At 67.1% G+C, this 221,619-nt stretch carries 211 protein-coding genes, 2 tRNA genes and 1 riboswitch (1 of these 214 only partly in view); of the genes, 78 read left to right on the forward strand and 135 right to left on the reverse strand.

Features of this window, described 5'->3' with window-relative positions:
* Positions 1-238: 238 nt before the first annotated feature.
* Positions 239-529 (reverse strand): hypothetical protein, encoded by a 291-nt coding sequence (locus AC1RJ9_RS12650; RefSeq protein WP_235046537.1) that lies wholly within the window; start codon positions 527-529, stop codon positions 239-241.
* Positions 530-687: 158 nt separating this feature from the next.
* Here AC1RJ9_RS12650 and AC1RJ9_RS12655 point away from each other — a divergent pair, with 158 nt between their 5' ends.
* The 3 genes from AC1RJ9_RS12655 to AC1RJ9_RS12665 are packed head-to-tail and all read left to right on the forward strand — an operon-like array spanning position 688 to position 4,030.
* The gene (locus AC1RJ9_RS12655) at positions 688-2,253 is read left to right on the forward strand and encodes a recombinase family protein (RefSeq protein ID WP_492837238.1); all 1,566 of its coding nucleotides are present in this window, start codon (positions 688-690) and stop codon (positions 2,251-2,253) included.
* A 23-nt stretch (positions 2,254-2,276) separates the two neighbouring features.
* Positions 2,277-3,131, forward strand: a complete 855-nt coding sequence (locus AC1RJ9_RS12660) for a plasmid partitioning protein RepB C-terminal domain-containing protein (RefSeq protein WP_492837239.1) — start codon at positions 2,277-2,279, stop codon at positions 3,129-3,131.
* A 2-nt stretch (positions 3,132-3,133) separates the two neighbouring features.
* A complete protein-coding gene (locus AC1RJ9_RS12665) occupies positions 3,134-4,030 on the forward strand; it encodes a plasmid partitioning protein RepB C-terminal domain-containing protein (RefSeq protein WP_492837240.1) in 897 nt (298 codons plus the stop codon).
* 449 nt (positions 4,031-4,479) lie between these two features.
* Here the strand turns inward: AC1RJ9_RS12665 and AC1RJ9_RS12670 are convergent, their stop codons facing one another.
* The 4 genes from AC1RJ9_RS12670 to AC1RJ9_RS12685 form a co-directional block, all read right to left on the reverse strand.
* The gene (locus tag AC1RJ9_RS12670) at positions 4,480-5,151 is read right to left on the reverse strand and encodes a hypothetical protein (RefSeq protein WP_492837241.1); all 672 of its coding nucleotides are present in this window, start codon (positions 5,149-5,151) and stop codon (positions 4,480-4,482) included.
* 37 nt (positions 5,152-5,188) lie between these two features.
* Positions 5,189-9,691 (reverse strand): NACHT domain-containing protein, encoded by a 4,503-nt coding sequence (locus AC1RJ9_RS12675; protein WP_492837242.1) that lies wholly within the window; start codon positions 9,689-9,691, stop codon positions 5,189-5,191.
* 100 nt (positions 9,692-9,791) lie between these two features.
* On the reverse strand, positions 9,792-11,657 hold the full coding sequence (locus tag AC1RJ9_RS12680) for a DUF7380 domain-containing protein (RefSeq protein ID WP_492837243.1): 1,866 nt from the start codon (positions 11,655-11,657) through the stop codon (positions 9,792-9,794).
* 77 nt (positions 11,658-11,734) lie between these two features.
* The gene (locus AC1RJ9_RS12685; protein ID WP_492837244.1) at positions 11,735-15,517 is read right to left on the reverse strand and encodes a hypothetical protein; all 3,783 of its coding nucleotides are present in this window, start codon (positions 15,515-15,517) and stop codon (positions 11,735-11,737) included.
* A 112-nt stretch (positions 15,518-15,629) separates the two neighbouring features.
* Between AC1RJ9_RS12685 and AC1RJ9_RS12690 the strand changes: the two genes are divergently transcribed.
* On the forward strand, positions 15,630-16,505 hold the full coding sequence (locus AC1RJ9_RS12690; RefSeq protein WP_492837245.1) for a hypothetical protein: 876 nt from the start codon (positions 15,630-15,632) through the stop codon (positions 16,503-16,505).
* Positions 16,506-16,579: 74 nt separating this feature from the next.
* Here AC1RJ9_RS12690 and AC1RJ9_RS12695 read toward each other — a convergent pair whose 3' ends face one another.
* The 5 genes from AC1RJ9_RS12695 to AC1RJ9_RS12715 form a co-directional block, all read right to left on the reverse strand.
* On the reverse strand, positions 16,580-18,421 hold the full coding sequence (locus AC1RJ9_RS12695; protein ID WP_492837246.1) for a hypothetical protein: 1,842 nt from the start codon (positions 18,419-18,421) through the stop codon (positions 16,580-16,582).
* Between the two features lie 15 nt (positions 18,422-18,436).
* Entirely contained in the window at positions 18,437-19,387 is a 951-nt protein-coding gene (locus AC1RJ9_RS12700) for a TniB family NTP-binding protein (protein WP_492837247.1), read from the reverse strand.
* Complete coding sequence (locus AC1RJ9_RS12705; RefSeq protein ID WP_492837248.1) at positions 19,384-21,543, reverse strand: TnsB C-terminal domain-containing protein; 2,160 nt, start codon at positions 21,541-21,543, stop codon at positions 19,384-19,386. The genes AC1RJ9_RS12700 and AC1RJ9_RS12705 overlap by 4 nt, the downstream gene beginning before the upstream one ends.
* Positions 21,540-22,373, reverse strand: a complete 834-nt coding sequence (locus AC1RJ9_RS12710) for a TnsA endonuclease N-terminal domain-containing protein (RefSeq protein ID WP_492837249.1) — start codon at positions 22,371-22,373, stop codon at positions 21,540-21,542. The genes AC1RJ9_RS12705 and AC1RJ9_RS12710 overlap by 4 nt, the downstream gene beginning before the upstream one ends.
* A gap of 245 nt (positions 22,374-22,618) precedes the next feature.
* Entirely contained in the window at positions 22,619-22,849 is a 231-nt protein-coding gene (locus AC1RJ9_RS12715) for a helix-turn-helix domain-containing protein (RefSeq protein WP_492837250.1), read from the reverse strand.
* A 528-nt stretch (positions 22,850-23,377) separates the two neighbouring features.
* Here AC1RJ9_RS12715 and AC1RJ9_RS12720 point away from each other — a divergent pair.
* Entirely contained in the window at positions 23,378-23,674 is a 297-nt protein-coding gene (locus AC1RJ9_RS12720; protein WP_492837251.1) for a hypothetical protein, read from the forward strand.
* Positions 23,675-23,891: 217 nt separating this feature from the next.
* Complete coding sequence (locus AC1RJ9_RS12725; RefSeq protein WP_492837252.1) at positions 23,892-25,187, forward strand: DUF5677 domain-containing protein; 1,296 nt, start codon at positions 23,892-23,894, stop codon at positions 25,185-25,187.
* Between the two features lie 40 nt (positions 25,188-25,227).
* On the opposite strand, the gene AC1RJ9_RS12730 is transcribed toward AC1RJ9_RS12725, so the two are convergent.
* A complete protein-coding gene (locus AC1RJ9_RS12730; RefSeq protein ID WP_492837253.1) occupies positions 25,228-27,135 on the reverse strand; it encodes an SIR2 family protein in 1,908 nt (635 codons plus the stop codon).
* Between the two features lie 535 nt (positions 27,136-27,670).
* Here AC1RJ9_RS12730 and AC1RJ9_RS12735 point away from each other — a divergent pair.
* The 3 genes from AC1RJ9_RS12735 to AC1RJ9_RS12745 all read left to right on the forward strand — a co-directional run bounded on the left by AC1RJ9_RS12735 (position 27,671) and on the right by AC1RJ9_RS12745 (position 30,899).
* The gene (locus AC1RJ9_RS12735; protein WP_492837254.1) at positions 27,671-28,501 is read left to right on the forward strand and encodes an HD domain-containing protein; all 831 of its coding nucleotides are present in this window, start codon (positions 27,671-27,673) and stop codon (positions 28,499-28,501) included.
* Positions 28,489-29,019 (forward strand): AAA family ATPase, encoded by a 531-nt coding sequence (locus AC1RJ9_RS12740; RefSeq protein ID WP_492837255.1) that lies wholly within the window; start codon positions 28,489-28,491, stop codon positions 29,017-29,019. The genes AC1RJ9_RS12735 and AC1RJ9_RS12740 overlap by 13 nt, the downstream gene beginning before the upstream one ends.
* A 158-nt stretch (positions 29,020-29,177) precedes the next feature.
* Positions 29,178-30,899: a 5'-methylthioadenosine/S-adenosylhomocysteine nucleosidase family protein gene (locus AC1RJ9_RS12745; RefSeq protein WP_492837256.1), complete on the forward strand. Its 1,722-nt coding sequence runs from the start codon at positions 29,178-29,180 to the stop codon at positions 30,897-30,899.
* Here AC1RJ9_RS12745 and AC1RJ9_RS12750 read toward each other — a convergent pair.
* The 3 genes from AC1RJ9_RS12750 to AC1RJ9_RS12760 all read right to left on the reverse strand — a co-directional run bounded on the left by AC1RJ9_RS12750 (position 30,893) and on the right by AC1RJ9_RS12760 (position 35,549).
* Positions 30,893-31,801, reverse strand: a complete 909-nt coding sequence (locus AC1RJ9_RS12750) for an HTH domain-containing protein (protein WP_492837257.1) — start codon at positions 31,799-31,801, stop codon at positions 30,893-30,895. The two genes, AC1RJ9_RS12745 and AC1RJ9_RS12750, sit on opposite strands and share 7 nt — an antisense overlap.
* 407 nt (positions 31,802-32,208) lie before the next feature.
* Complete coding sequence (locus AC1RJ9_RS12755) at positions 32,209-34,944, reverse strand: hypothetical protein (protein ID WP_492837258.1); 2,736 nt, start codon at positions 34,942-34,944, stop codon at positions 32,209-32,211.
* Positions 34,945-35,472: 528 nt separating this feature from the next.
* Positions 35,473-35,549, reverse strand: a tRNA-Arg gene (locus tag AC1RJ9_RS12760).
* A gap of 102 nt (positions 35,550-35,651) precedes the next feature.
* Here AC1RJ9_RS12760 and AC1RJ9_RS12765 point away from each other — a divergent pair.
* The 4 genes from AC1RJ9_RS12765 (at position 35,652) to AC1RJ9_RS12780 (ending at position 38,721) form a co-directional block, all read left to right on the forward strand.
* A complete protein-coding gene (locus AC1RJ9_RS12765) occupies positions 35,652-36,920 on the forward strand; it encodes a dicarboxylate/amino acid:cation symporter (protein WP_492837567.1) in 1,269 nt (422 codons plus the stop codon).
* A gap of 116 nt (positions 36,921-37,036) precedes the next feature.
* Positions 37,037-37,570, forward strand: coding sequence for a phage tail protein (locus AC1RJ9_RS12770; RefSeq protein ID WP_492837259.1), 534 nt, complete (start codon positions 37,037-37,039; stop codon positions 37,568-37,570).
* Positions 37,571-37,594: 24 nt separating this feature from the next.
* The gene (locus AC1RJ9_RS12775) at positions 37,595-38,146 is read left to right on the forward strand and encodes a phage tail protein (RefSeq protein WP_492837260.1); all 552 of its coding nucleotides are present in this window, start codon (positions 37,595-37,597) and stop codon (positions 38,144-38,146) included.
* A 29-nt stretch (positions 38,147-38,175) separates the two neighbouring features.
* A complete protein-coding gene (locus AC1RJ9_RS12780) occupies positions 38,176-38,721 on the forward strand; it encodes a phage tail protein (RefSeq protein WP_492837261.1) in 546 nt (181 codons plus the stop codon).
* Between the two features lie 69 nt (positions 38,722-38,790).
* Here AC1RJ9_RS12780 and AC1RJ9_RS12785 read toward each other — a convergent pair whose 3' ends face one another.
* Positions 38,791-39,084 carry a DUF6916 family protein gene (locus AC1RJ9_RS12785; protein WP_492837262.1) on the reverse strand — a complete coding sequence of 98 codons (294 nt, stop codon included), beginning with the start codon at positions 39,082-39,084 and terminating at the stop codon, positions 38,791-38,793.
* A gap of 44 nt (positions 39,085-39,128) precedes the next feature.
* Here AC1RJ9_RS12785 and AC1RJ9_RS12790 point away from each other — a divergent pair, with 44 nt between their 5' ends.
* From AC1RJ9_RS12790 to AC1RJ9_RS12800, 3 genes are all read left to right on the forward strand, one after another.
* Positions 39,129-39,632 carry a GNAT family N-acetyltransferase gene (locus tag AC1RJ9_RS12790; protein WP_492837263.1) on the forward strand — a complete coding sequence of 168 codons (504 nt, stop codon included), beginning with the start codon at positions 39,129-39,131 and terminating at the stop codon, positions 39,630-39,632.
* A gap of 444 nt (positions 39,633-40,076) precedes the next feature.
* Positions 40,077-41,171, forward strand: coding sequence for a sensor histidine kinase (locus AC1RJ9_RS12795; RefSeq protein WP_492837264.1), 1,095 nt, complete (start codon positions 40,077-40,079; stop codon positions 41,169-41,171).
* The gene (locus tag AC1RJ9_RS12800) at positions 41,168-41,524 is read left to right on the forward strand and encodes a response regulator (RefSeq protein ID WP_492837265.1); all 357 of its coding nucleotides are present in this window, start codon (positions 41,168-41,170) and stop codon (positions 41,522-41,524) included. Before AC1RJ9_RS12795 ends, AC1RJ9_RS12800 begins: the two co-directional genes overlap by 4 nt.
* Before the next feature lie 48 nt (positions 41,525-41,572).
* Here the strand turns inward: AC1RJ9_RS12800 and AC1RJ9_RS12805 are convergent, their stop codons facing one another.
* From AC1RJ9_RS12805 to AC1RJ9_RS12835, 7 genes are read right to left on the reverse strand one after another with little or no spacing between them, the layout of a single operon-like run.
* Positions 41,573-42,655: an esterase-like activity of phytase family protein gene (locus tag AC1RJ9_RS12805; protein WP_492837267.1), complete on the reverse strand. Its 1,083-nt coding sequence runs from the start codon at positions 42,653-42,655 to the stop codon at positions 41,573-41,575.
* Entirely contained in the window at positions 42,652-43,833 is a 1,182-nt protein-coding gene (locus tag AC1RJ9_RS12810) for a glycosyltransferase family 61 protein (RefSeq protein ID WP_492837268.1), read from the reverse strand. Before AC1RJ9_RS12810 ends, AC1RJ9_RS12805 begins: the two co-directional genes overlap by 4 nt.
* A 9-nt stretch (positions 43,834-43,842) precedes the next feature.
* Positions 43,843-44,943, reverse strand: a complete 1,101-nt coding sequence (locus tag AC1RJ9_RS12815) for a glycosyltransferase family 61 protein (RefSeq protein ID WP_492837269.1) — start codon at positions 44,941-44,943, stop codon at positions 43,843-43,845.
* On the reverse strand, positions 44,940-47,393 hold the full coding sequence (locus AC1RJ9_RS12820) for a glycoside hydrolase family 99-like domain-containing protein (protein WP_492837270.1): 2,454 nt from the start codon (positions 47,391-47,393) through the stop codon (positions 44,940-44,942). Before AC1RJ9_RS12820 ends, AC1RJ9_RS12815 begins: the two co-directional genes overlap by 4 nt.
* On the reverse strand, positions 47,390-48,307 hold the full coding sequence (locus tag AC1RJ9_RS12825) for a class I SAM-dependent methyltransferase (RefSeq protein WP_492837271.1): 918 nt from the start codon (positions 48,305-48,307) through the stop codon (positions 47,390-47,392). The genes AC1RJ9_RS12820 and AC1RJ9_RS12825 overlap by 4 nt, the downstream gene beginning before the upstream one ends.
* Positions 48,304-49,056, reverse strand: coding sequence for an ABC transporter ATP-binding protein (locus tag AC1RJ9_RS12830; protein ID WP_492837273.1), 753 nt, complete (start codon positions 49,054-49,056; stop codon positions 48,304-48,306). Before AC1RJ9_RS12830 ends, AC1RJ9_RS12825 begins: the two co-directional genes overlap by 4 nt.
* 9 nt (positions 49,057-49,065) lie before the next feature.
* A complete protein-coding gene (locus AC1RJ9_RS12835) occupies positions 49,066-49,857 on the reverse strand; it encodes an ABC transporter permease (protein ID WP_492837274.1) in 792 nt (263 codons plus the stop codon).
* A gap of 505 nt (positions 49,858-50,362) precedes the next feature.
* Between AC1RJ9_RS12835 and AC1RJ9_RS12840 the strand changes: the two genes are divergently transcribed.
* The 5 genes from AC1RJ9_RS12840 (at position 50,363) to AC1RJ9_RS12860 (ending at position 54,728) form a co-directional block, all read left to right on the forward strand.
* The gene (locus AC1RJ9_RS12840; RefSeq protein WP_492837275.1) at positions 50,363-50,683 is read left to right on the forward strand and encodes a c-type cytochrome; all 321 of its coding nucleotides are present in this window, start codon (positions 50,363-50,365) and stop codon (positions 50,681-50,683) included.
* 90 nt (positions 50,684-50,773) lie between these two features.
* Positions 50,774-51,238: a peptide-methionine (R)-S-oxide reductase MsrB gene (msrB, locus tag AC1RJ9_RS12845; protein ID WP_492837276.1), complete on the forward strand. Its 465-nt coding sequence runs from the start codon at positions 50,774-50,776 to the stop codon at positions 51,236-51,238.
* A 14-nt stretch (positions 51,239-51,252) separates the two neighbouring features.
* The gene (locus AC1RJ9_RS12850; RefSeq protein WP_492837277.1) at positions 51,253-53,106 is read left to right on the forward strand and encodes a cytochrome c biogenesis protein DipZ; all 1,854 of its coding nucleotides are present in this window, start codon (positions 51,253-51,255) and stop codon (positions 53,104-53,106) included.
* A gap of 81 nt (positions 53,107-53,187) precedes the next feature.
* Positions 53,188-53,814: a 2-dehydro-3-deoxy-6-phosphogalactonate aldolase gene (locus AC1RJ9_RS12855; RefSeq protein ID WP_492837279.1), complete on the forward strand. Its 627-nt coding sequence runs from the start codon at positions 53,188-53,190 to the stop codon at positions 53,812-53,814.
* Positions 53,814-54,728, forward strand: coding sequence for a 2-dehydro-3-deoxygalactonokinase (locus tag AC1RJ9_RS12860; RefSeq protein WP_492837280.1), 915 nt, complete (start codon positions 53,814-53,816; stop codon positions 54,726-54,728). Before AC1RJ9_RS12855 ends, AC1RJ9_RS12860 begins: the two co-directional genes overlap by 1 nt.
* Here AC1RJ9_RS12860 and AC1RJ9_RS12865 read toward each other — a convergent pair.
* The gene (locus tag AC1RJ9_RS12865; RefSeq protein ID WP_492837281.1) at positions 54,691-56,115 is read right to left on the reverse strand and encodes an amidase; all 1,425 of its coding nucleotides are present in this window, start codon (positions 56,113-56,115) and stop codon (positions 54,691-54,693) included. The two genes, AC1RJ9_RS12860 and AC1RJ9_RS12865, sit on opposite strands and share 38 nt — an antisense overlap.
* Before the next feature lie 68 nt (positions 56,116-56,183).
* Here AC1RJ9_RS12865 and AC1RJ9_RS12870 point away from each other — a divergent pair, with 68 nt between their 5' ends.
* A complete protein-coding gene (locus AC1RJ9_RS12870) occupies positions 56,184-57,173 on the forward strand; it encodes a P1 family peptidase (protein WP_492837283.1) in 990 nt (329 codons plus the stop codon).
* Here AC1RJ9_RS12870 and AC1RJ9_RS12875 read toward each other — a convergent pair.
* The 11 genes from AC1RJ9_RS12875 to AC1RJ9_RS12925 all read right to left on the reverse strand — a co-directional run bounded on the left by AC1RJ9_RS12875 (position 57,170) and on the right by AC1RJ9_RS12925 (position 72,350).
* The gene (locus tag AC1RJ9_RS12875; RefSeq protein WP_492837284.1) at positions 57,170-58,759 is read right to left on the reverse strand and encodes a dipeptide ABC transporter ATP-binding protein; all 1,590 of its coding nucleotides are present in this window, start codon (positions 58,757-58,759) and stop codon (positions 57,170-57,172) included. The two genes, AC1RJ9_RS12870 and AC1RJ9_RS12875, sit on opposite strands and share 4 nt — an antisense overlap.
* Positions 58,760-59,584, reverse strand: coding sequence for an ABC transporter permease (locus AC1RJ9_RS12880; protein WP_492837285.1), 825 nt, complete (start codon positions 59,582-59,584; stop codon positions 58,760-58,762).
* Positions 59,581-62,127: an ABC transporter substrate-binding protein gene (locus AC1RJ9_RS12885; RefSeq protein ID WP_492837286.1), complete on the reverse strand. Its 2,547-nt coding sequence runs from the start codon at positions 62,125-62,127 to the stop codon at positions 59,581-59,583. Before AC1RJ9_RS12885 ends, AC1RJ9_RS12880 begins: the two co-directional genes overlap by 4 nt.
* Positions 62,124-63,476, reverse strand: coding sequence for a tetratricopeptide repeat protein (locus AC1RJ9_RS12890; RefSeq protein ID WP_492837287.1), 1,353 nt, complete (start codon positions 63,474-63,476; stop codon positions 62,124-62,126). Before AC1RJ9_RS12890 ends, AC1RJ9_RS12885 begins: the two co-directional genes overlap by 4 nt.
* A 9-nt stretch (positions 63,477-63,485) precedes the next feature.
* Positions 63,486-64,451, reverse strand: coding sequence for an alpha/beta fold hydrolase (locus AC1RJ9_RS12895; protein ID WP_492837289.1), 966 nt, complete (start codon positions 64,449-64,451; stop codon positions 63,486-63,488).
* Positions 64,452-64,481: 30 nt separating this feature from the next.
* On the reverse strand, positions 64,482-66,713 hold the full coding sequence (locus AC1RJ9_RS12900) for a TonB-dependent receptor (protein ID WP_492837291.1): 2,232 nt from the start codon (positions 66,711-66,713) through the stop codon (positions 64,482-64,484).
* Positions 66,714-66,957: 244 nt separating this feature from the next.
* Entirely contained in the window at positions 66,958-68,121 is a 1,164-nt protein-coding gene (locus AC1RJ9_RS12905) for a patatin-like phospholipase family protein (protein ID WP_492837292.1), read from the reverse strand.
* Between the two features lie 154 nt (positions 68,122-68,275).
* Entirely contained in the window at positions 68,276-69,244 is a 969-nt protein-coding gene (locus AC1RJ9_RS12910) for an AraC family transcriptional regulator (RefSeq protein ID WP_492837293.1), read from the reverse strand.
* A 4-nt stretch (positions 69,245-69,248) separates the two neighbouring features.
* On the reverse strand, positions 69,249-70,325 hold the full coding sequence (locus AC1RJ9_RS12915) for an acetamidase/formamidase family protein (protein WP_492837294.1): 1,077 nt from the start codon (positions 70,323-70,325) through the stop codon (positions 69,249-69,251).
* Between the two features lie 13 nt (positions 70,326-70,338).
* Positions 70,339-71,130 carry a 4,5-DOPA-extradiol-dioxygenase gene (ygiD, locus tag AC1RJ9_RS12920; protein WP_492837295.1) on the reverse strand — a complete coding sequence of 264 codons (792 nt, stop codon included), beginning with the start codon at positions 71,128-71,130 and terminating at the stop codon, positions 70,339-70,341.
* Positions 71,127-72,350, reverse strand: coding sequence for an aromatic ring-hydroxylating oxygenase subunit alpha (locus AC1RJ9_RS12925; protein ID WP_492837296.1), 1,224 nt, complete (start codon positions 72,348-72,350; stop codon positions 71,127-71,129). Before AC1RJ9_RS12925 ends, ygiD begins: the two co-directional genes overlap by 4 nt.
* Positions 72,351-72,622: 272 nt before the next feature.
* Between AC1RJ9_RS12925 and AC1RJ9_RS12930 the strand changes: the two genes are divergently transcribed.
* From AC1RJ9_RS12930 to AC1RJ9_RS12940, 3 genes are read left to right on the forward strand one after another with little or no spacing between them, the layout of a single operon-like run.
* The gene (locus AC1RJ9_RS12930) at positions 72,623-73,480 is read left to right on the forward strand and encodes a TauD/TfdA dioxygenase family protein (RefSeq protein WP_492837297.1); all 858 of its coding nucleotides are present in this window, start codon (positions 72,623-72,625) and stop codon (positions 73,478-73,480) included.
* A 22-nt stretch (positions 73,481-73,502) separates the two neighbouring features.
* The gene (locus AC1RJ9_RS12935; RefSeq protein ID WP_492837298.1) at positions 73,503-74,336 is read left to right on the forward strand and encodes an oxidoreductase; all 834 of its coding nucleotides are present in this window, start codon (positions 73,503-73,505) and stop codon (positions 74,334-74,336) included.
* A 22-nt stretch (positions 74,337-74,358) separates the two neighbouring features.
* Entirely contained in the window at positions 74,359-74,844 is a 486-nt protein-coding gene (locus tag AC1RJ9_RS12940; protein ID WP_492837299.1) for a VOC family protein, read from the forward strand.
* 93 nt (positions 74,845-74,937) lie between these two features.
* Here the strand turns inward: AC1RJ9_RS12940 and AC1RJ9_RS12945 are convergent, their stop codons facing one another.
* The 16 genes from AC1RJ9_RS12945 to AC1RJ9_RS13020 form a co-directional block, all read right to left on the reverse strand.
* Complete coding sequence (locus AC1RJ9_RS12945) at positions 74,938-75,750, reverse strand: TauD/TfdA dioxygenase family protein (protein WP_492837300.1); 813 nt, start codon at positions 75,748-75,750, stop codon at positions 74,938-74,940.
* Positions 75,751-75,765: 15 nt separating this feature from the next.
* Positions 75,766-76,260, reverse strand: coding sequence for a flavin reductase family protein (locus AC1RJ9_RS12950; RefSeq protein ID WP_492837301.1), 495 nt, complete (start codon positions 76,258-76,260; stop codon positions 75,766-75,768).
* Positions 76,260-77,645, reverse strand: coding sequence for a zinc-binding metallopeptidase family protein (locus tag AC1RJ9_RS12955; RefSeq protein ID WP_492837302.1), 1,386 nt, complete (start codon positions 77,643-77,645; stop codon positions 76,260-76,262). The genes AC1RJ9_RS12950 and AC1RJ9_RS12955 overlap by 1 nt, the downstream gene beginning before the upstream one ends.
* Positions 77,646-77,648: 3 nt before the next feature.
* On the reverse strand, positions 77,649-78,302 hold the full coding sequence (locus AC1RJ9_RS12960) for a cysteine hydrolase family protein (RefSeq protein WP_492837303.1): 654 nt from the start codon (positions 78,300-78,302) through the stop codon (positions 77,649-77,651).
* Complete coding sequence (locus AC1RJ9_RS12965; protein WP_492837304.1) at positions 78,299-79,363, reverse strand: LLM class flavin-dependent oxidoreductase; 1,065 nt, start codon at positions 79,361-79,363, stop codon at positions 78,299-78,301. Before AC1RJ9_RS12965 ends, AC1RJ9_RS12960 begins: the two co-directional genes overlap by 4 nt.
* A gap of 27 nt (positions 79,364-79,390) precedes the next feature.
* Complete coding sequence (locus AC1RJ9_RS12970; RefSeq protein WP_492837305.1) at positions 79,391-80,695, reverse strand: MFS transporter; 1,305 nt, start codon at positions 80,693-80,695, stop codon at positions 79,391-79,393.
* Between the two features lie 63 nt (positions 80,696-80,758).
* Complete coding sequence (locus tag AC1RJ9_RS12975) at positions 80,759-83,173, reverse strand: TonB-dependent siderophore receptor (RefSeq protein ID WP_492837306.1); 2,415 nt, start codon at positions 83,171-83,173, stop codon at positions 80,759-80,761.
* Positions 83,174-83,538: 365 nt separating this feature from the next.
* Positions 83,539-84,222, reverse strand: a complete 684-nt coding sequence (locus AC1RJ9_RS12980) for a response regulator (protein WP_492837307.1) — start codon at positions 84,220-84,222, stop codon at positions 83,539-83,541.
* Positions 84,223-84,226: 4 nt separating this feature from the next.
* Entirely contained in the window at positions 84,227-86,821 is a 2,595-nt protein-coding gene (locus AC1RJ9_RS12985) for a DUF4118 domain-containing protein (RefSeq protein ID WP_492837568.1), read from the reverse strand.
* A 108-nt stretch (positions 86,822-86,929) separates the two neighbouring features.
* Positions 86,930-87,508 (reverse strand): potassium-transporting ATPase subunit KdpC, encoded by a 579-nt coding sequence (gene kdpC, locus AC1RJ9_RS12990; RefSeq protein WP_492837308.1) that lies wholly within the window; start codon positions 87,506-87,508, stop codon positions 86,930-86,932.
* A gap of 12 nt (positions 87,509-87,520) precedes the next feature.
* Positions 87,521-88,225, reverse strand: a complete 705-nt coding sequence (locus tag AC1RJ9_RS12995) for a TorF family putative porin (protein ID WP_492837309.1) — start codon at positions 88,223-88,225, stop codon at positions 87,521-87,523.
* Between the two features lie 141 nt (positions 88,226-88,366).
* Positions 88,367-90,427 carry a potassium-transporting ATPase subunit KdpB gene (gene kdpB / locus AC1RJ9_RS13000; RefSeq protein WP_492837569.1) on the reverse strand — a complete coding sequence of 687 codons (2,061 nt, stop codon included), beginning with the start codon at positions 90,425-90,427 and terminating at the stop codon, positions 88,367-88,369.
* Between the two features lie 40 nt (positions 90,428-90,467).
* On the reverse strand, positions 90,468-92,177 hold the full coding sequence (kdpA, locus tag AC1RJ9_RS13005; RefSeq protein WP_492837311.1) for a potassium-transporting ATPase subunit KdpA: 1,710 nt from the start codon (positions 92,175-92,177) through the stop codon (positions 90,468-90,470).
* A 13-nt stretch (positions 92,178-92,190) separates the two neighbouring features.
* Complete coding sequence (locus AC1RJ9_RS13010; RefSeq protein WP_492837570.1) at positions 92,191-92,277, reverse strand: potassium-transporting ATPase subunit F; 87 nt, start codon at positions 92,275-92,277, stop codon at positions 92,191-92,193.
* A gap of 432 nt (positions 92,278-92,709) precedes the next feature.
* A complete protein-coding gene (locus AC1RJ9_RS13015) occupies positions 92,710-95,766 on the reverse strand; it encodes a sensor histidine kinase (RefSeq protein WP_492837312.1) in 3,057 nt (1,018 codons plus the stop codon).
* A 254-nt stretch (positions 95,767-96,020) separates the two neighbouring features.
* On the reverse strand, positions 96,021-96,680 hold the full coding sequence (locus AC1RJ9_RS13020) for a response regulator (RefSeq protein WP_492837313.1): 660 nt from the start codon (positions 96,678-96,680) through the stop codon (positions 96,021-96,023).
* A 271-nt stretch (positions 96,681-96,951) separates the two neighbouring features.
* Here AC1RJ9_RS13020 and AC1RJ9_RS13025 point away from each other — a divergent pair, with 271 nt between their 5' ends.
* Positions 96,952-97,905, forward strand: coding sequence for a LysR family transcriptional regulator (locus AC1RJ9_RS13025; protein ID WP_492837314.1), 954 nt, complete (start codon positions 96,952-96,954; stop codon positions 97,903-97,905).
* Here the strand turns inward: AC1RJ9_RS13025 and AC1RJ9_RS13030 are convergent.
* Positions 97,902-99,098: an MFS transporter gene (locus tag AC1RJ9_RS13030; protein ID WP_492837315.1), complete on the reverse strand. Its 1,197-nt coding sequence runs from the start codon at positions 99,096-99,098 to the stop codon at positions 97,902-97,904. The genes AC1RJ9_RS13025 and AC1RJ9_RS13030 overlap by 4 nt on opposite strands.
* Before the next feature lie 647 nt (positions 99,099-99,745).
* Between AC1RJ9_RS13030 and AC1RJ9_RS13035 the strand changes: the two genes are divergently transcribed.
* Positions 99,746-101,197, forward strand: a complete 1,452-nt coding sequence (locus AC1RJ9_RS13035; protein WP_492837316.1) for a site-specific integrase — start codon at positions 99,746-99,748, stop codon at positions 101,195-101,197.
* A gap of 122 nt (positions 101,198-101,319) precedes the next feature.
* Here the strand turns inward: AC1RJ9_RS13035 and AC1RJ9_RS13040 are convergent, their stop codons facing one another.
* Entirely contained in the window at positions 101,320-101,838 is a 519-nt protein-coding gene (locus tag AC1RJ9_RS13040; protein WP_492837317.1) for a hypothetical protein, read from the reverse strand.
* A 136-nt stretch (positions 101,839-101,974) separates the two neighbouring features.
* On the opposite strand from AC1RJ9_RS13040, the gene AC1RJ9_RS13045 reads away from it, so the two are divergent.
* The 4 genes from AC1RJ9_RS13045 to AC1RJ9_RS13060 all read left to right on the forward strand — a co-directional run bounded on the left by AC1RJ9_RS13045 (position 101,975) and on the right by AC1RJ9_RS13060 (position 106,502).
* A complete protein-coding gene (locus AC1RJ9_RS13045) occupies positions 101,975-102,205 on the forward strand; it encodes a helix-turn-helix domain-containing protein (protein ID WP_395444910.1) in 231 nt (76 codons plus the stop codon).
* A gap of 542 nt (positions 102,206-102,747) precedes the next feature.
* Positions 102,748-104,814, forward strand: coding sequence for a GNAT family N-acetyltransferase (locus AC1RJ9_RS13050; protein WP_492837318.1), 2,067 nt, complete (start codon positions 102,748-102,750; stop codon positions 104,812-104,814).
* Positions 104,777-105,289 (forward strand): ASCH domain-containing protein, encoded by a 513-nt coding sequence (locus AC1RJ9_RS13055; RefSeq protein ID WP_492837319.1) that lies wholly within the window; start codon positions 104,777-104,779, stop codon positions 105,287-105,289. The genes AC1RJ9_RS13050 and AC1RJ9_RS13055 overlap by 38 nt, the downstream gene beginning before the upstream one ends.
* 79 nt (positions 105,290-105,368) lie before the next feature.
* A complete protein-coding gene (locus AC1RJ9_RS13060; protein WP_492837320.1) occupies positions 105,369-106,502 on the forward strand; it encodes a LuxR C-terminal-related transcriptional regulator in 1,134 nt (377 codons plus the stop codon).
* A 117-nt stretch (positions 106,503-106,619) separates the two neighbouring features.
* Here AC1RJ9_RS13060 and AC1RJ9_RS13065 read toward each other — a convergent pair whose 3' ends face one another.
* The 6 genes from AC1RJ9_RS13065 to AC1RJ9_RS13090 all read right to left on the reverse strand — a co-directional run bounded on the left by AC1RJ9_RS13065 (position 106,620) and on the right by AC1RJ9_RS13090 (position 111,762).
* Positions 106,620-106,796 carry a hypothetical protein gene (locus tag AC1RJ9_RS13065; protein ID WP_492837322.1) on the reverse strand — a complete coding sequence of 59 codons (177 nt, stop codon included), beginning with the start codon at positions 106,794-106,796 and terminating at the stop codon, positions 106,620-106,622.
* Between the two features lie 186 nt (positions 106,797-106,982).
* Entirely contained in the window at positions 106,983-108,023 is a 1,041-nt protein-coding gene (gene darG / locus AC1RJ9_RS13070; RefSeq protein ID WP_492837323.1) for a type II toxin-antitoxin system antitoxin DNA ADP-ribosyl glycohydrolase DarG, read from the reverse strand.
* 10 nt (positions 108,024-108,033) lie between these two features.
* Positions 108,034-108,675, reverse strand: coding sequence for a type II toxin-antitoxin system toxin DNA ADP-ribosyl transferase DarT (gene darT, locus AC1RJ9_RS13075; RefSeq protein ID WP_492837324.1), 642 nt, complete (start codon positions 108,673-108,675; stop codon positions 108,034-108,036).
* Positions 108,676-109,001: 326 nt separating this feature from the next.
* Positions 109,002-110,303, reverse strand: coding sequence for a hypothetical protein (locus AC1RJ9_RS13080; protein WP_492837326.1), 1,302 nt, complete (start codon positions 110,301-110,303; stop codon positions 109,002-109,004).
* 47 nt (positions 110,304-110,350) lie between these two features.
* Complete coding sequence (locus tag AC1RJ9_RS13085; RefSeq protein WP_492837327.1) at positions 110,351-111,319, reverse strand: hypothetical protein; 969 nt, start codon at positions 111,317-111,319, stop codon at positions 110,351-110,353.
* Positions 111,320-111,685: 366 nt separating this feature from the next.
* Positions 111,686-111,762 (reverse strand) — tRNA-Arg (locus AC1RJ9_RS13090).
* 263 nt (positions 111,763-112,025) lie between these two features.
* Between AC1RJ9_RS13090 and ggt the strand changes: the two genes are divergently transcribed.
* Positions 112,026-113,771, forward strand: coding sequence for a gamma-glutamyltransferase (gene ggt, locus AC1RJ9_RS13095; RefSeq protein WP_492837328.1), 1,746 nt, complete (start codon positions 112,026-112,028; stop codon positions 113,769-113,771).
* Between the two features lie 120 nt (positions 113,772-113,891).
* On the opposite strand, the gene AC1RJ9_RS13100 is transcribed toward ggt, so the two are convergent.
* From AC1RJ9_RS13100 to AC1RJ9_RS13125, 6 genes are read right to left on the reverse strand one after another with little or no spacing between them, the layout of a single operon-like run.
* Positions 113,892-114,107: a hypothetical protein gene (locus AC1RJ9_RS13100; RefSeq protein ID WP_492837329.1), complete on the reverse strand. Its 216-nt coding sequence runs from the start codon at positions 114,105-114,107 to the stop codon at positions 113,892-113,894.
* 11 nt (positions 114,108-114,118) lie between these two features.
* Positions 114,119-115,612 carry a sensor histidine kinase gene (locus AC1RJ9_RS13105; protein WP_492837330.1) on the reverse strand — a complete coding sequence of 498 codons (1,494 nt, stop codon included), beginning with the start codon at positions 115,610-115,612 and terminating at the stop codon, positions 114,119-114,121.
* Between the two features lie 9 nt (positions 115,613-115,621).
* Complete coding sequence (locus AC1RJ9_RS13110) at positions 115,622-116,371, reverse strand: TVP38/TMEM64 family protein (RefSeq protein ID WP_492837331.1); 750 nt, start codon at positions 116,369-116,371, stop codon at positions 115,622-115,624.
* A complete protein-coding gene (locus AC1RJ9_RS13115) occupies positions 116,368-117,426 on the reverse strand; it encodes a quinone-dependent dihydroorotate dehydrogenase (protein ID WP_492837333.1) in 1,059 nt (352 codons plus the stop codon). Before AC1RJ9_RS13115 ends, AC1RJ9_RS13110 begins: the two co-directional genes overlap by 4 nt.
* Positions 117,423-117,767, reverse strand: coding sequence for a DUF952 domain-containing protein (locus AC1RJ9_RS13120; RefSeq protein WP_492837334.1), 345 nt, complete (start codon positions 117,765-117,767; stop codon positions 117,423-117,425). The genes AC1RJ9_RS13115 and AC1RJ9_RS13120 overlap by 4 nt, the downstream gene beginning before the upstream one ends.
* Positions 117,764-118,273, reverse strand: a complete 510-nt coding sequence (locus AC1RJ9_RS13125; protein ID WP_492837335.1) for a SixA phosphatase family protein — start codon at positions 118,271-118,273, stop codon at positions 117,764-117,766. The genes AC1RJ9_RS13120 and AC1RJ9_RS13125 overlap by 4 nt, the downstream gene beginning before the upstream one ends.
* A gap of 79 nt (positions 118,274-118,352) precedes the next feature.
* On the opposite strand from AC1RJ9_RS13125, the gene metX reads away from it, so the two are divergent.
* From metX to AC1RJ9_RS13140, 3 genes are read left to right on the forward strand one after another with little or no spacing between them, the layout of a single operon-like run.
* On the forward strand, positions 118,353-119,501 hold the full coding sequence (gene metX, locus AC1RJ9_RS13130) for a homoserine O-acetyltransferase MetX (RefSeq protein WP_492837336.1): 1,149 nt from the start codon (positions 118,353-118,355) through the stop codon (positions 119,499-119,501).
* Entirely contained in the window at positions 119,498-120,190 is a 693-nt protein-coding gene (metW, locus tag AC1RJ9_RS13135; protein WP_492837337.1) for a methionine biosynthesis protein MetW, read from the forward strand. Before metX ends, metW begins: the two co-directional genes overlap by 4 nt.
* Complete coding sequence (locus tag AC1RJ9_RS13140; protein WP_492837338.1) at positions 120,187-120,933, forward strand: endonuclease/exonuclease/phosphatase family protein; 747 nt, start codon at positions 120,187-120,189, stop codon at positions 120,931-120,933. Before metW ends, AC1RJ9_RS13140 begins: the two co-directional genes overlap by 4 nt.
* Here the strand turns inward: AC1RJ9_RS13140 and AC1RJ9_RS13145 are convergent.
* The 3 genes from AC1RJ9_RS13145 to AC1RJ9_RS13155 all read right to left on the reverse strand — a co-directional run bounded on the left by AC1RJ9_RS13145 (position 120,923) and on the right by AC1RJ9_RS13155 (position 123,718).
* Complete coding sequence (locus AC1RJ9_RS13145) at positions 120,923-122,434, reverse strand: phospholipase D-like domain-containing protein (protein WP_492837339.1); 1,512 nt, start codon at positions 122,432-122,434, stop codon at positions 120,923-120,925. The two genes, AC1RJ9_RS13140 and AC1RJ9_RS13145, sit on opposite strands and share 11 nt — an antisense overlap.
* Before the next feature lie 60 nt (positions 122,435-122,494).
* The gene (locus AC1RJ9_RS13150; RefSeq protein WP_010918409.1) at positions 122,495-122,839 is read right to left on the reverse strand and encodes a P-II family nitrogen regulator; all 345 of its coding nucleotides are present in this window, start codon (positions 122,837-122,839) and stop codon (positions 122,495-122,497) included.
* A gap of 72 nt (positions 122,840-122,911) precedes the next feature.
* Positions 122,912-123,718: a class I SAM-dependent methyltransferase gene (locus tag AC1RJ9_RS13155; protein ID WP_492837341.1), complete on the reverse strand. Its 807-nt coding sequence runs from the start codon at positions 123,716-123,718 to the stop codon at positions 122,912-122,914.
* A 69-nt stretch (positions 123,719-123,787) separates the two neighbouring features.
* Here AC1RJ9_RS13155 and gloB point away from each other — a divergent pair, with 69 nt between their 5' ends.
* From gloB to AC1RJ9_RS13170, 3 genes are all read left to right on the forward strand, one after another.
* Positions 123,788-124,537: a hydroxyacylglutathione hydrolase gene (gene gloB, locus AC1RJ9_RS13160; protein WP_492837342.1), complete on the forward strand. Its 750-nt coding sequence runs from the start codon at positions 123,788-123,790 to the stop codon at positions 124,535-124,537.
* Positions 124,534-125,016 carry a cupin domain-containing protein gene (locus AC1RJ9_RS13165; protein ID WP_492837343.1) on the forward strand — a complete coding sequence of 161 codons (483 nt, stop codon included), beginning with the start codon at positions 124,534-124,536 and terminating at the stop codon, positions 125,014-125,016. Before gloB ends, AC1RJ9_RS13165 begins: the two co-directional genes overlap by 4 nt.
* A 144-nt stretch (positions 125,017-125,160) precedes the next feature.
* Positions 125,161-125,601 (forward strand): hypothetical protein, encoded by a 441-nt coding sequence (locus AC1RJ9_RS13170; RefSeq protein WP_492837344.1) that lies wholly within the window; start codon positions 125,161-125,163, stop codon positions 125,599-125,601.
* 22 nt (positions 125,602-125,623) lie between these two features.
* Here AC1RJ9_RS13170 and AC1RJ9_RS13175 read toward each other — a convergent pair whose 3' ends face one another.
* The 4 genes from AC1RJ9_RS13175 to AC1RJ9_RS13190 form a co-directional block, all read right to left on the reverse strand.
* Entirely contained in the window at positions 125,624-126,613 is a 990-nt protein-coding gene (locus AC1RJ9_RS13175; protein ID WP_492837571.1) for a LacI family DNA-binding transcriptional regulator, read from the reverse strand.
* 238 nt (positions 126,614-126,851) lie between these two features.
* Positions 126,852-127,634, reverse strand: a complete 783-nt coding sequence (locus AC1RJ9_RS13180) for a DUF4908 domain-containing protein (RefSeq protein WP_492837345.1) — start codon at positions 127,632-127,634, stop codon at positions 126,852-126,854.
* A 135-nt stretch (positions 127,635-127,769) separates the two neighbouring features.
* Complete coding sequence (locus AC1RJ9_RS13185; RefSeq protein ID WP_492837346.1) at positions 127,770-128,492, reverse strand: beta-ketoacyl-ACP reductase; 723 nt, start codon at positions 128,490-128,492, stop codon at positions 127,770-127,772.
* A 123-nt stretch (positions 128,493-128,615) separates the two neighbouring features.
* On the reverse strand, positions 128,616-129,791 hold the full coding sequence (locus AC1RJ9_RS13190) for an acetyl-CoA C-acetyltransferase (RefSeq protein ID WP_492837347.1): 1,176 nt from the start codon (positions 129,789-129,791) through the stop codon (positions 128,616-128,618).
* Positions 129,792-130,093: 302 nt separating this feature from the next.
* On the opposite strand from AC1RJ9_RS13190, the gene phaR reads away from it, so the two are divergent.
* Together phaR and AC1RJ9_RS13200 are read left to right on the forward strand one after the other, a co-directional pair.
* On the forward strand, positions 130,094-130,759 hold the full coding sequence (phaR, locus tag AC1RJ9_RS13195) for a polyhydroxyalkanoate synthesis repressor PhaR (protein WP_492837348.1): 666 nt from the start codon (positions 130,094-130,096) through the stop codon (positions 130,757-130,759).
* A gap of 61 nt (positions 130,760-130,820) precedes the next feature.
* Positions 130,821-131,150, forward strand: coding sequence for a hypothetical protein (locus tag AC1RJ9_RS13200; protein ID WP_492837349.1), 330 nt, complete (start codon positions 130,821-130,823; stop codon positions 131,148-131,150).
* On the opposite strand, the gene AC1RJ9_RS13205 is transcribed toward AC1RJ9_RS13200, so the two are convergent.
* Positions 131,147-131,449 (reverse strand): helix-turn-helix domain-containing protein, encoded by a 303-nt coding sequence (locus AC1RJ9_RS13205; protein ID WP_492837350.1) that lies wholly within the window; start codon positions 131,447-131,449, stop codon positions 131,147-131,149. The two genes, AC1RJ9_RS13200 and AC1RJ9_RS13205, sit on opposite strands and share 4 nt — an antisense overlap.
* A gap of 73 nt (positions 131,450-131,522) precedes the next feature.
* Here AC1RJ9_RS13205 and AC1RJ9_RS13210 point away from each other — a divergent pair, with 73 nt between their 5' ends.
* The gene (locus AC1RJ9_RS13210) at positions 131,523-131,588 is read left to right on the forward strand and encodes a hypothetical protein (protein WP_125155815.1); all 66 of its coding nucleotides are present in this window, start codon (positions 131,523-131,525) and stop codon (positions 131,586-131,588) included.
* Positions 131,589-131,694: 106 nt separating this feature from the next.
* Here AC1RJ9_RS13210 and AC1RJ9_RS13215 read toward each other — a convergent pair whose 3' ends face one another.
* Both AC1RJ9_RS13215 and AC1RJ9_RS13220 read right to left on the reverse strand, forming a co-directional pair.
* A complete protein-coding gene (locus AC1RJ9_RS13215; RefSeq protein WP_492837352.1) occupies positions 131,695-132,984 on the reverse strand; it encodes an acetyl-CoA C-acyltransferase in 1,290 nt (429 codons plus the stop codon).
* A 123-nt stretch (positions 132,985-133,107) separates the two neighbouring features.
* Positions 133,108-133,200: a hypothetical protein gene (locus tag AC1RJ9_RS13220; protein ID WP_492837353.1), complete on the reverse strand. Its 93-nt coding sequence runs from the start codon at positions 133,198-133,200 to the stop codon at positions 133,108-133,110.
* Here AC1RJ9_RS13220 and hemF point away from each other — a divergent pair.
* Together hemF and AC1RJ9_RS13230 are read left to right on the forward strand one after the other, a co-directional pair.
* A complete protein-coding gene (gene hemF, locus AC1RJ9_RS13225; protein WP_492837572.1) occupies positions 133,181-133,993 on the forward strand; it encodes an oxygen-dependent coproporphyrinogen oxidase in 813 nt (270 codons plus the stop codon). The two genes, AC1RJ9_RS13220 and hemF, sit on opposite strands and share 20 nt — an antisense overlap.
* Entirely contained in the window at positions 133,984-134,781 is a 798-nt protein-coding gene (locus AC1RJ9_RS13230; RefSeq protein ID WP_492837354.1) for a CPBP family intramembrane glutamic endopeptidase, read from the forward strand. The genes hemF and AC1RJ9_RS13230 overlap by 10 nt, the downstream gene beginning before the upstream one ends.
* On the opposite strand, the gene AC1RJ9_RS13235 is transcribed toward AC1RJ9_RS13230, so the two are convergent.
* On the reverse strand, positions 134,730-135,386 hold the full coding sequence (locus tag AC1RJ9_RS13235; protein ID WP_492837355.1) for an O-methyltransferase: 657 nt from the start codon (positions 135,384-135,386) through the stop codon (positions 134,730-134,732). The two genes, AC1RJ9_RS13230 and AC1RJ9_RS13235, sit on opposite strands and share 52 nt — an antisense overlap.
* Before the next feature lie 87 nt (positions 135,387-135,473).
* Between AC1RJ9_RS13235 and AC1RJ9_RS13240 the strand changes: the two genes are divergently transcribed.
* A complete protein-coding gene (locus tag AC1RJ9_RS13240; protein WP_492837356.1) occupies positions 135,474-136,106 on the forward strand; it encodes a TetR/AcrR family transcriptional regulator in 633 nt (210 codons plus the stop codon).
* Here AC1RJ9_RS13240 and AC1RJ9_RS13245 read toward each other — a convergent pair.
* From AC1RJ9_RS13245 to AC1RJ9_RS13275, 7 genes are all read right to left on the reverse strand, one after another.
* Positions 136,093-136,743: an Isoquinoline 1-oxidoreductase subunit gene (locus tag AC1RJ9_RS13245; RefSeq protein ID WP_492837357.1), complete on the reverse strand. Its 651-nt coding sequence runs from the start codon at positions 136,741-136,743 to the stop codon at positions 136,093-136,095. The genes AC1RJ9_RS13240 and AC1RJ9_RS13245 overlap by 14 nt on opposite strands.
* A gap of 42 nt (positions 136,744-136,785) precedes the next feature.
* Complete coding sequence (locus AC1RJ9_RS13250; protein WP_492837359.1) at positions 136,786-137,490, reverse strand: glutamine amidotransferase-related protein; 705 nt, start codon at positions 137,488-137,490, stop codon at positions 136,786-136,788.
* Between the two features lie 124 nt (positions 137,491-137,614).
* Positions 137,615-138,868 carry a CCA tRNA nucleotidyltransferase gene (locus AC1RJ9_RS13255; RefSeq protein ID WP_492837360.1) on the reverse strand — a complete coding sequence of 418 codons (1,254 nt, stop codon included), beginning with the start codon at positions 138,866-138,868 and terminating at the stop codon, positions 137,615-137,617.
* A 198-nt stretch (positions 138,869-139,066) separates the two neighbouring features.
* Positions 139,067-139,717, reverse strand: coding sequence for a CoA pyrophosphatase (locus AC1RJ9_RS13260; RefSeq protein WP_492837573.1), 651 nt, complete (start codon positions 139,715-139,717; stop codon positions 139,067-139,069).
* A gap of 11 nt (positions 139,718-139,728) precedes the next feature.
* Positions 139,729-140,337, reverse strand: coding sequence for a DUF1285 domain-containing protein (locus AC1RJ9_RS13265; RefSeq protein ID WP_492837361.1), 609 nt, complete (start codon positions 140,335-140,337; stop codon positions 139,729-139,731).
* Between the two features lie 50 nt (positions 140,338-140,387).
* Entirely contained in the window at positions 140,388-140,927 is a 540-nt protein-coding gene (locus AC1RJ9_RS13270; protein WP_492837362.1) for a GNAT family N-acetyltransferase, read from the reverse strand.
* A gap of 64 nt (positions 140,928-140,991) precedes the next feature.
* Complete coding sequence (locus AC1RJ9_RS13275; protein ID WP_199170699.1) at positions 140,992-141,036, reverse strand: hypothetical protein; 45 nt, start codon at positions 141,034-141,036, stop codon at positions 140,992-140,994.
* Between the two features lie 97 nt (positions 141,037-141,133).
* Between AC1RJ9_RS13275 and AC1RJ9_RS13280 the strand changes: the two genes are divergently transcribed.
* A complete protein-coding gene (locus AC1RJ9_RS13280; protein WP_492837363.1) occupies positions 141,134-142,399 on the forward strand; it encodes an MFS transporter in 1,266 nt (421 codons plus the stop codon).
* 3 nt (positions 142,400-142,402) lie between these two features.
* Here AC1RJ9_RS13280 and AC1RJ9_RS13285 read toward each other — a convergent pair whose 3' ends face one another.
* The gene (locus tag AC1RJ9_RS13285) at positions 142,403-142,882 is read right to left on the reverse strand and encodes a GNAT family N-acetyltransferase (RefSeq protein WP_492837364.1); all 480 of its coding nucleotides are present in this window, start codon (positions 142,880-142,882) and stop codon (positions 142,403-142,405) included.
* On the opposite strand from AC1RJ9_RS13285, the gene AC1RJ9_RS13290 reads away from it, so the two are divergent.
* Positions 142,869-143,222, forward strand: a complete 354-nt coding sequence (locus tag AC1RJ9_RS13290; protein WP_492837365.1) for a TfoX/Sxy family protein — start codon at positions 142,869-142,871, stop codon at positions 143,220-143,222. The genes AC1RJ9_RS13285 and AC1RJ9_RS13290 overlap by 14 nt on opposite strands.
* Here the strand turns inward: AC1RJ9_RS13290 and AC1RJ9_RS13295 are convergent.
* Genes AC1RJ9_RS13295 through AC1RJ9_RS13320 form a run of 6 tightly spaced genes read right to left on the reverse strand, consistent with a single transcriptional unit; the run spans position 143,219 to position 147,959 of the window.
* On the reverse strand, positions 143,219-144,088 hold the full coding sequence (locus AC1RJ9_RS13295) for an SDR family oxidoreductase (RefSeq protein WP_492837366.1): 870 nt from the start codon (positions 144,086-144,088) through the stop codon (positions 143,219-143,221). The two genes, AC1RJ9_RS13290 and AC1RJ9_RS13295, sit on opposite strands and share 4 nt — an antisense overlap.
* The gene (locus AC1RJ9_RS13300; protein ID WP_492837367.1) at positions 144,085-144,600 is read right to left on the reverse strand and encodes a hypothetical protein; all 516 of its coding nucleotides are present in this window, start codon (positions 144,598-144,600) and stop codon (positions 144,085-144,087) included. Before AC1RJ9_RS13300 ends, AC1RJ9_RS13295 begins: the two co-directional genes overlap by 4 nt.
* On the reverse strand, positions 144,600-145,571 hold the full coding sequence (locus tag AC1RJ9_RS13305; protein WP_492837368.1) for an SDR family NAD(P)-dependent oxidoreductase: 972 nt from the start codon (positions 145,569-145,571) through the stop codon (positions 144,600-144,602). The genes AC1RJ9_RS13300 and AC1RJ9_RS13305 overlap by 1 nt, the downstream gene beginning before the upstream one ends.
* A 35-nt stretch (positions 145,572-145,606) precedes the next feature.
* Positions 145,607-146,377 (reverse strand): enoyl-CoA hydratase-related protein, encoded by a 771-nt coding sequence (locus AC1RJ9_RS13310; protein WP_492837369.1) that lies wholly within the window; start codon positions 146,375-146,377, stop codon positions 145,607-145,609.
* Positions 146,374-146,817, reverse strand: coding sequence for a MarR family winged helix-turn-helix transcriptional regulator (locus AC1RJ9_RS13315; protein ID WP_492837370.1), 444 nt, complete (start codon positions 146,815-146,817; stop codon positions 146,374-146,376). The genes AC1RJ9_RS13310 and AC1RJ9_RS13315 overlap by 4 nt, the downstream gene beginning before the upstream one ends.
* A 44-nt stretch (positions 146,818-146,861) precedes the next feature.
* The gene (locus tag AC1RJ9_RS13320) at positions 146,862-147,959 is read right to left on the reverse strand and encodes an MBL fold metallo-hydrolase (RefSeq protein ID WP_492837371.1); all 1,098 of its coding nucleotides are present in this window, start codon (positions 147,957-147,959) and stop codon (positions 146,862-146,864) included.
* 154 nt (positions 147,960-148,113) lie between these two features.
* Between AC1RJ9_RS13320 and AC1RJ9_RS13325 the strand changes: the two genes are divergently transcribed.
* Positions 148,114-149,469 (forward strand): hypothetical protein, encoded by a 1,356-nt coding sequence (locus AC1RJ9_RS13325; RefSeq protein ID WP_492837372.1) that lies wholly within the window; start codon positions 148,114-148,116, stop codon positions 149,467-149,469.
* Between the two features lie 62 nt (positions 149,470-149,531).
* On the opposite strand, the gene AC1RJ9_RS13330 is transcribed toward AC1RJ9_RS13325, so the two are convergent.
* On the reverse strand, positions 149,532-151,070 hold the full coding sequence (locus AC1RJ9_RS13330) for an acetolactate synthase large subunit (RefSeq protein WP_492837373.1): 1,539 nt from the start codon (positions 151,068-151,070) through the stop codon (positions 149,532-149,534).
* 117 nt (positions 151,071-151,187) lie between these two features.
* On the opposite strand from AC1RJ9_RS13330, the gene AC1RJ9_RS13335 reads away from it, so the two are divergent.
* Positions 151,188-151,835 carry a lysoplasmalogenase gene (locus AC1RJ9_RS13335; RefSeq protein WP_492837375.1) on the forward strand — a complete coding sequence of 216 codons (648 nt, stop codon included), beginning with the start codon at positions 151,188-151,190 and terminating at the stop codon, positions 151,833-151,835.
* On the opposite strand, the gene AC1RJ9_RS13340 is transcribed toward AC1RJ9_RS13335, so the two are convergent.
* The gene (locus AC1RJ9_RS13340; RefSeq protein ID WP_492837376.1) at positions 151,801-153,630 is read right to left on the reverse strand and encodes a feruloyl-CoA synthase; all 1,830 of its coding nucleotides are present in this window, start codon (positions 153,628-153,630) and stop codon (positions 151,801-151,803) included. The genes AC1RJ9_RS13335 and AC1RJ9_RS13340 overlap by 35 nt on opposite strands.
* A 154-nt stretch (positions 153,631-153,784) precedes the next feature.
* Between AC1RJ9_RS13340 and AC1RJ9_RS13345 the strand changes: the two genes are divergently transcribed.
* Together AC1RJ9_RS13345 and AC1RJ9_RS13350 are read left to right on the forward strand one after the other, a co-directional pair.
* On the forward strand, positions 153,785-154,135 hold the full coding sequence (locus tag AC1RJ9_RS13345) for a YciI family protein (RefSeq protein ID WP_492837377.1): 351 nt from the start codon (positions 153,785-153,787) through the stop codon (positions 154,133-154,135).
* Positions 154,132-155,346 carry an RNA polymerase sigma factor gene (locus AC1RJ9_RS13350; protein WP_492837378.1) on the forward strand — a complete coding sequence of 405 codons (1,215 nt, stop codon included), beginning with the start codon at positions 154,132-154,134 and terminating at the stop codon, positions 155,344-155,346. The genes AC1RJ9_RS13345 and AC1RJ9_RS13350 overlap by 4 nt, the downstream gene beginning before the upstream one ends.
* On the opposite strand, the gene AC1RJ9_RS13355 is transcribed toward AC1RJ9_RS13350, so the two are convergent.
* Positions 155,343-156,677, reverse strand: a complete 1,335-nt coding sequence (locus AC1RJ9_RS13355; RefSeq protein ID WP_492837379.1) for a dihydroorotase — start codon at positions 156,675-156,677, stop codon at positions 155,343-155,345. The genes AC1RJ9_RS13350 and AC1RJ9_RS13355 overlap by 4 nt on opposite strands.
* Positions 156,678-156,741: 64 nt before the next feature.
* A complete protein-coding gene (locus tag AC1RJ9_RS13360) occupies positions 156,742-157,923 on the reverse strand; it encodes a glycosyltransferase family 9 protein (RefSeq protein WP_492837380.1) in 1,182 nt (393 codons plus the stop codon).
* Between the two features lie 109 nt (positions 157,924-158,032).
* Here AC1RJ9_RS13360 and ygfZ point away from each other — a divergent pair, with 109 nt between their 5' ends.
* Positions 158,033-158,824: a CAF17-like 4Fe-4S cluster assembly/insertion protein YgfZ gene (gene ygfZ, locus AC1RJ9_RS13365; RefSeq protein WP_492837382.1), complete on the forward strand. Its 792-nt coding sequence runs from the start codon at positions 158,033-158,035 to the stop codon at positions 158,822-158,824.
* 54 nt (positions 158,825-158,878) lie between these two features.
* The gene (locus AC1RJ9_RS13370) at positions 158,879-159,469 is read left to right on the forward strand and encodes a DNA-3-methyladenine glycosylase I (RefSeq protein WP_492837383.1); all 591 of its coding nucleotides are present in this window, start codon (positions 158,879-158,881) and stop codon (positions 159,467-159,469) included.
* 18 nt (positions 159,470-159,487) lie between these two features.
* Here AC1RJ9_RS13370 and AC1RJ9_RS13375 read toward each other — a convergent pair whose 3' ends face one another.
* Positions 159,488-160,378: a glycoside hydrolase family 16 protein gene (locus AC1RJ9_RS13375; protein WP_492837384.1), complete on the reverse strand. Its 891-nt coding sequence runs from the start codon at positions 160,376-160,378 to the stop codon at positions 159,488-159,490.
* Positions 160,375-162,402, reverse strand: coding sequence for an acyltransferase family protein (locus AC1RJ9_RS13380; RefSeq protein WP_492837385.1), 2,028 nt, complete (start codon positions 162,400-162,402; stop codon positions 160,375-160,377). The genes AC1RJ9_RS13375 and AC1RJ9_RS13380 overlap by 4 nt, the downstream gene beginning before the upstream one ends.
* A gap of 120 nt (positions 162,403-162,522) precedes the next feature.
* Here AC1RJ9_RS13380 and rnhB point away from each other — a divergent pair, with 120 nt between their 5' ends.
* From rnhB to AC1RJ9_RS13395, 3 genes are all read left to right on the forward strand, one after another.
* Positions 162,523-163,161 (forward strand): ribonuclease HII, encoded by a 639-nt coding sequence (gene rnhB, locus AC1RJ9_RS13385; RefSeq protein WP_492837386.1) that lies wholly within the window; start codon positions 162,523-162,525, stop codon positions 163,159-163,161.
* A gap of 137 nt (positions 163,162-163,298) precedes the next feature.
* Positions 163,299-164,375: a site-specific DNA-methyltransferase gene (locus AC1RJ9_RS13390; RefSeq protein WP_099575541.1), complete on the forward strand. Its 1,077-nt coding sequence runs from the start codon at positions 163,299-163,301 to the stop codon at positions 164,373-164,375.
* Between the two features lie 253 nt (positions 164,376-164,628).
* The gene (locus AC1RJ9_RS13395; RefSeq protein ID WP_492837387.1) at positions 164,629-165,063 is read left to right on the forward strand and encodes a hypothetical protein; all 435 of its coding nucleotides are present in this window, start codon (positions 164,629-164,631) and stop codon (positions 165,061-165,063) included.
* On the opposite strand, the gene mutY is transcribed toward AC1RJ9_RS13395, so the two are convergent.
* Positions 165,060-166,124 carry an A/G-specific adenine glycosylase gene (gene mutY, locus AC1RJ9_RS13400; protein ID WP_492837389.1) on the reverse strand — a complete coding sequence of 355 codons (1,065 nt, stop codon included), beginning with the start codon at positions 166,122-166,124 and terminating at the stop codon, positions 165,060-165,062. The two genes, AC1RJ9_RS13395 and mutY, sit on opposite strands and share 4 nt — an antisense overlap.
* A gap of 47 nt (positions 166,125-166,171) precedes the next feature.
* Here mutY and AC1RJ9_RS13405 point away from each other — a divergent pair, with 47 nt between their 5' ends.
* The 4 genes from AC1RJ9_RS13405 (at position 166,172) to smc (ending at position 171,646) form a co-directional block, all read left to right on the forward strand.
* Positions 166,172-166,711 (forward strand): DUF721 domain-containing protein, encoded by a 540-nt coding sequence (locus tag AC1RJ9_RS13405; RefSeq protein WP_492837390.1) that lies wholly within the window; start codon positions 166,172-166,174, stop codon positions 166,709-166,711.
* A gap of 156 nt (positions 166,712-166,867) precedes the next feature.
* Positions 166,868-167,467: a DsbA family protein gene (locus tag AC1RJ9_RS13410; RefSeq protein WP_492837575.1), complete on the forward strand. Its 600-nt coding sequence runs from the start codon at positions 166,868-166,870 to the stop codon at positions 167,465-167,467.
* On the forward strand, positions 167,467-168,072 hold the full coding sequence (locus tag AC1RJ9_RS13415; protein WP_492837391.1) for a thioredoxin domain-containing protein: 606 nt from the start codon (positions 167,467-167,469) through the stop codon (positions 168,070-168,072). The genes AC1RJ9_RS13410 and AC1RJ9_RS13415 overlap by 1 nt, the downstream gene beginning before the upstream one ends.
* A gap of 130 nt (positions 168,073-168,202) precedes the next feature.
* Complete coding sequence (gene smc / locus AC1RJ9_RS13420; RefSeq protein ID WP_492837392.1) at positions 168,203-171,646, forward strand: chromosome segregation protein SMC; 3,444 nt, start codon at positions 168,203-168,205, stop codon at positions 171,644-171,646.
* On the opposite strand, the gene AC1RJ9_RS13425 is transcribed toward smc, so the two are convergent.
* Positions 171,643-172,422, reverse strand: a complete 780-nt coding sequence (locus AC1RJ9_RS13425) for a TSUP family transporter (protein WP_492837393.1) — start codon at positions 172,420-172,422, stop codon at positions 171,643-171,645. The genes smc and AC1RJ9_RS13425 overlap by 4 nt on opposite strands.
* An 85-nt stretch (positions 172,423-172,507) precedes the next feature.
* Positions 172,508-172,897 (reverse strand): DUF6481 family protein, encoded by a 390-nt coding sequence (locus AC1RJ9_RS13430; RefSeq protein ID WP_492837394.1) that lies wholly within the window; start codon positions 172,895-172,897, stop codon positions 172,508-172,510.
* A gap of 360 nt (positions 172,898-173,257) precedes the next feature.
* Here AC1RJ9_RS13430 and AC1RJ9_RS13435 point away from each other — a divergent pair, with 360 nt between their 5' ends.
* The 6 genes from AC1RJ9_RS13435 (at position 173,258) to AC1RJ9_RS13460 (ending at position 177,932) form a co-directional block, all read left to right on the forward strand.
* Complete coding sequence (locus AC1RJ9_RS13435; protein WP_492837395.1) at positions 173,258-173,638, forward strand: AtpZ/AtpI family protein; 381 nt, start codon at positions 173,258-173,260, stop codon at positions 173,636-173,638.
* A gap of 5 nt (positions 173,639-173,643) precedes the next feature.
* The gene (locus tag AC1RJ9_RS13440) at positions 173,644-174,405 is read left to right on the forward strand and encodes a F0F1 ATP synthase subunit A (RefSeq protein ID WP_492837396.1); all 762 of its coding nucleotides are present in this window, start codon (positions 173,644-173,646) and stop codon (positions 174,403-174,405) included.
* A gap of 47 nt (positions 174,406-174,452) precedes the next feature.
* Positions 174,453-174,677: a F0F1 ATP synthase subunit C gene (locus AC1RJ9_RS13445; protein ID WP_004615714.1), complete on the forward strand. Its 225-nt coding sequence runs from the start codon at positions 174,453-174,455 to the stop codon at positions 174,675-174,677.
* A gap of 125 nt (positions 174,678-174,802) precedes the next feature.
* Positions 174,803-175,336, forward strand: coding sequence for a F0F1 ATP synthase subunit B family protein (locus AC1RJ9_RS13450; protein WP_492837397.1), 534 nt, complete (start codon positions 174,803-174,805; stop codon positions 175,334-175,336).
* Between the two features lie 12 nt (positions 175,337-175,348).
* Positions 175,349-175,858, forward strand: coding sequence for a F0F1 ATP synthase subunit B (locus AC1RJ9_RS13455; protein WP_492837398.1), 510 nt, complete (start codon positions 175,349-175,351; stop codon positions 175,856-175,858).
* Between the two features lie 283 nt (positions 175,859-176,141).
* Positions 176,142-177,932, forward strand: coding sequence for a methyl-accepting chemotaxis protein (locus tag AC1RJ9_RS13460; protein ID WP_492837399.1), 1,791 nt, complete (start codon positions 176,142-176,144; stop codon positions 177,930-177,932).
* A gap of 231 nt (positions 177,933-178,163) precedes the next feature.
* Here the strand turns inward: AC1RJ9_RS13460 and AC1RJ9_RS13465 are convergent, their stop codons facing one another.
* The 10 genes from AC1RJ9_RS13465 to AC1RJ9_RS13510 all read right to left on the reverse strand — a co-directional run bounded on the left by AC1RJ9_RS13465 (position 178,164) and on the right by AC1RJ9_RS13510 (position 189,994).
* Complete coding sequence (locus AC1RJ9_RS13465; RefSeq protein WP_492837400.1) at positions 178,164-178,820, reverse strand: hypothetical protein; 657 nt, start codon at positions 178,818-178,820, stop codon at positions 178,164-178,166.
* A 98-nt stretch (positions 178,821-178,918) separates the two neighbouring features.
* On the reverse strand, positions 178,919-179,365 hold the full coding sequence (locus AC1RJ9_RS13470) for a hypothetical protein (protein WP_492837401.1): 447 nt from the start codon (positions 179,363-179,365) through the stop codon (positions 178,919-178,921).
* Positions 179,362-179,781 carry a hypothetical protein gene (locus tag AC1RJ9_RS13475; RefSeq protein ID WP_492837402.1) on the reverse strand — a complete coding sequence of 140 codons (420 nt, stop codon included), beginning with the start codon at positions 179,779-179,781 and terminating at the stop codon, positions 179,362-179,364. Before AC1RJ9_RS13475 ends, AC1RJ9_RS13470 begins: the two co-directional genes overlap by 4 nt.
* A 134-nt stretch (positions 179,782-179,915) precedes the next feature.
* Positions 179,916-181,493: an aminomethyl-transferring glycine dehydrogenase subunit GcvPB gene (gcvPB, locus tag AC1RJ9_RS13480; RefSeq protein ID WP_492837403.1), complete on the reverse strand. Its 1,578-nt coding sequence runs from the start codon at positions 181,491-181,493 to the stop codon at positions 179,916-179,918.
* A complete protein-coding gene (gcvPA, locus tag AC1RJ9_RS13485) occupies positions 181,490-182,836 on the reverse strand; it encodes an aminomethyl-transferring glycine dehydrogenase subunit GcvPA (RefSeq protein WP_492837404.1) in 1,347 nt (448 codons plus the stop codon). The genes gcvPB and gcvPA overlap by 4 nt, the downstream gene beginning before the upstream one ends.
* A gap of 121 nt (positions 182,837-182,957) precedes the next feature.
* Positions 182,958-183,323, reverse strand: a complete 366-nt coding sequence (gcvH, locus tag AC1RJ9_RS13490; protein ID WP_492837405.1) for a glycine cleavage system protein GcvH — start codon at positions 183,321-183,323, stop codon at positions 182,958-182,960.
* Positions 183,324-183,338: 15 nt separating this feature from the next.
* A complete protein-coding gene (gene gcvT / locus AC1RJ9_RS13495; RefSeq protein WP_492837406.1) occupies positions 183,339-184,451 on the reverse strand; it encodes a glycine cleavage system aminomethyltransferase GcvT in 1,113 nt (370 codons plus the stop codon).
* A 164-nt stretch (positions 184,452-184,615) separates the two neighbouring features.
* Positions 184,616-184,706, reverse strand: a riboswitch (glycine riboswitch).
* A gap of 191 nt (positions 184,707-184,897) precedes the next feature.
* Positions 184,898-187,396 (reverse strand): zinc-dependent metalloprotease, encoded by a 2,499-nt coding sequence (locus AC1RJ9_RS13500; RefSeq protein WP_492837407.1) that lies wholly within the window; start codon positions 187,394-187,396, stop codon positions 184,898-184,900.
* An 82-nt stretch (positions 187,397-187,478) separates the two neighbouring features.
* Entirely contained in the window at positions 187,479-189,281 is a 1,803-nt protein-coding gene (gene argS, locus AC1RJ9_RS13505) for an arginine--tRNA ligase (RefSeq protein WP_492837408.1), read from the reverse strand.
* Entirely contained in the window at positions 189,278-189,994 is a 717-nt protein-coding gene (locus AC1RJ9_RS13510) for a Tat pathway signal sequence domain protein (RefSeq protein ID WP_492837409.1), read from the reverse strand. Before AC1RJ9_RS13510 ends, argS begins: the two co-directional genes overlap by 4 nt.
* 167 nt (positions 189,995-190,161) lie before the next feature.
* Here AC1RJ9_RS13510 and ispH point away from each other — a divergent pair, with 167 nt between their 5' ends.
* The 3 genes from ispH (at position 190,162) to rnhA (ending at position 192,660) form a co-directional block, all read left to right on the forward strand.
* Positions 190,162-191,109: a 4-hydroxy-3-methylbut-2-enyl diphosphate reductase gene (gene ispH, locus AC1RJ9_RS13515; RefSeq protein WP_492837410.1), complete on the forward strand. Its 948-nt coding sequence runs from the start codon at positions 190,162-190,164 to the stop codon at positions 191,107-191,109.
* Positions 191,110-191,260: 151 nt separating this feature from the next.
* On the forward strand, positions 191,261-192,214 hold the full coding sequence (gene thrB / locus AC1RJ9_RS13520; RefSeq protein ID WP_492837411.1) for a homoserine kinase: 954 nt from the start codon (positions 191,261-191,263) through the stop codon (positions 192,212-192,214).
* On the forward strand, positions 192,211-192,660 hold the full coding sequence (rnhA, locus tag AC1RJ9_RS13525) for a ribonuclease HI (protein ID WP_492837412.1): 450 nt from the start codon (positions 192,211-192,213) through the stop codon (positions 192,658-192,660). Before thrB ends, rnhA begins: the two co-directional genes overlap by 4 nt.
* On the opposite strand, the gene AC1RJ9_RS13530 is transcribed toward rnhA, so the two are convergent.
* On the reverse strand, positions 192,657-193,085 hold the full coding sequence (locus AC1RJ9_RS13530) for a rhodanese-like domain-containing protein (protein ID WP_492837413.1): 429 nt from the start codon (positions 193,083-193,085) through the stop codon (positions 192,657-192,659). The two genes, rnhA and AC1RJ9_RS13530, sit on opposite strands and share 4 nt — an antisense overlap.
* An 87-nt stretch (positions 193,086-193,172) precedes the next feature.
* Between AC1RJ9_RS13530 and ftrA the strand changes: the two genes are divergently transcribed.
* Both ftrA and AC1RJ9_RS13540 read left to right on the forward strand, forming a co-directional pair.
* Positions 193,173-194,132, forward strand: a complete 960-nt coding sequence (gene ftrA, locus AC1RJ9_RS13535) for a transcriptional regulator FtrA (RefSeq protein ID WP_492837414.1) — start codon at positions 193,173-193,175, stop codon at positions 194,130-194,132.
* 67 nt (positions 194,133-194,199) lie between these two features.
* A complete protein-coding gene (locus AC1RJ9_RS13540) occupies positions 194,200-194,667 on the forward strand; it encodes a recombinase family protein (protein WP_492837416.1) in 468 nt (155 codons plus the stop codon).
* Here AC1RJ9_RS13540 and AC1RJ9_RS13545 read toward each other — a convergent pair.
* From AC1RJ9_RS13545 to AC1RJ9_RS13565, 5 genes are all read right to left on the reverse strand, one after another.
* Positions 194,664-195,425 (reverse strand): ABC transporter permease, encoded by a 762-nt coding sequence (locus tag AC1RJ9_RS13545; protein WP_492837417.1) that lies wholly within the window; start codon positions 195,423-195,425, stop codon positions 194,664-194,666. The two genes, AC1RJ9_RS13540 and AC1RJ9_RS13545, sit on opposite strands and share 4 nt — an antisense overlap.
* On the reverse strand, positions 195,422-196,372 hold the full coding sequence (locus AC1RJ9_RS13550; protein ID WP_492837576.1) for an ATP-binding cassette domain-containing protein: 951 nt from the start codon (positions 196,370-196,372) through the stop codon (positions 195,422-195,424). Before AC1RJ9_RS13550 ends, AC1RJ9_RS13545 begins: the two co-directional genes overlap by 4 nt.
* A gap of 117 nt (positions 196,373-196,489) precedes the next feature.
* On the reverse strand, positions 196,490-196,951 hold the full coding sequence (locus AC1RJ9_RS13555) for an NfeD family protein (protein ID WP_492837418.1): 462 nt from the start codon (positions 196,949-196,951) through the stop codon (positions 196,490-196,492).
* Between the two features lie 4 nt (positions 196,952-196,955).
* The gene (locus tag AC1RJ9_RS13560) at positions 196,956-197,906 is read right to left on the reverse strand and encodes an SPFH domain-containing protein (RefSeq protein ID WP_492837578.1); all 951 of its coding nucleotides are present in this window, start codon (positions 197,904-197,906) and stop codon (positions 196,956-196,958) included.
* 86 nt (positions 197,907-197,992) lie between these two features.
* The gene (locus AC1RJ9_RS13565) at positions 197,993-198,433 is read right to left on the reverse strand and encodes a TIGR02301 family protein (RefSeq protein WP_492837419.1); all 441 of its coding nucleotides are present in this window, start codon (positions 198,431-198,433) and stop codon (positions 197,993-197,995) included.
* 175 nt (positions 198,434-198,608) lie between these two features.
* Between AC1RJ9_RS13565 and AC1RJ9_RS13570 the strand changes: the two genes are divergently transcribed.
* Positions 198,609-198,818 (forward strand): hypothetical protein, encoded by a 210-nt coding sequence (locus tag AC1RJ9_RS13570; RefSeq protein ID WP_492837420.1) that lies wholly within the window; start codon positions 198,609-198,611, stop codon positions 198,816-198,818.
* Between the two features lie 4 nt (positions 198,819-198,822).
* Here the strand turns inward: AC1RJ9_RS13570 and AC1RJ9_RS13575 are convergent, their stop codons facing one another.
* Positions 198,823-199,365 (reverse strand): hypothetical protein, encoded by a 543-nt coding sequence (locus AC1RJ9_RS13575; RefSeq protein ID WP_492837421.1) that lies wholly within the window; start codon positions 199,363-199,365, stop codon positions 198,823-198,825.
* A gap of 110 nt (positions 199,366-199,475) precedes the next feature.
* On the opposite strand from AC1RJ9_RS13575, the gene AC1RJ9_RS13580 reads away from it, so the two are divergent.
* On the forward strand, positions 199,476-200,234 hold the full coding sequence (locus AC1RJ9_RS13580) for a Crp/Fnr family transcriptional regulator (RefSeq protein WP_492837422.1): 759 nt from the start codon (positions 199,476-199,478) through the stop codon (positions 200,232-200,234).
* On the opposite strand, the gene AC1RJ9_RS13585 is transcribed toward AC1RJ9_RS13580, so the two are convergent.
* The 9 genes from AC1RJ9_RS13585 to AC1RJ9_RS13625 form a co-directional block, all read right to left on the reverse strand.
* Positions 200,231-201,196 (reverse strand): NAD(P)H-dependent flavin oxidoreductase, encoded by a 966-nt coding sequence (locus AC1RJ9_RS13585; protein WP_492837423.1) that lies wholly within the window; start codon positions 201,194-201,196, stop codon positions 200,231-200,233. The genes AC1RJ9_RS13580 and AC1RJ9_RS13585 overlap by 4 nt on opposite strands.
* A gap of 78 nt (positions 201,197-201,274) precedes the next feature.
* A complete protein-coding gene (locus AC1RJ9_RS13590; protein WP_492837424.1) occupies positions 201,275-201,412 on the reverse strand; it encodes a hypothetical protein in 138 nt (45 codons plus the stop codon).
* Positions 201,413-201,548: 136 nt separating this feature from the next.
* Positions 201,549-202,331, reverse strand: coding sequence for an SDR family NAD(P)-dependent oxidoreductase (locus AC1RJ9_RS13595; protein ID WP_492837425.1), 783 nt, complete (start codon positions 202,329-202,331; stop codon positions 201,549-201,551).
* A 60-nt stretch (positions 202,332-202,391) separates the two neighbouring features.
* Positions 202,392-203,153 (reverse strand): site-2 protease family protein, encoded by a 762-nt coding sequence (locus AC1RJ9_RS13600; RefSeq protein ID WP_492837427.1) that lies wholly within the window; start codon positions 203,151-203,153, stop codon positions 202,392-202,394.
* Positions 203,154-203,213: 60 nt separating this feature from the next.
* Complete coding sequence (locus AC1RJ9_RS13605) at positions 203,214-203,633, reverse strand: NUDIX hydrolase (protein WP_492837428.1); 420 nt, start codon at positions 203,631-203,633, stop codon at positions 203,214-203,216.
* Between the two features lie 11 nt (positions 203,634-203,644).
* Positions 203,645-204,706, reverse strand: a complete 1,062-nt coding sequence (locus tag AC1RJ9_RS13610) for a patatin-like phospholipase family protein (RefSeq protein ID WP_492837429.1) — start codon at positions 204,704-204,706, stop codon at positions 203,645-203,647.
* A gap of 10 nt (positions 204,707-204,716) precedes the next feature.
* Entirely contained in the window at positions 204,717-205,514 is a 798-nt protein-coding gene (locus AC1RJ9_RS13615; RefSeq protein WP_492837430.1) for a 3-hydroxybutyrate dehydrogenase, read from the reverse strand.
* A gap of 88 nt (positions 205,515-205,602) precedes the next feature.
* Entirely contained in the window at positions 205,603-206,370 is a 768-nt protein-coding gene (yaaA, locus tag AC1RJ9_RS13620; RefSeq protein WP_492837431.1) for a peroxide stress protein YaaA, read from the reverse strand.
* 41 nt (positions 206,371-206,411) lie between these two features.
* The gene (locus tag AC1RJ9_RS13625; protein ID WP_492837432.1) at positions 206,412-206,861 is read right to left on the reverse strand and encodes a DUF1801 domain-containing protein; all 450 of its coding nucleotides are present in this window, start codon (positions 206,859-206,861) and stop codon (positions 206,412-206,414) included.
* A gap of 75 nt (positions 206,862-206,936) precedes the next feature.
* On the opposite strand from AC1RJ9_RS13625, the gene AC1RJ9_RS13630 reads away from it, so the two are divergent.
* Together AC1RJ9_RS13630 and AC1RJ9_RS13635 are read left to right on the forward strand one after the other, a co-directional pair.
* Positions 206,937-207,389, forward strand: coding sequence for a hypothetical protein (locus AC1RJ9_RS13630; protein ID WP_492837433.1), 453 nt, complete (start codon positions 206,937-206,939; stop codon positions 207,387-207,389).
* Complete coding sequence (locus tag AC1RJ9_RS13635) at positions 207,386-207,682, forward strand: transcriptional regulator (protein ID WP_492837434.1); 297 nt, start codon at positions 207,386-207,388, stop codon at positions 207,680-207,682. The genes AC1RJ9_RS13630 and AC1RJ9_RS13635 overlap by 4 nt, the downstream gene beginning before the upstream one ends.
* Here AC1RJ9_RS13635 and AC1RJ9_RS13640 read toward each other — a convergent pair.
* A complete protein-coding gene (locus tag AC1RJ9_RS13640; protein WP_492837436.1) occupies positions 207,679-208,683 on the reverse strand; it encodes a hypothetical protein in 1,005 nt (334 codons plus the stop codon). The genes AC1RJ9_RS13635 and AC1RJ9_RS13640 overlap by 4 nt on opposite strands.
* 51 nt (positions 208,684-208,734) lie before the next feature.
* On the opposite strand from AC1RJ9_RS13640, the gene AC1RJ9_RS13645 reads away from it, so the two are divergent.
* Positions 208,735-209,109, forward strand: coding sequence for a hypothetical protein (locus AC1RJ9_RS13645; protein ID WP_492837437.1), 375 nt, complete (start codon positions 208,735-208,737; stop codon positions 209,107-209,109).
* Here the strand turns inward: AC1RJ9_RS13645 and AC1RJ9_RS13650 are convergent.
* The 5 genes from AC1RJ9_RS13650 to AC1RJ9_RS13670 form a co-directional block, all read right to left on the reverse strand.
* On the reverse strand, positions 209,106-210,515 hold the full coding sequence (locus AC1RJ9_RS13650; RefSeq protein WP_492837438.1) for an FAD-binding oxidoreductase: 1,410 nt from the start codon (positions 210,513-210,515) through the stop codon (positions 209,106-209,108). The genes AC1RJ9_RS13645 and AC1RJ9_RS13650 overlap by 4 nt on opposite strands.
* 56 nt (positions 210,516-210,571) lie before the next feature.
* A complete protein-coding gene (locus AC1RJ9_RS13655) occupies positions 210,572-210,895 on the reverse strand; it encodes a 1-deoxy-D-xylulose-5-phosphate synthase (RefSeq protein ID WP_492837439.1) in 324 nt (107 codons plus the stop codon).
* Positions 210,896-210,899: 4 nt separating this feature from the next.
* Positions 210,900-211,877 (reverse strand): L-threonylcarbamoyladenylate synthase, encoded by a 978-nt coding sequence (locus AC1RJ9_RS13660; RefSeq protein ID WP_492837440.1) that lies wholly within the window; start codon positions 211,875-211,877, stop codon positions 210,900-210,902.
* A complete protein-coding gene (locus AC1RJ9_RS13665) occupies positions 211,808-213,097 on the reverse strand; it encodes a YceI family protein (RefSeq protein WP_492837441.1) in 1,290 nt (429 codons plus the stop codon). The genes AC1RJ9_RS13660 and AC1RJ9_RS13665 overlap by 70 nt, the downstream gene beginning before the upstream one ends.
* Before the next feature lie 71 nt (positions 213,098-213,168).
* Entirely contained in the window at positions 213,169-213,792 is a 624-nt protein-coding gene (locus AC1RJ9_RS13670) for a YceI family protein (protein WP_492837442.1), read from the reverse strand.
* A 184-nt stretch (positions 213,793-213,976) separates the two neighbouring features.
* On the opposite strand from AC1RJ9_RS13670, the gene AC1RJ9_RS13675 reads away from it, so the two are divergent.
* Positions 213,977-215,734 carry an acyl-CoA dehydrogenase family protein gene (locus AC1RJ9_RS13675; RefSeq protein WP_492837443.1) on the forward strand — a complete coding sequence of 586 codons (1,758 nt, stop codon included), beginning with the start codon at positions 213,977-213,979 and terminating at the stop codon, positions 215,732-215,734.
* Positions 215,735-215,804: 70 nt separating this feature from the next.
* On the opposite strand, the gene AC1RJ9_RS13680 is transcribed toward AC1RJ9_RS13675, so the two are convergent.
* A complete protein-coding gene (locus AC1RJ9_RS13680; protein ID WP_492837444.1) occupies positions 215,805-216,785 on the reverse strand; it encodes an alpha/beta fold hydrolase in 981 nt (326 codons plus the stop codon).
* 130 nt (positions 216,786-216,915) lie between these two features.
* Here AC1RJ9_RS13680 and AC1RJ9_RS13685 point away from each other — a divergent pair, with 130 nt between their 5' ends.
* Positions 216,916-217,371, forward strand: coding sequence for a MarR family winged helix-turn-helix transcriptional regulator (locus AC1RJ9_RS13685; protein ID WP_492837579.1), 456 nt, complete (start codon positions 216,916-216,918; stop codon positions 217,369-217,371).
* A 34-nt stretch (positions 217,372-217,405) separates the two neighbouring features.
* Here AC1RJ9_RS13685 and AC1RJ9_RS13690 read toward each other — a convergent pair whose 3' ends face one another.
* Complete coding sequence (locus tag AC1RJ9_RS13690) at positions 217,406-217,888, reverse strand: peroxiredoxin (protein WP_492837445.1); 483 nt, start codon at positions 217,886-217,888, stop codon at positions 217,406-217,408.
* Between the two features lie 128 nt (positions 217,889-218,016).
* On the opposite strand from AC1RJ9_RS13690, the gene AC1RJ9_RS13695 reads away from it, so the two are divergent.
* Positions 218,017-218,616, forward strand: a complete 600-nt coding sequence (locus tag AC1RJ9_RS13695; RefSeq protein ID WP_492837446.1) for a YqgE/AlgH family protein — start codon at positions 218,017-218,019, stop codon at positions 218,614-218,616.
* Here AC1RJ9_RS13695 and AC1RJ9_RS13700 read toward each other — a convergent pair.
* The 3 genes in view from AC1RJ9_RS13700 to AC1RJ9_RS13710 are tightly spaced (at most 41 nt apart) and all read right to left on the reverse strand, a layout consistent with a single transcriptional unit that may run on beyond the window.
* Complete coding sequence (locus AC1RJ9_RS13700; protein ID WP_492837447.1) at positions 218,613-220,280, reverse strand: putative bifunctional diguanylate cyclase/phosphodiesterase; 1,668 nt, start codon at positions 220,278-220,280, stop codon at positions 218,613-218,615. The two genes, AC1RJ9_RS13695 and AC1RJ9_RS13700, sit on opposite strands and share 4 nt — an antisense overlap.
* A 35-nt stretch (positions 220,281-220,315) precedes the next feature.
* Positions 220,316-220,894 carry a GNAT family N-acetyltransferase gene (locus AC1RJ9_RS13705; RefSeq protein ID WP_492837448.1) on the reverse strand — a complete coding sequence of 193 codons (579 nt, stop codon included), beginning with the start codon at positions 220,892-220,894 and terminating at the stop codon, positions 220,316-220,318.
* Positions 220,895-220,935: 41 nt separating this feature from the next.
* Positions 220,936-221,619, reverse strand: the 3' portion of a protein-coding gene (locus AC1RJ9_RS13710) for a M16 family metallopeptidase (protein ID WP_492837449.1). It continues 585 nt past the right edge of the window; only the last 684 of its 1,269 coding nucleotides appear in the window; its start codon lies off the right edge, out of view; the stop codon is at positions 220,936-220,938.

Below are 221,619 nucleotides of genomic sequence, written 5' to 3' on the forward strand. Positions count from 1 at the left end.
GGCGTGTTTCGTGGCCCAGCGCGCCGATCTCGCGTGCCCAGTAATGTGCGCTGGCGCAAGCTTCCATCGCCACCAGAATAGCCCTTGTCGGGACCACTTAACGCGGTCCGCGTAAGACATTGATTTTTATGAAGAGGCGCAAATCGACAACTTAGGGCCACCACCTAACGCTGGCCCCGAAAGGGATGTCGACAACTTAAGACTGGCCCAAAGCCGACAACGGTTTTCGAAGCGTCGCTCAGTGGACGCGCAGCTCGTCGATGGCGTGGACCAAGGCGTCGAGCTGGTCTCGTAGTCCGAGGATGCCGGCGACGGGCAGCAGCGCCTGGCGGCCAGACAGTTCGAGAACCGTCCCGAACACCGCGTCCGAGTGGCGGACGAGGGCGACGAGGTTCTCGCCGCTCGGGCCGTTGCGCCCCTCGAACCAGTTGCGGACCGTCCGCTCGTTGGCCGCGGTGATGCGCCCGACTTCCTTGCGCGCCGAGGAGGATTCGCCCCACTCGGCCAGCATGGCCATGGCGATCGACACGGCGAACGGCCGGTCATCATGCCCGCTGTCGGCGTGAAAAGATTTTCCTTTTTTGGACTGAAAATTTCGGTCCATTTTCTGAAAAGACATTCACTCACTCCTGCGCCTACGCTGGCTCCAGCAAGACCTTTCGGCTCAAGCCAAGCGTGGTGTGAGTGATGTTGCAGGTGGGTGCGAGCAACGAAGCGGTGAGTGAGCGCAAGATCGTGCGCGCCGCCCAATACGTGCGCATGAGCACTGAACATCAGCGCTACAGCACCAGTAATCAGGAAGACGCCATCGCCCAGTATGCTGGCCGGCGTGGCTTCGAGATCATCCGCACCTACGCTGATGAGGGGAAGAGCGGCCTACGGCTAGATGGCCGCCAGGCGCTCCAACAACTGATCGCCGATGTCCGCGCCGGCGCCGCCGACTTCGAGGCGATCCTGGTCTACGACGTCAGCCGGTGGGGTCGCTTCCAGGACGCCGACGAGAGTGGCTTCTACGAGTACGTCTGCCGCGAAGCCGGCATTTCGGTTCACTATTGCGCCGAGCAGTTCGAGAACGACGGCAGCCTCAGCTCGACGATCATCAAGAGTATGAAGCGGGCGATGGCTGGAGAATACAGCCGCGAGCTCTCGGTCAAGGTCTTCAGCGGCCAATGCCGCCTGATCACTCTAGGCTTTCGGCAAGGCGGCCCCGCTGGGTTTGGCCTACGCCGTCAGCTTGTCGATGAGCACCGCTCGCCCAAGGCCGAACTCTCTCGTGGTGAGCACAAGAGCCTGCAGACCGACCGCGTTGTGCTCCGCCCCGGCCCGCCCGAGGAGGTCGAGGTGGTACGGCGTCTCTATCGGATGTTCGTGCTGCAGCGGCGGTCGGAAAGCGAGATCGCCGCGCTGCTGAACGCCGAGGGCCTGGTCACGGATCTTGGCCGGCCGTGGACGCGGGGCGTCGTCCATCAGATCCTGACCAACGAAAAGTACATCGGCAACAACGTCTACAATCGCGTCTCCTTCAAGCTTAAGGCCAAGCGCGTCACCAATGACCCAGACATGTGGGTGCGCGCCGACGGCGCCTTCGAGGGCATCGTCGAGCCCGACTTCTTCGAGGCGGCCCAGCGGATCATTTTCGATCGCAGTCGTCGGTTCACCGATCAACAGCTCCTGGAGCAGCTATCGGCTCTACTCAGCCAGCGTGGCTGGCTCTCGGGCCTAGTGATCGACGAGATCGAGGACATGCCGTCGAGCTCGACGTTCCGGCATCGCTTCGGCAGCCTAATTCGCGCTTATCAGCTGGTCGGGTTCTCGCCAGCGCGGGACTATCGATACATTGAGACGAACCGCGCGCTGAGAGCTCTGCATCCGGAAGTCGTGGCTGGCGCGATCAACAACATCCGCGCCGCCGGCGCCAGCGTTGAGCGCGACCAGCACACCGACCTTCTGCACATCAACAGCGAGTTCACCGCCTCGCTGGTTATCGTGCGCTGCCAGCTGACGACGGCCGGAAGCCTGCGCTGGAAGGTGCGCCTCGATCAGGGCCTGAGGCCGGACATCACCATCGCGGCCAGAATGGAAGCCGATAATACTACGGTCCGGGACTACTACCTGCTCCCGTGGATCGATCTCGGCGCGGCGCCGAACCTGAAGCTCGCGCCCTACAATCACGTGAGGCTCGACGCCTATCGCTTCGATGATCTCGACGGGTTCGTCGATCTGACCCGGCGCACGGCGCTGCGTGCAGCATGACCGAGCCCCCGCCCGAAGTTCGCATGGTGCCGATCGACGCGATCACGGTGATCAACCCTCGAGTCCGCAACCGGCGGATCTTCCAGGAACTGGTCACCAGCATCGCCCATCTCGGACTTAAAAAGCCCATCACAGTCAGCCAGCGGCCAGGTAAGCCGCGCTACGACTTGGTCTGTGGGCAGGGGCGCCTTGAGGCCTTCATGGCGCTGGGCCAGGCGGAGATCCCCGCGATCATCATCGAGGCGAGCGAAGACGACTGCTTCGTCATGAGTCTGGTCGAGAACCTTGCCCGTCGCCAGCACACACCGCTGGAGCTGGTACGCTCGATCGGCGCCTTGCGCGAGCGCGGCTACGGCTACCAGGAGATCGCCGCGAAGGTCGATTTCAGCACCGAGTACGTCTACGCGATCTGCTACCTGCTCGAGAACGGCGAGGAGAAGCTGATCAACGCTGTCGAGCGCGGCGTCATCCCCCACACCATTGCGATGGAGATCGCGAAGGCCAAGGAGGGCGAGGTGCAGCAGGCCCTTGCCAAGGCCTATGAGGAAAAGGCGATCCCGGGCAACCAGGTGCTAGCGATCCGCCAGATCATCGAGCAGCGCAACGCAAGCGGCAAAGGCTTGCACCAGCGAACCAGTCCGCATCGTGGCCGCGGCCGGGTAACATCGGAGGCGCTGATCCGCGCCTATCAGCGAGAGACCGAGCGGCAACGCCAGCTGGTCAAGCGCGCCTCGCTCACCCAGGGCAGACTGATGTTCGTCACCAATGCCTTGAAGCGATTGCTCGCTGACGACCACTTCGTGACGCTGATGCGGGCCGAGGGTGTCGGCTCGGTCCCGACGGCGTTGGCCGAGCGCATTGGCTACGATCGGGGCTGACGATGCAGGACGAGGTCAAGATCGCCTTCGAAAAGCAGGTCGTGATCTTGTCGCTCAACGACATCCTGCCGTCGAAGATGCTACCGGTCGCGGTCAAGGAGTCGGCGAAGTACCGCCGGATCGCCGCGTCAGTGGCGCAGCTGGGCCTAGTCGAACCGCTCGTTGTCTCACGTGCGAAAGGTGCTGGACCCTTTCTCCTTTTGGACGGGCACGTGCGCTTCAGCGCCCTCCGCGACCAGGGATCTACAGAGGCCCGTTGCCTGATCGCCTCGGACGATGAGGGCTTTACCTACAACAAGCGTGTCAACCGGCTGGCGACGATCCAAGAGCACTACATGATCGTCCGTGCGCTGAAACGCGGCGTCTCCGAAGAGAAGCTGGCCAGGGCGCTGAACGTCGACGTCGGCGTGATCCGCCAGCGGAGAGACCTACTCAATGGCATTAGCGCTGATGTCGCTGAGCTGCTGAAGGACAAGCCCGTTGGCATGCATACATTCAGCAAGCTTCGGAAGATGAAGCCGATCCGTCAGCTCGAAGTGGCCGAACTTATGGTCTCGGCCAACAACTACAGCATCAACTACGCCAAGGCCCTACTCGCGACCACCAAGGCGACAGACCTGCATCGCCCCGAAGACCTGAAGAAGGCGACCGGGCTGACGACAGAGCAAATGGCGCGGTTGGAACGGGAGATGGCTTCCGTCAGCCACGACTACAAAGAACTCGAAGCCTCTTATGGCGACGACATGCTCTTGCTGGTCATCGCTGCGGGGTTTTTGGAGCGGCTGTTGTCCAAACGCGAGGTCGAACGGTTCTTGGCCGTTCGGCACGCCGAGATACTCGAGAACTTCAGATCGATCGTCGCCGCGGCATCACTGGACCAGGTCCAAGCCGCAGCGTGATCCGTAGGATGGGGACCGGGACCCGAAAGCGCCGGGACCGTCGGAGAAGCCGCCGGAGGGGCGGATCAATGGCGGTGGCGGGAATGGCGGCGGCCCCGCTGAAGCCCGCTAGGCCTGCCGTCATATGGCAGGCCGACCCTCTGGGCAGAAGCTACACGACTCAGGACGTAGCGGCGCTACTTGCGTCAAAGGACGACAGCCAAGGCCGCTCGCTCCGCGTCGACACCAACGGCATCGCCTAGCTTTCCGATGACCTTGGAGCGGTAAACAGCCAGGGCGTCGCGCTTCGCTTCGAAACCTGGGATGCTGGGACGGGCTATGTCGGCCCAGCCGCCGCGCAGGATTCAAAGTGAGTGGCCCGGATCGAGAAGGCCCTTCGCGCTAACTGGCCTAATCCGAAATCAAGCTATCTCGACAGCTTCTAAGGCTCGCGCACGAGCTTACCTTGCTTATCCGACTGAAATGGGAGGGAAGCGCGCAAGCTCGATAATGTTCGAGAGCATCGACGGATCAACAATGTGCTCGTGTTCGCAGATCCAATTTGCGCTGTGATCGTTCGGTCCAGAGATGATCGCGGGCGGTGCCGCGGTCGCCTGTAGCAACACGCCCTCCCCGCCGTAGGTGGCGCACAATCCCCTTGCGAAGCGCTCGGCGACGCTGCGGTCCGGCGTCCAATTTAGCCCCAACCGCCCTGCGCCCAGTTCGCTGGAACGCTCGCCGCGATAAACCGTCATCGCTTCGCCGACATAGGCTGGGAAGACGTGACGGAAGGCGCGGACCAAGAGGGTGTCGTCATCGAGCTGCGCGCGATGGCGAAAGCCACGCACCGTCCAGTTCATGTGGAGCGCGGCTCTAAAGCCCCCGGATGGACGCGGGCCGTCCAAGACTGCCTCCAACACCCTGCGATAGGCTTGGCCGTCATCACCGTCGACAACCTCGAACGCATCACTCAAACGATCAACGGGTCCCTCCGCCATCGAAGCGACGAGGTAATCGAACGCCTGGGAGAGCGACATCGGTGGGCGCGGCTCGGAAGGCAAAACGGTGTACCAGAACACCGGGTCATCCCCCGCCGCCTCGCCATAGAACTCGTTCCAGGATTTGGACTTGCGATCGTTCATGGATCAGGCCGGCCGGGCTCGGCGCGAGACCAAGACCTCAATCATCCCCGAACTCTTCGTCCTCGTCATCTTCCAACTCCGCCCCCTCACCATTACGCAGTTTCGCGAGTTGATCAGGGTTCGGCTCATCGAAGCTTTCATACCGCTCAAGGGCAACGAGCTCGTCGCCCTTGGAATGATAGAGACGCGTGTAGGTCTTGCGGCCGCCAAATCCGTCGGAATAGGACGGGCCATAGACGTTCTTCTCGCCAGAGATCGCCCAGATGGCCACGAGTTCTTCGCGCTGAAGATAGCCCAAGAAGCTAGCACGATCGACGAGGGCCGCGCTTCGCCCGGAGAGCGAGACCGACGGGTCCCAGAATTTCACGGTGCCGTCGTCATCGACATATTTGATCGTGGCGCCGTCTGTGAGGCGAAGATTCAGGGCGTCCATCAGCCAACCTGCCGGCAGATGAAGGTTGATGTTCTGTTCGATCGAACCATCGTATCCGCCGCGCTCGGCCGTGTAGTCGGCCACAGTCGGGCGGACGGGGAAGCGGCGCAGTGGGCGTGGAGATCCGCGAGGCCACCAGTCGGTGAACCATTCGGCCTCCTCGTCAGGGTCGGGCCAGTCCCCCGTTCTTATCGCGGCGCGTTCATCGTCGATGCGGAACGCCCAGGGATGTTCGCCCAGATAGCCCCTGTACCCCAGGCTGCGAGCGTCGGGGACGTCGCCGTCGCCTTGGAAATGCTCCTCCTTGATCCTCTTCAGGACCCGAGGGAGATCGGCCTTCTTGACCACCATGCATCCGAGTCTGCGCCAGGCCTCGCGATCCAACAGATCGTCGCCGTCGCGCCAAGTCTCGAACCCCTTCAGGACCAGCCACCGCTGCTGATCTTCTGGGTTGGTCACCTCGATGTTTTCGACACCGTCGAAGAAGTCCTTGTCCGCATGAAGCCAGGCCAATGCGCCATCAACGCTGATCGGCTCGAACACCGGCACCGGTGCCACCCAGAAGCTGGGCGTGTCGAACCGCCGCCACCCATCATCTTCCGTGGCCTGGACCAGCAGCGACGGATCGATGTTTCTCAAGCCCTGGATGTCTTCGGGATTATCCCGGTTTGGTAGCGGGCGAAGGTTGTCGGCCATCCGCGCGCAAAGTTCGTAGAGCGCGAGCCATTGATACTTCTTGCCGATCCGTTCGACGCGGTGGGTGCTGCGATCGTTCGGCACCGCAGCGTCGAAGGCGCCGTGGAGCGCATCCGACCAGCCCAGATCGTGAGCCTTCTTGCAAACCCAGCGGCGCCCCCAGGCCAGACTGAACTCCGCCGGGCCGCCATCTCCTCGCATGGGTGGGCGCTGATACATACCCTCACTTCGCCAATGGCCGGCCTCCGCACTCCAGCGCTCGAAGGCTTCTTCGCCGATGGCGTCGGAAAAGGCCGCCTTGGCCGCCTTTGTGGCGTCGCGTTTCTCGACATAGTTCGTCAGTGCGGCGGCTTTCGCGAGTGCGATCGTGAGGTCGTCATGCGCCGCCAGCATTTGCGGTGTGGCCGTCGATTTGAAGTCGGCAAGCCAGGCCTCCGCGACCTGCTTTGCCGAGGGCACGGGAAAGACATCCCGCCGAACTTGGCTCCAGTCGCCGATGGCGCCGTCCAAAACATAGCGCGCGAAATCTCCGTCGTTGGTCGACGCGGTGATCTGGTCGCGCCCCACGTGGCCACTGGCATGCTCGCGCGTGTAGCTCTTCATCGTCGACTTGGTGACGTATTCGATCGGCCAGGGGCTCAAGTAGGGTGGCTCGGCCGTCTCTGGGTCGAAGTCAGCCGGCATGACGCCGCGGACATTGGCGAACTGGACCAGTCGTCGACCGTGGTCTCGAAGGAGAACGTTCGGCGTCAGGTCGGCTTTGGCGAACAGTTCGGCGTGGAGCGCCAGCGTTACGGCGCAAAGTTCCGTGTCTGACCAGCGCCCCTGCATCGCAGCGCCATAGATGGCGGCCGCCAAACGCTCGACAACGTAGCCGTCGTCCAGGGCCTTGAACCGATCCCAAAGGGAAATCGCCAGCTCCGCCCGATCCGCGAGAACCGCGACCAGGGCCTTGGTCGCTGTATCCCTGATCACGCGGTTCGACGTTGTCAGAAACCAGCAAAGCTGCAGAGCCGTCAGCGTGGCCCTGCCAGGCTCGACCGCGTTCTGATCGGCCGATCGAACCCAGTCCACCAAGTGGGCTGCTCGCGCGCTGCGCGCGATATGGATCGACCACAGAGCGTCACGCTCAGGCATGGCGAGCCGGCGAAGCTCCTCGTCCAGACGCTCCGCATAAGCCAGCTGGGGATCGGTCGACAGGGCGATCAAGGTTTCGAAGCGCAAGGTGGCGCCCCCGACCGTGTCGATCAGCTCCCAGGTGCGCGGCGAGATCGCCGACGGCTCTCGGCTGAGCAGGCTGTCGACAAAGGCCTGGCGCATGAACGCCAGATCCGGCACGCCGGGCGCGTCCTCCAGTTCGACGCCGAACCGCTCGGGAATCTGAACCGCGAGGGCCTGGCAAAGTCCATTGGCGATGAATGAGCGATCGGCTTCCAGCGCCAGGCGAGCCGGCGATCCTGGCGAAAACAACTGCGCGACATCTCCGCCGGCGGGGACACTCTTGGCCAGGAGGTAAGCCGCTACGGCATGGTCCCCCATCCGCTCGAAGGTGAATCTGACGATCTCTTCCTGGTCGACGTCGAAGCCGGGTTCAGAGGAGAGAAGGCCCTCATTCTCGAGCTGGAACAGGAGGTCCTGCTGTACCGATATACCGGGTGTCACGACCTCGGAGATCAGCGAATAGGCCCGGCCGAACGAAATGAAGCCGCGCCCGGTCTCGGCCATTTCCTGAGCGAGTTTGCGAATGGCGGCTTGGGGCAGACTGCGGTTGGGCGCGGCCCCAAGCTGCTCGTTGACACGCCGCACGACCGCGTCGGTGTAGAGCTTGAAAACGGCGGTCACCCCGCCAAGCCCGCCTGCGAGCAGCGCTTGACCATCAAGCTTGAGCGCATCGCAGCAGATGCGGAGAAACAGCGGAAACTCGAACTCTCGAAGCCTGTTGGGCTCTTCGACAAGGCTCACGCCACGTCGTGTGAGGTACTGGCGCGCCTCGTCGATCGTGAAGCCGGTGTGCTCGAGTCGCGGTAGCCGTTCATCATCCAGATCCGCGGGGATCACGAGGGTTTCGTAGGTCGAGCGACACGAGAGGACCACGCAGATCCATTCAAACTGCGCGGCATCGTGGAGCAGGCCCGCCAGGCGGTCCGGCCAGATGGACTGACCGTGCCGTTCGTTCAGGGCATCGATCGCGATCAAGGTGCGGACCCCCGCGGCCTGGCCGGCGGCGTTCAGGGCCCCAAGAAACTGCTTGGCCTGCAGGTGCCTTGGCAGGTCCAACGTCTGCAGGATCGAGCCCCACGGCTCGGCGTCGGGCAACGCGCCGCCGAGGATCATCAGGGCAGGCCGCTCCAGCTCGATCTGATAGTCGCAAGCGTCCGCAAGCAGGTGCGACTTGCCAGAGCCCGCATCGCCGACGACCAGCAACGCTCGGGTTTCCAGATAGTCCCAGTGCCCTGCGTCCAGTTCCTGGGAGACGTCTTGAAGGACCGCCAAGAGGTTTGAGGCGACCTTGGCCTGCGCGGTTGGCCTACCGTCCGGCGCTTCTGACCACACCGCCCGATACCAAGGCAGGACGGCGGAGTAGGTCGCTTGGGCCTGTGTACGCAGGGCCGCCAAAGGAAACGGCGCCCCGCGAGAACCGGCTGCCGAGGCGAGCGCCTTGGCTAGCGCCCCGCACGCCTCCGCGACCTCTGGAGTATGACCAAAGGCCTGCGACAATCGCCTGGATACCCCGTCGCCGAGACTCTCAAGTTCGAGGAAGAAATCAGGATCCAGCGTCGTCGCCAGAATGCTCATGCGGATCGGCAGATCGATGCTGACTTCCGGGCTGTAGCGCCGGCCCAGACTCGTCCGCGTGCGCTCGAACGCGGCCTTGAACCAGTCATGGGTCAACAGCGTCTGATCGAACCAGTAGGCGAGCCGCCCTGCCGCCTTTGGACTGGCGCTCGTCAGGCGTTCGCCAAGCTCGTGCGCGCCCCAGTGATCGATCACGATGGTCCGACCAGCGGTGCTCGCGCGTTGGATTCGCTCGTCCTTCCAGGCCGTCCAGCGCTGTAGCGCCGTCGTGACATCCGCTCGCCGGGAGTCGGCGAAATCGAACGGTATGCAGGCGATGAACCGGGTCATTGCCGGATGCTTCTCGAGCGCCTTGGTCAGGGACTCGTCGAGCGAGCTGATCGCCGCAGCCGTGTCCCAATAGTACTTCACCTGCCAGCCGACTTCCGAGCCGTCGGCCAGGGTCGCGAAGCACTCCACGCCACCGTCGCCGCCACGCCCCTTGCGAACGAAAGCAGAGCGCTCCGCGGCGAGGGCCTCATCACCCGCCAACTGGCAGCAGAGTTCTTCGAAAGCGTCGGCCTTCGTGCCGCGGTGAAGGCGTATGGCGTCGAAATCAATGCTGGGTAGCGTCATCGCTCCAGTTGCAGCGAGGCCAAGCTTCAACGCAAGCGCAACCTTGGCCTTATGTGCTCAAAGCGGTGGCCAAACTCGAGAAGCTGGCGTCACCAGAGCATCAGCACTCAGCGTCGATGGCGGGTGCGATGATCGTTTCCCACTCCCGCATCACGAACAGGCAGGTCAGGCGATACAGAAGCCAACAGCCATAGACGACGCTCGGATCGAAACACCCGGCCGACCCGAGCTGACCGTGAGCCATTTCGTGCCGAAGGCGCGGCCCGGGACGAAGATCAAAGGTGCGCTCAATCTCTGCGGCGATATCGGCTGTGAAGATCGTCTCGAGCTTCGGCCGCATACGCTCGAAGAGACCGCTGAGCGACAAGTCCTCCTCTGTGGCGTCGTTGAAGCGCTTGGCGGGATCCTCGCCGGCCACACTGAGGATGTGACGCATGCACGGCTCCAGCTGAGGAATGAGCAAGTGGGCCGCCGACATCATGTCGCCCTGGACGAGCCGCGCGAAGCCCAGGGCCATGAGCCATTCCTGGTCTCGAGCGACGAACGGTGAGCGGCCGACAATCGGTGCGAAATGCTGGGGGCCGATCGTGAACCGTTGGGAGAGCACCAAACGTGCGGGTTCGATGTAGCCGGTTACGGCTTCCAGCCGACGAAAGACCTCCGACCTTTCGATCGTGTGGGCGTACCAGGCTTCGGATGGGCCCTCGCCTGCGTCGAGGCCTGGAACATGGGCCGCAGTGCGCCCTTTGCCGTCAATCAGCGCCGCGGCCATGGTCGCCATCACCGGAGACCCTTCGATTGACGCTAGGGCCTGGCGCCGGAGGCCTTCAACGGGAGGTGACGTCGCCAGCAGGGCGAACTCCCGAAGAGCCTTGGCGAGGCTCAGGCCCATAAACAGATCGGCGACCTCATCCCTTTCGGCCTCCATGTCCATGTCGACCGGGATCGTCGCCATCTCGTTGAGCGACTTTTGCTGAAGGCGGCGAAGATCCAGCCGCAGTTGTTCAGCGAGCTTGTCGACGTCATCGACATGCAAAAGCGCCTGCAGCGCATCCATCACCCAGGACGCTTCGGCGCCGGCGGTGCTGACTTCGGCGCGCATGGCCAAGATCTGGTCCACGGCGCGGAGCTGACAGCGCCGTTTGGCCTCTTGGTCGCCGTGCTGATCGAAGAGATGAGCCGCCAGGTCCCAGAGGATCTTGGCCGCCATGGGGTAGGGCTTTTCCACGGGCGCCGATGCAACGGCTTCAGCGTCGCTCGCCACGGCGATCGGATCGAAGAACTCGTAGTTCAGGCCAAGAAGGGCGGCCTCCTTGAAGGGCACGTAGGCGGAGTCAGCTGCGCGGGCGGCGTCATACAGGCGCTGCAGAACGGGCAGCATCTGGACAGGCCGCTCACGCTTCTTGGTGACGGCCCGCGCGATCTGGAGACCCCGGCGCACCTTTTCCAAGGCCGCCATGAGATTTGCGTTCGGCAATTCGAACTGCGGTCTCAGCGTTCCGTCCATGAGGCCATCGGCACAAGCCTGATAGGCCTCGATGGCGGTATCGGCCATGGCGCGTCGTGTCCGATCATTCGACCAAACGACGTCACAGAGACGCGCCTTGAGGCCAGAGTGGGTGGCCAATGCCGCCACCTGCGCGAGCACCTCGACGAGAGGCTTTCCCAGATCGGAAGGGGTCACGGTTCGCCCCTGAAGATTCATGACGCGACTTCCCCACACGTCGGCGGGGTCCGTCGTCCGAAGCGGCAGGTCACAGAGAACTCGAAGGAGTTCAAAGACCTGCGCCTCGATCGCCGCGCCCGTCCCTAGCGCTCGCGATTGGGCCACGCCGAACGCCTCGGCCAAGGCGTAGGAATCGACGCGCTCGAGACTAGCGAGTGGGGCCTCGAAGCTGGCGGCCGTGAAATCCTCCAGGGCGAGAAGCCGGGGTTCTTCAGAACCGGATTGGCTCTCATCGGTCATGGCGCCCTTTCCCGTTTGACAAATATTGCCGGCTGGGCCTCGTGACCAGCGCGTCGGCAGGCATGAGCGACATAGCCCTAGTCCGGCGCGGCACGACGCAACGCGGCGCGCTCCTCTTCTCTCGCAATAGAAGACTCGCACGATCGCGCGAGCTGTTCGAACACGGTTCCAAGACGCGGCGCATCGAGCTCGACCCGTCGACGCCACCCGCGAAACTTCTCCGCACGAAGCCGCTCGGCATCGCCTCCGGTATCCGTCGCCCACACCGCCGTTCGGCGGTTGATGATCCCGAAGTAGAGCCCTTGAGCAAACGACTCATCGGCCCAGCACTCAAGAACGGGCGCAAGCGCTGGGCTTGGCCAAAGACCGTCTTCTTCAATCCGGGTCCGGCCGACAAGTTCGCCAATGACCCTTAGACCGTTCTGTACGCGACCGACCTCATCGAGTTCGCTGACAGCCTTCGTCATCCACGCGTCGAAGAGGATCGGATCGACCGCGCCGGCCTCATCAGTGGCCGGTCCGCGACGGCAGTGCTCAAGGATGCTCCACCAATGTTGGACACGCCACGCTCTGAACTCACCGTCCTCATCCGACTTGGCTTCTGGAGCGCGATCATCACGAAGATAGGCGCCTTCAACCGCCTGCACGATCAAGGCCGGATCGTCGGCGACGAGGTTCGACAGCGCCCGCAGTCCCCGCTTGGTGTCCTGGAGGTGGCGGCAATAGAAGAATTCCAGCTGGACGATCTTGTCGCCGACGCGGTCGGGAAACCGGTCGAGAACATCGAACAGGTCCTCAACGTCGTGTCCCGAGACGGGCGCGTCTTCGTCCGGCGGCCCGGGCACCAAGGCCAGCTGCGTGAGAATATCGACGACCAGTTCCGGCTCCAGTTGCGCGGCGTAGAGCTCTCCTCGGGCAAAGGCGGCGCGCGCGCGACCGACGTTCAGAAGCTCGCGACAAAGCCTGTTCAAGACGACAGGGTCGTCTCGGACGTAGGCGTTAATATTGCGCCAGTAGGTCTCGCGATCATCCTCCTCCATCTGATCGACGAGCGTCCAAACGTCGGTGTCGGGGAGGGTCGCCAACAGCAGCGGCGCGGGCGACAGGCCTTTGCTCTGCCAGGCCGTCATACGTTGCCTTAGCAGGGCGAGTCGGTCGACGGGATCGAGCTGAGCCAGTAGGCCCGTGACAAATTCTTGGCGTTTAGGCCAATCATCCAGACTCGGATCAAGGAGAAGGTCGGTGACCGCGCCAACATCCAGTTCAGGCAAGTCTTTGTAGGCGTGATGGGCCAAGGCCCACGGCGACCCGACCGCACGCGCGAACGTCGCGAGGCGGGCTAGCCCTCCCTCCTTCCAAACCTCCTGGACCGCCGCGGCTTGGGCGAGCGCGACACGCGCCTCACGGGACCGATGGTCCGCCTCGTCCTCATCGTCGTCTTCATCCTCGAACCGGACCCAGCCGGTGGCAAATAGCCACTTGTGCCTTTCGATCAGATCGCGCGGCTGCAGAAGGTCGTAGACGACGCGCGCGCGAGGGTCCCAATGCGCGTTGCCGCGAGGCCGGGGTTGGGGCTTGAGCCGCCAGAAGGCGCAACGACGAATTTCCGCGCGCGCAGCGGCGCGATCAGCATCGGTCGCCGTTTGGCCCCAAGCCGTCACGACATCCCAAAGACGTTCGAGTTCCTCGCCGTCGAAGCACGGGCTCTTTTCCGCGAGCTGCTTGACGGCTTCGCACGAGAGGTCCGTGCGCCCGAGGACGACGTCGTAAGCCCTGCGCGCCAGTTCAGGCCTACGTGATTCCTGACCATGGCCGAGGGCCTCACGGCGATAGCGCGGTTTGACGTTGTAGAAGCCGTGACCAAAGCGCTGGTCGATGATGCCGAGCGCCAAGGTCCAGGCCACGTCGGGAAAATCCCGATCCAACACGCCCAAAACCCGCACCTGGAGGTCTTCGGGCGCCGAGGTTTGCGGGACCCACGGATGAAGAAGCGTCGCCAACGAGCGGATCGGCCCGCTGGCAAGGTTGTCGTTCAATGGCCGTTTGCCGAGGGTCGCCAAAATTCTCGCAACCCGACCGAAACGATCTGGCGACCAGGCCAGCCGCTCCAGCGCCCAAAGCAGACCGGTCCGGTAGTCGAGTCCATTCTGCGCCGTCACCGGCTTGATCAAGCGCCAAACGCCGCGGTCTTCGATCTCTCCGGTCGCGTCGAGGTCGCGCTCCACGGCTGCCAGGAAAGAGTCCGGGGCCGCTTCGGCGAGGGCTGGGAGCACATCTCGGGCATGGAGCCAGATCGCTGGGTCGTCGACTTCGAAGATGCGACGGACCAGGCGCTCGATTGGCCAAACCGCATCGCGACGACCGATCAAGGCTTCACCTTCCACCGCAAGGAAGACGAGGCTGTCGGCGAGATTGCTGCGCATACGACCGCTGTGAGGGCGATCCTTCCCATAAATGTTAGCCGCCCAGCGCTTGTCCTCATCCAGCGTCAAGGCCGGGTCTGGCTGGGTGAAGACATCGAAAGCCAGTTCGGCGAGCCGGTCGATATCCGTCGCCGTGAGGCCCGCGCGAAGGGCGTTGAACGCGTCTGGCCGCGATATGATTCCGCCGGCTCCACCGACTGAAAAGATCGGCGCGTCTTCCATCGTCGCGAACGTCTTGATCGCGACTTCCATCTCCTCGTCCGTGCGACCGGAGAACTCCGACAGCACACGACGATCGCCGGGGTTATCCCAATACCAGCCGCCAGCGAGCGCCAACGCCAGCAGGGGTCGGATCAGGGCCGGCGTATCGGCCCACACCGGCAGACGCACGGACCGAACCTCGGCGAGCCGGCGGCGGATAATGGAAATCCGTCGGCCGGTCTCGTCATCCAGCCGCTCTTGCGCTTCACGGCTCAACGCCAAGGCCTCGCTCAGGCGGCGAAACGCCTCCCAGGTCAGCGGCTCGACCACCGCTCCGGCGGCGCGATCGGGATTGGACTTGTCGCTCGCGACAAGGACCTTGGCGCGGCCGGTGAGCCCGCCGAGCTGTGCTTGGACGTCGGCGCCCAAAGCCAGGATCGTCAAAGGGCCGTCGAGGCTCTTGAGGATCTGAAGACCAGCCGGCGTTCTGGCCACCACCGCGCGTTGGGCCGCTGAGCCGGCGATGTCACCGGCAATCATCAGGCGGGCGGCGAAGGCCGCGGCTTCGCTTCGGGTGTCCGCGGCGACATCGAGGATGGCCCGTTCGCCACTGCGGAAGAAGCTTTCGATCTGGCCGCGGTTTTCCTCTACCGCTTCGTCGAAAATCGAGAGGGGCAGCGGCGTCTTGCAGACATTCGCCCACTCGTCCCAGAGATCTTCGGGCGCGGCCAGGTCGCTCGTCGACCGACCCAGCCGGCCTTGCATCCAAACCAAGGCGGCGGGTGCCTGCTCCAGCCACTGCACAAGGGTTTCGGCGTCATAGACCTGGACGTCCTTCCACGCTCCCTCGGCTAGTCGCGCCGCTCGCCAGGCTGCTTTCCGCGGCCAACGGCGGGCCGTGACAAAGACAAAGGTCGATTGGGCCCGAACCTCGGGCGGCGTGGTCGGCGTGCGCTTGTCGTAGTCTTCCGAGGCCTTACCCGGAAGCGCCTTGCGGTCCTTGCAGGAAAGCTCCCAGAACGAGGTCCCATCCGGGACGAAAGCGTCACTCCCGGTCGCTTGGACCTCGCCGTCCCAACCCTCGTCATTGGTGCTGTCATAACCCGGGATATCGACCCGATGGAGATCGAGCGTCCGCGCGTGAACCAAGCGCCGTAACAGCACAGGCAGTTCGGCTCGGGCGGTCAGACGAGCGGCCCAGGCGTCGAGGTCGAGCGCGGTGATCGGCAACATCATCTTCAATTTGCGGCCCGACGTGAGTCGAGTCGACGGCGATTAGATCAGCACGACGCCGCAGGCTAAGGTGACAGTGGTCGCGCTTGGGCGAAATCGGAGCCAACGTTTCGGAATGCACCACGAACTTTTCAGCGCTGACGGCCCGCTGTGGAAAATCCTCTTCCTGGCGTGGCCTCCGGTCATTTTCGTCGTCTTGCTGAAGCTCTTTCCGGATTTCGCCAGCAAGGCAGTCTTGTCGGTTCTTGAACAACGTCATCGGCGCAGCCTGACCCAGTACAAGGACATGCTTGACCGGGATACGGCGACGATCGTCGAGAGGACCAAGGGCCAGATCCAAGCCGATCACAGCACCCTCAAGGCGACCATGGATTTCATGGCCGCAAGCCAGTCCCGGCTCCGCGAGCATACGATTGGCGCCGTGCAGGTCCTGTGGTCCGAAGTTCTAACCCTTCGAGATGTCCACGCGAACCTGGCAACCTTCGAGACGATGTTCCTCGACGATGAGATCGCTGAGGCGTTCAGCGAACGAGACGACGCGTTCATTCTCGGTTGGGTCGCGCCTTACGCTGATGAAGACAAGATCGTGCAGCGCAATGTGGAAATGACGACCCTCGAAGCCGAAAAGCATCGCCCTTTCTGCGGCGACCGGCTTTGGCTGATCTTCGTCGTCCTGCGCAGCGTCTATTTCCGATCGGCCATACTCGTCAGCTGGGCGTTCAAGAAGGGCGTCTACACCCGCATGCTGGACGACACAGGGATCCAGCAGCTGCTTAGTGGGGTCGTCGCGCCGGCAGACGTGGCGGCCTTGAGGCAGGATCGCGCGCGCGGCTTCAACCAAATGCTTGGTCGCCTCGAAGCCATGTTTCTTGAGGAAGCGGCGCGAGTGATGAGCGGGTCGGAGGCCTTCGCAGCCTCGCTAATCGACCTCTCGGCCGGCCTGCAGATCCGCGAGAAGACCTCTTTTGACGGCAGGCGTTCTGCGGGCTAGGCCAGAAACAACCTGCCGTTCCCAAAGTCCGCGATGAGTCAGGTTCGCCTACCGGGCGTTATCAGAAGCCGCGACTATGCGGCCCGCTTCAAGGCCCACGCTTCCACTAGGTCGGCAAACGCCACCATCGCCGCGGCCCGATCCCAAATGCCAACACGCGGCCACAGCCTGGGCAGACCGCGCGCCGCAGCGAGCATACTGACGTCATAGGCGTCACTATTGGTTAGCCTGCCGATCTCCCGAGTGCTGATGAACTTTTCAGCGGCATCCCGAACGCTGGCGTCGGAAACACCCGTCCCACAACGTGTCAGCGCCCCCTCTTTGATCAGGATCTGCATGTCGCGAGGGTTCATGGAGAGCCTCGCCTCAGCATCCTTCAACCGGACCGCCGTCGACCGCGACAAGGCGCAAGGTGAAAGATCCACGGCCCCCTGGGCGATGGCCTCGGCGTCCGTTGGGTGAAGCAAAAGCGCGTCGAGGCGAAGCGAAGATCTACAGGTTGTCGATAATCCATGCTCAAGCTTATCGTTGAGGTCGTTCCAAAACAGGTTCGCCCAAAGGTGATCACCTCCGCCAAGGCCATCGAGCAGAGGCTTGGCGGCTATCCTCGGGCCAGTTGACCCGGCTTTTGATCTGTTCTGCACCTTGGCGAGCATTTGGCTAAGCAAGGTGCGCGCGTGCAGTGATTTGAGCTGTATCTCGCTGTAGATGGCAGGAAACGCCGCATGGTCGAGCGCCTCCAGCACCCCCATGCCGACAAGGTCGAGCAGGACAGACTTTGGAATTTTGTATTCCGCGCTAATGCTCGAAATCGACGCCCGATCGTTCGCTAAGATTGCGACTGAATCTGCGGTGATGAGATCATGCTGCCTCTGTTTTGCGGTGCAGCCGGCGCTAAAGACCTCGAGGTGCCCTAGCTGAATAAGGCTGCGCACCGCAGATCGCTCGATCCGCAAGCGGGCGGCGGCCGTCGTCACCGACAGAAACTTTCCACTGCGTGTTGGCGCTAGGTGATGCTCAGGGTCCAGAAAGTTCCGTAATGTTTCGGCCCCTGCCGGACTGAGTCCATCGAGCCACCTCCTCACCTCTGCAGTGAACGGATGATAGAGAACAGGCTTACGGCGTCCTGACATGATCGACTGGATGAAGTCGGGGTCCCTCAGACTCGTGACGCCGGCAATCCATGCCTGCGGATAGCCGGCGCTGGCAGGACGTGCCGGACGGGCATTCACGGCAAGGGCGCCACGTCCGAGCACGTGGACGACATCCATTAGATCCTTGGCAGAAAGGTTGGCCAGATCAGGAGGAAACGGTGCCTTCGCGCGATCTACGACCACCCTGTCTCGGCTCAGTAGGTCTGGTAGAATCTGCGCGATGTCGCGATCACACACTCGGATCTTCGCCGTTCGAGTCTGCCGCAGGTCGTGCCCACATGATCCGCAATGGAAGATCGAACGGGTCGTCCAGTTCAGCTTAAGGCCACACTCCTCGTTCGGACAGGCATCGATCAGCAAATCCCAGTTCGTTGGGCAGAAGGTAAGAGGGCGGATCGCCCAGTCACATTGATCGGCATCGGACTTGCGAAGTCCCGTTGGCGAAACGCGTCGGCTCGAACGCAATAGTTCGTGGGCGCTGATGATCCGCCCGCCGATCGCCAAGGCCTCCCCTCCCGCCGGCCTGGCGACGAGAGGGGCAATCGCTTCCACAGGTTGCCGATAGACCCGGCTAAGGACCTCCGGGTCTAGCTCCCACAGCCCTTTGATCTGGCGGCCACTTCGCAGCGTTGAGAGCAATTCCAAAGGGCGTGAATGAAGATTATGGGCGCCGACGCGAAATGCGTAGCTGAGGATCGTCTCGCCCTCCAATGGGGCGAGCGCAAATCGCACCTGCGGAAGAGTGGCAGTTAGTCGCTTCATGGCGCGCCCCCTCTCCTAGCGCCGAAAAGGATTTCGGGACGCGAAGCTCTGGGGAATTGCCCATTGCTCAACGGCGGCTGAGATGTCGTCCACCTCAAAGCTTACGGCTCCCCGGCGCAACGCGATCTCGACAGCGACTTCGAACAGCCGCGAGACGCGTCCGATCACGCCGTCGGTGACCTCCATGAGGCCGCCTAAGACTTCAGGCCGCACCAAGGTGATCGGCGCCGGGAAGAGCTGCTTTTTCTCCATCTCGTGACAAAGCGCCGCGACGAAGCTGGCAAATAGTGACCGCTCTTCAGCCTTGGCGACATCCAGCTTTGGCATGTCGAAGGGCGCGATGAGGCGTCCGTTGAGTTGAAGGTTCGACGCGAAGAGAGGCAGGGCGTCCTCGGTGCCCAAAAACGCGATTGGAGCCACGCCGGCGTCGAGAAACGACTTAAGGGCGTCGGTGACGTCAATTTTCGCGCTGCTGCGGTAGGTGAGGTGCTGGATTTCGTCGATGATCAGCAACTCCACGCCAAGACGACGCATGTAATTCACAGCCCGGGACTGAAGAGCTTGTTCGGTGCCCTTCTCCGCAATGGGGTCCTCGAGAGCTTGAAGGATCTGCACCATCAGTCGCCGACTTGTGGTCGCGCTGTTCAGCGGCAGCAGAAGTACAGGCACGTGTTCGCTGGACGGCGGAGCGCCGCTTTCGACCAAGCGCTTGTAAATCCTTGCTGCAGTCGATTTTCCTGACCCCGTCGGAGCCAGTACTCGCAGACCCATCTGCGGTTCGCCGCGCGAGTGACGACCTAGGGCTTGAAGGTAGTTCAGACGGTCGTGAAGCTCCAATTGGCGCGGGTACTGGATCACGATCGAGCGGAATAGCGCGATCTTCTGAGCGACCTCTGTGTTGCTCGTGGTTAGCGTGGCGATCCCCGCGAGATCGGCCTCCGTGAAAGCGTTCTGATGGAAGGTCATTTGAAGGCCTTGAGTTGGGTGATCTCGAACTCGCCGAACAGCAGGTCGGCGACGATTGACGGCGCTTTGGGGAGAGCTTTGCGTTTCTTTGAGTTGCCCTTCCCGCCGCGCGGGGGACGCGACGATGTGGCGCCGCCGTCAGTGCGGTGGGGTGCGAGCGCGTCGTGCTCGATGACGTGCGCCTGCCCTTCATGACTTGAGCCGGCGAATGCCAGGGTCACCCCGTGAGCCACTAGGCTCTGGACGGTCGGCGACTGGGCCAACCGTGCGACCGTCCGCCGGTTCTTGTTGCCCCGGCCAGGAATGAGGTCTTCGATTCGCTGGCTCAGCTCGGCACGGCGCCGTAGACGATCCGTACGGCTGGAGAAGGCCTCGTTACGCTGAGCGGCGAACTCTCGGATGAGTTCATGCTGCTTTTTCGAAAGCCCCTCGGCGTATTCAGGCTCAGTACAGGGAAGCGTGTCGTAGCGCTTACGGCGCTCATTCCAGACATGGATCTCGCCGAGATTGGCGGGGTTATATTTGACCTTGACGGTATGCGAGCGGGCGCCGTTTCCGGCCCCACGTTGCGGGGCAATACCGGCGAGATCGTTCAGCAGCTGCGATGTCGCACCACGCTCGTGGTATTGCAGACCTAGGAACTCAATCCCCGCCCGCGTAAGCCTGCGATTTGGCTCCATCGCGCCGGCCATCTTGTCCAGCTGGCGCACGTCGGCGATCACGTCAATTCCGTAAGCCTTTGCATCCTGCTCCCATAGTTGAAGAGGACATGCGTCAATGCCGTCGTGTATGTCCTGATGATAAAGATCAAGTACTTCCCAGATCAGCTCTTCAAGTTGCTCTAGGGTCAGAACCGCTTCGGCTGCGGGGTCGATCTCGAGGTCGTTCAGGGCTTGAGGATTTAGAGTTGAGCCTGGCAGCTTGTGAAGCAGGCGGTCATCGATGGTCCTGAAGAAGCGCTCGATCACCGCCTTATAGGTGGGAGATTTTACAGGGGCCCAACGGATCGAGAACCCGCAGTCGGCGCCGGCGTCCTCGAAGGATGTGCCAACCAGCTCTAGGCCGTTGTCGACAACGATCTCGTCGAAGCGGCCGAAAATATTGGCGAGGGCAGGCCGACGCGAAGCCGTGCCAAACAGGTGGATCTTCGGCGAATTCGCCCGCTTGATGCACTCGGTAACGGAGTAGAGCGAGGGTGGCTCAAACGTAATCACGAAGCCCACGATGCAGCGGGTATAGACATCGATGATCGCCGTCAGCCAAGGCCGTCCCATCGGCAAACGCTGCTTCAGATCGATCACGACCACATTGTCCAAGAGCTTGTGGTCAAGGCAGCCGAGCTCAAGGAAACGAGTGGCGCGCAGCCCTTCCCCGCAGCCCTCAAACCGCGACTTCGCCAGCTTCTTTCCGTAGCGGGCCTTATAGGTATCGAAGCACTCCAACTTCCGCACCAGCTTGCGGAACGTCTCCGTCGACGGCCGAGGCAACGCGCCGTCCCGTCCGACATCGAGTTCGCCCAGCGTTTTGTCCAGACGGGCATAGGCGTCTGCGATGCTGACAGAGCGGTCCGCCCAATAAAGGAGGGCGAAGGCGTTCATCTGATCATGAACGACCTTAGGTAGGCGCTGACTCCGCTCTACCCGGCCGCTCTGCGACATCATCTGCCGAAAGGGCCGATCACCAGGCGATCCACGCTCCTTCAGCCAACGGCTTACAGTCCGCGGCCGAGGTCTAGCGTTGAGATCCAGCACTTCCTGGGGAGCATCTTTCCAAATTGAGTGGAGTTCACGGGCAAGCGCGCGCCGGCCGAGGTTGCTGGCGCCCAGCTTGTCCAGGGCGCCGACGACGAAACGGCGTAAGATGGCGAACTTGTCCTTGCGACGGATTTCCTCGGCGTCGACCTCGCGCGCCTGGGCGAGCTTACGAACCGCAGCCTCCTTCAAGGTCGGGACGCGGATCAGATCGCCACGCGCATATGCTGCGAGCGCCCAGTTATCGGTCGGCGGCACTCTGGCGCCGTCGTCTTGATCGATCAGTAGCGGCGTCAACGTTCTGAGATCGAGGAAATGGAGCAGCCCCTCTCCGAGGTGACCCACGAACTTCACCTCAGTCTTGCGGTAAAGCCACGTCTGGTCGGGCTTGAAATGGATGGTCATTGGGCGGCCTCCAGCGGGGGGACGTTGCGCTCAAGGCTGACGACGGGGCTGTCGTTGGAAAGAGGCAGGCGCAGATCGATATGAATCTGACGCCCGACCATCATCGCGCAGAGCTGCTTGCGGCCAGTCCTTGGGTCGCCGAGTAGCTCGGAAAGGCGGCCAAGCGCCTCCGGTGCATCCCCTCTTGTCGCCAAGAACTCTTGCACCACGGATGTTTCGCGGGCCCCGTAAATGGCGAACCTGTTCTGCTGAACGAAACTGACGTTCCGATTGGCGACAGATCGTGCGCGAAGTGGTCGGCCATAGATGACTCGGAACGCCCAACCAGTTGCCTGGCAGATGGCCTCAACCCACCGGAGCTTGAGCGCATAGTCCGGATCGCGCAGTGCGCGGCTATCCGACTTCAGCTCCACAACTTCGATACGGCCATTTCCGAGCAGCCTGGCGCAGTCGGGGACGTAGGTTCGCTTTACGCCGTCGGCGACGAATTCGAAACGACAGGGCTGACTGAAGTAGTCGGCGACAGATGTGTCGACTTCGGAGTGCTGGAAGAAGGCATGCTCGTTCATGCTCTCGTGCACAAGCGATCGGCCAGCCTTGCGGCTTTGGTAGACCCCTGTGACTTGAGCCTTTCGCCCGGTGATCGGATTTCGGATCGGTCGCCCATCCGGCGTCATCACGACGGTGGCGCCACTGTTGATGGCGCTCCAGCTGGCAGCCGTCTCCGGCCGCCGAAGACTGGCTTGCATAGCCAGATAGGTGGAGGACTTTTCGTCGAGCGCGCGTGCGCTCATACGGTGCGCCTGCGCACCTAGGGGATTGTTTCGCATTTCTAGCCTCGTCTTTGGGTTTTGATTTCAAAGGTCGAGGCGGATAGCCGCGCGCCATCGCGACCGGGCAGCACGCTGCCCGATTGACTTTTGGCCGGCACGAGGGGAAAATCTGAAGGTCTGCTGAAGACATTCGGAAATTCCGAGAAAGGCCTGAATCGGTTGCACCCGCTTCAGGCCTTTTTCGTATCCGCCTTGCTTTTGGGGTGCGTCTCACCCCTTGCTCAAGTCGATCACATCTCCATTTAGTAGCGTTCAGGCCATAGCCCAGCAGGTTCCAGATCCAGAGCGTGGGCGATTGCTTGCTCTAGCCTTCTCGACCGCCTGTACCCGCGACACACAAGTGAGACTGAGTTCTTGGCAACGCCAAGATCTCTTGCAATTCCGCCAATTGATAAGCCACGAGCGTGCAACGCCTCCTTGATTTGGAGGTGCTTCTTCTCGTCGACGTGACAAACTGGCAGCAAGACATCCACCGAAGCGATTCGCGAATCGGCTAGATAACCTCAAATTTCCGTTAAATGATCAAGCCAAAGAACGATCACACGCCCCACAAATCAAGCATCCTATAGGTATGGGATATAATAATCGGTATGGGATGTAAGCGAATACCTAAAATGTATACTTGAGATTGAAGCCGAAATGAGATTTCATCGTCCAGCGCAAAGGGGCATGCCCCTGGCCCGTTGGGGTTTAGCGCTGAGCTGAGTTTCAGCTCTCATCTACACCTGGTCGGGGCGGTCGTTCAGCGATCGCCCCGATTTCGTAGATAGGGACTGGTAGGCCGGCCGCTGTCGGCAGGGCGCCAGAAGCGGATCCTAGCTGCTCGCCGAGCTCACAGCGCCGGGGAACGTGAAGGCTCGCGGGTAGCTGGATCCACTCGGCGGCCACGGTGGTGGGGCGCTGCGAGGCAGGGCGGTTAGCGGCTGCCGGGCCATGGTCGTTCCCGGCCACAACTAGCGTGAAGAATTTGACAGCGCGGCGGGAACGGCCAGATTCACTTCATGGCCGCAGCATTAGACATCGTCGATTTTCGCCGCAGGGTCGCTGAACGCGCTCAGCAGTTTGATCGTAATGTCACGTCCGCTTGTGTCCATGTGTATGAAGATCCAGACTCCGGAGAAAGCGGAGCCTTGATCATTCAGGTCGCCGCCAAGCGCGGCAATGATCGTAGCGATTGGTCCCGGAAGCGGCTCCGCTTCTCACAAGCCATAAGAGATTTGCTTGTAGAACGGGGTGATGAGCGGTCGCCGGTCTTGCAGATCTTCGCACCAGAAGAATGGGCGAAGAGAAATGATTGACCGGTTGGTCCATTCTCTGGGGCCCTCTTGATTGCCCGAACGGCGACAGGGCGCCAGTTGCTGACGTTGGCGCACCTCCAGGAAGTCGACCTTCAAAGCGCTCTTAGAGGCTGGTGGGGATTGGGAGGCCGAGCCGGTATAGCGCGACACCACACCCAGCTCTAGTCTAGCGCCGCGCCACGGGGTGGAGGTCGGATTGAGTGTCCATCGGGAGTTCATGGCGACGACACGGGACTATGCACTGCAGTTGGCGCGCGAGACGCTGATCGAAATCCTGGAGGAAAAGCTCCAGGAATCCGGCCACAGCCCGAACCGGCTCCTGGTCGAAGCTGTCGCCGATCATGGCCTCTCCGGCGCCAAGGATGATTTCGTCTGGGAGAACCTCACCGAAGAGCTCTCGGCCTTCCTCGACACCCTGCAGCTGACCGACACCGATCTGGCCCGGATGGAGGCTCGGCAATCGACATTCCGGGATGAATTGGCCGAACTCCTCAAGGACACCGTGGCCCAAGGCAGCGGCGATCTCTTCAAGGACTTGAAAGCGCGGTGGCCTCAGGTCGAGGCCCAGAACAGGCACGACATGGTCGGTTTCCAGCAGCGCCTCGAGGCGCGTTGGGGCGAGGCCTTCAACCATATTAGGATGCTTCGCCACTTCTCGCTCGAGGTCGGCTACGAACGCCAGCAACGTCTCAACCGGTCTCGTGCGAAGCATCCCAAACTACTGCCCCATCTACTCCTGCGGCTCCACGCCCGCGCCGTCCAGGTCGTTGGAGAAGTCCTCGCCTTGATGGAAGCCGGCTATGCCGATGGTGCCATGGCGCGGTGGCGAACGCTGCACGAGATCACTGTCGTGGCGCTGGTGCTAGGCGACGGCGGCGAGGACTTGGCCACCCGTTTCATCGCGCACGAAGCGGTAGGGCGTCTGCAGGCCGCTCGGCTGCACCAGGCAACCTGCGCGGCGCGTCAGGAGGCGCCGATACCCGACGCGGAGTTCACGGCCCTGGAGGCCGAGCAGCAGGCCGCCATCGATCTCTACGGCCAACCCTTCAAGAAGGAGTACGGCTGGGCAGCGGACTACATCGGCAATGTCGATCCGAAGTTCAACCAGCTCGAGGACGCCGCCGACCGTGCCAGCCACCGCCCTGAATACAAGCTGGCCAGCTATAATATTCACGCCGGCTCGCGGGGCTTGTTCTTCAAACTCGGCACACTGGATGGATCGGGCTTTATGGCCGGCAGCAGCGATGCCGGCTTTTCCAGCCCCGGTCTGGCGACGCTGGACACGCTGGTGCTGATCAACTTCGCCCTGATGCCCAAGCCCCTGTCGCTCGACGACCTATTGCTTCTAAGCACCCTAGACGCAGCGCGCATGGGAGGACGGACCGCCTTCATGCGCAGCGCCGACAAGCTGCGCAGGGATCATGCGCGTATCCAGCGCGAAGCGGCCAAGGCGGGGACGAAGCGCCGACGCTCGCGCAAACCACGCTCCGCGCCCCGCACCGACGCGTCCTAGCGCGTCGCCTACATCTTCCCCTAGCCGTCGCATCAGAGGCCTACCAGCCCCAGTGAGCCATATTGGCTTCAAGGTTTCGCGTGAGCAGCACGAGGTAGTCGCTGTCGCCGTTCGCGAATCCGCCGGCGAGTAAATGATTGCGCGGACCGTCCTCCTTGAAGCGGCGCAACAGCGTCGCGTGCCGGTTTTCGTCCCAGCCGGAAGGGCCCAAGGGCACGTAGACATAGCCCCTGCCGCCTGGAGCTTCTAACGCCGTGCGAAGGCTATCCTTGTTGACCCGCAGCTCCACGAGAGTGCAGGAGGCCAGGGTCTCGAAGGTTTCGTAGGCTAGCTGGAAGTCACCGAGGCTGGGGAACAGGCTCGCCAGTTGGGCGGTGAAGACATCGAACAGGTGTCCCGCCAGAGGCGCGAGATGGCGCTCCATGCCGTCGAGCTGGTTCCAAAGGTCCTTATCATGAGCCTCGAAGCGCAAGTAGAAGAGCTCCACAGCCTCGTAGGTGCTGTCACGATATGGCCTCTCGAACTCCAACCGAAGCGCCGCCCGCACATGGGCCCATCGCTCGGCCCTGACGGCACCCACGCCCCAGGCGAAGAGCACGAGTACGCCAGGATAGGCCTGCATCTGCAGCCATCGCGTCGTTCCCGCCTCGGCCCGTTGAGAGCGAATGAACTCAAGCATGTCACGAAGCAGCCGCAGGTCCTGACCGTCGCCCCATTGCCCCAGGAGAAAGGCGAGACGGATAATGCGTTCGCAGGCTGCGTCGTATAGCGCCACACGCCGCCGGAAGGCGTCGGCCGAAAGCGGCACGCCCTGCACGGCAAGATCGGGTCGGCTGAAGGCCTCGCGCAACCGCGCTAGTTCCGCGCCGACAAGATCGGAAAGCGGGATATGCCCATCTGGCCGACCGAGGTAGCGCTTGGCCATCGCGCCCATCAGATCAACACTCTCGGGATTTGGCCGCTTTAGGTCGTCTTGGACCTCGACCTTGGCCTGAAGGTCCTCGAAGAACTCGTCGGCACCGGCGATCGGGACCACTCGGCCGCTGCGCTGGGCGATCAAGTCCAAAGCCATCTTGGTCGGCGCGCCGCGGCCGGCCCAGTATAGGGGATAGCGCCGCGACGGGGCGCGGGTGATGGCCGCGCGCAGCGCCTCGTCCCAGTCGGCCGACCAGCCGCAGACGATCAGGCCGTGATCGTCGAGGATGCGGTCCAGGCACCTGTTCTGGACCTCGGAGTAACCGGCAAGTTCGCCCTCGGTGTTGCGCAGGCGCGTGTCTAGATAGTCGCCGTGGACTTTCAGGATGAAGCAGCGGCTGTGGATCAGGGGCACGGCCCCCGCCAGATCGTCGTCTGACTTGATGACGGTGGGTTCGACGCCAACATCGCGTAGCGCCGTCTCGAGCAGGCGGTCGAAATTGGTGGTGATGATAACCCGCACGATGCCGTCGCGGACCAGCTTGGCAATGGCGCGATGGGCGCGGGTCGGGGTCTTGAGGCCTTCGGCATGTTCCTCGGGCGTCGGCTCAATGTAGGCGTGAAGGATGGATCGTCGCTCGTCCGGCGTGGTCGACACCGCGTCTAGGAGTTTGCCGTAGTTGGGTGCCTCGCCGAACCGCTCCTGGTGCCACTTGGCCCAGTCGGCCTGCTCGTCTTCGCCTTCGAGCCGGCCGACGCGGCGCGCCAGGTCCAGGGTGATCTCCCAGCCGGTCGGGATGGCGGCTGACCGAGAGACGCCGCTTCCCAGCAAAAGCGCGTAGACGCCCTTATTTTCGTACATTGAAAAGGCCAAGGCCGTGGCGGCGTCGATCATCATGGTCAAATCCAATTCGCCGACGGAATCACGCGGCAGGCTTTGAGCATAGGCTTCCGAGTTCGAGATCGCTCCGCCCCGTAAAATTGGCACGGTGATCGCCGCCGTCCGTAGGCTCCCTCCAAAGGAACTCTTCATGAGCGTCCCCATTCAGGCGCGGTCGATGGAGCCGTTCTGTTTGCTGTTGCGCTGGCCGGCCTGTGGGGCGCTGACCCAGACAGTCGGGTTCCGGCTTGGCTAGCCGACTGCTCCGGGAGCGCGCCCACCTATTCTTCCACCTGTGTAAGGCGCTTTGCAGGCGCAGCGCCAGGACGGCTACAGTCTGTTTTGACCTAAGTGAACGCTGGCGACGCGCCAGTTGCTGACGTTGGCGCTCATCCAGGAACTTGACATTCAGGGCCGAGGCGCACGAGAGCGGCGCTGCCCCTTGCGGACGTTCTGGAGGTGGCCGAGCTTACCCGCTCGGCTCAACGCCAAGCAGGGCGTTTCAGGTGCGTGTCGAGAGCGCTTCGCGAACACGGACACGCTTGGAAACCTCGCTGATTGCACTCAAGGTTCTCGCAAGGTTAGAATCTTTCAAACGACTCGCGTTGGCTGGAACTTGTGCGTCGCGTTGTGGCTTCGAAGCTGTTGATCCGCGTGAGGGCGGAGAGCTTTGACTGAAGACGTTCAGGTGGCCTTCAAATTCCACGACGGGGCGGGGGAACGAATGGCTGCGACCTTGAGGTTCTTGGATGCGCTCCACAGCGAGGAGGTGACCGAACAGGCCGCCCCTTCGATCGACGAAGCGCGGCTCGATGCGAGTGCCATTCTCGCATCATTTCAGCTGCAAACCATTCGGCGTTATTTCAATCAAATTCATTGGCTCAGCGAAACTGCCGAAGCGATCAATTCGGACGCGGTCGAACCAGGCCTCAAACTTGAGAGCGTCGCAGCACATAGTTGGCATGTGGCCGACACCGCACTGCTCGTTGCGCCGCATTTCGGTTGGATCGATCTAAGCCGCGTAACCTCGCTCGCAATATTGCACGACAAACTTGAGATCATCATTGGCGACTACGATCCCGTAGGACGCGACGGTTGGGGCACCGAGACACATGCTTTCCATCCGCGCGCCAAACAGGTGAAGCGCGACGCTGAGCTCCGTGCACTAGAGATCTACCTCAGCAACCTTCGCCCGTCCGCACGTGATTTTCAAAGACGTGTGCTGATGGAAGTTATTGAGGGAAGAACGCAAGAAGCGCTTTTCGTGAAAGCGATCGATAAGATTCAAGCGCTTTCCTATGTTATCAAGAAAAAGAACGGAAATATCACGGATGAGCATATCGCATTCTCTTTGCGATACGCCGGATCTTCCGTGACTAGCTTCCCCCCAATAATCAACCATTTCATCGCCATGACCGAGCTTCTTTTTAACTCCGTTGCTAGACATCGAGGCTTGCCGCCCGAAGTGGTGATGGAAGAGGTGATGCTCAAATTTGAGGTGTATCTATGCGGCCGTTAGAAGCCGGCGACACCATTCGCGTTGCGCTTGTCGGTAAAAGTGGGGCGGGAAAATCAGAAGTCGCAAAAATTCTTCAAGAATCGTTCGATTGTCAGATCGTCAAAACGGGCGCGATTTGCCGAAGTATTTCGAAAATCTTGTTCGGCAACGATGACAAGACGTCGACGCAAATCCTCGACGATGTGCTCACTTCGATCGATAGCAGCATATTCTTGAAAGCGGCTTTGCGCGAAGTCCAAGTCACCACGCCTGCCGTCATAGACGCCTTGAGATTTTCCAGCGATTACGAGTTAGCCAAGGACGCCAACTACATCACGCTTCGCGTTATTGCTGAAGATGATCAACGCGTCAGCAGGCTCGCACAGCGCGGTCAACAATTTGACTTGCAAGAAAACGGGAAGCATCGCTCGGAGGTAGAGCTCGAAAATCACGATTGCGACCTTAATATTGTAAATGACTGCACGCTAGATACGTTACGAGAGCGAGTGGTTGGCGGAATTGAAAGACTGCGAAATTGAGAAGGGACATATTTCTACACTTCCTCAATAGAGATAGTCGCGAGATCTTTGGACTCTATCATTTTCAGAGCAATAATGTTCATGCTCGTCTTCTGAGGCGAGCATTGAACGCGTGCGTCGTACTCTGCGAAGACCGATGCATCCTTCCTCCCGGATTTGTGGTCGAAGACGACATTGCCTTCGGCCTTGCAGAGACCCAGAAGTCGTATCTTGCGGAACGTGTTCTTCAATTTCCCATCCGAGAGACAAACCTCGCAGACTATGCGGAAAAGAAGCGCGATGAATACCAGCCAATGCGCTCCCGGTATTCCGGGTTATTTGATGACAACAGGGTGGACTTTATCGGCCGACACGCGCAGGGCCTGATACACCGGAAGACGTTTATCTCTGAGAAGATCATCCAAGACTGGGAGGCTGGCCCGGATAAGAAATGGGCTGCTTGGGCGCCCGTGAAGAAGGCGCTGATCCCGGCCACTATAGAACAATTGCGCAAAATTCCAGCGCAGCTCGCCAGCCGAGGTACAGCCCAAACATGGTCGGCAATCGCCCCATTGCTTAACGATGAAGCGGGAAATGCAGGAAGTTCACTAAGGAACGCACTACAGTACACCTATCTGAAGCAGTATTGCAGTGAATTCGACCTAATCATACTTGCCGCAATTCCGTACATGATTGAAGAGTTCAACCTCCCCCACCAAGGTTCCTCCTATTCCTATCAAAGGCTCGAGATATTTCTGAAAGCATTTCATCTTTCGGATTTCATATTCGATGCCACAGCCGACGCATTGATCGAGCTAAGACGTCGTACCGGCTTCATGTCGCTTATGGATGCGTATGTGGGCCTCGCCGAAAAATACAAGACGAACACCAACCTCACATTCTTTACCAACAGGGCGGTGGCGGCCTGCTCATTCGACTGGGCCAGCTTCAGCAAGCGCCACAATGCCTTTGTATCAGTTCCAAATGACATCGAACTTTTGGAACTCGACGGTGCCTTTGCCGAAGTCGCTCATGAACTATCGCGCGAACACGAGCTGGCGAAACGCGGCCCGATTGCGACGGTCAAGACACCTGAACACAGCCATATCGTCCTGGGAAAGAAAACTGGAATGCCGGAGATCGTGCTCTACGTCGCGCTCGAGGAAGAGCTCAAGGTGCTGTGCACGGAACTTGGCTTAACCAGGAACCACTCCACGCCGGCAGCGACCGGGAAAATCGGGGATCAAGCCATCGCGGTCCTGTGCCCGTCCGACATGGGCCGGGTGGCCGCAGCTGTAGAAGTCGCGAGTTACCTTCAGTCTCGGAAGACCAATCTTCCCGAACTTCTCCTGATAGTCGGGCTGGCAGGCGGCTTTACTGAAGAAAGTACCCAACCGGGCCACATCATCTGCGTGACGACCGTAGTTGACCTGGCCAACCGAAAGGTCGTCGAAGAGCCAGGCGGGCCTCATACGACCAAATTCCGGCGCCGAGACTTCGATCTCGACAATTCCCTTCAGAAATTGATCAGCTCAGATACGTTCGACAAAGACAAATGGATAAATCAGTCGATCAAGCTCGCCGAGTGGCCCGAAGACAGACGGCCATCGCTCCACAGCGGCCTACTTGCCAGTGTCGATGAAGTCGTTGCGAGTGATGAATGGCGGCAACGGATGCTGAAACACACCGAAAAGCTGCTGGGCGTCGAGATGGAAGCCGGCGGCGCTTGCTTAGCCGCGAGGCATTTCAAAGTGCCCGTCTCGATGCTGCGCGTTGTGTCAGACAATGCTGACCCCGCCAAGGCTGACGACAAATGGCGGGCCATTGGAATGAAGACGCTTGCACATCTTCTGAAATCGATTCCGTATGAAGTTCTGAGAACCTCAATTAGAGGTCAGTGAGTAGTTATCGCCGTCAACAATGGTGGGTGATTCAGCAAAAACCGGGAACAAGGATCAAGGGCCTCAATGTCGTTGATCCGGAGCGGCATCTCCTCCCAATCAGTATGCTCACCAAGCCAGACTGATTGCATCTCCCTAGGGGCCTTATACCTGAGGATGGCGGAGACTTCTTGCCCACCGCCGTCCCGATCTGTGATCAGGCATTCCACTTCGCTAAATTGGAAGGCGGGTTCCAACTCAAGAATTCGATGATACGGCAATCTTAGCTGTTCAGATATTGCCCTGGTGGCAGCTTCGTGAAGACCTACTGGGTCTTGAGAAAATAGAGAACGATCATCCCGACGAATATAGTCTACGATGCCCAGAGCAGGTCGAACCTGCCCTCGCCCATCTGCGGTCATCTTACCTCGAAACAGGATTTTGTTTTCAGACGTAAGCACAACAAATATTCTCAGCGGCGCGATATCGCGCTCCCCCCGCAGATCGCTCAGCCGCTGGAATCTACCGCGTGCTTTTAGGAGATTTCTTAGGGAGACGCGTCCCTGCTCTGACACTAACTTTGCAACGGAATCGATCACGAAGGTCAAAACGTCGAAGCGTTTGAGCTGTGCAGCTCTCAGCGGCGCATAGTACTCCCGCTTATAGCGCTGCGGAACAACAGGGTCGTTGAATAGGGCGCGGAGGAAATAGCGTCCTGGTGCAGTTCTTATAAATTCACTTCTTACGCCGTGCTGCAACATGTCGACGGAGAGGCGCGCGCCGAGCGTCTTATGCTGGGTCTTTCCGAAAAGCTGTTCTGGAACGATTTGAAGGCGGTAGGCAGCTTCCAAGATTTGTCGCGCACTGAGTGGCTGACGAATTTCGTATAGCACCTTCGCAGCGATAGACAGGTAGCTGTTCATTGCACCGGTATTTTCGATGAAGCCGGGCGCACGATACTCGCTTCCCTTCTTTGCCAATCTGGTGCGAGACCAACCTGCACAGGATAGGCCTACCTCAGATCGACGCGATACCAAAATTGGATGCCCCTCGCCGATGCGGGCTTCCTAGAGCTGGCTGAGGCATTCTGCAATTGGCAGGTCGGGCCCGATTGCGGTGGATCACCGCCCCCCGCTCTACAGAAACTTCCGTTCGCAATGACTTGCCCGCCTCCGAGCGCCGCCCCAAGCCTCCGGAAATGCCACGTTCCGCTCATGCCCTGGACGCCTGCTGACCCCTGCCGGCTGGATCAAAGTGGCGCTCGTGCTGGGCTTGGCCCATGCTGCGCTTGGCGGGGTCATTCAGTCGCCTCGTCCCTAGGGCCGAAAGGTTAGGCCTTAGCTATGGCGCGCCCGCGGCCGCGACCGGATGGCGGATCCCTGGGCGGGGCCGTCAGCGCCGCCTCGATCCCATCCGCCACAGCGACGGCGTCGTCCAAGCGAACCACCGCCAGCGGCAAGCTCGCCTCGATGGCCTGGCGGGCCTGGGCGACCTTTTCGGACAGACCGGTGTCGAGAACGCGCGTCCAGCCAGCCTGTCCGGCCGCCAGAGCGGCCACGCGCTTGATGAGCGCCAGGATGGCCAGGAAGACGCAAAGCTCCTGAACCACCAAAGTCTGGCGCCGGGTCTCCTCGGGCCCTGGGGTAGCCTCGATGACGGCGCGCAGCTGAACCGCGTTCGCGGTGATGTCGTCGATCGTCTCGAGAAGCGAGAGCCGCATGACCTGGACCATGAGCGCATTGGCGTCGACGTTCTCGTCGAGCTGTCGCAGGGCGATGGCGGTCGCCCGGATCTTAGCCTGAGCCTCGCGCTTCAGGACCTCGGCGGCGGCGGCGTCCACCGCCAGACCGTGCGCGCCGCGATCGACCGCCAAGGCCAGGATATCGCGGGCGCTGCGAATGAGGTCGCGCGGCAGACCGCCCGAGAGCATGTGGCTCAGATGCAGGAACGGCGCGGGCCAGAGGAGGACGCGCTTGTCGAGCACGGCCTTGGAGCCAGCCAGATCGCAATAGTCGACGTGCAAAACCGTATCGAGGGCGCTGTCGAAGGCGTTGCGAAAGCCGATGCCCCGCCGGTCGAAACTGGCCATGGCGTGCTCGGAGACCGAGATCAGGAAATAGCAGCCCCGGATGTTGAACACCGACTTGACGCTGTTGAGGAAGGCTTCGGCGTCAGCGCTGGAGCGCAGCTTGTCCAGTTCGTCGATGCCGATGATGACCCGGCCGCGCGCGGCGACGACTTCGGCGACATAGGCGCGAAACCGCTCGACCAGTTCGGGCTGGCTCATGGGCGTGCGCGACAGGGTGGCCGCGCCAGTGGTGCCCAGCTCGATGCCGACCGGGGCCTTGAGCCCGCCCGACCAGCCGCTGGTGTAGCTGCGCTGGAAGTGGATGTTGTCCAGTTCACTGCGGCTGCGGCGATCAAGGGCCACGACGTGCGGATCGGTGCGCTGGCGTCGCGGTCGCCTGTAGCGCCAGATCCAGACCGTGGCGAAAGCTTCCAGCAAGTTCCGCGTGAACTTGTCGATCTGGCTCTGGACCACCAGGACCAAGCCTAAGACGACGGCGGTGAAGCCAAAGAGCGCCAAGGGTCCTGGCTTGAGGTCGAAGGCCTTGACCAGGGCGGCAAGCGGATGGGCGTTGGCCCACGCCTCCTGGGCCTTGCCCGACGGCTGATCCTTGGCCGGCGAGGGCACTAGTTTTGGGGCCGTCTTTTGAGCCGTCTTCGCGGCCTCGACCAGCGCCGCCGTCAACGTCACTGGCTTGACGGCCGGACCAGACGCGGCGGCGTTGGGGCGTTGCGATACGCCATCCGGCGCGGCTTGCGCGGTCTTCGCGAGCGCGGCGGCTTTGCCCCCTACCACGGGCTGGGTCGGCGTCGTTGCGCCCGCCGAGGCGAGGCCTGAAGTCGACGCCGTATTGGCCGTGGGCGGCGGTGAGGTCACCGTTGGGGCGGTGTTGTCGGCTACGATTGCAGCGATCACCACGCTGGCCACGAGCGTCAGGGTGCCAAATAGCATCATTATTCGCCCGACCGGCCCGGACTGGGTGATCAGCTGAGTTTGCCAGCGCTCGATCGGCTCGCGGGTCGCACCATCGAGCGGCGGCATGTGACCGGGCGGGTAGTCGAGCACCCGCCGGCACAGGCTGGAGAAGATGTGCAGCAGGAAATCGCGGCTTTCGTACTCGACGGGGGCAGCGGTGTTGATTGCTACGCCCCGCATGTCGTCGCCAGTGTCGCTACTGTCGATGGCGCACAGGGCCGCCAGAAGCGTGCTTTTGCCGATGCCGCGCGGCCCGGCCACGCCGATGCTGCCGCCGGGCAGCTCGGTGAGCAGACGGCGGGCGCGATGAAGGGCGGCGCTGGGGACCTGAAGGTCCTGGCGCGCAGTTTCCGACAGGCTGACGCCGATGGTTCGCCGTCCAGGCGGCGCGTCCTGGGTAGCGAAGATGCGATCGACGAAGGCGGTGGGACGGCTCTGGTTGATCAGCACCACGGCCAGGGCGCGCACTTCGTGATAGACCGCCTCGATCAGTTGCTGGCGCGCCTCGCTCAAAACGGTATCGGCTACAGCTACGCCGAGCGCCAGGCGCGCGCGCTCACGGCGCCTTTCGGAGAACAGGGCGCTGTCGGCGATGGCAGTGACCAGGACGCCAAACGCAGCCGCCGCGATCGTCCAGAACGCCCCCGTCCACCAGCCATGGGACCATGGGGTGCGCAGCGCGACCAAGAGCGGACGGCCCACGGTCGGGTTGATGAGGAAGAGACCGCCCGCGATCAGGCCCATGATGGCCAGGATCAGTACGGCCACCCCGCCGGCATTGGTCGCCAGCGTGTTGCGGACCGCCGCCTCGACCTCTGCGTTGCGCCGATCTAGCGCGCCAATCGCGGCGTGGACATCCGAGAGATTCGACCCGACGTTGGAGAGGAGTTCCTCGTGCCGGACGTCGACTTCGCGGGCGATGGCCTCGCGGCCAATCCCTGCCTGCGAGACCTCCGGGAGGACCGCCACGCGGTCCAAGGCCACGTTGACCGCGTCACTGAACTGGTTGGAAATCGCCGTCACGCCGCCCCACGGCAAGGTTGCAACTAAGGTCTAGCTACACCCAAAGCGCTGAGGCGACTAGCCAGTCGGGTCACCCCAGGTCGCGCCGCCTTCGCGGGGCCAACTGCAGGACAGGCCAAGGCTGTCCGAATTTAGCGGGCGGCGGTCCATTTGCAAAAAGGGACTCGTCAAAAGACAATCAGCGCCGCTGGCGGAGGCCAAGGAACGACTTGCCGTTGGGTCGAAGGCGGGATGGCGACGGTCGATCAGACTTCCATACGCCGGTTCCTGGCAATCGCCGCACGCACTCCGACCGCGTCACACAGCCTGACCTCCTTTCATAAAACGGTAAGCACTGCGCCTGCGCCATGCCAATCGAAGCAAAGCTACGGACGTCAGGAAGCGGACGTTCCCAACTCCGGCGATGAGTCAGGTCGAGACGCATGTCGCCCGACTACGCCGCTGTCACGAGCCGCCCCCTAAGAACGCTTCGCATTGTCGCCAGCGTTAGGTTGTCAAGTTGCCCGTGTTAGGTGGTCCCTACAGCCCTGGCGGCCCAGGAGGGACTCGAACCCCCGACCTTCGCTTTAGGAAAGCGCTGCTCTATCCTGCTGAGCTACTGGGCCTTCGCGTGCGAGGCGCAGGGTCAATAGCGCAAGATGGCGGGCGTGCGAAGCCCGTCCGAATGGCTTGGGCGGAGCTCCCGGGGGACGAACGCGGTGCGACATCTGAAATCGATCTATGTCCAGGTCCTGATCGCCATCGCCTTGGGCATACTGGTCGGCGCGCTGTGGCCGAAGATCGGGGTGGCGGTCAAACCGCTGGGCGACGGCTTCATCAAGCTGATCAAGCTGGTCATCGCTCCGGTGATCTTCTGCACCGTGGCCGGCGGCATCGCCCGGATGGGGGACATCAAGGCGTTCGGCCGGGTCGGCGTCAAAGCCCTGCTCTATTTCGAGGTCGTCTCGACCCTGGCTCTGGTGTTGGGCCTGCTGGTCGGGCGCACCCTGAAGCCGGGCGCCGGCTTCAACATCGATCCCAAGACGCTCGATCCGTCGATCGCCGCCGGCTACCTTGAGAAGGCCAAGCACGGCGAGGGCCTGGTCGCCTATCTGCTGCACCTGATCCCCGACACCTTCTTCGGGGCCTTCTCCGAGGGCAATCTGCTGCAGGTGCTGCTGATCGCCATCCTGACGGGCTTCGCCTGCACGCGGCTGGGCGACTTCGGCGACAAGGTGGCCAATGTGCTGGAGGACGCGGCCAAACTGTTCTTCGGCGTGATCCAGGTGGTGGTGCGCCTGGCGCCGCTGGGCGCGTTCGGGGCCATGGGCTTCACGATCGGCAAGTACGGGATCGGCGCACTGATCCAGCTGGGGGCGCTGGTGGCGACCTTCTACGTCACCTCGCTGCTGTTCGTGCTGGTGGTGCTGGGCCTGATCGCCTGGGCCTGCGGCTTCTCGATCCTGCGGTTCCTGGCCTATATCCGCGAGGAGCTGCTGATCGTGCTGGGCACCAGCTCGTCGGAGTCTGTGCTGCCGCAGATGATGATGAAGCTGGAGAACGCCGGCGCGCGCCGTTCGGTGGTCGGCCTGGTGATCCCGACGGGCTACAGCTTCAATCTGGACGGCACCAACATCTACATGACCCTGGCCACCCTGTTCCTGGCCCAGGCGACCAACACCCACATCGGCCTGGGCCAGGAGCTGGCCCTGCTGGGCGTGGCCATGCTGACCTCGAAGGGCGCCAGCGGCGTCACGGGCGCGGGCTTCATCACCCTGGCCGCGACCCTGGCGGTCGTGCCCGACATCCCGATCGCGGCGCTGGCCGTGCTGGTCGGCGTCGACCGCTTCATGAGCGAGTGCCGGGCCCTGACCAATCTGGTCGGCAACGGGGTGGCGACCCTGGTCGTCGCGCGGTGGGAGGGCGCCCTGGATCGGGAGCGTCTCAGGCAGGTTCTGCACGGCGAGGCCGCGTCTCCGGGAGCCGCCGCGCCCTGATCGCCGCCGCGCCAAGGAAATGCGCCCATAGGGCGATCTCTTTTTCTGTACTATCTGCGCGAAGCCCCTATCCTGACAAAAAATCAGCGTTCGCTGGATCCTGGAGGAGGCCCGTCTTGAGTCAGCCTTATATTGGCGAAATCCGCATGTTCGGAGGCAACTTTCCTCCGGTCGGCTGGGCCTTCTGCGATGGGCAGCTGATGTCGATCGCCGAGAACGACACGCTCTACAACCTGATCGGCACGACGTACGGCGGCGACGGCCAGAACACGTTCGGCATTCCCGATCTGCGCGGACGGGTCGTGACCCACTGGGGCGCGTCGCAGGGCAACACCTACGTCATCGGCCAGCAGGGCGGCGTGGAAACCGTCACCCTGACGACCAGCCAGATTCCGCAGCACACGCACCCGGTCACGGCCACCACGGCCACGGGCGATACGGGCGCGCCCACGGCCAGCACGATGCTCGCGGCGGGCGGCCCCGGCGGAAGCACCCTTTATCCCTATGGGACTTACGGCGGGACCCAGGTCGTCACCTCCGGCGCCAGCACGCTTTCCAGCGGCGGCTCCCAGCCGCACGAGAACATGCAACCGTACCTGGCGGTGAACTTCATCATCTCGCTGTACGGCATCTATCCGTCGCAGAACTGACCGCGCCAGCTCGAGGAAATCTTCATGTCCGATCAGTTCGTCGCGGAGATCCGCATCTTCGCCTTCAATTTCGCGCCGACAAACTGGGCGCTCTGCAACGGTCAGCTGTTGCCGATCCAGCAGAATACCGCGCTCTTCTCATTGCTGGGCACGACCTATGGCGGCAACGGCACCAGCAACTTCGCGCTGCCCAACCTGATGGGCCTGGCGGCGCTCCATACCGGTCGCAACCAGCCGGGCCCGGGGCTCAGCATCTACGACCTTGGCCAGACCGGCGGGTCGGAAAACGTGACCCTGTTGCAGAGCGAAATGCCGCTGCACACGCACGGCCTGTCGGTCTCCAGCACCAACGGCACGACGCTGACGCCGACCAACAACCAGCTGGCGCGCGCTTTTTCGGGCAACTTCCAGACCAACAGTCAGGGCCTGATGTACAGCACCGGCGCGCCCGACGTGCAGATGCCGCCGCAGTCGATCGGCGTCGCCGGCGGAAACCTGCCCCACAACAACATGATGCCTTCGCTGGTGCTGAACTACTGCATCGCGCTGCGTGGCGTCTTCCCGGCGCGCAACTAGCCGCCCTCAAACTTTCGGAGCGCATCGCCATGAGCGACTACTACATGGGCGAAATTCGCATCATGAGTTTCAACTTCGCGCCCAAGAACTGGGCGCTGTGCAACGGTCAGTTGCTGTCCATCCAGCAGAACCAGGCGCTATTTTCGCTTCTGGGAACGACTTACGGGGGCAACGGCGTCAACAACTTCGCCCTTCCCGACCTGCGCGCCCGCACCCCCCTCCACACGAGCGAGAGCCTGGTTCTGGGCGCGGTGCTCGGCGAGTTCACGCACACGCTGATCAGCAACGAGATGCCGCAGCATCTCCACGTCCTCAACGCCAACACCAGCGTCGCCGGGACCAGCAACGCTTCTCTGCCGACGAACAATACGATCCTCGGCAACGCCGCGGGCAAGGCCAGCTCCGGTTCGACCCCGCCCTTCCTGCCCTATAGCGCCAACACCGCGAGCCTGACGCCCATGGACCCGCGCACGCTGAGTCTCCAAGGCGGCTCGCAACCGCACGAGAACCGCCAGCCCTTCCTGACGCTGACCGTCTGTATCGCGCTCAACGGCATCTTCCCGTCGCGCAACTGATCTCGACAACAAGGGGATCCGCGCTCTTCCTCCCAAGGAGGAGCGCGGACGATCTCGTCTGAAGACGGCTCAGTTGAACACGGCCTGATAGTTCTGACAGCCGGGCTCCGGGGTGTGGATCGGCGCGATATAGAGTTCGTGCGCCGTGCCGTCCGGTCCCTTCAGCATCCACATGTTCTCCGGCGCCCAGGGCGACTTGGGGCCCCGGAAAACCAGGGTGAAGGGCGCGCGCTCGCCGGCTGGCGCGTCCTGGACATCAACCTCGACCAGGGTCAGCGACAGCTCGGTGTCTCCCAACTGGAAAAGCGCGCCGACGTGCGGTGAGAAATGGTCGGCGGTGAGAACGACGAAAGCATCTGACATCGAATGGGCGCTCGTTACGGGCTCTGCTTTTTTGAGACTCAACTATGACGTCTAACCACCTGGAAGGCAAAGCAGCGCCGCCCGTCCGTCGCGCCGAAGCCGCGTCCGATCAGACGCTGCTGCTGAACCTGTTCATCGCCGCCCGCGCCCGGCACTTCGCGCCGTTGAACCTGCCCGCCCCCATGCTGGACACGCTGATGCGCCAGCAGTTCCTGGCCCAGAGCGCCAGCTACGCCGCCCAGTATCCCGCCGCGCGCCGCGAGATCATCGAGGTGGATGGCGTATCCGTCGGACGCCTGCTCAGTGACCGGACGAGCGACCGTGTGCGTCTCGTCGATATCGCCCTGGCGCCGGCCTGGCGGAGCAAGGGCCTGGGCTCGATCCTGATCGGCGCGCTGATGGACGAGGCCCGCGCGGCCGGGGCGCCGCTCGCGCTGCAGGTGGCGTGCGACAATGCGCGGGCCGCGGCGCTCTATGACCGCCTGGGCTTCAAGACGATCGCGGACGACGGCGTCTATCGCGAGATGCGCTGGACAGCCGCGTCCTGACGAAGACCCACGGGGGTATGCTGCTCGACGCCCGCGTGGCGACGCGTTTCGGGCGCGGAGGCCTCCAGGGTCGCCTCCACGACGCCGTCGTGAAACGATCGCTGTCCGCCGCGGCTGTTTGACGCGCGACATGCGGGGTGAAATCGGTCGTTCCGGGCCGCTCTCGCCCCGCTTCCCCCCCGCGCCCGCAGAGCGCAAATACTCGCCAAAGCCTTGCCGCATAAGCATTCTGCAAAGGTCCCCGCCCCGTTCGCCCTCACTCCGAAGGCCTTTGAATGCGGGCTCGACCCACACGCATGTGCGATCGCGCGCATCGCCGACTAGCGGCTCGGCTTGTCCGGCGCCGTCCGCATGTTAGGGTTTCAACCACAATCAACGTGCAACGCTGGAGACATGCTGGACTTAGCGCTCCGAGACGAGGTTGCGGCGCCCGATACGGGCCTGATGACGCTCATCGAAACGATCGAAGCCCTGTCGGCGACGCGCACGCTCGCCGAGGTGGCGGACGTCGTTCGCAAGGCGGCCCGACGCATCTCGGGCGCCGACGGCGTGGCCTTCGTCCTGCGTGACAACGAGCAGTGCTGGTACTTCGACGAGGATGCGATCGGCCCGCTGTGGAAGGGCAAGCGCTTTCCCCTGACCGCCTGCATCTCCGGCTGGGCGATGCTTAACCGCCAGACGGTGGTGATCCCCGACATCTATCTGGACGACCGCGTCCCGCACGACGCCTACCGGCCGACCTTCGTCAAAAGCCTGGTGATGACGCCGGTGCGGATGGAGGAGCCCGTGGCCGCGATCGGCGCCTACTGGGCCGAATCGCATACGCCCTCGCCGGAGACCGTGCAGAAGCTGCAGGTCATCGCCCGCGCCACCGCCTCGGCCCTGGAAAGCGGCCGGCTGCACGACAGCCTGGTCGACGCCCGCCACCATGGCACGTTCCTGCTGCAGGAACTGGATCACCGGGTGAAGAACACCCTGGCCATCGTTCAGTCGATCTCCCGTCAGACCCTCCGCGCCACCCCCTCGCCCGAAGCCTTCGCCGAGGTGTTCGAGGACCGCCTCCTGGCGCTGTCCCAGGCCCATGAGCTGCTGACCCGCCGCGCCTGGGGCCGCGCCCAGATGCACGAGATCCTGGACAAGGCCCTGGCCCCGTTCAGGGTCGACCGGGCCGAGCGCTTCGAAATCGTCGGCCCGGCCATCACCTTCAGCGCCGAGACCTCGGTCTCCGTCCACATGACCCTGCACGAGCTGGCCGTGAACGCGGCGAAGTATGGCGCTCTGTCGACATCCGAAGGTCGGGTGGTGATCCGCTGGTTGGTCGACGAGGCCGCCGCGCCGCCGATGCTCACCCTGACCTGGCGCGAGGTCGGCGGTCCGCCGGTGGCCGGCCTACCCGAACGCCGCGGCTTCGGCTCGCAGATGATCCAACGCGGTCTGGCCCGCGATCTGGGCGGCGCGGCCACCGTCGACTTCGCCACGTCGGGCTTCGTCTACACGCTACGCGCGCCCTTGTCGGAGCGGGTGAGCCTGGCCGCATGAAACCCTCCAAGGTGATGATCGTCGAGGACGAGGCCCTGGTGGCCATGATGGTCGAGGACATGCTCGGCGACCTGGGCTACGAGATCGCCGGCTCGTTCGGCGCGGTGCACGACGCCCTGGCCTTTCTGGGCAGTGGCCAGCCGCAACCCGACGGCGCGGTGCTGGACGTCAACATCGGCGGCGAGATGGTCTTTCCCGTCGCCGAGGCGTTGCGCGAGCAAGGCGTGCCGTTCGTGTTCGCCACCGGCTATGGCGACCTGCCGCGCAAGGGCTTCGAGGGCGTCGAGGTGCTGGCCAAGCCGATCAATGTCGGCGCCCTGCGCCAGGCCGTCCGCAAGTTCCGGGCGAACTAGGCGGTCGCTCGGCGGCCGCTCTTGTGGCGGTCGAGAGGCCGCCCCGTCCTACCGCGTGAACCGCAGCACCAGGATCTGATTGATCTGCCTGGCGTCGTAGTTGTCGTCCGAGGCCAGGACGAGGGTCCGAGCCCCGTCCGCCTGGCGTGGCCCCCACGCCATGGCCTCCAGATTGTCGATCTGGATCCCGAGCCGGTCGAAGTTCAGCAGCAGCCGCTTCTCCACCGGCCGGACCGGCGTCGCCAACAGGCTGTCCACCTTCGAGACGTCCCGCGCCCCGCCCACATCGGCGAGGTAGAGACGGACGTGGTAACTGTAGTGACCGTCGGCATGCTTGATCCCCGAGCGCTCCAGCACCAGCAGGCGGTGATCGTCGAGGGTCAGGATCTCGCTGATCCCGTTGTCGCCGACGCCGACCGGGGAGGCGACCTGCACCGGATCGATGCGATAGGCGTACTGGGCGACGAGCTTGCCCGACCGGTCCAGGCGGCTCAGCCGGGTCAACCCTCCCTCGGCCACCGACGGAATCGGGCCGTCCTGAACCAGCGGCCCCTCCATCGACATCCACAAGGATCGTCCGTCAGCGGACCAGCTGATCCCCTCGGTGGTGGCGTTCTTGCGCGCGCCGGTCTTGCCGCCGTCGTGGAAGGTCAGGGCGTCCGGCGCCGCCCACCGCTCGACCGGCGTCCCGTCGACCTTCATCCGCCGGATGGCCGGCGGATAGCCGTGATCGAAGTCGCCCTCGGTCGACCAGACCAAGTCGGCGCCCAGCGGATCGAAGCGGATCGCCTCGCCGTCCGCCGCCTCCGTCCCGGCCTTGCGGTCGGGGAAGGTCTCGCCGTCCTCGCGGCGCAGCGGAACCATCGCCGTCAGCGCCGGCCCGCAATCCTTCCCCGGCCGTACGTCGAGCCGGCCCAGGAAGAAATGCGACGGCCCGTGCTCGGACTTATCGTCGCTGATGAAGGCCCAGAGCTTGGTGCGCGGATCATAGTCGACACCCGAGACGCCGCCATAGCCGCCGCCCTGGAATTCGAACCCCTTCGGGATCTCGCAGGCCTTGAGCAGCGACACGCGCTCGGTCGCCACGGCGGGCGCGGCGGCCAGCAAGGCGGCGAGGATCAGCGCCTTCACAGCAGGAACTCCGTCTCGCCGGGCGGCGGGCCGTCATCCCAGCCGGCCATGGCCTTGCGGGCCTCGGCCCGCTCGACCGCGATGCTCAACTTGCGGCGGAACTCGTCGGGGTCGATTGTGAACGGCTGGTTCTCCTGCGGCGCGATCGTGTAGAGGCGCGCCTCGCCGTCGGCGGGCAGGATGTAGCCGACGTCGTGGCGGCGGAAGTTGGCGATCCGCGACTGCACCTCGACCAGCCAGTTCATCGACACCACCTGGCAGCCCTCCGGCGACAGCAGGGCGTTGTGCAGGCCCGAACCGAACTCGCCGGCCACCACCCTCGCCCGCGAGAAGATGCGCGCCTGTTCGGCCCAGCTCCGGGTCTCGGGGCGCAGCAGGACGAGGCCCAGCGCCTGGGCGATGTCTTCGATCTCGGCCTCGTTGGCCAGTTCGCGGAAAGACTGGTCGGTGCGCACCCCGCCCCGGCTGACGAAGATCATGTCGTCGCCGGTCCCGCGCGGCCAGGCCAGCGCCTCGCGCTCCAGGCTCCAGCGCAGAAAGTCGTGGAAGCTGTAATTGTGATGCAGCATGTGCGGCAGAAGCGCCGCGCCGATCTCGACCGCCTCGTCGCGATGGTCGTAGGTGACGATCTCCTGCGCCGGCAGCATCATCCGGATGATCTTGAAGACATAGCCCGGCGCGGTGCGTGGCAGCACCAGAGGCGCGGCGATACCGGCGGCGTTCAGCGCCCGGATCACGAACAGCTTCGGATACATCTCGGTCAGCCAGTGCCCCCAGACGAAGTTGAAGTGTGTGATCACGAAGGCCCGGTCCAGCCTGATCCGCACAGGCGCGTCGAAGTCCCAGGCCGGCCGCGTGATGTCGTGATCGTACCAGTGCTTGATGTAGTAGGGGTACGCGCCCTCCGAGTAGATCAGCTGGCCGTCCAGCTTCAGGTGGGCGCCGGTGCCGCCGGCCACGACGCGCTTGGCGATCAACAGGTCGACATCGGGCGAGACCAGGTCGCCCAGCGCGTGCAGGCCATTCAGCATGTCGCCGGCGCAGGGCCACAGCATCGGACGCGGCGGGATCGGCGCGCCGCCCCGCATCAGCAGCGTGCGCGCCACCCGGTCGGGGCCGTGCAGGGCCTGGGCCAGGGGAACCTGCTCGCCGCCGGAAAGATCGATCGAAGAGGCCACCCTGGAGTCCTAGATCAGCCCGTCGAGGAAGGCCAGGAAGGCGGTCACGTCCAGCCGCCAGCCATAGGCCGAGGCCGGGCGCAGGCGTGGCTCCAGCGGGATTTCGGGCGGGATGATCCCTGTCCCGGACACGAAGCCATGCCACACGGCGCCGACCTGAACGGCCAGGTCGCGAGCCCAGGGCTCGGCCGGCGGGGTGGGCTGGATCTCGATGACCTTGGAGCCAGGCGCGCAGAACAGGACATTGGCCAGGATCGTGCCCGACGCAGCGACGATGACCTCCGCCCCGCGGAACAGGGCGACCAGCTCGCGGACTGAAGCCGTCTCGGGCCGGACGATCGTAAAGCCGCGCGCGGCCAGGCCCTCTTCCAGCCAGGCCTCGGTCTCGTGCGGCGCCTTCAGGGAGCCCTGGCGGCTGACATAGATCCGGCGCGCGTCGGCGGCCGGCGCGACCTGGGCCAGAATCCGGGAGCGGACGGCGTCCAGCCCAGGACGCGGCGCGGTCGGTGTCAGGAACACGGCCTCGCTCAGCTTGACCAGCGGCGCGTCGACCACGGTCGGTGAAGGGGCGTCGGCGAGGGTCAGAAGATCGGTGTGCCAGGGCGACAGCGGCGGGGCGATGGCCGGGAAACGCGCCAAGGCGCCCGCGCGCTCGGCCGCCAGCAGGGTCGGCAGCGCGCTCAGCAGAAACTGGGCGTAGTTATGGGCCGCGCCCCACCCCATGAAAACCGTGGCGGCGGACAGACTCTGGACGTCGTCCGGTGGGACCAGCCGCGTCTCGCCGTCCTCGCGCCGGGCGCTTGGGATGCGGTCCAGAGTCGGGGTCAATCGACGCGCCTCGCGGGCCGTGCCGGCGAAAACGCGTCCGGCCTCGTCGAGCACCACGCCGAAGGCCGGCGCGCACCACGCGGTCTCGACCCGCGCCAGGTCGAAGCCATCGCCCGCCGCGCCGATCGTTCCGGGTCGTCCGTTCAGGGGATCGGCGACACGCGACAGGGCCTCGCCCTCCTCGACCGTGGTCAGCAGCAGGCCTGGCGGCGGCGGCGGTTCAGGAACCAGGGCCTTCAGCTTGCGGCCGACCCGGCGGACCAGACGCTTGATCGGGCTCACAGTTCGAAGCTCGCGCGATAGCCGGCGCGGGCGACGATAGCGGCGGTCAGGCGCTCGATCGCGTGCGCCGTGGTGCCGTCCACGCGCCCCAGCTCCGGCTCGAAGCCGATCTCGGCGTCGGTCAGGTCGGACAGCGGTGCGAAGGCCTCCGTCCGTCCCCAGAACATCGAGCCCGCCGCGAACGGCGTCTCGGGTCGGGGCTTCAGGCCCATGCGGGCGGCCAAGCGTTCGACGGTCGCGCGGTTATTGTCCATCACGTCCGGATCGCCGATCCGCATCCGCGCCTCCGACGACGCCAGCAGGCCCAGTTGCGGGTCCAGGGCGAAGGCGCGCAGCGCCAAGGCCGCCGCCTCGCCGCCCAGCAGACCGTCGACCAGCTCGGCCCGCCACTGGTCGCCCTTGGCCCGATGCGGCGAGCGCTTGGAGTGCAGCTTGCAGAACACCGAATAGCCCAGGACCTTGGCGCGGCGCAGCGTCTCGACGAACGGCCGGATGTCGCGACCGCGGTTCTCGGCGATGGCCAGGTGCGCGGCCGGGAACGCCTTGCGAACGCGGGCCAGGTCGGCTTCGTCCCAGGTCTCCGGCACGGTGATCATCAGGTCCAGCACATCGACCGTGGCGGTCAGACGCTGGGCGAACCAGTCGATCAGTTCCGGATAGAACAGGTGCAGCAGGGTCACCGCCTCGGCCCGCTTGGCGAATCCGGCCTGCGCCTGGGCGACCAGCGGATGGGCGTCGGTCAGGCGCGGCGCATAGGCGGCCAGCGCCGTGCGGGTGGCGTGCAGATAGCCGTGGCCGAACCAGCGGTCGGGCTCGAGATAGGCGCCCTCGCCCCACTCGTTCCAGGCGTTGACGAACACCATCGCCTGGCCTTGCGGATGCCTGGCCTCCGCATGCTTCAGCGCGCCCGACAGCCAGGTCAGGTAGCTTTCCGGATCGGCGTTGTGGAAGGCGTGGCCGGCCCAGGGCTTGCGCGCCTGGTTGTCCCAGCCCGGCATGACACCCGGCACGAAGGCGTCCGGAACCGCCGCCAGCTCGTCCAGCTTGGACTGCGCGACGACCGGATAGTCATACACCTTGCCGGTGAAGTTGGCGTGCAGGGGCGTGACCTGCCGGGTGATCTCGCCCTCGACGATGGCGTGCGGCGGGAAGTCGATGATCCCGTCGAAGCCATGCGAGGCATAGTCCTGGAAGCCAAACGCGGTCGTGCAGAGCAGGTGCAGTTCGCCCAGTCCCATGGCCCGCGCCTGGTCGCGCCAGCGGTCGGTGGTGGCCTTGCTGTCGGGCAGGATTTCCGGGCGATACAGCACCAGCACCGGCTTGCCGCCGACCTTCAGGTAGCGCGGGTCGCGGATGTAGCGGGCCATGTCCTCGAACACGGCGCGGTCGTCCTCGGGCGAGTGGTCCTGGCCCATCAGGACGTCGCTTTCGTCGCCGTCCCAGCGCCGGGTCCAGTTCTCGTTGGCCCAGCAGAGGGCGAAGGGCAGATCCAGGGTCGGATCGGCCAGATAGAGCTCGATCGGCCGTTCCAGCAGGCGTTTGCCGGCGAACCAGTAGTAGTGGAAGCAGAAGGCCGAGACGCCGGCGCCCTTGGCCAGGTCGATCTGCTGGGCCAGAACCTCGCGCTGGCGCAGGTCGTAGAAGCCCAGATCGGCCGGCAGGCGCGGCTGGTAGTGGCCCAGGAACTGCGGCTGGGCCTTGGAGACGTTGGTCCACTCGGTGAAGCCCTTGCCCCACCAGAGGTCATTCTCCGGGAACGGATGAAACTGCGGCAGATAGAAAGCGATGAGCTTCGGCGCGTCGGCCGGCAAGGTGATCGGGGCGGTGATCGGGGCCGCGAAGTGCGGGCTGCGCAGGTTCTTCGAAACCGCGATCGCGTGGGCATAGGTCGCCTGCACGGGTCCGGCGTCGCCGGCGACACGGGGGGCCCGCGAGCCTTGCAGCAGCGCTCGGCCGCGCCGCCAAGCCGCGCCGGCCGGTCCGCGCAGCGGACCCAGCAGCGGCTTGATCGCCTGGATCGCCGCCCCGCGCAGGCCGCGGGGATCCTTGCCCAGGTCGCCGATGCGCGTGACCTTGAAGTCGGACACGGTGAACCGGCATTCGCCCTCGGAGGGATCGAGGCGCACGCCGATCAGCTGGAAGCTGCGCGCCGGCAGCGAGGCGAACCAGCCGTCCGGGCCGGCCTTCAGCCGCGTGTAGGAGTCCTCGGAAAAGCCGTCGCCCCAATCGGCATAGAGGGCCGGGCCGACCAACTGGCCGTCGGTGGCCTCCAGCTTCAGGTCGATCCGCACGGCCTTGGCCGCGCGCAGGCCCGAACGTTGCTCGCGGGTCGGGGTCCAGACCATCTGCGGATCGCCGCCGGCCGCCGCCAGGATCGTCCGCCCCTGGGCGTCCAGGCCCTGGACCGTGACGTCGCGGCCGGGCTTTAGACCTGCCGGCAGGGCGCTCATGCCTTGCCCGTGAGTCGCGCGAAGAAACCCCGCCGCGCGTTCGGGTTACGTTTGCGGATCACAACCGCGGCCTGCCAGAACTGGGCTGGGTCGTCGATGTAGCGCACCACCTCGCCGCCGTGCGGGGCGGCTTCCTTGGCCACGAACTTGGTCGTCACCACCGCCTCGCCATAGACGTCCGGCCCGCGATAGTCGCCGCCGCCTGACGCCAGATAGGCGATGCCTTCGTTGGCGAGGTCGGCGCGCAGCTTGGGCAGTTGGTCCTTGTAGACCGACAGGGCCGCCATCCAGGCGTTGTCGGCGTCGGGCGCGATGGCCTGGACCATGTCCAGGAAACGCGGCGGCTCGACCGTGAACACCAACTGGCCGCCGGGAGCCAGCACGCGCAGCAGCTCGCCCAGCCAGGCGCGGAACAGGTGCGGCGGCAGGTGGGTGAACACCGAATAGGCCGTGATCAGCCGGAACTGGCCGTCGGCGAACGGCAGCGGCTGGCCGTTGGCGATGGTCTCGAAGCGGCCCGGCAGATCGGCCCCGGCGCAGAAGGCGACCATGTCCGGATCGATATCGACCCCGACCATGTCCTTGGCGTCGAAGTCGCGCAGGAAGAACCGGCCGATCCGGCCCCAGCCGCAGCCGAAGTCCAGATAGCCTTGCCCCGTCGAGCCCTTGTAGGCGCGGTCGGCCATGGCCTCCTGGGCGAAGGCGTAGAACTTGCCGGCCTCGTCCAGCGCGTCCTCATAGGCCGAGCCGACGAACTGGCGCTGGATCTCGGCCGACGGGAAGTCAGGATAGGTCAGACCGCCTTGGACGCGCTCGACGACCGAGCGCTTCAGGCGCGCCAGCCAGACCTCGGACGCGAGGCCGCGAAGATCCTCGTGAGCCAGAAGACGTGGGCCGAGGGCGCGAGCGGTCATGCGGCGCTGGCCTCGCGGTGGACGAGCCAGTCCTCGGTCGAGCCGAGGAAGACGATCTTGCCGGCCTGCAGTTCGCAGACCCGATTGCAGACCCGGCGGACCAGGTCGTGGTCGTGGGTGGCCAGGACGACGATCTTGGCGTCCTCGACCATGCGCTGCATGCGGTCGGCGGCCTTCTGAACGAAGGCGGCGTCGCCGGCGCTGAGCCACTCGTCCAGCACCAGGATGTCGGCCTCGAACTCGGTGGCCACGGCGAACATCAGGCGCGCCTGCATGCCGGCCGAATAGGTGCGCACCGGCAGATGCAGAAAGTCGCCCAGCCCCGAGAACTCGGCGATGGCGTCGATGCGGCTGTCGATCACCTTGCGCGACAACCGGCGCATCAGACCCAGCTTGTGGATGTTACGAAGGCCGGTCGCCTCCATGTCGAGACCGGCGTTGATGGCGATCATCGAGGTGATGTCCCCGTCGATCGACAGCTCGCCGCGCGTCGGGTGATAGATGCCGGCGATGACCTTGAGCAGGGTCGTCTTGCCCGAGCCGTTGTGGCCCACCAGGGCGATGCGGTCGCCCTCGTTGATCTCGAGATTGATGTCGTTCAGCGCCTTGACCGCGGCGACGTCGCCGGCGGCCTTGTACATCTTGCCGCCGACCGCGAGGTTGAACACGGCGCTGCGCAGCGACTGCGAGCGCAGGCTGTAGACGAAATAGTCGAGGTCGACGTTCGTCAGCTTGATCTGGTGCGTCATCGCCGTCTCCTACAGCCAGAAGACCACGCGCTTGCGGAACAAGGCCAGCAGCGCGAAGGCGACCACGAAGAGGACGCCGGTGGTTCCCAGCGTCCAATACCAGTCGACCGCGGCGGGCGCGTGGCCGGTCAGCGGCGCGCGCAGCAGCTCGACCTGGTGGGCCAGCGGGTTCAGCTCGACCACCCAACGGTGCTTGGCGCTGACATTGGCGGTCATCCAGAATACCGGCGTCACGTAGAACAGCAACTGGACGACGTAGCTCATCATGTAGGCCACGTCGCGGAAGCGGGTCGACGGCACGGCGATGATGAAGCCCTGCAGGCAGACGATGACCAGCATCAGGGCGACGGCCGGGATCAGCGTCCAGTGCGGCATGGCGAACCGACCGATGACCAGCATCACCACCCAGAACGCGATCGCCTGGAACAGGAAATTCGTCGCCGCCTTCTGGGCGTGCAGGAAGACATAGAAGGTCAGCGGCAGGCGTTGGCTCTGCATCAGGCCGGCGTTGTAGAGGAAGATCGCCTGGGCCTCGGCGATGGTCGTACCGACCAGCGACCAGGCCAGCAGGCCGGCCACCACCTGCGGATAGCTCTTCGACATGTCCACGCCCATCAGGGCGCTGACCAGGAAGGCCAGGGCGAAGGCGACGACCAGCAGGTTGCAGGCCATCCAGAACGGACCCAGGATCGACCGCTGAAAGCGCGAGGCCGTCTGGTCCAGGCCGAGCCGCCACCACAGGGGTGCGAGACGAACGCCGTCTCCCACATCCTTAAGCGCCGCCATCAAGGGACTCGGCATCCGTAACCTTCCACAAGGCCTGTCCGGTTCGGATCACCATCCGAACCGGATAGACAGGCCGTCTTCCAAAGAATCGAGCGCGGCATACCGCGCTCGGGGGCGCCCGAGAGGGACGACCAGCAAGGGGCTTGCTTACAGAGCCCCGAGCCGGCCGACAATTGCTTTGGAAGGTCGATGGACCACGTGTTGCGTAAAAACTTTAGTCAAGAGCCTTGAATTCGGAGCGCCGCGCCGCCGCCCGCCGGGCCTAAAACCAGCCGGCCTCTTGCTAGGCTCGCTGCCGTTCCCGCCCTGGTATCGCGCGATCTCGTTCCTGGCCTGGGTTCCCAACCTGCTGGTCGCCGAGCTTTGGCTATGGAAGGGCTCGCGGCGCGTATCGGGTCTCATTGAATGCCATGGATTTGCGCCACGATCGCCCTATGCTGGCCTGAGCAATTTGGGCGTGGCGGAGGTCGAATCCGGCGCCCCGTCCCGCGCAGGCCAACACGCAAAGGCCCGTTAGACCATGTTCAGCAAGTCTCTGAAAAACGCGCTCCTGATCGGAACCGCCCTGGCGTGCGGATTTGCGACCGCCGGCGCGTCGACACCCGCCGACACGTCGGCCGGCGCGCCCTCCGCCAACGCGAGCGTGGACCCCGGCAAGACCATCGTCAGCAAGACCTGCCAGTCGTGCCACGAGCTGGGCATGGTCACTGAAGCCCGTCACACCGCGAAGGAGTGGACGAGCGTCATCGAACGCATGCGCGCCAACGGCGCCGAGCTGAGCGAGGACGACGCCAAGCAGGCGCAGGCCTATCTGGCCAAGGTCTACGGCAAGCCCGGCTAAAGCGAGGCGCGGCGAAATCAGCGAGCGGCGCGTAACCTTTCCGTTCGCCGCGACGTATCTGATCGCGGGGCGGCGAAACGGAGATCTGCGATGACGACGCGACGACACCTTCTGGCGACCGGAGCCCTCGCCACTTTCGGCCTGGCCGGCTTCGGCGTCCGGGCCGAGACGTTCGAGGTCACCCGCAGCGACGCCGAGTGGAAGCGTATGCTGCCGCCGGACGCCTACGAGGTGCTGCGCCACGCCCGCACGGAGCGCGCCGGGACCAGCCCGCTCGACAAGAACTACAGGAAGGGCACGTACAGCTGCCGCGGCTGCGACCTGCCGCTGTTTTCGTCGACGACCAAGTTCGACAGCGGCACCGGCTGGCCCAGCTTCTGGCAGTCCCTGCCCAACGCCACGGCCAAGAGCGCCGGCGGCAGCATCATGTGGGGTACGGAGATCCATTGCCGGCGCTGCGGCGGTCACCTGGGCCACGTGTTCAACGACGGTCCCAAGCCCACCGGCCTGCGCTACTGCATGAACGGCGTCGCCCTGACCTTCCGCGCCGCCTAGAGGTCCGCGTTCCCATGATCCTGTTCCTGCTGGCCTATCTGGGCGGCGTGCTGACCATCGTCAGCCCGTGCATCCTGCCGATCCTGCCGTTCGTGTTCGCGCGGGCCGACAAGCCGTTCGTGCGTAGCGGCCTGCCGATGCTGGCCGGCATGGCCGTGACCTTCGCCCTGATCGCCACCCTGGCGGCGGTCGGCGGCGGCTGGGCGGTGCGCGTCAACCAGTACGGCCGCTGGGTCGCCCTGGCCCTGATGGCCTTCTTCGGCCTGACCCTGCTGGTCCCGAGCCTGGCCGATCGCCTGACCCGGCCGCTGGTCGCCCTGGGCGGACGGCTGTCCCAGAGCGCCGACGAACAGGAGGCCGCGGGCGGCTCGACCGTTCTGGCCTCGGCCCTGCTCGGCGTCGCCACCGGCCTGCTGTGGGCGCCGTGCGCGGGTCCGGTGCTGGGCCTGATCCTGACCGGCGCGGCGCTGCAGGGCGCCAACGCCCAGACGACCCTGCTGCTGGTGGCCTTCGCGGCCGGCGCGGCCACCTCGCTGGGCCTGGCCCTGCTGGTCGGCGGCAAGGTCTTCACGGCCATGAAGCGCTCGCTCGGCGCCAGCGAATGGATCCGGCGCGGCGTCGGGGCGGTGATCCTGGTCGCCGTCGCGGCCATCGCCCTGGGCGTCGACACCGGCTTCCTGACCCGCGTCTCGCAGACCAGCACAGCCGCGCTGGAGCAGGGCCTGGTCAACAAGCTGCATCCCCAGCGGGAGTCGGTCCTGCTGCCCGCCAGCGGCGACGCGATGAGCGGCAACCCCGCCATGATGGCCGCCAATCCCGCGATGATGTCCGGCGCTCCCGGCGGCGCGATGATGATGCGCGCCAAGCCCGGCCAGGGCGAGGTCCTGCCGGTCGAGGGCCCCGCGCCCGCCCTGGACGGCGCGGTGACCTGGCTGAACTCCCCGCCCCTGACCAAGGCCCAGCTGAGGGGCAAGGTCGTGGTCGTCGACTTCTGGACCTATTCCTGCATCAACTGCCTGCGCTCGATCCCCTACGTCCGCGCCTGGGCCGAGAAGTACAAGGACCAGGGCCTGGTGGTGATCGGCGTCCACGCGCCGGAGTTCGCCTTCGAGAAGGACGTCAAGAACGTCCGCAAGGCCGTCGCCGACCTGAAGATCGGCTACCCCGTGGCGGTCGACAACAACTACGCGATCTGGCGCGCGTTCGGGAACCAGTACTGGCCGGCGCACTACTTCATCGACGCCCAGGGCCAGGTGCGCCACCACCACTTCGGCGAGGGCGGCTACGACCAGTCCGAGCGGGTGATCCAGCAGCTGCTGGCCGAGGCCGGCCGCGCCAAGGGTAGTAAGGTCGAGGTCGAAGGCGGCCTGGTGGCGGTCAAGGCCACCGGCGCCCAGGCGGCCTCGGACGGCAAGGACGTCGGCTCGCCCGAGACCTATGTCGGCTATGACCGCGCCGAAAACTTCGCCTCGGCCGGCGGGGCGGTGCGCGACGCGCGCCACGTCTACGCCCTGGCCGGGCCGCTGAAGCTCAACGCCTGGGGCCTGGCCGGCGACTGGACCATCGGCGCCGAGCAAGCCGGCCTGAACGCGCCGGGCGGCAAGATCGTCTATCGCTTCCACGCCCGCGACCTGCACCTGGTGCTGGGTCCGGCGGCCAATGGCGCGAAGGTCCGCTACCGGGTCACGATCGACGGCAAGCCGCCCGGCGCGAACCACGGCATGGACACCGACGCGGCCGGCAATGGCGTGATCACCGGCCAGCGGCTCTATCAGCTGGTCCGGCAGAAGGGCGCGATCGGCGACCGCACCTTCGAGATTCAGTTCCTCGACGCCGGCGCCCAGGCCTATGCTTTCACGTTCGGCTGAGCCGGCCCAGGGCCGGGGCCTTGTTCGAAGTTGACGCCGGGGCGCGCGGCCTGCCGCCCGGCCAGTTTGGAGGCTGAGCGCATGAGCGCCTGGACCGACGTCCTGACGACCCTTCCCCTGGTGGCGATCCTGCGCGGCCTGACGCCCGACGAGTCGGTCGAGGTCGGTGAGGCCCTGGTCGCCGCCGGCTTTCTCTGCCTGGAGGTGCCGCTGAACTCGCCCTCGCCGCTGGACAGCATCCGTCGCCTGCGTGACGCGCTCGGCGACCGCGCCATCGTCGGGGCTGGAACCGTGCTGACCGCCCAGGCCGTGCGCGATGTCGCGGGGGCCGGCGGCCAGATCATCATCTCGCCCAACACCGACGTCGCCGTGATCGCCGAGGCCAAGGCCGCGGGCCTGATCTCGTTCCCGGCCTTCTACACGCCCAGCGAGGCCTTCACGGCCATCGCCGCCGGGGCCGACGCCCTGAAGTTGTTCCCGGCCGAGGCCGCGGGTCCGGCCATGCTGAAGGCGATGAAGGCGGTGCTGCCGAGGACGACTCCGGTCTTCCCGGTCGGCGGAGTCGAGCCCGGCGATGTGGCGACCTGGCGCGCGGCCGGCGCCAACGGCTTTGGCCTGGGCTCGGCGCTCTACAAGCCCGGGAAGACAGCGGCCGAAGTGCGCATCGCCGCGGACGCCTTCGTCGCCGCCTGGAAAGCCAGCGCCTGATGGCTGACCTCATCGCTTTTGGTGACTGGGGCACCAGCCGCCTGCGTCTGGGCCTCTACGACGGCGACACCCAGCTGGAGTCGGTGGAGGGCCCCGGCATCGGCGCGCTCAGCGCCTCGCCCGCCGAGACCCTGCTGGGCGCGGTCGCCAGTTGGCGCGCGCGGCGCGGCCTGTCGCGCGTCGTGCTGGCCGGCATGGCCGGCTCGCGCACCGGCGTGGTCGAGGCTCCCTATGCCGAATGTCCCGCCGGCGTCGATGACTGGGTCCGCCAAGCCGCGACCGTGACGCTGGACGGCCTCCTGGTCGAGGTCGCGCCGGGGGTGGCCGGGATCGCCCCCAGCGGCGCGCCGGACGTGATGCGCGGCGAGGAGACCCAGGTGTTCGGGGCCATGGCCCTGTATCCCGAGCTCGCCCAGGGCGAGCAGGTGTTCGTGCTGCCTGGAACCCACGGCAAGTGGTGCCAGGCGCGGGACGGCCACATCGTGCGCTTCCAGACCTTCCTGACCGGCGAGCTCTTCGCCCTGCTCTCGACCCGCTCCAGCCTGCTGCTGGGCGCGGACGCCGCCGAGAGCGCCGAGCACGAGGCCGCCGGCTTCGCCCATGGCCTGGAGCGCGCCCGCGCGGGCCATCTGCTGAGCGCCCTGTTCGAAGCCCGAAGCGCTCAGCTGCGCCAGGGCCGCACCCGCGCCTGGGCGCGGGGTTTCCTGTCGGGCCTGACGATCGGAACCGAGGTCGCCGAAGGCGCCGCGGCCTTCAAGGCCGAGCGCGTGATCCTGGTCGGAGCCAGCGGCCTCAGCGACCGCTATGGCGTCGCCCTGGGAGCCCAACGGGTGGAGAGCACAGCCCTCGGCGGCGAAGTCTGCGTGCTGGCGGGGCTCAGGCGCTTGGCGTCAACCAAGGCCGGCTGTCATTGAACGGCCTGGTCGGCCAGCGGCTCTGCACCGGCCGTAGCCGTTCGTAGGCGCGCGACAGGCGCAGGACCCCCAGGTCGTCGAAGCGCCGCCCCACGATCTGCAGCCCGATCGGCAGGCCCTGAGCGGTGTAGCCGCAGTTGATCGAGGCCGCGGGCTGCTCGGTCATGTTGAAGGCGACGGTGAAGCCGATGTGCTCGAACGGCCGGGCCGGGTCGTTGGTCGGCGACGGCAGATGCGCGTCGAAGGCCGGCGTGGGCGCGGTGGGCGAGAGCAGGAAGTCGAACGGCTGGAAAGCCTTGGCGCCGGCCTCGCGCATGCGCTGGATCTGGTTGAAGCCGCGATAGACCGACAGCCCGTCGGCCCCACGCGCCGCGCGGGCCCAGTCCAGGATATACGGCAGGCAGCGCTCGGCCCGCTCCGGCGGCAGGGCGTCCAGGTCGCTCAGCGAGCGCGTGCGCCAGAAGAGGTCCAGCCCGTCCAGCATCTCGCGCGTCAGGTAAGGCGCGAACGGCTCGACGATCGCGCCGGCCGCCTCGAAGGTCCGGGCGGCGGCGGTCACCGCCTCGGCGACCTCGGGCTCGACCGGCAGGCCGACGCCGGCGTCCAGCATCAGGCCGATCCGCAGGCCCTTCAGGTCGAGGTCCAAGTCGTCCCAGGCGATCGCCGCCGGCGGCAGGCTCATATGGTCCCGCCGATCCGGGGCGCTGAGCACGCTCATGGCCAGGGCCGCGTCCTCGACCGCGCGGGTCATCGGCCCGGCGCAGCGGCCGATATAGGGCGGGTCGATCGGGATGCGGCCGTTGCTGGGCTTGAAGCCGAAGATTCCGCACCAGCCGGCCGGCAGGCGGATGGAGCCGCCGATGTCGGTGCCGATGTGCAGCGGCCCATAGCCCGCCGCGGCGGCCGCTCCGGCCCCCGCGCTGGAGCCGCCGGGCGTCTTGGCCAGGTCCCAGGGGTTGCGCGACAGGGCGTGGAAGCTCGACAGACCCGACGACAGCATGCCGAAGTCGGGATTGGTGGTCTTGGCCAGGATCACCGCGCCGGCTTCGCGCAGGCGGGCGGCTGGCGGTGCGTCGACAGGCTCGGGGACCAGTTCGGACGCGGCCGAGCCAATCGGCTTGGGTACGCCTTGGGTGGCGATCAGTTCCTTGATCGTCAAGGGCGCGCCATCCAATGCGCTCAGCGCTTCGCCGCGCCGCCAGCGTTCCTCGGACGCGCGGGCGGCCGCCAGCGCGCCATTCGCGTCCAGCGCCCAGGTCGCCGCGAGGTCCGGTTCCCAGGCCTCGATCCGCGCCAGCACGGCCGTCGTCACCTCGACCGGTGAGAGGCTCCCGTCGCCATAGAGCCGGGAGAGTTCGACGGCGGTCAGATCAGGAAGCTCGCTCATGCGGGAAGACTAGGCCCGGCGGGGGCGGCTTCGCTAGAGTGCGGGCGAATCCTTGGAAGGACATCGCCTTGCTTCGACCCGGTCCGCGCAATCTGCTCACCGATGTGCCTGGCCTGACGGTCGGCAACGCCACGGACGAGGCGGTGCGCAGCGGCGTGACCGTCGTGCGCTTTCCGGGCGGCTGGATCGCCGGCGTCGACGTGCGCGGCGGCGGGCCGGGCGTGCGCGAGACCGCGGCCCTGTCGCCCGAGAACGGTTACTCCAGGCTGCACGCCCTGACCTTCAGCGGCGGATCGGTCTTCGGCCTGGCCGCCGCCGACGGCGTGACCGCCGCCCTGTCGCGGGCGGGAGAGGGCTTCCTGCTGCGACCGGATACGCCCCGGACCCCGATCGTGGCCGGCGCGGTGCTCTACGACCTGGCCAATGGCGGCGACAAGGCCTGGGCGATGGATCCGCCCTATCGGCGTCTGGGCCAGGCGGCCTTCGAAGCGGCCGGCGAAGCCTTCGCGTTGGGCGCGGTCGGAGCCGGACGCGGCGCGCGGGCCGGCCTGGTCCAGGGCGGCCTGGGCTCGGCCTCGCTGGACCTGGGAGACGGCCTGAAGGTCGGGGCGCTGGTCGCCGCGAATCCGGTGGGCTCGGTGCTCATGCCCGACGGCGAGACCTTCTGGGCCTGGCCGTTCGAGATCGACGGCGAGTTCGGCGGCCGCACGCCCACCGGGCCGGCTGGGGCGATCGAGCCCATGCCCGACGAATCGCGGCTGGCGGGACTGGGCCGCCTGACGCCAGGTGCGAACACCACCCTGGCCGTCGTGGCGGTGAACGCCGACCTCACCGCCGGCGAGTGCAAGCGCCTGGCGATGATGGCCCAGGACGGCCTGTCGCGCGCCGTGCGCCCCGCCCACACGCCGTTCGACGGCGACGTGGTGTTCGCGGCCGCCTCGGGAGCGGTGGCGCTCGGGACGGATGCGCGCGCGCATCGCCTGGCGCGACTGGGCTCGGCGGCGGGCGACTGCCTGGCGCGGGCCATCGCCCGAGGGGTCTACGCGGCGCGAAGCTAGCTGCGGGCGGCCAGCGCCCGGGCCAGATTCGGCGTCGCGGCGATCAGTTGTGCCGTATACGGATGTTTCGGCGCGGCGAAGACCTCGGCGGTCGGTCCTGCCTCGACAATCTCGCCCTTCCGCATGACCAGCACCCGGTCGGTCAGGCCGCGCGCCACGCCCATGTCGTGGGTCACAAACAGATAGGCCACGCCCAATTCGTCGGAGAGCTTGGCCAAAAGATCCAGCACCTCGGCGCGGACGGTGACGTCGAGGGCCGAGACCGCCTCGTCCAGGGCGATGACGTCGGGCTCGACGATCAGGGCGCGGGCGATGGCGATGCGCTGGCGTTGGCCGCCGCTGAACTGGTGCGGATAGCGATCGGCGGCCTCGGCCGGCAGCCCGACCTTGGCCAACACGGCCTCGACCCTGGCCCGGCGTTCCGTCGGCGAGAGCCTGGCGTCCAGCAGGTGCAGCGGCTCGGCCACCAGCCGCTCGACCGTCCAGCGCGGGTCGAGACTGCCGTTCGGGTCCTGAAAGACCAGCTGGATAGCGCGGCGGCGGCGGCGCGGCGAAGCTGGCGTGAAGGGCTCGCCAGCCAGACGCACCTCACCGCCCTGGACGGGGTCCAGCGCCAGCAAAGCCCGAAGCAGGGTCGACTTGCCGCTGCCGGACTCCCCGACCAGGCCGACGATCTCGCCCGGACGGATCTCCAGCGAGACGCCCCGTAGCGCGCGGACGGGCGGGCCGGCGCGGAGGAAGCCGCGCGGGCCGGGATAGTCGCGGACCACGCCGCGCGCCTCCAAGATCGGCGCGGCCCGGGCGTCGGGCGTCCGGGACCGGACCGGCATTCGCTCGGCGTCGGCGGCCAGGGCCCGGGTGTAGGGATGGGTCAGGGCCTTGAAGACGGCGCCGGTCTCGCCCTGCTCGACGATCTCGCCGTCCTTCATCACCGCCACGTGGTCGGCGGCCTCGGCGACCAGGGCCAGGTCGTGGCTGATCAGGATCAGGGCCGCGCCGTCCTCGCGCACCAGATGGAGCAGCAGCTTGAGGATCTCGGCCTGGGTGGTGACGTCCAGCGCCGTGGTCGGCTCATCGGCGATCAACAGGCGGGGCGACAAAACAACTGCGATGGCGATGGCCGCCCGCTGGCGCTGGCCGCCCGACAGCTCGTGCGGATAGCGGGTCAGGGGGATGTCGGCGAGGCCTACACGATCCAGCGTCTCGCGGGCGGCGGCTTCGGCCTTGGCGCGCGAGGCCTGGCGGTGCAGGCGCACGACCTCCGCCACCTGGGCGCCGATGGTCATGACCGGGTTCAGGGCCGTCATCGGCTCCTGGAACACGATGCCGATGCGGTCGCCGCGCAGGCGCGACAATTCCGCGTCGGACAGGCCGACGAGGTCGCGGCCCTCGAACCGGATCGCGCCCTCGACCCGCGCCCCGCGCGGCGGCAGGCCCAGGATCGAGAGGGCCGTGATCGACTTGCCCGAGCCGGACTCGCCGACCACGCCCAGCACCTGGCCGGCCTCCAGAGTCAGCGACAGGCCGCGCAGGATCGGCTGGTCGCCCAATGTCAGCTTCAGGTCCTGGATCTCGAGCAGGGCCATCTAGCGGTCCTCGTCCAGGCGCGGGTCGAGGCGGTCGCGCAGGCCGTCGCCCAGCAGGTTCAGGCCCAGCACGGTGATGACGATGGCCAGGCCCGGGAAGATCGCCTGCAGCGGCGCGGCCGCGACCAGGGTCTGGGCGTCGGCCAGCATCTTGCCCCAGCTGGCGGCCGGCGGCTGCGCGCCGAGGCCCACGTACGAAAGCCCCGCCTCGGCGATGACGCCCAGCGAGAACTGCAAGGTCGCCTGGACGATCAGTATGCTGAATAATCCTGGCGCGATGTGCTCGATCGAGATCCGCGTCGCGCCCTTGCCGGCCGCGCGGGCGGCCAGAACGTAGTCACGGGTCCAGAGGCTTAGCGCCGAACCTCGGGTCAACCTTGCGAACACGGGCACGTTGAAGACGCCGATGGCGATCACGGCGTTGATCGCGCCGGGACCCAGGACGGCGGTGATCAGGATGGCCAGGATCAGAGCCGGGAAGGCGAAGACCACGTCCGAGGCGCGCATGACCAGCTCGTCGATCCAGCCCCGACGGGCGGCGGCCAGCAGGCCCAGCGGCACGCCGACGCCCGCGCCCAGCAGCACGGCCACCAGCGAGACCGACAGGGCGTTGCGAGCGCCCAGCAGGATCATCGAGGCCACGTCGCGGCCGAAGTGATCCAGGCCTAGCCAGTGGGCGGCCGAGGGTCCCTGCAAACGGTGGTCGATGTCGAAGCTGGCGACGTCGTAGGGCGTCCAGACCAGCGACAGCAGCGCGGCCACGACGAACGCGATGCTGATCACGCCGCCGACGATCAGGGTTGGCGAAAGGCGGGACCGGCTCATGATCCGCGCCTCCGCAGGCGGGGATCGACCAGCACATAGGCCACGTCGACCAGGAAGTTGGTGGCGACCACGGCGAAGACCAGCAGCATGACCACGCCCTGCACCACGATCAGGTCGCGCTGGGCGATGGCCTGCAGCACCAGACGCCCCAGCCCCGGCAGGAAGAAGACGTTCTCGATGATCACCCCGCCGGCCAACAGGAAGGGGAACTGCAGGCCCAGGATGGTCAGCAGCGGGATCAGGGCGTTGGGCAGGCCGTGCCGCCACAGCGCCTGGCTCGCGGTGAGCCCCTTGGCGCGGGCGGTGCGCATATAGTCCTCGGCCAGGGTGTCGATCAGGGCCGAGCGGGTGACGCGGGCGATGATCGCGGCTTGCGGCGCGGCCAGGGCGATGGCCGGCAGGGCCAGGGCCTTCAGCGCCGGGATCAGGCCCGCGTCCCAGCCGGGAAAGCCGCCGGCGGACACCCAGCGCAGACCGATCGAGAACACCATGACCAGCAGCACGGCGAACCAGAAGTTCGGCACGGCCACGCCCACCTGGGTCAGGCCCATGACGATCGTATCGGTCCCCTTGCCCCGCCGCGCCGCCGCCAGGGCGCCGATCGGCGCGCCGACCGCGACCGACAGCGTCATCGCCAGCAGGGCCAGAGGCAGCGAAACGCCGATCCGTTCGGCGACCAGGCTCGCGACCGGTGTCTGGTAGGTGTAGCTGACGCCCAGGTCGCCGCGCAGCATGCCCAGCAGCCAGGTGAGGTAGCGCTGCGCCGCCGGGCCCTCGAGGCCCATCTGCTGGCGCAGGTTGGCCACGGCCTCGGGACTGGCGTTGAGGCCCAGCATGTAGGCGGCCGGATCTCCCGGCGCGACCTGGATGATCGCGAAGACCACGACACTGGCGGCCAGCAGCGTCAGGACCATCACCACCGCCCGACCGCCCAGATAGGCCGCCCCGAAGCGGGCGGCGAGCAAGGCCAGACCCGCGACCGCGGCGAGCGTCAGGACGGCGCCGACGATCGCGCCGGCCGGACCGGCCTTGTCGCTGGCGATGGCTTCCGCCCCGCCGGCGCCGTCGAACGACGCCGCGCGCAGGTCGATGGTCTGGGTCGGCGAGTTGACCCAGAAATCTCTCAGTCGGGCGTCGAACACGCCCAGGCGGGGGAACTGGAAGAGAAAGCCGTTGACCGCGTCCTCGGCGATCCGGCGCTGAATCTGGCCGAGGATCGCCGCCCGCTGGCCCTCGTCGGTCGCGCCCTTCAGGGCTTCCATCAGCCCGTGGAAGGCCTCGCTGTGATAGCCAAAATAGTAGCCGGCCTTGTCATAGATGGCGTAGTCCATCGGTTCGGCATGGCTGACGATGGTCAGGTCGAACGCGTGGCGGCCATAGACCTGGTCCAGCCACTGGGCCCACTCGATATTCTCGATCTTCACCCGCACGCCGGCCTGCGCCAGTTGGGCGGCGACGATCTCGCCGCCGCGGCGCGCGTAGTTGGGCGGCGGCAGTTTCAGGCTCAGGTCGAGGCCGTTGGGGTAGCCGGCCTGCGCCAGCAGCGCCTTGGCCTTGGCGATGTCGTGCGGATAGAGGCCGGTCAGGTCGACATAGGCCGCGTTCTGCGGCGGAAAGTGGCTGCCGATCGGCGTCCCATAGCCGTACATCGCCCCGTCGATGATCGCCCGGCGGTCCAGGGCGTATTGCAGGGCGCGGCGCACCCGCACGTCGGCCAGCGGGCCGGCGCGGTTGTTGATCGCCAGGATCACCTCGCCCTCGCTGGAGGCGGTGACCACCGTCAGGGCCGGGTCGGCGCGCAGCTGGGCCAGGTTCTCCGGAGCCGGATAGTCGGGGAAGGCGTCGACCTCGCGGGTCTTGATCGCCGCATAGGCCGCCGCCGGATCGGCGATGAACTTGAACTTCACCTGGCGCAGCTTGGCGGGCTGGCCCCAGTAGTCCTCGTCGCGGACCAGGGTCACGGTGTCGCCGCGTCGCCAGCTGGCGAACCTGAACGGGCCGGTGCCCACCGGGGCGGTGGCCAGGTTGGCCGCCGACTTGGGCGAGACCATCACGCTGTCGCCCCAGGCCAGGGTGTAGAGCAGGTTGCTGTCGGGGCTCGAGAGCCGCAGGCGCACCGTGCGCGGGTCGACGATCTCGACCTGACGGATAACGCTCAGCGACTGTTTCTGGACATTGGTCGAGGCCGGGCCGAGCGCGCGCTCCAGGCTGAACTTGACGATGCCTGCGTCGAAGGGCGTTCCGTCCTGGAACCGCACGCCGTCGCGGAGGTGGAAGGTGTAGATCAGGCCGTCGGGGGACACCTCCCACCAGGTCGCCAGCAACGGCTTGACCGCGCCTTGCGCGTCGAGGCGGACGAGGCCTTCGAAGACGTTGCCGTAGACCACCTCGTCGGTCGCCACCGCCGCGCCGGATGTGGGGTCGAGGTTGGGCGGCTCCAACTGTAGCGCGACCGTCAGCGTGTCCTTGGGCGCGGCTTGCGCCACCGGCGCGAGGGCCAGCAGGCAGGCGGCCGCCAGACCGAGAACGGCGCGGAACTTCACGCGATGCGCGCCCGGGCCTTGGCGGCCTCGGCGGGCAGGCCCAGGCGGTCATAGACCTGGGCCAGGGCGCGATTGAGCGGAACGCCGGCGGGGTCGAAGCCGCGCCGCAGCTCCAGCGCCTGCTGAGCTTCCGCCAGGCGGTCGGCCCGGATCAGGGCGTCGAGGATCAATTGTTCGAAGAGATCGCGCTGGGCGTGGCTGCCGCCGATCTCGGCCAGGCGCGGCAGGGCGGCGCGCAGGCCACGCAGGGCGCTCGGATAGTCGCCCCGCGCGTGGGCGACCAGCCCCTCGGCGGCGGGCAAGGCCACCTCGCGCCAGGTCTCGCGGACATGGTCGGGGGCGTCCAGCGCCGCGCGGCGCACGGCGGCCAGCAGGGCGTCGGCCTGCGGCCGACCTGCGCGGGTCAGGCCGTAGAGGTACTGCAAGGTCAGGAACGGCTGGACCACGTCGTCAGCGCGCGCGGCCAGGCGATTGGCCACGTCATCCCAGCGGTCGCCAACGTCGACGCCGGCCAGCTCCAGTCGGGCCAGCAGCGAGACGGCGCCGACCTGGTCCTGGGAGTAGTCCTTCTCCTGCCCCCAGACGTGGCCGTCATAGAGGGCGAGGGCGGCGTCGAACCGGCCCTGGCTCAGATAGAACAAGGCCAGGTGCCACCACAGGTGGGTGTCCATGAACGAGTTGAGGCCGGTCCAGGTGTCGCGCACGCCTTCCAGGAACGCCACGCCCTCTGCGATGCGGCCTTGGGTCAGCATCACGTGGGCCAGGGCATGCTGGGCCCAGGGCTCCTGGCGCTTCAGGGCCAGGGCGCGCCGCGCGGCGGCTTCGGCCTCGTCCAGCAGGTGACACTGCTCGTAGGCGAAGGCCAGCATGCCGTGCAGCTGGGCCACGTCCTCGGCGGCCGGCAGGACGGCGCTGGCCGCCCGCAGCATGGCCGGGAAGTCGCCGCGGTTGAACGCGTGATACTGCGCGAGCTTCAGCACCAGCAGGTCGCGCGGCCAGGCCGCCAGGATCGTGTCGGCGATGGTCAGGGCGCCGGGGATGTCGTCGACCGACCACGCCGTGACGAACGCGACGAAGGCCTGTTCGCGGGGATGGGCCTGGCCCACCGCCGCTCGGGCGCGGGCCAGGTAGGGCGCGGCGCGGTCGGCGGCCTCCAGCGCTTCGAGCAGCAGCCACAGCGTCGCGGCATAGGCGTTCAGCAGCACGCTCTCCGGATGCGCCTCGGCCGCGCCGATCACCTCGGCCGCCCGCGTCTCATAGCTGAGAAAGCCGTCGACGAAGTTGTCTACGGCCGCCAGGGCGGCGTCGGACGTCGGGCTCACCGGATTGCCGAGATAGTCGCTACGCATAAGGGCACTCTAGCGGACGCCAGCCTCGGCGAGGAAGGCGGCCGTATCGTCAGCCGAGCGTTGCGGGATCTCGACCTGCGGCAGGTGCCCAACCTTCGGATAGACGATCAGCTTGGCGCCGGGGATCGCCTCGGCGAACTTGTGGGCGCTGGCCACCTCGATCAGCGGGTCGATCTCGCCCCACAAGACCAAGGTCGGGACCTTGATGGTCGAGAGGACCTCCTGGGTCGCCTGGCTGTGCTTGCCGGGCTGGATCGACATCAGGATGGCGCGGTGCCCCGGGGCGCGCTGCAGCTCGGCCCAGCGATCGATGAAGGCGTCGGTGATCACGGCCGGATCCCCGACCTCGCCGCGCAGACCCGAGCGGATCAGCGGCTTGTTGTCGATCGAGCGCAGGAAGGCGCGCCCCCACGAATACTTCAAGAGCTTGAAGGCCAGGGGAGGCTTCTTCAGCGTGGTGGCCGGCCAGCCGGCGGCGTCGACCAGGATCAGGCCGTTCACGCGGTCCGGATGGCGCACCGCGACCTGCCAGGCCACGCCGCCGCCCATCGAATTGCCGGCGATGGCGAATTTGGGAAGGTTCTCCTTGGCCGCCAGGGCGTCGACCAGGTCGGCGAAGCCATCGGCCGAGGCGACATAGCCCACGGGGGCGCGCGTCAGGCCGTGACCCGGCAGGTCGATGGTGATGATCCGATAGCGATCACCCAGCCGCGCGACCCAGCCTTCCCACGAGAAATGCGAATCGCCAAAGCCGTGGACCAAGACGAGCAGCGGCCCATCGGCCTTGCCTTCGTCCTTGTAGTGCAGGCGCACGCCGCCGGGCAGATCGGCATAGCGTGAGGCCTTGGTGGCGTACTTGGCTTCCAGGGTTTCGTAGGGAATGTCGGGGCCGCGCAGCAGCAGCCAGCCGACGAGGCCCGCGAGGACGACCAGGCCAACGAGGCCGCCCAGGATCAGCAACGAGGTCTTCAACATGTTCAACGCTCCAGGGCGGTCGTTGCCTGACTAGAAAGCGTAGTTGACGCGAACGCCATAGGTGGCCGGCTGGCCGGGCGCGGCGATGTCGATCAGCGGCAGGAAGAAGTTCCGCGTCAGGTCGTACCTGGTGTTGAAGACGTTCCGCGCGAAGGCGGTCAACGCCCAGGGGCCCTTGGCCGGCGACAGGGTCACGCTGGCGTTGGCCAGCCAGTACGAGTCGACATCGTAGCGCGACCCCAGCAGCAGCGGCTTGGTCTTGTCGTGGAAGGCGTAATTGCCCTGGGCCTCGACCTCGTAGTCGCCGACGGCCCAGGCATAGGACACGTCGCCGCCGTAGCTGAGCGGCGGGAAGCCGACCTTGGCGCCGGTGCGCGAGATATAGACGGCGTGGCCGGCCGCGACGCTGGCCGGGATATCCAGATCGTTCGTGTACTTATCGAACTTCCCGGTCTTGTAGCCCAGCGACTGGCCGATCCGTAAGGAGCGGACCGGGCGCCAGGTCAGCTCCAGTTCGCCGCCATACAGGTGCGACTTCTGGGCGTTGACGATGGCGCCGATCGGGCCGTTGTTGATGTCGTAGATCGCCGACTGGATCTGCTGGTTCTTGTAGTCGTAATAGAAGACCGAGCCATTCAGCTGGATGGTGTTGGCCGCGAAGCTGGACTTGAAGCCGGTCTCGTAGGCCCACAGGGTTTCGGGCTTGAAGCCGTCAACGGCCGCGGCGTCGCCACGATTGTAAGAGGTGAAGCCGCCGGACTTCGTGCCCTTGCTGACGCTGGCATAGAGCAACACGCCTTCAACCGGCTTGTACTCAAGGGCCAGCTTGCCGGTCACCGACTTGTTCTTCAGCGACTTGTCGTCGGTCGGGCTGAAATTGGTCGGCGGCGCGCCGGGGGCGAAGACGCCGGCGGTGACGAAGTCGAACTGCTGGCGCTTCTCATCCTCGCCCCGCAGGCCGGCCACCAGTTTCAGCCTGTCGCTGAGCGCGTATTCCAGCTGGCCGAACAGCGAGGCCGAGCGGACCTTCTGGCTGTAGGTCGTGCGGGTGTCGAACAGCAGCGACTGGTAGAAGTCCGAATAGAAGGCCTCGTCGATGGTCTCGCGCGAATAGTAGCCGCCGACCAGCCATTGCAGCGGGCCCTCTGTCTTCGACGACGCGCGCAGCTCCTGCGAGAACACCTTGGCGTCGGTGTCGAAATAGGTCCCGGCATAGGCGTAGGGCGAGGCGTCCCAGTCGTTGTATTCCCTGCGGTGCAGCTTTTCGTAAGCGGTGATCGACACCAGGTCGACGCCGCCGGTCTCGCCGTGCGCCCGCAGCGAGGCGCCGCCGCTCCTGGTGTCGTGGAACGGCTTGGCGTTGGCGGCGATGCCGGTCAGCGTCGCGAAGGCGGCCGAGCCGCCCCAGCCGGTGTTCTTGCGGCCGCTGTCGGCCGGGATCGTCGCCAGGCTGGCGTTGTAGCTCAGCGGATTGAACAGATAGAGGCCGGTCGGCTCGGACTTGTCGTAGCCGGCATGGACGCTGAGCAGGGCGTCGGCTTTGTCGTTCGGCGCCCAGGCCAGTTGGCCACGCACCGAGCTGGTGTCCTTGTCGCCCAGCTTCTGACCCGTGGCGCGGTTCTTCTGCCAGGCGCCGCCTTGGTCGGTGACAAAGGCCAGGCGGCCACTGAGCGTGTCGCCGAGCGGCCCTGACACGTAGCCCTCGGCCTTGAACGCGTCGTTGTTGTCGTATTCGGCGGTCACCCCGGCGGTCAGGCTGTTGGTCGGCCGGTTGGTGATGAAGTTGATCGCGCCGCCGGTGGTGTTGCGGCCGTACAGCGTGCCTTGCGGCCCGCGCAGCACTTCCACGCGGGCGATGTCGAACAGCAGGCCCTGGGTCTGGGCCTGGATCGGATAGGCCACCTCGTCGACGCTGACGCCGACGGTCGAGGAGTTGTTGGACGCGTAGTCGTCGAAGCCGACGCCGCGCAGGCGGAAGCTGGGCTGGCCGCTGCCGAACTGGGGCGTGATCTCCAGGCTCGGCGTGGCGTACTGCAGCTGGTTGACCGTGGCCACGCCGCGCGCGACCAGCTGTTCGCCGGAGATCACCGACAGGGCCACGCCGACGTCCTGGGCCGATTGCTCGCGGCGCTGGGCGGTGACGATCACCTGCTCGACGGCGGCGTCGCCGGAAGCCTGGGCGCCGGCCTGAGCCCAGGCGGCGCCCGCGAAAGCCACGCCCAGGGCGCCGGCGGCGGTTCCGATAAGAAGACGCTTGATCACCGCTCTATCCCTTTGTCGACGCCGGGAGATGCGCCGTTTCTGCGGGACCAAAATTCCTATTGAAACAATGGGAATTGAAATGGAGATTTCCTCCCCAGAGGCCAAGCTTCTCTAATCACCGTTCAACAGGCGGGGAAAATCCGATCGGAGGCAAGCCTCAACGGAAAGCCGGGGATGTAGCCTTCGGGACGAGTCTGGTCCCCTCGTCACCGGTCGCCGGCAATTTCGCCCGGGCGGAGGGGTGTCATAGCGAGTTCAAGAACTTTTCCCAGGGCTCCAGGCGCACCGCCGGCGTGTCCCAGAAACCCGCCTTCGCGGCGGCCGCGCGACCGGCCTCGAACGAGGCTTTCATGGCTTCGGTGTCGAAGTCGAGCATGGCCCCGTTGGCGGTCGTGGCCGGGCGGGCGGGGATCGAGGCGACGCTCAAGGGGATGTTGTTGCCTATGCAGAACGTGGTCACGACATTCAACGCCTGCCGGTAGGAGACCCGCAGCATCGTGTCGAAGCTGCGGATCAGGACACCCGGCAAACTCGGTGATGTCGTGCGCGGCGACGGGTCGATCACCGTGTTGATGAGGACGTAGACGCGACCGCGCCGCAGTCGCCGGCCGACCCGCAGCCAGTGCAGCAGGGCCTCGGGCAGGATGAACAGCGGCGTGGTGACGCCGCCGTCGACATGCAGTTCGTCGAAGGGTTCGCCGTCCGCTTCGCAGCGGATCAGCCGCGGCGGAAACAGGCCTGGCATGCTGGCCGAGGCGGCGAGAACCAGCCGGAACATCTCCACGGCCGAGGATCCGCCCCGGCACGCGATCTCGCCCATGTCCCAGATGGCCGGGCGTTGGCTGTCGAGATCGGTGGTGGCGATCAGCAGGCGGCGGTCGCGGCGATGCTCGACGGCGACGGCGGCGACCAGCGCCTCGTCGATGAACGGAGCGATCAAGCCATCAAGGCTCTCGGCGGTCATCAGCCCCCCCTGGAGCACGCCCGCGAGCGCCGTCCACCGGAACTGCTCGGCCGCGCGCCCCCCGGTGTAGGCCTCCTTCAACCGCTCGTCCCACGCCGGGCCCAGAAAGGCGAACGGCGCGATCAGGGCGCCCGTGCTCACCCCGGTTACGATATCGAACCGGGGACGGTAGCCGGCCAGGCCAAGGCCCACGAGGGCCCCGGCGCCATAGGCTCCGCCCGCGGCGCCGCCAGAGATCGCGAGCACGTTGAACTCGTCGCTGCCCAGCCGAGGATGGGGAAGCGCCAGGCGTTCGGCGGTGGCCTGGAGCGAAACTTCCGCTTCCTCGAAGCTCAATCGCACGCCCGCGAAGCCGGTGGGTTGGGCCAGCGGCGATGACGGCGCGGGCAGGCGGCGGGACCAGAGTTCGTCAAACTGCGGCCAATCAAACTTGTGATCCGACACCGCAGCCTCGCCTTGAGCGTCCAAGAGCGAAGCTTGATCGCCCAGCGACTATGAAGCGCAACCTTGTGCGCGCATCCCTTGATCAAGATCAAAGCCGGAGCATTTTGACCAGAAACACAATCCGCCGTTCATGGCTCCGCCCGCGGCGGCGGCCTCAGTTCAAGGCCTCGGCGTCGGCGTGGCCGCGGCCCTGCCTGAACTCGCGGGGCGACAGGCCGTACTGCTCGCGAAAGGCCCGGCTGAAGTGGGCCGAGCCGTTGAAGCCCCAGCGGAAACAGATCTCCGAGATCGACAACCGGGCGTGCTGGGGGCTGGCGAGATCGATCCGGCACCGCTCCAGCCGGCGCGATCGCAGATAGTGGCTGAAGGTCTCGTTGGCCGAGGCGAAGAGCTTCTGCACGTAGCGCGGCGAGACCCCCTCCTCGTCCGCGACGCGCCGTAGCGACAGCTCGGCGTCGGGCAACAGGGTCTCTATGGTCTGGCAAAGTCGCTGCAGGTGCGCGGTCGGCGTCGTGGTCTCGTAGGCGTCGGAGACCGCCGCCCCCTGCTCGAGCAGGCATTGCGCGAGAAACTCCGTGAAGGCCAGGTCCACCGGCCGCAGTTGGTCGACGGAGAGGTTCTCCAGCTCCTCGGCGGTCGCGCGCAGCAGGTCCGAGAGAATGCGCGGCACGCCCTTGGAGCCGTCCAGCCAGCCGACCCGCAGGTTGAAAGGCCGGATCAGTCGGTGGTCCAGCGCCACGCGTGGCGCGCGCACGAACAGGAGCCGCGAGCGGGTGTCGAGCCGCAGGGCCGCCGCCTGTCCCGTCGGGCCGAAGGCGATGTCGCCCGCCCCGACGCTGACCGCCAGTTCGTCGGTGACCAGGGTGGCTTCGCCATTCAGCAAGACCGCCAGCCAGATCGCCGCCGGTTGCGCCGTGAGGCGGCCGGCGATCGTCTGGGCGCCGGCCTCGACCAGAGCGAATTCGATCCCCAGCGGCGAGGTCAGGCAGACGACCGACGCCGCCGCCGGCTCGTTGTCCGACAGTCCCTCGATCGGCAGGCCCAGGCGGCTCATCGCCTCGCGCCAGGCCTCCGCGCGCTCGGCGCGGGGGTGGCTTTCGGTGCTGAACGACCAGGCCTTCATGGGTCTATGCCTTGAGCTTTGGAAAGATGTCGCGCGGGATGCGCACATGGCAGCCTTGGGTGCCGTCCACCACCTGGGTGACCCCGAAGTCGGCCGCCACGCTCATCAGCGAATAGGCGTCGTTCTTCGAGAGCCCCACCTGGTCGCTCAGCAGGCTGAGCATCTTGGTCGAGGCGTCGCGCATGGCCAGGTTCAGGTCCTCGTTGAAGCCGTGGACGATCCACCATTTGGGCGTCTCCAGCAGCGGGCCGGGCGTCTGGATATCCTTGCGCAGCACGATCTGCATCAGGACGTTCAGCGAGCTCTCGATGGCCGTGCCCGACAGCTCGCCGTCACCCTGGCTGACATGGGGGTCGCCGATCGAGAACAGGCCGCCGTCGACCTGCACCGTGTAGTACATCGTGGCCCCCGCCCCGATGCGCCAGTTGTCGATATTGCCGCCGTGCTCGCCCGGCGGAATGGTGCTGACGCGGCCGTTGACGGCCGGGGCGACGCCCGCGGTGCCCAGGTGCGGCCGGGCGGGGATCCGGATCCCCTTCAGGGCCGGTTCGCGGTCGCACTCGGGGCAATGGGTGACCGTGCCCGGGATCAGGTACTTGCCCTCGAAATCGTAGGCGTAGAGGGCGCTGGCGGTGTTGGTGTTCGGATCCAGCTCGTAGATCGTCACCCGCTCCTTCTCGTCGAACTCCTTGTAGAGATAGCCCCAGTTGGCCGCGAGGTTGGAGCCGTAGTTGTTGCGCGGGACCATGCGCAGGTAGCGCACCTCCAGAACGTCGCCCGGCTTGGCGCCCTCGACATGGATGGGGCCGGTCATGATGTGGACGCCCGGGTTGCGGTCGTCCTCGGGGATCTCCTTGAAGATCCGGGTGACGCCTTCGTCCATCATCAGCTCGGGCGCGTCGCCGGCATGGTGGGTGATCGCCTCGGCCTGGACCAGGTCCCCACTCTTGATCCGCAGCGACGGCGGCGTCGAAGGATCGAAATAGCCCCAGTGCACGCTCGTGGGCGTGGCCTTCAGGGTGTGCAGGGCGCCGGGAACGACGTCGGGACGGGTCTGGCCGGGTTCGCAGATAAAGGGCATCGGGATCTCCGGGTCAGGCTGCGGCGCCGAGCGTCACGCTGGTCATGCTCAGCGAGCCGTGCTCGATATGGTCGGGGGCGAAGGTCGGGACGTCGCCGGGCAGGCGCGCGCCCAGCACGTAGAGCAGCGGCCAGTAGTGGTCGGGCGTCGGGACCGAGCGCGTCGCGTCCTGGCCCCGGCTCTCGAAGTCGACGGCGCGCTGCGGGGCGTCCTCGACGATGGCGGTCTTGATGTAGTCGTTGAACCGTTGCGACCAGTCGTAGGGCGCGCGGTGGCGGTCGCCCCAGTCCATGGCCGGCAGGTTGTGGACGATGTTGCCGGTGCCAACGATCAGCACGCCCTCGTCGCGCAGGGGCGCCAGGCGCTGGCCGATCTCGTAGTGCCAGGCGGGCGGTTTGCTCGCGTCCATGCTGAGCTGCACCACCGGCACGTCGGCGTCCGGGAACGCCTTGCCCAGCACCGACCAGGTCCCGTGGTCCAGGCCCCAGCCACTCTCGTCCAGGGCTACAGGCGTAGGACTGAGGACCTCGCGCACCCGCGCGGCCAGTTCGGGCGAGCCGGGCGCCGGATACTGCTGATCAAAGAGCGCCTTGGGAAAGGACGCCCCGAAGTCGTGGATGGTGCGCGGCCTGGTCATGGCCGTCGCCGCGACCCCGCGGGTCAGCCAGTGCGCCGAGACGCAGAGGATCGCCTTGGGCTTGCCGACGGCGTCGCCCATGGCCTTCCAGGTCCGCGTGGTGTCGTTGGTCTCCAGCGCGATCATCGGGCTGCCGTGACCGAAGAAGATGACGGGCAGACGGCTCATGCGGCGGCCTCCGTACTGGCGGGGGCGGGCGTGTCCCCGGTCCTCAGGGCGGCCCAGGTCTTCTGGTAGCGCGGCGTCAGCCAGCGGTTGAACTGCACCTGCGCCCCCTCCTGCCAGGAGTAGCGGCCCCGGATGGCGAAGCGCGAGCGCAGGCCCTGCTGGACCAGCTCGTCGACATGCATGTCCTGGGCGATGATCTTGCCGGCCGAGGTCATGATCATCTCGAGGCGCTCCTCGAAGCCGGGGCTCTCCGTGGCGCCGGGCGCCACGAGGATTCCGGTGTCCTGCTCCATGGTCTCGGGACCGGTCGGGCGCAGGATCAGGTAGATGACCATGTCGCTGGTCATCACCAGGGACAGCGTCGGCGGGATGTTGGCGAAGGTGGCGCGGTTGCGGTCCTCGTCGGTCAGGTTCGGAAAGACCGGCAGAACCGCCTTCTGCGTCGGGTTGAAGCTGGCGTCGGCGTGCAGGGTGCCATTGTAGCGCAGGAAGCCGGCGTCGCCCTCGCCCGCCTCGGGGAAGCTGCACAGCTCGCTCGGAATGAAGTCGTGCAGCGGCCCGCGATGCAGCTTGCTGGCGTGGTAGCCGTCGTTGTTGTTCTCGAACATCACCTTCCAGTTCCAGGCGAACTGGCCGGTCATCGGCGGCGAAAGGCCGTCGGCGTTAGAAAGGTCGTAGTTGGCCACGGCCGCCTCGACGGCCGCCAGGCGCGGCGCCAGCGGCGGGGCCTCGGCGTCGAAGTTGATGAAGATGAAGCCCAGCCAGACCTCGACCTTGAAGGTCGGGAGCTTGACGGCCTTCTTGTCGAACTCGCAGGTCCGCTCCATGGCCGGGGCGTTCACCAGGTCGCCGTTCAGCGAATAGACCCAGTGGTGATAGGGGCAGACGAAGCCGCGCGTATTCCCCCTGCCCTCGGCCACCAGCATGGCGCGGTGCTGGCAGACGGCCGACATCGCCTTGATCTGGTTGTCGCGGTTGCGCGTGACGATGATCGGCTCGCCGATGATGCGGGTGGTGAAGTAATCGCCGGGCTCCTTGACCCAGTCGACGCGGCCCACGCACAGCCATTCGTGATTGAACAGCGCCTCCTTCTCGAACTCGTAGAAGTCGGCGTCGACATAGCAGGCGGGTGGCAGGGTCTCGGCGGTGTCGACGTTCCGCATCGAGCGTGAAAGGCCCTCGAAGAAGATGTCGCTGAGAAGGGGCGGCCGCGGGCTCATCGTGAAGCGCTCTGCAAGGGCGGAAGTCGACCATCACGCTAGGACCGCACCGTGAGCCGGTCTTGCCTCAGCGCGCACGAAGAGTTGGTCAGCAACCGTCCTCCACGGCGCGACGCCGGGTTTGCGGGCGCTCGGCGCCCCGGCGACGCTTCCGGCGCCTAATCCGGAACCACACCCGGCGCCGCCAAGAAAGCTGTCGTGCGCGCTGAGACAAGACCGCCACCCTCGCCGCGCCTAGGGTCATGTCGTGGACATCGCCCACGGAGGACGCCATGACGCCGACCGCAGACATCGCCATCAAGGATCTGAAGCCGGGCTTCGGGGCCGAGATCTCCGGCATCGACCTGGCCTCCGCCCCGGACGCGGTCCTGGACCAGGTCGTCGACACCTTCCACCGCCATGGCGCCATCGCCCTGCGCGATCAGAAGATGACGCCCGACGACCTGATGCGCTTCATCGGCCGGTTCGGCGATCCGGAGGACCACACCCAGACCCGCTTCACCCTGCCGGGCTATCCGAAGATCTTCATCCTCTCCAACCGCCTTGTGGACGGCCAGCCGATCGGCGCCCACAACGACGGCGTGGGCTGGCACACCGACTACAGCTACAAGCCCGAGCCGGTCATGCTGACCATGCTCTACGCGGTCGAGGTGCCTGACGAAGGTTCCGACACCCTGCTGGCCGACGGCTGCGCGGCCTGGAACGCCCTGCCCGCCAACAAGCAGGCCCTGCTGGAGGGTCTGCGGCTGCACCACAGCTACAAGCACTTCATGGCCACCCGCCAGTTCGGCCAGCAACAGACCCTGTCGCCCGAGCTGGAAGCGGCCAATCCAGACGTCGAGCACCCGCTGATCCGCACCCACCCCGCCGACGGCCGCAAGGCGCTGTGGCCCTCGACCGGCACGGTGACCGAGGTGATCGGCATGCCCGGCCCCGCGGGCCTGGCCCTGCTGGACGAGTTGGTCGCGTTCATGACCGAGGAACGGTTCGTCTATCGCCACAAGTGGCGGGTCGGCGATCTGCTGATGTGGGACAACCGCTGCACCCTGCACACCGGCACGCTGTACGACGACACCAAGTACATCCGGACCATGCACCGCCTTTGGGTGAAGGGCGACAAGCCTCACTGATCCCGTTTTCGGTGGAGTTGGCATGACCAAGACCTGGATGATCACCGGCGTCTCCGGCGGCCTGGGCCGCGAGATCGCCCGCGCCGCCCTGGAGCGGGGCGACGTCGTCGTCGGCGCGATGCGCAGGCCCGAGGCCGTCGCCGCCTTCGAAGCGCTGGCGCCCGGCCGCGCCCACGGCGTCGTCATGGACGTCACCGACACGGCGGCCGTCGCCGCCGCCGTCGCCAAGGCCGAAGGCGTGACCGGGACCATCGACGTCCTGGTCAACAACGCCGGCTATGGCCTGGTCGGCGCGGTCGAAGAGGCGTCGCTGGACGAGATTCGCGCCCAGTTCGAGGTCAACGTCTTCGGGCCCCTCGCGGTCCTGAAGGCCGTCCTGCCCGCCATGCGCGCGCGTCGCGCGGGCCGGATCATCAACATCACCTCGGTCTCGGGCCTGGCCGTCTGGGCCGGCACCGGCGTCTACTGCGCCAGCAAATGGGCGCTGGAGGGCCTGACCCAGACCCTGGCCCAGGAGGTCGCCGAGCTCGGGATCCGGGTCGTCAACGTCGCGCCCGGCGGGCTGCGCACGGACTTCGCCACGGGCTCCAAGGTCATCGTGGCGGACAAGCTCTCCGACTATGACGGCCTGGCCCGCGACGCCGAGCGGATCATGGCCGACCACGCCGGCCAGGAACCCGGCGATCCGGCCAAGGCGGCCCGGGCGATCCTGATCATCGCCGACGCCGAGGCCCCGCCGATGCACCTGCTGCTGGGCGAGGACGCCCTGAAGTACGCCGGCTACGCCGCCCAGGGCCTGGCCGCCGATATCGAGGCCTGGAAGACCCTGAGCCTCTCCACCGGCTTTGACGCCTGAACCCCGAACGCGAGCGCACGCCTTGACCAACACCCTGATCTTCGTCGACCTGGCCTCCGAAGACCCGTCCGAAGCCGGCGAGTTCTACGCCAAGGTGTTCGGCTGGCAGAACGACGCCCGCCCCGAGGGCGTCTATCACCGCATGGTGCCGGGCGGCTTCTTCAAGAAGCCCGACGGGACCGACAGCGAGATCGGCAATCTGCACCTGGGGATCTTCAAGGCCGCCAACGCCCGTCCCCACCCGGAGCCCGAGGGCGTCGAGCCGCGCAAGCTCAGCGCCGACGGCCGCAAGCCACGCGTCTGGGTGCTGATCAGCGACGACGACAGCGCCGACCGCATCCTCGGGACCGCCGAGGACCTGGGCGCGACCGTGCTCTGGAAGAACCACTACTGGAAGGAATTCAACGGCTACAACCACGCCTTCCGCGACCCCTGGGGCAACGAGATCGTGCTGTGGGGCAAGGCCGGCGCCGATCCGCAGGTGCCGGCGGACTTCACCCGCGAATAGCCAAACCGCCGCGCTCGTCCTGGGGCGCGGCGTTCCGCTCCAAAGCCGCCAAGCGCCGCCGTTTCGCACGGCGGCGCTACACGCACGATGTGATCAGAACGGCTTGTCGCCGGCGATCGTCACCCGATAGCCGGTGCGGGTGTCGGGGAAATAGTCCCAGATCGCCTGGTGCCAGGTGCAGCGGTTGTCCCAGAAGGCCACCGAGTTCTTCTTCCAGCGGAACCGCACCTGAAAGTCCGGATTGCTGGCGTGCTGGTAGAGATAGCCCAGGATCGCGTTGCTCTCGGCCTTCGAAACCCCCGCGATGTGGGTGGTGTAGGACGGGTTGACGAACAGGCTCTTGCGGCCGCTGACCGGGTGGGTGCGGACGATCGGGTGGGTGGAGCAATTGTACTTGCGGTCGATGTCCGGAAAGATCGCCTTGTAGACGGGATTGGCGTCGTGCACCGCCGACAGGCCCTCCAGATAGGCCTTCATCTTGTCCGACAGGGTGTCATAGGCCCAGTACATGCTGGCGAAGCAGGTGTCGCCGCCGTCGTCGGGCAGGACCTTCATGTAGAGGATGCTGCCCAGCGGCGGCTCGGGATCGCAGGTCAGGTCCGAGTGCCAGTTCTCGCCGGCCACGAACTTGGAGTCGGCGTCGGCGTGGATGGCCACGATCTCCGGGTGCTCCGGCAGGCCCGGCACGCCCGAGTGGATGGCCAGGTTCCCGAACTTGCGGCCGAAGTCCTTGTGGGCCTCGTGCGACATCTCCTGGTCGCGGAAGAAGATCACCTGGTGCTGGGTCAGGGCCTGGTGGATCTCTTCGAACTGACGGTTCGAGAGCGGCTTGCCCAGGTCGACGCCAAAGATCTCCGCGCCGATCCGGCGGGTCATGGGCTTCACGTCGAGCACGTCGTAGGCCATGCGGCGCAACTCCAACTATGCGTTCAGAAAGCCGCCGCGCACATAGACGAGCGGCGTCTTGGTTTCGTCGGTGACCACGCGCAGCACGCGTCCGACCAGGATCTCGTGATCGCCGCCGTCGTGGGCGTCGCGCAGTTCGCACTCGATGGCCGTCACGCAGCCGGCCAGCAGCGGCGCGCCGCACATCCCGGCCTCGACGGCCGTGAGGGCGAAGCGGTCGTCGGCCCCGCTCTTGGCGAAACGGTAGGCCAGGTCGCCCTGCTCCCGGGCCAGGATGTTGACGCAGAAGGTCCCGGCCTGGCTCAGCGCCGCCAGGGTGCGGCTGTCGCGCTTGAGGCAGACCATGACCAGCGGCGGGTCCATCGACACCGAGCTGAAGGCGCTGACCGTCGTGCCGACCAGGCGGCCGTCGTGGCAGGCGGTGACCACCGTCACGCCCGCCGCGAAACTGCCCATGGCCTTGCGGAAATCGGCCGGCTCCGGCGCGTGGTGTCGAGGCGCGGCGCTCATCACGCGTCTCCGAACGGGTTGTCGGGATAGACCGCCGAGGCCGGGCGCTTGGCGCCCTCATCGGCGCTGGCGCGGCCGCAGATCGCCAGCGCCGTCAGGGCGTAGATCAGGGCGCTGTCGACCAGGTCCTTCGGCGTCGGCCGCCAGCGCCGGAAGCCGGTGGTGATGGCCGGAATCCGCTGCATGTTGAACACATTGTGGTCGCGCCACATGCTGGAATAGACCGGGTTGGCCAGGGCGACGGGATGGCCGAGGCCCAGCCGGGTGGCCACGTCGACCGCGCCGACCAGCGGCGCGACCTCGCCGGCGTCGGCCTCGAAGCCATGACGCACGACGACCGGCTCGATGTCGATCCGGCCCAGGCCGGCCTCGCGGACCATGGCCTCCAGCGAATGCTGGACGTCCGCGACGCGCTGCCTGGGCGTCAGGCCTACCTCCAGATAGAGGTTCACCAGCTCGGTCCCCGCCCCGAAGGCGTAGGGAATGCCGCCCCGGATCGAGGCGATCTGCGACTTGGGCTGGGCCACCCCGCCGGGACTGTCGTAGCGGCTTTTCTTCTCGTATTCGCCGCTCCAGGCGTGGATCGCCTCGGTCAGCTTGCCGATCTTGTAGATCGGGTTCGGGTGCTGGGCCGCCGTCGCCGGATGCTCCAGCAGCGGCGTGAAGACCCCCTCGCCCCAGACCTGGAAGCGGAACACCGCATAGCCGCAGCCCACCCAGGTCAGGCCGAAGTCGCAGCCCTCGGCGGCGATGGCGTAGTCCGGCGCGACGCCGCCGTGATGGAACAGGTAGTGGGCCCCGATGTCCTTGCCCATATAGGCCACGCCCCGGTGTTCCTCGATCGGCTCGGGGCCGATCTCGCCGGGACAGGCGGTCAGGTACATCTTGCCAGCCAGGTTATAGCCGGCCTTCTTCAGCGCCTTGGCCGCGATCAGGAAGCAGCTCATCGGCCCGCGGTCGTTGGCGATCGGATAGCCGTGGAGCTTGCCGTCCTCCAGCCAGCACGTCTCCCACTCGGGATTGGCCAGGGTCTCGGGGCTGTACTTGTAAGCGTCGAGGTCGGGGTTCCAGGTCGGCGCCTCGGTGTCGAGATGGGCGGTGAAGAGGAGGTTCTTACCGACACCCTTGCCGCCATGCGTGCCGATGATGTTGGGCCGCTCGGGCGTCGCCCCGACCTTGCGCGGCGAGAAGCCCTCGCGCGCCATCCAGTCGTGGACATAGGTCGCGACCTCCAGCTCCTTGCCGGACGGCGCGGGAATATTGCCCAGGGTCAGGGCCAGCTCGACGATCTCGGCCTCGTCGATGGCGGCGGCGATCGCGGCGCGATCAGCCTCGGTGACCCGGTAAGGGGCGCTGGCCCCCAGGTTCGGAAATCCATCGGCCATGGGTCAGGCGCTCCAGGCGCGCGCGATCGCGGCCGTGTCGGTCAGGATCGCGCTGTTGAGGTCCATCACCTTCAGCGAGGCGGCGTGGATGTCGGCCTCGTATGCGCCGCACGCGTCGGCGGCGACGAACACGTGGTAGTCCAGGCTGAAGGCGTCGCGGACGGTGCTGTCGACGCAGCACTCGGTGGTCAGGCCCGCCACGACCAGGGTGTCGACGCCCAGGGCCTTGAGCCGCGCGTCGAGATCCGTGCCGCCGAATCCGCTGTAGCGGGTCTTCTTCACCACCGTCTCCCCCGGCAAGGGCTTGGGGCCGTAGAAGTCCGAGCCAACCTCGCCCTCGCGGCATAGGGCGCTCTCGTTGTCAGGATCGCCGCCCCGACGCCGCATGCGTTCCTTCCAGCTGAAGGAGTCGGTCTCCGGCGACGTGAAAAGGCCGACGAACACCACGGGGGTCGCTGCCCCGCGCGCGGCCTCGACCAGCCGCTCGGCGGCCGCGACCGCCGGCTGGACGACCGCCATGTCGACATAGGCGCCCAGGGCCCCGTCGGGCGAGGCGAAGTCGACCTGGATGTCGATCACCAACAGCGCCGTGCGCGACGGCGCGATCCAGGCGGCCAGCCCTTCTACGACTCCAGAGCCGGTCGTCACCGCATTCACGAGAACACCGCCCGCAGGCCCGGTAGAATCTCGGCGCCGAACATGGTCAGCCCCTCGACATAGTCGGGGAAGATCATCATCAGCCCGTCCAGCTCACAGTAGCGCAGGAACTCCTCGATCTGGTCGCCGCAGGTCTGGGGCGAGCCGACCACGGTGTGGGTCATGAACGCGCCCTGGGCGGCGGCCACGGTCGAGAGCTTCTCGGCCGGCACGCCCCAGCTTTCCAGCATGGCCAGGATGGCGCCCATGTCGGCGCCGCTCTTGTAGTACTCGACCTTGGCCTCCGCCTCGGCGTCGGTGTCGCCGTGGATCACCGTGCACATGGCGAAGGTCTTGATGGTCTTGCCCATGCCCTCGGCCGCCTTCTTGGCCCGCAGCGAGGCGTCGCGGCGCTCGTCCGGCGTGCGACCGCCGATGAAGCAGATGTCGGCCTCGCGCACCGAGAACTGAAAGCCCCGATCGCTCATCCCCGCGCAGACCAGGTCCGGACGCGGCTTGGACAGCGGCTTGGGCTTGGACTGGCAGTCCTTCATCGTGAAGTACTTGCCCTGGAAGTCGACGCTGTCCTCGGACCACAGGCGCTTGACGATGGCGGTCCATTCCTCGGTCAGGGCGTAGCGGTCGTCGTGGGTCATGGAGTCGTCCCACGCCCCCATCTGGTCGAACTCGCCCTTGTAGGCGCCGGCCACGATATTGAGGCCCGCGCGGCCGCCGCTGATGTGGTCGAGGGTGGCGATCATCTTGGCCGCCACCGCCGGGTTCTGCAGCAGCGGATGGATGGTCGCCCAGATCTTCACGGTCTTGGTGGCCTCGGCGATGCCCGCCATCATGGTGACGGACTCCAGGGCCGTGCCCCAGTGGTCGGTCTCGCCGCCGAAGCCGCGGAACTTGCCCATCGACATCACGAAATCCATGCCGACCTCGTCGGCCTTCACGGCCGCCGCGCGGTTCTGGGCATAGAGGCCGTCGAGCGTCGGGGCGGTCTTGGAGATGATCCAGCCGCCGTTGGCGACCGGCAGGAAAACCCCGAAATCCTTGTGCTGGGAAGGACGGTGGAACATGACGCTTCTCTCCTGATCCTCGAAACTCTAGGCGGCGTCGCGCAGCAGGACGGGCGCGGGAGCCGGAACGGGCGCGACCGTGGTCTCTTCGACGGTCTTGCGCGGCGGACGCATGAACAGCGCGGCCACGAAGATCACGCCGATCACGGCGGCGAACACTTGGAAGGTCGGCGCGAAGCCTCCGAGACGATCTCGCATGAAGCCTCCGATGAAGGGACCCAGGGCCGACACCGCGCCGACCAGGCAGACCATCGAGAAGAGCTCCAGATTGTTCTTACGGCCATAGTAGTTCAGCAGAAGGATGCTGACGGCCAGCACGGTCATGCCGAAACCGACGCCGACTCCAAGGGCGAAGACCACCATCATCGGCCCGGTCGTGGCCCCGGCCAGGGCCAGCAGGCCGACGGCCATCATCCCCTGCGCGCCGGCCAGCAGCCAGCGCGGATCGACGCGATCCCCCAGCAAGCCGCCGCTCATGCGGGCCACGACCTGCATCAGGGATTCCAGGCTCAGCGCCGCCACGGCCACGGTCGAGGCCACGCCCAGCTCGCCGAAGTGGCTGGGGGCCAGGCTGACGGCGGTGACCCCGCCCAGCAGGTGGGCGAAATAGGCCGCCAGGATCACGTAGAACTGCGGGGTGCGGATCGCTTCCTTCACCGTCCAGTCGACCGTGGTGCGGTAGACGCGGGCGTTGGCGGGCTGGGCGGCGGCCTCCTCGGCCACGGCCTTGTCAGTCTCGACCGCCGCGTTCTCCAGCCAGGCTCTGCCGCCGACCAGGGCCGCGGCCAGGACGCCGACGACCGCCGAGGCGACAGCCTGCCAGGCCCAGTACGGCCGCCAGGCGCCGCCGGCCATCTCCATGCCGGCCAGGGCCATCCAGGGTCCGACGACGCCGCCCAGCGAACCGATCGTGAAATAGATCCCGAACGGCAGGGCGCGCTTCTTGAACAGCATCGACAGAAGGTGCGTGCCCGGGATCAAGGCCATCATCTGGTAGCCGACGCCCAGCAGGGCCGTGCCGGTCAGATAGACCGGCAGCCCATGGGCCAGGGTCAGGCAGACGAAGCCGGCGATCATCACGGCCGAGCCGGCGATGATCGTGGCCCTCACGCCGATCTTGCGGATCAGCAGGGCCGGCAACCAAGACGAGCCGCCACAGAAGGCGCCGAGCAAGGTGAAGCCCAGGAAGGCCGAGGCGAAGCTCCAGTGCTGCTCCTTGATCATGGCGGGCAACACCACGCCCAGTGACGAGAACGTCGAGGCGGTGATCAGGAACAGCAGAAGGGAAAGAGCGCCCAGGAGGGTCCAGGAACGCCATTGGATCGTCGACATCGCCATCGAGCCTCCATGCAAAGCTCGCGGCGCGTCCCTCGCGGGGCGCGCCGCGCGGGGGAACTAGAATTTCCGGGACAGGGTCACGCGCCACTCGCGGCCCTTGCTGGGCAGCGCGCCAAGGTTGGCGTAGCTGTCGGCGTCGGGCGTGAAGTAGAGCTTGTCGAACAGGTTATCGACGTTGAGCGTGGCCGTGTACGGACCGTATTCGTAATAGACGCTGCCGCTGGCCAGCCAGTAGGCGGGATAGGTCACGGCGTTCTGGACGGTGCCCGCGGTCTTGGTCACGTGGGTCACGCCCAGCGTTCCGCCGACCTTGCCCCAGTCGTGGTCGTCGCTGGTGTAGGCGCCGTACAGGCTGACCACCGACTTGGGGATCAGGGTGTAGTCGTAGTCGCCCGCGCGGCCCGGCAGACTGCTGAACGCCCAGACGACATAGGTGCCGCCATAGGCCTGGGCGCCCGGCACGCCGGCGGTATAGGCCGGGATGTACTGGAACGAGTTGTCGGGCCCCTTGACGGTCGTGTGCTGGGTGTTGCCCGAGAAGGTGAAGCTGAAGTTCTCGCTGGCCAGCCAGCGCACTTCCAGCTCCACGCCCTTGGCGCGCGTGCCGGTCGGCGTGCCGGTGATGCCGGTCAGCTGGGTGCGGTTCTGGCGATATCCCGCCAGCGAGCCGACCAGCGTGCCCTTCAGCCACTGGAACTTGAAGCCGGCCTCGGCCAGGTCGCTGTCGGACAGCCAGGCGTCGCTGGGATCCGCCACCAGGCCCGGCGAGATGTCGCCCGCCTGGCTCATCTCCAGGGCCGAGGCCTTGGCGTAGGTGATATAGGGCATGATCCCGGCCGGAGCCTTGTAGGTCAGGCTGGCGCTGTAGGTGGCCTTGCCCTTGCTGGCCTTCTGCTGGCCGGCGATCTGGTAGCTGAGATAGCCCGTGTCGTTCGACTTGACGTCGTAGTCGTCGTAGCGGCCGCCCAGCATCAGGTTCAGGCGCTCGCCGACCTTGATGTCGGTCATCGCGAAGACACCGGCCTGGGTCCACTCGCTCTTGTTGTCGTTCTCCCACAGCAGGCCCTGCACCCCGGCGCCGGTCTCGGTCGAGAACGGACTGTCGATGATGTCAGTGGGCGTCGCGCCGAAGCTGATGTCGCGACGGTCGAGGGCGATCAGGCCGCTGTTGTAGCTTTCCCGGCGGCGGCCCTCGAAACTGCGATAGGAGGCGCCGACGAATGACTTGGAGGTGATGATCCCGGTATCGTAGGCGAAATTGTAGGTCGCGCGCGCTTCCCACACCTTGCTGTCGAACCAGGCCGGATAGCCGTAGCTGACGAAGCGCTTGTTCTCCTGGTCGTCATAGAACAGCTGCAGCTTGATCGCGCTGTCCGGCGTCAGTTCCTTGGCCAGGTCGTAGTAGAAGGTGTTGGTGCGGGTCTTCGAGAAGTCGGCCCCGCTGATATAGACCGTGCGCGGATCAAGCTTGGTCGTGCCGACGCCGGTGTCCAGCGTGTGCGGGGCGTCGGTCGACGGGAATCCGTAATAGGCCTGGTACAGGGCGCTGGAGTACGGATAGAAGCCAATCTCGTTCGGTGTCAGTCGGCCGTTGCCGTCCGTGTCCTTCAGCGTGGTGTCGCGGCCGGTGACGTAGGTCTGGTTGTCGATCAGGTTCTGGGTCAGGCGGTTCCAGCCGGGCGTCTGAACGTCGCCGTCGGAGTGGTAGAGCATCCCGCCGAAGGCCGTCGTCCAGCCGTTGCCCAGGTCGAAGTCGGCCGAGACCTCGCCGGTCTGCCGCCGCGGATAGATCCCCTTGTAGTAACTGTGGGAGTCCTCGACCTCGCCATAGAAGTAGATTCCGCCGGTGACCGCGCCGAAATTGGCCGGCAGGCCCAGCTGAGCGGTCGCGTTCTTCTTGTTGTACGAGCCATAGGTCAGGGTGACCTCGCCGGTCGGCTCGGTCAGATAGCCGCCCTCGTTCCGGCCCGACTTCGGAATGAAGTTGAGCATCCCGCCCACCTTGCCCGAGCCGTAGATCGGGGTCGGCGGGCCGCGCACGATCTGGATCTGGTCGGCCGCGCCGATCGGGGTCGAGTAGGTCCCCCGGTTCTCGATGCGCTTGAAGCCGCGGAAGTAGTTCTCGGCCAGGGTGCCGCGAATGTTCAGCGCGCCAGGCACGCCGTAAAAGCTGGCCGTGTAGGTGCCCGGCGACACAGCGGTCAGGCCGTCGATCGTCTCGATGCCATAGCGCTGCAGCGTCACGTCGCTGACGAAGCTGGCCGAGCGCGGCGTTTCCAGCAACGGCTTGTCGATGCCGAAGACTGTGTTGTTGGGCTGCTTCTCAAGCAGACCCGCCTTGTCACGCGCCTTGACGATCACCTCGTCGACGGTGTCGGACGGCGTGGTGGTTTCGTCAGCGAAAGCAGCCTGCGTCTGCGCCAGCAGGACTAGGGCGGAACAACCCGCCATCAGTAGCCGATAGGTCGACATGCGGTCCTCATTCGAGGTCGTCGCGCCCACCGCCTGCGGCGGTTATCCCCAGGTCGACGCCTCGAAACGATCATCCGCCGGTCCCGGCCGGCATCGAGGTTTGGCGCGTGACATTTCACTGAAAATGTCGCGCTCGCATGGATGTTGAGCCGTCAGCGCTCGTAAAAGCCGCTCGCTGACCGCGAAACTTGCTTGGAGGCGAACCACACGGGCCTTAAAGCGTCCACCCGGCTGACGCGCAAGCCGCTCGCGGCGCGCGAACCCGGTCGATCCTGATCATCCAGCGGGTCGAGCCGAGTCCGACGCGCGTGCGCCTCGGTGACCTGGCTAGATAGCGCTCGGTGTTGGGCTTTGCGGGGCATAGGTCACGGGCTGTAGAAGCGGTAACCCACGCCCGCTTCGGTCAGGATCAGCTTGGGATGGGCCGGATCCAGTTCGAGCTTCTGACGCAGCTGGCCGATGAACACCCGCAGATATTGCGTGTCGTGCATATGCGCGGGCCCCCAGACGGAGACCAGCAGCTCCTTGTGGGTCAACACCTTGCCGTGGCCCTGGGCCAGCCTCGACAGCAGATCGTATTCGCGCGGCGACACCTTGACGATCTCGCCATCCCGCGTGACCAGCCGGCGCTCCAGGTCGATCTCGACCCCGCCCGCCCGGATCACGGCCTCGCCGCCGGGGAAACGCTGGCGCTGGCGCAGCGCCACGCGCAGGCGCGCCAGCAGCTCGCCCACCCCGAAGGGCTTTTCCACATAGTCATTGGCGCCACGGTCGAGCGAGTCGATCTTCTCGATCTCGCGGTCGCGGGCCGAGAGGATGATGATCGGCCCGTCGTAGAAGGCCCTCGCCTGTTCCAGCACCGCCTTGCCGTCCATGTCAGGCAGGCCAAGGTCGAGCACGACCGCGTCCGGCGACCAGACCGCGATGCCCTTCAAGCCCGAGGCGCCGTCGTCGGCGCGAAGAGGATCGTAGCCGGCGGCGGTCAGCGCCGGCGCCAGGAAACGATGGATTTGTGGCTCGTCGTCGACGATCAGAATGCGCGGACGCATGGCCTCACAGCAGATTGTGATGGGTGGGAATGGCCTTGGGCAGACTGATCAGCATCCGGGTGCCCTTGCCATCGTGAATGGGGCTGGCGGCGGCGATGCGCCCCCCCATCGCGTCGATGAACCCCTTGGCGATGGAGAGTCCCAGACCCACCCCCTGGGTGCGATCGGTGGGTTCTTCCAGGCGTTGAAACTTGTCGAAGACACGTTCGAGCTCGGCCGGCGGGATGCCCCTGCCCTCGTCCTCGATGCTGATCACGACATTGCCCCGGTCCTCGTAGGCGGCCATCTCGATCGCCGCCCCTGGCGGGCTGTAGGCGATGGCGTTCTCGAGGATGTTGACCACCACCTGCTCGAGCAGGCTGGCGTCCGCCTGGACCAATGTCAGGTCGGTCGGAAAGTCCCGGGTCAGGGCGCGGCCGCCAAGACGTCGCGAGACCCGTTCGGCGGCCGCCGCCAGAACGTCGCGCACGTCGATCCAGTCGGTCCGCAGGCGCAGGGCGCCGCCCTCGAGCCGCGTCATGTCGAGAAGGTTGCCGACATAGCGATTGAGGCGTTCGGCCTCCTCGCCGATGCTGACCAGGAGGTCGTCGCGCGTATCGGGCTCCATCGCCTTGCCGTAGCTCAGCAAGGTCGAGGACGCGCCCAGCACGGTCGAGAGCGGCGTGCGAAGATCGTGGCTTATCGAGCTCAGCAAGGCCGAGCGGAAGCGATCGGCGCGCCGAAGGCTCTCTGTCTCGACGGCCTCGGCGGCGAGCTCGGCGCGCTCCAACGCGGTGGCGCCCTGGTCGAGCAGGCCCAGGACCAGGCGCTCCTCGTCGGATCCCGAAGCCATGGCGCCCGCTTCGACACCGGCGACGCCAATCCGGCCGCGCGCGCCCTGCATGGGCCAGAAGGTCCAGGCCGTGTGCGGCAGGGTGCTGGTGCCGGCGCCGGCGGCCTCGCCTTTCTCCCACGCCCAGCGCGCCGCGGCCATGGGCGCGGCCTGCAGCGGCTCGAGGCTCGGCGCTCCGGCGGCGGGTTCGAGTTCGCCGTCGCGCGACAGCAGGACGATGGCGCGCGCGCCAGCGGCGGCGGCGACCTGTTCGGCGAGCGCGCGCGCCACGGGCTCACGCGCGGAAGCGCCCGAGAGGGTGCGGGCGGCGGCGAGGAGGGTGGAGACCGCGGCGGCGCGGCGTTGCGAGCCTCGCGCCTGATCCCGCACCCGCCCCGCCAAGCCGCCGGTCGCCAAGGCCACGGCCCAGAACACGAAGAGCGTCAGGAAATCCGTCGGCGCTCCGATCTGGAAGCTGTAGCGCGGCGCGAGGAAGAAATAGTTGTAGACGAGGAACGCCACCGTCGCCGCCGCCAGGGCCGGTCTCAGGCCATGCTGCACGCCCGCCGCCAGGACGGCGGCCAGGAAGATCATCCCCAGGTCCACGCGGTCGAAAGCCGTGTCCAATCCCCAGGCCGCGAGCGTGGCGATGGCCACGAAGCCCGCGCCGGTCAGATAGGCCTTCCAACTATTCCAGGCGAAGGGCTCCCTCTTGACCGCGGGGACGTCTGTCGTATCGCGGGCGGCCTCGGTGACGACGTGGATCGCCGCGCCCCTGGCCTCGCGCAGCAGGGCGACGGCCAGGGAGCGCCCCAATCGTTCGCGCCAGTTGCGCTCGACGGATTTGCCGATGACGATCTGGGTGACGTTGTTGCGCCGCGCGTAGGCCATCACCGTGGCGACGATGTCATGGCCGTTCAGCGCCACCGTGAGGCCGCCAAGCTGCTCCGCGAGCTTGAGCGCCTCACGCAGGCGCGCGCTCCAACGGGCCGGCGGCGGGGCGCGATCGGTGCGCTCGACATGAGCCACCGTCCACGGCGCGTCCATCATCATGTCGGAGAGCCGGCGGCCGGCCCGCACGAGCGTGTTGGACATCGGGTCGCCGCTGACCAAGACGAGGATCCGCTCGCCCGCCGCCCAGGGCCCCTCGACGCCCTTCTCGCGCATGGCGGCGACCAACTGGTCGTCGACGGTCTGGGCTGCGCGCCGCAGGGCCAGTTCGCGCAGGGCGGTGAGGTTCTCGACCTTGAAGAAGTTGTCGGCCGCCAGGCGCGCGGTCTCGGGCACGTAGACCTTGCCCGCCGCCATCCGCTCGCGCAGTTCGTCGGGCGTGATGTCCACGAATTCGATATCGTCGGCCCGCGACAAGGCGCTGTCGGGCACCGTCTCGCGCTGATGCACGCCGGTGATGCGCAGAACGACGTCGACCAGACTTTCCAGGTGCTGGACATTCAGGGTGGTCCAGACATCGATCCCCGCGGCCAGCAGTTCCTCGACATCCTGCCAGCGCTTGGGGTGACGCGAGCCCGGCGCATTGGAATGGGCGTATTCGTCGACCAGCAGCACCTTGGGCTTGCGAGCCAAGGCCGCGTCGATGTCGAACTCCAGATAGGCGCGGCCGCGATGCTCGATCGGCCTGCGCGGTAGCACGTCCATGCCGCGCAACAGGCTCTCGGTTTCGCGCCGGCCGTGGGTCTCGACCACGCCGATCAGCACATCGACGCCCTCGGCCTTGCGGCGTCGCGCGGCGCGCAGCATCTCGTAGGTCTTGCCCACGCCCGGGGCCATGCCCAGAAACACCTTGAGGCGCCCCCGGCCCGCCTTGTTGGCGGCGGCCAGGAGCGCCTCGGGATCGGGACGCCCGGGTTCGGTGTGGGAGCGATCCTCGGTCGGCAACTAACCGTCCTTCGGGAAACGCGCGTCGAGCGCCCGGTTGACGGCCAGGACGTTCACCGCCGGCTGGCCGATGAAGCCCAGTAGCGGCGCCTTGGTGTGGGCGTCAATCACGGCCAGGACCTCGCCCACGGGCGCGCCGCGGGCCTTGGCCACACGCGGCGCCTGGAACCGGGCGTTGGCCGGCGAGACGTCCGGATCCAGACCCGAGCCCGAGGTGGTGACCGCGTCGGCCGGGATTGGAACCCCGGGGTTCTCGGCCCGCAGCGCCGCGGCGTCGGTCTTTTCGCGCTCGATCAGCTTGTCGTTCAGCGGGCCCATGTTGGAGCCGCTGGAGGCCGAGGCGTCATAGCCGTTGCCGGCCGCGGAGGGACGCGGGTGCAGGTACTCGGGCTTGGCGAAGGCCTGGGCGATCAGGGACGAACCGATGACCGTCCCCTTGGCGTCCTTGACCAGGCTGCCGTTGGCCTGGGCCGGGAACGCCGCCTGGGCCACCCCGGTCACGGCGAGGGGGTAGGCCAGGCCCAGCAGTCCCATGAACAGGACGCTGGAGACGATGGCCGGACGAAGATGCGAGAGCATGGTGGCGTCTCCTTAGAAGGCGGCCTTCAGCGAGATCACGGCGCGGCTGCCGTAGATCTTGCCGAAGCTGTGTTCGTCGGTGTCGTGGTAGCGCAGGTCGAGCGTCAGCGTGCTGTTCAGGGCGTAGGCCGCGCCGACGTTCCAGGTCGTGTAGTCGCCCGAACCCTTGTAGGTCTGGCGGCCGACGGCGACCGAGACCGACAGCTTATCGATGACCGGATAGCTGCCGTTGAGCTCGTAATAGACGGCCTCGTCGGCGGCGCCGAAGCTGTCGGGGCTGTAGAACACGGCCGCGCCCAGGGCGCCCTTGCCGGCCGGGATCGAGCCGGCGGCCTTGAACTCGACATTGCCGTAGTCAGCGCCCTTCGGCGCGCCGGCGTAGCCGTAGTAGATCACGCCGAAGTCCAGAGAGGCCGCGCCCAGGGTCGGCTTGTAGCCGGCGTAGAGGTCGATCTCGGCGTCGGTCTTGTCGCCGAAATCGACATTGGACGCCCAGGTCCCGGCGTAGAATTTGCCGGCGGCCAGATCGACGCCGCCGAACACCTGCGGGTCTTCCTGGGTCTGCGAGACGCCGCGGAAGACGTAATCAGAGGCGACGCCGACATTGTAGCTGAGCGTGAAGGGCTTCTGAGCCGCGTCTTGGGCGGAGGCGGCTCCGGCCGAGAGGGCCAGGACGCCGGCGGCGGCGATCAGGACGGGGAGAGCAAGCTTAGTCATGGCGGTCGTTCTTTCAGAACAGAATAGAGGGTGTTTTGGCGGATCAGGCGGCGGTGAAGGCCACCAGGAAGACCAGCCCGATCGCCACGACCCCGAAGATCAGATCCCTGACCATCGGATTTGGGACGATCGGGCCGCGCATCAGGCCCATCCCAGGCTCGAGACGATCAGGTCGATCAGCTTGATGCCGGCGAACGGGGCGACCAGGCCGCCCAGGCCGTAGACCATCAGGTTGCGCGACAGGAGCTTGCCGGCGCCGATGGCGCGATACTTGACGCCCTTCAGGGCCAGCGGGATCAGGGCCACGATCACCAGGGCGTTGAAGATCACCGCCGACAGGATCGCGCTCTGCGGGCTGTGCAGATGCATGACGTTCAGCGCGCCCAGGGCCGGAAGAGCCACCACGAACATCGCCGGGATGATGGCGAAGTACTTGGCCACGTCGTTGGCGATCGAGAAGGTCGTCAGCGCGCCCCGGGTGATCAGCATCTGCTTGCCGACCTCGACGATCTCGATGACCTTGGTCGGGTCGCTGTCGAGATCGACCATGTTGCCGGCCTCGCGAGCGGCCTGGGCGCCGGTCTGCATGGCCACGCCGACATCGGCCTGGGCCAGGGCGGGCGCGTCGTTGGCGCCGTCGCCGCACATGGCCACCAGTCGTCCCTTGCCCTGCTCTTCCCGGATCAGCCGCAGCTTGTCCTCCGGCGTGGCTTCGGCGAGGAAATCGTCGACGCCGGCCTCGGAGGCGATGGCCGCGGCGGTCACCGGGTTGTCGCCGGTGATCATCACGGTGCGCAGGCCCATGCGGCGCAGGTCGGCGAAGCGTTCCTTGACGTTCGGCTTGACCACGTCCTTCAGGTGGATGACCCCGACCAGGACGCCGTTCTCGCTGACGGCCAGCGGCGTGCCGCCCGAGCGGGCGATGCGATCGACGGCGGCGGTGACCTCCGCCGGAACCATCTTCGGATCCAGGGCCAGGGTGCGATAGACCGCGTCGACAGCGCCCTTGCGCCAGGACATGCCATTGGCGTCCAGGCCCGACTGGCGGGTGGTGGCGCTGAAGGCGATCGACGTGGCGTTCCGCGGCGCCTCGATGACGATCCCCTGGTTGCGGCCCAGTTCGACGATCGAGCGGCCTTCCGGGGTTTCGTCGGCCAACGAGGCGCTGATGGCGGCGCGCAGCGCTGCTTCGGGACGCACGCCGGGGGCGGCGATCACTTCGGTGGCCATGCGGTTGCCGAAGGTGATGGTGCCGGTCTTGTCCAGCAGCAGGGTGTCGACGTCGCCGGCGGCTTCCACGGCGCGGCCCGAGGTGGCCAGCACGTTGTGCTTCATCAGCCGGTCCATGCCGGCGATGCCGACGGCGGACAGCAGACCGCCGATCGTGGTCGGGATCAGCGTGATGAACAGCGCGCCCAGCACGATGGGGTCCAGATTGACGCCCGAGAACTTGCCCAGGCCCAGCAGGGTGACCACCGCGATCAGGAAGATCAGGGTCAGGCCCGCCAGCAGCACGGCCAGGGCGATCTCGTTCGGCGTCTTGCGACGGTCCGCGCCCTCGACCATGGCGATCATGCGGTCCAGGAACGTCGAGCCCGGCTGGGCGGTGACACGGACCTTGATCCAGTCCGAGACCACCGTGGTGCCGCCGGTGACGGCCGAGCGGTCGCCGCCGCTTTCGCGGATGACCGGCGCGCTCTCGCCGGTGATGGCCGCCTCGTTGACGCTGGCCATGCCTTCGATGATCTCGCCATCGGTCGGGACGACGTCGCCGGCCTCGATCAGGATCAGCGAACCGGGCACCAGCTTGTGGGCCGGGGTCGGGGTGACGGCGCCGGTGGCTTCGTCGGTGATCAGCTTGGCGTTGGTGGTGACCCGGGTGGCGCGCAGGCTGTCGGCCGCGGCCTTGCCCCGCCCTTCGGCGACGCTTTCGGCCAGGTTGGCGAACAGCACGGTGGCCCACAGCCAGCCGGCGATCTGCATGGCGAAGCCGGCCGGTTGCTGGCTGGCGATCGCCGCGACGGCCGAGACCGTCGACAGCAGAGCCACGATCCAGGTGGCGAAGATCACCGGATTGCCGGTAAGCTTGCGCGGGTCCAGCTTGACGAAGGCGTCCTTGGCCGCCCGGGTCATGATGGCCGGAGAGAGCCCGCCCGCCAGGGCGCCGGCCTTGCGCCGGCCCTCCCCGGCGCCGTTCCCCATGGGGGATTCGATGGTGGTCATGATGTAATCGCCTTTGCGATTAGTGGCCGGCGGTCACGGCGAGCACTTGGAAGTGCTCGACGATCGGACCGAGGGCCAAAGCAGGGAAGAATTGCAGGCCGCCCAGGATCAGGATCACCCCGACCAGCAGGCCGACGAACAGGCCGCCGTGCGTCGGCAGGGTCCCGGCCGACGGCGCCAGCTTGGGCTTGGCGACCAGCGAGCCCGCCATGGCCAGGATGGCCACGATCGGCAGGAAGCGGCCCAGAGCCATGGCCACGCCGAGGGTGGCGTCCCACCAGGGCGCGTTGGCGGTCAGACCGGCGAAGGCCGAGCCGTTGTTGGCCGTGGCCGAGGTGTAGGCGTAGAGGATCTCCGACATCCCGTGCGGGCCAGAGTGCATCAGGCCCTTCAGCGCCTCGGGCAGCACCGCGGCGATGGCTGAGAAGCCCAAGGTGGCGACCGGGATGGCCAGGACGGCCAGGATCGACAACTGCACTTCGCGGGCTTCGATCTTCTTGCCCAGGTATTCCGGCGTGCGACCAACCATCAGACCGGCGACGAAGACCGACAGGATGGCCATGACCACCATGACCGCGATGCCCGAGCCGATGCCGCCGGGCAGGATCTCGCCCAGGTGCATCAGGAACATCGCCATGCCGCCGCCCAGCGGCATCAGGCTGGAGTGCATGCCGTTGACCGAGCCGTTCGAGGCGCCGGTCGTGGCGGCGGCCCAGGCGGCCGTGGCCGGCGCGCCGAAGCGCACTTCCTTGCCTTCCATGTTGACGGCCGTCTCGACGCCGGCGGCCTGCTGAGCCGGCGGAGTCATGGTCTCGGTGGCGTAGATCGTCGCCGCGCCGGCGAACAGCAGCACGGCGGCCGCCAGGACCAGGGCGCGGACGTCCTTCTTGGCCAGGACCGAGCGGCCGAAGGCGAAGAAGGCCGCCCAGCCCAGCACGTTGATGGAGATCGCCATGATCAGGTTGGTCAGCGGCGTCGGGTTCTCGAATGGATGCGCCGAGTTGACGTTGAAGACGCCGCCGCCGTTGATGCCCAGCATCTTGATGGCTTCCTGCGAAGCCACGGCGTAGAGCGAGATCTTCTGCTCGGCGCCTTCCATCGTGTGGGCGGTCACGCCCGCCGACAGGGTCTGGGGCAGACCCAGGGCGACCAGCAGCACGGCCACGACGAACGAGATCGGCAGCAGCACATAGAGCGTGGTGCGGACCAGGTCGGCCCAGAAATTGCCGACGCCCTCGCCGCGGTTGGCCGTGAAGGCGCGAGCAAGCGCGGCGGCCACCGTCGCGCCGGTCGCGGCCGAGACGAAGTTCTGGGTGGTCAGCACCAGCATCTGGCTGAGCGTCGACATCGTCGTCTCGCCCCCATAGCTCTGCCAGTTGGTGTTGGTGACGAAGCTGATCGCCGTGTTGAACGACAGATGCTCGGAAAGTCCGGCGAAACCTTGCGGATTCATCGGCAGCACGCCCTGCAGGCGCAGCACCGCGTAGACGAACAGAAAGCCGGTGAAATTGAACGCCAGCAGCGCGCCGGCGTAGCTCCACCAGCTCTGGCTCTTCTTGGAGTCCACGCCGCAGGCGGTATAGAAGAACGCCTCGAATGGCCTGAGCACCGGGTCAAGCCAGGTGCGCTCGCCGTTCCAGACGCGAGACATGTACGAGCCCAGCGGCCAGCCGATGGCGACCGCCAGGCCCAGCGTCAGGGCGATTTCCGCCCAACCTTGCCAATTCATGGGATGTGATCCGTCAGAACTTGTCCGGTCGCAGCATCGCCACGACCATGTAGACCGCGACGACGATCGCCCCGGCTCCCCAAAGCGCGCTCACCAGCATGGTCACAGGCGCCTCAATGCGGTGGCGAAGGCGGCGAAGGCCACGAACAGCCCCGTCGCCAGCACCAGGAAAATAAGATCGGCCATGGACAGCCTCCTACTAAGTTGCGCGGAACAGACCACGAGGCGCCGTAAAGGCTCCATTCGGGACTGAGAGGCTCGGCATAAGGGCCGCATAAAGATAGCGGGCCGTTTTACGGGCCGCCCATGCCAAGGGGCGTCCAATCGGCCGGATGTCGTATGGATCGCTTACGGCCCTCGGCGGGATGTCGAAGGGGCTGGAATCGCGCGCCGACCGCGCCAGCCGCGCCCGTCGGCCCGATGCGGGGCGAACGACGCCTCACGATCCACTTCCATTGGACGATCCGGGCCTCGTCTTTGGAGACGCCACGGCGCTGGTCGACCCGGGCGCCGGGCTTGGGGTCGCCGACTCTCAAAGCTCGACGCGGTCGGACCGGCCGGGCCTCCAGAAATCTCTCCAGGCGCGCCGCCCGGCCGCATAGGCGACCGAGCTTGGGACGGCCAGCTCCACCATCGCGCCCACGCCGGCGCGGCCGCGGACCGCCAGGATTCCCTGGATCTTCGCGGCCCGCTCCTGCATGCCGGTCAGGCCGTAGTGGCCATCGCGACCGCCCGCGTCGAGCACGGCCTGGTCGATCCCCACGCCGTCGTCACGGACGCGCACGCCGAGTTCGCGCGCGCCGTAGGCGATCTCCACAACCACCGTCCTGGCGTCGGCGTGGCGATAGGCGTTGAACAGGGCTTCGCCGACGATCTTCTCGATCTCGTCGGCGACCACCGGATGCAGAGCTCGCTCGGCGCCCGCGGTGATGACGGTGGTCTCCACCGAGCGATCGGGATCGGTGCGCTCGGCGACCGCGGCCAGGGTCATGGCCAGGTTGTCGCCCGACGCGGAACGCAGACTTCTTACACGCTCGCGGGCCTCGACCATGATGTCCTCGGCCCGGTCCAGCGCCGCCTCGAGCTGTCCGCGCGCCGGCAGATCCATGGGCACTTGCCGACTGGCGGCCTGGAATTTCAGCATCAGGCCCTGAACGCCCTGCAACAGGGTGTCGTGGAGTTCGCGGGCGATGCGCTCGCGCTCGGCCAAACGGTCCTGCAGGCGCAACCGGATGCGCTCGGACACCTGGCGCAGGCGCAGCCTGTAGCCGAGCCAGGCGAGGCTCAGGAGCAAGAGCGCCGAGAGCGCCAGGAAGAGCTTGCTCTGCAGGAAGGTCGGCGGAAGCTCGACTTTGAGCATCGCGCCGTCCTCGTTCCAGACCCCGTCGTTGTTGGCCGCCTTGACCAGGAAGCGGTATCGGCCTGGCTTCAGGTTCGTGTAGAAGGCTTGCCGGCGCGCGCCGGGGTCGATCCAGCCACGGTCGACGCCCTCCAGCCTGTATTTGAATCTCACCCGTTCGGGCATGGTCAAACTCAAGGCGGCGTAGTCGATCTGGAGGGACCGCGCGCCCTTCGCCAGCACGACGTCCCTGGGATCCTTGATCGTCTTGCCGTCCACCGTCAGGGCGGTGATGCTGACCGGCGGCGGGAGAAGGTTTCGATAGAGATGGTTGGCGTCGATGGCGAAGACGCCCGAGGTCGTCGCCAGCCAGACACGACCGTCCCCGCCGACCGCGACCGCCCGGTCCAGCGCTCCCGTTCCAGAGCCGACCAGGCCGTCCAGGCGCGTGAAGGTTCGGGTCGCGGGCGTGAATCCAGGATCAGTGAAGGCGCGATCCAGGTCCAGGGACCCCACGCGCGTCACACCGCCCTTGGCCATGATCCAGGTCGAGCCAGCCGTCTGGCGCGCCAGACCGTTGACGTCTTCCAGCCACGGGAAGCGATCGTCACTGAGGAACCGGAGCCTGCCCGCGTCCCGTCGGGTGAGGCCGTTGCTGGAAACGACGACGGTGGACGCGCGATCCCGCCAGACCTGGACCATGTTGCCCGGGAAGAACCGATCGGCGCCGTAGTCCAGGGGCTTGAGACCCGAGGCGTCCGCTTCGAAGAGCCGTCGCCCCCGCACGAGCACCACCCGACCCGCCCCGGTCGCGACCACCGAACTGAAGCCCGGCGCTTCTTCGGTCGCGTAGGCGCGCCAGCCACGCCCATCGAAACGCTGGGCGGGCTGGTCGTAGGCCGTGACCCAAAAGTCGCCGCTGTCGTCCACCGAACAGGTCGATGACCTGGACACCGGCGAGGGCGGCCTGAGCTCGGAGCGTCGCCCGTCCTTGACGCGATAGATCTGTCCGGACCGTCCCTCCCCTCGCGCGCCGATGACCCACAGCGTCCCGTCCGGCGACTCGCAAACGGCCCCAGGGTCGATGTCTTCCAGCCAGGGCTTGAGGCTTTGACCCGGCTCGGCCTTCAGAAGGACGCCGCGATCGCTGACCAGGACCGCGCCGCCGCGCGTCGCCGCCACGTTGTAGCCGTCGGGCGAGTCGGCGCCGACGCGCGGCTGGCGGATGACATTGGCGTGGCGAAAGCGATCGAGTCCGCCGTTGGTGCCGACCCAGATATTGCCTTCCCGGTCTTCGAAGACCGACCAGGCCACATCGCCCGTGAGGCCCGCCTTGGCCGGAAAGGCTTCGGTCGGCTTCGAATCGGCCTCGACGTCCTTGCCGGCCGCCAAGGCGCGGACACGAAAGAGCCCGGCGCCGAACCCGCCGCCCCAAAGGTTCTGGTCTCTGTCGAAGATGACATGGTTCCAGCGCGAGGCCGTGCCGATCGCGAAGCGCGCGCCGGACGCGATACGGCCGGCGCGCGGATCGGAAAAGCGGCGCACGCCGAAGGAGTCGGAAATCCAGAGCTTGCCGTCCCCGTCCTCGGCCAGGCCCGGCCCAAGCCCGACCTGGGTGGCGACGGTGCGAATTCCGCGTTCGGCCGGCGGCAGATAGCCCAGCCAATGGTCCATGCTGAGCCAAAGCACGCCGGCGCGATCGACATGGAGACCGGTGACGATTCCCGAGGGTAGGCCCTCGTCGCGACCAACGAACCGCCAAGCCCCGTTCCGGTAGCGCGCCAGCGGGCTCCCGGAGCTTCCCGTCGCCACCCAGATCCCGCCCTGACGGTCCTCGGCCAGCGCACGGACGGTCGCGCGGACGCGACGATGCTCAAGATAGGAAAACCGTCCCTTGTCGTAGAGTCCGACACCTCCAAGGTCGAAACCCACGACCAGCGCCCCCGCCCTGGTCACCAGCAAGGCGTTCACGCCCGACCCGTGCCCATGCTTGGGATTGGGGAGGACGACGCGTTCGAAGGCGACGCCGTCGTAGCGATAGAGGCCGTCGTCGGCGCCCATCCAGAGAAAGCCGTCGGGCGTCTGGGTGACGACGCGCACCTCGGTGGGCGCGCCGTTGTCCGAGGTCCATCGCGTATGGGTGTATTGGCCCAGGCCGCGCGCGGGATCGAGCGCGCGAGCCGGGCTCGCGGCGTGGGCGATCAACGCCGTGGCGGCGATCAGTCCGATGCGTTTTGAACCCAGCCCCACGTCGAACGTCCCCAGGCGCGATGCAATCCTAGCTCCCGCGACGACCTTGTGAATCGACGCTCGCCGGACGACAAATAGACGAGGTTCGCGTCCGTGGCGCCCTTGATCGCGCCGTGGACGCCGCAGGCGCCTGGCCATTGCTCGTTCCGCAAGCGCATCCTGGCGCTTTGCCTCATCGGTGACGACGCCTGTTCGATCGACGGCGTCCTGGCGGGCTTCGGGTCATTCGCCCGCCGAAATGACGGGCCGCCGGCTCAGATCTGGATGATCCCGCGGCGATGTCCGACCGTGACGGCCTGGGTGCGGTCATCGACGTCGAGCTTGTTGAAGATGCTGCGCAGATGCCCCTTGACGGTATCCTCGGAGAGCGAGAGCGCGCGGGCGATCTCCTTGTTGGCCTGTCCCGCCGCCACGCACTGCAGAACGTCGATCTCGCGTTCGCTCAGCGCATCGCCCGCCGCGTTAACGGCGATCTCCTGCGCCACTTCGGGCTGGATGTGGCGGCGACCGGCGTGAACGGTGCGGATGGTGTCGATCAGCTCGCGGCGCAGGCTGCTCTTGAGGAGGTAGCCGCTCGCGCCAGCCTTCAGCGCCCGGAGCGCCTGAGCGTCGCCTGAATAGGTCGTCAACACGATGATCCTGGCGTCGGACGCCTCCGCGCGGATCGCCTTGATCGCGGCCACCCCGTCGAGGCCGGACATCTGCAGGTCCATCAGCACGATGTCGGGTCGCAGTTCAGCAAACCGCGCCACGGCTTCGACCCCGTTCGTGGCCTCCCCGGCGACGGCCATGTCCTCTTCACCGCCAAGCACGGCGGCGACGCCTTCGCGCAGCATGGGGTGATCATCCACGATGAGGACCGAGATCTTCTCGCCGACCGCCATCACCCCGCCTTTCGCCGAAAACGCCCGCATCCATTTAGCCGGGTCCCGGGCCTTGGCGATATCGAAAGGGTCATCGGGGGGACACCCGTTCGGAGCTTTGCCGGAAGGACGACCGACGTCTTCGCGCGAGAGCCGCCGCAGTTCGCGCGTGTCGCAGCGCCAACGAAGCCATGAGCGCCTGAAACCCTCTTCCGACCGAGAGGCCAGCGCCTTCCCGAACGGACCCCGATCACTATAGACAGATTCCCGCGCGATCCGGTCAATATCGGGACCTTGCTTGCGACTGACGCAAAGGTGAGACATGGACAGGTTCGCGACCCTCAGCGCCTTCGTCACGGTCGTCGAACATGGCGGCTTCGCGCCGGCCGCCCGACGATTGGGCGTTGCGCCCTCGTCCCTGACACGGCAGGTCAACGCGCTTGAGGCGCACCTGGGGACGCTTCTTCTCAACCGGTCGACCCGCAACGTCACCCTGACCGACGCCGGCGCCCTCTATCTCAACGAGGCCCGCCGGATCCTTGATGAACTCGACAACGCCGACCGGACGGTGAGCGAGCGCGGCGGGCCGCCGAGCGGGCTTCTGCGACTGACACTGCCCGTCGCGTTCGGGCGGCTCCACGTCGCCCCGATGCTGCCGGCCTTCCTGCGGCGATATCCCGAGCTACGCCTGGAGGTGCTGGCCACCGACGCCGTCAGCAATCTCGTCGAGGATCGCATTGACGTGGCCGTGCGGCTCGGTGCGATGAGCACCTCCAGTCTGATCGCCCGCAAGCTCGCGCCGCATCGGCGGGCGGTCTGCGCCAGCCCCGCCTATCTCGCCGAACATGAAGCGCCGCGCACGCCAGCCGACCTGATGAGTCACAGCTGCCTGATCTACGAGTACTTCAACGGCGACAGCACCTGGACCCTGGCGCGGGGCGGCAGGCGTGAGAAGGTGGCGGTCAGGGGGCCGCTGCGCTCCAGCGGCTCGGAGGTCCTGCGGGAAGCCGCGCTCGGCGGCGTCGGCCTGGCCCTCCTCCCGACCTGGCTGATCGGCGGCGATATCGCCACGGGGGCTCTGGTTCCGGTCCTGGACGGATGGACCGCCAGCCCGGGCGCCGAGGAAGGCGCGATCTGGGCCGCCTATCCGCCGAACCGTCGCGGCGTCAGGAAGATCGCCGGCTTCCTGGACGCCCTGGCGCGCCACATCGGCGCGCCGGCCTATTGGGATCGGGGCGTTCCGGCGTCCAGCGCCGAAGACGCCCTCTCCGGCTAGGAGCGCGCCGCGCGGACGCGACGGCTGAAGCCGAGCGCCTGCAGGGCGGTGCTGAGGACGCCCAGAGCCACGCCCAGCGCCGTCACGGCGGTCCAGCCGCCGACTTGCCAGGCCGCGGAACCGGCCGCGGAGCCGAAGGCGCCGCCCAGGAACATCGAGCCCATCAGCACGGTGTTGAGACGCGCCCGCGCCTCGGGACGCAGCGCGAAGGCGATGTGCTGATTGGAGACCAGGGCCGACTGCATGGCGAAGTCGAGCACGATGACGCCGACGATCAGGCCCGCCACCGAGGTCCAGACGCCAAACAGCACCCAGGAGACCAGGATCAGGATCGAGGCGAGCGCCACCACGGGCCTGGGGCCGCGCCTGTCGGCGAACCGGCCGGCCAGGGGCGCGGCGAAGATGCCCACCGCCCCGACGACGCCGAAAAGGCCGGCCACATCCGCGCCCAGATGGTAGGCGGGCGACTGCAGCCGGAAGGCCAGAACCGTCCAGAACACCGTGAACGCCGCGAAGATCAGGGCCTGGGTGAAGGCGGCCAGCCGCAGGGCGGGAAACTCTTTCCAGAGGTCGCCGATCGAGGCCAGGAGCTTGCCGTAGCCGAGCTTGGAGTCGGGCGCCACGCGAGGCAGCGTCATGAACATGACCGCTCCGGCGATCAGGGCCATCGGCGCGCCGAGCCAGAACATCTCGCGCCAGCCAAAGTGCGTGGCCACGAAGCCGGCGAGCGTGCGGCTGAGCAGGATGCCGGTGAGGATGCCCGAGAGCACCGTTCCCACCGTCGCCCCGCGCTTTTCGGGCGAGGACAGATGCGCGGCGAAGGGCACGATCTGCTGGGCGACCGTCGAGGCCAGGCCCACCGCCAGGGACGCGAGCACGACCAGGGCCGCGCTGGGGGCTAGGGCCGCTAGCACCAGGGCCAGGGCCAGGACGACGAACTGGACGCCGATCTGCTTGCGCCGGTCGATGATGTCGCCCAGCGGGACCAGCAGGAAAAGTCCGGCGGCGTAGCCCAGCTGGGTGGCGGTCGGGATCAGGCCGGTCAGAGGGCCGGGAAGATCCTGCTCGATCAGCCCCAGCATGGGCTGGTTGTAATAGATGTTGGCGACGGCGACGCCGGCGGCGGCGGACATCGCGAAGGTCATCAAGGATGACAGGCCTTTTCGGGCCGGTGCGTCGAGGAGGTTAGGCACGGCAAAGATCTCCAGCATGAGGCCTGCGGAACTATCTAGCGCCGATCCGGAAGAAGATAATTGAACCCATTCGCCGTTCTTCTTTGCGTACTGCGCAAAAGTCGACGCGACCCATCCGGCATGCCCGGCTTCGCGTAGCCACGGTCGCAACCGCGCTGGACTCCATCTTCTGGACGCCAGAACAGATCGCAGCCCTGCTGAAAGCGAAGGAAGCAAGACGGCTGCGACCCTGAGAATCGCCCCGCGAAACCGACCCGCCAAAAGCGAATCCCGGCGAGTCATGGCGAAACACAGCGGCCTCTGGCGCGCCGTCGATCCTTGGAGTCAGAAAATCCCCAGTGCAAAACCCAGTGCAAAGAAATTTTTGCTCCGGGCCCGGCCCATCGCAAAAAGCTAAATCACTGATTTTTCAGGAGAAAATGGCGCGCCCGGAACGATTCGAACGTCCGACCCTCAGATTCGTAGCCGGCGGGGTCGGACATGCCGCCAGTTTCCCGCTGATAGCTTTTCTTTCTCGCGGATTCCGTAACCCATTGCTGTAGCTTGATAAAATCAAACTGAAGGCCACTCTGGAAACATCCCGGATGGTTTTGGCCGCGTGTGCAACCACCGTCCTAACCACCGTCCTAGCGTTCCGGATGCGTTCCATGGGCCGTTCCCGTTCCGATCCTCTTCGCCTGGCTTTGACGGATCGCTCCGTCGCCGCCCTGCCCTTCTCGGGCGGCGGCCAATACATCGCCCGCGACGAGAGTCTTCCCGGCTTCTTCGTCATGGTGGGCGCGCGGAGCAAGACCTACTACGCCCAGGGCGACCTCTGGCAGGGCTCCCAGCGCCGGAGCGTCAAGGTCCGCATCGGCGGCGTCGAGGACATCAGCGCGCGCGAAGCCCGCGCCGAGGCCAAGGCCCAGCTGGCCGCCATCGCCAAGGGCAAGCCGCCTGAAGGCTCCGTCGCCGCGCCCAAACCCGACACCGGCCCAACGCTCCGGGAAGCCTGGGCGCGCTATCGGGATGTCCATATGGAACGGCGCGGCCGGAGCGCGGCCACTATCGCCAGCTACAAGGACCACGTGGAGCGGATGCTCCGCGACTGGCTGGACCTGCCGTTGATGACCCTGGGCGAGAACCCCAGGATGGTCGCCGACCGTCACGACAAGATGAGCCAGGCGCACGGCCCCTATGCCGCCAACGGCGCGATGCGCACCTTGCGCGCGGTTTATAACCACGCCCGCAAGACCTGCCGCGCCCTGCCCGCCGACAACCCGACCTTCGGCGTGGACTGGAACGTCGAGCGGCGTCGCGACACCGCCATGGGCGCCAGCGATCTGCCGCGCTGGTTCATCGAAGCCGGCCGGCTGCGTCACCCAATCCGGCGGGAATTCCATCTCTTCCTGTTGCTGTCGGGGAGCCGGCCGGGCGCCCTGCTGGAAGCCAAGGTCGAGCACGTGAACTTCGGCAAGCGGCTGCTGCGGATTCCCAACCCAAAGGGTGGGCCGTCGAGGGCCTTCGATATTCCGCTGTCTCGTCCGATGATGCGGTGCCTGGTGCGGGCCATGCGCGCCAGCCGGCTGATGCACCCGAAGGAAGCCCGGACCTGGATCTTCGCGGCCAACAGCGGTGTGGGCCACCTGGTCGAGCACGACGAGAAGCGCGAGACCCTCTTCAAGTGGGGCAACGACCTGCGCCAGAGCTATCGGACCCTCGGGCAGGCTTGCGGCCTCTCCGAGATCGACATGCACCTGATGATGAACCACTCGATCCCGGGCGTGAACGCCGGCTACATCACCCGCGCCAAGCTGCTGGGCGACCACCTGCTGACCGCGCAGGAGAACCTCTCACGGTTCATCATCGACATGGGGCGAGTGCGTCGGCGGGGCGAGCTACCGCCCGAGCGGGCCTGGCCGCTTCTCCCTAGCCGAAAGATTGGCGATCCCGTCCTTGACCCCACCCCGCCTGATCCGCGTGTTGGCAAAGGTTATGGCGGTCGCCCAAAGGGCGGCGGAGGTCCGCGCCCGCCGGCGCCCGCCTCGCCCGCGCGCCGCGTTGAGGACGATTGGGACATTGATATTCGGCGGCGACTGTCGGCGGCGGGTCTGCGGTAAGCTGACGATTTCGTCAGCGTCGAGGGGGACCGCACCGCCGGACAATGCGATCCGCGCACGGCAAGAAGCCCGGAAGGTCGCGAAGTCAGAAAGAGCCCAGCGCATAGGGCCGGGTGACTTCCTCAGCTCGTGGGAAGGCTGAGCGGGACGTAGGGCGCTCCGCAACCTGGGCAGATCGCCTTGTCGAAGAACTTCATGACCCGGCGCAAGAGCGGGCCTGTGGGGCCGGTGTCGCGTGCATCGATCGTGGCCGCGACGACCAAGAGGCTGGCGACCTCATGGATGTTCTTCGGCGCCATCTTCGCGACGGCGTTGAAGTGACCCTTCTGGTCGTTCCAGAGGTCGTTGAGCTGCACCTCAATGGCGGCCATCTCCGGCCCCATGGGCAGGCCTCGGCGCTGGTGATCGCTCAAGCGGAAATAGTCGTAGCCAGAGGCCGCCACGATCTCCAACGCGGCCCAGCGGCGCGCTAGCGCATCGGCCTCGAACTCAGCGGCGAGCCATTGGGCGCAGCGGCCGACCAGGCTGTCCTTAGCCGGCGGCGCGCTCTCTAGCGCCGTACAGACCAGTGGAGCGGCTGACGTCGCGCCTAGCAGGGTGCGGCGGGAAATGGCGGTCGGATCGGCTTTGTCTTCGGACATGATGGGGCTCCCGGCGCGAGCGCTCGGTCCGATCCGCACGCAGATCGGTGGAGTTTGAGAACAGTGTACGCAATACTTCGCACACAGACTCCACGAAGTCAATACCACGTATGAAATTCTTGTTACGGAGACCCAAATGCTGACGCCAATGCAGATCCGATTGGCTCGGACGGCGCTCGGTCTGGGTGTTCGTGAACTAGCGGCGGCGGCAGGTATTTCACCGTCCACGGTACAGCGTTTTGAGTCCGGCATAGGCGGAATGCAGACCCGGACGCTAGACGGCCTTCAGAAGGTGCTGGAGGAGAGCGGGATCATTTTCATCTACGCCGACGACACCGCAGGCCCAGGTATACGCCTCAGAAAGTAGAGGCCAGCCGAGGCTGGCGGGAGCCAGGACCGGACACGGTCGGGGCTCGCCCTGGAGCGCTTGGAGAGCCTCTTGCCGGGCGGGCTGATGAGGGTCAAGGGCGGCTTCGCCGTCGCTCCGCGATGGCGCCGGAGGCGCCACCCTTGACGCTCATCAGCCCGTCCGGCCCTTGCTCCGCCAAGCGCTCCAGGGCGGGAACCGGCGAGTGAGAAGACGCCCAAAAAGGACGAAGGTCCCCGTCAAGGCATTGAAATTATGGACGAAGCCTGTTGGTGAGGAACCTCGGGGTTCAGGCAGGTTCCTGTAAAAGCCCAACACCATCAATGACATGGGACCGCCAGGTCCCTGTCCTTTTATCTAGCCCTACAGCTGAGACCGCTTCCGGCGCCACTCGCCGCCCCGCCAACCCAACACCACTCCTGCGAAGACTTAGCTTAACAGTTCTCCCCTGACTTGTATGTTGACCGCCGACGAGGGGGAGGCGCGCTTTGAGTGGCGACCGGTTGAGAATCGAAAAGCGGCCAGAAGCAATGGAGCCGCTAGTGCCCCAAGTGGTCGCAATCGCAAATGGAGAGAGGGAGGCACTCGGCTTCCTGTCCGAAGGCGCGTACCGCGATGCCGTGGCCCGACGTCAAATTTATCTGATGATCGACGACGGCCCGTCCGGACCTGTCGTAGCTGGCTTCATATTGTTCGGCGGCGTCTATCCGAACGCGCGTGTGACGCAGATCGGTGTTTTGCCGGACTTTCGGCGTGCGAGAGTGGGAAGCCGTCTGATGGCCAGTTTAGCTTCCGAACTAGAGAGGCAAAACTATCTCAGTATTAAGGCGAATATCGCATCCGACCTGCCAACTGCCATCCGATTTTATCAGAAGAATGGCTTTGAAGAGATCTCCCGTAAAAGAGGCGGGGCTGCGAGAAATAGAGATATACTCGTACATATTCGCCATCTGAACACACCAAACCTTTTTAGTGTGCCGCCATCCGCTCCTGCGATGGCTATAAACATACGAAGTAAGGTCGAGGTTCCGCTATACGCTTTTGATCTCAACGTATTATTTGACCTAGTCCGCACCCGTACACGACATGAGGCTGCGGGGAAGTTGTTTGGTGCAGCTTTAGATCACCGGCTGCGGCTCGCGATTTCTAAGGAGTTCATTGAGGAGCTACGTCGAACATCAACTTCGTCGACCAACGATCCAATTTTGCAAATGGCCCTTCGACTTCCTCAGTTGCCTAAGCATGCAAATGATGAAGTTAAGGCGTTAGCCGATAAAATACATGAGGCTGTCTTCGTAGCACCCCAAGCTCGCGGAGCTGGAGGAGTTCAGGCGCGCAGCGACTGCAGACACCTTGCTCACGCTGCACTGACGCGAGCGGCTGCATTTATTACGAGCGACGGCGTAATACTAAATTCTCAAGACGTACTTCTATCGCAATTCGGCCTAGATGTGGCCAGCCTTGATGAATTGCTGGAAACTCTGCCCTTGGACCAAGAGGCCGCCAGCGCGGAGTCGTCCAGGCTTGGCCTGTATGACATAGCGCCAATGGGCGCTGGCTTTTTTCAAGCGGCCGCAAGGGAACGGCACTTTCCCGAAACCGTCGCGGCGAAGTATATAATAGATTCAACAACCTCCTCCCACGGCTACGTGATTTCCAGCGGCAATCATGTCGTGGCGTTTGGCTGCATTAGCCGACAGGCTCGGCAAGAGCATCAGAATATGGCGATTTACGTCAATCCTGAGCACGCTGAGCCAGAAGCTCTCGCCGATTACCTAATCACGAAACTGCTCTACGCCGCGACGAAGTTGTCCGCGCCTGCAACGATCCTTCTGGATCTTTTGCCGGGCCAATCCGTGGTTCACCAGATGGCCCAGGCGCGAGGTTTTCAGCAGCGCCCAGGCTCACATGAGATGGCAAAGGTAGCGCTTGGGCGCCCGCTCACGCCCTCCCGCTGGCGAAGGATGACTGATCAGCTGCGGCGCCAAACGGGACTGACCGTGACTCGCGATGGGGCGTCTGGCTCGATGCGCGTTGCCGACCCCAACGGTGTCGAGTTTCAAACGAGTTCGGTCCAACTGGAGGAACTTCTAGGCCCGACGTCGGTCGCCGTGCCAGGGCGTTCAGGAGTCATCGTGCCAATTGCCAAGCGGTACGCCGACGATTTGCTCGGCACCGACAACCAGCTGAAGCTGGCGTTCGTTGAGCAAAAGGGCGCAGCGCTTCTGACCCGCCGCGGATATGTGAATTCACCTAGGACTGCGAAGGTGATGGTGCCCGGGAGTCCAATATTCTTCTACGAGTCAGGCCGAACGCAGGGGCGCAGCGCAATCGTTGCCGTCGCGCGGATCGTAGACTCGGTCATCGTGGAAAAGGAGACCATCGATGACAGCGAGAAGCGCATGCTCGTGGTGGACGAGTTTCAGAGCATCTCATCCTCTGAGCACGTTTTGTTAACCACATTCGACAACCTCCTAACCTTCCGGGATCCGGTTCCGCTGAAGGTGTTGAGGGCCATGGACGCGATCGGAAAAGCCAACCTCATCTCCGCAACTCCAGTTAGCGATGTAAATGCTGCAAGAATCCTCGATGCGGGCTGGGCGGATTAGTGAGGCGGCTGCCGCGCTAATTTCGATTAAACCCAAGTACGCTGAAGCAATTTTGGCAGGCCGGAAGACGGTCGAGTTGCGCAGGAGAATCCCAGCGCTGGCGCCGGGCACCCGCCTGCTCATCTATTCTACCTTGCCCGTGGGTGCCGTAGTCGGAGCGGTCACGCTAGAAAGTGTCGCGCGGGGCACGCCAGGCGAGATTTGGGATGAGTATGCACCACAAGCAGGCGTAGATCGGGACGACTACAACGCATATTTCAGCGGAACTAACGAGGCTGTTGGTCTGATCCTGAGCAGCGCCCAGCGCGTTGCGCCCGTGACGATCGCTGCCTTGCGCGCGCTTCGCCCAGGCTTCCATCCGCCACAAGTACTCATCCGGCTATCACCGGAAGAGGCAAGGGTAATTCAATGCGACAATCGCTCGCACCAGCTTCCCGCGCGGAGCCAGTTTGCCCAGCTAAGCCTAGCAAGTTAGATTCTCGAAAATCCGTTCGCTAGCTGTCGCCCAGAACGGTTGTACCCTCTCCCACGCACTTCGGAGCATAGCCCGATACATGGACGACGGAGAGGCAAAAGGAGGGGAGGAGCCCCAATACGAGCGGTTGACGGAACGGTCTAAAGAGGTCCTGCGTCTCGTGGCTAAAGGGCTTACGACCCGGGAGATCGGCGATAGGCTCGGCATCGCAGACATTACCGTCAACGATCACATTGAGAGGGCTACGCGACGCCTTGGGGTGAATCGACGCGTCGATGCTGCGAGGCTGCTTGCGCTCCATGAGCGCGGAGGTGCGCCACCAACAATCCCCGCGCAACGACCGGCGGCAATCATCCCCGTCTGGCGGCACGGCGTTCTAGATGTTCCGCCAATTGCAGACAGCGCCTCTGATCAGGCCTCCATCCTAGCTGCACTAGAAGTATTGCGCGAGGCACTGGACGAACTTTACCACAAGCTATCGAAAGAGAACGCTGGCGTGCGTGAATGCGCCGTGGTTAGGGAAACAGCGGATAGTATTCCTAAAGCCTTCCCGAATACCGGAGACGTATTTCGCCTTGGGCATCGCCATGACGTATTGGCGACAATGGCCGATATCGCCGGCGACGAGTGGTCGACCGGTACATATTCATCTTACGCTGCGACGCTGCTTCACTACCAACGCGTGCTGAAACAATTCCCAGCTTGGAAGGCTTTTGTAGCCAACGCCCTCGAAGAGAGAGAGCCCGTTGAAGATTTGCCTCAAGCAACTCAAGCAGCTGAGGAGCTTCTAGCCGCCCTCCAGGAGGTCGAGTCAACTGATACGGCGCCGCTGGCGACACCAAACCTTCTCGCCGAACTAGAGCAGTTAAAAGCTCCTGTCGGATTCCTGCCGCCTTCCGAGGGCTCGACTCCAGTATCGTGGCGCACGCTTCGTTTTGTTTTGAGCGACATCGTCGAAAGCATTGGCAATATCATTAAGGCTATCGCTGAAGCCGCAATAGGTTACCTGAAGATCGCCAGCGTAAGTTTCCGACGTGAAATAGATAAGCAGGCGGAGATTGATGGTGCCAAAGCATTCCACTGGCTACGGCGCGTCGCCAAAATTGGCCTCGTGGGTAGCGGCGGTTCAGCACTTGGGGCTCTTATCGTCGCCCACCCTGAACATTTCGCCTGGGTAGCAAAAGTCATCCAGTTCATTATGCGCGCCGCCTAGTAGCTATCAGTTATCTGCGCACCGCCTTGTGGATGTTCTCTGACATTCCGGGGTCCCCGCAGGTGCCGACGAGCGGACACCGACAACGCCGGCGACGTTTGGCTGGTGGACACATCGCTACGCTAGGGTTTTCCAGGCGTACGCGATGAGGGCTACGGCGAAGAGCGCAGCCGCGACCACACCCCATCCCTCTGCTGAAATCTTTAGGTCGCCCCATTCGATCCGCAACCCGTGCTTCGGGTGCATTTCGGGCGTCATTGCTGGCTGTTGCTCCAGCTTTTCAACCGGCTGCATTTTAGCGGCTCCAACGGCGTTAGCTCGTTAACCACTAAACGGTACCGGCTAACCCTTAATTAACCGCGAACCACCGGATTTGTCTCAAGTAAGTGCGGAAAACGCAATTTGGCGCAAGCCCTGTCGCCACAATCGTCGGCTTCAGATTGACGTGTTAACACTTTTCAAACCCAAACGCTGCCTTCGCTAGCTGGCCGCAGATTCGAGCCAGCCCTTCGACCTCAGTGCACTCAAGGCAATTTCGATCTGGCGGGCCGAGAATTGCTTTTTGCGTTCGTTCCAATCGTAAACTCTAGCGCGGACATCTTCGCTCGTGTGCGCCTGTTCGCGACTCGCCACCCAGTGCACCGTAGCCAAAAGTTCCAATCCGAACGGCGTCTCGAACCCCTCGACCAACTTTCCAACGCGATCGAAGCGCTCCCGGGTCTCATTATCCTCGGCTAGAAAGGCCTCGGCGTCGCGCACGGCCCCAGGGACAAGTTCAAGCTGCTTGTCCGGCGCGTCGCCGCCATCGTGGTACCCTGAAACCATGTGGCCCTCGATCTTAGTCAGAACGTGCCGGAGATTGTCCGCATATGGGCCATAGTGATGCTTGATATAATTTAAGCGGAGCGGCTGCCCTGCCTCTTGCATAAAATACATAAGCTTCTGAAGTTCGATCAGAGTCACAAACGGGTCTAGAAGACCGCTCAAGTATCGGTTCACCAGAACGACTAGAGCTGCACGCCCTGGGGTTATCCCCGGGATCTCACGAGATTTCGTCGCAACAGGCGCACTTGTCGGTTCAAATACAATGACGCGAACATCGTCGAGCGACTCCATTGCTGCGACAATGCGTGAACGAACATCATCCCAGTTTAGGCCGCCTAGCCCCGCTCCGAGCGGCGGAATGGCTATTGAGCGAATATCGAGCTTTCTGACTTCATTCACCAGAGCGACAAGACCGGACTCGACGTCCTCAATCCTGCTCTTGCCCTTCCAATGGCGCTTGGTCGGGAAATTGATAATGAACTTCGGGTTGGTAAGGCTGCGCGTCTCGTAGACGAACATTCGGCCCGGCTGGACAGACTCGATTGCGCAGGCCGCAGCGTAGGCTCGGAAGTTCTCCGGAAACCGGTTCTTGAATTGGAGGGCGATGCCACGCCCCATAATCCCAACGCAGTTGACGGTGTTGACCAGCGCCTCTGCGTCGGATTGGAGGATGTCGCCTGTGGTAAACTCAATCATGCAGGCCCCCTCAATAGTACCAGTCACGCCGAATTTCGATGGCGGGGCGGTGGCCCCCAGCACCAAGGGCGGCGGAAACTGGTTGGACGTAAGCGTTAGAAAAAACACCCACGCGTTCGACTAAATGCCATGGAAATGAGTGCTCGACCAAGAACTCGGCCTGCTTGCCTTCCTTGTGCGTACCAGCCCACTGTCGTGCCTGCACGGAATCCCACCTGATTTCGTGAAGTTGATTGAGATCCACGCGATCCTCGAAGTAGTAGGCGCCGGCGTTCGACAGGGTGAACGCCCAGCGGCGACCATTCGCGTTCGCCCAATCGACGGCGGACCGCAGGTCGGCCTCTAAATGCACGATCGGTTCCTGACCGCCTTTATAAGCGAGATCTTGGTTCCTCATGTGTATCAGATACAGCATGACCGAGCGAGAACAAAAATAGAACGGCGTGCACTGTCCGACGTACAAATCCGGGTGATGATTCAGGCGCAGTTCGTGAAGCCGCCGATGCTTGATATTGTTCATTCCGATCGTCGTACCAGGATTGGCACGGGCCGCGATCGCCGCATCGCATAGCACTACGCCGTCGGCGACAATCGAAGCGAGGTTGTTCAGATGGACGATGTGATAGATTTTGGGCTGAGCAGGAACCGGCATGATCAACGTCCAGTCACGGGTCGGCCAACCACGGTCGGATTGCGGCGCCCCCAGCTACATCGCCGCCTCGACCGCCTATTCATCGCTCCCCCGGTTGCAGAGCGCATCCCTGTCTGGATATTGCAGCGTAAAGGCGTTCTGGCAACTGCAACCCTAGTTGATGCAACAACCGTCAGGTAGCCGCCCTTCAACGGGGGGCTCGCTATATCCGTATCGACGACCGTAAGCGGCTATTTGAAGTTCCCGTGCCGCGCCTGTCAGCGCCGCAGTTCCGGAGCTTCCGAAGCTTTTCCTAGATTACCAACTGCCAACTCATAGCGCTCGGTCTACTCAGACGCCGCGTCGTCCGATCTGCCGCCATGGCGGCCCCGGACCCAGATCTGCGTGTAGAAATCAGGTTGCACGACCCAATCTCCTCCTGCCTCGCCCCGAACCAGGCTCCGGTTGTCGGCATCGAAATACAGGAGACGCATCGGCAATTCTCCCTCGTAGGTGCGTTCTTCGCTCGAAACGACAACAGCGACATCCACGACACTCATTGCCGCTCCCTCATCGCGAAATCCGCCGATCTGCCAATCGTCGAGGGTCAACCCTTCCAATTCGGATCGGATGCGGCCCGCTCGGTAGCCTAGGCTGCGCTTTGGATAGTCGATGGTTTTCTTGGCCAGCAGCCCAAAGTTGCGACTGACCAAGGCTTCGAGATAGGCGACCGCCGCCGCCTCAGGGCTCTGCGGATCGAGGGTGTGGGATTCGCCCTTTTGGGCCAGAACGGCGCCTGACACGGGATCGCGGGCTTTCCAGGCTGCCAGCGCGCGCTTCTTCGCTTCCAGGTCGCGGATGCCCCCAGCCAACTCTTTCCAGCTGGGTTGCCGCTGCTCCTCCGCCGCCTTGGCCAAGCGAGCAGCCTCATCACGGCGGCGGTCGAAATAATCGACCATCGCCTGAAGCAGGTTGAAGGCCTTCGCCGCGACGATGGCATGGCCGAAGTTCGGTTCAAGGCCGTGGACGATCCCATGGCGATAGGGGGCGGAGATCGGCTCCGTGCTCAGCTTTCGCCGTGTGGCCCCAAGAATTTTCAACCCATCAGCGATGCCACCGGGGCCTGACGTAATCGTGTCGAAGACGGGGGCGTCCGCACCTCCGGAGAAGGGATGCTTCTGCGTTGTGGTGGTGCAGACCCCGTCGATGATCAGCAAGAGAAGCGGAACAGCGCTGTGGTAATCTTCAGCGCCTGCGCGCTCGGCGGCGCGTTCGAACACTTCCGCCCATGGTTCGTAGGCTGGACTGCGCATGCGATAGCTGAGAATCCTCAGCGTGTCCGCGTCGAGATGATGGGCGGTTAGCAAGGCCTCTCCGGCCTGGGGCTCCAGGGCGGAGAGTTCGGCGAGGAGGTCCGTCGAGATGCGATCGTAGGTGGTCCAGCCGAGCGGCCCATAGGTCCGCGCGAACTGCGCCAGATGCTCGCGATGAGCCTTCACCGACTCCATGGCCTTCTCCACCTCGGCGAACTGCTTGCGGACGCTGGGCATGAAGAACCCGATGAGCTTGGCGAGCGGCGCCATTCCTTCGATCTGCTGGAGAAGGTGCTCACCCGTTTCCTTAGGCGGTGGGGTGTCCGAACTGGCCATGTTTCAGCTTGCTCCTACCCTTCCCGGCATCTGACAAGGCTGCCCGGTCAGCCAATCACAGACGACGCCGGCTTGTAGGGCTCAGCATAGAGATTCAGCGCAGTCAGCTTCGCCTTCATCAAAGGGACAAGCCCGATCTGCGTCGCCAGGACAGCTCGCAGATCTATGGCGTCCATCAGCACGATGTTCTTTGCCGGGTTCTGCTTCAACAAGTCCACGACATGGCTCGACCAGCCATTGATCGAGAGAAACAGCCCCATGGTTTGGCGGCCTGACCGATGGAGCTGGCCTGCGAGCCCGTCCAACTGACGGATGTCCGAAAGCTGCTCTCGCCAGCGGCACTCGGCGATGTAGTGCCAACCTTCGAACTCAAAGGCGCCGTCGATTTGCTCACCACCGCCGTTTCGGCGGAAAGCCTTCTGCGCTGGAACACCATGAACATCAAAAATCCGGACGAGCAGATTCTCCAGGAAATAGCCACGCTGCTGGGGCTCGCCGGTCAGAACCGCTTGGTCGAATTGGGCCAGCAGCAGGGCACTCTCTCGGCGGATCAGCTCATTGCGCTGGCGCCGGTGGTCTTTAACAGCGGCTTCCCTAGCCTGCTCTGCCTCGCGTCGGCGCTTTTCGACCTCTCCGAGTTCACGGGCGGCCATCTCCTGCAACACGCCGACCATCTCGCGTGCTTTCTGGACCACGGATCGAGCGCGATATTCATCCTGTGATAGGTGGAAATCCTCCCAACCGGCAGCGATCTCGATGATCCGCCGCACTACGTGTCCCTCGAGCCCTTGATCGCCCAAGACGTCCAGCAACACCGTCCCAGCCTCCCGCTTGGACCGCTTGTCACCAGTTGACGGATCGCGCTCGGTAAGGAACCGCTTTACGAGGTCGGCGGGCACACCCGCAGGCGTGAGTAAACGCTCGGCCGCCGTTCGTTTGATGTTGACCAGCGTCGCGATAACTTCAAGCGCAAGTCGCCGAGCGTCCGCATCGATGAAATGACCGGCTTCCGACAATGGCGCTCGTCACCCGCTAAGGTTCGTCTGATCCATCGAAGATAGTCATCCGGTCGAAGTTTGTCGCCTCGCTCGATTCAACTGTGTTCGGCTGGGCCGAGCACCATCGACGACGCCGACGACAAACCGTCACACGAACGGTTCCGTCTGATCAAAGCCAGCTTGTGAGCGTCGATTACGATTCGAACCATTGGATCGCTTCCGACGGCCGTTACCGGCTCGGAAGCGCGCGCGGCCCAAAGGTACGCGATTTTTTCTGATGTCTGGATCGCGGAAGAGCATGGGTGCGAAATCGCAACCACCGTCCTAGCCACCGTCCTAAATCGGAATCTCGCCGAGCTGAAATCAGCTAAGGCATTGAAAAGATGGCGCGCCCGGAACGATTCGAACGTCCGACCCTCAGATTCGTAGTCTGATGCTCTATCCAGCTGAGCTACGGGCGCGCATTGCCTTTCGGCGAGGCGGGGGAAGTAGCCCGTCCCTTTCGGGAACGCAAGCCCGGTTCGCAGGAAAATTCGAAAAGTTTCGCACGCCGGTGTTCGCTCGGCGCAACGGCCTTGCCGCATAGCGGTTCAGGACGCGGGATTGAGGCCGCTTGCAGACTATCTGGACGTGACAGCGTCGCTTGATTGGTGTCCATGGAACGCCTCGGGACAGCGGGCAGGCCGTCCCCAATGTTCGCCCTCGTCCGCCATAGAGGATCCGTATGCGTCGTTTTGTTTCCCTGCTCGCGCTCGCCGCGTCGCTCCAGCTGGCGCTGGCTCCGGTCTCCGCCGCCCACGCCGAGTCGATCCCGCTGGGCATGCCGGCGGCCAGGCCGGCCTCCACCTCGACACCCGCCAAGGGCATGGTCGCCGCGGCCAATCCGCTGGCGGTCGAGGCGGGCCTGCGGGTGCTGCGCGACGGCGGCTCGGCCGTCGACGCCGCCGTGGCCATCCAGGCGGTGCTGGGCCTGGTCGAGCCGCAGAGCTCCGGCTTGGGCGGCGGGGCGTTCATGGTCTTCTACGACGCCAAGACCGGCAAGGTGACGGCCTATGATGGCCGCGAGACCGCGCCCAGCGGCGCTTCACCGGACATGTTCATGGGCCAGGACGGCAAACCCCTGCCCTTCGTGACGGCGGTGCTGTCGGGCCGCTCGTCGGGCGTGCCCGGCGCGGTGGCCATGCTGTCCCAGGCCCAGAAGGAACATGGCAAGGCCGCCTGGAACACGCTTTTCAAGGACGCCGAAAAGCTGGCCGACGAGGGCTTCGTGGTCAGCCCGCGCCTGGCGGGCATGATCAACAGCACCCGGGCCCCGCAGGCCTCGCAGCCGGACGCGGTGAAGTACTTCACCAAGCCGGACGGAACCCGCTACCAGGCCGGCGACGTGCTGAAGAACCCGGCCTATGCCGCGACGGTGCGCAAGATCGCCGCCGAGGGTCCCACGGCCCTGCTGGACGGTCCGATCGCCCAGGCGATCGTCGACCGCCTGCACGAGGGCGAGCTGCCGAGCAGCATCACCCTGGCCGACCTGAAGCGCTACAAGCCGCGCGTGGCCCCGGCCCTGTGCCGGCCGTGGAAGGTCTATACGGTCTGCGTGCCCAACCCGCAGTCGTCGGGCTTGGCCGTGATCCAGGCGCTGCGGATGCTGGAGCACACCGACATCGGCAAGCGCGGTCCGACCGATCCGGTGGCCTGGACCCAGCTGGCCCAGGCCGAGCGGGTCATGTACGCCGACCGCGACCGCTATGTCGGCGATCCCGCGTTCGTGACCGTGCCGGTCGACGGCCTGCTGGACCCGAAATACGTCGCCGAGCGCGCCAAGCTGATCACCGACACGGCCGGAGCCGCCCCGCCGTTCGGCAAGCCGAAGGGCGCGCCGAAGGTCGGGATCGACATGACCAAGGAGCCGGGCGGCACCACGCACCTGGTGGTGGTCGACCCCGCCGGGAACGTCGTGTCGATGACCACCACGGTCGAGAGCATCTTCGGCAACGGCCGGATGGTGAACGGCTTCTTCCTCAACAACCAGCTGACCGACTTCTCGTTCTCACCAAAGGAGAAGGACGGCGCGCCGGCCGCCAACGCCATCGCGCCGGGCAAGCGCCCGCGCTCGTCGATGTCGCCGATCATCGTGCTGGACAAGAAGGGCAAGTTCCTGGCCGCCGTCGGCTCGCCGGGCGGCAACGCCATCCTGTCCTATAACCTCAAGGCCATGGTCGGGCTGTTCTACTGGAACCTGAACATGCAGGAGGCCGTGTCGCTGCCGAACGTCGTGGCGCGGGGCGACACCTATTCGGGCGACGCCCAGTGGTTCGGACCCGCGATGCTGTCGGCGCTGAACGCGCGCGGCGTCAATATCAAGGTCGGCCAGGTCGAGGGCTCTGGCCTGCACGGGGTGATCGTGCGGCCGGGCGACGTGCTGGAAGGCGGCGCGGACCCGCGTCGCGAGGGCGTGGCCAAGGGGCTCTGAACCTCTCCGCCAAGGACTAGGTGCGGGCCTGATGCTCTTCCAGGGCGTGGCAGCCGAAAGTGTAAGCGGTTTCGGCGCCTGCCACGCCCTGCCTTTTAGAGATGGACCCTGATCGAACGATCAGGGCTCCAGGCCCGCCTCGACCTCGGCGCGGGAGAAGACTTCCTCCTGGCCGTCGATGAGCAGTTCGGTGTCGGAGGCTTCCTGCACCGCGACCATGGCCGCCACCCGGCGCAGGGCGCTCGGGACATCGGGCGCCTCGACGGTGATCTCGTGGATCGGCGCGCCCCCAGTCGAGGCGCCGATCTTCACCGCGATGGTCCAGGTGGTGGTCATCGCACGTCCTCCTAGGTGGCCGAGGCGTCGGCGGCCTTGTCATCCGGCTCCGGCAGCGGCTCGGGCGCGCCAGCCAGGGTGAGGTCGAACACCGAGCCGCCGGGTCCGGTCTCGACCAGCGCAAGATCTCCATGATGACCCTGGGCCAGCTCGCGGGCGATGGCCAGACCCAGTCCCGTGCCGCCGCGCCGCACCGAGCCGACGAAGGGTTGGAACAGGTTGGCGCGGGCGCGCTCGGGCACGCCGGGGCCGTCGTCCGACAGGCGCAGGATGCTGTGGCCGGCGTCGCGGCGCAGCTCGACGAAAACCTTGCCCTTGCCGCCCCGGTCGGTCGCGCCCTCGATCGCCTCGCGGGCGTTGCGGAACAGGTTGGTGAGGATGCGGTGCAGCTGGTCCGGGTCGGCGACCACCTGTTCGCGCGGACCGATGACGGTCTCCAGGGCGACGCCCTGCGGGGTCAGGCCGGCGTCCTCGGCGGCCATGTCCAAGGCCGGACGCAGCGGGATGATCCGCGTCACCGGCTCGGGCTCCTTGGACTTGCCATAGGCCATGACGTCGGAGGCCAGGGTGATGGCGCGGTCCAGGGCTCGTTCCAGGCGGGGCAGGGCCTGAGCCACCTTGGGATCGCCGAGGGCGGCCAGGCGATCGGACGCCATCTGGGCGCTGGTCAGCATGTTGCGCAGGTCGTGATTGATCTTGGCCACCGCCTCGCCGAGGGCGGCCAGACGAGCCTTGGACGCGAGCGCCGCCAGCAGGTCGACCTGCATGCGGTCCAGCTCGGCCTCGGCGCGGCCGATCTCGTCGCGGCGCTTGGAGACGGCGATGCGCGCCTCCGGATCGCCGGGGTCGACCCGGAAGGCTTCCATGGCGCGGGTGATCCGCTGCATCGGCCGGACCAGGAAGACGTTCAGGAAGGCGTAGACGAACAGGCCGGCCAGGGCGGCGACGAAGATGGTCACGCCGGCCAGTCGCCAGAAGTACTCGACCAACGCAGCCTTCAAGGGAGCGTCCGGAACCACGACCTCGACGAACTCGGCCTTGCGGAAGCGCGGCTCGGCCATCACGCGGACCATGCTGCCCTTGGGGCTGGTCAGGGTGAAGAACGGCGCGGCCAGCCACGAACCGGGGTTCTGGCGGCGCAGGTCCACGAGATACGGCGTCTTGAACGGTTCCTTGGGCGGCAGGACGAGACGCCGGGCGCCCTCGGCCTGGACGGCGACGGTGACCGCCCCGGCCTGGTCGAACATCTGGTTGGCGACGGCGTCGCTGACCCGCAGGTCCGGATCCGACTCGGCGATGGTCGAGGCCAGTTCCCCGGCCCGCACGCGGTCCAGCAGCCACTGCTCCTCATAGGCCGCCAGGGTCGGCGGCAGGATCAGCAGGCCGCCGAAGGTGACGACGATGGCGGTGAACAGCAGCAGGCGCGCCGACAGGCCGCCGGGCCACGGAAATCGCTTCCGGGGCGGGGCGGGCTCAGTCTCTGACGGCGAAACCGTTTCGACCATCCGGGGCGGCTACTTCTCGTCCAAAGGCTTTGGCAGGGGCGCTGCTCCGCGCCGCTTGCGCCAATGGCGCCACAACGGCGGCAGAAAGGCCAGAACGCCCATGCCGACAATGGGAAGATAAATCCGTGGCGAGAAGAGGGTCTCCAGCGTCACCGGGCCGCCCCGCGCGAAGAGATGGCCCAGTCCCGCGCCGATGCCGGCATAGACGAAAGAGCTCGGGATCATGCCCAGCACCGAGGCCAGAATAAAGGTGCGGGTCGGAATATTCATCAGCCCGGCCGCGACATTGACGATCAGCAGCGGAAAGGCCGGGATCAGGCGCAGGGTCAGCAGGTAGTTGAAGGCGTCGTGCTTGAAGCCCTCCTCAACCCGCGCCAGGAACGCGCCGGGCCTGCGGCGCAGCATGTCGCCAAACGCGGTGCGGAACACGAGATAGATGATGGTCGACCCGCCGGTGGCGCCGGTCACCGCCGCGAATCCGCCGCCTATGGGTCCGAACAGAAAGCCGCCCGTCAGCGACAGGATCAGGGCTCCCGGCAAGGAGACGGCGACGGAAGCGATGTAGATCGCCAGATAGATGGCCGCGCACAGCAGCGGCTTTTCGCGCGCGAAAGTCTGGAGTTCGGCGCCGCGAGCGCGCAATTCCTCGAGCGAGATATGATCGGCGACGCCGCTGGCGAAGGCGGCCACGAACAGGATCACGATGACCACCAGCGGGCCAAAGCGGCGCAGCAGCATTACAGCCCGGTCTCGCGTCATGCGGCGCCGACCGCGTCCTCGACGGCGGCGAAGCCATCGGCCCGCAGGCGGGCGGCGAGATCGCGCTTGATGCGGGTGACCAGACCGGGGCCGCCATAGACGAGGGCCGAATAGAGCTGCACGGCCCGCGCGCCGGCGCGGATCTTGGCGTAGGCCCCGGCGCCGTCGGCGATCCCGCCCGCGCCGATCAGGTCCACACGCCCGGCCGCGGCGGCATGGAAGCGCTTCAGCACCTGGGTCGAGGGTTGCAGCAGCGGCGCGCCGGAAAGGCCGCCACTCTCCTTGGCATGGGCCGACTTCAGGCTGTCAGGGCGGGCGATGGTGGTGTTGCTGACGATGATGGCGTCCAGGCCCGCGTCGACGACAGCCTCGACGATGGCCTCGACCTCGCCGTCTTCCAGGTCGGGCGCGACCTTCAGGAAGATCGGGTAGTCGGCGCCCGAGGCGACCTTCATCGCCTCGCGGGTCTCGGAGATGCGACCCAGCAGTTCTTCCAGCGCCGCCTTGGTCTGCAAGGCGCGCAGGCCCGGCGTGTTGGGCGAGGAGATGTTGGCGGTGAAGTAGTCCGACAGGCCCCACAGGCGGGTCAGGCCCGTGACGTAGTCCTCGATGCGGTCGCTGGCGTCCTTGTTGGCGCCGATGTTCGCGCCAACGATCCCGCCCTTGCCCTGGCGCTTACCGAGCCGCGCCGCGAAAGGTTCAAGGCCGCCATTGTTGAAGCCCATGCGGTTGATGACCGCTCGATCCTCGGTGAGGCGGAAGAGACGCGGGCGCGGATTGCCGGCCTGGGCCAACGGCGTGACCGTGCCGGCTTCCACGAAACCGAAGCCGGCGGCCAGCATGGGATCGGCGACCTCGGCGTTCTTGTCGAAGCCTGCGGCCAGACCCACGCAGTTGGGCAGCTCCAGGCCGGCGATCTTCACCGCCAGGATCGGATCGTCGGGACCGGTCTCGCGGGGGCCCAGGCCCATCCTGAGGCCGCGAATGGCCCAGCCGTGGGCGTCCTCGGGATCGAAGGCGTGCAGGGCGCGCGCGGCGAGGTCATGCAGGTTCATGCGAGGTGATCGCCCAGTCGAGGAACGCCGTCGGCGTCGAGACCAAGATCGGCCTCGGTGATCACCTCGCTGGCCAGCAGCGGGCGATAGAGATGCGGGAATAGCGCCCCGCCGCGCGAGGCTTCCCACTTCAGGTCCGCGCCCAGGCCCTCGGCCTCGACGCCCAGCAGGACGAGGTCCGGCTGATCCTTGAAATATCTGGCGGCGGTCTCCTGGGCCTGGTCGGCGGCGGAGAGGTGGATGAAACCGTCCTGGTGGTCGACGGCCGAGCCTTCGAATCGACCCACGGCCTTGGCGGCGTCCCACTCGGCGCGGGACAGGATCTTGTAGATCAGGGTCATTCGCCGCCGGCTCCGCCGTTCTCGTGCGCGTAAAGGAGGTGCTCCAGCACGGGGCCCCTGTCGGTCCAGCCGAACACCACCGTGGTCGAGGTTGGGAAACGGCCGCGCAGCTTGTTGGTCTGGATCGGCGAGGCCTCGCCTTGCTGGGCCAGACGCAGGGCCAGTTCGTGCAGGCCGGGATTGTGCCCGACCACCATGACCGTGGCCACGCTGTCGGCGTACGCCTCGATCACCTGGACGACCTCTTCCGGATCGGCGTGATAGAGGTCGCGGAACTGCTCGACCCGCGCCTTGGGAAAGTTCGGCGCGACGCGCTCGGCCGTCTCGCGCGTGCGGCGGGCCGAGGAGACCAGAATCAGGTCAGGCGCGAGGCCGGCCCGCGCCAGCGCCTGGCCCATGACGGCCGCGTCGGCCCGGCCGCTGTCGGCCAGGGCGCGTTCGAAATCGCCGCCGCTCTGGGCGTGCCGCTCGGCCTTGCCGTGGCGCATCAGGATCAGTCGCTCCATGCGACCTCCATAGCCGTCCCTCGCCTTGTCAGGAAGCCAGTGGTTGACACCTTGTTCGCCAAGGGGTCCAAGGCGGGCCATGGCTGCGCTCGATCTGGTTACACCCGCCGGCGGGGGAACCTGGCGGTTTCCCGCGAACGAACCCCTGCGGCTCGATTCCGGCGCCATGCTCGAGGGCCTGGAGATCGGCTACCAGACCTATGGCGCGCTCAACGCCGACAAGTCCAACGCCGTCCTGATCTGCCACGCCCTGACCGGCGACCAGTACGTCGCCTCGCCGCACCCGACGACGGGCAAGCCCGGCTGGTGGCTGCGGATGATCGGTCCCGGCAAGCCGCTGGACCCAGCGCGGCACTTCATCATCTGCACGAACGTGATCGGCGGCTGCATGGGCTCGACCGGGCCGGCCTCGATCAACCCGGCCACCGGCAAGGTCTACGGGCTGGCGTTCCCGGTCATCACCATCCCCGACATGGTCCGCGCCCAGGCGATGCTGGTCAGCGCCCTGGGCATCGAGACCCTGTTCGCGGTGATCGGCGGCTCGATGGGCGGGATGCAGGCCCAGCAGTGGGCGGTGGACTATCCGGAGCGGCTGTTCAGCGCCGTGGTGCTGGCGTCCGCTTCCCGGCACTCGGCCCAGAACATCGCGTTCCACGAGGTGGGCCGCCAGGCGATCATGGCTGATCCGGACTGGCGCGGCGGCGCCTATGCCGAGCATGGCGTGCAACCCGGCAAAGGCCTGGCGGTGGCGCGGATGGCCGCGCACATCACCTATCTGTCCGAGCCCGCCCTTCAACGAAAGTTCGGCCGCGAGCTGAAGCGCGACGGCCTGTCCTGGGGTTTCGACGCCGACTTCCAGGTCGAGAGCTATCTGCGTCACCAGGGGGCCAGCTTCGTCGACCGGTTCGACGCCAACAGCTATCTCTACATCACCCGGGCCACCGACTATTTCGACATCGCCGCCAGCCACGGCGGGGTGCTGGCCAAGGCCTTCACCGGAGCGCGCGACGTGCGCTTCTGCGTGCTCAGCTTCACCAGCGACTGGCTCTATCCCACCGCCGAGAGCCGTCATCTGGTCCGCGCCCTGACCGCGGCCGGGGCCCGCGCCGCCTTCGCCGAGATCGAGAGCGACAAGGGCCACGACGCCTTCCTGCTGGACGAGCCGGTGATGGACGCGGCGCTGGCGGGCTTCCTGAGTTCGGCAGAGCGTGACCGGGGGCTGATTTGACCCCAAATTCCCAGAATAAAGTTCGGGAGGACTTCCGCGAGATCCTGCGCCTGGTGCGCCCCGGCTCGCGGGTGCTGGACGTCGGCTGCGGCGAGGGCGCGCTGCTGGACCTGCTGAGTCACGAAAAGCAGGTCGACGGCCGGGGGCTGGAGATCAGCGCCAGCGGCGTGGCCGCCTGCATGGCGCGCGGCCTGTCGGTGGTGCAAGGCGACGCCGATCTGGACCTCGACCACTTTCCCGACCGCTCGTTCGACTACGCGGTGCTGTCCCAGACCCTGCAGGCGACGCGCCATCCGCGCCACGTGCTGGACGAACTGCTGCGCATCGCCGACCGGGCCATCGTCTCGTTCCCGAACTTCGGCCACTGGCGCGTGCGCTGGTCGTTGCTCAGCCGAGGCCGGATGCCCGAGACCAAGGCCCTGCCGATGCCGTGGTGGTCGACGCCGAACATCCACCTCTGCACCCTGGCCGACTTCCTGGCCCTGACGGCCGAGCTCAACCTGCGCGTCGACGCCTGCGCCGCTTTCGCCGGCGCCGGTCCGGCCCGACCGATGAATCCGGCCAGCGCGCTCGAGAACTGGCGGGCCGAGACCTGCCTGTTCATGCTCAGCCGCAACGGCGCGACCACCCAAGGAAAGTCTTCCGGCAAGGAACTTCCGCCGGTCTCGGGCGATCTGTTCGACGGATGAAGACGCTTCGTCTCATGACCTACAACGTCCACCGCTGCGTGGGCACGGACCGCAAGCTCGATGTCGAGCGTGTGGCCGAGGTCATCGCGGCCGAAAAGCCCGATGTCGTCGCCCTGCAGGAACTGGACGTCCTTCGCGCCCGCACCAAGGGCGTCGACCAGGCCCATCGCCTCGCCGAGTTGCTGAAGATGAGCTTTCACTTCCACCCGGCCATGACCGTGGAGGAAGAGCTCTACGGCGACGCCATCCTGACCGCCCTGCCCGAGCGGCGGGTCAAGGCCAAGAGCCTGCCGCTCTACAAGCGCGTGCCAGGCTTGGAGCCCCGCGGCGCCCTGTGGGTGGAGGTGGATGTCGGCGGGACCAAGGTCCAGATCATCAACACCCACCTGGGCCTGATCCCGCAGGAACAGAAGCGCCAGGCCGCCGCCCTGCTGGGTCCGGACTGGATGGGCGCGGACGAGTGGCTGGCCCCTGGCGTGGTGCTGGGCGACTTCAACGCCACGCCCTATTCGGCGACCTACCGGATGCTGCGAACGGCCCTGCGCGACGCCCAGGCGCCGACGCCAAGCTGGCCGCGACCGGCCACGGCGACCTTCCCGTCCAGCTTCCCGTTCATGCGCATCGACCATGTCTTCCTGACCAAGGGCCTGGAGACGCGCGGGGTCAATTCGCCGTTCAGCCCGTTGGCCCGCGTGGCCTCCGACCACCTGCCGCTGGTGGTCGAGCTGGAGATCACGGCTTAAGCCGCTTCGGAGGTTCCGGCGGCGGCTGGGTAAGCCTGGCGATGTCGCGCCGCAGGCGCGTCCGGCGGCCCCAGGGTCGCCAGGCGTCGTCGGGCGCGATGGCGTCGCCCAGGCTCCAGTCGGCGATGAACTTCTGAACGCCGCTCAGGTGGCGCGCCGGCACGGGCTGCAGCCGGCGCGGCGGGCCGCCCTTGACGTCCAGCGCATTGATCGCCGCGCCCAGGCCGCCTTCGCGATCCATGGCCTCCAGGACGTCGGCGGCCGAACGATCGATGAAGTGACCGACCAGACGGCCCAGGAAGGCGCGGACCGTCTCGCGCTCCAACTCGCTCCAGGCCTCGAAGGCCAGGTCGCACTCGCTGTCGAGCCCGATCGAACGGTTGTTGAGGTTGGCGCTGCCGATCCGCAGCATCCAGTCGTCCATGATCGCCACCTTGGAGTGGACGATGATCGGCGCCCCCTTGGGGGTGTGGGCCGAGAAGGCCGAGAAACGCCCATGGACGTCGACCTCGCGCAGGCGGTTGATGGCCGAGGTCCGCGCGCTGTCCATGGTCATCTGGTCGAAATAGCTGGGGCTGCGCGCCGGTCCGACCGTGACCACCTCGGGACCATCGGGCTCGGCGAGGCGCTCGGCCAGGGCTTCGACGATGATCGGCGAGGTCAGGTACTGGTTCTCCAGATAGATCAGCCGCTTCGCGCGCCGGATCGCCGAGAGGTGCAGCATAAGGCACTCGATGATCTCCGGGCGGCCTTGCCACGCGGCCGAGGTGCGGGCCACGGCGACCGGCAGACGGCGCAGATCGGGCGGCAGATCCTCGGGCCAGGGCGTCTCGTCGGGGCGGTCGGGGCGCTCGACCGGGTCGCCGCCCGAGGCCTCCCAGCGGTCGACGAACAGGTCGGCCATCGCCTCGCCCGCCCGGCCATCGACCAGGATCGAGACCTCGTGGCGGGCCGGATAGTGACGGCCGGTCGGCAGGCGACGCAGCGGATTGTTGTCCAGGTGCAGGGTGTCGTCCCAGCGGTCTACGCCGATGTCGCCGCCGCTGACGAGAGCGGTCACGCCGTCGATGATCACCGCCTTCTGGTGATGGCAGGCGCTGGCCGGCAGGGTGGCGTCCAGCCGGTACTTGACGCGGGAGCCCGCGAAGAAGGCCGCGCCGCGATGCGGGCCGAACAGCTGCGAGGCGGCGATCGGGAGCGGCATGTCCCAGGTCAGCACCCGCACGTCGAGCGCGGGATTGAGCGCCGCCTGTCGCCGCAGGATCAGGCCGATGCGGTCGGCGTGGCTGGGATCACGGCTTTTCTTGACGCGGTCGGGGTCCAGGCGCGTCAGGGGATCGAACACCCAGGCCAGGATCCAGATCGACTTCCTGGCCGACAGGATCAACGGCTTCAGCGCGTCGAACGCCTCGTCGTTGTCGATGAACAGGGCCACGCGATCAGCGGGCTCGACCCGCCAGCAGTTGTATCCCGGTTGGAAGACGGAAGGTCCCGGATCCATGTCGCCCCAAATCGCCGTGAACCACGACAACGCGCAGGGCGGCTCATGGCTCCGCTTGTCTTACCCCGCGATGGCCGCCGCGTCGCGTTCGCCGGTGCGGATGCGCAGGGCTTGTTCCAGGTCCATGACGAAGACCTTGCCGTCGCCGATCTTGCCGGTGTTGGCGGTGCGCTGCAGAGCCTCGATGACGGGCTCGAGCACGTCGGTGGGCACGGCGATCTCCAGCTTGACCTTCGGCAGCAGCTTCACCTCGTATTCGGCGCCGCGATAGACCTCGGTCTTGCCCTTCTGGCGGCCGTAGCCGCGCACCTCGGTGACGGTCAAACCCGACGCGCCCGCCTCGGTGACCGCTTCAAGCACCGCATCCAGGCGGCTCGGCTTAATCACGGCGACGATCATCTTCATGGCGGTGTTCCCGGGAGCGAACGGTTGTCAGGACCACAAGCTAGGCGTCCGCGCGCTTCGCTCCAAGTGAGATCAGACGTCCCGACCGTTCGGCGCCTGAGGAACGGGCGCCTGATGAACGGGAACGGACCGGCCACCTTCGTGCCGCGCGGGGGTCGGCCCGGCCGGACTGGGCAGCAGGACGCCGGGCGCGAACACCCGCGCACGAGCGCGATGGCCACGCGGCTTGACCGCGAAGGTCTGCTTGATGGCCTCCATCAGGATCACCCCGGCGAAGCGCGGCCACAGGCGCGCGCCAACCTGTTCGAAGCCCTCGGCCCACGACGCCATGGCCCCGACCGGAGGCACATAGAGCGCCCGCGTCCAGCCGGCCGGCTCCAGGTCCGCCTCTCGAATCAGCGATTCCAGCTGGCCGCGGCTGTAGGGGCGGCCGTGGCCGAACGGCGTGGTCTCGGCTCCCGTCCAGACGCCGTCGCGCGACGACACCGCCACGATCAGCCGTCCCGTCGGGGCCATCACCCGGCCGATCTCGGCCAGCAGGGCGGCCGGGTCGTCGGCCTCTTCCAGGGCGTGGACGGCAAGAACACGGTCGAACATGGCGTTGGGCAGCGGCAAGGCGGTCTCTTCGACCAGGCAGGCCTGGTTGCGGCCGCCGTGCGGCCAGACCTCGACGCCCTGCTGGGCCGGCATGGCGGCCACAACCCGGCGGGCATTGCCCCGGGCGGCGTCCAGAAAGGGGGTGGCGTAGCCGACGCCTAGCACGTCGAGGTCCCGCGTATTACCCCATGCCTCCTCCACCTTGCGGGTCAGCATGGTCCGCGCCGCGCGGCCCAGCGGGGCGGCGTAGAAGGCTCTCAGATCCAGCACGTCGCGGCGCATTGAGTCTCCCGAGCGTCGAGGCCATCCTTGTAGGCGCGCCCGCGTCGGCGCGATAGAGCAAGCCCTCTCATGCCCCTGACCGTCCACCAGTTCCCGTGCCTGTCCGACAACTACGGCTTCCTCGTGCGCGACGAGACCAGCGGCAAGGTCGCGACCATCGACACGCCGGACGCCGACGCCATCCTCGCCGAGCTCGACACGCTGGGCTGGAGCCTCGACTTGATTCTCAACACCCACTGGCACCCAGATCATGCCGGCGGCAACGCGGCGCTGAAGAAGGCCACGGGCGCGACCATCACCGGCCCGGCCGAAGTGACCCGCATCGCGCCGCTGGACCGCGTGGTGCGCGGTGGTGACATCGTCCTGCTGGGCGAGACCCGGTTCGAGGTCATCGACTCCGGCGGCCACACCCTGGGCCATATCGCCTATCACGACGCCGCCGACGGCATCGCCTTCGTCGGCGACACCCTGTTCGCCCTAGGCTGCGGCCGCCTGTTCGAGGGTACGCCCGAGCAGATGTGGGAGTCGCTATCCCGCATCACCGCCCTGCCCGACGACACCGTCGTCTACTGCGCTCACGAATACACCGCCGCGAACGCCCGCTTCGCCCTCTCGGTCGACGACGACCCCGCCCTCAAGGCCCGCGCCGACGCGGTGTTCGCGGCCCGCGAGCGCGGCGAGCCGACCGTGCCCACCACCATCGGCGCCGAGAAGGCGACCAATCCCTTCCTGCGCGCGCCGCGGCTGCGGCCGGCCGCCTCCACCCCCGCCCAGGCCTTCGCCGAGATCCGGGCCGCCAAGGACAGCTTCAAGGGATGAGTGACAGCGTGATCGACTCCAACAAGACCGTACGGGGCGTCTCCGGCGACCTGGGCGCCAAGGAAATCATCCGCATGTTGGACATGCAGCCCCATCCCGAGGGCGGCTGGTACAAGCGGACCTTCGAAGACGAGCCCGGTCCCGACGGCCGCGCCCATTCCACCTGCATCTACTACCTGCTGGAGGCCGAGCAGATGTCGGCCTGGCACCGCGTCGACGCCGTCGAGACCTGGCACTGGTACGCCGGCGCGCCGATCTCGATCACCCTGTCGCCGCCCGACGGCCGAGGCGCCACGGCCTATGTCCTGGGTCCAGACCTGCGAGCCGGCTGTCGGCCGCAGGTCGTCGTGCCGACGCTGTGGTGGCAGACCGCGGTCAGCCTGGGCGCGTGGACTCTGGTCGGCTGCACCGTCGCGCCGGGCTTCCGCTTCGAGGGCTTCGAGCTGGCCGCGCCCGACTGGAGCCCCTCGAAAACCTAAGCCCTCCATACCTGCGTCAACCGGTCGCGGATGCTCAGATAGGGTACCCATAGTGGGCAACTTGGTCGCATGGCGTCGTTCATCGAGCCATGCAATCCTTTTCACGTCGCGCTAAAACGACGACCCTGGGGAACCGAGTAACCTATGTCCGATGAGTACATCAACGCTCGCGCGGCCAGCCGCTACGCGACGGACTACATTCTACGCTGGGTCGAGATCGCCAACGAAGTCCATGGTTCGGACCTCCTGTACGCCCTCGTTTTCACTACCCTTTGGGCCGGCAACTGCTCGCATATCCGCGGCGGCCTCTACGCCGAGGTCGACGAAGTTCCGCCGGACCATGAGCGCCGCCCGCTGACTGTGCGCCAAGTCGCCGACTCGCTGGCCCTGCCTTACGAAACCGTTCGCCGCCGTTTCGTCGAGATGCTGGAGAAGGGCATGGCCCAGCGCGTCGGCCGCGAAGGTTTCATCGTCCCGCAGTCGGCCCTGTCCAAGCCCGAGGTTCTGCAAGGCCTGAAGCGTTCGCACCAGAGCCTGGCCCGATTCCTCAAGGAATTGAAGTCGATCGGCGTCGAAGCGACGTAAAGTCCCCGTCGGCGCTCTAGCTCTAGACGCTGGAGCCGCGCACCACCAGCTCGACCGGCGACAGGGTCCCGGGCGCATCCTCGCCGGCCATGCGGCGGAACAGCAGGTCGACCATCGCCCGGGCCCCGAACGCCAGGTCCTGGCGGATCGTGGTCAAGGGCGGAGTGCTGTGACGGGCCAGGACGATGTCGTCGAAGCCCACCACCGCCACCTCGCCCGGCACGCTCTTGCCGGCCTCGGTCAGGGCGCCGATCGCCGCCAGGGCGATGATGTCCGAGAAGGCGAAGGCGGCGTCGAACGACACACCGGTCGCCAAGAAGGCCGTGATTGCTTCCTGGGCCTCTTCCATGGCGCAGGGCGCTGGCGCGACCAGACTCGCGTCGAAAGGAAGGCCCGCCTCGGCCAAGCCCATCTTGTAGCCCTCGAAGCGCTGGGCGGCCTCGGGCGCTTCAACCGCACCGAGGAAGGCGATGCGCTTGCGGCCGGCGCCGGCCAGGTGCGCCACGGCCAGTCGACCGCCCTGGACGTTGTCGCTGCCCACCGCGCAATAGCGCTGGCCCGGCAGCGGGGCGCCCCAGACCACCATCGGCTTGTAGGTGTCGGCGACGACGTTCAGCGCCTCGTGCTGGTCTCTCTGGCCGATCAGAACCAGACCATCGGCGCGGTGCGACTGGATGATACGGTCCAGCCAGCCCGGCTCGGTTACGATCACCTTGTTGAGCAGAACGGAGTAGTTGCGGCGCGTGATCTCGTCGGCCAGTCGCCCGACCATCTCCAGTAAGAACGGGTCGGAGATCAGCTGCCCCGCCTCGTGGGCCAGCGGAATGATGACGCCGATGGTGTCGGTCTTGCGCAGGCGCAGGGACCGCGCCGACTGGTTGACGACATAACCGTGGGTCTGGGCGATCTCGACGATCTGGTCGCGCAGCGTCTTGGGGATCAGCGGATTGCCCGCCAGCGCGCGCGACACCGTCGAGATCGACACGCCCGCCATGCGGGCGATGTCGGCCATCTTCAGCCGCCCACGTTCAGGAACCTCGGCGAGCTCGGAGCTATCCATGACCAGACAATAGAACCTTGCGGATGCACGAAAAGCCTCGCTGGCGTCGCACTACGCGGGGTTGATCCCATGCGGCGGCGCCATCGTGGCCGTGTGTCATCAAGCTAGACCATTCGGGTAAACGGTCGCTGAGGACTTATGGTTACGCTTGGAGAACGGCGTTCGCCAGAATTCGGTACGCCGCGACAGATCAGCGGTTCATGACCTTGATGATCCGCTTTGACGAAGGCCGGCCGGCCAGGCCCTGATCCGGCGAATAGGTGATGGTCAGGGCCCCGTTCTTCAGCGCCGCGGACGGCTTGCGGCCCTCGGCCAGCAGGACACGGAAGACCTTGGCGATAATCGAGCGGTCGCCCTTGCGAGCCATCCGTTCGAAAGCCTCGGCCACGACGGTGGCGGAGTCGGCGGCCAGGACAGAGGTCTCGGGCCGCACGTCCTCGACGGTCGAGAACTCGATGTCGCGTTGGGCCGCGCGGCTGGCGCGGGCCGTGGCGATGCGGACGCGCTGGACGAACACGCTGAACGACATGATCGCCGGCGGCTGGATCGACGAGGCGCGGCCCGACAGGGCGGCGGCCGCGCCCATCGGGGCGTCGTCGGTGAACAGGATCATGCCGCCCAGCTTGGTCACCCGCAGCACGGGCTCGCCCAGGTCGTTGCGGTAGATGACATCGCCGCGCGAGGCCGGCTGGGCCGACAGCACCCAGACCTCGGCGCTGTTGTCGAACTTCATCAGCGGCTGGGGCGCGGCCTGGTCGAAGATGAAGGCGCCGCCGCTTTCGGAGACATAACGCCCTACCGGCGGAGCAGCGACGCGGCGGGCCTCGGCCGGTCCCTTGTGACCAAGCAAGGCGTCCCGCAGCGAGTGCGGCAGCTGCTGGGCGTTCGCGGACGCCGTCATGACCATCAGAGCCGCGATCGCCAGGGGCACACGGGCCCCGAGGTCAGCCAACTCCGCCTTACAGAATTTCATGCGATCCGTACTGCCCGCCGACTGGGGCGAATCTTGGACGCGTTAACGCCCATTCCCCGAAGCCGGCGGCATGAGGCCCAACCGCAACAGTCGGCGTCAAGCCTTGGGCTTCAGGGAACCGGGATCAGGCCCGCATCAGGCCATGTACTGGCCGCCGTTGAGGCTGAGCGTGGCGCCCGTGACGAAACCCGCGCGTTCGCCCGACAGGAACGAGACCATGTCGGCGATCTCCTCGCCCTTGCCCAGGCGACCGACGGGGATGCCGGCGATGATCTGGGCCAGAACGTTCTCCGGCACCGCCGCCACCATCTCTGTGTCGATGTAGCCGGGGCAGATCACATTGACCGTCACGCCCTTCTTGGCGTTCTCGAGCGCGAGCGCCTTGGTGAAGCCGATCAGGCCGGCCTTGGCGGCTGAATAGTTGGTCTGGCCCATCTGGCCCTTCTGGCCGTTGATCGAGCTGATGTTGACGATGCGACCCCAGCCGCGGTCGCGCATGCCCTCGATCACCGGGCGGGTCATGTTGAAGGCCGAGTCCATGTTGACCCGGATCACTTCGGACCACTGCTCGTAGGTCATCTTGTGCAGCATGCCGTCGCGGGTGATGCCGGCGTTGTTGACCAGGATGTCGATGGGGCCAAGCTCGGCCTCGACCGTCTTCACGGCGGCGGCGCAGTCGTCGAACGAACCGACATTGCCCTTCACCACCATGACGCCCAGCGTCTTGGCGCAGGCCGCGGCCGCTTCCTCGTTGCCGGAATAGCCCGCCGCCACCTTGTGTCCGTCGGCGATCAATCGCTCGCAGATCGCCCGGCCGATCCCGCGGGTGCCGCCGGTCACGAAAGCCACTCTCGTCATCTGATCTCTCCCGAACGCAGTTTTCTTATGGTTCACGTGATCCGCGCGCCTCAGCAAGAGGAAGCGCGCGGATCACGCCTAAGGATGCGCGACGCCTTGTGACTCAGCGTGTTTGCGTGGGCCTCAGACGGCCTCGACGCACATGGCCACGCCCATGCCGCCGCCGATGCAGAGGGTGGCCAGGCCCTTCTTGGCGCCCGAGCGCTTCATCTCGTGCAGCAGGGTGGTCAGGATCCGCGCGCCCGAGGCGCCGATCGGGTGGCCGATGGCGATGGCCCCGCCGTTGACATTGACCTTGGCCGGGTCGAGGCCCAGCTCGCGGACAACGCACAGCGACTGCGCGGCGAAGGCTTCGTTGCTCTCGACCAGGTCGAGGTCGGCGACGGTCCAGCCAGCCTTTTCCAGCGCCTTTTTCGAGGCCGGGATCGGACCCGTGCCCATGATCTCCGGCTCGACGCCGGCATTGGCCCATGAGGCGATGCGGGCCAGGGGCTTTAGGCCGCGCTTGGCGGCTTCGTCGGCGGTCATCAACACCAGAGCGGCGGCGCCGTCATTGAGACCCGAGGCGTTAGCGGCGGTGACCGAGCCTTCCTTGTTGAACACGGGCTTGAGACCCTGGACGCTTTCCAGCGTCGCGCCATGGCGGATGAACTCGTCCTTGTCGACGATCGTGTCGCCCTTGCGGCCCTTGATGGTGACCGGAACGATCTCGGCGTCGAACTTGCCGGCCTTCTGGGCGGCCTCGGCCTTGTTCTGGCTGGCGACCGCGAAGACGTCCTGGTCCTGGCGGGTGATCTGCCAGCGATTGGCGATGTTCTCGGCCGTCTGGCCCATGTGGTAGCCGTGGAAGGCGTCCCACAGGCCGTCCTTGATCATGGTGTCGACAAAGGTCAGGTCACCCATCTTCTGGCCGCCGCGCAGGTTCTGGGCGTGCGGCGCCTGGCTCATGCTCTCCTGGCCGCCAGCCACGACGATCTTGGCGTCGCCGGCGGCGATCTGCTGGGCCGCCAGGGCCACGGCCCGCAGGCCCGAGCCGCACAGCTGGTTCAGGCTCCAGGCCGGGCTCTCGACCGGGATGCCGGCATTGACCGAGGCCTGGCGGGCGGGGCCCTGGCCGGCGGCGGCCTGCAGCACCTGGCCCAGGATCACCTCGTCGACGTCTGCGGGGGCGATGCCGGCGCGCTCGACGGCGGCCTGGATCGCGATCTTGCCCAGGTCCGAAGCGGGCAGGCTGGACAGCGCCCCGTTGAACGAACCGACCGGCGTGCGCGCGGCGGAGACAATGACGATGTCGCTCATGGATAGGCTCCCGTGACGTTCTGACGTGACGCCTTCGCGGTTGCGGCGCCCGTGCTTTTGCGATGCAGCATCCAACATGCACATCGCGACGGCGTTCGTCACGGCTACATTTTCACGGCTTGGCGACAGCTCCAAGTCATCTGACCACTGGCGCCCCGCCTTTGCATTAGCGATAGTGCGGTGCGAGAAGCGGACCAACCGCCCACCTGGATCATCTCGATGATCCAGGCTCTTTAACACGGGACGCGTTTTCGGACGACGAACCGGTGTCCACTTCGTCTGAAAACGCTCTAGGGAACGAAATGTCCGAGAACCCTGAAAAAGGCGAAACGGCCGCCAACACCGAGAAGGCGCCAGGTAACGACAAGACCGGCCAGCGCGTCATCATCAAGAAGTACGCCAACCGCCGCCTCTACAACACGGCCTCGTCGTCCTACGTGACCCTCGAACACCTGTCGGACATGGTGAAGGAGGGCGTCGACTTCGTGGTCTATGACGCCAAGACCAACGACGACATCACCCGCTCGGTCCTGACCCAGATCATCTTCGAGGAAGAGAATCGCGGCGGCGGCCAGAATCTGCTGCCCATCCAGTTCCTGCGCCAGTTGATCGGCTTCTACGGCAATTCGATGCAGGCCTTCCTGCCGTCGTACCTGGAAATGTCGCTGGAGAGCTTCTCCAAGCAGCAGGAGCGCATGCGCGGACAGTTCGCGGGCCTGGCGCCCGGCAAGATCCCCGGCATGGGCGTCTATGAAGAGCAGATCCGCCAGAACATGGCTCTGTTCGACCGGGCCATGAAGATGTTCTCGCCGTTCGCCTATGTGCGCCCGGAAGATGGGGGCGCGGCGCCCGCCGAGCCTCAGCCGTCGCCCGCGCCCGCCCCCGCCGGCGACGACTCCCTGGCCGACCTGAAGCGCCAGATGGAGGCGATGCAGGAGCAGTTGGCCAAGCTGGCGAACAAGTCCTAACCCACGCCTTAACCAAGACGCTCCAGCGGTTCTTAACCGTCCGGCTTCTAGGCTCTTCACCATGAGCGGCCCGATCGATCCCCTTCGACGCCCTGGTCCCGCGCGCCGCGCCCTGCCGGCGCCGCGCGATGGCGAGCGTCATGAGACCGAAGAAGAGGTTGTATTCGTCGTGGAGGAAGACGCCCCCCCACCGCGTCAGGACACCCCGCCGCGCCGGGGAGGCTTCGCCGCCTTCGCCGCGCATGTCATGGGTCAGCCTGGACAGAAACGCGGCCTGCGCGGTGGGCAGGAAGTGCTGGATACGGCCAGATCGACCTATCTCGGGACGGAATATTCCGGGCCGGCCGATCGCCGTCCCCCAACGGGCCTGCTGAAGAAGACCAAGATCTAACCCTTCAGGCGGGCCAGCTCGGCCTCAAGCGCGGCGACCCGCGCCTCCAACGCCGCCAGACGCTGGGCGTCGCTGACCGGCGGTGGACGCATCCCGGCGCGCGACGCGGCCTCGGCCGGCGCGACGCCCAAAAGCTCGGCGAAGACAGAGACTTCCCCCATCGATAGCTCGCGCTGGTCCTTGAACGCCAGGGCCAGGTCGGCCTCGCTCAGACCAGCGGCGGCGGCCAGGATCGTGCGGCTCAGACCGCGCTCGGCGAGGCGTTCGTCGTACCAGGCGGCGTCGAAGAAGAGCGCCATCAGCGGGAACCGAAGGGTTGGCGCCAGTCTTGCTTAATCGTTGGTGAATTCATCGCCCACGGGTCTTCAAATGCTGTCCGTCGCCATCCGCATCTTCGACGTCGCCGTCGTGGCCCTGATCTTCACGGCCCTGACCTAGGATACGCCCTCGCCCTTCAACAAGCTCAGGGTGAGGACTACATCAAACGACGCAGTAGAAACCTCATCCTGAGCTTGTCGAAGGACGAGGTTTCGGCTCCTCGAACCTAAGCGCTCTCCAGCAGCATCATCGTGCCCTGGCCGCCGTCGGCGCAGATGCTGACGATGGCGCGCTCGCCCTTCGGACGGGCGGCCAGCTCCTTCACCGCCTGACTGAGGATCCGCGCTCCGGTCGCCCCGAACGGGTGACCCAGCGCCAGCGAGCCGCCGAACGGGTTCATGCGCTCGCGCGGGAACGCGCCCATCGGCGCTGTGACGCCGGCCTTCTCAGTCAGGAACTTGGCGCTTTCCCAGGCCGCGATGTGCGACAGCACCTGGGCGGCGAAGGCCTCGTGGATCTCCCACAACCCGACATCGGCATAGGTCATGCCGTTGCGGGCCAGCATGCGCGGCACGCCATAGGCGGGCGCCATCAGCAGGCCCTCGTGGCGCAGGTCGATCGAGGTGACCTCGTAGTCGACGATTCTCACCTTCGGCGTCTCACCCGGCAGGCGCGCCATGCCCGCCTCCGAGCCGACCCAGATCGCCGCCGCGCCATCGGTGAGCGGCGAGGAGTTGCCGGCCGTCAGCGTGCCCTTGCCGCTGGTCTTGTCGAAGGCCGGACCCAGCTTGGCCAGCTTCTCCAGCGTCGAGTCCTTGCGGGGGATGGTGTCGCGCTTGGCGCCGCCGATCGGAATGACCAGGTCGTCGAAGAAGCCATCCTCCCAGCCCTTCACCGCGCCCTGGTGGCTGGCCAGGGCGTGGGCGTCCTGGTCGGCGCGCGACAGGTTCCATTCCTTGGCGGTGATCTCGGTGTGCTCGCCCATGGACAACCCCGTGACCCGGTTGGCCACCTTGGGGATGAACAGCTTCACGTCCTTCAGGTTCAGCGCGCCCAGGGCCGCCAGTCGCTGCTGGCCCGTCTTGGCGCCCTGGAACTTGCGGATCCAGTCCGACAGCGCGACCGACAGGCCGATCTGCACCCGGCTCATGCTCTCGACGCCGCCGACCAGGGCGAGGTCGCGGCCGCGCCCGTCGATCATGCCGGCCGCCTCGATCGCGCCGATCATGCTGGTCGAGCAGGCCATGATGGTCGAGAAGGCCGGAATGGTCGGGTCGGCTCCGGCGTCCAGCAGCACCTCGCGCGCCAGGTTGCTCCAGGTCAGGTTCGGAATGACCGTGCCCCAGACCGCGAAGTCCGGCCGCGCGCCTTTCGCCAGCATGGCCTTCACGACCGGCACGGAGAGTTCGATCGCGTCGTAGGAAGCCAGCGGCCCGTCGACCTTGGCGAACGGGGTGCGGACGCCCGAGGCGATCCAGACATCCGGGGACTTGGCGGCGGATTTGGCGACGGGCATGACGAACTCCGGAAGGCGCGGAAACCTTGATCTATATGGGGTCGCCGCCTCGTTCTTGTCGAATACCGCCCTTTGGTTTCCCCTCAGGCGCGGCGATCTATTTGCACGCGGACGCGGGTAGGCTTAATCGGCAGGCATGAGCACCGACCTCTCCCTCGACGACAAGAAGGCCAAGGCCCGCGCCTGGTTCGAAAGCCTGCGCGACCAGATCTGCACGGAATTCGAACGCCTGGAGGACGAGGCCCCGGCCGATCTCTATCCCGGCGCGCCCGGCCGCTTCGAGAAGAAACCCTGGGACCGCCCGGCCGGCGGCGGCGGCGTCATGGGCATGATGCACGGCCGTCTGTTCGAGAAGGTCGGCGTCCACGTCTCGACGGTGCACGGGACCTTCACGCCCGAGATGGCGAAAAACATGCCCGGCGCGGCGGACGATCCTCGGTTCTTCGCCACCGGCATCAGCCTGATCGCGCACATGACCAATCCGCGGGTGCCGGCCGTGCACATGAACACCCGCTTCATCGCCACGACCAAGAGCTGGTTCGGCGGCGGCGGGGATCTCACACCCCTGCTCGACTATCAGCGCCAGCAGGACTTCCCCGACGCCATCGACTTCCACGCCGCCTACCAGCGGGCCTGCGACAAGCACGATCCGGACTGGTACGCCAAGTACAAGGCCTGGTGCGACGAGTACTTCTTCCTGCCGCATCGCAACGAACCGCGCGGCATCGGCGGCATCTTCTACGACCACCACGACAGCGGCAGTTGGTCCAAGGACTTTGAATTCACCCAGGATGTCGGCCGTGCGTTCCTGGAGATCTATCCGGACCTGGTCCGTCGCCGGATGGGCGAGGCCTGGAGCGCCGACGAGCGCGAGCAGCAACTGGTCCAGCGCGGCCGCTATGTCGAGTTCAACCTGCTCTACGACCGTGGCACCATGTTCGGTCTGAAGACGGGGGGGAACGTGGAATCGATCCTGAGCTCGATGCCGCCGGCGGTGAAATGGCCTTAGGGACAGTGTCGGCCGGTCGCCGGATCGCGGCCTTCGTCATCCTGTTCGCCCTCTACCAGTCGGCCGAGGGCGTAGGCATGCTCTGGCTGCACAGCCCCGCTCTCCAGGCCGTGCTGATGATCGCCGCCCTGCTGGCGGCCTGGCCGGTTGGGCGCTGGCTGCTGGGTCATCGCGGCTATGACGCCTATGCTCTCGACCTCAAGCCGGGTTGGGCGCGGCTGGTGCTGGTCGGCATTCTACTGGCCGCCCTGGCGCGACTCGCCGCGGTCTTCTGGGGCCTGGCGAACGGAACCTTCGTCTTCGGTTCGCCACCCGCCTCGCACACACCGATCTTCTGGATCGGCATGGTCGCCGGCGCGGCCGTGTCGACCTTCGTCGCCTCGATCACCGAGGACATCCTGACCCGAGGCTTCTGGCTGAAGGCCTCGGGCGTCGCCTGGACCGGCTCGGCCTTCGTCCTGGCCAGCAGCGCCATCTATCTGCTGAATCACATCTACCGGCTGGGCGACGGGCCGTTGGCCTGGATGCGGATCTTCTGCTTCGGCCTGGCCTATGCGGCCGCGGCCTGGCGCTGGAAGAGCCTCTGGGCCGCCGTCGGTCTGCACTGGGGCTGGAACCTGACCAACACCTTGCTCGATGGCGCGGTCACCATCGACGCGGCCCGTCCGGACGGGTCGCCCTGGCTCTCGGCCGGGGCGCACCTCGCCCTGACGGCGATCGTGCTGCTGTGGCCCGTTCAGAGCCGCATCGACAGCTCGACATCCTCGCCGAACGGCACGGACAGGTAGCCGGCCTCGGTCGAACGAACGCGCGCGAGATATTCCGGCGCATAGTCGGCGTTGTCGGCGATGATCAACGCGCCCGGCCGCAGGCGGCTTTCCAGTAGGGCCAGGATCTCCGGATAAAGCGCCTTGGCGCCGTCCAGCAGGACGAGGTCGATGGTCTCGGGCAGGTCGACGGCCAAGGTCCGCAGCGCGTCGCCCAGGCGGATCTCGACTAGGTCCAGCAGGCCGCCGGCCACCAAGTGCTCCTGGGCGCGCTCGGCCTTGAACGGCTCGAACTCGGTGGTGATCAGGCGACCGCCGCCCCCATTCCCCCAATTGTCGCGCAGGGCCGCGGCCAGGTGCAGGGTCGAGACGCCGAACGAGGTCCCGAACTCGACGATCGTCTTCGCGCCGATCGATCGCGCCAGCATGTAGAGCAGCGCGCCGGTGTCGCGCGACACCGCCAGCGGGAATTCCTTCAGGGCGCCGTAGAGCTCCAGATATTCGGTCTTGCTGCGCATCAGCCGCTCGCGCTCTGCGGCGGGCACGCCGGAGAAGACGGGGCGCGCGGTGTCGCTCAGGTCGAACAGGCGGCCCAGCAGCGGTCCAAGCTTGATCAGGGTGTTCATGGAGGTCTCCAAAAAGCGCGGAGTTGCGCCGACCTCAGAAATGCGACTAATTCGTCAGGTTTCCTATTCGCGTTGCTGGACGCTCCAATGAACGACCACCCAAGCCCCCGGATTTCCTCACGAAAGCAGCCCAAGCAGGCCCGTTCGACCGAGCTGGTGTCGGCGATCCTGGAGGCGGCTGTTCAGGTTCTGGCCAAGGAGGGCGCGGCGCGTTTCACCACCGCCCGGGTCGCCGACAAGGCAGGAGTCAGCGTCGGCTCGGTCTATCAGTACTTCCCGAACAAGGCCGCGATCCTGTTCCGGCTGCAAAGCGACGAATGGCGCCAGACGACCGACCTGCTGCGCACCATCCTGGAGGACCACGCGCGGCCGCCCCTGGAGCGTCTGCGCGCCCTGGTCCACGCCTTCGTCCGATCCGAATGCGAGGAAGCCGCGATGCGCACGGCGCTCAACGACGCCGCGCCGCTCTATCGCGACGCCCCCGAGGCCCAGGCGGCGAGGGTGTCGGGCACGGACACCATCCGCGACTTCATGCGCGAGGTGCTGCCGGACACGGACGAAGACGTCCGCGTCCAGGCCGGCGACCTGATCACCCTGACGCTCAAGGAGGTCGCCAAGGCTTTCTCCGAGACGCCCAGGACGGACGCCGAGATCACGGCCCACGCCGACGCCATGGCCGACATGTTCACCGCCTATCTGGAAAGTATCAGGCGGCCTTAGGGCATTTGGCGCCGGTGTCGATCCACGCCTTGATCAGCTCGCCGAACCGCGCCTGCGTGCCTGGGGCCGGGACGCGGCCCGCGCCCGGGTTCCAGGCCCAACCGACCAGGTGATCCTCCGCCATGTGGTGGTGCAGCTCGGCCATCGACTTGCCGCCATTGGTCGAGGGGTTCTTGATCTGGGCGCAGATCTGGCCCAGCGACTTGCCTTGCCAGGCCATCTCGGCGGGGGCCAGGGCCCACTTCGGATCGCCGGGGATGCTTTTGATATCCGCGCCCCAGGTCGGGACGTTGGCCTGGGTATGACACGAGAAGCACGGCATGCCCGCCGGGCCATGGCCGCTGTCGCCAGCGATCATCGGCGGATTGTGCGGATGCAGGTTGTCGCCTTGCGTCGGCGCGCGCTGGACCGGGTGGCAGTTCAGGCAGCGCGGACTCTGGATCACCTTGCCGGCCTCCTGGAACAGGGCGATCGACCGCGCGGCCGGATCCTTGATCGACTGGAAGCTGGCGGCGGTCTTCAGCGCCACGGGCGCTTGCCCCGCCGATTTCGCCTCAGGCGCGGCCTGGACGCTGGCGACGACCGCGCCGGCGGCGGCCAGGGCTCCGGCCAGGATCACGACGGTAGCGATACGCATGGACGGACCTCCCGGATTTCACCGCGGGAGGAACGCGCCTGCTTAGCCTCGGGTTTCCTGCTTCAGGAATGCGCCGATCCATTCGGCCATCCGCGCGCGGTCGTTGTCGGCCGAAAGGCTGGCGATCGCCGCGTCGGCCTGCTCGTCGGTGAGCCGCGCGCCGCGCCGCGTCTCGATCAGCGCCTTGGCGTAGTCCGGCGAGAACTCGGGGTGGACCTGCATCGAGATCGCCTTGGCGTCGTCGTACGTCAGAATCCCGTAGGGCGTGAACGCGCTGCCGGCCAGCACCCGCGCGCCAGGAGGCAGCGCGACGACCTGGTCCTGGTGCGAGCCCGGCACGGCGACGTGGTGGGCATCGTCCATCCACGGTTCCTGCGCCTCGACCGCGTAGGCCTGTAGGCCCACACCCCAGCCCTTGTCGGACTTGATGACCTTGCCGCCGAACGCTTCGGCCATGATCTGGTGGCCGAAGCACACCCCGACCATCGGCTGCTCGCCCTTGGCCTGGACGAGGAACGCTTTGAGCGGCTCGATCCACGGCAACGGGTCATAGACTCCGGCCGCCGAGCCGGTGATGACATAGGCGTCGTTCTCGCCCGGATCCTCGGGCAGCTCGCCCTTCTGGACGTCATAGACGCGGTAGCTGTGCTCCGGCCCCAGCAGCGCCTCGAACATCGCCGAATAGCTGCCGTGGGTCTCCGCGAGGTCGCCTGGCGGATTGCCGGTCTCGAGCAGGCCGATCTTCAAGACACCCCTCCTAGAGCCCTTTAGCTTTAGATGGAATCATCTAAAGCGTTCAAAAGGGCTCTAAATATTTGATTCTAGAGCCTGTTTATCCCGTTTAGATGGTTCCATCCAAACGGGACAGGCTCTAGTAAACCATACCCTGCGCGACCGCCTTCAGCCGCTCGATGGCGCTGAACTTGTCCTCGATAAAGTCCTGGTCGATCCACCAGATTTCGATTTCGCGCATCACCTCGCCAACCATCGGCCCTTTTGGCACGCCGGCCTGCATGACCTCCTCGCCCGACAGCGGGAAGGCCGGCGGGTTCCAGGTCTCGGCCAGGGCCAGCAGGGCCCGCCACTGCGGGGCGGTCGAGTCACGGCCCGAGCCGGCCCAGGCCAGCTTGATCCGGTCGCTGAACGCCCGCACGCCCAGGCCGTAGACGGCGCGGCGCGCTTCACGCGGGCTCATCCACGAGACGATGCGCGGACTCTTGCCAACCGCGTCGACGATCCGGTCGCGGACATTGTTGGGCAGGCGCAGTCGCTCGGCCAGGTCGGCGGCCTGCTTGGGATCGTCCGGGATCAGCGCCGCCAGACGCAGGTCCGGGTCGTTCTCGAACAGTTGCTCGGTCTCGATGGCGACCAGGGCCTCGAAGCGGGCCAGGGACTTCACCTGCGGCAGGATCGACGACAGCACGCTGGTCGCCGCCATCAGGCGCAGAGCCGGGCGCGGATCCTCCGCGGCCAGCATCTTCATCAGTTCCTTCTGAGTGCGCTCGGCGGCGCGGCCGGAGACCATGCCCTTCAGCGCCTTGCAGGCGGCCAGGGCCTTCTGGTCGGCGTCGCCCTTGCCGTACCAGGCCTGGAACCGGAAGAAGCGCAGGATGCGCAGATAGTCCTCGCGGATGCGGGTCATCGGATCGCCGACGAACACCACCCGGCCTTCGTGAGCGTCCTTGATCCCCTCGCCGGTCGGGTCGTAGAGCCGTCCCTCCAGATCCGCGTACAGGGCGTTGAAGCGGAAGTCGCGGCGCTCGGCGTCCTGGCCCCAGTCCTGGGTGAAGGCCACCACCGCCCGGCGGCCGTCGGTCGAGACGTCCTTGCGCAGGGTTGTGATCTCATAGGGCCGGCCGCCCGACAGCGCCGTGATCGTGCCGTGGTCGACGCCGGTCGGAATGGCGCGCAGGCCGGCCTGCTCCAGGGCGTCGATGATCAGGTCCGGCGTCAGGGTGGTGGCGATGTCGATATCGTCGATGGGCTTGCCCATCACCGCGTTGCGAACGCAGCCGCCGACGAAGCGCGCGCAGCCGGGATAGCCGCGCGCCTCCAGGGCGGCGAACACCGCCCTTGTTCCAGGTAGCGCCATCCACGGCTGGAGGCCGATCGATTCACTGCTCAACGCCTGACTCCCCACAGCACGCGTCATCGCCCCTTGAACGGGGCGACATTGTTAGGCCAGGAGACCCTGGCTTCGCCAGAGCCTGTCCGTTTCGGACCGCACAAATCCGAAACGGATAAACAGGCTCTGTTCAAACATTGGAGCGCGATAACCGCCGAAACCGCTCACACTTTCGGCTATCGCGCTCTGCGAAACACCCTATTCGGAGGGTGTCCGTCCGCTTTCGTCGTAAAGCGCCTCGTACAACGACCGGAGCATTCCGGCCGTCGCCCCCCAGATGAACCGATCGTTCCAGGGCATCGCATAGAAATGACGTCGCGCTCCGTCCGGAGCCTCCCGCGACTGGCGCTGGTGGTTGACCGGGTCCATCAGGAAGGCGAACGGCGTCTCGAAGACGTCGGCCACTTCCTCGGGGCTGGCGACGAAGGTCGCCTTCGGATCGATGAAGCCGACCACCGGCGTCACGTGGAAGCCGGTCACCGTCTGGTAGCCGTGCAACAAGCCTACCACGGTCACGAGGGCCGGATCGAGGTTTACTTCCTCCTGCGCCTCGCGCAGGGCCGTCTGCCAGGGCGTCTCGCCCGGATCGCAGCGACCGCCGGGAAAGGCGATCTGTCCGGTGTGGCTGCGCAGGGTGTCGGACCGGCGGGTCAGCAGGACCGTCAACCCGTCCTCGTGCTCGATCAGCCCCACCAGCACGGCGGCCGGACGCAGAGCGTGCGGGTTGTCGACCTTCAAGCCGGGATTGAGGTCGTAGTCGGACTTCTTCGGATTGGCGAGACTGGGGTCGTAGTCCGAGATCGGATGCAGACGGCTGGTGATCCAGGCGCGGCGCTCCTCCCGCGTCATGTCTGGCCGCGTCATGTCTGGGTGCGCCATGCCGGGACGGCTCCCGGCGGCGCGATCGGGAAGAACGCGCCGTTCGAGCCGACGCCCCAGACGTCGTCCTGCTCGCGCGCCATCTCGGCCAGTTCGTAGAACACCGGCCGGGCGATCAGGGCCTCCAGCCCGCGACGGACGTGAACATAGGGGCGCGGCTCGCCGGTCACCGGATCGATCTCGACGCGGATCGCATTGTCCGGCCCCGCCTCGACCGTGTCGCCGACATTGGTCTGGAAGACCAGCGCCTCGCCGCCATCGTCTTTCTGGACACGGTCGACCCGCGTGGCGATGAACGGCGCGTCCTCGACCGTGATCCTCATCTTCTCGACGGGCGTGACCAGGTGATAGCCGTCCGGATCGAGCCGCAGCACGGTCGAGAACAGCCGCACCAGGGCCTCCCGGCCGATCGGCGAGCCCTCGTGGAACCAGACCCCGTCCTTGCGAATGCGGATGTCGATCTCGCCGCAGTGCTCGGGATGCCACAGATGAACCGGCGGCAGGCCGCGCGCGCCGGCGGCCCCCCCTTGTGCGTTTTGGGCGGCCTGGGCGACGCCGTCCAACCCGGTCTTGGGAGATGCGTCGGTCATCGCTGATCAGTTAGGCCCATAGGCCATCCCACTCAAGCAGGAGTGGCGGCTCAAGCGCGCGGATCGATCGCGACCAGACCCGCGAGTCCTTCGTCCCCGGCTTCCTTCAGCGGCAGCAGCAGCACGCGGCGCTGATCCACCGGGCCGGGCATGACGACGCCGCCCGTGTGGACGTTGGTGAAGCCGACCCGGCCGAAATAGGGACCATCGCCGACCAGCAGCACCGCGCGCCAGCCGGCGGCGCGGGCGGCCTCGACGGCGTTCTCGACCAGGGCCTGGCCCAGGCCCGCGCTGCGCTCGTCGGGATCCACCGCCAGCGGCCCCAGGAAGGCGACCGGCTCGCCGCCGATCGTCACCGGCCACATGCGACAGCAGCCGACCGGCTCGCCGTCGCGCAGCGCCACGAACGAGCAGTCGCTCAGCAGGGTGTTGCCCTCGCGCAGACGCTCGGACGACTTGGCGAAGCGGCCGGGGCCGAACACCCGGTCGATCAGGTGGGTGACGGCCGCCTCCATCGCCGGAGTCTCATGGACCAGCGGCGGATAGGCGAGCGCGGGAGGAACGGTCTTTTGGGCTGTTGTCGGGGTCATCGGCCTTCGGGAAATGCGAAAGGGCGTCGGGGGCTCCCGACGCGAAGGCGCGACCGGGAGGGCGTCAGATCGTGGCGCGTTCGCGCGTCATTCGTCGCAGGCGGGGCATACCCGGAAACCTCCAGAAGATGCGCGCGCTGTAGGGCCAAGCCTTTCTCAGGTCAATAACGTTGCGGTGCGCGAAGCGCGGCCTATGTTGCGACCCAATGTCCGACCCCGCCTCTTCCGCGCCGCCCGCTCCCGACACCTCTACCCGCGCCCTGTTGCGGGAGCGTGACTTCCTCCTCTTCTGGGTGGCGCGCTTCGTCTCCACCCTGGGGGTGCAGATCCAGTCGGTGGCCCTGGGCTGGCAGGTCTACGCCATCGCCCGCCTGACCCACTCGGTGGGCGAGTCGGCCTTCATGGTCAGCATGATCGGCCTGGCCCAGTTCGTGCCGCTGTTCCTGCTGACCCTCATCGCCGGCGAGACGGCCGACCGACGGACCCGCAAGCTGATCGTCGCCGCCACCCTGTGCCTGGACGCGATCAGCGCCAGCGTGCTGCTGATCCTGGCGCTGATGGGCTCGCATGCGCTGTGGCCGATCTTCGCCGTCTCGGTGATGTTCGGGGCCAGCCGCGCCTTTCTCTCGCCCGCCAGCAGCGCCATGGGGCCGATGTTGGTGCCGCGCCCCCTGCTGCCGCGCGCCATCGCCTGGAACTCGCTGTCCTGGCAGGGCGGCTCGATCCTGGGCCCGGCCCTGGGTGGCCTGCTGCTGATCCACTCGCCGGCCCTGGCCTTCGGCGCTTCGCTGGTCTTCTACCTGGTCGCCGCCGTGCTGGCCCTATCGATCCGCAAGAACACCCAGCCCGAAACCCAGCCCGGCTCGCGCGTGGAGCTGATCAAGGAAGGCCTGTCCTACGTCTGGAACAACAAGATCGTCTTCGGCTCGATCTCGCTGGACCTGTTCGCGGTGATCCTGGGCGGGGCCACGGCCCTGCTGCCGGTGTTCGCCAAGGACGTGCTGCACATCGGCCCTGGCGGTTTCGGCCTGCTGCGCGCGGCTCCCGCCATCGGCGCTTCGCTGGTCGGCGTCTACCTGGCCAGCAACCCGATCCGCCGCAACGCCGGCAAGATCATGTTCGCCGGCGTGGCGGTGTTCGGCCTGGCCACGGCGGTGTTCGGCCTCTCCAAGCTGGAGTGGCTGTCGGTCGGGGCCCTGGCCGTGCTGGGCGGGGCCGACATGCTGTCGGTCTATGTCCGCCAGACCCTGGTGCAGATCGTCACCCCGGACGCCATGCGCGGCCGCGTCGCCGCCGTCTCGGGCGTGTTCATCAGCGCCTCCAACGAGCTGGGCGAGGTCGAGAGCGGGGCCATGGCCTGGCTGCTCGGACCGATCGGCGCGGCGGTGTTCGGCGGCGTCGGGGCCATGGCGGTCACCGCCGTGTGGGCCTTCCTGTTCCCCGACCTGCGCAAGGCCGACCGACTGGAATAGGACCTAGAGGCCCGCCAGCTTTCGGATGCCGTCGCCGGTCAGCCGGCGGATGATCCATTCGTCCATCGCGGCCGCGCCGAGGCTGTCATAGAAAGCGATCGACGGGGCGTTCCAGTCGAGCACCGACCACTCCAGGCGGCCCAGCCCCTCGTCGACGCAGCGCTTGGCGAGGTTCGCCAGCAGCGCCTTGCCCGCGCCGGAGCCGCGCGCGGAAGGCCGCACGAACAGATCCTCCAGATAGATCCCGTGCCGGCCGACGAAGGTCGAGTAGTTGTAGAACCACAGGGCGAAGCCGACCGGCTGGCCCTCGAGCTCGGCGATGTCCGCGAAGGCGCGGGCCTTGGGACCGAACAGAGCCGCGGCCGTATCGGCCTGCGTCGCCTCCACCGTGTCGAGCAGCTTTTCATAGTCCGCCAGATCGAGGATGAACTGGTGGATCAGGGCGGCGTCGGCGGGCGTGGCCGGGCGAATGGAAACGGACATGGCGGTCTCTGCGGACTATCGGGACTTCGTTCTGGAGCAACTGGCCCCGCTGGGCCAGATCACCGCGCGCCGGATGTTCGGCGGAGTCGGCGTCTACGCGAACGGCCTGTTCTTCGCGCTGATCGACGACGACGTCCTCTATCTCAAGGGCGACGACGCGCTAAAGGTCGCGTTCGAGGCCGCCGGCTCCCACGCCTTCGACCCGTTCGGCGAGGGCAAGCCGATGGCCTACTGGGCCGCGCCGGCCGAGGCGCTCGACGACCAGGACATCCTGCTGGACTGGTCGCGCAAGTCGCTCGAAGTGGCGGCGCGGGCCGCGGGGACTAAGAAGAAGCGCTAGCCGATCTTCACGCCCGGCGGCGGCGCGCTGCTCTCCGGCACGAAGAAGTCCGGCATCAGGGTCGCGGCCGGATCGACCTTGTACTGGTCGAAGTCGCGGACGCCCTCGCCGTACAGGAAACTATCATCAATCAAGAAGTTCCCCGAGAACTCGCGCGACGGCTTGCTGAAGATCGCATGGGCCGCGTCGGCCATGATCTCGACCGTCCGACAGTGCTTGAGGCCCTCGTCGCCGGTCAGGGCGAACTGGATGGCGGCGGTGGCGATGCCGGTGCGGGGCCACAGGGCGTTGAAGGCGACGCCGTCGCTCTTGAATTCCTCCGCCATGCCCAGCACGCACATCGACATGCCGAACTTGGCCATGGTGTAGGCCACGTGCGAGCCGAACCAGCGCGGCGACATGTCCAGCGGCGGCGACAGCATCAGGACGTGCGGGTTCTCGGCCTTTTTCAGATAGGGGATGCAGGCCTTCGAGGTGACGAACGTGCCGCGCGTATTGATCTGGTGCATCAGGTCGTAGCGCTTCATGTCGGTCGACAGCGTGCCGGTCAGCGAGATGGCCGAGGCGTTGTTCACGCAGATGTCGATCCCGCCGAACTGGGCGACGGCCTTCTCGACCGCCTCCTGGACATTGGCCTCCTCGCGCACGTCGACCACCAGCGGCAGGGCCTTGCCGCCGGCGTCCTCGATTTCCTTGGCGGCCGTGTAGATGGTGCCGGGCAGTTTCGGATGCGCCTCGGCCGTCTTGGCGGCGATGACGATATTGGCCCCGTCCCGCGCGGCGCGCAGGGCGATGGCCAGGCCGATGCCGCGCGAGGCGCCAGTGACGAAGAGGGTCTTGCCCCGAAGCGAATTGGGCTGGCTCATGCGGGTTCTCCACGCGCTTTGATCAGGTCGACGCCGGCGACGACGAAACCGAGAATGAAGCTCATCTTGGCCACGTGCGCGACGGGACCGTGATCCTTCAAGGCCAAGCCGGCAAGGCCGATCACGAGCGCGGCGATCCACAGGCCGGCAGGGATGCGAAATGCTTTCGCCCGTAGGAGATCGAGAGCCCAAACCACCATGCCGACCGACCAGACGCTGGAAGCGATCAGGTACGAGGCCTCGCCGAACATCTTGGCCGACGAGGTCCGCACCAGCATCACGCCCAAAAGGCCCAGCCCGAAACCGACCAGGCCCAGGACGCTGGCCGTGCGTCGGCTCGCCGACCAGACGCCCAGCATGCCGAACATCAGCAGCAGATCGATAGCCACGTAGACGAGGTGCGGCTGCGGCTCGACCAGATGCGGATAGATGACGAACGGCGCGACGATGTCGATCACCGCGCCGACGATCGTGGCGATCCCGGCCAGGCGCAGGATGGACCGGTCGTCCATCAGGCGCCCGCGCCCGTGGTCTTGACCGACAGGTCCCACAGGCGGTCGGCCGCGTCAGGGTCGAGGGCGTGGGGCATGACGCCGTTCCAGGGGTGTTCCTGGCTCCACGGGACGGCCTGGTTGCAGTCCTCCAGATAGAGCCCGCCGACGCCGTCCAGCTCGTCGCCGACCGCGGCCCATACGCTGGTCGCCGCGCCCTGCTCGGTGCTCTTGAAGCCCTCGCGCGGCTTGTCGTGCTCGTCCAGCCAGCCCATGGCCCGCTGCTCGTCCAGGCTCATGTGCCGCTGCAGCGGGGTCATGATGCCGCCCGGCATGACGGCGTTGGCGTTGACGCCCTGGTCCTTGAACCGCTTGTCGAAGCCGACCGCGAACAGGCTGTTGGCGGTCTTGGCCTGGCCGTAGGCCTCCCACTTGTCGTAGGGCCGGGTCTGGTAGTTCGGGTCCTCGAAATGCACCGGCGAGCGACGGTGGCCGATCGAGGACAGCGACACCAGTCGCGATCGGTGGCCCGAGTGCTCGGCGCCGTCGACCAGGTTCGGCGCCAGCAGCGCCGACAGCAGGAAATGGCCGAAGTGGTTCGTGCCGATCTGCATCTCCAGCCCGTCGGCCGTGCGCGACAGCGGGCAGGCCATGACGCCGGCATTGTTGATCAGGATGTTCAGCCGGCGATCGCCCCAGCGATGGGCGAAGTGGCGGATGGCCTCGAAACTGGAAAGGTCCAGCATGCCGAAGCTGACGCGCTTCAGCCCCGCCTCTTCGTTGATCTGGTTGGCGACCTCTTCGCCCAGCTCCGGCTTGCGGGCGGCGATGATCACCTCCGCGCCCGCCAGGGCAAGGGCCCGCGCCGTCTCGACGCCGATGCCGGTGGCCGCGCCGGTGACGATCGCCACCCGGCCTGACAGGTCATGGCCCGCGACGACCTCGCGCGCCGTCGACTTCGCCCCGAAGGGCGAGGTGATCCGTTCCGCCATCTGATCCTCCCAGATCGTAGTGTTGTCGGTGGAGCTTAGCCCACCTTCGAGAAGTCGGGAGCCCTTCGTTCGGCGAAGGCCATGAAGGCTTCGCGGGCCTCGGCTGTCTGCAGGCGCGCGGCGAACTCGGCGCCCTCCGTGTCCATCAGGGCGGCGATCTTCTCGGCGTCGCGCATCAGGCGCTTGGTGACGGTCAGGGCCCCCAGCGGACGCTTGGCCAGTTGATCGGCGGCGGCGCGGGCGCGGGCCCGCAGGTCGCCAAGCTCGGCCGAGCCGTTGGCTATGCCCCAGGCCACGGCGGTGCCGCCGTCAATCGCCTCGCCCAGGGCGAACATGGCGTAGGCGCGGGCGTGGCCAATGCGGGCCGGCAGCAGCCAGCTGGAGGCGGCCTCGGGCACCAGGGCCAGGTTGACGAACGGCGTGGTCAGGCGCGCGTCCGGGGTCACGAACACCAGGTCGCAGTGCAGCAGCATGGTCGTGCCCACGCCCACGGCCTGCCCCTGGACGGCGGCGACCAGCGGCCGGGTGGCGTTGGCCAGGGCCTTCAGGAAGCGGATCACGTGCCGCTCGCCGGTGAAGGCGCCGGTGGCCTGGGCCGCGAAGTCCTGCAGGTCGTTGCCGGCCGTGAAACTGTCGCCGTCGGCCTGGATGACCACGACGCGGACGGCGGGATCCGCCTCGGCCGCCTCCAGGCTGTCGGCCAGCACGCCGTACATGGCGTTGGACAGGGCGTTCTTCTTTTCCGGACGCGCCAGGGTGAGGGTCATCACGCCGGCGTCGATCTCGACCTTTACGTGATCGGTCATTGTTGATCTCCCTTGGGGAACTTGGTCTGCAGACTGGCGAGCCAGCGCGCGACGACGCCGATCTCCTCGTCCGTGAAGCCTTCGGTCAGGTGGGCGTTGACGCCGTCGAGGCCCGCTTTCGCGGCCTGGCGGGCGGCGCGGCCCTTGGCGGTCAGGCGCAGGCGCATGGCGCGGCCATCCTTGGGATCGGCCTGGCGCTCGACCAGCTCGGCGCGGGTCATGCGGTCGATCAGGCCGGTCATGGCCGACGGGGCCAGGTCGAGGGCGTCGGCGGCCTCGCCGATCAGCGCTCCGTCCTGCTCGCCGAGATAGAACAGCACTCCCGACTGGGCGGCGGTCAGGCCGCCCTTGGCCGCCATCTTGCCCTCGATCCAGCGCTGCACGCGCCGATGACCGGCGTTGAGCAGGAAGATGAGGCGACGGTCGGCGGGCACGGACATGCGCCCAGATTATGTTTCGTATGCGAAATGTCAAACGACCGTTTCTAGTCGGGACTAGAAAAAGCCGAGTACCAGGCCACGCCCTCGCCATCGACCTGGCGCCGGATCTTGCCGCGCCCGATCAGGCAGTTGAGGTGGGCCAGCGCCTCGCCGGTCGCCATGCCCAGCAGGTCCGGCCCGATCTGCCGCGCGAACAGCGCGCCGAAGGTGTCGACCACCCGCTTGGGCTCGGCCAGCTTCTTCTCCAGCCGCGCCAGGCCCCGTTCGTGGCCCGAGATCAGGCCGTCGATGCGAGTGTGCAGCCCCTCGAACGGATCGTTGTGCGCGGGCAGGACGATGACGTCGTCGGGGACCGTCGCCTTGACCTTGGCCAGCGACCGCAGCCAGTCGCTCAAGGGGTCGGCGTCCGGCTCGGTCGGGAACACCGAGACGTTGGACGAGATGCGCGGCAGCACCTGGTCTCCGGAGATCAGGACATTGAGTTCAGGGCACCACAGGCAGGCATGGTCGGGCGAGTGGCCCTGCCCCGTCACCACCCGCCAGGTCTTGCCGCCGATGTCGAAGTCCTCACCGTCGGACAGCCGGCGATAGCTGTCGGGCAGGGCGTAGATCGCCTTGCCGAAGCCGCCGAAGCGGGCCTTGTAGTTCTCGATGGCGTCCTCGTCCCAGCCTGCGGCCTGGAAGAACTTCACCCCGTCCTCGGGCGCCTCGCGGCCGGTGTCGGCGACCAGCATCCGGCACTGGAAATATTCCAGCCGGGTCATCCACAGCCGGCAGTCGAACTTGCGGGTCATCCAGCCGGCCAGGCCGATATGGTCGGGATGCAGGTGGGTGACGATCACCCGGGTGAGCGGCTTGCCGCCCAGGGCGCCGGCGAAGGCGTCGCGCCAGGCCTGGCTGGTCTCGCGGGTCTGGACGCCGGTGTCGACGATCGCCCAGCCCTCGCCATCCTCGATGGCCCAGACATTGATGAACTGCAGCGAGCCGCCCAGCGGCATGCGCAGCCACAGCACGCCCGGCGCGACCTCGACCGCGCCGCCCGAACCGGCCTCCGGCGCGGTTTCGAACGGATAGACCAGCCGCCCGGCCTTGCGGACTTCCGGCGTCTCGGCCGCTGCTTCGTCTTCGAATCCGTCGCGCATTTTCGTTCCCTCAGGCCCCGTTCAACCGGCGCTTGTCGTTGATCCAACCCATTTTTTGCCCTGAAACCCAGTCATCATCACGCCCAGGTCGGACGGTGTCTTGACCCCTGATACAAGCACGCGCTTATGTCCGCGCGAGGAATCCACCCAGGAGATGTTACCCATGAGGCCTTTCGCGATCGGCCTGTCGGCCGCCCTCGCGGTCGCCATTCTCATTCCGGCCGCTGTCATTTCGGCGCCGAAGGAAGAGAAGAGCAAGCCCGCCGCCATCGACGCCAAGTCGCGCGAGATCGGTAAGAAGGACGCCCCGGCCGTCATCCAGGCCAGCGGCGCGAGCTGCACCGTCTCCGACGCCCGCTACATGGGCGAGGACAAGAAGGCTGGCGACAAGTACTACGAAGTCGCCTGTAACGAAGGCATGGGCTTCGCGGTCATCGCCAAGAAGGAAGGCGCCCCGCAGCTGTATTCCTGCCTGGAATCGAGCCAGCCGGGTCCGGACGGCAAGGTCGGCGGCCTCGCCTGCCTGCTGCCGGGCAACGCCAACCCCGGCGCTCAACTGGCCCCCTACGTCAAGAAGGCCGGCGTGACCTGCGAGCAGGAAAACGCCCGCGCCATCGGCTCCGGCGCCAAGAACTCGTTCTTCGAGGTCGCCTGTAAGGGCGGCGCCGGCTACATCGTCCAGACGACGAACCCGATGAACCTGAACGGCGAAGTCGTCGCCAACAGCTGCCTGCTGTACGAAGAGGGCGGTAACGTCAGCTGCAAGCTGACCAACCGTCAGACCCAGCTGCAGCTGGTCGACACGCTGAACACGGCCGCGGCCAACAACTGCGTGATCAAGGACCGCCGTTACGTCCTCAGCACCAAGAACGACAACTATTTCGAAGTCTCCTGCCAGGACGGCAAGGGCTACATGTATCAGCAGGCGATGGCCACCAACGCCTTCGTCAAGTCGATCCCCTGCGCCCAGGCCGGCTTCGTCGGCGGCGGCTGCACCATGACCGACGCCGTCGCCGCTCAGACCGAGCAGGCTGGCTTCTACAGCAAGCTGTCGGCCAAGGCCGGCTTCCCCTGCGACGTCGAGAAGTACGGCATGCTGCCGAGCGCCGATCCGAAGAAGGAAGTCGTCGAGCTGAAGTGCAAGGGCAGTGAAGTCGGCGCCATCGCCGTGTTCGCCGCCACCGGCGGCGGCACGGTGTTCGACTGCCTGACGGCCGAGCTCAACGGCTACCGTTGCTCCTTCACCAAGAAGGACACGCAGTACGCCCGCCTGAGCCAGGATCTGGTCGGCTTCAACAAGGCCTCGTGCAAGGTCTCCGACGTCCGCGTCATGGGCTCGACCGACAACGAAGGCTTCGTCGAAGTCGCCTGCTCGGACGGTCTGCCGGGCTGGGTGCTGGGCTATCCGACGGGCGTCGCCAAGCCGGCGGCCAAGGAGTTCCTCTCCTGCGCTCAGGCCAAGGGCATCGGCGGCGGCTGCAAGCTGCCGACCAACAAGGTCAAGGGCTGATCCCAGCGCTTGATCTCTGAATGACGAGGCCCGCCGGAGCGATCCGGCGGGCCTTTTTCTTGCTAAATCGCCGCCTCGATCAGGCGCGGACCCGGCGCCGCCATGGCCCGGGCGAAGGCGTCGTCGAAGGCTTCGGCGGTCTCGGCGCGTTCGGCCGGCATGCCCATCCCCTGAGCCAGCTTCACCCAGTCGATGCGAGGGTCGCTCAGATCCAGCAGCCGCGAGGCCGCCGGGCCCGGATTGCCGGCCCCGGTGCGGGAGAGCTCGATGCCGAGAATCCGGTAGGCGTGGTTGGCGAAGACCACGACGGTGACGTCCAGCTGCTCGCGGACGATCGTCCACAGGCCCTGCAGCGTGTACATGCCCGCTCCGTCGCCGGTCAGGGCCAGGACCTTGCGGTCCGGGCAGGCCACGGCGGCGCCGATCGCCAGCGGGATGCCCTGACCGATCGCGCCCCCCGTGAGAGACAGCCAGTCGTGGGCGCGGGCGGCCCTAGTCTGGGTGAAGATCGGCAGGCCGGCGGTCACCGCGTCGTCCGAGATCACCGTGTCCGTCGGCATGTGCCGCGCGACCGAGGCGCCGATCGCCCAGGCGTCCAGGCGGCCGGCCGGGGCGTCGGGCGCGGCATAGGTCTCGACGGGGCCCGCGGCCGGGGCGCCGATCGCGTCGGCCAGGGCGTTCAGGGCCGCCGCCGCGTCGACCTCGCGGCCGCACAGGGCTTCGACCGAACAGCCTTCGGGAACCAGCACGCTCGGCCGGTCCGGATAGGCGAAGAAGGCCACCGGACGCTGGGTCGAGACCAGGACCATCAGGTCGACCCCATCGAGGTCCTTCAGGGCCTGCTCGCCGAAATAGGGCAGCTTGTCGGGGCGGAAGCGGCCTTCGCCTCGCGCCTGTCGGGCCGTGAAGGTGTCGGTCAGGATGCGGACGCCGTGCGCCGCCAGCCGCCCGGCCGCCGCCAGGGCGACCTCGCCGCAGGCGCCCGAGCCCAGCAGCAGCACCGGCTTACTGGCGAACCCCAGCGCCTTGGCGACGCTATCGACAGCCGCCGTGTCGGGCTCGGCGAAGGCCGGCGGCGTGACGACCGGCCCCTTCACCGTCGCTTCGTTCCAGGCCGAGTCGGCGGGCAGGATCAGGCAGGCGTTCCCGCCGGGCGTTCCGTGGCTGGCGACGATCGCCTCGGCCGCCAGCGGGCCGACGCTGTCGGCGGTCTCTGCCGACTTGACCCAGAGCGAATTGGGGGCGGCCAAAGCGGCGATGTCGCTGTTCAGCGGCGCGTCGAAGCCGCGATGATAGGTGGCGTGATCGCCGATGACGTTGACCACCGGGGTGTACGCCCTGCGGGCGTTGTGCAGGTTGGCCGCGCCGTTGGCGTAGCCCGGCCCCAGATGCAGCAGGGTGCAGGCCGGCTTGCCGGCCATGCGGCCGTAGCCATCGGCGGCCCCCGTCGCCACGCCCTCGAACAGGCACAGCACCGAGCGCATGCGCGGCTCGCGGTCCAGGGCCGAGACGAACTGCATCTCGCTGGTGCCCGGATTGGCGAAGCAGGCGACGACCCCGTTGTCGGCCAGGGTGGTGATCAGGGCGTCCGCGCCGTTCATGCGTTCCTCCGCTTTTTAGGCCTCTTGTCTCCGACATTTCGGCAAGCAGGCCAACCCGGTTGCGCATCAGCCGATCGCCATTGCAGTCTGATCGGCAAAATCGGGGGGAGACATTCGATGCAAGGGATGAGCGCGGCCGCGCGTTGGACGCTGATCGCGTCGGTGATCGCCGGCGTCAGCTATGTGGCGACGTGGATGCTGGACCTGCCGCCGGGCGTCGAGACGGCCTTGAAGGGCGCCGGCGTGGCGCTGCTGGCGGTCCATGCGGCTTTGCGGGCCAAGAGCCTGGATGGCTGGCTGCTGGCGGCCGTGATGGCCTTTGGCGCGGGCGGCGACGTGTTGCTGGAGACCCACGGCCTGACGGTCGGGGCGGTGTCGTTCCTGCTGGGCCATGTGGTGGCCAGCGGGCTCTATCTGCGGCATCGCAAGCCGGGGACCTTGATCCCGCTGGTCCTGATTCCGGTCGTGGTCGGGATCGCTTATCTGCTCCCGCACGATCGAGCCGGCGCGCCGGGCATTGCGTTCTACAGCCTGTTCCTGGCGGTCATGGCCGCCACGGCGTTGATGAGCCGTTTTCCGGTCAAGACCGTCGGCATCGGCGCGTTGATGTTCGTGGTCTCCGACCTGCTGATCTTCGCCCGGCAAGGCGACCTGCCCGACAACCTGGCCACCGGCCTGGCGGTCTGGGGCCTCTACTATTTCGGCCAGCTTCTGATCTGTCTGGGGGTGGCTAAAGAACTAGAACCCCGTCGTCCGGTATCGTAGCGAACAGCCGCGCCAGCTCGTTCGGCCGCCGGTCCCGCGCCAGGGCCTGGTTGATGTAGCCCTTGTCGGTCAGTTCGCCGCTGGCCGCGTCGGGCGCGCCGTCCAGGATCAGGGCGCGCAGCACCTTGCCGCCGCCGCCCTTGGCCGAGGCGTTCATGCGCGAAAGGCCGTCGACGATCGCCGCCCGCACGGCCGCCTCGTCTCCCCCTCTTTCGTCTTTCAGCCGCTCGCAGGCCTTGGCGTCGAGGAACAGCATCAGGCCGACGCCGTCCTGGCCCTCGCCGCAGACCACCGCGTCGGAGACCACGCCGCCGATCGCCGACACCGCCGCCACCCGCAGGGCCCCGGCCGCGACGAAGGTGCCGCTGGCCAGCTTGAAGTTCTCGACCAGCCGCCCGTCGAACACCAGCCCCGCCGCCGGGTCCTCCGGATCGGCCAGCCGGGCGGCGTCGCCCAGGCGGTAGAAGCCGTCTTCGTCGAAGGCCTGCTCGGTGGCTTCCGGCTGATCCAGATAGCCCGGCGAGACCTGCGGCCCCTTCACCCGGACCTCGAACTTGCCGCCGTCTCCGGCCGGAACCAGCTTCACGGCGGTGCCTGGCGTCGGCAGTCCCACCATGCCCGAGCGGGCGTTCAGCCAGTGGATGTTGCAGGCCGTCGGCCCGGTCTCGGTCGCGCCATAGCCGGCCGCGAAGGTGATCCGCTCGCCGATCGTCCGCACCGCCACGGTCTGGACGCGATCCAGGATCGACTGGGCCATCGAGGCCCCGCCGTACTGCAGCACCCGCACCTTTTCGAAGAACCTGGCCGCCAGCGCCTCGTCGCGCTCCAGCTCGCCGACGAACAGCCCCCAGCCGGCGGGGACCATGTTGTGATAGGTCGTCGCCACCTCGCGCAGGTTCCGCACCGTCTCGGCGAAGCGGCCGGGCGCGGGCTGGCCGGCGTCGATGTACAGGGTCCCACCCCGGTGCAGCACCATGTGCAGGATGGCGTTGGCCCCCAGGCTGTGGCTCCAGGGCGCGGAATTGACCAGCACGGGCGGCTCGGGATCGGCGTAGCAGGCCTCGATCTGGGCGGCGTTCAGCGCGATGTTGGCGTGGGTGCAGACCACCGCCTTGGGCCGTCCCGTGGAGCCCGAGGTCAGCAGCAGCTTGGCGATGTCGTCGGGCAGGGCGATCGGCTCGATCGGCGGACTCTCCAGCAGGTCGTCGAAGGCGATATCGCCCGGCCGCGCGTGGCGGCTGACCACGACCGGCAGGCCGGCCAGGAACGGCGCGGCCAGGGCGTCGCCGAACGCTTCGGCGTCGTCGGCATAGACGGCCGCCGGCTTCAGCCGCTCGACGGCGTGTTGCAGCCGGGTCAGGTCCGCGCCCTTCAGCCCGTACTGCGGCGAGACCGGCGCGGCCGGCGCGCCCAGGCTCATGGCGGCATAGGCGATCAGGGCGTGGTCGACGCCGTTGCGGGCCAGGATCAGCAACGGCTGGCCGCGCGAAAGGCCGAGGTTCGCGAGCCCGCCGGCCAGGGCCGCGACCTTGGCCTTGGCCTCGCCGTAGCTCACCTTTCGCCAGTCGTCGCCCCCCTGCCCATTGGCGCGCTCGGCCAGCCAGACCCGGTCCGGCGCCTCGGCGGCCCAGCGCGCCAGCGGCTCGGTCGTGGTCCGCACCGCGTTCGAATAGGCCATCGGATTGCGCAGGATCAGCGTCTCGCCCTCATGGCCCCCAAGTCGCTCGACCTCCAGCGCGCGGGGCGCGTAGCGGGCGTCGCGGAAGGGAGCGGTGTGGGGGCTGGATCCGTCCATGCCCTGTTATGCGACCGCCAGCGGCGCGGTTCAATCCGGGCGCCGCGGCGCCCCTCTCGACATTTTTCGTTGTCCGCTGTCGAATCTCGCGGAGCCGGCGCGTCTCAGAGGTCGAAGCGCCGCGATGGTCGCGGGCTCGTCGGGAGATATCGCCATGCAATACGCCCTTTTGATCTACGAGAACGAAGACCTCTACCGCGCGGGCGACGGCCGGGCGATGGACGAGATCATCGCCGCCCACCAGGCCCTGGCCGGCGAGTTGGCGGCCACGGGCGTCCTGAAGGGCGGCTCGGGCCTGAAGACGGTCGACACGGCCACCACCGTGCGCAAGACCGACGGCCAGCACGCCCTGCACGACGGTCCCTATGCCGAGGCGCGCGAACAGCTGGGCGGCTTCTATCTGGTCGAGGTTCCGGACCTGGACGCGGCTCTGGCCATCGCCAGGCGGATCCCACTGGCCGGCGACGGCGCGGTCGAGGTCCGCCCGATGATCGAGGAAGATTGAAGACCCTCGACCAGACCGCGCGGGAGGCCGGCGGGCGCATCGTCGCCGCCCTGGCCGCGACCTTCCGCGACCTGGACCTGGCCGAGGAGGCCTGGGCCGAGGCCTGTGCGCGGGCCGCCGCCGTCTGGCCGACGGCCCCGCCCCTGGACCCGGCCGCCTGGCTTTACGCCACGGCGCGGCGCCATGCGATCGATATCATCCGTAAGCGGATCGTTCGTCGGCGCCTGGCGCCGGACGCCCCCGAACCCCAGCCCTCCGCCGAGGACATCCTGGCCTGCGACGCCCGTCTGATCCCCGACGAGCGGTTGCGGCTGATCTTCGTCTGCTGTCATCCGGCCGTCGCGCCCGAGGCTCGCGCGGCCCTGACCCTGAGGCTGGTCTGCGGCCTGTCCGTGGAGGAGATCGCACGCGCCTTCCTGGTCGCCGAGCCGGCCATGTTCCAGCGCCTGACTCGCGCCAAGAAGAAGATCGCGGAGGCCGGGGTGTCGTTCGAAGTCCCCGGTCCCGAGGCCTGGCCCGAGCGCCTGGCGGCCGTGCTCTCGACCCTGGAGGTCGCCTATGCCCGAGCCCACGAAGACGCCGCAGGGACCGGCCAGCATGCCGGCTATGCCCGCGAGATGCTGGACCTGACGGCGGTATTGGCCGAGCTGCTGCCGAACGAGCCGGAATGCCTGGCCTTCGCCGCCCTGGTCCGCTTCGCCGAGGCGCGGCGGCCGGCGCGACTGGATGCGGACGGGGCGATAGTCCCGCTGTCGGAGCAGGATCCCAAGCTGTGGCGGCGACCGCTGATCCTGGAGGGCCAGTCCCTGCTGCGGGCGGCCGCGCGCTTGAATCGGCCTGGGCCGCGCCAGCTGCGGGCGGCGCTGCACGGCGTCTGGTGCGTGCGCCGCGCACTGGCCGAACCGCCGCCCTGGTCTGCCGCCCTGGCGCTGTACGACCTGTTGCTGGCCTGGCGGGAAGATCCATTCGTCCGGATCAACCGCGCCGTGGTGCTGGCGGAGGTGGCGGGACCGGCGGCGGCGCTCGCCGAGGTGGATGGATTGGACGCCGCGCGGCTGGACGACTTCCAGCCGTTCCATGCCGTGCGCGCCGACCTGCTGGCGCGGCTGGGCCAGCGGGACGAAGCGCTGGAGGCCTATGATCGGGCGCTGGACATGGCGCCCGGATCGGCGGAGCGGCGATGGTTGATCCGTAGGCGGACGGAACTCTAGCCAGCCAGCGTCTCCAGGAACCGCACCGGCTCGCCCTTGCCTTCCGCGACGATCTCGTCGTCGCGCATGACCACGACGCCGCGCACGATGGTCGCCATCGGCCAGGCCTTGGCTTCGAAGCCGTCGAAGGGGGTCCAGCCCGAGCGGGTGGCCATCCAGTCGTGGGTGATCGTGCGGCGGGCCTTCATGTCGACGATGGTGAAGTCGGCGTCGAAGCCCTCGGCGATGCGGCCCTTGTCGGCCAGGCCGAACACGCGGTTGACGCCATGGCTGGTCAGGTCGACGAAGCGCTCGAGGCTGAGCTTTCCGTCGACCACGTGGGTCAGCATGACCGGCACCAGGGTCTGGACGCCCGGCATGCCCGACGGCGAGGCCGGATAGGGCCGAGCCTTCTCCTCGCGGGTGTGGGGGGCGTGGTCGCTGCCCAGGACGTCGGCGATGCCCGCGTCGACGCCGCGCCAGACGCCGGCCACGTGGTCGGCCGAGCGGATCGGCGGGTTCATCTGCGCGAAGCCCTTCAGCCGCTCATAGGCCTCGGGCGCCACCAGGGTCAGGTGCTGGGGCGTGACCTCGACGCTGGCGACATCCTTGTTCTGGGCCAGGAAGTCGATCTCTTCCTTGGTCGTGACGTGCAGCACGTGGATGCGCTTGCCCAGCGACTTGGCGATGCGGACCAGGCGATGGGTCGACTGCAGGGCGGCCTGGGCGTCGCGCACCTCCGGGTGGCTGGTCCAGTCGCCGGGACGGGCCAGGTGGCGGCGGTCGGCCAGGCGGTACTCATCTTCCGAGTGGAAGGCCGCGCGGCGATTGACGTGGCGCAGCACGTTCTCGACGCCCTCGTCGTCCTGCACCAGCAGCGAGCCCGTCGAGGCGCCCATGAACACCTTGATGCCGCAGCAGCCCGGCAGGCGCTCCAGCTCGCCCAGGAACTTAGCGTTCTCGTGGGTGCCGCCGACATAGAAGGCGTGGTCGGTGTGCATCCGGTTCCTGGCGCGGGCCAGCTTGTCGGCCAGGGCGTCCGGGTCGGTTGTCGTCGGCTCGGTGTTGGGCATCTCGAAGACGGCGACCACGCCGCCCAGGGCCGCGCCGCGCGAGCCGCTCTCCAGGTCTTCCTTCCACTCCAGCCCCGGCTCGCGGAAATGGACCTGGCTGTCGATGACGCCCGGCAGGACGGTCAGGCCGGTCGCGTCGAACACCTCGCCGGCCGAGGCGTGGGAGAGGTCGCCGATGGCGACGATCTTGCCGCCCCGGACGCCGATGTCGGCGATCCCGCGTCCCGCGTGGTTCACCACTTCGCCGCCACGCACGATCAGGTCGAAAGTCTGGGTCATGGGACGGCTCCTGGCGATAGGTTGAGGCGGTCGTAGGACCGGCTCGCTCGCGAGGCAACCGAAACTAGCTGGCGTCCCGCTCGGCCGCGCGTTCCTCGGCCAGGGCCTCTTCGACGACGGCCAGTTCAGGCGAAACCTCCTCGACCGACGCCTCGACGGGTTCGGGCGCGGGCTCTTCGGCCAGCGGCGCGATCTCGGCGCCGGCGGCCTCCTCGGCGATCGTGTCCTCGACCACCGCTTCCTGCGGCGAGACCTCGGCGCTCGGCTCGGTGCGGATCAGCAAGGCCTTGGCCTCGCGGACCACCGTGGCCACCGGAAGGTCGCTCATGTGGCGGATGGCCTGCGAGAGGTCCGGGTCGACGGCCAGGAACTGGTCGAAGCCGCGCGGCCCCCGCACCGCCACGGCCTTGTCGCCCCAGGGCGCATAGCGGCGCTCGTCCGAGGGTCCGAACAGGCCTAGGGTCGGCGCGCCGGCCGCGGCGGCGATGTGCATCAGGCCCGAGTCGTTGCCGATGAACAGGCGCGCCCGGCGCAGGCAGGCATAGGCGGTCAGCAGGTCCACCTTGCCGGTCAGGTCGATGGTGCGGCCGCGGGCCGAAGCCCTGCGCAGTTCCTCGATCATGCGGGTGTCCTCGGGTCCGCCCAGGATCAGCAGGCGCCCCCCGGCCATCGGGCCGTCCTTGTCGAGCAGCTGGGCCACCGTCTGGGTGAAGCGCTCGATCGGCCAGACCTTGCCGACCCAGTTGGCGGCCGGCCCGACGGCCAGGATCGGTCCCTCCCCCTGTCCTGCGATTGGGGCCAGCAGATCATCCGCCAGGGCCTGGACATCGGGCGTGATGTAGAGGTGCGGCGCGGGCGGGTCGCCTTCCAGCTTCAGGGTGCGGGCGGCGTCGACTACCTTGTGCACGACCTCGCCCGGCAGCTTCTTCCAGATCGCCCGCTTGTCGCGGCGCAGGAAGAGGGCCGTGGCCGATCCGCGCAGGTCGACGACCAGGCTCCACTTCTTGTGGCGCACCTGCCGCCAGAGCTTGAACCAGTGGCCCTTGCCCTTGCCCTTCTCCATGACGATCACGCGGTCCAGACCCGGCACGTGGGCGAACAGCGGCGCGGCCAGCGGACCGGCGACAATCGTGAAGCGGGCGTTGGGAATCTGGTCGGCCAGCATCCGGATGAGGCCGGACGAAAGCACCGCATCACCGATGCGGGTGGCCGTGATGAAGAGAATCGGGAAAGCCCGCTGTGTCATCGGACTATCCATAGATCAGTCGGCGAGTCGGCGCATCCCACGTTAACAGTTGAGCTTTCCCCCTTTTCAGGGACTGGTTTTGGTGGGGACTCGGCGCCACATCTGCGGGATGAGCTCGCTTAATGTCGCCCGCCTCGCTTCCCGCGCCGTCATCGCCGTGTCCGGCCCGGACTGGAGAAGCTTCCTGCAGGGTCTGCTGACCCAGGACGTCGAGACCCTCGCGCCGGGCGAACTGCGCTTTTCCGGCCTGCTGACGCCGCAGGGCAAGCTGCTCTACGACCTGTTCGTGGCCGGTACTGAAGACGGCGCCCTGCTGGACGTGGCGGCCGAGCATCGCGCGGCGATCCTGCAACGCCTGACCATGTACCGCCTGCGCGCCAAGGTGACGCTGGAGGCCAGCGACCGGCCGGTGCTGGCGGTGTTCGGCGGCGAAGCGTCGGGTCAAGGCCTGTATGCCGACCCGCGCCTGTCGGCCCTGGGCGCGCGCGCCTATGACGACCGCCCCTCCACCACCGACGAGGACGCCTACGAGGCCCATCGCCTTGCCCTCGGCGTCCCCGGCCCCGCCGACTGGGGCAGCGAGACGACCTATCCGATCGAGGCCGACTTCGACCTGATGGCCGGCATCGACTTCAAGAAGGGTTGCTTCGTCGGCCAGGAGACGACCAGCCGCATGAAGCGGCGCGGCGTGATCAAGAACCGCATGCTGCCGATCGTCTTCGACGGCCCCGCCCCGGCCTTCGGGACCGAGGTGCTGGCCGGGACCTTGCGGGCCGGCGAGGTGCTGAGCGGCCGCGACGGCCGGGCCCTGGCCCTGCTGCGCCTCGACCGCATCGAGGGCGCGGACCTGACGGCCGACGGCCGGCCGGTGCGCGTCGACCGTCCGGCCTGGCTGGCCTAAAGAACGGCTCGCCTAGGGTCTTTCGTTCTCGAAAAGTTCTGCTAGCGTCACCGCATGACCGAGATCACGCGCTGCACCTGGAAGGGCATGAACGGCGACCCGTTCTACGAGGCCTATCACGACGATGAATGGGGCGTTCCCGAGTGGGACAGCCGCGCCCTGTGGGAGAAGCTGGTGCTGGACGGCTTCCAGGCCGGACTGTCGTGGATCACCATCCTGCGCAAGCGCGAGGGGTTCCGCGCCGCCTTCGCCGACTTCGATCCTGAGAAGGTCGCCCGCTTCGACGAGACCGACCGCGCTCGCCTGATGGCCGACGCCGGCATCATCCGTTCGAACGGCAAGATCGACGCGGCCATTTCGGGCGCGCGGATCTATCTGGACATGCGCGAGCGCGGCGAGGACTTCGGCCAATTCCTGTGGGACATGGTCGGCGGCGCGCCGATCCAGAACGCATGGCGCGCCGGCGAGGTCCCGGCCCAGACGCCGCTGGCGGTCGACATGGCCAAGGCCCTGAAGGCCAAGGGCTTCAAGTTCTGCGGCCCGGTGATCGTCTACGCCTTCATGCAGGCCACCGGCCTGGTCAACGACCACCTGGTGACGTGCTATCGGCATGAGGAATGCCGGGCGATGGCCAGGCGGGTCTAGGGACGGAGGCTCCTTCAACTAAGCCCCCCGCTGGCTCACCCTCACCCAATCCACCTCCATCGTCGCCGGCAGGGCGGTCTCGTCGACGCCCTTGGCGTTGGCGCTCTCGGGCCAGCGGCCACCGAAGGCCAGGTTGAGGATCAGGTGAAAGGGCTGGTCGAACGGCGCGGCGGTTGCCTCCCCCTTCTCGTCGCGCTTCCACTGCGCCGCCTTGGCCTCGGCATAGCGCTGGCCGTCGACGAACCAGACGATGGCTTCGGGCGACCACTCGACCGCGTAGACGTGGAAGCCGGTGGGAGAGGCCGGCATCGGCGTGGCCGTGCTGACCTGCCGGTGGGCCCCGGCCGCATCGCCGGCGAAGTGGATCGTGCCGAAGATCCGGTTCTCGCGGCCGCCCTCGCAGGATCCGCACGGCGCGCCCAGATTGACCGTCTCCAGGATGTCGATCTCGCCCGAGCGGGGCCAGCCGCCATAGGCCGAGCGCTCCGGCATCATCCAGATCGCCGGCCAGACGCCCTGGCCGCCGGGGACGCGGGCCCGCGCCTCGATCCGGCCGTAGAGCCACGAGGCCTTGCCCTTGGTCAGGATCTTGCCCGAGGCGTAGTCGCCGGTCTTCATCGGCCCCGTCGGCCCGGCCCACGGATTGGTCAGGCCCTGTGTCCTGCGCTTGATCGTCGTCAGCTTCAGCACGCCGCCGCCCACGGACACCGTCTGCGGGCTGAACACGTAGCACTGCCGCTCGTCATTGCCGCCTCCGCCGCAGTCGGCGGCATAGGTCCACTTGGTGTCGTCCAGCCGGTCGCCGTCGAATTCGTCGGACCAGACCAGCTTCCAGTCCGCCTCCTGGGCGTGGGCCGGCGCGGCGGCGGACAGCAGGGCGATGGCGACAGCCAGGGTCTTGAAGGTCATGGCCCATCTAGGCGCGCCGGATCCGGTTTCTCCAAGCGTGACCAGCCCGTTTCCAGCCAGGCCGGCGCCAGGCGGCGCGCGCCCGAGGCGCTGAGATGGTCGTCGTCGAAATAGATCGGCTCCCCGTCCATCATCGCCAGGCAACGACCGTTGCGGCACAGGGTTTCGGACGGGAACACCACCGCCACGTTCGGGCGATCCTGGACGGCGGCGCGCAGGGCGTCCTCGGCCGGTAAAGCCCGCGACAGAGGCAGGTCGGCGGCGACGCTGGCGCAGACCCCCGGCCGGCCGCCGAGCTGCTTCTGCTGGGCCAGGCACTCGGGCGCGCCCAGGGTCAGCTCCGGGAACGGCCCGATCACCAGCACTCGGACATCGGGCCGGCGACGGGCGATGGCGTCCAGCGTGGCCTTCAGGGCGGTCGACACGCGCTGACGCTTCCCGGGCTGGCCGATCACCTCCATCGTCACGCGCGGCGAGTTGACGTCGTAGAACGGCGGCGCGTCGCGATAGAGCGGCCAGCGGCCCATCAGCACCACCAGCTTCAGCTTTCGGTCCGAGGCGATCAAGGCCATGGCCTGGTCGGCGGCGGCCGCGCACTCCAGCTTGAATCGGTACATCGTGCGGACATTGACCCCGACCAGCGGCGGGCAGCCGCCGCGCGCTGCCTCACGGACGCTCCAGCCGCGCGGCGCGGCCCATTCGACCACGCCGGGGGTCAGGGCGTCGGCGTGGGAGTCGCCCCAGACCAGGACGTCGTCGCCCGCACTCCCTGGCTCCGCGCCGAAGCGGCAGTCGTCGGGCTTGGCCGTCCTCGCCTTCTCGAAACAGGCCTTTCGGGCCGGGTTGACGTCGGTCTCCTCCAACTCGGCCAGGGCCTTGGCGGCCGGGGACAGGCGCTGGGGCAGGCCGTGGCTGAGGAACAGCACCGCGCCGGCGGCCATCGGGACCAGCAGCGGCAGCAGCCGGACGCCGAGACGCCGCCAGGGCCGCTCGACCGGACCGCGCCGGAACGGCTGCTCAATGAGCTTCCAGGTCGCGACGGCCAAAGCCAGGGACAGGGCGACGAGGCCCAGGCGCTGCAATATCGTCAGCGGCTGCTGGGCGACGTCGGCGGCCAGGACCAGCAGCGGCCAGTGCCAGAGATAGAGCGAGTACGACACCCGCCCCAGGCCCACGACCGGCGCCAGGCGCAGGACGGCCGGGCCCGGCCAGGCGCCCATGCCGCACCAGATCAGCAGCGCTGTCCCCAGGCAGACCGGAACGGCCGAGAGCCCCGGGAAGGCGCTGGCCTCGTTCAGCAGGGCCAGACTGCCGGCGATCATCAGTCCGCCGATCACGCCGGCCAGATTGGCCGTGGTCCGGTCCCCCGGCGGCTTGACCAGGCCCAGGGCCAGAACCCCGCCGACCAGGAACTCCCAGACCCGCGTCGGCAGGCCGAAGAAGGCCCAGGTCGTCGCCCCCCGCCCGACCAGCGCCTGAGCCAGCACCAGCGAGGCCAGCAGCAGGAGCAGCGCCAGAGTCGCTCGCCGACCCCGCAGAGGTTTCCACCACAGCAGCGCGATCAGCGCCGGCCAGACGAGATAGAACTGCTCCTCGACACCCAGCGACCACAGGTGCAGCAGCGGGTTCTGCTGGGCGCCGGGCGCGAAATAGCCGGCGGTCTGGGCGAACAGCATATTGGCCGCGAACAGGCCCGAGGCCGCCGTCGCCGCGCCGGTCATGGCCAGCAGGCGCGGCATCTCGATCACCACCGCCAGGGCCGCCGTGACCAGCACGACCAGCAGATAGGCGGGGATGATCCGCCGCGCCCGGCGCAGGTAGAAGCCGGCCCACGAGAAGGTCCCCGCCTCACGCGCTTCGGCGATCAGCCGGGTGATCAGGAAGCCGGAGATGACGAAAAAGACGTCGACCCCGACGAAGCCGCCGGGCAGCAGGCCCGGAAAGGCGTGGTGGATGACGATGGCCGCCACCGCCACGGCGCGCAGGCCGTCGATGTCGCGCCGATAGGCCTGGCCGGTGTCCATGCTCGCCTCAAATATTACACTCGTAATCAATTGGGCGGCGACACCCGTCAGCCGTCAAGAGAAATTATTACATCCGTAAACTCCTTTTCCGGAGCCGCGAACCGGCCTAAACACCGGCCCATGCGCACCGGACCCGACATGATGCTGGAGCTGGCCTGCGGACCGGGGCCGGTCTGCGGGGTGGACGAGGCCGGGCGCGGTCCCTGGGCCGGGCCGGTCAGCGCCGGCGCCGTGATCCTGGATCCCGACCGGGTGCCCAAGGGCCTCAACGACTCCAAGAAACTCACCGCCAAGGCCCGCGCCGCCCTGGAGGAAGAGATCAAGGCCGTCGCCATCGCCTGGGGCGTCGGCATGGCCTCGATCGACGAGATCGCCGAGCTCAACATCCTGCACGCCGCGGGCCTGGCCATGTGCCGGGCCATCGAGGGTCTGTCGGTGACGCCCGCCATCGCATTGGTTGATGGAAATTACGCCTTCAAGCTGCCCTGCCCGATCAAGACCGTGGTCAAGGGCGACAGCCTGTCGTGCTCGATCGCCGCCGCCTCGATCCTGGCCAAGGAGGCCCGCGACCGGATCATGGTCGAGATGGACGCGGTCTATCCCGGCTATGGCTTCGCCGGCCACAAGGGCTATCACGCCCCGATCCACGTCGAGGGCCTGCGCAAGCTGGGCCCTTCGCCGATCCACCGCATGGGCTGGGCCCCGGTGAAGGCCGCGCTGGCCGGTGAGCTGGCGCTGGGCGACGACCTAGACCTCTGATCCGAAAGAGGTTTTGAGTCTGATCGGACTCAAGACCACGCGTTTTGCGCGCATTAACGCCCCGCTAACCACGTCTGCTCACCTCGCATTTACCAGCAAGACTCATGATTCCGTTCTCTTTTGTAGGGACGCGGGACATGAAGTTCGGGCCGGAAACCATCATCCTGGGCGACTGCATCGAGCAGATGAACGCCCTGCCGGAGAAGTCGGTCGACCTGATCTTCGCCGATCCGCCCTACAACCTGCAGCTGGGCGGCGACCTGCTGCGTCCCGACAATTCCAAGGTCGACGCCGTCGACGACCACTGGGACCAGTTCGAGAGCTTCGCCGCCTACGACAAGTTCACCCGCGAATGGCTGAAGGCCGCCCGCCGCGTGCTGAAGGACGACGGCGCGATCTGGGTGATCGGCAGCTATCACAACATCTTCCGCGTCGGCGTGGCCGTGCAGGACCTGGGTTTCTGGATCCTCAACGACATCGTCTGGCGCAAGTCCAACCCGATGCCCAATTTCAAGGGCACCCGCTTCGCCAACGCCCACGAGACCCTGATCTGGGCCTCCAAGAGCCAGAACGCCAAGCGCTACACCTTCAACTACGACGCCCTGAAGATGGCCAATGACGAGGTGCAGATGCGCTCGGACTGGACCATCCCGCTGTGCACCGGCGAGGAGCGCATCAAGGGCGTGGACGGCCACAAGGCCCACCCGACCCAGAAGCCGGAAGCCCTGCTCTATCGGGTGATCCTATCGACGACCAAGCCGGGCGACGTGATCCTGGATCCGTTCTTCGGCGTCGGCACCACCGGCGCGGCCGCCAAGCGCCTGGGCCGCAAGTTCATCGGCATCGAGCGCGAGGCCGAATATCTGGAACACGCCAAGGCCCGCATCGCCAAGGTCGTGCCGATCGCGCCGGAAGACCTGGACGTCATGGGTAGCAAGCGCGCCGAGCCGCGCGTGCCGTTCGGCACGATCGTCGAGAGCGGCCTGCTGTCGCCGGGCGACACCCTCTACTGCTCCAAGGGCAATCACGCCGCCAAGGTCCGCCCGGACGGCTCGATCACGGTCGGCGACCTGTCCGGCTCGATCCACAAGATCGGCGCCCTGGTGCAGAGCGCGCCAGCCTGCAACGGCTGGACCTACTGGCACTTCAAGACCGACGCGGGCCTCGCCCCGATCGACGTCCTGAGGGCGCAGGTGCGGGCGGGGATGAACTGAGGCGCTCATTTTCGCGCAACCGCCTTGCGTGACCCAACCCGAGGCGGCAATGTTCACCTTATGATCCGCCCCGGTAGAATTCCCGCCAGCAAGGCGGTGGTGAGCGCAGTTCCTTTTCGCGATCCGCGGAGCGGAAGCGTTCTGCAAGAGATTCGACGCCCTGACGGCAGCAAGGTCATCGCCCTGAGCCGCGATACGCATGAACGGGCTCTGTCTCGCGCCAAACTCGTCCTGGCCAGGAAATAACCGCCGCATGGCGACGACCGACCACAATCCGGTCTTCGACCAGTTGGTCCGCGCCTCGGACGATATTGAAGGTTTCATCGCTTACGGCCTCTACAAGCAAGCCAAGCGCGAGTGGCTGTTCGAACACCGCGCTCGCGAAGGCAGAGCTCCGACGGTGGCCGAGTTGCGCGGCTTCTCCCGGCAATGGACGCCTACAACGCTTCAGGCCTTCCGCGAGACCGCCGACAGCGCCCTATCCGCCTATGCCCAGATCGCGCTCGAGGATCAGACGCCCTCCATTCAGCGCGATGCCTTGCTACGCGGCCGACCGTTGTGGAAAGACGTAATGATCGGCGTGGTGTCGGCGCTCAGCTATTCCGTACTTCTCGTGATCGCCGCGTTCCTGCTGAAAATCTTCGGCAATGACTTCCTTGACGCGCTGGGGACGTTCGCGCGCGATTAGAGCAGCCGCTCCGCCGCCAGCGCTGCTTTCAGGAACACGCTGGGCAGCGCGCCCAGGCCTTCGCGCGGGGTCCAGACGAAGTCGCCAGCGTTCACGCCGTCTGCCGCGAACACCCGCAGCGTCAGGGAGAAGTGCGTGAAGACGTGCTCGACCGCGCCGAGGTCGCGCCAGGCGACCGCGACCGGCGCGGCGGCCACCGCCTCGGCGTCGGAGAACGGCGCGGCGCGCCAGTCGCTAGTCGGCAGGCCCAGCATCCCGCCCAGCAGGCCCTTGGGCGGACGGCGGACCAGAGCCATGTCGTCGCCGCGCGTCAGGACATAGGCCACGCCGTGGCGGCGCGGGCGGTCGGCCTTCTTGGTCTTGCGCGGATAGCTCTCGGGCGCGCCGCCCTTATAGGCCGCGCACCAGTCCGAGATCGGGCAGCGGTCGCACAGCGGGGCCTTGGGTTTACAGACCGTGGCTCCGAGATCCATCAGCGCCTGGGCCCAGTCGCCGGGGCGATCGTCGGTGACGAGCTCTCCGGCCAGGGCCTTGAGTTCCGGCTTGCTGTCCGGCATCGGCGCCTCGACGGCGAACAGCCGCGCCATCACCCGCTCGACATTGCCGTCGACGACATTGGCGGCGCGGCCGAAGGCGATGGCGGCCACGGCGGCGGCGGTATAGGCCCCGACGCCGGGAAGGGCGCGTAAGGACTCCTCGGTATCCGGGAAGACGCCGCCGTGCTGGTTCGCCACCGCCCGCGCGCAGGCCAGCAGGTTGCGGGCCCGGGCGTAGTAGCCGAGCCCCGCCCAGGCGGCCATCAGGTCGCCGTCGTCCACCGCCGCGAGATCCGAGACCGTCGGCCAACGCTCGGTGAAGCCCAGGAAATAGGGCGTGGCGTGCGGCACGGTGGTCTGCTGCAGCATCACCTCCGACAGCCAGACGCGGTAGGGGTCGCCCCGCATGCCGGCGCGGCGGTCGGCGGGCGAGACGCGCCAGGCCAGGGTCCGGGCCTGGGCGTCATACCAGGCCAGCAGGGCCGCGCGGATCGCATCGCGACGAGAAAGGGATTGGGCTTTCATCATCCCTCGCCTACCGCGAACCGAGCCCCGCATGCTAGTTTCCTCGCATGCGCCGCCCCCTGCCCACCGCGGAAGAAGCCCTCGCGATCCTGCGCGCCAAGCGTACGCGTCCGCAGCGCCGTCCGCCGCCACCCGCCGGCAAGAGCCTGGCGCCGTTGCTGAAGTCGCTGGAAGAGCGCTTCGGCAAGGGGCCCGCCGCGCTGCAGGCCCGCTGGCGCGAGATCGTCGGCGACACGCTCGCGCGTCGGACGGAGCCCGTCCGCATCATAAAAGGCCGCAATGGCGAAGGCGGCGCGCTGGAGCTGCGCGTCGACGGCCCGGTGGCCTCGCTGATCCAGCACCAGGCGCCGCAGATCACCGCCCGCCTCGACATGCTGCTGGGCAAGGGCGTCGTCACCCGCCTGCGCATCGTCCAGGGCCCCGTGAAGGCCGCCGCCGCGCCGGTCGCACAACGTCCGCGCCGCAAGCCGCCGCTGGACGCGGCGCTGGAAAAGCAGCTCTCCGACAGCCTGGCCGACCAGCCCGACGGCGGTCTCAAGGACGCCCTGCTGAAACTGGGCCGCGGCGTGCTGCGCGAGCATCCCTGAGCTCTTGATCGGCCCAACCTTCCAATTGACAACCCGGCCCCGATCACGCTGTTGCAAGCCTTACCCTCGCCCTTTTCCCGGGGCCTAAGAATCGCGCTTAACTTCACCGCTGCGCTGCAAGGAAGAACGAACATGCGTCCGCTGACCCGCCGGCTTATGACCGCCGTCGCCCTCACCGCCTCGCTGGGCGCGCTCGCCGCTTGCGGCGCTCAGGGGACCAAGGTCACCGCCGACGACATGACCCTGGGCAACCCCGCCGCCAAGGTGACCGTGGTCGAGTACGCCTCGGTCGCCTGCCCGCACTGCGCCACGTGGAACGCGGAAGTCTTCCCGGCCTTCAAGGCCAAGTACATCGACACCGGCAAGGTCAACTACGTGGCCCGCGAAGCCCTGACCGGCGAGCCTCGCCTGGCCAACGCCGGCTCCATGCTGGCCCGCTGCGCCGGCAAGGATAAGTACTTCCAGGTGACGGACGCGATCTATCACGCCCAGGCCAGCATCTTTCAGACCGGCGACATCCGCGGCGAGCTGCTGACCATCGCCCAGGCGGCCGGCATGAGCGAAGATCAGTTCAACGCCTGTCTGACCGACGAGAAGGCCGCCAAGTCGGCCGAGCGCATCGAAAAGTGGATGAAGGCCGACAAGATCGAAGGCACTCCGACCTTCATCGTCAACGGCAAGAAGGTCGGCGGCGAGTCCGGCGGCGAGGTCACCCTGGCCCAGCTGGACGCCGCCATCGCGGAAGCCTCGAAGTAATGGGTCTCGACCGGCGCGCGCTGATCTTCTCGGGCCTCGCTGTCGCGGCGAGCCCTCTGGCCGCGCGCGCCGCGCCGCTGCCGCCGGTCCCGGGCGAGATGGTGCTGGGCTCGGCCAAGGCGCCGGTGCAGCTGGTGGTCTACGCCTCGGCCAGCTGCCCGCACTGCGCCCACTGGTGGACCACGGTGCTGCCGGAGGTCCGCAAGGCCTTCATCGACACCGGCAAGGTGCGCCTGGTGTTCCGCGAGTTCCTGACCCCGCCCAACGAGTTCGCGGCCGCCGGCTTCATCCTGGCCCGCCGCATCCCGGGCAAGTACTTCGAGGTGCTGACCACCGTCTTCCAGAAGCAGGAAGAGATCTATCGCAGCGAGAAGCTGTTCGAGGGCCTGCAGGCGATCGGCAAGCAGTACGGCCTGACCGACGCGCAGTTCAAGGCGACGCTGGAAGATCCGGCGGCGCTGAAGGGCGTCAACGACCGCATGGCCAAGGCGGTGGACGATGGCGTCGAGGGCACGCCGACCTTCTTCGTCAACGGCGCCCCCTACGATCACAGCGCCGACTTCGCCGTGCTCTCCAAGGCCTTCGCCGCCGCGGCGAAGGGCTAGAGCGTGGCAGCCGAAAGTGCGAGCGGTTTCGGCGCCTGCCACGCTCCAGGCAAACAGATAGAGCCTGTTTATCCGTTTCTGATGGTCCCATCAGAAACGGACAGGCTCTAGGCCCCAGGGGACCGCCTCCGTGCAGTTCCAGCGCCTGCGCCTTTCGGGCTTCAAGTCCTTCGTCGAGCCGACCGAGTTCCGGATCGAGCCCGGGCTGACGGGCATCGTTGGCCCGAACGGCTGCGGCAAGTCCAACCTGCTGGAAGCCCTGCGCTGGGTGATGGGCGCCAATTCCGCCAAGGCCATGCGGGCCGGCGGCATGGACGACGTGATCTTCGCCGGCAGCGGCGCGCGGCCGGCGCGCAACCACGCCGACGTCGCCCTGACCATCGACAATGCCGACCGCACCGCGCCGGCCCAGTTCAACGACGACCCGGTGCTGGAGGTCGTGCGACGGATCGACCGCGGCGAGGGCTCGACCTACAGGATCAACGGCCGCGAGGTCCGGGCCCGCGACGTCCAGCTCCTGTTCGCCGACGCCTCGACCGGCGCCAACTCGCCGGCCCTGGTCCGCCAGGGCCAGATCAGCGAGCTGATCGGCGCCAAGCCGCAGAACCGCCGCCGCATCCTGGAAGAGGCCGCCGGGGTCTCGGGCCTGCACACCCGCCGCCATGAGGCCGAGCTGCGCCTGCGAGCGGCCGAGAGCAATCTGGCCCGGCTGGAGGATGTCGCCCGCGAGCTGGAGACGGCGCTGAATCGCCTGCGCCGCGAAGCCCGCCAGGCCGAGAAGTACAAGCGCCTGTCGTCCGAGATCCGGGCCGTGCAGGGCGCGGTGCTCTACACCCGCTGGACCGAGGCCCGCGACACGCTGGAGCGGACCACGAGCGAGGCCACCAACGCCGCCCGCCTGGTCGAGGAAACGGCCCGCGCCAGCGCCGCCGCCCAGGTGGCGATCACCGAGGCCGAGGCCGCCATGCCGCCCCTGCGGGAAGAGGCGACCATCGCCCAGGCGATCCTGGGCCAGCTGGCCATCCAGAAGGACCGCGCCGAGCGCGAGGCCGAGGCCGCCGCCGCCGAGTTCGAACGCCTCTCCAATGACCTGGCCCGCATCGACGCCGACCTGGCCCGCGAGGCGCAGGCCAAGGACGACGCCGCCGCCGCCCTGGCGCGCATCGACGCCGAACTCACGGAGGTGCGGGAGCTGGTCGCCGCCGCGCCGGAGCGCGGGCCCGAACTCGCCGCCGCCGCCAAGACCGCCGAGGAGGCCCGCGCCGCCGCCGAGGCCGCTGTCGAGCAACTGGCCGCCCGCGTCGCCGCCGAGGAGGCCCAGTTCCGCGCCGCCGCAGCGCGCTTCTCGGAAGCCGAGGCCCGCGCCAACCGCACCAACCGCGCCCTCGACCAGGCCAGGGCCGAGCGGGCGGCCGTCGGCCCCGAGATCGACCCGGCCGCCGCCGACGCCCGCCAGCGCTTTGACAACGCGCAGGCCGCCCTGGCCGCCGCCCGCGCGGCGCTGGAGGAGGCCGAGGCCGAACGGGTCAAGGCCGCCGAGCAGGAGGCCCAGGCCCGCCAGCTGGCCCGCAATGTCGAGGACCAGCTCGGTCGCCTGCGGACCGAAGCCCGCGGCCTGGCCCAGCTGACCGCCCCCCGCTCCAAGAGCGGCCACGCCCCCGCCCTCGATAGCGTCTCGCCGGACAAGGGCTATGGCGCGGCCCTCGCCGCGGCGCTGGGCGACGACTTGGACGCCGCGCTCGACGCCACGGCGCCGTCCTACTGGGGCGGGGCCGAGGCGCCGGCCCCGACCTGGCCCGAGGGCGCGCAGCCGCTGGCCCCGCTCGTGAAGGCGCCGCCCGCCCTGGCCGCCCGTCTCTCGCACGTCGCCGTCGTGGCCCGCGCCGATGGTGACCGGCTGCGAGCCGCGCTGAAGCCCGGCATGCGCCTGGTGTCCAAGGAAGGCGACTTGTGGCGCTGGGACGGCTTCGTGGCTCGCGCCGACGCGCCCAAGCCGGCCGCCGTGCGGCTGGAACAGCGGACGCGCCTAGCCGAGGTCGAGACCGAGATCGACCTCATGACCCCGCGCGCCGAGGCCACCGCCGCCGCGCTGAAGACCGCCGCCGACCGGATGCGCGCCGTCGAGGACCTGCTGCGCGACAAGCGCCGGGGTCCGCCGGACGCCGAGCGCCTGCTGAACGGCGCTCGCGAGGCCGTCGCCAAGTTCGAGCGCGAGCAGGCGATGCGGGCCGCCCGCGCCCAGTCGCTGGACGACACCATCGCCCGCTTCGAGGCCGAGAAGACCGAGGTCGACGCGGCCTTGGCGGAAGCCCGCGCGGCCCACGCCGCCGCCCAGACCTCGGGCGACCTGCAGCCTGAACTCGCGCAGGCGCGTCAGGCCTCGGCCCAGGCCCGGGAGGCCGCCAGCGCCGCCCGCACGGCGCTGGACGTCGAGACCCGCGAGCGCGCCGGCCGCCAGCGCCGCCTGGAGAGCCTGGAGCGCGACCGCGCCGACTGGGCCAAGCGCGCCGAAACCGCCGCCAAGCGCGGCGAGTCCCTCGAGGCCGACCGCGTGAAGGCGGCCGCCGCCCTGGACGGCGCCCGCGAGGCGCCGGCGGCGCTGAAGGAAAAGCTGCTGGTCCTGCTGGACGAGTTCGCCGCCGCCGAAGCCCGTCGCGCCAAGGCCAGCGACGCCCTTGAGGCCGCCGAGACCACCCGCCTCCACAACGACCGCGCCGCCCGGGCCGCCGAGCAGGCCGCCGGCGAGGCCCGCGAGAAGCGCGCGGCCCTGGTCGCCCACCTGGACGGGGCTCGCCAGCGCTTTGGCGAGGTCGCCTCGGCGATCCGCGAGCAGGCCCGCATGGAGCCCGAGGAGCTGGGCCGTCACGTCGCCGGCGAGGCCGTGGCCGTCCCGAAGGACGCCGCCGGGGTCGAGGCCCACCTGTTCGCCCTGGAACGCGAGCGCGACGCCATCGGTCCGGTGAACCTGCGCGCCGAGGAGGAGGCCCAGGAATATGCCGGACGCCTGGAGACCATGAGGGTCGAGCGCGCCGATCTGTCAGGCGCGGTCGGCAAGCTGCGGGCCGGCATCGAGGAGCTGAACGCCGAGGGCCGCGAGCGCCTGCTGGCCGCCTTCGACGTGATCAACGCCAACTTCCAGACCCTCTTCCAGGCCCTGTTCGGCGGCGGCCAGGCCGAGCTGAAGCTGATCGAGAGCGACGATCCGCTGGAGGCCGGTCTCGAGATCTTCGCCTGCCCGCCCGGCAAGCGCATGGCCAGCATGAGCCTGATGAGCGGCGGCGAGCAGGCCCTGACCGCCAGCGCCCTGATCTTCGGCGTGTTCCTGGCCAATCCGGCCCCGATCTGCGTGCTGGACGAAGTCGACGCGCCGCTGGATGACGCCAATGTCGACCGCTACTGCAACATGCTGGACGAGATGCGCCGGCGCACCCAGACCCGCTTCATCGCCATCACCCACAACCCGGTGACCATGAGCCGGATGGACCGCCTGTTCGGCGTGACCATGGCCGAGCGCGGCGTGAGCCAGCTGGTCAGCGTCGACCTGTCCACCGCGGAGAAGCTCGTCGCGGCCTAGAACCCGGCCGCCTGGCGTAGCGGATTGCTCGGATCCGCCAGCAGCTTCACGGCCATGGCGCACGAGATCACCACCAAGAGCGGCCGGATCAGCTTGGGTCCGAAGCGCATGGCCAGCCGTGAGCCGACCTGGGCGCCGATGAACGCCCCGGCGGCCATGGCCAGGCCCACCGGCCAGACGACCGCGCCCTTGAGCACGAACAGGCTCAGGCTGCCCACATTGCTGGCGGCGTTGGCCAGCTTGGTGTGGGCCGTGGCCTTCAGCACGCCGTAGCCCAGCAGGGTGACGATCGCGACCATGTAGAAGGCCCCGGCGCCAGGTCCGAAGATGCCGTCGTAGAAACCGACCAGCGGGGCGACGAAGCAGGCGAACGGGATCAGCGCCATGCGCGGCGCGACGTCCTCGGTCTTGAGGGCGCGCGAGAAGCCGAAATAGAGGGCGATGGCGATCAGCAGCAGCGGCACGATGGCCCGCAGCAGCTGCGGCGACAGCAGGCTGGCGCAGAGCGCGCCGCACAGGCCCGCGACCGCGGCCGGGCCGGCCACCGGCAGGGCCGTCTTCCAGTCGATCAGGCCGCGACGGGCGAAGGCCGTCGTCGAGGACAGGGCGCTGACCGCGCCTTGCAGCTTGTTGGTGCCGAGGGCCTGGATCGGCGACAGGCCCGCCAGCAGCAGGGCGGGCAGGGTCACCAGACCGCCGCCGCCCGCTATGGCGTCGAGCGCGCCGGCGAGCGCGGCGACCACGAACAGGCTGGCGATGACGTCGAGATGGACCATGAGCGGCTCATGGTCCGGTTCGAGGCGTCGATCAAGGGAAAGGCATGGCAAAGAAAAAGGGGCCTCGATAAGGCCCCTTCTCGGATCAGCCCAGGAGGCTGCCCCACGCGTGAGCGCGGTTGGCCTTGCTGTTGCTGGTCTTGCCCAGGGCGCGCAGTTCGTCGCGCTCCTTGGCCTTCTCTTCCTTGCGCACGCGCATCTCGGCGGCCTCGACGGCCTTGCGCTCTTTGCGCTCGGCGCGCTTGACGGCCATGATCTCTTCCTGGCGAGCCAGGGCCTCGAGACGGGCTTTTTCCTTGGCCTCGGCGCGGGCGGCGCGGACAGCCTCGAGTTCGGCGGCGCGCAGTTCCTCGCGCTTGTCGAAATCGGGGTCCTGGACGGTCGGCTTGGCCTTGAACTTTGCCAGCATGGCCTTCTTGGCCTCTTGCTGGGAGGAGATGCGATCGGCGAATCCGGTGTTCTTCAGGTGCGACATGAATCTTCGTATTGTTTGGAGGCGGCGGCTCTAAAACCCAGATCGACGAAAAAATCAATGCGTGATTGGGCTGCGCCGCACCTTGCCTATGGGGTGTGGCGCCGAAAGAACGCGTGTGATGTAGGAAGCCGTTCCCGCTTCCGGTAGGGGCGCTAACGAACGGCCAATCGAATGAAAAGGGGGATGGTTTTGCCTTCCCTTTAAGCCAAAGGCGAAATCCTTAAGTATTCCCGTAACTTGGCCCGCGAAGCGCTTACCTTGACGCACTGCGGCGAGGTCTATAGGTTCCGCGCCGATCAAGCCGGCCGGAAATGCGCCTTGTTTTGGCGCGCCCGCGGCGTTTTCGGACCTGCCGCTCCCATGCCCAAGGCCGACGAACCGAACGACAAGGCTCTGGTAAGCCTCGACGCTCGGCTCGACGCATTTGAGGCGAGGAAGGCGGCGGAAAAGCCGGCGAAAGCCGCGTCCGAAAAGGCCAACCAGGACGGCTATCGCCTCCTGGCGGATCTGATCGGGGGCGTACTGGTGGGTCTCGGCTTCGGCTGGTTGCTCGACCATTATGTCCACACGAGCCCCTGGGGCATGGTCGGCGGTCTGCTGATCGGCTTGGGGCTCTCGATTTTCTCCGTCGTCCGCAAGGCGACGAAAATGAGCGCGCAGGCGTCGGCGCCGTCCCCTCAAGGGAATGCCGGCGGAGACACGGGAGGCGGGTCAACCGCCCCCAAGCAGAAGAGAGACTAGGGCCGATGGCCGATCCGATGCACCAGTTCCAGATCCAGAAGATCATGGAACTGCCCACCGTGACCGTTCCCGGGCTCGGCGCTATCGACCTGTCGATCACGAACTCGGTGTTCGCGATGATGCTGGCGGCGCTGCTGGTCATCACCTTCTACAGCCTGGCGGCGCGCAAGGCCGTCATCCCGGGCCGCCTGCAGTCGGTCGGCGAGATGCTCTACGGACTGGTCGATGGGCTCTCGGAGTCGATCATCGGCCACGACGGCAAGAAGTTCCTGCCCTTCATCTTCACGCTGTTCGTCTTCGTGCTGTTCATGAACATTCAGGGCATGTTCCTGGTGTTCACCGCCACGTCGCAGCTGGCCGTGACCCTGACGCTGGGCCTGATGGTCATCCTGACCGTGGTCGCCGTCGGCTTCGCCAAGAACGGCCTGAAGTTCTTCAAGCTGTTCGCCCCGTCGGGCGTGCCGTGGCCGCTGTACTTCCTGCTGGTGCCGATCGAGATCCTGTCGTTCCTGATCCGCCCCATCACCCTGGGCCTTCGTCTGTTCGGCAACATGCTGGGCGGCCACGTGGTGCTGAAGATCTTCGCCGGCTTCGTGATCGCCCTGGGCGGTCTCGGCGTACTGGGCTGGGCCGGTTCGGCCCTGGCCCTGACCTCGGTCGTCGCCCTGACGGCCCTCGAGTTCATGGTGGCCTTCCTGCAGGCCTTCGTGTTCGCGGTGCTCGCCTGCGTCTACATCAACGACGTCGTGCACCTCGACAGCCACTGATCAACCTTTAGTCTTTCCAACAAATACCCTTCCAAGGAGTCTCTATCATGGACGCTGCTGCAGCTAAGTACATCGGCGCTGGCCTGGCCATGCTCGGCATGATCGGCGCGGGCGTTGGCCTGGGCGTGATGTTCGGCAACTACTTCCAAGGCGCCCTGCGCAACCCGACGGCCGCCGCTCAAGAGCGCCCGATGCTGTTCCTGGGCATGGCCCTGACGGAAGCCCTGGGCATCTTCGCCCTGGTCATCGCCTTCCTGATCCTGTTCTCGTAATCCGACCCTGGAGCGCGGCGCTTCAACGGAAGCGACGCGCTCCATGCTTTTGTTTTCTCGCGCTTCCTGGAGCGGGCCGGATCACGGTCCGCTCCAAGCGCACTAGCTGAGAGGCGCCTTCGCCCATGGCGACGGAACATCACGGCACGGTCGAGACGACTGAAGCCCCCAAGCACGAAAGCGGCGGCCTTCCGCAGCTGCAGTTCGAGCACTGGGGTGGTCAGATCGTCTGGCTGCTGCTCATCTTCGCCGTCCTCTACGCGGTGCTGTCGAAGGGCCTGCTGCCCCGCGTCAGCGGCGCGATCGACGAGCGCGGCGCCAAGATCGCCGGCGACATCGCCGACGCCCGTCGTCTGAAGGACGAGGCGGAAGCCCAGGCCCGCGCGGCCGCCGCCGAAGTGGCCGAGGCGCGCGCCAAGGCCCAGAAGACGGCCGCCGATGCGAAGGCCAAGGCTTCGGCCGAAGCCGCCGAGCGTCAGGCCAAGGAAGAGGCCGTCCTGGCCGAGAAGCTGGCCGCGGCCGAGGCTTCGATCCAGGCCGCCCGCGACACGGCCATGAGCCATGTCCGCGAAGTGGCTCAGGAGACGGCCGGCGCGATCGTCGAGAAGCTGACCGGCAAGGTGGCCACCGCCGCCGAGCTGAAGTCGGCCCTGGCCTAAGGAGCGCTGACGATGGAACACGAATCCCTGTTCAGCCTCTCGAACCCCGAGTTCTGGGTTCTGGTCGCCCTGGTGATCTTCTTCGGCCTGCTGGTCTATCTGAAGGTCCTGCCGGGCGCGCTGTTCGGCGCCCTGGACGGCTACGCCGCCAAGATCAAGGCCGAGCTCGACGAAGCCCAGCACCTGCGTGAAGAGGCCCAAGCCCTGCTCGCGGACGTCAAGGCCCAGCGCGAGGAAGCCGAACGCCAAGCCGTCGCGATGATGGACGCCGCCAAGGCCGACGCCAAGCGGATGGCCGAGGAAGCCAAGGAAAAGCTCGAGGAGCAGATCAAGCGCCGCGCCGAAATGGCCGAACGCAAGATCGCCCAGGCCGAGGCGCAAGCCGCCGCCGACGTGAAGGCCGCCGCGGTCGATCTGGCCGCGCAAGCCGCCGAGACCGTCCTGGCCGCCCGCCTCGCCGGTTCGACGAACGACGGCCTGGTCGACGCCGCGATCAGCCAGATGGGCGCCAAGCTGCAATAGCGGCTAGCGACATCGGACAAGACAAGAGGGCGCGGATCGCAAGGTCCGCGCCCTTTCTTCTGGGCGCCTTCGAAAGCGGACCCGGCAGGCGTTTGAGAAGAGGGGGAAGCCGACTTCGCTCCCGGTCCCTCGAAAGCTCCGCCTCGTATCACGAAGCAGGCATAGGGATTTTCAAGGACGCGGACCTTAAGCAACACGCGGCTAACTGACGCGGACAGCCCAAGCCGAGGTCTCCGTTAACGCCGTCCATGAGCACTATCGCCGTTAATCAGCGAGGTTCGACATGTTTGGCTCCCTAAAGATCGCCCACAAGCTCGTGGCGGCCTTCACCGTGCTGGTGACCTTGGTGGCTTTGGTGTGCGTTCTGGTCCTGACCGGCGAGCAAACCATCAAGGCCAGGGCGGCCGAGGATCACCGCGACCTGACGCGCGACAGCCTGATGGCCAAAGCCAACGACGCCCTTGTCGAACAACAGAACGCCGTCCGCGGCTATCTGGCGACCAACGATCCGTCATTCCTCAAGCGCTACAACGGCTTCAAGGCCGACTATGCGGCGGCTCTCGATGTCCTTCTCGCCGAGCCTACCGACGACGGCGACAAGGACCGTTTGACGCGCTTCGCCTCGGCCGTTCAAACCTTCTCGGGCCAGACCGATCTCCAGATCGCCGAGGGCGGAGATCCGACAAAACTAGAGGCCGCCCGCGCATCACTGCTGACCGCAGGACGTCTCACCGCCGTCCGCAAGGTTGGCAAGGAGATCGCCGAACACTCCGAGGCCGCGCGGAACCAGCGCGAGGCCTCGCTGTCGGCGCTATATCGTTGGGCTGAAATCGGCCTGGGCGTTGTCGGCGTGCTGACGATCGGCCTTGCCTGCGCCATGGGTTGGCTTCTGACCCGGGCGATCGCCAACCCTGTCCGCGATATGACCGCCACGATGCGGAGCCTGGCGGCCGGCGACAACACCGTCGAAGTGCCCGCGGTCGGACGAAGCGATGAGATCGGGCAAATGGCCGATGCGGTGCTGGCCTTCAAGCAATCGGCGATCGACAAGCTGAAGGTGGAGCATAGGGCGGAGGATCAGCGCCAGGCGGCCGAACGCGATCGCGTGATCCATGACGCCGAGCGCGCCGCCCACGCCCGCGAACAGGCCATCGTGGTGGAACATTTGGGCGTGGCGCTGGATCGCCTCGCGGCTGGCGACCTCACCTATCAGATCCAGACCGGATTTCCCGCCACCGCCGCCAAATTGAAAGAGGATTTCAACGCCGCCATTCAGCACCTCAACATCGCTATGGCGGCCATCGACGGCGGCGCGCGTAGCATCCTTGGCGGCTCGTCGGAGATCAGCAAGGCCGCCGATCAGCTGGCCCAGCGCACCGAACGCCAGGCCGCAAGTATCGAAGAAACCGCCGCCGCGCTTGAAGAACTGCTGGCGACGGTCCGCCGCTCGGCCGACGGCGCCGCCTCGGCCAGGACTCAGGTCCAGACCGCGCGCGACGACGCCGAGCGCGGCGGCGCGATCGTCGCCGAGGCGGTGATCGCCATGAGCGCCATCGAAAAGTCGTCGCACGAAATCGAGCAAATCCTCAGCGTCATCGACGAGATCGCCTTCCAGACCAATCTCTTAGCCCTGAACGCTGGGGTGGAGGCGGCTCGGGCCGGTGACGCCGGACGTGGCTTCGCCGTCGTCGCGCAGGAAGTGCGGGCCCTGGCCCAGCGCTCCGCAGAAGCGGCCAGAGCGATCAAGGGCCTGATGCTGGCCAGTTCCGGTCATGTGGAGAACGGCGTGCTGCTCGTCAACCAGACGGGCGAGGCGCTCCAGCGCATCGTCGGGGGCGTCCGACAATCGGCCCAGGTCATGGAGCAGATCGCCGCCGCGGCTCAGGAGCAGTCGCAGGGATTGGGCGAGGTCAATATTGCCGTCAACCAGATGGATCAAGTCACCCAGCAGAACGCCGCGATGGTCGAGGAATCAACCGCCGCCAGCCGCTCGCTGGCCGACGAGGCGCATGAGCTGACACGCCGCGTGGGGCACTTCACAATCGACGCCGACGCCGCGCGCTTAGCGGCTTAGAACCCCCCTCCGCGCGGCAGCCTGGCCCTGAGATGAAAGGCGGCGATGAACGCCGCCTAGAGGCGCCGACGGGCGGATCGTCGCGAGGTCGCCTTTGCCCAGAAGCGAGCGCCATTCATCAGCAACGCCAAGATCCGGCGCGGGTGGGGAACAGCTATCGGCGCCGGCCGGATACCGGACCTCGGATCACGCTTTCGGACGAAGTGTCGGTCCTGGGGTGAATAACGGACGTCAGGCCCGGCTTTCAGCGCCGGAGCGGATGGGATGCAGGCCGTACCAGATGACGAAGCCGATCATCATCGCCATACCGACAGCGGATGGCAGAACCTGGCTCAGCGGCTGCCACTCGGCCAGCAGATTGCCCACCCCGGCTGAAAGCATGGCGAAGTAGAAGCCGATCATCTTCACGCCGTGATCCAGGGGACGGACCCAGCGATACCAGGCCCCGACCCACAGCGACCGGCTTAGATCATAGGCCGTCATCGTCAGCAGATAGCCGATGGTCGTGTAGCCAATGGCCGGGGTCCAGGACGCCGTGCCTCGCCCCATCTGGAAAGCCACGAGCAGAGCCATCCCCACGCCCAGGATCGACAGCAGGGTGTCCGGCAGGCGTGGCCCGCGCCGGTTGAGCGACAAGGTCCGCAAGCCGCTGAGATACTGATACCCGGCCGTGAGGGTCGCGGCGACCAGCGGCGCCGGCGGTCGAAACAGGATCACCGCCAGCACCGCGCTGGACAGGACCACAAGACCCAATCCCGCAGTGGCGCGCCCCGACCAGCGATGCAGCGGACCGCCTTTGCGGCAGAACAACGGTATGAGACCGATGAGCAGGGCCAGCGCCCCGGTCGAGACGTGGGCGGCGATGTTCAACGTGTGCGCGTCGGTCATGCGAAGACTATGTTGAGGCGGAGCCCACCATAGCAAGCAAATAGGATGAGGCCGGCCTCGCTCCAACGTCCAACTTGCCCGAAAGCCGACGCCCGTCTCTAGGCCGTCTTCGCCATCTTCCGCGCGACGTACTTCTTCACGCGCTTGCGGGTCTTCTTCAGCAGGCGCCAGCGGGCGCGGCGCAGGACCATCTTCTCCGTACGGAGCATCTGCTGCCAGACGACCAGCAGCACTTCGGGCTCGCGGCGCATCAGGCGTCGGATCGGGAAGACCAGTTTGGGGTGGCGCTTCTGCCAGCGGATGAAGGTCTTTCGCGCGGCGAACGAGTAGCGCAGCACGATCATCAGCCCGATGACCAGCAGCGGCAGGCCCAGGTGCCCTGGCAGCGGCGTCAGCACGGCGCCGGCCAGGATCACCAGCGCGCCGAAGCCGATGGCGATCCAGCGGAAGGCGCGCGCCGCCGACTCGCGCAGCAGCAGGGCCAGGCGCGCGCGGCGACGGACCTTGTGCTTGATATCGATCGTAGTGGTGGTGATCGCGTTCACGCCCCGGTTGGCTTCACGGCGCGGCGCTTCAGCGACTTGCGCCAGCGAACGGCCACCCGCCACCTGCGCGGCACGATCAGGCGCTCGACGCGCAGGGCCTGCTGCCAGGCCACCAGCACGACTTCCGGCTCGCGGCGCAGCAGGCGGCGCAGCGGGAAGATCAGCTTGGGGTGGGCGTGCTGGAAGCGGACGAACTGCTTGCGGGCCTTGAACGAATTGCGCAGCACCAGCATCAGGCCGACCACGGTCAGCGGCAGCCCCATGGGGCCGGGCAGCGGCGCGATCAGTATGCCGCCGATGACCAGCAGCACACCCAGTGTCACCAGAATGACGCGCAGAAAACGCGCGACGAGCTCGCGGGCGAGGTCATCGGCGGTGCGTTGGGCGCGCGGCATGGCGAGTGCGAAAGCAGTCATGGGAGGGACGAAACGGGCTTGCGCGCCGCTTGCTCCCTGGAAAAGCCAGTCAGCCCGGATGCGCCCCCCCGATATGTGGAGACAACAGGGCGCCGTAAAGGCGCCCTGCCGTCGCAAGGGGGGTATGGAATTTGCTATTCAGCGGCTAGTGGCGCCGCGGCCACAGGTTTCCACCTCAACCGGGGCTTGCGGGCCGCCAGGGTCTCATCGAGGCGGCGGAGCGGAGCGTGGAACGGCGCGCCCTTGAAGCGCTCCGTCTCGCCCGCCTTGGCCGCGCCGGCGAGCAGGCGAAGCGCCTCGATGAAGCGATCCAGCTCCTGCTTGCTCTCGGTTTCGGTCGGCTCGATCAGCATGGCGCCGTGGACGACCAGCGGGAAGTACATGGTCATCGGGTGGAAGCCCTCGTCGATCATCGCCTTGGCGAAGTCGAGCGTGGTCACCCCGGTGCCTTCCAGCCAGCTGTCGTCGAACAGGGCCTCGTGCATGCACGGACCATCCGGGAAGGCCGGGCTCATCACGTCCTTCAGGCGGGCCTTGATGTAGTTGGCGTTGAGGACGGCGTCCTCGGCCACCTGCCGCAGGCCGTCGGCCCCGTGGCTGAGCATGTAGGCGTAGGCGCGGACATACATGCCCATCTGGCCGTGGAAGGCGCTCATGCGGCCGAAGGCTGTCTTGGCCCCCTCTTCGCCGGCGTGCTCGACCAGGGTGAAGCCGTCGTGGCCGTGGACCAGCCAGGGCGTTGGCGCGAAGGGCGCCAAAGCCTCCGACAGCACCACAGGACCCGCGCCCGGACCGCCGCCGCCGTGGGGCGTCGAGAAGGTCTTGTGCAGGTTGATGTGCATGGCGTCGACGCCCAGGTCGCCCGGGCGCACCCGGCCGACGATGGCGTTGAAATTGGCGCCGTCGCAGTAGAAGTAGGCTCCGGCCGCGTGGGTCAGCCGGGCGATCTCGACGACGTCGCGCTCGAACAGGCCGCAGGTATTGGGGTTGGTGACCATGATCGCCGCGACGTGGTCGCCGAGCTTGGACTCCAGGTCCGCCATGTCCACCCGGCCGTCTTCCGTCTGGGCGATCTCGACGACAGTGTAGCCGACGAAGGCCGCCGTGGCCGGGTTGGTGCCGTGGGCGCTGGTCGGGGCGAGCACCGTCTTGCGGTGGCCCTGACCGTTGGCTTCGTGGGCCGCGCGGATGGCCAGCATGCCGCACATCTCGCCGTGGGCGCCGGCCTTGGGCGTCAGGGCCACGGCCGGCATGCCGGTCAGGGTCTTCAGCCAGTGGGCCAGGCGGTCCATCAGCTGCAGGGCGCCCTGCACGGTCGACTGCGGCTGCAGCGGGTGAATGTCCGAGAAGCCCGGCAGACGCGCCATCTTCTCGTTCAGGCGCGGGTTGTGCTTCATCGTGCACGAGCCCAGCGGATACAGCGCCAGGTCGATGGCGTGGTTCTTTTGGCTGAGGCGCACATAGTGGCGGACCGCTTCGGGCTCCGACAGGCCCGGCAGACCGATCGGCTCGGCGCGCAGCAGGCCGGCCAGATCGCCCGACGGCGCGGCGGCCTCGGGCAGGTCGACGCCGGTCTTGTCCCAGCCGTTCAGTTCGAAGATCAGGGCCTCGTCCTGAAGGAGACCACGACCGCCGGTCAGGGTCTCGTGGCTGGTGGCGGCGTCGTTCGCGGTTTCGGGGCGCGTGGGGCGGCCGACGTTGTTCATGCTCATTGGGCCACCGCCTTGGTGAGGATCTTGGCGAAGAAGGGGATGTCGATATCGAGCGTGGTCTCGGTAGCCGCGACCAGCAGCACGTCGTTCAGGCCCGCGTCCGCGTCGAGGCGCGAGAACGGCACGCCGGCGATGACGCCATGGCCGGCCAGGGTCTCGACGACCTCGGCCGCGTCCTTCGGCAGCTTGATCGCGAACTCGTTGAAAAAGCGCGGGGTCAGGATCTCGACACCCGGCACGGCCTTCAGGGCGTCGCGCAGGGCGACCGCCTTCTGGTGGTTCAGGGCGGCAAGCTGGCGCAGGCCGGTCTCGCCCAGCAGGCTCATGTGGATCGAGAAGGCCAGGGCGCAGAGGCCGCTGTTGGTGCAGATGTTCGAAGTGGCCTTGTCGCGACGGATATGTTGCTCGCGGGTCGACAGGGTCAGCACGAAGCCGCGCTTGCCATCGGCGTCGACGGTCTCGCCGCACAGGCGGCCCGGCATCTGGCGGACGAACTTCTCCTTGCAGGCGAAGAGGCCGACATAGGGGCCGCCGAAGTTCAGGCCATTGCCGATCGACTGGCCCTCGGCCACGGCGATGTCGGCGCCCATCTCGCCGGGCGACTTCAGCAGGCCGTACGAGACCGCCTCGGTGGTCACGACGATCAGCAGCGCGCCGGCCGCCTGGGCGGCTTCGGCGATCCGGGTCACGTCGGTGACCGTGCCGAACACGTTCGGGGTCTGGACGACGACGCAAGCGGTGTCGGCGTCGATGGCGGCGATCACCGCGTCCTCGGCGTCGACCGCCGGAGCCAAGGCCTCCGTCGCGACGCCGGCCGCGTGGGCCAGGGTCTCGATGGTCTCGACATAGTGCGGGTGGACGCCGCCCGACATCACCGCCTTGTTCCGGCGGGTGACGCGCTGGGCCATCATCACGGCCTCGGCCGCGCCGGTCGAACCGTCATAGAGCGAGGCGTTGGCCACCTCCATCCCGGTCAGGGCCGCGACCTGGCTCTGGAATTCGAACAGCACCTGCAAGGTGCCTTGGGCGATTTCCGGCTGGTAGGGCGTGTAGCTCGTCAGGAACTCCGACCGCTGGATGATGTGGTCGACCGTGGCCGGCACGTGGTGGCGATAGGCGCCGGCCCCGCAGAAGAACGGTCCCTCCCCCGCGGCGCGATTGCGACGAGCCAGGCCGGCCATCTCGCGCTCGACTTCGATCTCGCCGGCGTGCAGCGGCAGGTCGACGGTTCCGGAACGCTGGGCCGAGGCCGGCACGTCGATGAACAGGTCGTCGATCGACTTGACGCCGATCGCGCCGAGCATCTCGACGCGGTCTTCGGGGGTCAGGGGGAGGTAACGCATTGTGTTATCGCACCTAGCTTGTCATCCCGGCCGTAGCGGAGCGGAGAGCCGGGACCTCGGAAAGCGCGGCGCTTCCGGCGGTCCCGGATCGGCCTGCGGCCGTCCGGGATGACAGATAAAGTTAGAGAGTCGCGAGGAACGCTTCGTACGCGTCGCGGTCCATCAGGGCGTCGACCTCGGCCGGGTTCGACAGCTGGATCTTGGCGAACCAGCCGCCGCTTTCCGGCAGGGCGTTGACGGTTTCCGGCGCGTCGCCCAGCTCGGCATTGCCCTCGATGACCTCGCCCGACACCGGGGCGTAGACGTCCGAGGCGGCCTTGACGCTCTCGACCACGGCGAGGTTCTCGCCCTGCTTCACGGTCTTGCCGGCTTCCGGAACCTCGACGAACACCACGTCGCCCAGCTGCTCGGCGGCATAGGCGGTGATGCCGACGGTGGCCACGTCGCCTTGGACGATGACCCATTCATGATCTTTGGTGAAACGCATTGCCTGGGCCCTTGATTAGAGTTTGCGGACGTAACGGTTGGCGACGAACGGGGTGGCGACCACTTCAGCGGCGGCGGCCTTTCCACGAACGATGACCTTGAGCTTCGCCCCCACGGCCGCATAGGCCGGCGGGGCGAAACCGATGGCGATGGGGAAACCCAGGCTGGGGGCGAAGCCGCCGCTGGTCACCTTGCCGATGACATTGCCTTCTTCGTCGGCGATCTCGGCGCCTTCGCGGGCCGGCGCGCCTTCCAGCACCTTCAGATTGACGCGGACGCGCGACATCTCGCCGGCCAGTTCCTTGGCGATCCGGGCCGCGCCGAGATAGTCGCCGGCCTCGCGGCGCGACTTGCCGACCGCGAAGTTCAGACCGGCCTCGATCGGCGAGACCGTCTCGTCCAGGTCATGGCCGTACAGCGGCAGGCCCGCTTCCAGGCGCAGGCTGTCGCGCGCGCCCAGGCCGATCGGCTTGACGCGCTCGTCGGCCAGCAGGGTGTTCCAGATGCGCTCGGCGGCGTCGGCCGGGACCGAGATCTCGTAGCCGTCCTCGCCCGTATAGCCCGAGCGCGAGATGATCGCGTCGACGCCGAAGGCGGTCAGGGCCAGCGTGTCCATGAACACCATGCCGGCGGCTTCCGGCACATGGGCGGCCAGGACGACGGCGGCCTGCGGACCTTGCAGCGCCAGCAGCGCGCGGTCCTCGAGACGGGTCACCGTGGCCTCGCCGGCCAGGGCCTCGGCGATGATCTTGTAGTCGTTGTCCTTGCAGGCGCCGTTGACCACCACGAACAGGCCGTCGTCGTCGGGGCGCGCCGTCATCAGGTCGTCGATGATCCCGCCCTCGGCGTTCAGCAGCACGCCGTAGCGCTGCTTGCCGGGCTTCAGGCCCTGGTAGTCGGCCGAGACTACCTTCTCGAAGCTCTTGGCGGGGTTCTCACCGCGCAGGCGCGCCTGGCCCATGTGCGAGACGTCGAACAGGCCGGCGTGCTCGCGGGTCCAGAGGTGCTCCTTCAGCACCCCGTCCTTGTACTGCACCGGCATCGAATAGCCGGCGAACGGCACCATGCGCGCGCCAAGCGCTACGTGGGCCTCGTACAACGGGGTCTTCTTGAGGTCTTGATCGGACACTGGACAGGCTCCAAGCGGGGTCGGCGACGGGACCGGCGTCCGCCGGCAAGTCGCCCCCGCTGTCCCTTGGACCTGAGAGATTCCGGCCTCGCCCCTCTGCCGGACGGGTTTGGCCTTGCTCCTTCGGCGAGCCGCCCTTTCGGGAGGCCTCTTTCCAGCGTTCCTAAACCCGCGCGGTCCTTTTGCCTGAGCGTTTCCGGGGCGGTTGCGCCTTCGGCCTCGGGAGCGAATCCCGATGTCTCCCGCGAGGGTCGTCGGGGTGATGCGGGAGGGTCACCTCAGAGTCAAGCTGGACCGGCTTCTTTCAACTCCGATTTCCCCGGCGAATGCCGGGGCCCAGATTCATTAGTGAGAGTCGGACGTGCTCGCGCCCACGCGACGAGCAGAACCACTAGCGCGCTTGGCTTCGATCTGGGCCCCGGCATTCGCCGGGGAGATCGGATAACTTAGAGGTTCAAGTCTACAAACCAATCGTCCTCGCCGATCGGCGGGCCGGGCGGGATGACGATCTTGGCCTTGCCTTCCTCGATCAGCCCGGCCAGGCGGTCGCCGCTTTCGTCGGTAATGACACCAGCCAGGGCGCGAGCCTGGGCGCGGTCGGCGGCGTCGCTTGCGGTCACGGCCTTGAGCCCCTTGCCCCAGTCGGCCAGACGCGCGCGGATCACCGCGGCGGCGGTCGGGGACAGGTCCTTGTCGCCCAGGGCGTTGGCCAGATTCACCACCATCCTCTGGCGGACGCGGCGCGCCAGCTCGGCTTGGCGGCCCGTCGCCTTGCCGTCGAAGGCGGCGAAGGCCAGGGCCTTGTCCAACAGCCCCTCGACACCCGGCTGGGCCGGATCGCGGCGCTTGGCCTCCATGAGACGGTTCAGGCGCGCCGGCGCGAACAGGTCGCCCCAGACGAGGTCGGCGGCGACGTCCGCCGTCGCCGGCAGGTCGAAGACCGGCCCCGGGCCGAAGGTCTCGATGTCATTGGCCTTGTCGGCGCCCTGCGACTGGCCCGAGGTCAGGACATCCAGGGTCTTGTCGGAGAGGTCCAGCGCGGCGGGCGTCAGCGTCCGCAGCAGAGCGTCGATGGCGGCGGCCTGGCGGGCGGGCGGGACGATCTTGCTGGCCTCCCGGCCATCGCCCTCGGCGGCGTAGGTGAAGTCGACGCCGCCGACCAGCTTGGCCGTCGCGTCGACCTGATAACGGTGGAAGATGTAGATCGGCACGATCACGCGGCGCAGATCCGCCACCGACCCGCCCTTGGGCAGATTGGGAAGCCCGAAACGGTCCAACGCGATCTTGCGCACGGCCATCAGATGGTCGAGCTCGACGACGGGGTCGGAACCGTTGTCCCAGACCGCGCCCACCGGATGCGGCGTGTCCTGCCCGCGCGCATCCTCGTCGGAGACATAGCGCAGGCCGTCGGCCTGGCTCTTGTCGGCCTTGGCCTTCAGCCAGGCCTTCTCGTCGACGCCGGCCGGAGCGACCCCATATAGCCAGTCGATCACGAACTTGTCCCAGGCGCCCACGCCGCGCCCATAGGCGTCGGAGAAGTCCAGCTGGCCGCCCTTGATGGCGATCCTCGGGGCCGGATAATCCATCACCGAGGCGCGGTCGCCATAGGTGCTGGCGGCGAAATTGTGCTGCAGGCCGATCGAGTGGCCGATCTCATGCGGGGCCAGCTGGCGCAGGCGGGCCAGCGAGATCTCGATCGGGTCGTTGGGACCGCCCTGGCCGGTGGCCGCCGCGCCTTCCAGTCCCTCGAAGATCAGCCGGTCCTGGCGGACGCGCTGCGAGCCCAGCAGCACGTCGCCCTTGATGATCTCCCCCGTGCGCGGATCGACCACCGCGTGGCCATACGACCAGCCGCGCGTCTGGCGGTGCACCCAGTTGACGACGCTGTAGCGGGCGTCCAGCGGGCTGACGCCCTCGGGCAGCAGCTCGACCTTGAAGGCGTCGATGAAGCCGGCGGCCTCGAAGGCCTGGTTCCACCAGCGGCCGCCCTCGATCAGCGCCGAGCGCACCGGCTCGGGCGCGGCGCGGTCGACATAGAACACGATCGGCTTCTTGACCGGCGAGCGGGCGGCGGTCGGATCGGTCTTTTCCAGACGGAAGCGGTGGACCAGCCGATAGACCAGCGGCTCGCCCAGCGGCGCGGAATAGTCGGCCACGGTGTGGTCGATGACGCCGACGCGCGGATCGTTCTGGCGCGGCTGATAGCCCGGCTCGGGCAGGGCCACGAACGCGTGGTGCAGGGCCAGGGTCACGTTGCGCGGATCGGGAACGATGCCGCGAACCTCCGAACCCGGATCGTCGCCGACGAAGGTCTCGACCGCCTCCAGCTCGACGTTCAGCGGGAAGACGTTCACCGCCCCCGTATCGGCGTAGGACAGGCCGTCGTTCAGGCGGAAGTCGCCCTGCTTGCCGCGCTTCAGCGTCTTGGCGACGCCCTGGGCGTCGCGGGTCAGGAAGCTGGTCACATCGACCAGCAGGCCGCCGTCCGGGCTCTCGGCCTCGATGGCGTTCGACCAGACGCTGGAGACCGGGAACGAGTCGGCCACCGCCTTCTGCTCGTCGGCCGACCCCCGCGCGGCGGAAAAGCCCCAGTTCTCGAACTGGGCGATCACCTTGCCGCCCACGCGGCGGAAGGCGATGATCTGGGTGTCGCCCGGCGCCGAGCGGTCCAGGCCTGTCGGGTTCGAGCCCAGACCCGACCGCAGATAGGTCTGGTAGATGTAGCGCCCGGCGATCCCGTCCGCGCCCGGCTTGGGCAGCAGCACCAGGATCTTGCCGTCCTTCTTGTCGACGAACACTGGCAGGAGGCCGTTCTTGCGCTCCAGGCCGGCGGTGGCGTCGGCGTACTTGTCGGTTTTAGACTTGGCCTTCTCGGCGAAGGCCGGCGCGGCGATCGCGCTGACGCAGGCGCTCGCCATCAACATGGCGACCACGGACTTGTTCATAACCCCTCCCGACACACGCAAGCGCGGCCGGGACTGTCGTGCGCCCCCGCGGCGATTGCAACCGCCGCGAGGCGCTCGAACCCTACATCCGTTCCGGCGCTTCGATGCCGAGCAGGTCGAGGGCCAGCAGCAGCTGGCGCAGGGTGGTCTCGGCCAGGCTCAGGCGCGAGGCGCGCAGTTCCTCGGTGTCGGCGCTGACGATCGGGCAGGCGGCGTAGAACTTCGAGAACGACTGGGCCAGCTTGTAGGCGTGCTCGGCCACGAAGTTGGGGGCCTTCTTGTCATAGGCCTCCTGCAGGGCGCCCTCGAAGGCGTCCAGCAGCATGGCCAGGTCCCGCTCCGCAGGCTCGCGGATCACGATGCGGCCGGCGACGGCGCCGGCCTCGGCGGCGCGGCGCAGCACGCTCTTGATGCGCACCGACTGGTACAGCAGGTAGGGGCCGGTCTTGCCCTCGAAGCTGGTGAAGCGGTCGAGGTCGAAGACGTAGGAAGTGCCGCGGAAGTTCTGCAGGTCGGCGAACTTCAGAGCCGCGACGCCGACCTTGTGGGCGGTGTCCTCGAACTGCTCTTCGGTCAGCTCGGCGCCGAGGCCGGCTTCGCGCAGGCGCTCGCGGGCCTTTTCGCGGGCCATCTCGATCAGGTCGTGCAGCTTCAGGACGCCGCCGGCGCGGGTCTTGAACGGCTTGCCGTCCGCGCCGTTCATGGTGCCGAAGCCGATGTGCTCCAGCGAGCCCTCGGCGGCGTAGCCGGCCAGGTAGGCGGCGCGGAACACGGTCTCGAAATGCAGGGCCTGCCGCTGATCCACGCAGTAGAGGATCAGGTGCGGGTCGAACGACTTGCGGCGGTCCAGGATCGTCGCCAGGTCGGTGGTGCCGTACATCGCCGAGCCTTCCGACGACACCACCAGCAGCGGCGGCACGTCCTGCTTGTCGCCCTCGCGGGCCACCCGGACGATGCGGGCGCCCTGGTCGTCGACCAGCAGGCCCTTGTCCTCCAGCTGGCGGACCATCGGCTCGATCAGGTCGTTGACGTCGCTCTCGCCCTTCCAAAGGTCGAAGTCGACGCCCAGGGCGTGGAACTCGCGCTCCAGGGCCACGCGGCTGACATTGACGAAGTGACGCCATAGCAGGCGATAGCCGAAGCGGCCGTTCTGCAGTTCGGCGGTGGCCTTGCGGGCGCGTTCCTTGAACGCCGGATCTTCCTTCTGGCGCACCGAGGCGGCCGGATAGATGCGGTCGAGGTCAGCCAGGGTGATGCGGCTCTCGAACTCGGCCATCACCTTGGCCTCGTCGGCGGCGCTGAAGCCGCGCGGAGCCTCGGGAAGCTTCTGCATCAGGGCGTTGATGAACGCGTCCTCGTCCATGATGGCGCTGATCAGCAGGCCCATCTGGAAGCCCCAGTCGCCGAAGTGGGCGTCGCCCACCACGTCGTCGCCGCGGAAGCGGTACAGCCGCTTGACCGACTCGCCGATGATCGAGGCGCGCAGGTGGCCCACGTGCATCGGCTTGGCGACGTTCGGGCCGGCATAGTCGACCAGCACCCGGCGCGGGGTTTCCAGCAGCTGGGCGCCGGCGCGATCGTCGGAAGCGATCTCGCGGGCGCGGGCCGACAGGGCCTCGTCGCTGACGCGCATGTTGATGAAGCCGACTCCGGCGATCTCGACCGAGGCCAGGCGCGGGTCGCCCTTGAGGATATCGACGACCTGCACGGCGATCTCGCGCGGATTGCGCTTGGCGCTCTTGGCGGCCGCGAGGGCGCCGTTGCACTGGAAATCAGCCAGGTCGGGACGGTCGGAGGCGGTGACGCGTCCGAATTCGGGAGGCAGTCCGGCGGCCTGGAAAGCGGCCGCGGCCGCCTCACTCAGGGACCGCTTCAAATCGTTCATTGCTTGGTGGTGTTCCCTGCTTGCCCAGCTTGCTGAGCCTGTGCGGCCTGACCGGCATTGACGCGGAAGCGCTTGCCGTCACGGTTGAAGGCGGCCATTTCCGGGGTCACGTCGAAGCCCAACAGGACCTCGAAGTTGCTGCCGCTGACCTTGTCGTCGGCGCGCGGAATGGTGATCTGCTCGATCGTGTCGGTGGCGTAGGCGCGATCCTTGCCGGGCGCGAAGGTCACCGGCAGGTCGAAATATTCCTTGGCGATCACGGACTGGTTCCGCTCGGTGACGGCGACCCAGTAGCGATAGACGTGCTTGTCGCCCTCGGCCTGCGGGCCGCGGCCCAGCTGGAACAGGGCTTCGATGCGGATCCTGATCGGCTCGTTGGCCTTGTAGGCGCAGCCCGACGAGATGCTCTGGATCTCGCCCGTGAAGCCGGCCTGGTTGGCGGCTTCCTTGCCGTCCTTGAACTCGACATAGCGGCTGGCGTCGTAGAGCACCTTCACATAGGGGCACGGGCCGGCGTTGCGCAGCTGCTGCAGCGGCGCCTTGGGCTGGTTCCACTCCTCGTCGCGCTTCTTCTTCTTGGCGGCGCCGCTGTCATCGTCGGGGCCGCCGCCCTGGCCGCCGCCGGGTCCCATCTGCGCATGAACAGTCGTCGCCGTGGCGGCGATCGAGAGCGCCATCAAAGCGCTGAGGGCGAGCGGCAAAGTGCGGCGCATGAAACGTCCGGTTCGAGAAAAAGAAGAGCCAAGCGGGACCATGCAGCCCCTTCGGCGTCATGCAGCCTGATAAAGGCATATGCGTGACGTCGCAACGACGCAGACTCCTGGCGCCGGACCATCCGAACGACTAGTTTCCGCGCATGAACGCCCATACGCCCGCCCCCATGCCGGTTCGTCGCCCGATCTCGCTCGTGCTGGCCAGCCCGCGCGGCTTCTGCGCCGGCGTGGATCGCGCCATCCAGATCGTCGAACGCGCCGTCGAGAAGTTCGGCGCGCCGGTCTATGTGCGCCACGAGATCGTCCACAACCGCCACGTGGTCGATCGGCTCAAGGCCCTGGGCGCGGTGTTCATCGAGGAACTGTCCGAGGCCCCCGACGACCGCCCCGTGGTGTTTTCGGCCCACGGCGTGCCCAAGTCGGTGCCGGCCGAGGCCCAATCGCGTCAGATGATCTATCTGGACGCCACCTGCCCGCTGGTCTCCAAGGTCCACGTCGAGGCCCAGAAGCACTATGACGCCGGCCGCGAGATCGTGCTGATCGGCCACGCCGGCCACCCGGAAGTCATCGGCACCATGGGCCAGCTGCCCGAGGGCTCGGTCACCCTGATCGAGGACATCAAGGACGCCGCGGCCTGGGAGCCGAAGGACGCCGCCAACGTGGCCTTCCTGACCCAGACCACCCTGTCGGTCGACGACACGGCGGACATGGTGGCCCTGCTGCGCGAGCGCTTCCCCGGGATCGCCGCTCCGCACAAGGAAGACATCTGCTACGCCACCACCAACCGCCAGGACGCGGTCAAGCACCTGGCCGAGCAGTCGGAACTGGTGCTGGTGGTCGGGTCGAAGAACTCCTCGAACTCGGTGCGCCTGAAGGAAGTCGGCCTGAAGGCCGGCGCCACCGCCGCCTATCTGATCGACGACGCCAACGGCATCGACTGGACCTGGTTCGACGGCGTCTCGCGCGTGGGCCTGACCGCCGGCGCCTCGGCTCCGGAAGACCTGGTGCAAGGCGTCATCGACGCCATCTCGGCGCGCTTCGACACCACCGTCGAGGAACTGGTCGAGGCCCGCGAAACGATCACGTTCAAGCTGCCGAGGCTGCTGACGGCTTAGGCTGGGCGGAGCCGAAACCTCGTCCTTCGACAAGCTCAGGATGAGGTTTCTACCGCAGCGGCGTCAAAAGTAGCCCTCATCCTGAGCCTGTCGAAGGACGAGGGCTGCCCACACCCTTGACCGCCGGCCTCCCGTCGAGCATCCCGACGCCATGGCCGTCTATACCGACATCACCGACGCTGAACTCGAAGCCTTCCTGGCGGGCTACGACCTGGGCTTGCCCCTGGCCTTCAAGGGCATCGCCGAGGGGGTGGAGAACTCCAACTTCCTGCTCGAGACGGAGAAGGGCCGCTACATCCTGACCGTCTACGAGCGGCGGGTGAAGGCCGACGACCTGCCCTATTTCCTGAACCTGCTGACCTGGCTGGCCGACAAGGGCTATCCCAGCGCCCGGCCGATCCCGGACCGCAAGGGCGCCACCCTGGCCAGCCTTCGCGGCAAGCCGGCCGCCATCGTCGAGTTCCTGCCCGGCCTGTCGGTGCGCAAGCCCACCGTCGCCCACTGCCGCGAAGCCGGCGAGGGCCTGGCCTGGCTGCACCTGGCCGGCGAGGGCTATCCCGGCCGCCGCGCCAACGACCTGGGCCAGAGCGCCTGGTCGCCGTTGTTCGCCAGGCACCGCAAGGCCGCCGAGGATCTCAAGCCCGGCCTGTCGGCGACCATCGACAACGACCTGGCGCAGCTGGCCCTGATGTGGCCGCGCAATCTGCCGTCGGGCGTGATCCACGCCGACTATTTCCCGGACAACGTCTTCTTCCAGTCGAACGGCAAGTTCGCCGCGGCGATCGACTTCTATTTCGCCTGCGAGGACAGCTACGCCTACGACGTGGCCGTCACCCTGAACGCCTGGTGCTTCGAGCCCGACGGCAGTTTCAACATCACCGCCGCCAAGGCCCTGCTGAACGGCTATGAGCGCCGCCGCCCGCTGAGCCCGGCCGAGAAGGAAGCCCTGCCGATCCTGGCGCGCGGCGCCGCCGTCCGCTTCTTCCTGACCCGCCTGGCCGACTGGGGTTCGACCCCGCCCGGCGCGCTGGTCAAGCCGAAGGACCCGCTGGAGTACGAGCGCAAGCTGGCCGTCCACCGCGAAGGCCTCGTGCTGTTCGCATGACGCCTAAGGTCACGATCTATACGGACGGCGCCTGCAAGGGGAATCCGGGTCCCGGCGGCTGGGGCGCCATCCTGTTCTATGGCGACAAGAAGAAAGAGATCTGCGGCGGCGAGCCGGCGACCACCAACAACCGCATGGAGTTGATGGCCGCGATCCAGGCGCTGGAGCTGCTGAACCGCCCCTGCAAGGTCGAGCTGCATACCGACAGCCAGTACGTGATGAAGGGCATCCAGGAGTGGATCCGCGGCTGGAAGGCGCGCGGCTGGAAGACCGCCGACAAGAGCCCGGTCAAGAACGACGACCTTTGGAAGCGCCTCGACGCCGCGCGCGAGCGGCACGATGTCGACTGGCGCTGGGTCAAGGGTCACGCCGGCCATCCGCTGAACGAACGCGCCGACGCCCTGGCCAACGAAGGCCTGCGCAAGGCCAATCCGAGGGTCTTCTAGGCCTCGAGACGACCCGGCTCCTCGCCGCTCGCGAACGGCAGGCCTTCGTCCTCCCAACCGGTGATCCCGCCGAGCATCAGCTTCACCGGCCGACCCAGCCTGGCCAGCTTCAGCGCCGCGCGATCGGCGCCGTTGCAGTGCGGGCCGGCGCAATAGACGACGAACAGGGTGTCGGCGGGCCATTGCGCCATCCGCTCGGCCGTCATGTCGGCGTGGCGAAGGTGGATCGCGCCCGGCACGTGACGGCGGGCATAGGCGTCGGGCGAACCGACGACATGCAGCAGGACGAAATCGACCTCGCCCGCCTGCATGGCTGCGGCGACGTCGGCGCAGTCGGTCTCCAGCGACAGCCGCGCGGCGAAGTGGGCGGCGGCGACCTCGGCGGCGGCGGGGATCTCGGACACGAAGCTCGGCTTGGGGCTCATGGAAGTCTCCAACGGTTGACGCCGGCAGACTTGCCCTGGCGCGACCGCGCGCGTTAGCTGGCGAGATCGACATCGACCGTAAAGATCATGCCAAACGCTCAGCCGCTCGTCGTCGTCCTCGCCTATGACGGCCTCTGCACCTTCGAATATGGCGTGGCGGTCGAGCTGTTCGCCTTGCCGCGTCCGGAGATGGGCGCGGACTGGTACCGCTTCGCCACCGCCGCCGTGGAGCCGGGCGACCTGCGCGGCCTGGGCGGCGTGCGGATCGTCGGCGACGGCGGACTGGAGCTGCTGAGCGAGGCCAGCGTCATCGTCGCCCCGGGCTGGCGGGGGATGGATCACCCCGCGCCCGCCCCGCTGATCGAGGCGCTGCGGAAGGCTCACGCCAACGGCGCGCGGCTGATGTCGATCTGCTCGGGCGTGTTCGTGCTGGCGGCCACGGGCCTGCTGGACGGACGCCGGGCCACGACCCACTGGCGCTATGCCGACGCGCTACGCGAGCGCTATCCGGCGATCGCGGTTCAGCCGGACGTGCTCTATGTCGACGAGGGCGACCTCCTGACCTCGGCCGGCAGCGCGGCGGGCATCGACCTGGGCCTGCACCTGATCCGCCGCGACTTCGGACCCGAGGCCGCCAACACCGTGGCCCGCCGCCTGGTCGTGCCGCCGCATCGCGACGGCGGCCAGGCCCAGTTCGTCGAGCGGCCCGTGCCCGTGGCGCACGAGGCTTCGCGGCTCTCGCCGATCCTCGACCGGATGCGCGCCGATCTGGCCGGCGACCATACGATCAAGACCCTGGCCGGCGCGGCGGGGATGAGCGAGCGGACCTTCCTGCGCCGCTTCGAGGCCGCCACCGGCGGGACCCCGGCCCGGTGGCTGCTGGCCGAACGCCTGAACCGGGCGCGGGACCTGCTGGAGACCTCGCCGGCCGGGATCGAGCAGGTCGCCGAGGCCGTGGGCCTGGGCGCGCCAGCCCTGCGTCACCACTTCCGTCGCCAGTTCTCGACGACACCCGGCGCCTACCGGGCGCGGTTCGCGCGCGGCTAGGCGCCAAGCTGTGGACGCCCGCGAAATCCACTCGCCAGCGCACGCGGGGTCTGCAAAGCACCGCCGCATGAAACTCGTCGGCTACTATCGCGTGCCGCCCGTGCGCGGGACCTTCTTCAGCCCCGCCCAGGAGGAACGCCTGCTGCTGCTGGGCTGCGAAGAGGTATTCAGCGATCGCTGCCTGACCACCGGCGTGGTGCGCCCCGGGCTGGAGCGGGCGCTGGAAGCCCTGGAAGATGGCGGAGCCCTGGCGGTCCCGAGTTTCCACGCCCTGGCCGGGACAATGGTCGACCTGCTGGACATGGCGCTGAGGCTGCACGGGCGCGGCCTGCACCTGATCGTTCAGCAGCCCGAGATCGACACCCGCGCCGATCCCAGCGTCTTCGAGACCCTGCGGCTGCTGGCCGCTTTCAACGGCGAACGCCCGATGGTCCGCGCGGCCGAGGCGGCGCTGGTCGCGAAGGGCGGCGCCGCGAGCGGCATGAAAGGACTGAAGGCGGGGACGCCGGTCGAGGACGCCCCCGAGGAAGACTAGACCTTCAACCGGTAACCCGTCTTGAAGATCCAGCCCACCGCCGTCAGGCAGACGACCAGGAACACGCCGGTCATGGCCAGGCTGACGCCGACGCCGACGTCCGACTGGCCGTAGAAGCTCCAGCGGAAGCCGCTGATCAGATAGACCACCGGGTTGAACAGGGTGACCTTCTGCCAGACCTCCGGCAGCATCTTGATCGAGTAGAAGCTGCCGCCCAGGAAGGTCAGCGGCGTCACGATCAGGGCGGGCACGATCTGCAGCTTCTGGAAATTGTCGGCCCAGACCCCGATGATGAAGCCGAACAGGCTGAAGGTGATCGAGGTCAAGACGAGGAACAGCAGCATCACGAACGGGTGGGCGATCTCGAACGGCACGAAGATCCGGGCGGTGGCCAGGATCAGCAGGCCCAGGCAGATCGACTTGGTGGCGGCGGCGCCGACATAGCCGGTGACCGCCTCGAACCAGGCCACCGGGGCCGAGAGCAGCTCGTAGATCGTGCCGGCCCACTTGGGCATGTAGATGCCGAACGAGGCGTTGGAGATGCTCTCGCTGAGCAGCGACAGCATGATCAGGCCCGGGATGATGAAGGCGCCGTAGCTGACGCCGTCGATCGACTGCATGCGCGAGCCGATCGCCGAGCCGAACACCACGAAATAGAGCGAGGTCGAGATGACCGGCGCCAGGATGCTCTGCAGCAGGGTGCGGAACCACCGCGCCATCTCGAAGCGGTAGATGGCCTTGATCGCGAAGAGGTTCATTGCGGGGCCCTCACCAGGCTGACGAAGATGTCTTCCAGAGAGCTCTGGTCGGTCTTGAGGTCCTTGAAGTCGACGCCGTGCTCGGCGAGGCGCTTGAGCAGATCGGCGATGCCGGTGTCGTCGGCCTGGGCGTCGAAGGTGTAGACGAGGTCAGCGCCGTCGTTGATCAGGCTGAGCGAAGCGTCGTCCAGGCCGGCCGGCAGGGCCGTCAGCGGCTCGCGCAGGTGCACGGTCAGCTGTTTCTTGCCCAGCTTGCGCATCAGCACGGTCTTGTCTTCGACCAGGATGATCTCGCCCTTGTTGATCACCCCGATCCGGTCGGCCATCTCCTCGGCCTCCTCGATATAGTGGGTGGTCAGGATGATGGTGACGCCATTCTCGCGCAGCTGGCGGACCATCTCCCACATGTCGCGGCGCAGCTCGACGTCGACGCCGGCGGTGGGCTCGTCCAGGAACAGGATGGTCGGCTCGTGGCTCAGCGCCTTGGCGATCATCACCCGGCGCTTCATGCCGCCCGACAGCGCCATGATCTTGCTGTCCTTCTTGTCCCACAGGGACAGGTCGCGAAGGATCTTCTCGATCAGGGCGTCATTGCGCGGCTTGCCGAACAGGCCGCGCGAGAAACTGACCGTGGCCCAGACCGTCTCGAAGGCGTCGGTGTGCAGTTCCTGCGGCACCAGGCCGATCTTGGTGCGGGCGGCGCGATAGTCCTTCACCACGTCGTGGCCGTCGGCCAGGACGACGCCCAGGCTGGGATTGACGATGCCGCAGATGATGCTGATCAGGGTGGTCTTGCCGGCCCCGTTCGGGCCCAGGAGGGCGAAGATCTCGCCCCTCTCGATGTCCAGGTTGATCGTCTTGAGGGCCTGATGGCCAGACGCATAGGTCTTGGTCAGACCCTTCACCGATATGATTGAAGTCACGCCGTCTCCCCTAAACGCGACGATGCCCCGATACGAGGCTCAGCGCCGCGCATGCCCTGCAAGGTGGCTGATGCGGGGCTCAAATGGTGTCGCCGTCGGCGGATAACAGGGGCGGCGCCGCGTTCTGTCAGCAGGTTTCCGTCAGGTCGGAATCTTGCGGACCTTCAGCACCGCGCCATTGAGGCCGATGACCACCACTTCCTGGCTGATGGCGGGGATCGGCTCCTCGGTCTCGGCCGCCCAGTCCTTGCCGTCGACGAACACCCGGCCGCGCCCTTGCTCAAAGGTCGACAGCACCTGGCCGCGCTGGCCGATCAGCCGCTTCAGTGGGTCGTTGAGGTCCGGTCCCGTCGGCTCCAGCACCGGCCGCAGGAAGCGGCGGGCCAGATAGGTCGAGGCGATGGTCAGGATGGCGAACAGGCCGATCTCGAGCACGGCGCCCGGATGCAGGGCCTGGGCGATCAGGCCGATGACGAAGGCGCTGGCCGCCGGCCAAAGGAGCCAGCCCGTCCCGGTCGAGACCTCGATGGCCAGGCAGATGGCCGCGACGGCCAGCCACAGCCAGAACGGTTGCAGAGCGTAGAAGCCGGCGATCGCGCCCATGACCTCAGGCTCCGCGCTTGCCGACGGGCGGCGGGGCGCCCTGAGCGCTGACCGGCGCGGCGGTCGACGAAGACCGCGACGGCGGCGGCGCCTTCGGCGTATCGGCGCCCAGGCTCTTGATCAGCTCGGCGACCCCCGCGACGGTCCCGGTCAGGCCCGAGAAGTCGGCCGGCACGATCACCGTCTTCTGCTGCGGACTGCGGGCCAGTTCGCCGAAGGCTTCGACGTACTTCTGGGCGATGAAGTAGTTGATCGCGTTGACGTCGCCCTTGGCGATGGCCTCGGACACGAAGGTGGTCGCCTTGGCCTCGGCCTCGGCTTCCCGTTCGCGGGCCTCGGCGTCGCGGAAGGCGGCCTCGCGGCGGCCCTCGGCCTGCAGGATGGCCGACTGCTTCTGACCCTCGGCGCGGGCGATCTGGGACTGCTTCTCGCCCTCGGCCTCGGTGATCACCGCGCGCTTCTCGCGCTCGGCCTTCATCTGGCGGGCCATGGCGTTGGTGATGTCCGGCGGCGGCGTCAGGTCCTTGATCTCGATCCGCGCCACCTTGACGCCCCACGGGCCGGTGGCGTGGTCGATGGTCGACAGCAGCCTGGTGTTGATCGCGTCGCGCTGGCTCAGCACCTCGTCCAGCTCCATCGAGCCGACGACGGTGCGCAGGTTGGTCTGGGCCAGCTGGGTGATGGCGTACATCAGATTGTCGACCCGGTAGGCGGCGGCGGCGGCGTCCATCACCTGGATGAAGACGATGGCGTCGACCTTCACCGACACGTTGTCCTTGGTGATGACCTCCTGCTGGGGCACGTCCAGCACCTGCTCCATCATGTTCACCTTGCGCCCGATCGTCTCGACGAAGGGAGTCAGGATGCTGATGCCGGGCTTCAGGGTCCGGGTGTAGCGGCCGAACCGCTCGACGGTGAATTCGCGCCCCTGCGGCACGATCTTGATGACGCTCATCACCAGCACGAAGGCCAGGACCAGCAGGACGATTACGACGATGGACGTGCCCAAGAGCGACGCTCCTCTACAAACCTGGGTAGAGGTTAGCGCGCTCCTTCGCCGTCCGCCATGGAATCCGGCGCGGGCGGCGGAGGCGTGGGGCGCATCGACTGCGAGAGCCTCTGGGCCAGGGCCTGACCCTTGCGGGCGGCGGCCTGCTCGGCCTTGCGGCTGGCGTCATCGCAGACCGGATACTCGCTGCGGCGCGAGGCGAAGCCGGTGTTGAACCGCTCGCGCATCTGGGCGTCGAAGGCCTGGTCGGCCTGCTCCACCTCGGTCAGGCGAACCATGCGCGAGCGCCAGTACTGGTCGTCGACGCCCTCGCAGGCCTGGCGTAGGGCGTGGCTCTCGCCCAGCGTATAGGCCAGGTCCAGCAGACGCTGACGCTCGTCGGCGGCCCGTTCCTGACCGAACGCCTTGGGGGCCAGGACCGGCGAAACGACGAGGGCGCCGAGGAGGACGCCGATAAGGAACGGACGCGACATGAGCCTGTTATCGCCAAACCGCGCCCGCCTGTCACCGTCCCGCGCCTGACGGGCGAGCGGCCGGCCTCCGCTTGGGGACAAGATGTCCCTCGGTGTCAAAAAAGCTTGAACAATAAGGGCCTTGTGATCGCCACAGATCGGGCGCTCCCTGTGGATACTGCAAGGAGGTCTGCCCATGACTGAGGTGCATTATGGTGTCGTTCGGGTCCGCGATCGCTGGTCCATCATCGGCGACAACCTGCGCTTTGGCGCCTATGAAACGCGCGGCGAAGCCAGCGCCGCGGCCCGGCGCTTGGCCGAGCATCCAGCCGGTCTGGGCCTGCATGTGATGCTGCACGAGCAGGAAGAGGACGGGGTGCTCCCCGGCCCGACGACGCTGAGCTGAACACCTAGGCCTCGACCGTCTCTTCCTCGTCGCCGTACAGGAACGGCTTGATGACGCGCCACACCTGCAGGATCGACGCGACCGCGCCCACCACGGACGCGACGACTTGGAACGCCTGCCAGACGAAGCCGACCAGCGGGTCTTCGCCCAGCATCGCCACCAGCGGGTAGATCAGGTGGCTGACCGCGATCCGGAACTGAGCGTAGGCGGTGGAATATTCCACCGACGCTCCGGCGATGGCGGCCGTGACGATCACCGCCAGCACCGGCGCCCACAGCAGCGGCAGGACCAGCAGCAGGGCCAGGGCCGTGATCAGCGACTTGGTCGAGAGACTTACGTCCGTGGCCAAGGTGATCCCGACGCCGGTGATCACCGCCAGGCCCAGCAGGGACAGGGCGATCGGCAGGGCGAGGTCGGCGGTCTCCGCCAGCGGCGCGCCCACGCCGAAGACCATGGCGGCCATGACCAGCAGGGTGACGACGAACGATCCGAGCCACAGCGCGCCGTACTGGCTCAGCCTCCGCCGCAGGTGTCGCTTGGCGATCATGGGTCTACTCCCTGGCCCTTGCGGAGGGTGCTTCGGAAGAGTCTCGCCGTCCACGGGAAACTAAGCCGTGCGCCGCGCGCTTATGCAGTCGAGCTTCACGGGAGGCACGCATGACCGCCATCACCCGCATCGTCCGCAGCGCCGCCGAGGGCGACGCCGCCCCGACCTATGATTCCAACCGTCTGCTGGCCGCCCTGCGCCCGGACGCCCTGGCCGAACTGGCCGCGCACATGGTTCTCGTCGACCTGCCGGCCGACGCCGTGCTGTTCGATGTCGGGGACGACGTCGAGCACACCTACCTGCCCTGCGGCCCCACCCAGGCCTCGCTGCTGGTGGTGACCTCGGACGGTCAGGAGATCGAGGCCGCCAGCATCGGCTTCGAAGGCGCGATCGGCGGCGTGGTCAGCGCCGGCTTCAAGCCCGCCTATGGTCGCGCCGTCGTCCGCGTGCCCGGCCACGCCTTCTGCCTGCCGACCGCGAGGCTGGAAGAGGTCAAGCTTCGCCATGCCGTCGTCGGCGACCTGTTCGATCGCGCCGCCGACGCCTTCATCGCCCAGATGATGCAGGTCGCCGCCTGCAACGCCCTGCATCCGATCGAGCAACGCGTCTGCCGCTGGCTGCAGTTCGCCCACGACCGCTCGGGCAAGGAGCCGATCCGCCTGACCCAGGAGACCCTGGCCCAGATGCTGGGCGTGCAGCGCACGACGATCAGCGCCGTCGCCCGCGTCCTGCAGGACGCCAAGGTCATCCACATCGGCCGCGGCAAGGTCGAGGTGCTGGACCGTCCTGGCCTGGAAAAGCGCGCCTGCGAATGCCACGCGGTCTTCGAGGCGCACTTCCAGCGGATCCTGCCCCCGCACAAGCGTTAGACACGGAAGGCGTTCGCCCGGTCCAGCGCCGCCTCGGCCTCGCTGACGAGCCGCGCCACGATCTCGCCGGCCGGCAGCACCTCGCGCACGCCACCGGCGCTCTGACCCATGGCGAAGCAGGACTTAACCGGGTCGAGACCCTCGATCTGGCCGCCGATGCCGCCCATGGCCCCCGCCCGGATCGAGATCATGGCCTGCTGGGGGAAAGGCTGGATGTCGGATGGCCGGCCCTCCCAGTCGTCGACATAGGGGTTCTTCTTCACCCGCATCGGCTTGCCTGAGTAGCAACGGGTGCGGATCGTGTCCTCGTCGGCCGCCTCGACCACCGCCTGGCGATAGAGGTCGCCGGCGTGAGCCTCAAGGCTGGCGATGAAGCGCGTGCCCATCCAGACGCCCTGGGCGCCCAGGGCCAGGGCCGCGGCGAGGCCCCGGCCGTCATAGAGCCCCCCCGCCGCGACGACGGGGATCTTCACGGCCTCGACCGACTGCGCGACCAGCGGCAAGGTGCCGACCAGACCGGTGTGGCCGCCGCCCTCCCCGCCCTGGCAGATGACGGCGTCGCAGCCGGCCTGCTCGGCCTTGACCGCGTGCTTCACCGCCCCGCAGACGACCATGACCTTCAGGCCGGCCGCCTTGAGGCGCTCGATGATCGGCAGCGGCACGCCAAGGCCGGCGATGAAGGACGAGGCGCCCTCCTCGATGATCACCTCGACGCTGGCGGTCAGCGCATCCGGCGTGGCGGCCAGCAGGTCGACGCCGAACGGCTTGTCGGTGAGGCTTCTGACCTCGCGCATCTGGTCACGGATGAAGTCCGGCGAGGTCCCGGCCATGCCCAGCACGCCGTAGCCGCCGGCGTTCGACACCGCCGCCGCCAGCGGCGCATAGGACACCCCGCCCATGCCGGCCAGAAGGATCGGATGCTCGATATGCAGTAGATCGCAGAGCGGCGTGCGCAGGCCCATGACCGTTCCTCCCGTTATTTTCAGGGAGGATTTCGCGCCGCGCCCGCGCCCGCAAGCGTGCCGCGAGGTTAGCCCAGCCTAGTTGTGGCGGACCAGCTCGGTCTCGACGTCCGATTCGGCGGTCCAGAAGCAGCTGGCCATGGCCGTCAGGACCAGGGCGATCAGCGTCAGAAAGCCGCGCGGCGGGGCCAGGCTGACAACGTCTTGGGGCGTCATCGTCTTTGTTTCCTCGTCGGCGCCCGGATCTGATGTCCAGGCTGCCGTGGAGAAAGCTTCTCACCGCGCGGACCGTTCCGCAAGACCCTGTTTTACCTGGGTTTTTATTGGACTTCAGAGTCCAAGAAACACGCCGTCAGAAGATCGAGTATCCGCCGTCGATGACGATGGTCGTGCCCGAGTGGTAGCTCGACGCATCCGAGGCCAGATAGACGGCCATGCCGCCGAAATCCTCGGGCTCGCCCCAGCGGCGGGCCGGCACGCGCGGGATGACCTTCTCGGCGAAGGCGGCGTTCGCCTGCGCCCCGGCCGTCATGTCGGTGGCGATCCAGCCCGGCAGGATGGCGTTGGCGCGCACGCCATAGCGGGCGTGCTCGACGGCCACCGACTTGATCATCGAGATCACCGCGCCCTTGGTGGCCGCATAGGCCTCGTTGCGGGCCGCGCCCTCGATGGCGGCCAGCGAGGCCACCCCGACCAGCGAACCGCCCGGATCGCCGGTCTTGGCGCGCTCGACCATGTGGCGGCAGGCCTCGCGCAGGGTGAAGAACACACCGTCCAGATTGACCGACAGCACCTTGCGATAGGTCTCGGTCTTCATCTCGACGAACGAGGGCGAACCAAAGCCGACGCCGGCATTGGCGAAGACGCTGTCGACCCGGCCCATGGCGGCCACGGCCTCCTCCATGCCTTCGCGAACCTGATCCTCGTCGGAGACGTCGACGGTCTGAGCCTTCACCCGCACGCCCAGCGTGGTCAGCTGCTTCTCGGCCTCGAGATTGCGCTCGGGATTGGAGCCCCAGATGACGATGTCGGCGCCGGCCTCCGCCATCGCCTTGGCCATGCCCAGGCCGATGCCGCGATTGCCGCCGGTGACCAGGGCCACCTTGCCCGACAGATTGAACGGCGCGTAGGCCATGCGAACCTCCCTCTCATCCCTGAAACGTTTGTTTGAGGAGAGGCGGTCAGGCGCGGAAGGTCAAGAGCCCCAGAAGTGGAAGGCTTGCCAGCCGGCGCCGACGGCCGGCCGCGACACGCCCAGGAGGTCGGTGACCGCCAGGGCCGCGCCGAAGATGAAGCCGCTGACCCCGGGGACCCAGAAGATCAGGGCGAACAGGATGAGAAAGCCGATCCGCTCGATCTTGACCAGCCTGGCCCGCACGCCGTCGGAGAGGAACGGCCGGATGACGCCGTAGCCGTCCAGGCCCGGGATCGGCAGGAGGTTCAAGACCAGGGCGCTGGCCTGCAGCAGGGCCAGCAGCGACAGGGCGTTGTAGAGCGGACCGGAGGCGACGAACGGCAGGACCACGGCCAGGGCGACCAGCACCGCCAGCGTCCCCAGCGGCCCGGCCAGCGAGGCCAGCGACCGCCAGCCCTTGGACCGCATCAGGTCCTCGCGCAGATAGACCGCCCCGCCGGGAAAGCCGATGCCGCCCAGGGCCAGGGCGATCAGCGGGAAGATGATGGTGGTGACGAGGTCCGAATACTTGAGCGGATCGAGGGTCAGGTAGCCCTTCTCGACGATCGTCGTGTCGCCGGCCTTGTGCGCGACGAAGGCGTGGCCGAACTCGTGGACCCCGACGCTGAGGATCCAGGTCGCGGCGACAAAGGCGAAGGTCAGCGGTCCGGCGGGCGGCAGCTCGGCCGCCACCGCCCAGCCCAGACCCACGCACGCGGCGATCAGGATCAGGGCGTTGGGGCTGAGAGAGGTGCGCGGGGCGCGGGCTTCGACGAGGGTCATGGGGTGGATTGAACACGGGCGATGGCTGGACGCAACGAAGCGCCGTGACGGAGGGGGCGTCTAAGCCCCAAACCGCGCGTACGTCTCCGCGATCACCCGCCGTGTTTCTTCCCACTCGACCAGGGCCATGGCCTCGTCCAGCGTCACGAATTTCGCCTCGGCCGCGTCGTCGCCGGCCACTGGCTCGCCGCCGGTCCAGCGGGCGGCGTAGTCGATCATCACGTAGTGGCGGGTGATCTCGCCGCCTGGACGGGCCGGAAACACGCCGTCGACCACGTCCAGCAGGCCCAGCAGCTCGGCCTCGACGCCGGTCTCTTCCTTGAGCTCGCGCAAGGCGGCGACCTCCAGGGTCTCTCCCCATTCCAGCCTTCCGCCCGGCAGGCTCCACTGGTTCAGCCGGGGCGGCGTGCCGCGTCGGATCAGCAGGACCTCGTCGCCGCGCAGGCAGACGACGCCGACGGTCGGCACGGGGTGGTTCATGGCCAGGTCCTTCAGGGGAAGCCGACCTTGAGATCGACGCTGGACTTCACACCGATGCAGTTTCCGCAGTCGGCCAGCCAAGCTTCCGCCGCCTTGCGCCCCCGCGCCTTGAGATCGGTCAGGAAACTCCACTCGGTGTTGAACTTGGTGGAGAGCGACAGATCCGCCAGCGGCTTGTCGGCGGTGATGGCGTGGACCAGCATCCGGCGGTAGCGGCCCCGGGCGGTGTCCTTCAGCAGGCCGTCGTCCAGCAGCTTCTGCACGAAGCCGATGGCCCTGAGCTCCGAGGCCAGGGAGGCGTTGAAGGTGATCTCGTTCAGCCGATCCATGATCTCGCCCGGCGACTTGGGCGTCTCCTCGCGGACGAACGGGTTGAGGCTGACGATCAGGATATCGTCGGGGGTGTCGTCATAGAACAGCGGCCACAGCGGCGGATTGGCCAGGAAGCCACCGTCCCAGTAGGGCTCGCCGTCGATCTCCACGGCCTGGAAAACCTGCGGCAGACAGGCGCTGGCCATGATGTGGCGGGACGTCAGCTCGGTCTCGCGGAAGATCACCGACTTGCTGGTTCGCACCGCCGTGGCGGCGACATAGAGCTTGATCGGGCTCTTCTCGCGGATCTGGCTGAAGGTGATCTCGGCTTCCAGCGTGTCGTGCAGCGGGTTCAGGTTGAACGGATTGAACTCGTAGGGGCTGAGCGACAGGGCGAAGGTCTCGGCCATCCGCCAGCCGGGAGTGTTCTTCAGCCAGTCGGCCCCGCCGCCGAAGGCGGTGGTCCAGATCGAGGTGTCGCCGAAGACGTTGCGCCCGCCCTGCCGGTTCACCTGCCGCCAGAAAGATTCGAGACGCCTCCTGGCCCCGGCCTTGCCGTCGTCGATCAGGCCCTGGGCCAGGCAGACGGCGTTCATCGCCCCAGCCGAGGCGGCGGTGGCCGCCCGGATCTCCAGATCGTCCTCCTCCAGCAGGCGGTCGAGCACGCCCCACTCGAACGCCCCGTGCGAGCCCCCGCCCTGCAGGGCCAGGCTCAGCGTCCGGGGGCCGGACTTCTTCTTGATGAAGGGCGGGATGGGCACGCGGCCCAGCCTATTGCGCGACCCAGCCGCCGTCGACCTGGAACGCCGCGCCATTGGCCGAAGCCCCGGCGTCGGAGACCAGATAGAGCAACATGCCGCCCAGCTGTTCGAAGGTGACGAACTGCTTGGTCGGTTGGGCGGCCAGGATCACGTCCTTCATCACCGCCTCTTCAGAGATGCCGCGGGCCTTGGCCTGATCGGCGATCTGGGCCTCGACCAGCGGAGTCTTCACGAAGCCGGGGCAGATGGCGTTGCAGGTGATGCCGTGCTCGGCGACCTCGAGGGCCACCGTCTTGGTCAGGCCCAGGATGCCGTGCTTGGCCGCGACATAGGCCGACTTGAACGGCGAGGCGACCAGACCATGCGCCGAAGCGATGTTGACGATCCGCCCGCGTCCCTGCTCCTTCATGATCGGCACGGCCGCCTTGGTCGCGTGAAAGGCCGACGACAGGTTGATCGCGATGATCAGGTCCCACTTGTCGTCCGGGAAGTCCTCGATCGGGGCCACGTGCTGGACGCCGGCGTTGTTGACCAGGATGTCCAGCTCGCCGAACTCGGCCTTGGCGGCGCGGACCATGTCAGCGATCTGGTCGGGCTTGGTCATGTCGGCGCCGTGATACAGCACCTCGACGCCGTGGGTTTCGGCCATCTCGGCCCGGGCGCGCTCGATGGCGTTCATCTCGCCCAAGCCGTTCATGACGATGTTGCAGCCCTGGGCGGCGAGCGCGTCGGCCAAGGCGTGACCGATGCCGCTGGTCGAGCCGGTGACGATGGCGACCTGCCCCTGCAAACCGAAATCCACGGCCATGCACTCACGCTCCCTGCATTTGCTGCGACGCAGCATATAGCTCGCCCATGCGAGAGGCGAGCGCTTATAAATTCATCGATAGATGAATTCAGGGCTGCGGGCGAGCGAAAACCCAGTCGGCCTCGGTCGAAAGGTTCGGCTTGAAGGCGTAGCCATCCAGGTCGAACCGCTTCAGCCCTTCGGCGCGGTCGATCCGGTTGTCGATGATGTAGCGGGCCATGCGTCCCCGCGCCTTCTTGGCGAAGAAGCCCAGCACCCGCAGCTCGCCGTGCTTCTCTTCCTTGAAGTGGCAGGTGACCACCGGCAGCTTCAGGGCCTTGGCGTCGACGGCGCCGAAATACTCCTGGCTCGCCAGGTTCACCAGGGTCGGGTCGTCGTGGCCCTCGGCGGCGGCGTTCAGGGTCATGGAGATCGTCTCGCCCCAGAAGTCGTAGAGGTTGCTGCCACGCTTGGTCTTCAGCCGCGCGCCCATCTCCAGGCGATAGGGCTGCAGGGCGTCGAACGGGCGCAGCACGCCGTAGAGGCCCGACAGGATCCGCAGGTGATCCTGGGCCCACTCCAGGGCCGGACGGTCCAGCTCGCGGGCGGCCAGGCCGGCATAGACATCGCCGTTGAAGGCGATGATCGCCTGCAGGCCATCCTCGAGCTCGGAGTCGAAAGCCTGGAATCGCTCGCGGTTCAGCTTGGCCAGGGCGTCAGAGATGTGCATCAGCCGCTTGAGGTCGGGCGCGGTCAGCTTGCGCGTGACCTTGGCCAGTTCGGCGATCTGGGGCTTCAGCGCCGGCGTGGTGAGCGGCAGCACATCCTTGGGTGCGGTGAAGTCCAGCGACTTGGCGGGCGAGATGACCATCAGCATGGCCGGGAGATAGAGGCTTAGGGGCGACGGCGCCAGCTATGTCATTCCCCTGAGTCGACACGCCGCCGCATGTCCGCATGGGCGGCGGCGATCAGCTCGACCAAGGCCGCCTCGTCGATCGGCTGGCCCCAGCGCAGTTTGACGTGCCGCATCCGCTTGCCCGTCCCTTCGAGCAGACGGCCCGGATCAGGCAGCGACGCGCCCGCGTAGAAACCGATGCTGGCATGGGCCGCGAAGGCGTCGACATAGGCGAAGGCGGCGTCGTCGACGCAGGCGGTCGGATGGCCGTCATGCAGCAGTTCGCGAACGTCGCCGCCGCTGGCCCGCAGGCGCTCGAACCAGGGCTCGACAAGCCGGCGCAGCGGATCGTCGGCCGAGAACCAGGCCTCGACCTCGGCGTGACGCCGGACAGCGCTGGCGAACCGGAAGAGCGTGCTCATGCCGCCATCAAGCTCGCCCCGGTCGAGGTTGTCGAGCCCATCACTTTCCATGTTGGAAAGTTTTCACTTGCCACACTGGAAAGTAGAGGGTTATGACTTTCCGCAATGGAAAGTAAGGAAGACGCCATGACCCGAGACGAAGACGCCCTGCGGATGCTGGCCGAGGTCGAAGCCGCCAATACCGACCTGGCCGAACGCGCCAAGGCGCCGATCTGGTACCACCCGGCGCTGGGCCTGCTCGCGGGGGGCATGGTGGCCGTCCAGACTCAGCCGATCCTGGCCAAGTTCATCTACTACGCGGTGTTCTTGGTGGGCCTGGTGCTGCTCGTGCGCGCCTATAAGCGCCACACCGGCATGTGGGTCAGCGGCTATCGCGCCGGACGCACACGCTGGGTCGCCATCGGCCTGGCGATCCTCACGACGCTATGCGCGGCGATCTCGGTCTGGTTGGCGTTGGAGCGCGACGTGGTCGCCGCGCCGTGGGTGTTCGGCGCGCTTGTCGCCGTGATCGTCACCATCGGCGGCTTCGTCTGGGAAGCGGCCTTCCGCGCCGACCTGCGCGACGGCGGCTCGCTGTGAGCGTGGAACTGGACCCGGTGATCCACGCCCCCAATCGCCTGCAGATGTGCTGCATGCTGGCGGCGATGGAGACCATCGACTTCGCCACCGTCCGCGAGGCGCTGGACGTCTCGGAATCGGTGCTCAGCAAACACGTGAAGACCTTGGAGGAAGCCGGCTACGTCAAGGTCCGCAAGGCCGCCTCGGAGGGCCGCCAGCGCACCTGGCTGTCGCTGACCAGTCCCGGACGCAAGGCGCTGAAGGGCCACCTGGGGGCTCTGAAGGCGATGATGGCCGGGGTGCCGGAGACCTAACGGGTCAGGACGATCGGCTTGACCGCGCCGCCCGAGACCGAGACCAGGGTGACGATCGTGCCGCCCTCCTGGACCATATAGCCGCCGCCATCGCCGGCCGGGCTCTCGATGCTGACCACGGCGGCGACGTAATAGTCGCCGTCGGGCAGGCGGTCGAAAGCGAAGCCGCCCTGAGCGTCGCAGGTCTCGATCGTGACGACCGGATCGAACGGCTGAGGCTCCCAGCTCGTCCGGCGGGCGAAGCCGCCCTGCTCCGAACCATAGGCCTGGCGCACGAAGGCGATAGTGGAAGGACCGCGCGGGAACAGCCGCACCGGCGAGCCGGCGCAGCTGCGGGTCTGGCCATTGCGCGTGCGCAGGAAGGCCGTGCCCTTGATGATGTTGCTGCTGCTCACGACCGCCGGCGGCGGCGGCGGCGCGACCGGCCCCCCGGAGAGCGGCGCGAGCGTGTAGATCGGCGGCGCCGCCGGTGCGTAGGTCGGCGCGCGGGAGGGCGGCGGAGCCGGTGTGTAGATCGGCGGCGCCGCGACCGGTTCGGGCGCATAGGCCGGTTGCGGAACGGCCGGCGGCGGCGGGACAGGCTCCGGCGGCAGGAGCTCGGCGGGCGGGTCGTAAGGTCCAGTCCGCTCCAGCTTCACGAAGGCCGGATTGGGCACGAGGTCCTGGGTGGCCCCGGTGGCGGAGTCGATGCCGACCCCGATCAGACCACCGATCAGGACGTTGCCGGCCATGCCGGCGGCGCCCGCCTTGGCGGTCTTGTGGGTGACGGTGATGGTGGCCGGGCGGTACCCCGGCTTGGTGACGGTGGCGACAAACTCGCTCTTGCGGCTCATGCGGATCGCGCACGGCGTCGCTTCGCAGAAGTGGCCGTTGGTGGTCTCGACCTTGGCGCCGATCGGGTCGCTGTTGACCTCCCAGGCGTCGGTCGAGCCGCGCGTCACCGACGCGCAGGCGCAGAGCAGGACGCACGCGGACGCCGACGCGACCAAACCAAACTTCATGATCTTTCCCCGCCCATCCCCTGACAGGTGCGCCTTATGGACGCCTAGGAGTTGAGTAACCGTGAAGGCGGCTCGACCCATCCGGGCGAGACGGCTATGCAGCCGCCCATGACCCAGACTTTTGGCCTCGTGGCCGCTCTCGCCTGGCCGCTGCCGATGGTCGTGGCCGCGTTCCTGGTCGCCCGCGACCGGACCCTGAAGTTCCGCATCGTGTGGGCGCTGATGTGCTTCGTCGGCGTCGGCGCGTTCTGGATGCAGCAGGGCACGGACAGGTGGGGCTTCATCCCGCTGGCCATCAACGTGCTGGGCCCCGGCTCGCAGGCCGGCTTCTACAAGGCCACGATCCCGCTGGGCGCGATCGGGGTTCTGGTCCTGCAAGCCCTGCGCGCCCGCAAGCGGCGCGCCCTGGCCAAAGCCGCCGCCTAGAACAGGATCCGGGGGTTCATGATCCGCTTGGGGTCCAGCGCCCCTCGGATCGCCCGCAGGGCCGCGACCTCGATCGGGTCCTTGTAGGTCAGGGCCTCGGCCGTCTTCATCGCCCCCAGACCGTGCTCGGCGCTGATCGAGCCGGCGAAGCTGGCGGTGATGTCGTGGACGATCCTGGCGCCCTGCTCGCGCTGGGCGTCATGGGCGTCGTCGTCCGCGCCGACGGGTTTCAGCACGTCGTAGTGGACATTGCCGTCGCCGACGTGGCCGAAGGCGATGATCCGTACGCCGGGGAACGCCTCCTCCAGCGCCGCGTCGGCTCGCTCGATGAAGGCGGGGATCTTCGAGACCGGCACCGAGATGTCGTGCTTCCACACCGCGCCCTCGGGCTTCTGGCCCGCCGAGTGCCCCTCGCGGATGTGCCAGAAGGTCTTCTCTTGCGTCTCGGTCTGCGCGACGGCGGCGTCGGCGATCAAGCCGTCGCCCAGGGCCTTGGCCAGCAGGCGTTCCAACGCCGCCTCGGCCGTCCCGGGCTCGCCGCTGGCGATCTCGATCAGCACGTACCAGGGATGCTCGCTCGGCAGCGGATCGCGCAGGCCAGGCACGTTGCGGATGGTCAGGGCGAAACCCAGCAAGCTCATCAGTTCGAAGGCCTCGACCGCGCCACCGGTCTCGTCTTTCGCCCTCGCGAGAAGCCGGATCGCGTCGGCCGGCGCGTTGAGGCCCACGATCGCCACCGCCCGCGAGGCCAGCGGCGCGTGCAGCTTCAGCGAGGCCGCGGTGACGATGCCCAGCGTGCCCTCGGCGCCGATCAGCAGTTGCTTGAGGTCGTAGCCGGTATTGTCCTTGCGCAGGCGCTTGAGGCCGTTCCAGATCTCGCCATTGGGCAGCACCGCCTCGACGCCCAGCACCTGCTCGCGCATCATGCCATAGCGCAGCACGGCCGTGCCGCCGGCGTTGGTCGAGATCAGCCCCCCGATCGTGCAGGAGCCTTCCGAGGCCACGCCGACCGTGAAGCGCCGGCCAACCCGGGCGGCCTGCTGGTGGGCTTCGTGCAGCGTGACGCCGGCCTCCAGCACCATGGCGTCGTCGAGCGGGTCGACATCGCGGATCGCCTTCAGCTTCTGGGTCGAGAGCAGAATCTCGCCGTGCGGGATCTGGCCGGCGACGAGGCCGGTATTGCCGCCCTGAGGCGTGATCGCCACGCCCTCGGCCGCGCAGACGCCGACCACGGCGGCGACCTCGGCGGTCGTGCGCGGCGTCACCAGCAGCGGCGTCTCGCCCCGCCAGCGACCGCGCCATTCGACGAGGTGCGGCGCCAGCACATCCGGATCCTGGCTCCAGCCGCCCTCGCCGAGCACGGCCTTGATCCGGGAGACGACATCGGCGGGAACGGGCTTGATCATGGCGCTCAGTATAAGCGGCGGATTGGGTCGATGTCAGCGTCTACGGCGTCGCGGACCTAACCCAAGGCGGGGTCGGGAAGGCCCCGGATGTCGCGCCAATATTCCTCGCGCACATTGTCGTCGATCACGGCCGGATCGCCCGCGCCCTTGAACAGCCGGTCGGCGCCATCCTTGCGCGCCCGGGCGATCCAGTACGGATGGCCAGTCACGCTGTCCTGGAAGTTGGCCTTCAGGCCCGAGTGGCGCAACGCCGTGAACGTCTGGCCGGCATAGTGCAGGGTCTCGCCGCTCTTGGACGAGACGACCCGCCCGATCCGCGCCGGCCCGTTGATGCCCTTGGACTTGTCCTCGACATACATGATCCGGGTCTTGCTCTTCATCGGTCTATCCTACGAAGCCGGCCGCGCGACGCAGCCGGTCATTGATCGCTTCGCCCAGGCCGTCTTCCGGGATCGGCGCGACGGCGATGGCCGAGGGGCGAAGACGGTCGGCGGCGCGCAGGTACGAGAACAGGTTGGCGGCGGCTTCGGCCAGGTCGCCGGACGGGCTGAGATTGAAGACGCGCGACCCCCGCGGCCAATCCCCGAACGCCAGATAGGCCTCGGTCGTCTCTGGGGCCTTGACGTTGATCCGCACCGGCGCGTCGGGGGCGTAGTGCAGGGCCAGGCGGCCGGGCGAGCGCCTGGCGTCGTCTTCCGCCTCGGCCAGAGGCCCGACGATCCGCTGCAACTGGAAGCGGGTGACGGCGCCGGGCCGCAGCAGGCGCGCCTGGCCGTCCAGGACCGAGACCACGGTCGATTCCAGGCCGACGGCGCACGGACCGCCATCGAGGGCGGCGGCGGCCTTGTCGCCGGTCTCGGCCACGGCGTCGGCATAGGTGGTGGGGCTGGGGCGGCCCGAGCGGTTGGCGGAGGGGGCGACGACCGCGCCGCCGAACGCTTCCAGCACCGCGTGCGAAACCGGGTGGCCCGGCACGCGGATCGCCACCGTGTCGAGCCCGGCGCGCGCCAGGTCACAGACGGCGGCCGTGTCCTTGATCGGCGCGACGATGGTTAGCGGCCCCGGCCAGAATTCGCGGGCCAGGGCCCAGGCGCGGTCATCGAGGTCGGCGATCCGCGCGGCGGTTTCCAGGTCGGCGACGTGGGCGATCAGCGGGTTGAAGCGCGGCCGGCCCTTGGCCTCGAAGATCGCCGCCACGGCCGCCGGGTTCGCGGCGTCGGCCCCGAGCCCGTAGACCGTCTCGGTCGGCAGGATGACCAGCCCGCCGGCGCGCAGAGCGGCGGCGGCGGCCTCTACTTCTTCTTGGCGGTCAGGCTGAAGCTGACCTTCACCTTCGCCGCGATTTCGTCCGTCGACGCCCATTCGCCCTGCCCAACTCCAAACGTCGTCCGGTCGAGGGTGGTTACACCCCGCGCGGTCGCCGTGTCGCCGTCGATCTTCAGAGAGAACGGCAGGCTGAGCGGCTTTTTCACGCCGCGCAGGTCCAGGATCCCGTCGGCGACGAACTTGCCCTCGCCGGTCTTGCGGAACTTCGCAGCCGTGAAGGTCGCTTTTGGGTGCTCGGCGGTGTCGAAGAAGTCGCCGCTGGGCAGGCTCTGGTCGCGCTGGGCGTCGCCGGTGTCGACCGAGGCCGTGTCGATGGCGACGGTCAGCTTCGAGCGGTCCAGGGCCTCGGGCGAGAACAGGATGTCGGCGGTCCAGGTCTTGAAGCGGCCCTCGATGGCGTTCTCCGACCAGGTGGCGCTGAAGCCCAGGGTCGAGCCCTTCTGGACGGTCCACTGGACGGGGGCCTTGAGCTCGGAGACTGCCGCGGGGGTGGCCTCGACGGCGGGCGGCGCGGCATCGACCGGCGGCGTCGCGGCGGCAGGCGGAGCTTCGGCCGGAGCAGGTTCGGCGACTGGCGCGGGCGGCGCGGCGGGCTTGGCCTTGGTGGCGGGCATGTAGAGATAGCCCGCGGCGACCACGGCGGCGAGACCGGCCGCGGCCAGCCAGGCGCGGGGCTCCTTCCAGCCGGGGCGAGCGCCGGGAGCCATGTTGGCGAACACCTCGTCCTTGTCGAGGATCTGGTGCTTGGCCACCGCGCCCAGGTGCAGGATCAACAGCAGATAGGTGACCTTGACCAGCACGCCGTGGCCCAGCTCGCCGATCTCGTACCAGAGGTGCTTGGGACCGGCCGCCAGTTCGGGCAGGCCAGGAATGTGCGGCCACGGCATCGTCCCGAACAACAGGGTCGGGATCGGCACGCGGCTGGCCGAGACCAGGATCCAGCCCGTCAGCGGCAGGCCGATCATGATCACATAGAAGCCGATGTGAACGAGCTTGGAGGCGACCTGCTCCCACTTGGGCTGTCCCTGGGGCGGGGCCGGCGGCGTGTTGAACAGCCGCCAGGCCAGCCGCGCCAGGCTGAGCAGCAGGATGGTGATGCCGATCGACTTGTGCAGCTGGAACAGGGCGTAGGTGGTCGGACCCTTGGGCCCGTCGCCCATCCGCCAGCCCAGGATGATCTGGAAGATGAGGGCCGCGGCGATCAGCCAGTGAATGACGATCGCCACCGTCGTGTAGCGCGTACGGCTTGCGGCCATGCGAGTCTCCCAGGTCCCCTGAACTTAGCTTGGATCATGGCGGGGTTCGCCCGCCATGATCCAGCGCAGTTTTACTTCTTCTGGAATTCGACTTCGATGTTCAGCGTGACGTCGTCGCCGACCAGCGGCACGTACTTGCCGACGCCAAACTCCGACCGCTTGATGGTCGTGGTCGCCGAGAAGCCCGCGCGGGTCTGCAGCGGGTTCATGCCCGGGCCCGAGCCGTTGAAGGTGACGTCCAGCACCACCGGCTTGGTCACGCCGTGGAAAGTCAGGTCGCCGGTCACCGTGCCGTGCTGGCCGTCGCCGACGTTCACGACGGTCGAGACGAAGGTGATGGTCGGGTACTTGGCGGCTTCCAGCCAGCCGTCGCCGATCAGTTCCTTATTGAACTTCAGGCCGAACTCGTCGGCGCCGGTGGAGGTGTCGATCGAGGCCGGGTCGACCGTGACGGTCAGCTTGGCGGCGGTCGGCTGGGCCGGATCGTACTGGTAGGAAGCGTCCAGCTTGGTGAAGCGCAGGGTGTAGTTCGACAGGCCCATGTGCTTGAGCTTGGCGGTCAGGGAAGCGTGGGTCTTGTCGAGCACATAGGCGCCGGCGGGCATCTTGGCCGGATCGGTCGACGGCGCGGCCATGGCGGCGGGCGCGGTCAGCACGGCCGCGGCGAGCGTGGCGTAGAGGAAGGGCTTGTACATCGGGGCGCTCCAGGGCGTAATTAAAACAGCATTAGTTGCAGTTCCCCGACTTAGGCACTCCAGCACGGCTTTGAAGGGGGCGAAGATCACGAGGCTGTGATCTTCGCCATAAAGACGGGGATGGCTTGGCGACGTTGCGTCACCCCGCCTAAACAGATCGCCGATCCTCTGGAGCTTGTCGGCCATGACCTATCGCGCCCCCGTCCGTGACCTCGCCTTCTCGCTGCGGCATGCGGCGGACTTCGGGCGGCTGGCCGACGCCTTTCCCGAGGCCGACGCCGACACGGTGACGGCGGTGCTGGAAGCGGCCGGCGCCTTCGCCGCCGACGTGCTGGCTCCGCTGAACCGGGGCGGTGATCAGGTCGGCGCCAGGCTGGAGAACGGCGTGGTCCGCTCCGCCCCCGGCTTCGCCGACGCCTACAAGCAGTTCGCGCAAGGCGGCTGGGCCAGTCTGGCCGCGCCGGTCGAGCACGGCGGCCAGGGCCTGCCCAAGACCCTCGAAGTCGCGGTGCTGGAAATGATCCAGGCGTCGAACATGGCCTTCGGCCTCTGCCCGATGCTGAGCCTGGGGGCCATCGAGGCCCTGGAGCTGTGCGGCACGGACAGCCAGAAGCACACCTACCTGCCCAAGCTGATCTCCGGCGAATGGACAGGGACCATGAACCTGACCGAGCCGCAGGCCGGTTCCGACCTGGCCGCCCTGACCACGATCGCGACCCCCGACGGAGACGGCGGCTGGAAGATCACCGGCCAGAAGATCTTCATCACCTGGGGCGACCACGATGCGGCCGACAATATCGTCCACCTGATCCTGGCCCGCACGCCCGATGCGCCTCCGGGCGTGAAGGGCATCTCGCTGTTCCTGGCCCCCAAGGTGCTGGTCGACGCCGACGGCAAGCTGGGCGAGGCCAACGCCCTGCGCGTGGGCGGGCTGGAGCACAAGCTGGGCATCCACGGCTCGCCCACCTGCGTGATGCTGTTCGAGGGCGCCAAGGCCGAGCTGGTCGGGGGCCTGGGCCAGGGCCTGCCCAACATGTTCGTGATGATGAACGCCGCCCGCCTGCAGGTCGGGGCCCAGGGCGTGGCCATCGCCGAGCGCGCCTACCAGCAGGCCCTGCACTTCAGCCAGGAACGCGTCCAGGGCCGCTCGGCCTGGACGGGCGCCTATCCCTCGCGCCTGTTCGACCATCCGGACGTGCGCCGCTCGCTGGTGCTGATGAAGGCCCATATCGAAGCCGCGCGCGGCATCTGCCTGTCGACCGCCGTCGCCGCCGACCTGTCGCGCGCCGCCGCCGACGAGGCGACCCGCACGAGCGCCAAGCTGCGCGAGGAACTGCTGACCCCGATCGCCAAGGCCTGGTCGACCGATGTCGGCGTCTGGGTCGCCTCGCAAGGGCTGCAGATCCACGGCGGCATGGGCTTCATCGAGGAGACCGGCGCGGCCCAGCACTATCGCGACGCCCGCATCGCCCCGATCTATGAGGGCACCAATGGCATCCAGGCCATCGATCTCGTGGGCCGCAAGCTGTCGATGGGTGAGGGCCAGGCCGTCGCCGACCTGATGGACGACATCCGCGACACCATCGACGCCCTCAACGCCTCGGCGCTGAAGGCCGTCGGCCTGCGCCTGGGCGCCGCCCTGGACGCCGCCGCCTCGGCCACCGCCTGGCTGGTCGAGCGCCGGACCAAGTCGATGCCCGACGCCCTCTCCGGCGCCACGGCCTATCTGAAGCTGATGGGCGATGTCGTCGGCGGGTGGATGCTGGCCAAGGGCGCCCTGGCGGCCTCGGGCGAGGCCGACGCGGCCTGGGCCGAGAGCAAGCGGGCTCTGGCCCGCGTCTTCGCCGAGAGTGTGCTGGCCCAGGTCCCGGGCGCGGCGGCCGGCGTCATGCTGGGCGCGGCCGACCTGGAGGCGATGACGCCCGAGGTGCTGGGGGCTTAGGCTCTATCACGCCCCAACACCCGTCATCCCGCACATGAAGCGCGGGATGACGGGTGGGGTTGAAACCCGGCTACGCCTTGAAGAACGCCAGCAGGTCGGCGTTGATCACCTCCGGGTGCGTGGACGCCATGCCGTGCGGCAGGCCCGGATAGGTCTTCAGCGTCCCCTTCTTCAGAAGCTTGATGGCCAAATGGGCGCTGTCGGCGATCGGGACGATCTGGTCGTCTTCGCCGTGCAGGATCAGGACCGGCACGTCGATCTTCTTGAGATCCGGCGTGAAGTCGGTCTCGGAGAAGGCCTTGATGCAGTCGTAGTGGGCCTTGGCCCCGCCCATCATGCCCTGGCGCCACCAGTTGTCGATCAGGCCCTGGCTGACCTTGGCGCCCGGACGATTGAAGCCGAAGAACGGACCTTCCGGGATGTCGCGGAAGAACTGGGCGCGATTGGCCAGCAGGGCCGACCGGAAACCGTCGAACACCTCGATCGGCAGACCGCCCGGATTGGCCGGGGTCTTCAGCATGATCGGCGGCACCGCGCCGATCAGTACGGCCTTGGCGACGCGGCCCGGCTTGGCGCGGGCCACATAGTGGGCGACTTCGCCGCCGCCGGTCGAGTGGCCGACGTGGATGGCGTTTTTCAGGTCGAGGTGGTCGGCCAGGGCGATGACGTCGGCGGCGTAGGCATCCATATCATTACCCGTATCCGTCTGGGTCGACCGGCCATGGCCGCGACGGTCGTGAGCGATCACGCGATAGCCCTTGCCTAGGAAGAACATCATCTGGGCGTCCCAGTCGTCGGCGCTGAGCGGCCAGCCGTGGTGGAAGACGACAGGCTGGGCGTCCTTCGGACCCCAGTCCTTGTAGAAGATCTGGACGCCATCCTGGGTGGTGACGAAGCCGCTTTGCGAACGGTTGGCGGCATGCGGCGAGGCGACGGCGGCCTTCGGGGTCGCGGCCTGGGCGCTCTGGCCCAGCGAGGCGGCCGCCACGGCGGCGAGACCGAAGCCGGCGGTCATCACGCCGCGACGGGAAGCTTGGTTCGACTGGCTCATGGATCAACCCTCATTTCTTAATCGCGATAATTGTTATTGCGATAATGAGATATGATCTAGAGCGCCTCCGTGGCGCTGTCCAGCATTTTGTTTATCGCGATATCATTTTCCGTGGTATGAAGGATCCATGATGACCAAGACCCCACCTCCATATCCGCTGGACCAGCAGCTCTGCTTCACCCTGTACGCTACCAGCATGGCGATCACGCGGGCCTACAAGCCCCTGCTCGACGCGCTGGGCCTGACCTATCCGCAGTACCTGGTGCTGAACGTGCTGGGCGAGGCGCCTGAAAGCAAAGGAGGCGGGATCACGATCGGCGGCATAGCCGAACGGCTGGACCTGGAGTCCAGCACCGTGACGCCGCTGGTCAAACGCCTGGAGGCCGCCGGTCTGGTCGCGCGGCGGCGCGGGCTCGAGGACGAGCGCCGGGTCGAGGTGACGATGACGGAGGCCGGACGCGCCCTGCTGGGCCGCTCGGGATGCCTGAACGACACGCTGCTGGAGCGGTCGGGCATGGAGGGCGAGGACCTGGGGGCGCTCAACAAGCGGATCCAGGCGCTGCACGAGGCCATAATCAAAGAATAAAGGGCGCGGCGGCGGCCGCCGCGCCCTTCGGGTCTTACAGCTGCTCGAGCAGGTACTCGGCCGACGAGACCTTGAACTGGCCGGCTTCCTCGACGTGCAGCTGGGTCACGACGCCGTCCTTGGCGATCAGCGAGTAGCGCTGCGAGCGCTCGCCCATGCCGAACTTCGAACCGTCGAAGTCCAGGCCGACCGACTTGGTGAAGTCGCCATTGCCGTCGGCCAGCAGCAGAACCTCGCCGTCGATGCCCTGGTCCTTGCCCCAGGCCTTCATCACGAAGACGTCGTTGACCGAGACGCAGGCGATCGTGTCGACGCCCTTGGCTTTGAGTTCCGCGGCCTTCTCCTTGAAGCCCGGCAGGTGCTTGGCCGAGCAGGTCGGGGTGAAGGCGCCGGGGACGGCGAACAGGGCGACGGTCTTGCCCTTGAAGATGTCGTCGGTGGTGATCGGCGCCGGCCCTTCGGCCGTGCTGGTCATGAAAGTCGCCGCGGGCAGCGTGTCGCCAACCTTGATCGCCATGGGCCGTGTTTCCTCGTGTGCGTGTGAAATCGCGCCTGCTCGAATATCCCTCGCGAGAGCGGACGCCAAGCACGCTTTGAAACGTTCAACGACTTGAAACCGTCACGCTGAAGGCCAATGCTCCTACCATGGACACCTTCATCGAAGACGGCCCCCACGATGAGGAGGACGGCGATTTCCTGGTCGGGCGGCTCTTGGTGGCCATGCCCGGCATCGAGGACCCGCGCTTCGAGCGCACCGTGCTCTATCTGTGCGCCCACGACGAGGACCAGGCCATGGGCCTGGCGGTCAACCGCCCAGTCGAGGGCCTGACCGTGTTCGAGCTGCTGGAACGCCTGGGCGTGAAGTCACGGCTCCAGGCCCCGAGTGATCTGGTGCTTCTGGGCGGCCCGCTGGAGCGCGAACGGGGCTTCGTGCTGCACACCGACGATTTCACCTCGCCGGACTCGACCCTGCCCGTGGCCGACGGCCTGAGCCTGACCGCCACCCGCGACGTGCTGGACGCCCTGGCCAGCGTCAACCGCCCGCGCAAGGCGATGCTGGCCCTCGGCTATGCCGGCTGGGGTCCGGGACAGCTGGAGCAGGAGCTGCGCGACAATGTCTGGCTGATTTGCGACGCCGACGAGGCCCTGCTGTTCGACGAGGACCACGAACACAAGTGGACCCGGGCGCTGGCCAAGCTGGGCGTCACCGCCGACCACCTGTCGGCGACGGCGGGACGGGCCTAGCCCCGCGCCTTCACCGGCGCGGCGCCGTCCACATAGGCTTCGTTCAGATAGACCTCGGCCTCCTGCGGCGACAGCGCCGGCGCGTAGCCGAAGCCCTGGCCGTAGTCGCAGCCCAGCGACTGCAGGGCATGGGCCATCTCGGCGTTCTCGACGCCCTCGGCCACGACTTCCAGATCCAGGTCCTGGCCCAGCTTGACGACCGAGCGGACGATCTTGGCCGAGCCGGCGTTGCTGCCCATGGTGCGGACGAAGTAGCGGTCGATCTTCAGCGTGTCGAACGGCAGGCGCGTCAAGTACGAGAGCGACGAGAAGCCGGTGCCGAAGTCGTCCAGCGCCAGACCGGCGCCGGCTTCGCGCAGGGTCTTCAGGATCACGGCGGCCCGCTCGGGGTCGCGCATGATGTCGCTTTCGGTCACTTCCAGCTTCAGGGCGCCGCGCGGCAGGCGGTTGACGCGCAGGGTCTCGGCCACGTCGGTGACCAGGCCCGGACGGTCGATCTCGCCGGTCGACAGGTTGACGCTGACGGTCAGGGCGCCCATCGCCGGATGGCTGTCGCGCCACGTGGCCAGCTGCTTGGCGGCGGTGTGCATCATGTGCGCACCGAGCTCGCTCATCAGCCCCATCTCTTCGATCAGCGGCAGGAACTCGTCGGGCGGCAGCATGCCCCGGCGCGGGTGGATCCAGCGGGCCAGGGCCTCGAAGCCCGACAGCGCGCCCGTCGACAGGCGCACGACCGGCTGGAAGTAGGGTTTGATCTCGCCGCGCGCGATGGCGCCGCGCAGGTCGGCTTCCAGGGCCAGGCGCGAGAGGCCGTCGGTTTCCATCGAGCGGCCGTAGGCGGCGGCCCCGCCACGGCCGGCGGCGGCGGCGGCCTCGACGGCCAGCTCGGCGCGACGCAGCAGTTCGCAAGCGTCCGGAGCGTCCAGGCCGCCTTCGGCGGAGACGGCGCCGATCGACAGGGTCGGGTGGATGTCGAACCCGGCCACGCGCAACGGCTGCTCCAGGGCCGAGCGCAGCATCTCGGCCGGCTCGTAGCCCTTGGGCGCGCACAGCACGGCGAACTCGTCCTCGCCGATCCGGCCCAGCAGGGCGTCGCCCGGGAACGAGGCGGCCAGGCGGGAGCCGAGGGCGGCCAGGACCAGATCGGCGCGTTCGTGGCCCAGGGCCTCGTTCAGGCGGCGCAGGCGATCCAGGTCGGCCACGACCAGTTCGTGCATCCCGTCCTGTTGCAGGCGCTCGCGGGCGCGGGCGATGAAGCTGCGGCGATCCAGCAGGCCTGTGAGCTCGCAGCGCTCCGAGGCCGAGAATTTCGTTTCGGGGGCGACGACGCCGGCGGCGCGGACGCCCTCCTCCAGCCAGACGCCCCGCCACAGGCAAGTCTCGCCGCCGCGCACGCGGAAGCGGGCGATGACCTCGCAGCCAGGCTCGCGCAGCTTGAGGACCTCCTCGGCCTGCGCGCGGTCCTGCGGCAAGGCCAAGGCGCGAAAGGCGGCGGAGGAACATTCGGGGGCCAGCGGCCCCAGGCCCAGGGCGCGGGCGGCGCCATTCAGGCGGAGGCGATCGGCTTCGGGCTCCCAGATCCACAGCGCGACATCGGCGCCGCCCAACGCCTCGAGCGTGGCGGTCGTGTCCCAGTTCCGTCGTTCGCTGGTCTTGAAAGACATGCCCGTCCCAAAAACTCGTCGGTCGGGCCGCGGCGCTACTCGGGCGCGACCATGCCGAACAGACGATGATCTCGCCAACCGCCGTTAATTTTCAAATAAGCGGGCGCATATCCCTCCTCAGAAAACCCACATTTCAATAACAGGGCGGCCGAGGCGGCGTTCTGCGGCATGCACGCGGCTTCAAGTCTGTGGAGATCCAGACCCTTGAAAGCAAAGCGGATCAGGGTCTGGACGGCGTCGCTCATCAAGCCTTGCCGTGTAAAAGACTGGCCGATCCAATATCCAATCGAGCCGGCCTGAGCGACGCCACGTCGCACGTGAAAAAGTCGCACGGCGCCGACCAGGACGTCGTCCGAACGACGAAAGATGAAGAACGGATAGGCCTCGCCCAGCTCCAGCTCGCGGGCATAGGCGCTGAGTCGGGCGCGAAAGGCGGCCCGGGTCAGGTCGTGTTCTGGCCAGGTCGGCTCCCACGGCTCCAGGAACGATCGGGACTGGGCGCGCAGGGCCGCCCAGTCCCGATGATCCTGCGGACGCGGCGGCCGCAGATAGACGGCGCGGCCCTCCAGCTGCAGGCGGGAGCGAGTCTTCAGGAACGGTAGAAGGACGGACAAGGACGAAGCTCGATCTCAATCACGGCCGTCACCTTCCGATGTCAGCTTTTGGGGGACAATGCTTTGCCGAACGCCTCGCCGGCCTTCAGCGCCGACTTGGCGCCGAGCACGGCGGTGGCGGCCTGGCCGGCCAGCAGGCGCCGACCCAGACGCGCAACGTCGGCGGAGGTCACCGCATCGACCTCCGCGGCCAGTTCGGACGGCGGATAGAGGCGGTCGAACAGCAACACCTGCCCGGCCCCCTGCTCGGCGCGCGACAGCGGCTGCTCGCGGGCCATGAACATGTGCGCCTTCAGCTGGGCCTTGGCGCGGGCCAGCTCGGCGTCGTCGATGCGCTCGACCAGCTTGACCAGTTCCTCGGCGCAGACCTTGGCGGTCTCGACCGCGTCGCCGGCCGCGCAGCCGGCATAGATGCCCAGCGCCCCGTGGTCGGCATAGGTGTCGGCATAGGCGTCGATATTGTAGGCGAGGCCGCGCTTCTCGCGGGCTTCCTGGAACAGGCGCGAGGACATGCCGCCGCCCAGGGTCTCGGCGAAGATGCGCAGGGCGAAATAGTCCCGCTCGCGCGCGCCGCAGGCCGGCAGCATGAACACCAGATGCGCCTGCTCCAGCTTGCGGGTCTCGGCCCGCGGGCCGCCGATGAAGGCCGCGGCTTGCGGGACCGTCGCGCCGGGCGTGGCGGGCAGGTCGCCGAAAGCGCGCTCGGCGGCGGCCATCAGCTCCGC

It is taken from the genome of Caulobacter sp. GW822-FHT07D08 (genome assembly GCF_058798735.1).

What these genes read in the sequence shown, in the direction of transcription:
- AC1RJ9_RS12655 (WP_492837238.1), top strand. Translation starts at nt 688, where the DNA reads ATGTTGCAGGTGGGTGCGAGCAACGAAGCGGTGAGTGAGCGCAAGATC.
- AC1RJ9_RS12660 (WP_492837239.1), top strand. Translation starts at nt 2,277, where the DNA reads ATGGTGCCGATCGACGCGATCACGGTGATCAACCCTCGAGTCCGCAAC.
- AC1RJ9_RS12665 (WP_492837240.1), top strand. Translation starts at nt 3,134, where the DNA reads ATGCAGGACGAGGTCAAGATCGCCTTCGAAAAGCAGGTCGTGATCTTG.
- AC1RJ9_RS12670 (WP_492837241.1), bottom strand. Translation starts at nt 5,151, where the DNA reads ATGAACGATCGCAAGTCCAAATCCTGGAACGAGTTCTATGGCGAGGCG.
- AC1RJ9_RS12675 (WP_492837242.1), bottom strand. Translation starts at nt 9,691, where the DNA reads ATGACGCTACCCAGCATTGATTTCGACGCCATACGCCTTCACCGCGGC.
- AC1RJ9_RS12680 (WP_492837243.1), bottom strand. Translation starts at nt 11,657, where the DNA reads ATGACCGATGAGAGCCAATCCGGTTCTGAAGAACCCCGGCTTCTCGCC.
- AC1RJ9_RS12685 (WP_492837244.1), bottom strand. Translation starts at nt 15,517, where the DNA reads ATGATGTTGCCGATCACCGCGCTCGACCTCGACGCCTGGGCCGCTCGT.
- AC1RJ9_RS12690 (WP_492837245.1), top strand. Translation starts at nt 15,630, where the DNA reads ATGCACCACGAACTTTTCAGCGCTGACGGCCCGCTGTGGAAAATCCTC.
- AC1RJ9_RS12695 (WP_492837246.1), bottom strand. Translation starts at nt 18,421, where the DNA reads ATGAAGCGACTAACTGCCACTCTTCCGCAGGTGCGATTTGCGCTCGCC.
- AC1RJ9_RS12700 (WP_492837247.1), bottom strand. Translation starts at nt 19,387, where the DNA reads ATGACCTTCCATCAGAACGCTTTCACGGAGGCCGATCTCGCGGGGATC.
- AC1RJ9_RS12705 (WP_492837248.1), bottom strand. Translation starts at nt 21,543, where the DNA reads ATGACCATCCATTTCAAGCCCGACCAGACGTGGCTTTACCGCAAGACT.
- AC1RJ9_RS12710 (WP_492837249.1), bottom strand. Translation starts at nt 22,373, where the DNA reads ATGCGAAACAATCCCCTAGGTGCGCAGGCGCACCGTATGAGCGCACGC.
- AC1RJ9_RS12720 (WP_492837251.1), top strand. Translation starts at nt 23,378, where the DNA reads ATGGCCGCAGCATTAGACATCGTCGATTTTCGCCGCAGGGTCGCTGAA.
- AC1RJ9_RS12725 (WP_492837252.1), top strand. Translation starts at nt 23,892, where the DNA reads ATGGCGACGACACGGGACTATGCACTGCAGTTGGCGCGCGAGACGCTG.
- AC1RJ9_RS12730 (WP_492837253.1), bottom strand. Translation starts at nt 27,135, where the DNA reads ATGAAGAGTTCCTTTGGAGGGAGCCTACGGACGGCGGCGATCACCGTG.
- AC1RJ9_RS12740 (WP_492837255.1), top strand. Translation starts at nt 28,489, where the DNA reads ATGCGGCCGTTAGAAGCCGGCGACACCATTCGCGTTGCGCTTGTCGGT.
- AC1RJ9_RS12750 (WP_492837257.1), bottom strand. Translation starts at nt 31,801, where the DNA reads ATGAACAGCTACCTGTCTATCGCTGCGAAGGTGCTATACGAAATTCGT.
- AC1RJ9_RS12775 (WP_492837260.1), top strand. Translation starts at nt 37,595, where the DNA reads ATGTCCGATCAGTTCGTCGCGGAGATCCGCATCTTCGCCTTCAATTTC.
- AC1RJ9_RS12780 (WP_492837261.1), top strand. Translation starts at nt 38,176, where the DNA reads ATGAGCGACTACTACATGGGCGAAATTCGCATCATGAGTTTCAACTTC.
- AC1RJ9_RS12785 (WP_492837262.1), bottom strand. Translation starts at nt 39,084, where the DNA reads ATGTCAGATGCTTTCGTCGTTCTCACCGCCGACCATTTCTCACCGCAC.
- AC1RJ9_RS12790 (WP_492837263.1), top strand. Translation starts at nt 39,129, where the DNA reads ATGACGTCTAACCACCTGGAAGGCAAAGCAGCGCCGCCCGTCCGTCGC.
- AC1RJ9_RS12795 (WP_492837264.1), top strand. Translation starts at nt 40,077, where the DNA reads ATGACGCTCATCGAAACGATCGAAGCCCTGTCGGCGACGCGCACGCTC.
- AC1RJ9_RS12800 (WP_492837265.1), top strand. Translation starts at nt 41,168, where the DNA reads ATGAAACCCTCCAAGGTGATGATCGTCGAGGACGAGGCCCTGGTGGCC.
- AC1RJ9_RS12820 (WP_492837270.1), bottom strand. Translation starts at nt 47,393, where the DNA reads ATGAGCGCCCTGCCGGCAGGTCTAAAGCCCGGCCGCGACGTCACGGTC.
- AC1RJ9_RS12825 (WP_492837271.1), bottom strand. Translation starts at nt 48,307, where the DNA reads ATGACCGCTCGCGCCCTCGGCCCACGTCTTCTGGCTCACGAGGATCTT.
- AC1RJ9_RS12830 (WP_492837273.1), bottom strand. Translation starts at nt 49,056, where the DNA reads ATGACGCACCAGATCAAGCTGACGAACGTCGACCTCGACTATTTCGTC.
- AC1RJ9_RS12835 (WP_492837274.1), bottom strand. Translation starts at nt 49,857, where the DNA reads ATGCCGAGTCCCTTGATGGCGGCGCTTAAGGATGTGGGAGACGGCGTT.
- AC1RJ9_RS12840 (WP_492837275.1), top strand. Translation starts at nt 50,363, where the DNA reads ATGTTCAGCAAGTCTCTGAAAAACGCGCTCCTGATCGGAACCGCCCTG.
- msrB (WP_492837276.1), top strand. Translation starts at nt 50,774, where the DNA reads ATGACGACGCGACGACACCTTCTGGCGACCGGAGCCCTCGCCACTTTC.
- AC1RJ9_RS12850 (WP_492837277.1), top strand. Translation starts at nt 51,253, where the DNA reads ATGATCCTGTTCCTGCTGGCCTATCTGGGCGGCGTGCTGACCATCGTC.
- AC1RJ9_RS12855 (WP_492837279.1), top strand. Translation starts at nt 53,188, where the DNA reads ATGAGCGCCTGGACCGACGTCCTGACGACCCTTCCCCTGGTGGCGATC.
- AC1RJ9_RS12860 (WP_492837280.1), top strand. Translation starts at nt 53,814, where the DNA reads ATGGCTGACCTCATCGCTTTTGGTGACTGGGGCACCAGCCGCCTGCGT.
- AC1RJ9_RS12865 (WP_492837281.1), bottom strand. Translation starts at nt 56,115, where the DNA reads ATGAGCGAGCTTCCTGATCTGACCGCCGTCGAACTCTCCCGGCTCTAT.
- AC1RJ9_RS12875 (WP_492837284.1), bottom strand. Translation starts at nt 58,759, where the DNA reads ATGGCCCTGCTCGAGATCCAGGACCTGAAGCTGACATTGGGCGACCAG.
- AC1RJ9_RS12880 (WP_492837285.1), bottom strand. Translation starts at nt 59,584, where the DNA reads ATGAGCCGGTCCCGCCTTTCGCCAACCCTGATCGTCGGCGGCGTGATC.
- AC1RJ9_RS12890 (WP_492837287.1), bottom strand. Translation starts at nt 63,476, where the DNA reads ATGCGTAGCGACTATCTCGGCAATCCGGTGAGCCCGACGTCCGACGCC.
- AC1RJ9_RS12895 (WP_492837289.1), bottom strand. Translation starts at nt 64,451, where the DNA reads ATGTTGAAGACCTCGTTGCTGATCCTGGGCGGCCTCGTTGGCCTGGTC.
- AC1RJ9_RS12910 (WP_492837293.1), bottom strand. Translation starts at nt 69,244, where the DNA reads ATGAAGGCCTGGTCGTTCAGCACCGAAAGCCACCCCCGCGCCGAGCGC.
- AC1RJ9_RS12915 (WP_492837294.1), bottom strand. Translation starts at nt 70,325, where the DNA reads ATGCCCTTTATCTGCGAACCCGGCCAGACCCGTCCCGACGTCGTTCCC.
- ygiD (WP_492837295.1), bottom strand. Translation starts at nt 71,130, where the DNA reads ATGAGCCGTCTGCCCGTCATCTTCTTCGGTCACGGCAGCCCGATGATC.
- AC1RJ9_RS12925 (WP_492837296.1), bottom strand. Translation starts at nt 72,350, where the DNA reads ATGAGCCCGCGGCCGCCCCTTCTCAGCGACATCTTCTTCGAGGGCCTT.
- AC1RJ9_RS12930 (WP_492837297.1), top strand. Translation starts at nt 72,623, where the DNA reads ATGACGCCGACCGCAGACATCGCCATCAAGGATCTGAAGCCGGGCTTC.
- AC1RJ9_RS12935 (WP_492837298.1), top strand. Translation starts at nt 73,503, where the DNA reads ATGACCAAGACCTGGATGATCACCGGCGTCTCCGGCGGCCTGGGCCGC.
- AC1RJ9_RS12945 (WP_492837300.1), bottom strand. Translation starts at nt 75,750, where the DNA reads ATGGCCTACGACGTGCTCGACGTGAAGCCCATGACCCGCCGGATCGGC.
- AC1RJ9_RS12950 (WP_492837301.1), bottom strand. Translation starts at nt 76,260, where the DNA reads ATGAGCGCCGCGCCTCGACACCACGCGCCGGAGCCGGCCGATTTCCGC.
- AC1RJ9_RS12955 (WP_492837302.1), bottom strand. Translation starts at nt 77,645, where the DNA reads ATGGCCGATGGATTTCCGAACCTGGGGGCCAGCGCCCCTTACCGGGTC.
- AC1RJ9_RS12965 (WP_492837304.1), bottom strand. Translation starts at nt 79,363, where the DNA reads ATGTTCCACCGTCCTTCCCAGCACAAGGATTTCGGGGTTTTCCTGCCG.
- AC1RJ9_RS12970 (WP_492837305.1), bottom strand. Translation starts at nt 80,695, where the DNA reads ATGTCGACGATCCAATGGCGTTCCTGGACCCTCCTGGGCGCTCTTTCC.
- AC1RJ9_RS12975 (WP_492837306.1), bottom strand. Translation starts at nt 83,173, where the DNA reads ATGTCGACCTATCGGCTACTGATGGCGGGTTGTTCCGCCCTAGTCCTG.
- AC1RJ9_RS12980 (WP_492837307.1), bottom strand. Translation starts at nt 84,222, where the DNA reads ATGCGTCCGCGCATTCTGATCGTCGACGACGAGCCACAAATCCATCGT.
- AC1RJ9_RS12985 (WP_492837568.1), bottom strand. Translation starts at nt 86,821, where the DNA reads ATGGCCCCGGGCGTGGGCAAGACCTACGAGATGCTGCGCGCCGCGCGA.
- kdpC (WP_492837308.1), bottom strand. Translation starts at nt 87,508, where the DNA reads ATGCTCTCGCATCTTCGTCCGGCCATCGTCTCCAGCGTCCTGTTCATG.
- AC1RJ9_RS12995 (WP_492837309.1), bottom strand. Translation starts at nt 88,225, where the DNA reads ATGACTAAGCTTGCTCTCCCCGTCCTGATCGCCGCCGCCGGCGTCCTG.
- kdpB (WP_492837569.1), bottom strand. Translation starts at nt 90,427, where the DNA reads ATGGGGAACGGCGCCGGGGAGGGCCGGCGCAAGGCCGGCGCCCTGGCG.
- kdpA (WP_492837311.1), bottom strand. Translation starts at nt 92,177, where the DNA reads ATGAATTGGCAAGGTTGGGCGGAAATCGCCCTGACGCTGGGCCTGGCG.
- AC1RJ9_RS13010 (WP_492837570.1), bottom strand. Translation starts at nt 92,277, where the DNA reads ATGCTGGTGAGCGCGCTTTGGGGAGCCGGGGCGATCGTCGTCGCGGTC.
- AC1RJ9_RS13020 (WP_492837313.1), bottom strand. Translation starts at nt 96,680, where the DNA reads ATGCGGGCGTTTTCGGCGAAAGGCGGGGTGATGGCGGTCGGCGAGAAG.
- AC1RJ9_RS13025 (WP_492837314.1), top strand. Translation starts at nt 96,952, where the DNA reads ATGGACAGGTTCGCGACCCTCAGCGCCTTCGTCACGGTCGTCGAACAT.
- AC1RJ9_RS13035 (WP_492837316.1), top strand. Translation starts at nt 99,746, where the DNA reads ATGGGCCGTTCCCGTTCCGATCCTCTTCGCCTGGCTTTGACGGATCGC.
- AC1RJ9_RS13040 (WP_492837317.1), bottom strand. Translation starts at nt 101,838, where the DNA reads ATGTCCGAAGACAAAGCCGATCCGACCGCCATTTCCCGCCGCACCCTG.
- AC1RJ9_RS13045 (WP_395444910.1), top strand. Translation starts at nt 101,975, where the DNA reads ATGCTGACGCCAATGCAGATCCGATTGGCTCGGACGGCGCTCGGTCTG.
- AC1RJ9_RS13055 (WP_492837319.1), top strand. Translation starts at nt 104,777, where the DNA reads ATGCTGCAAGAATCCTCGATGCGGGCTGGGCGGATTAGTGAGGCGGCT.
- AC1RJ9_RS13060 (WP_492837320.1), top strand. Translation starts at nt 105,369, where the DNA reads ATGGACGACGGAGAGGCAAAAGGAGGGGAGGAGCCCCAATACGAGCGG.
- AC1RJ9_RS13065 (WP_492837322.1), bottom strand. Translation starts at nt 106,796, where the DNA reads ATGCAGCCGGTTGAAAAGCTGGAGCAACAGCCAGCAATGACGCCCGAA.
- darG (WP_492837323.1), bottom strand. Translation starts at nt 108,023, where the DNA reads ATGATTGAGTTTACCACAGGCGACATCCTCCAATCCGACGCAGAGGCG.
- darT (WP_492837324.1), bottom strand. Translation starts at nt 108,675, where the DNA reads ATGCCGGTTCCTGCTCAGCCCAAAATCTATCACATCGTCCATCTGAAC.
- AC1RJ9_RS13080 (WP_492837326.1), bottom strand. Translation starts at nt 110,303, where the DNA reads ATGGCCAGTTCGGACACCCCACCGCCTAAGGAAACGGGTGAGCACCTT.
- ggt (WP_492837328.1), top strand. Translation starts at nt 112,026, where the DNA reads ATGCGTCGTTTTGTTTCCCTGCTCGCGCTCGCCGCGTCGCTCCAGCTG.
- AC1RJ9_RS13100 (WP_492837329.1), bottom strand. Translation starts at nt 114,107, where the DNA reads ATGACCACCACCTGGACCATCGCGGTGAAGATCGGCGCCTCGACTGGG.
- AC1RJ9_RS13105 (WP_492837330.1), bottom strand. Translation starts at nt 115,612, where the DNA reads ATGGTCGAAACGGTTTCGCCGTCAGAGACTGAGCCCGCCCCGCCCCGG.
- AC1RJ9_RS13110 (WP_492837331.1), bottom strand. Translation starts at nt 116,371, where the DNA reads ATGACGCGAGACCGGGCTGTAATGCTGCTGCGCCGCTTTGGCCCGCTG.
- AC1RJ9_RS13115 (WP_492837333.1), bottom strand. Translation starts at nt 117,426, where the DNA reads ATGAACCTGCATGACCTCGCCGCGCGCGCCCTGCACGCCTTCGATCCC.
- AC1RJ9_RS13120 (WP_492837334.1), bottom strand. Translation starts at nt 117,767, where the DNA reads ATGACCCTGATCTACAAGATCCTGTCCCGCGCCGAGTGGGACGCCGCC.
- AC1RJ9_RS13125 (WP_492837335.1), bottom strand. Translation starts at nt 118,273, where the DNA reads ATGGAGCGACTGATCCTGATGCGCCACGGCAAGGCCGAGCGGCACGCC.
- metX (WP_492837336.1), top strand. Translation starts at nt 118,353, where the DNA reads ATGGCTGCGCTCGATCTGGTTACACCCGCCGGCGGGGGAACCTGGCGG.
- AC1RJ9_RS13140 (WP_492837338.1), top strand. Translation starts at nt 120,187, where the DNA reads ATGAAGACGCTTCGTCTCATGACCTACAACGTCCACCGCTGCGTGGGC.
- AC1RJ9_RS13145 (WP_492837339.1), bottom strand. Translation starts at nt 122,434, where the DNA reads ATGGATCCGGGACCTTCCGTCTTCCAACCGGGATACAACTGCTGGCGG.
- AC1RJ9_RS13150 (WP_010918409.1), bottom strand. Translation starts at nt 122,839, where the DNA reads ATGAAGATGATCGTCGCCGTGATTAAGCCGAGCCGCCTGGATGCGGTG.
- AC1RJ9_RS13155 (WP_492837341.1), bottom strand. Translation starts at nt 123,718, where the DNA reads ATGCGCCGCGACGTGCTGGATCTGAGAGCCTTCTACGCCGCCCCGCTG.
- gloB (WP_492837342.1), top strand. Translation starts at nt 123,788, where the DNA reads ATGCCCCTGACCGTCCACCAGTTCCCGTGCCTGTCCGACAACTACGGC.
- AC1RJ9_RS13165 (WP_492837343.1), top strand. Translation starts at nt 124,534, where the DNA reads ATGAGTGACAGCGTGATCGACTCCAACAAGACCGTACGGGGCGTCTCC.
- AC1RJ9_RS13170 (WP_492837344.1), top strand. Translation starts at nt 125,161, where the DNA reads ATGTCCGATGAGTACATCAACGCTCGCGCGGCCAGCCGCTACGCGACG.
- AC1RJ9_RS13175 (WP_492837571.1), bottom strand. Translation starts at nt 126,613, where the DNA reads ATGGCCGACATCGCCCGCATGGCGGGCGTGTCGATCTCGACGGTGTCG.
- AC1RJ9_RS13180 (WP_492837345.1), bottom strand. Translation starts at nt 127,634, where the DNA reads ATGAAATTCTGTAAGGCGGAGTTGGCTGACCTCGGGGCCCGTGTGCCC.
- AC1RJ9_RS13185 (WP_492837346.1), bottom strand. Translation starts at nt 128,492, where the DNA reads ATGACGAGAGTGGCTTTCGTGACCGGCGGCACCCGCGGGATCGGCCGG.
- AC1RJ9_RS13190 (WP_492837347.1), bottom strand. Translation starts at nt 129,791, where the DNA reads ATGAGCGACATCGTCATTGTCTCCGCCGCGCGCACGCCGGTCGGTTCG.
- phaR (WP_492837348.1), top strand. Translation starts at nt 130,094, where the DNA reads ATGTCCGAGAACCCTGAAAAAGGCGAAACGGCCGCCAACACCGAGAAG.
- AC1RJ9_RS13200 (WP_492837349.1), top strand. Translation starts at nt 130,821, where the DNA reads ATGAGCGGCCCGATCGATCCCCTTCGACGCCCTGGTCCCGCGCGCCGC.
- AC1RJ9_RS13205 (WP_492837350.1), bottom strand. Translation starts at nt 131,449, where the DNA reads ATGGCGCTCTTCTTCGACGCCGCCTGGTACGACGAACGCCTCGCCGAG.
- AC1RJ9_RS13215 (WP_492837352.1), bottom strand. Translation starts at nt 132,984, where the DNA reads ATGCCCGTCGCCAAATCCGCCGCCAAGTCCCCGGATGTCTGGATCGCC.
- AC1RJ9_RS13230 (WP_492837354.1), top strand. Translation starts at nt 133,984, where the DNA reads ATGGCCTTAGGGACAGTGTCGGCCGGTCGCCGGATCGCGGCCTTCGTC.
- AC1RJ9_RS13235 (WP_492837355.1), bottom strand. Translation starts at nt 135,386, where the DNA reads ATGAACACCCTGATCAAGCTTGGACCGCTGCTGGGCCGCCTGTTCGAC.
- AC1RJ9_RS13240 (WP_492837356.1), top strand. Translation starts at nt 135,474, where the DNA reads ATGAACGACCACCCAAGCCCCCGGATTTCCTCACGAAAGCAGCCCAAG.
- AC1RJ9_RS13245 (WP_492837357.1), bottom strand. Translation starts at nt 136,743, where the DNA reads ATGCGTATCGCTACCGTCGTGATCCTGGCCGGAGCCCTGGCCGCCGCC.
- AC1RJ9_RS13260 (WP_492837573.1), bottom strand. Translation starts at nt 139,717, where the DNA reads ATGACGCGGGAGGAGCGCCGCGCCTGGATCACCAGCCGTCTGCATCCG.
- AC1RJ9_RS13265 (WP_492837361.1), bottom strand. Translation starts at nt 140,337, where the DNA reads ATGACCGACGCATCTCCCAAGACCGGGTTGGACGGCGTCGCCCAGGCC.
- AC1RJ9_RS13270 (WP_492837362.1), bottom strand. Translation starts at nt 140,927, where the DNA reads ATGACCCCGACAACAGCCCAAAAGACCGTTCCTCCCGCGCTCGCCTAT.
- AC1RJ9_RS13280 (WP_492837363.1), top strand. Translation starts at nt 141,134, where the DNA reads ATGTCCGACCCCGCCTCTTCCGCGCCGCCCGCTCCCGACACCTCTACC.
- AC1RJ9_RS13290 (WP_492837365.1), top strand. Translation starts at nt 142,869, where the DNA reads ATGGAAACGGACATGGCGGTCTCTGCGGACTATCGGGACTTCGTTCTG.
- AC1RJ9_RS13285 (WP_492837364.1), bottom strand. Translation starts at nt 142,882, where the DNA reads ATGTCCGTTTCCATTCGCCCGGCCACGCCCGCCGACGCCGCCCTGATC.
- AC1RJ9_RS13295 (WP_492837366.1), bottom strand. Translation starts at nt 144,088, where the DNA reads ATGAGCCAGCCCAATTCGCTTCGGGGCAAGACCCTCTTCGTCACTGGC.
- AC1RJ9_RS13300 (WP_492837367.1), bottom strand. Translation starts at nt 144,600, where the DNA reads ATGGACGACCGGTCCATCCTGCGCCTGGCCGGGATCGCCACGATCGTC.
- AC1RJ9_RS13305 (WP_492837368.1), bottom strand. Translation starts at nt 145,571, where the DNA reads ATGGCGGAACGGATCACCTCGCCCTTCGGGGCGAAGTCGACGGCGCGC.
- AC1RJ9_RS13310 (WP_492837369.1), bottom strand. Translation starts at nt 146,377, where the DNA reads ATGACCGATCACGTAAAGGTCGAGATCGACGCCGGCGTGATGACCCTC.
- AC1RJ9_RS13315 (WP_492837370.1), bottom strand. Translation starts at nt 146,817, where the DNA reads ATGTCCGTGCCCGCCGACCGTCGCCTCATCTTCCTGCTCAACGCCGGT.
- AC1RJ9_RS13320 (WP_492837371.1), bottom strand. Translation starts at nt 147,959, where the DNA reads ATGCGCGACGGATTCGAAGACGAAGCAGCGGCCGAGACGCCGGAAGTC.
- AC1RJ9_RS13325 (WP_492837372.1), top strand. Translation starts at nt 148,114, where the DNA reads ATGTTACCCATGAGGCCTTTCGCGATCGGCCTGTCGGCCGCCCTCGCG.
- AC1RJ9_RS13330 (WP_492837373.1), bottom strand. Translation starts at nt 151,070, where the DNA reads ATGAACGGCGCGGACGCCCTGATCACCACCCTGGCCGACAACGGGGTC.
- AC1RJ9_RS13335 (WP_492837375.1), top strand. Translation starts at nt 151,188, where the DNA reads ATGCAAGGGATGAGCGCGGCCGCGCGTTGGACGCTGATCGCGTCGGTG.
- AC1RJ9_RS13340 (WP_492837376.1), bottom strand. Translation starts at nt 153,630, where the DNA reads ATGGACGGATCCAGCCCCCACACCGCTCCCTTCCGCGACGCCCGCTAC.
- AC1RJ9_RS13345 (WP_492837377.1), top strand. Translation starts at nt 153,785, where the DNA reads ATGCAATACGCCCTTTTGATCTACGAGAACGAAGACCTCTACCGCGCG.
- AC1RJ9_RS13355 (WP_492837379.1), bottom strand. Translation starts at nt 156,677, where the DNA reads ATGACCCAGACTTTCGACCTGATCGTGCGTGGCGGCGAAGTGGTGAAC.
- AC1RJ9_RS13360 (WP_492837380.1), bottom strand. Translation starts at nt 157,923, where the DNA reads ATGACACAGCGGGCTTTCCCGATTCTCTTCATCACGGCCACCCGCATC.
- ygfZ (WP_492837382.1), top strand. Translation starts at nt 158,033, where the DNA reads ATGAGCTCGCTTAATGTCGCCCGCCTCGCTTCCCGCGCCGTCATCGCC.
- AC1RJ9_RS13370 (WP_492837383.1), top strand. Translation starts at nt 158,879, where the DNA reads ATGACCGAGATCACGCGCTGCACCTGGAAGGGCATGAACGGCGACCCG.
- AC1RJ9_RS13375 (WP_492837384.1), bottom strand. Translation starts at nt 160,378, where the DNA reads ATGACCTTCAAGACCCTGGCTGTCGCCATCGCCCTGCTGTCCGCCGCC.
- AC1RJ9_RS13380 (WP_492837385.1), bottom strand. Translation starts at nt 162,402, where the DNA reads ATGGACACCGGCCAGGCCTATCGGCGCGACATCGACGGCCTGCGCGCC.
- rnhB (WP_492837386.1), top strand. Translation starts at nt 162,523, where the DNA reads ATGCGCACCGGACCCGACATGATGCTGGAGCTGGCCTGCGGACCGGGG.
- AC1RJ9_RS13390 (WP_099575541.1), top strand. Translation starts at nt 163,299, where the DNA reads ATGAAGTTCGGGCCGGAAACCATCATCCTGGGCGACTGCATCGAGCAG.
- AC1RJ9_RS13395 (WP_492837387.1), top strand. Translation starts at nt 164,629, where the DNA reads ATGGCGACGACCGACCACAATCCGGTCTTCGACCAGTTGGTCCGCGCC.
- mutY (WP_492837389.1), bottom strand. Translation starts at nt 166,124, where the DNA reads ATGAAAGCCCAATCCCTTTCTCGTCGCGATGCGATCCGCGCGGCCCTG.
- AC1RJ9_RS13405 (WP_492837390.1), top strand. Translation starts at nt 166,172, where the DNA reads ATGCGCCGCCCCCTGCCCACCGCGGAAGAAGCCCTCGCGATCCTGCGC.
- AC1RJ9_RS13410 (WP_492837575.1), top strand. Translation starts at nt 166,868, where the DNA reads ATGACCGCCGTCGCCCTCACCGCCTCGCTGGGCGCGCTCGCCGCTTGC.
- AC1RJ9_RS13415 (WP_492837391.1), top strand. Translation starts at nt 167,467, where the DNA reads ATGGGTCTCGACCGGCGCGCGCTGATCTTCTCGGGCCTCGCTGTCGCG.
- AC1RJ9_RS13425 (WP_492837393.1), bottom strand. Translation starts at nt 172,422, where the DNA reads ATGGTCCATCTCGACGTCATCGCCAGCCTGTTCGTGGTCGCCGCGCTC.
- AC1RJ9_RS13430 (WP_492837394.1), bottom strand. Translation starts at nt 172,897, where the DNA reads ATGTCGCACCTGAAGAACACCGGATTCGCCGATCGCATCTCCTCCCAG.
- AC1RJ9_RS13435 (WP_492837395.1), top strand. Translation starts at nt 173,258, where the DNA reads ATGCCCAAGGCCGACGAACCGAACGACAAGGCTCTGGTAAGCCTCGAC.
- AC1RJ9_RS13440 (WP_492837396.1), top strand. Translation starts at nt 173,644, where the DNA reads ATGGCCGATCCGATGCACCAGTTCCAGATCCAGAAGATCATGGAACTG.
- AC1RJ9_RS13445 (WP_004615714.1), top strand. Translation starts at nt 174,453, where the DNA reads ATGGACGCTGCTGCAGCTAAGTACATCGGCGCTGGCCTGGCCATGCTC.
- AC1RJ9_RS13450 (WP_492837397.1), top strand. Translation starts at nt 174,803, where the DNA reads ATGGCGACGGAACATCACGGCACGGTCGAGACGACTGAAGCCCCCAAG.
- AC1RJ9_RS13455 (WP_492837398.1), top strand. Translation starts at nt 175,349, where the DNA reads ATGGAACACGAATCCCTGTTCAGCCTCTCGAACCCCGAGTTCTGGGTT.
- AC1RJ9_RS13460 (WP_492837399.1), top strand. Translation starts at nt 176,142, where the DNA reads ATGTTTGGCTCCCTAAAGATCGCCCACAAGCTCGTGGCGGCCTTCACC.
- AC1RJ9_RS13465 (WP_492837400.1), bottom strand. Translation starts at nt 178,820, where the DNA reads ATGACCGACGCGCACACGTTGAACATCGCCGCCCACGTCTCGACCGGG.
- AC1RJ9_RS13475 (WP_492837402.1), bottom strand. Translation starts at nt 179,781, where the DNA reads ATGACTGCTTTCGCACTCGCCATGCCGCGCGCCCAACGCACCGCCGAT.
- gcvPB (WP_492837403.1), bottom strand. Translation starts at nt 181,493, where the DNA reads ATGAGCATGAACAACGTCGGCCGCCCCACGCGCCCCGAAACCGCGAAC.
- gcvPA (WP_492837404.1), bottom strand. Translation starts at nt 182,836, where the DNA reads ATGCGTTACCTCCCCCTGACCCCCGAAGACCGCGTCGAGATGCTCGGC.
- gcvH (WP_492837405.1), bottom strand. Translation starts at nt 183,323, where the DNA reads ATGCGTTTCACCAAAGATCATGAATGGGTCATCGTCCAAGGCGACGTG.
- AC1RJ9_RS13500 (WP_492837407.1), bottom strand. Translation starts at nt 187,396, where the DNA reads ATGAACAAGTCCGTGGTCGCCATGTTGATGGCGAGCGCCTGCGTCAGC.
- argS (WP_492837408.1), bottom strand. Translation starts at nt 189,281, where the DNA reads ATGAACGATTTGAAGCGGTCCCTGAGTGAGGCGGCCGCGGCCGCTTTC.
- AC1RJ9_RS13510 (WP_492837409.1), bottom strand. Translation starts at nt 189,994, where the DNA reads ATGCGCCGCACTTTGCCGCTCGCCCTCAGCGCTTTGATGGCGCTCTCG.
- ispH (WP_492837410.1), top strand. Translation starts at nt 190,162, where the DNA reads ATGCCGGTTCGTCGCCCGATCTCGCTCGTGCTGGCCAGCCCGCGCGGC.
- thrB (WP_492837411.1), top strand. Translation starts at nt 191,261, where the DNA reads ATGGCCGTCTATACCGACATCACCGACGCTGAACTCGAAGCCTTCCTG.
- rnhA (WP_492837412.1), top strand. Translation starts at nt 192,211, where the DNA reads ATGACGCCTAAGGTCACGATCTATACGGACGGCGCCTGCAAGGGGAAT.
- AC1RJ9_RS13530 (WP_492837413.1), bottom strand. Translation starts at nt 193,085, where the DNA reads ATGAGCCCCAAGCCGAGCTTCGTGTCCGAGATCCCCGCCGCCGCCGAG.
- ftrA (WP_492837414.1), top strand. Translation starts at nt 193,173, where the DNA reads ATGCCAAACGCTCAGCCGCTCGTCGTCGTCCTCGCCTATGACGGCCTC.
- AC1RJ9_RS13540 (WP_492837416.1), top strand. Translation starts at nt 194,200, where the DNA reads ATGAAACTCGTCGGCTACTATCGCGTGCCGCCCGTGCGCGGGACCTTC.
- AC1RJ9_RS13545 (WP_492837417.1), bottom strand. Translation starts at nt 195,425, where the DNA reads ATGAACCTCTTCGCGATCAAGGCCATCTACCGCTTCGAGATGGCGCGG.
- AC1RJ9_RS13555 (WP_492837418.1), bottom strand. Translation starts at nt 196,951, where the DNA reads ATGGGCGCGATCGCCGGCTTCTACGCTCTGCAACCGTTCTGGCTGTGG.
- AC1RJ9_RS13560 (WP_492837578.1), bottom strand. Translation starts at nt 197,906, where the DNA reads ATGAGCGTCATCAAGATCGTGCCGCAGGGGCGCGAATTCACCGTCGAG.
- AC1RJ9_RS13565 (WP_492837419.1), bottom strand. Translation starts at nt 198,433, where the DNA reads ATGTCGCGTCCGTTCCTTATCGGCGTCCTCCTCGGCGCCCTCGTCGTT.
- AC1RJ9_RS13570 (WP_492837420.1), top strand. Translation starts at nt 198,609, where the DNA reads ATGACTGAGGTGCATTATGGTGTCGTTCGGGTCCGCGATCGCTGGTCC.
- AC1RJ9_RS13575 (WP_492837421.1), bottom strand. Translation starts at nt 199,365, where the DNA reads ATGATCGCCAAGCGACACCTGCGGCGGAGGCTGAGCCAGTACGGCGCG.
- AC1RJ9_RS13580 (WP_492837422.1), top strand. Translation starts at nt 199,476, where the DNA reads ATGACCGCCATCACCCGCATCGTCCGCAGCGCCGCCGAGGGCGACGCC.
- AC1RJ9_RS13585 (WP_492837423.1), bottom strand. Translation starts at nt 201,196, where the DNA reads ATGGGCCTGCGCACGCCGCTCTGCGATCTACTGCATATCGAGCATCCG.
- AC1RJ9_RS13590 (WP_492837424.1), bottom strand. Translation starts at nt 201,412, where the DNA reads ATGACGCCCCAAGACGTTGTCAGCCTGGCCCCGCCGCGCGGCTTTCTG.
- AC1RJ9_RS13595 (WP_492837425.1), bottom strand. Translation starts at nt 202,331, where the DNA reads ATGGCCTACGCGCCGTTCAATCTGTCGGGCAAGGTGGCCCTGGTCACC.
- AC1RJ9_RS13600 (WP_492837427.1), bottom strand. Translation starts at nt 203,153, where the DNA reads ATGACCCTCGTCGAAGCCCGCGCCCCGCGCACCTCTCTCAGCCCCAAC.
- AC1RJ9_RS13605 (WP_492837428.1), bottom strand. Translation starts at nt 203,633, where the DNA reads ATGAACCACCCCGTGCCGACCGTCGGCGTCGTCTGCCTGCGCGGCGAC.
- AC1RJ9_RS13615 (WP_492837430.1), bottom strand. Translation starts at nt 205,514, where the DNA reads ATGGCCGTGGATTTCGGTTTGCAGGGGCAGGTCGCCATCGTCACCGGC.
- yaaA (WP_492837431.1), bottom strand. Translation starts at nt 206,370, where the DNA reads ATGCTGATGGTCATCTCGCCCGCCAAGTCGCTGGACTTCACCGCACCC.
- AC1RJ9_RS13625 (WP_492837432.1), bottom strand. Translation starts at nt 206,861, where the DNA reads ATGGAAAGTGATGGGCTCGACAACCTCGACCGGGGCGAGCTTGATGGC.
- AC1RJ9_RS13630 (WP_492837433.1), top strand. Translation starts at nt 206,937, where the DNA reads ATGACCCGAGACGAAGACGCCCTGCGGATGCTGGCCGAGGTCGAAGCC.
- AC1RJ9_RS13640 (WP_492837436.1), bottom strand. Translation starts at nt 208,683, where the DNA reads ATGAAGTTTGGTTTGGTCGCGTCGGCGTCCGCGTGCGTCCTGCTCTGC.
- AC1RJ9_RS13650 (WP_492837438.1), bottom strand. Translation starts at nt 210,515, where the DNA reads ATGATCAAGCCCGTTCCCGCCGATGTCGTCTCCCGGATCAAGGCCGTG.
- AC1RJ9_RS13655 (WP_492837439.1), bottom strand. Translation starts at nt 210,895, where the DNA reads ATGAAGAGCAAGACCCGGATCATGTATGTCGAGGACAAGTCCAAGGGC.
- AC1RJ9_RS13660 (WP_492837440.1), bottom strand. Translation starts at nt 211,877, where the DNA reads ATGGGCGTCGACGGACGAAATCGCGGCGAAGGTGAAGGTCAGCTTCAG.
- AC1RJ9_RS13665 (WP_492837441.1), bottom strand. Translation starts at nt 213,097, where the DNA reads ATGGCCGCAAGCCGTACGCGCTACACGACGGTGGCGATCGTCATTCAC.
- AC1RJ9_RS13670 (WP_492837442.1), bottom strand. Translation starts at nt 213,792, where the DNA reads ATGTACAAGCCCTTCCTCTACGCCACGCTCGCCGCGGCCGTGCTGACC.
- AC1RJ9_RS13675 (WP_492837443.1), top strand. Translation starts at nt 213,977, where the DNA reads ATGACCTATCGCGCCCCCGTCCGTGACCTCGCCTTCTCGCTGCGGCAT.
- AC1RJ9_RS13680 (WP_492837444.1), bottom strand. Translation starts at nt 216,785, where the DNA reads ATGAGCCAGTCGAACCAAGCTTCCCGTCGCGGCGTGATGACCGCCGGC.
- AC1RJ9_RS13685 (WP_492837579.1), top strand. Translation starts at nt 216,916, where the DNA reads ATGACCAAGACCCCACCTCCATATCCGCTGGACCAGCAGCTCTGCTTC.
- AC1RJ9_RS13690 (WP_492837445.1), bottom strand. Translation starts at nt 217,888, where the DNA reads ATGGCGATCAAGGTTGGCGACACGCTGCCCGCGGCGACTTTCATGACC.
- AC1RJ9_RS13695 (WP_492837446.1), top strand. Translation starts at nt 218,017, where the DNA reads ATGGACACCTTCATCGAAGACGGCCCCCACGATGAGGAGGACGGCGAT.
- AC1RJ9_RS13700 (WP_492837447.1), bottom strand. Translation starts at nt 220,280, where the DNA reads ATGTCTTTCAAGACCAGCGAACGACGGAACTGGGACACGACCGCCACG.